General features: G+C 33.4%; 140 protein-coding genes and 2 tRNA genes (2 of these 142 cut by a window edge). 121 read left to right on the top strand and 21 right to left on the bottom strand.

All coding sequences use genetic code 11. The features are described 5' to 3' along the window. From ACKGJY_RS06525 to ACKGJY_RS06570, 10 genes are all read right to left on the bottom strand, one after another. Positions 1-2,336, bottom strand: partial view of a TonB-dependent receptor domain-containing protein gene (locus tag ACKGJY_RS06525; RefSeq protein WP_413973062.1) — the 5' portion only. It extends 67 nt beyond the left edge of the window; 2,336 of the gene's 2,403 nt are visible here — the first part of the coding sequence; the start codon lies at positions 2,334-2,336; the stop codon falls past the left edge of the window. A gap of 130 nt (positions 2,337-2,466) precedes the next feature. Then, positions 2,467-3,594: a helix-turn-helix domain-containing protein gene (locus ACKGJY_RS06530; protein ID WP_413973063.1), complete on the bottom strand. Its 1,128-nt coding sequence runs from the start codon at positions 3,592-3,594 to the stop codon at positions 2,467-2,469. An 11-nt stretch (positions 3,595-3,605) separates the two neighbouring features. Then, positions 3,606-5,747, bottom strand: coding sequence for a methylmalonyl-CoA mutase (gene scpA, locus ACKGJY_RS06535; protein WP_413973064.1), 2,142 nt, complete (start codon positions 5,745-5,747; stop codon positions 3,606-3,608). A gap of 5 nt (positions 5,748-5,752) precedes the next feature. Next, positions 5,753-6,439, bottom strand: coding sequence for a hypothetical protein (locus ACKGJY_RS06540; protein ID WP_413973065.1), 687 nt, complete (start codon positions 6,437-6,439; stop codon positions 5,753-5,755). 5 nt (positions 6,440-6,444) lie between these two features. Continuing rightward, positions 6,445-7,812 carry a methylmalonyl-CoA mutase subunit beta gene (locus tag ACKGJY_RS06545; protein WP_413973066.1) on the bottom strand — a complete coding sequence of 456 codons (1,368 nt, stop codon included), beginning with the start codon at positions 7,810-7,812 and terminating at the stop codon, positions 6,445-6,447. Further along, positions 7,805-8,134: an FtsB family cell division protein gene (locus ACKGJY_RS06550; RefSeq protein ID WP_413973067.1), complete on the bottom strand. Its 330-nt coding sequence runs from the start codon at positions 8,132-8,134 to the stop codon at positions 7,805-7,807. Before ACKGJY_RS06550 ends, ACKGJY_RS06545 begins: the two co-directional genes overlap by 8 nt. Continuing rightward, positions 8,135-8,740 carry a uridine kinase gene (udk, locus tag ACKGJY_RS06555; protein WP_413973068.1) on the bottom strand — a complete coding sequence of 202 codons (606 nt, stop codon included), beginning with the start codon at positions 8,738-8,740 and terminating at the stop codon, positions 8,135-8,137. Positions 8,741-8,807: 67 nt separating this feature from the next. Beyond that, on the bottom strand, positions 8,808-9,212 hold the full coding sequence (locus tag ACKGJY_RS06560) for a c-type cytochrome (protein ID WP_413973069.1): 405 nt from the start codon (positions 9,210-9,212) through the stop codon (positions 8,808-8,810). 9 nt (positions 9,213-9,221) lie between these two features. Further along, on the bottom strand, positions 9,222-10,349 hold the full coding sequence (locus ACKGJY_RS06565) for a PQQ-dependent sugar dehydrogenase (protein ID WP_413973070.1): 1,128 nt from the start codon (positions 10,347-10,349) through the stop codon (positions 9,222-9,224). A 29-nt stretch (positions 10,350-10,378) separates the two neighbouring features. Continuing rightward, positions 10,379-12,517: a TonB-dependent receptor family protein gene (locus tag ACKGJY_RS06570; protein ID WP_413973071.1), complete on the bottom strand. Its 2,139-nt coding sequence runs from the start codon at positions 12,515-12,517 to the stop codon at positions 10,379-10,381. A 118-nt stretch (positions 12,518-12,635) separates the two neighbouring features. On the opposite strand from ACKGJY_RS06570, the gene ACKGJY_RS06575 reads away from it, so the two are divergent. Beyond that, positions 12,636-12,710, top strand: a tRNA-Pro gene (locus ACKGJY_RS06575). A 408-nt stretch (positions 12,711-13,118) separates the two neighbouring features. Here ACKGJY_RS06575 and ACKGJY_RS06580 read toward each other — a convergent pair. After that, positions 13,119-13,601, bottom strand: coding sequence for an Lrp/AsnC family transcriptional regulator (locus ACKGJY_RS06580; protein ID WP_413973072.1), 483 nt, complete (start codon positions 13,599-13,601; stop codon positions 13,119-13,121). A gap of 150 nt (positions 13,602-13,751) precedes the next feature. Between ACKGJY_RS06580 and ACKGJY_RS06585 the strand changes: the two genes are divergently transcribed. The 7 genes from ACKGJY_RS06585 (at position 13,752) to ACKGJY_RS06615 (ending at position 22,275) form a co-directional block, all read left to right on the top strand. Next, positions 13,752-14,867: a pyridoxal phosphate-dependent aminotransferase gene (locus ACKGJY_RS06585; RefSeq protein WP_413973073.1), complete on the top strand. Its 1,116-nt coding sequence runs from the start codon at positions 13,752-13,754 to the stop codon at positions 14,865-14,867. Next, positions 14,851-16,017 carry a homogentisate 1,2-dioxygenase gene (locus ACKGJY_RS06590; RefSeq protein WP_413973074.1) on the top strand — a complete coding sequence of 389 codons (1,167 nt, stop codon included), beginning with the start codon at positions 14,851-14,853 and terminating at the stop codon, positions 16,015-16,017. The genes ACKGJY_RS06585 and ACKGJY_RS06590 overlap by 17 nt, the downstream gene beginning before the upstream one ends. Before the next feature lie 12 nt (positions 16,018-16,029). Continuing rightward, positions 16,030-17,190: a 4-hydroxyphenylpyruvate dioxygenase gene (hppD, locus tag ACKGJY_RS06595; RefSeq protein ID WP_413973075.1), complete on the top strand. Its 1,161-nt coding sequence runs from the start codon at positions 16,030-16,032 to the stop codon at positions 17,188-17,190. 12 nt (positions 17,191-17,202) lie between these two features. After that, on the top strand, positions 17,203-18,975 hold the full coding sequence (locus tag ACKGJY_RS06600; RefSeq protein ID WP_413973076.1) for an aromatic amino acid hydroxylase: 1,773 nt from the start codon (positions 17,203-17,205) through the stop codon (positions 18,973-18,975). A 12-nt stretch (positions 18,976-18,987) separates the two neighbouring features. After that, positions 18,988-20,223 carry a fumarylacetoacetase gene (gene fahA / locus ACKGJY_RS06605; protein ID WP_413973077.1) on the top strand — a complete coding sequence of 412 codons (1,236 nt, stop codon included), beginning with the start codon at positions 18,988-18,990 and terminating at the stop codon, positions 20,221-20,223. An 11-nt stretch (positions 20,224-20,234) separates the two neighbouring features. After that, the gene (locus tag ACKGJY_RS06610) at positions 20,235-21,128 is read left to right on the top strand and encodes a flavin reductase family protein (RefSeq protein WP_413973078.1); all 894 of its coding nucleotides are present in this window, start codon (positions 20,235-20,237) and stop codon (positions 21,126-21,128) included. A gap of 250 nt (positions 21,129-21,378) precedes the next feature. Further along, positions 21,379-22,275, top strand: a complete 897-nt coding sequence (locus ACKGJY_RS06615) for an IS982 family transposase (protein WP_413973079.1) — start codon at positions 21,379-21,381, stop codon at positions 22,273-22,275. A 404-nt stretch (positions 22,276-22,679) separates the two neighbouring features. On the opposite strand, the gene ACKGJY_RS06620 is transcribed toward ACKGJY_RS06615, so the two are convergent. Then, positions 22,680-23,285: an RNA polymerase sigma factor gene (locus tag ACKGJY_RS06620; protein ID WP_413973080.1), complete on the bottom strand. Its 606-nt coding sequence runs from the start codon at positions 23,283-23,285 to the stop codon at positions 22,680-22,682. A gap of 284 nt (positions 23,286-23,569) precedes the next feature. Here ACKGJY_RS06620 and ACKGJY_RS06625 point away from each other — a divergent pair, with 284 nt between their 5' ends. The 30 genes from ACKGJY_RS06625 to ACKGJY_RS06770 all read left to right on the top strand — a co-directional run bounded on the left by ACKGJY_RS06625 (position 23,570) and on the right by ACKGJY_RS06770 (position 60,700). Further along, positions 23,570-24,694: a FecR family protein gene (locus ACKGJY_RS06625; RefSeq protein ID WP_413973081.1), complete on the top strand. Its 1,125-nt coding sequence runs from the start codon at positions 23,570-23,572 to the stop codon at positions 24,692-24,694. After that, positions 24,691-27,516, top strand: a complete 2,826-nt coding sequence (locus ACKGJY_RS06630) for a TonB-dependent receptor (RefSeq protein ID WP_413973082.1) — start codon at positions 24,691-24,693, stop codon at positions 27,514-27,516. Before ACKGJY_RS06625 ends, ACKGJY_RS06630 begins: the two co-directional genes overlap by 4 nt. Positions 27,517-27,696: 180 nt before the next feature. After that, positions 27,697-29,082 (top strand): FAD-binding oxidoreductase, encoded by a 1,386-nt coding sequence (locus ACKGJY_RS06635; RefSeq protein ID WP_413973083.1) that lies wholly within the window; start codon positions 27,697-27,699, stop codon positions 29,080-29,082. 35 nt (positions 29,083-29,117) lie between these two features. Next, complete coding sequence (locus tag ACKGJY_RS06640) at positions 29,118-29,564, top strand: Dabb family protein (protein WP_413973084.1); 447 nt, start codon at positions 29,118-29,120, stop codon at positions 29,562-29,564. Positions 29,565-29,610: 46 nt separating this feature from the next. After that, positions 29,611-30,873: an NRAMP family divalent metal transporter gene (locus ACKGJY_RS06645; protein WP_413973085.1), complete on the top strand. Its 1,263-nt coding sequence runs from the start codon at positions 29,611-29,613 to the stop codon at positions 30,871-30,873. 52 nt (positions 30,874-30,925) lie between these two features. Continuing rightward, a complete protein-coding gene (locus ACKGJY_RS06650) occupies positions 30,926-32,035 on the top strand; it encodes a pyridoxal phosphate-dependent aminotransferase (protein WP_413973086.1) in 1,110 nt (369 codons plus the stop codon). A gap of 611 nt (positions 32,036-32,646) precedes the next feature. Beyond that, entirely contained in the window at positions 32,647-33,126 is a 480-nt protein-coding gene (locus tag ACKGJY_RS06655) for a UpxY family transcription antiterminator (RefSeq protein WP_413973087.1), read from the top strand. 472 nt (positions 33,127-33,598) lie between these two features. Beyond that, the gene (gene gmd / locus ACKGJY_RS06660) at positions 33,599-34,726 is read left to right on the top strand and encodes a GDP-mannose 4,6-dehydratase (RefSeq protein ID WP_413973088.1); all 1,128 of its coding nucleotides are present in this window, start codon (positions 33,599-33,601) and stop codon (positions 34,724-34,726) included. 61 nt (positions 34,727-34,787) lie between these two features. Next, positions 34,788-35,882: a GDP-L-fucose synthase family protein gene (locus ACKGJY_RS06665; RefSeq protein ID WP_413973089.1), complete on the top strand. Its 1,095-nt coding sequence runs from the start codon at positions 34,788-34,790 to the stop codon at positions 35,880-35,882. Between the two features lie 99 nt (positions 35,883-35,981). Further along, positions 35,982-37,331 carry an exopolysaccharide biosynthesis polyprenyl glycosylphosphotransferase gene (locus ACKGJY_RS06670; protein WP_413973090.1) on the top strand — a complete coding sequence of 450 codons (1,350 nt, stop codon included), beginning with the start codon at positions 35,982-35,984 and terminating at the stop codon, positions 37,329-37,331. A gap of 237 nt (positions 37,332-37,568) precedes the next feature. Then, positions 37,569-38,054, top strand: coding sequence for a hypothetical protein (locus tag ACKGJY_RS06675; RefSeq protein ID WP_413973091.1), 486 nt, complete (start codon positions 37,569-37,571; stop codon positions 38,052-38,054). Positions 38,055-38,153: 99 nt separating this feature from the next. Further along, complete coding sequence (locus ACKGJY_RS06680; protein WP_413973092.1) at positions 38,154-39,161, top strand: acyltransferase family protein; 1,008 nt, start codon at positions 38,154-38,156, stop codon at positions 39,159-39,161. A gap of 55 nt (positions 39,162-39,216) precedes the next feature. Further along, positions 39,217-40,743, top strand: a complete 1,527-nt coding sequence (locus ACKGJY_RS06685; RefSeq protein ID WP_413973093.1) for an MATE family efflux transporter — start codon at positions 39,217-39,219, stop codon at positions 40,741-40,743. Beyond that, on the top strand, positions 40,740-41,492 hold the full coding sequence (locus ACKGJY_RS06690; RefSeq protein WP_413973094.1) for an acyltransferase: 753 nt from the start codon (positions 40,740-40,742) through the stop codon (positions 41,490-41,492). Before ACKGJY_RS06685 ends, ACKGJY_RS06690 begins: the two co-directional genes overlap by 4 nt. Positions 41,493-41,495: 3 nt before the next feature. Then, on the top strand, positions 41,496-42,446 hold the full coding sequence (locus ACKGJY_RS06695; RefSeq protein ID WP_413973095.1) for a glycosyltransferase family 2 protein: 951 nt from the start codon (positions 41,496-41,498) through the stop codon (positions 42,444-42,446). A gap of 51 nt (positions 42,447-42,497) precedes the next feature. Then, entirely contained in the window at positions 42,498-43,478 is a 981-nt protein-coding gene (locus ACKGJY_RS06700; protein WP_413973096.1) for a hypothetical protein, read from the top strand. An 8-nt stretch (positions 43,479-43,486) separates the two neighbouring features. Beyond that, the gene (locus tag ACKGJY_RS06705) at positions 43,487-44,437 is read left to right on the top strand and encodes a hypothetical protein (protein WP_413973097.1); all 951 of its coding nucleotides are present in this window, start codon (positions 43,487-43,489) and stop codon (positions 44,435-44,437) included. Positions 44,438-44,447: 10 nt separating this feature from the next. Further along, the gene (locus ACKGJY_RS06710) at positions 44,448-45,140 is read left to right on the top strand and encodes a CatB-related O-acetyltransferase (protein ID WP_413973098.1); all 693 of its coding nucleotides are present in this window, start codon (positions 44,448-44,450) and stop codon (positions 45,138-45,140) included. 5 nt (positions 45,141-45,145) lie between these two features. Next, positions 45,146-45,769 carry an acyltransferase gene (locus ACKGJY_RS06715; RefSeq protein ID WP_413973099.1) on the top strand — a complete coding sequence of 208 codons (624 nt, stop codon included), beginning with the start codon at positions 45,146-45,148 and terminating at the stop codon, positions 45,767-45,769. Between the two features lie 57 nt (positions 45,770-45,826). After that, positions 45,827-47,107 carry a hypothetical protein gene (locus ACKGJY_RS06720; RefSeq protein WP_413973100.1) on the top strand — a complete coding sequence of 427 codons (1,281 nt, stop codon included), beginning with the start codon at positions 45,827-45,829 and terminating at the stop codon, positions 47,105-47,107. 2 nt (positions 47,108-47,109) lie between these two features. Beyond that, positions 47,110-47,934, top strand: a complete 825-nt coding sequence (locus tag ACKGJY_RS06725) for a glycosyltransferase family 2 protein (RefSeq protein ID WP_413973101.1) — start codon at positions 47,110-47,112, stop codon at positions 47,932-47,934. Then, positions 47,922-48,800, top strand: coding sequence for a hypothetical protein (locus ACKGJY_RS06730; protein WP_413973102.1), 879 nt, complete (start codon positions 47,922-47,924; stop codon positions 48,798-48,800). Before ACKGJY_RS06725 ends, ACKGJY_RS06730 begins: the two co-directional genes overlap by 13 nt. Positions 48,801-48,825: 25 nt before the next feature. Further along, entirely contained in the window at positions 48,826-50,040 is a 1,215-nt protein-coding gene (locus tag ACKGJY_RS06735) for a glycosyltransferase family 4 protein (RefSeq protein WP_413973103.1), read from the top strand. Positions 50,041-50,137: 97 nt separating this feature from the next. Then, complete coding sequence (locus tag ACKGJY_RS06740) at positions 50,138-51,622, top strand: hypothetical protein (RefSeq protein WP_413973104.1); 1,485 nt, start codon at positions 50,138-50,140, stop codon at positions 51,620-51,622. 58 nt (positions 51,623-51,680) lie between these two features. Continuing rightward, positions 51,681-52,583, top strand: a complete 903-nt coding sequence (locus tag ACKGJY_RS06745; RefSeq protein ID WP_413973105.1) for a sugar transferase — start codon at positions 51,681-51,683, stop codon at positions 52,581-52,583. A 6-nt stretch (positions 52,584-52,589) separates the two neighbouring features. Then, complete coding sequence (locus tag ACKGJY_RS06750) at positions 52,590-53,177, top strand: acyltransferase (RefSeq protein ID WP_413973106.1); 588 nt, start codon at positions 52,590-52,592, stop codon at positions 53,175-53,177. Between the two features lie 62 nt (positions 53,178-53,239). Beyond that, positions 53,240-53,983 carry a WecB/TagA/CpsF family glycosyltransferase gene (locus tag ACKGJY_RS06755; protein ID WP_413973107.1) on the top strand — a complete coding sequence of 248 codons (744 nt, stop codon included), beginning with the start codon at positions 53,240-53,242 and terminating at the stop codon, positions 53,981-53,983. Between the two features lie 460 nt (positions 53,984-54,443). Then, on the top strand, positions 54,444-56,798 hold the full coding sequence (locus ACKGJY_RS06760; protein WP_413973108.1) for a GumC family protein: 2,355 nt from the start codon (positions 54,444-54,446) through the stop codon (positions 56,796-56,798). Positions 56,799-57,321: 523 nt separating this feature from the next. Next, positions 57,322-58,374: a sugar-transfer associated ATP-grasp domain-containing protein gene (locus ACKGJY_RS06765; protein ID WP_413973109.1), complete on the top strand. Its 1,053-nt coding sequence runs from the start codon at positions 57,322-57,324 to the stop codon at positions 58,372-58,374. Between the two features lie 505 nt (positions 58,375-58,879). After that, entirely contained in the window at positions 58,880-60,700 is a 1,821-nt protein-coding gene (locus ACKGJY_RS06770) for an Ig-like domain-containing protein (RefSeq protein WP_413973110.1), read from the top strand. A 91-nt stretch (positions 60,701-60,791) separates the two neighbouring features. Here the strand turns inward: ACKGJY_RS06770 and ACKGJY_RS06775 are convergent, their stop codons facing one another. Continuing rightward, on the bottom strand, positions 60,792-61,757 hold the full coding sequence (locus ACKGJY_RS06775) for a D-2-hydroxyacid dehydrogenase (RefSeq protein WP_413973111.1): 966 nt from the start codon (positions 61,755-61,757) through the stop codon (positions 60,792-60,794). Between the two features lie 361 nt (positions 61,758-62,118). Here ACKGJY_RS06775 and trxB point away from each other — a divergent pair, with 361 nt between their 5' ends. From trxB to ACKGJY_RS06990, 43 genes are all read left to right on the top strand, one after another. Then, a complete protein-coding gene (gene trxB / locus ACKGJY_RS06780) occupies positions 62,119-63,099 on the top strand; it encodes a thioredoxin-disulfide reductase (protein ID WP_413973112.1) in 981 nt (326 codons plus the stop codon). A 51-nt stretch (positions 63,100-63,150) separates the two neighbouring features. Further along, positions 63,151-63,225, top strand: a tRNA-Pro gene (locus ACKGJY_RS06785). Positions 63,226-63,882: 657 nt separating this feature from the next. Beyond that, positions 63,883-64,884 (top strand): GntR family transcriptional regulator, encoded by a 1,002-nt coding sequence (locus tag ACKGJY_RS06790; protein WP_413973113.1) that lies wholly within the window; start codon positions 63,883-63,885, stop codon positions 64,882-64,884. A 351-nt stretch (positions 64,885-65,235) separates the two neighbouring features. Next, a complete protein-coding gene (locus ACKGJY_RS06795) occupies positions 65,236-66,063 on the top strand; it encodes an SDR family oxidoreductase (RefSeq protein WP_413973114.1) in 828 nt (275 codons plus the stop codon). A gap of 19 nt (positions 66,064-66,082) precedes the next feature. After that, the gene (locus tag ACKGJY_RS06800; RefSeq protein WP_413973115.1) at positions 66,083-67,048 is read left to right on the top strand and encodes a Gfo/Idh/MocA family protein; all 966 of its coding nucleotides are present in this window, start codon (positions 66,083-66,085) and stop codon (positions 67,046-67,048) included. Positions 67,049-67,056: 8 nt separating this feature from the next. Then, the gene (uxuA, locus tag ACKGJY_RS06805; RefSeq protein ID WP_413973116.1) at positions 67,057-68,238 is read left to right on the top strand and encodes a mannonate dehydratase; all 1,182 of its coding nucleotides are present in this window, start codon (positions 67,057-67,059) and stop codon (positions 68,236-68,238) included. Further along, a complete protein-coding gene (gene uxaC, locus ACKGJY_RS06810) occupies positions 68,235-69,653 on the top strand; it encodes a glucuronate isomerase (RefSeq protein WP_413973117.1) in 1,419 nt (472 codons plus the stop codon). The genes uxuA and uxaC overlap by 4 nt, the downstream gene beginning before the upstream one ends. A 2-nt stretch (positions 69,654-69,655) precedes the next feature. Continuing rightward, on the top strand, positions 69,656-70,627 hold the full coding sequence (locus tag ACKGJY_RS06815; RefSeq protein ID WP_413973118.1) for a TRAP transporter substrate-binding protein: 972 nt from the start codon (positions 69,656-69,658) through the stop codon (positions 70,625-70,627). 3 nt (positions 70,628-70,630) lie between these two features. Next, positions 70,631-71,122, top strand: a complete 492-nt coding sequence (locus ACKGJY_RS06820; protein ID WP_413973119.1) for a TRAP transporter small permease — start codon at positions 70,631-70,633, stop codon at positions 71,120-71,122. A gap of 2 nt (positions 71,123-71,124) precedes the next feature. Further along, entirely contained in the window at positions 71,125-72,429 is a 1,305-nt protein-coding gene (locus ACKGJY_RS06825) for a TRAP transporter large permease (RefSeq protein ID WP_413973120.1), read from the top strand. Between the two features lie 594 nt (positions 72,430-73,023). After that, positions 73,024-76,170, top strand: a complete 3,147-nt coding sequence (locus tag ACKGJY_RS06830) for a SusC/RagA family TonB-linked outer membrane protein (RefSeq protein ID WP_413973121.1) — start codon at positions 73,024-73,026, stop codon at positions 76,168-76,170. Positions 76,171-76,182: 12 nt separating this feature from the next. Further along, the gene (locus ACKGJY_RS06835; RefSeq protein WP_413973122.1) at positions 76,183-78,084 is read left to right on the top strand and encodes a RagB/SusD family nutrient uptake outer membrane protein; all 1,902 of its coding nucleotides are present in this window, start codon (positions 76,183-76,185) and stop codon (positions 78,082-78,084) included. A gap of 47 nt (positions 78,085-78,131) precedes the next feature. Then, entirely contained in the window at positions 78,132-81,173 is a 3,042-nt protein-coding gene (locus tag ACKGJY_RS06840; RefSeq protein WP_413973123.1) for a SusC/RagA family TonB-linked outer membrane protein, read from the top strand. Between the two features lie 24 nt (positions 81,174-81,197). Next, positions 81,198-82,922, top strand: a complete 1,725-nt coding sequence (locus ACKGJY_RS06845) for a RagB/SusD family nutrient uptake outer membrane protein (protein WP_413973124.1) — start codon at positions 81,198-81,200, stop codon at positions 82,920-82,922. A gap of 38 nt (positions 82,923-82,960) precedes the next feature. Next, positions 82,961-84,100, top strand: a complete 1,140-nt coding sequence (locus ACKGJY_RS06850; RefSeq protein ID WP_413973125.1) for a DUF5627 domain-containing protein — start codon at positions 82,961-82,963, stop codon at positions 84,098-84,100. Positions 84,101-84,503: 403 nt separating this feature from the next. Continuing rightward, positions 84,504-85,886, top strand: coding sequence for a DUF1080 domain-containing protein (locus ACKGJY_RS06855; RefSeq protein ID WP_413973126.1), 1,383 nt, complete (start codon positions 84,504-84,506; stop codon positions 85,884-85,886). 2 nt (positions 85,887-85,888) lie between these two features. Further along, on the top strand, positions 85,889-87,232 hold the full coding sequence (locus ACKGJY_RS06860; RefSeq protein WP_413973127.1) for a Gfo/Idh/MocA family protein: 1,344 nt from the start codon (positions 85,889-85,891) through the stop codon (positions 87,230-87,232). Between the two features lie 192 nt (positions 87,233-87,424). Beyond that, entirely contained in the window at positions 87,425-90,952 is a 3,528-nt protein-coding gene (locus ACKGJY_RS06865) for a family 78 glycoside hydrolase catalytic domain (RefSeq protein ID WP_413973128.1), read from the top strand. A gap of 99 nt (positions 90,953-91,051) precedes the next feature. After that, positions 91,052-93,145, top strand: coding sequence for a BNR-4 repeat-containing protein (locus ACKGJY_RS06870; RefSeq protein WP_413973129.1), 2,094 nt, complete (start codon positions 91,052-91,054; stop codon positions 93,143-93,145). 30 nt (positions 93,146-93,175) lie between these two features. Next, complete coding sequence (locus tag ACKGJY_RS06875) at positions 93,176-93,625, top strand: DUF5060 domain-containing protein (RefSeq protein ID WP_413973130.1); 450 nt, start codon at positions 93,176-93,178, stop codon at positions 93,623-93,625. Positions 93,626-93,800: 175 nt separating this feature from the next. Further along, a complete protein-coding gene (locus ACKGJY_RS06880) occupies positions 93,801-95,144 on the top strand; it encodes a family 43 glycosylhydrolase (RefSeq protein ID WP_413973131.1) in 1,344 nt (447 codons plus the stop codon). 23 nt (positions 95,145-95,167) lie between these two features. Beyond that, entirely contained in the window at positions 95,168-97,432 is a 2,265-nt protein-coding gene (locus ACKGJY_RS06885) for a glycoside hydrolase family 3 N-terminal domain-containing protein (protein ID WP_413973132.1), read from the top strand. Between the two features lie 5 nt (positions 97,433-97,437). Continuing rightward, on the top strand, positions 97,438-98,562 hold the full coding sequence (locus ACKGJY_RS06890) for a glycoside hydrolase family 88/105 protein (protein ID WP_413973133.1): 1,125 nt from the start codon (positions 97,438-97,440) through the stop codon (positions 98,560-98,562). Between the two features lie 271 nt (positions 98,563-98,833). Beyond that, complete coding sequence (locus tag ACKGJY_RS06895) at positions 98,834-100,579, top strand: sulfatase (RefSeq protein WP_413973134.1); 1,746 nt, start codon at positions 98,834-98,836, stop codon at positions 100,577-100,579. A 32-nt stretch (positions 100,580-100,611) separates the two neighbouring features. Beyond that, positions 100,612-103,209 (top strand): glycoside hydrolase family 2 TIM barrel-domain containing protein, encoded by a 2,598-nt coding sequence (locus ACKGJY_RS06900; protein ID WP_413973135.1) that lies wholly within the window; start codon positions 100,612-100,614, stop codon positions 103,207-103,209. A gap of 350 nt (positions 103,210-103,559) precedes the next feature. Beyond that, positions 103,560-104,480, top strand: coding sequence for a T9SS type A sorting domain-containing protein (locus tag ACKGJY_RS06905; RefSeq protein ID WP_413973136.1), 921 nt, complete (start codon positions 103,560-103,562; stop codon positions 104,478-104,480). Between the two features lie 212 nt (positions 104,481-104,692). Next, a complete protein-coding gene (locus ACKGJY_RS06910; protein WP_413973137.1) occupies positions 104,693-108,529 on the top strand; it encodes a T9SS type A sorting domain-containing protein in 3,837 nt (1,278 codons plus the stop codon). A gap of 1 nt (position 108,530) precedes the next feature. After that, a complete protein-coding gene (locus tag ACKGJY_RS06915; RefSeq protein ID WP_413973138.1) occupies positions 108,531-109,232 on the top strand; it encodes a fibronectin type III domain-containing protein in 702 nt (233 codons plus the stop codon). Between the two features lie 137 nt (positions 109,233-109,369). Beyond that, positions 109,370-112,825, top strand: coding sequence for a glycosyl hydrolase (locus tag ACKGJY_RS06920; protein WP_413973139.1), 3,456 nt, complete (start codon positions 109,370-109,372; stop codon positions 112,823-112,825). 413 nt (positions 112,826-113,238) lie between these two features. After that, positions 113,239-115,692, top strand: a complete 2,454-nt coding sequence (locus ACKGJY_RS06925) for a BNR-4 repeat-containing protein (RefSeq protein WP_413973140.1) — start codon at positions 113,239-113,241, stop codon at positions 115,690-115,692. Between the two features lie 279 nt (positions 115,693-115,971). Further along, complete coding sequence (locus tag ACKGJY_RS06930) at positions 115,972-117,978, top strand: T9SS type A sorting domain-containing protein (RefSeq protein WP_413973141.1); 2,007 nt, start codon at positions 115,972-115,974, stop codon at positions 117,976-117,978. A gap of 142 nt (positions 117,979-118,120) precedes the next feature. Continuing rightward, the gene (locus ACKGJY_RS06935; RefSeq protein ID WP_413973142.1) at positions 118,121-120,037 is read left to right on the top strand and encodes a hypothetical protein; all 1,917 of its coding nucleotides are present in this window, start codon (positions 118,121-118,123) and stop codon (positions 120,035-120,037) included. 534 nt (positions 120,038-120,571) lie between these two features. Continuing rightward, a complete protein-coding gene (locus ACKGJY_RS06940) occupies positions 120,572-123,862 on the top strand; it encodes a family 78 glycoside hydrolase catalytic domain (protein WP_413973143.1) in 3,291 nt (1,096 codons plus the stop codon). Positions 123,863-123,867: 5 nt separating this feature from the next. Further along, positions 123,868-127,224: a glycosyl hydrolase gene (locus ACKGJY_RS06945; protein WP_413973144.1), complete on the top strand. Its 3,357-nt coding sequence runs from the start codon at positions 123,868-123,870 to the stop codon at positions 127,222-127,224. Between the two features lie 26 nt (positions 127,225-127,250). After that, positions 127,251-130,559: a family 78 glycoside hydrolase catalytic domain gene (locus tag ACKGJY_RS06950; protein WP_413973145.1), complete on the top strand. Its 3,309-nt coding sequence runs from the start codon at positions 127,251-127,253 to the stop codon at positions 130,557-130,559. Positions 130,560-130,564: 5 nt separating this feature from the next. Further along, a complete protein-coding gene (locus ACKGJY_RS06955; protein WP_413973146.1) occupies positions 130,565-134,134 on the top strand; it encodes a LamG-like jellyroll fold domain-containing protein in 3,570 nt (1,189 codons plus the stop codon). Positions 134,135-134,159: 25 nt separating this feature from the next. Further along, positions 134,160-136,532 (top strand): alpha-L-rhamnosidase C-terminal domain-containing protein, encoded by a 2,373-nt coding sequence (locus tag ACKGJY_RS06960; protein WP_413973147.1) that lies wholly within the window; start codon positions 134,160-134,162, stop codon positions 136,530-136,532. A gap of 91 nt (positions 136,533-136,623) precedes the next feature. After that, the gene (locus tag ACKGJY_RS06965) at positions 136,624-138,102 is read left to right on the top strand and encodes a sulfatase (protein WP_413973148.1); all 1,479 of its coding nucleotides are present in this window, start codon (positions 136,624-136,626) and stop codon (positions 138,100-138,102) included. Position 138,103: 1 nt separating this feature from the next. Next, complete coding sequence (locus ACKGJY_RS06970; protein WP_413973149.1) at positions 138,104-139,333, top strand: enolase C-terminal domain-like protein; 1,230 nt, start codon at positions 138,104-138,106, stop codon at positions 139,331-139,333. A gap of 21 nt (positions 139,334-139,354) precedes the next feature. Continuing rightward, positions 139,355-140,767: a hypothetical protein gene (locus ACKGJY_RS06975; protein ID WP_413973150.1), complete on the top strand. Its 1,413-nt coding sequence runs from the start codon at positions 139,355-139,357 to the stop codon at positions 140,765-140,767. Positions 140,768-140,856: 89 nt separating this feature from the next. Next, positions 140,857-142,254 (top strand): sulfatase, encoded by a 1,398-nt coding sequence (locus ACKGJY_RS06980; protein ID WP_413973151.1) that lies wholly within the window; start codon positions 140,857-140,859, stop codon positions 142,252-142,254. Between the two features lie 12 nt (positions 142,255-142,266). Further along, on the top strand, positions 142,267-143,319 hold the full coding sequence (gene rhaT, locus ACKGJY_RS06985; protein ID WP_413973152.1) for an L-rhamnose/proton symporter RhaT: 1,053 nt from the start codon (positions 142,267-142,269) through the stop codon (positions 143,317-143,319). A gap of 100 nt (positions 143,320-143,419) precedes the next feature. Next, entirely contained in the window at positions 143,420-145,978 is a 2,559-nt protein-coding gene (locus tag ACKGJY_RS06990) for an InlB B-repeat-containing protein (RefSeq protein ID WP_413973153.1), read from the top strand. Between the two features lie 203 nt (positions 145,979-146,181). Here ACKGJY_RS06990 and ACKGJY_RS06995 read toward each other — a convergent pair whose 3' ends face one another. Then, on the bottom strand, positions 146,182-147,348 hold the full coding sequence (locus ACKGJY_RS06995; RefSeq protein ID WP_413973154.1) for a M12 family metallopeptidase: 1,167 nt from the start codon (positions 147,346-147,348) through the stop codon (positions 146,182-146,184). Between the two features lie 565 nt (positions 147,349-147,913). Between ACKGJY_RS06995 and ACKGJY_RS07000 the strand changes: the two genes are divergently transcribed. After that, positions 147,914-148,102: a hypothetical protein gene (locus tag ACKGJY_RS07000; protein ID WP_413973155.1), complete on the top strand. Its 189-nt coding sequence runs from the start codon at positions 147,914-147,916 to the stop codon at positions 148,100-148,102. A 628-nt stretch (positions 148,103-148,730) separates the two neighbouring features. Then, entirely contained in the window at positions 148,731-151,625 is a 2,895-nt protein-coding gene (locus ACKGJY_RS07005) for a glycosyl hydrolase (RefSeq protein ID WP_413973156.1), read from the top strand. Between the two features lie 161 nt (positions 151,626-151,786). On the opposite strand, the gene ACKGJY_RS07010 is transcribed toward ACKGJY_RS07005, so the two are convergent. Beyond that, positions 151,787-152,785, bottom strand: a complete 999-nt coding sequence (locus tag ACKGJY_RS07010) for a hypothetical protein (RefSeq protein WP_413973157.1) — start codon at positions 152,783-152,785, stop codon at positions 151,787-151,789. Positions 152,786-153,155: 370 nt separating this feature from the next. On the opposite strand from ACKGJY_RS07010, the gene ACKGJY_RS07015 reads away from it, so the two are divergent. The 5 genes from ACKGJY_RS07015 (at position 153,156) to ACKGJY_RS07035 (ending at position 163,448) form a co-directional block, all read left to right on the top strand. Next, a complete protein-coding gene (locus ACKGJY_RS07015; protein ID WP_413973158.1) occupies positions 153,156-156,011 on the top strand; it encodes an alpha-L-rhamnosidase in 2,856 nt (951 codons plus the stop codon). A 21-nt stretch (positions 156,012-156,032) separates the two neighbouring features. Next, the gene (locus ACKGJY_RS07020) at positions 156,033-157,622 is read left to right on the top strand and encodes a sulfatase (RefSeq protein ID WP_413973159.1); all 1,590 of its coding nucleotides are present in this window, start codon (positions 156,033-156,035) and stop codon (positions 157,620-157,622) included. A gap of 9 nt (positions 157,623-157,631) precedes the next feature. Beyond that, complete coding sequence (locus tag ACKGJY_RS07025) at positions 157,632-158,405, top strand: DUF1080 domain-containing protein (RefSeq protein ID WP_413973160.1); 774 nt, start codon at positions 157,632-157,634, stop codon at positions 158,403-158,405. 385 nt (positions 158,406-158,790) lie between these two features. After that, positions 158,791-160,467, top strand: a complete 1,677-nt coding sequence (locus tag ACKGJY_RS07030) for a GH39 family glycosyl hydrolase (RefSeq protein ID WP_413973161.1) — start codon at positions 158,791-158,793, stop codon at positions 160,465-160,467. Between the two features lie 5 nt (positions 160,468-160,472). Continuing rightward, positions 160,473-163,448: a sugar-binding domain-containing protein gene (locus ACKGJY_RS07035; RefSeq protein WP_413973162.1), complete on the top strand. Its 2,976-nt coding sequence runs from the start codon at positions 160,473-160,475 to the stop codon at positions 163,446-163,448. A gap of 120 nt (positions 163,449-163,568) precedes the next feature. On the opposite strand, the gene ACKGJY_RS07040 is transcribed toward ACKGJY_RS07035, so the two are convergent. Then, positions 163,569-164,441 (bottom strand): hypothetical protein, encoded by an 873-nt coding sequence (locus tag ACKGJY_RS07040; RefSeq protein ID WP_413973163.1) that lies wholly within the window; start codon positions 164,439-164,441, stop codon positions 163,569-163,571. Between the two features lie 214 nt (positions 164,442-164,655). Between ACKGJY_RS07040 and ACKGJY_RS07045 the strand changes: the two genes are divergently transcribed. The 26 genes from ACKGJY_RS07045 to ACKGJY_RS07170 all read left to right on the top strand — a co-directional run bounded on the left by ACKGJY_RS07045 (position 164,656) and on the right by ACKGJY_RS07170 (position 216,209). Further along, the gene (locus ACKGJY_RS07045; protein ID WP_413973164.1) at positions 164,656-167,697 is read left to right on the top strand and encodes a SusC/RagA family TonB-linked outer membrane protein; all 3,042 of its coding nucleotides are present in this window, start codon (positions 164,656-164,658) and stop codon (positions 167,695-167,697) included. 10 nt (positions 167,698-167,707) lie between these two features. Then, entirely contained in the window at positions 167,708-169,291 is a 1,584-nt protein-coding gene (locus ACKGJY_RS07050) for a RagB/SusD family nutrient uptake outer membrane protein (RefSeq protein ID WP_413973165.1), read from the top strand. A gap of 139 nt (positions 169,292-169,430) precedes the next feature. Then, positions 169,431-170,822: a cellulase family glycosylhydrolase gene (locus ACKGJY_RS07055; protein WP_413973166.1), complete on the top strand. Its 1,392-nt coding sequence runs from the start codon at positions 169,431-169,433 to the stop codon at positions 170,820-170,822. 31 nt (positions 170,823-170,853) lie between these two features. Then, the gene (locus ACKGJY_RS07060; RefSeq protein WP_413973167.1) at positions 170,854-173,025 is read left to right on the top strand and encodes a beta-xylosidase; all 2,172 of its coding nucleotides are present in this window, start codon (positions 170,854-170,856) and stop codon (positions 173,023-173,025) included. A gap of 572 nt (positions 173,026-173,597) precedes the next feature. Beyond that, positions 173,598-174,449: a T9SS type A sorting domain-containing protein gene (locus ACKGJY_RS07065; protein ID WP_413973168.1), complete on the top strand. Its 852-nt coding sequence runs from the start codon at positions 173,598-173,600 to the stop codon at positions 174,447-174,449. 123 nt (positions 174,450-174,572) lie between these two features. Beyond that, complete coding sequence (rhaM, locus tag ACKGJY_RS07070) at positions 174,573-174,887, top strand: L-rhamnose mutarotase (RefSeq protein WP_413973169.1); 315 nt, start codon at positions 174,573-174,575, stop codon at positions 174,885-174,887. A gap of 108 nt (positions 174,888-174,995) precedes the next feature. Then, positions 174,996-177,197, top strand: a complete 2,202-nt coding sequence (locus tag ACKGJY_RS07075; protein ID WP_413973170.1) for a BNR-4 repeat-containing protein — start codon at positions 174,996-174,998, stop codon at positions 177,195-177,197. Between the two features lies 1 nt (position 177,198). After that, a complete protein-coding gene (locus tag ACKGJY_RS07080; protein WP_413973171.1) occupies positions 177,199-177,909 on the top strand; it encodes a fibronectin type III domain-containing protein in 711 nt (236 codons plus the stop codon). A gap of 169 nt (positions 177,910-178,078) precedes the next feature. Next, positions 178,079-179,995 carry a hypothetical protein gene (locus tag ACKGJY_RS07085; RefSeq protein ID WP_413973172.1) on the top strand — a complete coding sequence of 639 codons (1,917 nt, stop codon included), beginning with the start codon at positions 178,079-178,081 and terminating at the stop codon, positions 179,993-179,995. A gap of 88 nt (positions 179,996-180,083) precedes the next feature. Continuing rightward, positions 180,084-182,879, top strand: coding sequence for a family 78 glycoside hydrolase catalytic domain (locus tag ACKGJY_RS07090; RefSeq protein ID WP_413973173.1), 2,796 nt, complete (start codon positions 180,084-180,086; stop codon positions 182,877-182,879). Beyond that, positions 182,872-185,649, top strand: a complete 2,778-nt coding sequence (locus tag ACKGJY_RS07095; RefSeq protein ID WP_413973174.1) for a family 78 glycoside hydrolase catalytic domain — start codon at positions 182,872-182,874, stop codon at positions 185,647-185,649. Before ACKGJY_RS07090 ends, ACKGJY_RS07095 begins: the two co-directional genes overlap by 8 nt. A 9-nt stretch (positions 185,650-185,658) precedes the next feature. Then, a complete protein-coding gene (locus ACKGJY_RS07100) occupies positions 185,659-187,155 on the top strand; it encodes a sulfatase (protein WP_413973175.1) in 1,497 nt (498 codons plus the stop codon). Between the two features lie 153 nt (positions 187,156-187,308). Further along, a complete protein-coding gene (locus tag ACKGJY_RS07105) occupies positions 187,309-188,757 on the top strand; it encodes a sulfatase (protein ID WP_413973176.1) in 1,449 nt (482 codons plus the stop codon). A gap of 143 nt (positions 188,758-188,900) precedes the next feature. Continuing rightward, on the top strand, positions 188,901-189,941 hold the full coding sequence (locus ACKGJY_RS07110) for a GntR family transcriptional regulator (protein WP_413973177.1): 1,041 nt from the start codon (positions 188,901-188,903) through the stop codon (positions 189,939-189,941). A gap of 138 nt (positions 189,942-190,079) precedes the next feature. Further along, entirely contained in the window at positions 190,080-194,138 is a 4,059-nt protein-coding gene (locus tag ACKGJY_RS07115; RefSeq protein WP_413973178.1) for a two-component regulator propeller domain-containing protein, read from the top strand. 112 nt (positions 194,139-194,250) lie between these two features. Beyond that, positions 194,251-197,280 carry a sugar-binding domain-containing protein gene (locus ACKGJY_RS07120; RefSeq protein WP_413973179.1) on the top strand — a complete coding sequence of 1,010 codons (3,030 nt, stop codon included), beginning with the start codon at positions 194,251-194,253 and terminating at the stop codon, positions 197,278-197,280. 107 nt (positions 197,281-197,387) lie between these two features. Continuing rightward, positions 197,388-198,566, top strand: a complete 1,179-nt coding sequence (locus ACKGJY_RS07125; protein WP_413973180.1) for an alginate lyase family protein — start codon at positions 197,388-197,390, stop codon at positions 198,564-198,566. A gap of 4 nt (positions 198,567-198,570) precedes the next feature. Further along, positions 198,571-201,960, top strand: a complete 3,390-nt coding sequence (locus ACKGJY_RS07130) for a glycosyl hydrolase (protein WP_413973181.1) — start codon at positions 198,571-198,573, stop codon at positions 201,958-201,960. Positions 201,961-201,966: 6 nt separating this feature from the next. Continuing rightward, positions 201,967-205,470, top strand: coding sequence for a glycosyl hydrolase (locus ACKGJY_RS07135; RefSeq protein WP_413973182.1), 3,504 nt, complete (start codon positions 201,967-201,969; stop codon positions 205,468-205,470). After that, positions 205,460-206,899: a BNR-4 repeat-containing protein gene (locus ACKGJY_RS07140; protein WP_413973183.1), complete on the top strand. Its 1,440-nt coding sequence runs from the start codon at positions 205,460-205,462 to the stop codon at positions 206,897-206,899. Before ACKGJY_RS07135 ends, ACKGJY_RS07140 begins: the two co-directional genes overlap by 11 nt. Before the next feature lie 15 nt (positions 206,900-206,914). After that, positions 206,915-208,240 (top strand): sulfatase-like hydrolase/transferase, encoded by a 1,326-nt coding sequence (locus ACKGJY_RS07145; RefSeq protein ID WP_413973184.1) that lies wholly within the window; start codon positions 206,915-206,917, stop codon positions 208,238-208,240. Positions 208,241-208,243: 3 nt separating this feature from the next. After that, positions 208,244-209,767, top strand: a complete 1,524-nt coding sequence (locus tag ACKGJY_RS07150; protein WP_413973185.1) for a sulfatase — start codon at positions 208,244-208,246, stop codon at positions 209,765-209,767. A gap of 19 nt (positions 209,768-209,786) precedes the next feature. Further along, positions 209,787-211,277 carry a sulfatase gene (locus ACKGJY_RS07155; RefSeq protein WP_413973186.1) on the top strand — a complete coding sequence of 497 codons (1,491 nt, stop codon included), beginning with the start codon at positions 209,787-209,789 and terminating at the stop codon, positions 211,275-211,277. Positions 211,278-211,339: 62 nt separating this feature from the next. Next, complete coding sequence (locus tag ACKGJY_RS07160; protein WP_413973187.1) at positions 211,340-212,722, top strand: sulfatase; 1,383 nt, start codon at positions 211,340-211,342, stop codon at positions 212,720-212,722. Between the two features lie 5 nt (positions 212,723-212,727). After that, positions 212,728-215,220 carry a heparinase II/III family protein gene (locus ACKGJY_RS07165; protein ID WP_413973188.1) on the top strand — a complete coding sequence of 831 codons (2,493 nt, stop codon included), beginning with the start codon at positions 212,728-212,730 and terminating at the stop codon, positions 215,218-215,220. A gap of 2 nt (positions 215,221-215,222) precedes the next feature. Next, positions 215,223-216,209 carry a Kelch repeat-containing protein gene (locus tag ACKGJY_RS07170; protein ID WP_413973189.1) on the top strand — a complete coding sequence of 329 codons (987 nt, stop codon included), beginning with the start codon at positions 215,223-215,225 and terminating at the stop codon, positions 216,207-216,209. 101 nt (positions 216,210-216,310) lie between these two features. On the opposite strand, the gene ACKGJY_RS07175 is transcribed toward ACKGJY_RS07170, so the two are convergent. Continuing rightward, complete coding sequence (locus ACKGJY_RS07175) at positions 216,311-217,357, bottom strand: GntR family transcriptional regulator (protein ID WP_413973190.1); 1,047 nt, start codon at positions 217,355-217,357, stop codon at positions 216,311-216,313. A 570-nt stretch (positions 217,358-217,927) separates the two neighbouring features. On the opposite strand from ACKGJY_RS07175, the gene ACKGJY_RS07180 reads away from it, so the two are divergent. The 5 genes from ACKGJY_RS07180 (at position 217,928) to ACKGJY_RS07200 (ending at position 225,306) form a co-directional block, all read left to right on the top strand. Beyond that, positions 217,928-220,033: a bifunctional aldolase/short-chain dehydrogenase gene (locus tag ACKGJY_RS07180; protein ID WP_413973191.1), complete on the top strand. Its 2,106-nt coding sequence runs from the start codon at positions 217,928-217,930 to the stop codon at positions 220,031-220,033. 109 nt (positions 220,034-220,142) lie between these two features. Further along, positions 220,143-221,423, top strand: coding sequence for a sugar isomerase (locus tag ACKGJY_RS07185; RefSeq protein ID WP_413973192.1), 1,281 nt, complete (start codon positions 220,143-220,145; stop codon positions 221,421-221,423). A 10-nt stretch (positions 221,424-221,433) separates the two neighbouring features. Then, positions 221,434-222,807, top strand: coding sequence for an FGGY-family carbohydrate kinase (locus ACKGJY_RS07190; protein WP_413973193.1), 1,374 nt, complete (start codon positions 221,434-221,436; stop codon positions 222,805-222,807). Between the two features lie 54 nt (positions 222,808-222,861). Then, positions 222,862-224,151 (top strand): class II aldolase/adducin family protein, encoded by a 1,290-nt coding sequence (locus ACKGJY_RS07195; RefSeq protein ID WP_413973194.1) that lies wholly within the window; start codon positions 222,862-222,864, stop codon positions 224,149-224,151. A 6-nt stretch (positions 224,152-224,157) separates the two neighbouring features. Next, the gene (locus ACKGJY_RS07200) at positions 224,158-225,306 is read left to right on the top strand and encodes an alpha-hydroxy-acid oxidizing protein (protein ID WP_413973195.1); all 1,149 of its coding nucleotides are present in this window, start codon (positions 224,158-224,160) and stop codon (positions 225,304-225,306) included. 105 nt (positions 225,307-225,411) lie between these two features. Here the strand turns inward: ACKGJY_RS07200 and ACKGJY_RS07205 are convergent, their stop codons facing one another. After that, positions 225,412-226,188, bottom strand: coding sequence for a dienelactone hydrolase family protein (locus ACKGJY_RS07205; RefSeq protein ID WP_413973196.1), 777 nt, complete (start codon positions 226,186-226,188; stop codon positions 225,412-225,414). A 523-nt stretch (positions 226,189-226,711) separates the two neighbouring features. Here ACKGJY_RS07205 and ACKGJY_RS07210 point away from each other — a divergent pair. Both ACKGJY_RS07210 and ACKGJY_RS07215 read left to right on the top strand, forming a co-directional pair. After that, positions 226,712-228,103, top strand: coding sequence for a purine-cytosine permease family protein (locus tag ACKGJY_RS07210; protein ID WP_413973197.1), 1,392 nt, complete (start codon positions 226,712-226,714; stop codon positions 228,101-228,103). Positions 228,104-228,106: 3 nt separating this feature from the next. Next, positions 228,107-228,277, top strand: coding sequence for a hypothetical protein (locus ACKGJY_RS07215; protein WP_413973198.1), 171 nt, complete (start codon positions 228,107-228,109; stop codon positions 228,275-228,277). A gap of 12 nt (positions 228,278-228,289) precedes the next feature. On the opposite strand, the gene ACKGJY_RS07220 is transcribed toward ACKGJY_RS07215, so the two are convergent. The 3 genes from ACKGJY_RS07220 to ACKGJY_RS07230 all read right to left on the bottom strand — a co-directional run. Next, the gene (locus tag ACKGJY_RS07220) at positions 228,290-229,126 is read right to left on the bottom strand and encodes a GIN domain-containing protein (RefSeq protein WP_413973199.1); all 837 of its coding nucleotides are present in this window, start codon (positions 229,124-229,126) and stop codon (positions 228,290-228,292) included. A 162-nt stretch (positions 229,127-229,288) separates the two neighbouring features. Next, positions 229,289-230,017, bottom strand: coding sequence for a head GIN domain-containing protein (locus ACKGJY_RS07225; protein WP_413973200.1), 729 nt, complete (start codon positions 230,015-230,017; stop codon positions 229,289-229,291). A 112-nt stretch (positions 230,018-230,129) separates the two neighbouring features. Continuing rightward, positions 230,130-230,686, bottom strand: the 3' end of a protein-coding gene (locus ACKGJY_RS07230) for a PspC domain-containing protein (RefSeq protein WP_413973201.1). Its footprint extends 1,252 nt past the window's final position; 557 of the gene's 1,809 nt are visible here — the last part of the coding sequence; the start codon falls outside the window, past its right edge; the stop codon is at positions 230,130-230,132.

Below are 230,686 nucleotides of genomic sequence, written 5' to 3' on the forward strand. Positions count from 1 at the left end.
CCAAAACTATAACGTAATGAAAATCTAACATACCTATTGTTTCTATTTTGTCCGTAAACCTGTTTTACGTTATTAATAGTAGATTCTAAATTATTTAATGCAGAGGTGTTAAAAATATCTTTAACAAGTGCAGAAAACTGTAAATTTTTATTAAAAAGTGTTGTGCTGTAGCCTAAATCTAAACTAAATGTACTGCCTACAGAAAACAAACCGTACTGCACATCAGATTCGTAATTGGCATTAACTTGTATATTGTTATCATTTTTTAATTTAAAATTATTATTAGAAGACGCTATATAGGCAAAACCATTTTGAAGCGGCGCGTTAAAAGGCTTTGTAAATTCATTTTTTATATGAATTAATGTGAAGCTATTTTGGCTTTGTAACCACTTTAGTTTGTTAAATGTATAGCTTTCTCCTAATCCAACAACGTATTGATTTAAAAAGTTATCTCTGGTAACTATCTGTGTATTTGTTTCAATATCTGAAGTAAATATGACACTTGATACATCAGTTTTAATATTCAGAAATACATTAGTGGTTAGGTTTTTCTTAAACGTATGTTTTAATTCAAAATTATCGGTAAATGATGGTTGTAAAAAAGGATTCCCCTCACTAAACGTGTTGCTACTTACAAATACTCTAAAAGGGTTTAAATTATTAAAAGATGGCCTTTCTATACGTTTACTATAACTAAATGCAAAGGTGTTGTTTTCATTATTTTTATATAACGCATACACCGTAGGAAATAATTTAGAGTAGTTGTTTATGTTAGTTTCATTTAAATCTTCTGAAAATCCTTCGGTTTGCGTACTTTCAAAACGCAAGCCCATTTGTAATTGCCATTTTTCACCTAGTGTTTTACTTGCACTAACATAAACTGCTTGGTTGTTTTCTGTATATTTAAAAGTATTAGAAATATTGGTGTTTAAAACGGGTGTACCGCTTTCAGTATTAAAAAATTCAATACCACTTTCGCTTTTTATACTACTTATTCTTCCTCCATATGATACATTAATAGAATTGAAAGGGTGCTCCATATCTAATTTTAAACTTTTATTTTTTATAGATTGAAGAGATGTTGTTATTGCTGATAGATTTACGTTTTTAAAATTATTATTGGTATCAAAACTTTCGGTTCTAAATACTCTATTTCTATCGGCTTCATAAGTAAAATAATCTGCATCTACAGATAACGTTCTTCCTAAGGTATCAAGTTTTGTAATAGTATGTATATTTAAAGAATGACTTACTCTTTCTTGATCTTCATTACCGTTATTCACTAAAAGTGAGTCTATGGTATTCGATAAATTCATTATTCTTGTAGTACTACGATCACTAATTCCAGGTTCAGTATTGTTACCAAAATACTGTATGCCAATGGTTGTTTTATCAGTTATATCATAATCCAATAATAACCTTCCTGAGAATGCTTTTTTACTATCTTTTGTGTTAATATCTATAGCCCAAGTGCTATTAGGATAAAAAACTTCAAACGCTTCTATGCCACGTATATTTCCTCTGGTTTTGTCTATACTCGCAGATAAGTTGAGTTTGTCTTTTCTATAAAAAAACCCGTTTCTAAAAGTTGTGAAATTATAAGTATCTATATTATGAATTACAGATGCCGTATTTTTCCATGAATTTTTAACGCCAGTTTTTAATACAATATTAATTAAACCACCATCTCCAGCAGCATCATATTTAGACGGAGGTGCAGTAATTACTTCAATTTTTTTAATGTCTTCGCCAGCAATACTATTTAAATAGCTTGATAGCTCTTCTCCAGTTAGGGGTATCAGTCTACCATTTATCATAACTTGAGTGTTACCTTTTCCAAAAATAGAAACACCTTCGTCTCTTACTTGTAAACCTGGAGTAACTTTTAAGGCATCTACAGCATTACCGTTACGGGCAACAATACTATTTTCAACATTAAAAATTATACGGTCTGCTTTTTGTTCAACCAATCTTTTTTTGCTTGTAATCAATATTTCATCAAGTGTGTTGTTGTCTTCTTTAAGGTTTATTGTGCCTAAATTTATACTGTCTATCACATTAATTTCTTTTATATAACTTACATAGCCTACATAACTAATAGTAAGCGTATACATATCTTTTTTTACTTGTAATTCGAAATTACCATCAAAACCCGAGATAGTTCCAATAATTTTAGATTGGCTATTTTTTAGTACAACATTAGCACCAACTATTGGGCCTAAGTTGTCTGTAATTTTACCATTAATACTTTGTTGTGAGAATGTTAATATTGGAAATACTAAGATTAAAATAAAGATAATACGCTTCATAATTCTTGTGTTTTTGATTGTTTTCATTTTGTTTGATGCAAATATGTCTCAGAAGAAGAAACTACACGACCGAATGCAGAAAGTCGAACGTATTTTTTAGTAACAAATGCGTTCGACTTTCTTTTTTTAAACGTTCGACTTTTTACAAGCCCGTGTTTTATGAGGCTTTACGGAATGCTGTAGGTGTTTTGCCTGTATGTTTTTTAAAGGCGGTATTAAAAGAAGATTTTGAGTTAAAACCAACTGCATATAAAATTTCTAGTACAGTGTGTTTCTTTTTAGAAGGATCTTTTAGTATGGTTTTTGCTTTTTCTATACGATATGTATTTATAAAATCGAAAAAATGCTGACCAAGTTCTTGATTGATTAAAATAGATAAATCACGGTGTGGTATATTTATTTTTTCTGATAAACTTTTTACCGTTAATGAAGGCTCTAAAAAAGGTTCTTCAGTTTTCATAAAAGATTTAAGTATATCAATCTGTTTGTTTTTACTAATACTCGCATCAGATTTGGATAATAATTCTTTAGATAGTTGAAGTTTAACATTTATACCTCTAAATAATTTTGGAGATATTAGTGCTTTAAACACCAACCAAAAACTAAAAAAGAGTCCGAAAGCTAAAAGAATAATCCTGAAGGCATTTATCACATCAATATCAAAAGTGCTATAATCTCTTAAATAGCCTTTAATGAAAGTTAGTAACTGCCCAATGAGAATAAAAGTAATGAGTTGTTTTACCCATCGGTAATTATCAAAAGCTTCTTTTCCAGTAAAATTTTCAAGAAGTAATTTTCGATACCTAATTATATAGTATAGCTCTGCAATTATGTATATTACTTCTATAATTTTAGAAAAAATGTCTATAATTTTAGCTTCATTAGTGTCACTATAATTTGATAAGAAAACAGACTGTATTTCTTTTGATGCTAAAAAGAAATTAGGTGATAGAATGATTATACAAATTAACCAAGGAATAGTATGCACTAAATGTATCCACTTTAGTTTAAAATCTGAATATATAATTGATAATATATAAAGAAAGAGTAAAGGATCTTTAAAATTTGAAATTTGTATCCTTAGCATTTCTATAGCTGGTGGAAATGAAATAAAAGTATTGTAGAAAAACACGCTGATATCTATGGCAGTAATAATTAAAAAACTAGCTAGTAATTGATTGCTAAGTTTTTTTGTGGTTTTTACTGATAATAAGAAAATTGAAAGGAGAATAAATAATAAAACAATTATAAAACTTACAATGCTAATAGCTGTGATATCATTCATAAATTGATTATCTAAGAAAGAGAATTTTGAGTTTCTTCATCAATTAAAATGTCTAAAATCTTTATTGCTGCTTCACTAATTTTCGTACCAGGACCAAATACAGCAATAGCACCAGCATCAAATAAAAATTGATAGTCTTGTTTTGGTATAACGCCGCCAACAATAACCATAATATCATCACGTCCGTAATTTTTTAGTTCTTCAATAACTTGTGGTACTAAAGTTTTATGACCTGCAGCTTGCGAAGACACTCCTAAAATGTGTACATCATTCTCAACGGCTTGTTTTGCAGCTTCTTTTGGGGTTTGAAATAAAGGCCCAATATCTACATCAAAACCAATATCAGCATAACTTGTAGCTACAACTTTTGCGCCACGGTCATGTCCATCTTGTCCCATTTTAGCAATCATAATGCGTGGTCTCCTACCGTCTTGGGCAGCAAAAACATCTGCAAGTTCTTGTGCTTTTTTAAAAGAGTCGTCGTTTTTTATTGCTTTACTGTACACGCCAGAGAATGATTTTATTTGTGCTTTGTGTCGTCCGTATGCCACTTCAAGCGCATTGCTAATTTCACCTAAAGTTGCTCTAGCCTTAGCGGCTTTAACAGCTAAAGCTAATAAATTTTTTTCTCCTGTTTTTGCAGATTGAGTTAAATTTGATAAAGCGGTTGCAACATCTTCAGCATTTCTAGTAGATTTTATATCATTTAAACGCTCTATTTGAGAGTCTCTAACAGTTTGGTTATCTATTTCTAAGGTAGATATAGCGTCTTCTTTTTCTAGTTGATACTTGTTAACCCCAATAATAATATCTTCTTCAGCATCAATTCTTGCTTGTTTTTTTGCTGCAGCTTCTTCAATACGTAGTTTCGGAATTCCAGCTTCAATAGCTTTGGTCATCCCTCCTAAATCTTCAATTTCTTGAATAAGCGTCCATGCTTTTTGAGCAATATCATGGGTTAGTTTTTCAACGTAATAACTACCTGCCCATGGATCTACAGTTTTAGTTATTTGTGTTTCTTCTAGTAAGTATAGTTGCGTATTTCGTGCTATACGTGCAGAAAAATCTGTTGGTAATGCAATAGCCTCGTCCAAGGCATTGGTGTGTAAACTTTGTGTGCCGCCAAATACTGCAGCGGTAGCTTCTATCGTTGTTCTTGCCACATTGTTAAAAGGGTCTTGCTCGGTTAAACTCCAACCAGATGTTTGGCAATGGGTTCGTAATGCTAATGATTTTGGGTTTTTTGGGTTAAATTGTTTTACAATTTTAGCCCAAAGCATTCTAGCAGCTCTCATTTTAGCAATTTCCATAAAATGGTTCATGCCAATACCCCAAAAAAAGGAAAGTCGAGGTGCAAATGTGTCAATATCCATGCCTGCTTTTAAGCCTGTTTTTATATACTCTAAACCATCGGCTAGTGTATATGCCAACTCAATATCGCAAGTTGCACCAGCTTCTTGCATGTGGTAGCCAGAAATACTAATACTGTTAAATTTAGGCATGTATTTACTGGTATATTCAAAAATATCAGAGATAATTTTTATAGATGGTGTTGGCGGATAAATATAGGTGTTGCGCACCATAAACTCTTTTAAAATATCATTTTGGATAGTTCCTGAGAGTGCTTCTGGTTTTACACCTTGTTCTTCAGCAGCAACAATATAAAATGCCATAATGGGCAATACCGCACCATTCATGGTCATAGAAACCGACATTTTATCTAGTGGTATTTGGTTAAAAAGCAATTTCATGTCTTCAACCGTATCTATAGCAACACCTGCTTTACCAACATCGCCTATTACGCGTTCATGATCAGAATCATAACCACGATGGGTAGGCAAATCAAAAGCTACAGATAACCCTTTTTGTCCTGCAGCTAAATTTCGTCTATAAAAGGCGTTACTTTCTTCTGCGGTACTAAAACCTGCATACTGCCTTATGGTCCAAGGTCGTCTTACATACATAGTGCTGTAAGGTCCGCGCAAATATGGAGGAATACCCGCTGCAAAGTTTAAATGTTCAACATGGTTTAGATCATTTTCAGTATAAACTGATTTTACAGGAATACCTTCGGCTGTAGAAAACGTGGTTTTATCTACTTTCGAAGCTTTTTCTTCTGTTGTAATCTGTATATGTTGAATATTTTTTCTCAAATCAATTAATGGCCATGTCCTGCATGAGGGTCATTTTGTGTTGTTGGTAGTGGAATCTTATTAAAATCTACCTTTTCTTCTGTTTTTTCGGATACTTTTGATAAATCTTCATTAAATAACTTTCCGTAATAAAATTCTAAAGCTATATATGCAGATAGATATTTGTCTCTTATAGCGGCACCATAGTTTGATAGTATGGCTGGTCCGTATAGTTTGGGGCTCATGCTATTGGTTTCAATTAATGCTTTTAGTGTAGTTTTTAAACTTTTATCTGTCATGTTTTCAGATATGCATTTTAAAACCGGACTATTGTAATTCAATGTGCTATTTGCTCCATCTAAATTCCATAAATCTGTTTTAGTTTTTAAAACTTCAAATATTTCAACACTATGTGGTGATACAATATCTATAAAATTTCCTCTACTGTATAAAGCAGTTCTAATAAATTGAGAATAGGCACGGGTAAGATTTGGGTTTCCTGTTTGTCCTGTTTTACCGTATGTTTTTAAAATATCGTCTTCAAAAGAAAATAAAGCTTCGTTTAGTAGTTTTAAATCAAATTGATCACAATTCAATACAATACCTTTTTCAGAGAATTTATACTCTGACAACGTTTTTTCTTCTGATTCTTTTTTACAACTAAACACAGTTACTGCCACTAAAAGCACAATGATGTTAAATTTTGATTTCATAATGATTACTCGGTTTTTAATCGTTTTTGTTCTAAATGTTCGGTTAAACGTTTTTCTATGATGGGTTCTATTAAAGTTTTTCTTTTTTTAGTTTTTACAAAAGGGTAAATTTCTAAATTACTCTTCATGGTTTCACTAGTGTTTGGGTGTTTATTACTACCCAAAATTACCTTATTACCAGCATTAAACTGTTCTTGTTCTTTTGTAGCGCTTTCTTTTATTTTTCGCTGAATAGTACCGCTTTTTAACTGTTTTAAAAAGCCACCGTTGGTTTCAATATCTTTAAATATATCTAGAGCTTTGTTTGCTAATTGTTGTGTGAGCGACTCTATGTAGTAGCTACCATCTGATGGGTTTTTAACAACATCAAAATAACTTTCGTGTTTTAAAATTAGCAATTGGTTTCTGGCAATTCTACATGCAAAATCATTGGGTTTATTAAAAACAGTATCGTATGGTAAATTACTAATAGTATCTGCACTACCTAAAACAGCACTCATACATTCTGTAGTTGTACGTAACATATTTGTATTATATGCATAAAGCGCCTTATTGCGTGTAGAAGGTGTGGCAAAAATTATACATTTATAATCTGTGGAGTATTCCTTTTTAAGCGTATTAAACAACACTCTTAGTGCACGTAATTTTGCGATTTCAAAAAAATAATTAGTGCCAATGGCAACATTAAAGACAATATTAATTTGAGATGAAATACTTGTATGAGTAGTTTCTATTGCATTAAAATATTCGTTAACATGCGCTATGGCGTAGGCTAATTGTTGTACCATATTAGCTCCTGCATTTTGATATAATGAGGCATTAATTGTTAAAGAATTTGAATATAATGTACAGGTTTTAAATTTTGAAAAATCGTCATTTAAGTTTGAATACCAATTGCCTGTTTTTGCAAGATGCCCTATAATATCAATATTAATAAAGGTGTTTACTTTTGAAGTAATAGCGCAAATACTTTTGATACTATCTTCGGATAAAAATTGAAGTTCAAAATACAGCGTAATTGTTTTGAAGTTGATATTAGCTAGCAACTTTTTAAAATCAATATCTTTTGAAGGTATAATGAATCTTATACTTTCTGCTCCTTTTTTAACTGCTAAAAGAGCAGAAGCATTTGCTTTTTTAGCATTAAAAACAGTAAGGGTTTCGCATATTTTAAAACTGCTTATAGGTGTTTCTGAAAGTTTTAGGGGTGTATTTAAATCATCAGAATGATAAAAGGGTTTTACTTTAATGCCTTCGCTACTTGTCCAAACTAATGCGTCATTATAGTCCGCTCCTTTTAAATCGAACTGTATGATTTGTTTCCATTGTTTAGCAGAAACAGGTTCAAATTCATTAAATAACGAGTTACTCATTATCCTTTGTTTTTAAACTGTCTTCATATTCTATAATAAAAATCTCTTCATTCTCACGTTTCATGAAATATTCCTCACGGGCAAATTTTTCTAAGCCTTGTTGAGAACTTAACTTTTTAAATGCTTTATCGTCATTGTCTTTATTCCTTTTATAGTAGTCTTTTTCAGCTTCTAAATCATTAATTTCAGAATTTAATTCATGGTGAATAAACCACGAGTTGCTATCAAAAAAAATCATCCAAACAACAAAAACTACCAAAATAAGAATGTAAATATTCTTAAATGGTTTTAGGTATTTATTATTTGTATTAATTTTTTTCATTTAAAGTTTCTCATTAATTATGGTGCGAACAATATCTATAGCTACGGTATTGTAATGGTTGTTTGGTATAATAATATCTGCATATGCTTTCATAGGCTCTATAAACTGATCATGCATTGGTTTTAATGTGGTTTTGTAACGTGTTAAAACTTCATCTAAATCTCTACCACGCTCAGAAATATCACGTTTTAATCGGCGTATTAAACGCTCATCACTATCAGCATGCACAAAAATTTTAATATCAAACATCTTACGCAGCTCAGGATTGGTAAGTATCAAAATACCTTCTACAATCATCACTTTTCGTGGATGTGTTAAAATAGTGTCTCCAGTTCTATTATGTTTAACGAAGGAGTATACTGGTTGGTGTATAGGTTCGTTATTTTTTAGTGCTTTTAAGTGTTGTGCTAACAAATCAAAATCGATACTCCTGGGGTGATCAAAATTAATTTTTACGCGCTCATCATAACTTAAATGCGAGGTGTTTTTGTAATATGAGTCTTGAGAAATAACACCAACTTCTCCTTCTGGTAGTTCTTTTAAAAGCTGTTGTACTACAGTGGTTTTACCACAACCTGTACCTCCAGCAATACCTATTACCAACATAGTGTTATTATATTTTTAGTGTAAAAACAAAGTTAGTAAATGTAAAATAATAAGCTGTAAAATGGTTTTATTTTTTTATAGCTGCAACTTCTTCTTCAGTAACTATTTTATTATTGGTATTTCCCCAATTGTTATTTATATAATTCATAACGTCTGCTATTTCAGCATCATCTAAACCCATAGGCGCCATATAGCCATTGTAAGTTACACCATTTACGGTTATTTCGCCTTTTTGACCATATTTAATGCCTTTAATACTAGCTTCTCGCTTATCTTTTAAATAATCAGATGCTGCTAATGGCGGAAATGTTTTTTCTACACCAGCACCGTCTGCCATATGGCAGTTGATACAAAAATCTGTATACACTTCTTGCCCTCTAGTAATGCTTTCTTGAAACTTATCTTGTGTGTTAATATTTAAAAAACCAAAGGTAGTTATGCCGCTAAAAATTATAAATAAAAATACTTTCATACTAAATGTTTAAAATGAATCTGGAATAATTTTTACAATACCTACACCTTCAACACCAGCATACAAATAACCGTCTGGTGCTAGTTTTATATTTCTAAATCGTCCTAAACCTTCAAATAGTTTTTCACGTTTAATAACTTTGTGGTCTTCTATAATAAGTCGTTCTAAATATTGAAATTTTAAGGAGCCAACGAGCACACTATTTTTCCAATCTGGATATTTTTCTGAATATGGAAAAGCCATTCCGCTAGGTGCAATTGATGGTACCCAATAAAACAAAGGTTGTTCCATACCTTCTTTTTCGGTAATTTCTGTAAAAGGTGTGCCGCTATAATTAATACCATATGAAATAACAGGCCAACCAAAGTTTTTACCTTTACTAATAATATTTATTTCGTCGCCGCCTTTTGGCCCATGTTCATTAACCCAAATTTCACCAGTTGTGGGATGCATTACCATACCTTGCGGATTACGATGCCCGTAGCTAAAAATAGCTTGTTTTGCATCTGTTTCGCCAACAAAAGGGTTGTCCTCAGGTACAGAACCATCGGCGTGTAGTCGGTAAATTTTACCACCATCTCTGGTAATGTCTTGTGGGTTTACATCACGATTACCTCTATCGCCAATAGAAAAATATAAGTAGCCTGCTTTATCAAATTCTATACGAGATCCAAAATGTTGTCCTTTTTTTGTGTTGGTAGCGCCTTTGTATAAATGCTCAATATTAGTAAGTGTATTTTCGTTTAGTTTAGCGCGCATTATAGCAGTATTACCACCATCGCCTTCGCCTTCAGATGAGGCATACGAAAAATAAATCCACCCATTATTATTGTAATCTGGGTGTAATTTTATATCCATTAAACCACCTTGGCCTCTTAGGTATATTTCCGGAAGTCCGTCAATTTCAGTTTTCTTACCATCCTTAAAATGAATAAGTGTTCCTGTTTTTTCAGTAATAAGAATACTTCCTTCAGGTAAAAATTCCATACCCCAAGGGATGTTTAATTCTGGTACAACAACCTGAGTAACGTAATTTACTTTTACTGGTGTTTCAGCAGATATCTCAGAGGGTTCTTGTTGCGCACAAGAATATAAGCAAATAGATAAAAATGTTAAAAGGGATAGAAACTGTTTCATTATCATAGATTTATTGGTATAAAGATACATTAAAACAAATAATTTAAAGTGATGCCCGAAAAATAGTTTATTGGGTTTCCAGGATAAAAGTATCGAGGCGCATTACCGCCAAAACCTCTAGCATTTATTAATATTTGAGAGGGATAAGTAGTATCAAAAATATTATTAATACCCAAAAACATATTGAGTCTTAAATGAGGTAATACTGTGTTTTGATATCCTATTTTTAAGTTTGAAATACTATAACTTTCGCTAAATAAAGAGTTACTGTCTGTAATTGGCATTTCTCCAACATATTGAAAGTTTAAGTTACCGTAAAACCCTACAGTTGAGTTAACATCAATACCTAAATTTAAAATATCTGATGGCACACCTGTAACATCATTGCCCGAAAAGTTAGTGCCTCCATCAATAAATTCATCAAATTTATAAAGGTTTAAGCTATAACTCCCAAAGGTAGATAGTTGTAAATTATCAGAATTTAATATACTGTATATCCAATCTATTTCTAAACCATCATGATTGGTTTTTCCTGCATTTATGCCAATAAAGGCATCTTCTGCAGTTCTTCTAGCAACTAAAAGGTTTTTAATAGCTAAGCGATAGATAGACATGTTATATTGCAACCTATTGTTTAATGTTGCTCCTTTTAAGCCAACTTCAAAATTCCAACCTGTTTCAGGGTCTAAGTCTGTATTAATTTGTCCGTCTGGGAGCAATGTTTCTTCTAGAGATAACGGTGAAAACCCATGACTGATGTTCGCATAGAGGTTTGAATTAGAATGTAATTGATGTAATACGCCAATTTTTGGAGATACTAAACCACTAAATTTAAAATTTCCAGATTCGTCTGCGTTATCATTTGATACAGGAAATCTGTCTTGCAAATCATAACGTGTTTGGTTGTAATTTAATCCTAAAACAATATTTGTTTTGGTGGATATATCATATCTGGCTTCTAAAAAAAGATTATAGTATTGTCTTTTTTCTTTAAAATTAGATAAGGCATTACCTTGAACGCTACCATTGCCTTCTGGGAAATCTTGATACAGATTTTCAAAGGTTTGGTGTTTGTAGTTATCTCTAAAAAACTCAAGTCCAGAGGTCCACGTTAATGCTCTGTTATAAATATTGAAGTTACCAATAAAACGATGTCGTAACCCATAACCAAATACAGATTCATCCAAAATATTAAAAGGTCTAGGCTCATAAGAGTTTCTAAAAGATGTGAAAATACTTGTGTTTTGAGACAGGTTTTTATTAAAAACATGCTGTAATGTAATACCTAATAAGCCTCTTTTTGTGTCTTCAAAACCTTGAGCAGTACCCCAAGTAAATGCCGCAGCTTTTGGATTATTTCTAAACGTAGTTTCGTTTAGCGAACTTGGTATAAATGCTTTTAAGTTTGAAAACGCACCTAAAATAGAAAGCTCATTTTTAGTGTTTAATTGGTGTGTAGAGTGTAAGGTGAATGCTTGCCTATTATAATTATTATTATCTCTAAAGCCATCACTTTTAGTAGTGCTAAATACTATTTTTACAGCATTTGATGCATTGCCATAGTCAAAGTGTGATAAATTTTTAAACAACCCAAAAGAGCCAATTGTAGTTTCGTTTTCTATACTAGCGGTATTAAAGTTTGCTGATTTTGGTAGTAATTGAATAACACCACCAAGTCCTGCACCGTAAGAGCTAGAAGTAGCACCCTTTGTAATTTCTATGCTTGAAATAGCACCCAATTCAAAATCTTCTAAACTCGTTTCTCCACTGCCATTAGTTAATGGAATATCTTTAAAATAAGCTCTAATTTTAGCAGTACCAAATAAGTTTCTAGAGCCAACACCTCTTATGGTAATGCGGTTGGTATTAAGCGCACCAGTTTGCATAAATACTCCAGGAACTCTATTTAAAGCTTCATTTATATTAATAGAGTTTGCACGCTCAATAGCTTTTGTAGAAATAAGAGAAGTGCTAGAGGTTGCTTTTTTTAATTGTACAGGTAAATGGTTGGCATTTACTAAAACTTCATTTAATTGTGTTGTTTTTTTTTGAAGTGGTGCTTTATTGTTAATGCTATCGTTTTCTATTGTTTTTGTGTTATTCTGAGAGTAATGTAATTGTGTAGCTATTACTATTAAAACAAAAGAAAGACGTATTTTTTTTTTCACTGGCCGAAATTAGAGGATTTATAAAAACTCTAAAAGTTTGAAGCATTAAAATTTTCTTAAAAAATTGTTTTAAAACTAGTTAAAAGAAGTATATTTGCACCCGCTTAGATAATCAATTCGGGGTGTAGCGTAGCCCGGTTATCGCGCCGCGTTTGGGACGCGGAGGTCGCAGGTTCGAATCCTGCCACCCCGACTAACCACTTAACAAGTGGAAACAAAGAGCTGTTAATCTATTAATTAATAGCTCTTTTTATTTTATATGGAGTTATATTATATACCTGTTAAATGGATTAGTAGACAAGTTGTTGTAAATTTAAGTAGCAATTAGGTCTAGTTAAGGTTGTCTTTGCAGCGAGAAATTTCGTCTCTTTCATTTTTATGCAAATAAAATAAAGGACTTGTATCCCTAAGTTGACAAAAGTATATGTGGCTAATAGCTTTTGCAGTAAAATATTTAGCACGATATAACATACCTGATTACTTTTATGTCATGGTAAAATATGCTTAAATCAAAACTAGCTTTAACATATTTGTAGTTAATAGCAAAATAATCTATTGATATCGATTTTAGTTTATTGCATAACTTAAATTTTAGTCTTAATTACAAATCCTTAAGAAAATCTAAATCTAGCATATGGGTTTGCTTCCTTTTTTTTGTAGCGATGTAACTATATACATTTCCCAATTCTTGTATTAGTGATAATTTTGTCTCTACAAACGTTTGGTACGCGTCTATGTCCTTTACGACAACTTTTAACAGATAGTCAAAATTTCCTGTTACTTGATAGCACTCCGAAACTTCTGTAAAATCATTGACTTGCGCCGCAAAATTCCCTAAATAGCTACGTGTATGGCCCTTTAGAGTAATTCCAATAAAAACGGTTTGCTTTAAACCAAGTTTCCGTTCGCTTAAAACGGTCGAATATTTTTTTATGTATCCTTCTTTTTCGAGTTTTTTTATTCTTTCGAAAATGGGAGTTTGGGAGAGATTTAATATTTCACCAATTTTTTTTGCAGTTATTTTAGAGTCTTCTTGAAGCAATTCTAAAATTTTAATATCAATACCGTCCAGTTTATTTTTCATCTAGTGAATTTTATTAAATAAAAATACAAAAAAAATAAAAAATAGTGTAAAACATTAAAATAATACAATTAAATAGTGAAAAACACCATTTATATTATATTTTAAAGTTATATTAAATATTAAGGTTATTGGAATAATAACTTTACAGTCATGGATATAAATTCAATTTTTAAAGAATATATAAAGCCAAAGGATTATGCAGGAGGCTTAACAAAGGACGAGATTGATTTTGTTGGGGATATAGGCAAAATATGGAAGCTCTCTTCAAATGAAAATATTTTGGGTCCCTCTCCTTTAGCACAACAAGCAATCTGCAAATGTCTTGAAAATATCCACGAATATGACTTTAGAGATGATAGTTTGCTTAAAAAGGCTATTTGTGAAACTGATACAAATCTTACTTCTAAAAATTTAGTTTCGGCTAATAGTGGAGTTGAAGTTTTGGAATTAATAACTAGGGGCTTTTTAAGTCCTGGTTTAGAATGTATCATAAGTCACCCAACATTCGTTGCCTACCAAAGTATGATTGAAAATGAGGGTAGTAAAGTTATAAACGTCCCTCTTAATTCAGAAAATTATACCATTGATGTCCAAGGGGTTTTAGATGCAGTCACAGAAAAAACTAGACTTGTATTTATTACAAACCCAAACAATCCTACTGGGACGTATACCGACAAACCAAGTATTGATTATTTAATCTATAATCTTCCCAAAGATATCGTTATAGTTTATGATGAGGTTTATTTTCATTTTTCCGATGCCCCAGATTTCCCTAGAGCTTTTGATTATATAAAAGAAAACCAAAATGTTATTGGCGTACACAGCTTTTCAAAAGCATATGGTTTGGCAGGAATACGCTTAGGGTATGGAATTTCAACTCCAAAAATAATTTCATATTTAGAAAATATAAAGCGACCATTTATTATCAACACTTTGACTATGGTTGCAGGTATTAATGCACTAAAGGATACAAATCACCTACAAAAAACCATATCATTAATTAGGTCTGAAAAAAAATGGCTCTATCAAGAGTTTGATAAACTAAACATCAAATACTGGCCCAGCCAAACTAATTTCATCTTTATTGAATTAAAAATGAAACTAAATGACTTTGTAAATAAAATGCTAAATCGTGGAATCATGATTAGGCCCTGCGATAAATTTGGAGCTCCGAAAGGTGCTAGAATAACAATTGGTAATAGGGAAGCTAATATGGCCTTGGTTAAAGCATTGACTAAAATATATATGCATGCCGAGATATCATAAATTAGGTAAAATACCTTCAAAAAGACACACTATTTTTAAGAGTGATAGTGGTAATTTTTACTATGAAGAATTATTTGGAACTATAGGTTTTGACGGTATGTCTTCATTGATATACCATACACAACGTCCAACACAAGTTAAAAAAGTGTTGAAATCGTACAGTGTGGCTCCTAAAATTGCTCTGGAAAAGAATATGAAATCATTGAGTTTAAAAGGATTTGATATTAAAGCTGTTAACGATTATTTGGAAAGTAGAAAAATAATATTGGCTAACAGTGACTGCTATATAGCATTGGCTGCTCCAAAAAAATCGTTAAGGGATTATTTCTATAAAAATACAGATTCTGATGAGGTTGTATTTATACACAAAGGAACTGGGAAACTTAGAACCTTTTTGGGAAACATTGATTTTAAATATGGGGATTATATAGTAATTCCTAGGGGTGTTATCTATCAGATAGATTTTGATACAGAAGATAACCGGTTGTTTATCGTAGAATCTAAACATCCTATTTACACACCAAAACGATATCGTAATTGGTTTGGTCAACACTTAGAACATTCGCCATTTTGCGAACGTGATATACATCCGCCAAGTAAATTAGAAACCTTTTCTGAAAAAGGAGAATTTGTTTTAAAGGTAAAGAAGCAGGACATGATTCATGAGTACATATATGCATACCATCCATTTAGTGCAGTAGGTTGGGATGGATATAATTTTCCGTATAAGTTTTCAATTCATGATTTTGAACCTATTACAGGTCGAATACATCAGCCACCACCAGTTCATCAAACATTTGAAACAAGTGCGTTCGTTATATGCTCTTTTGTTCCAAGACTTTATGATTATCATCCTCAAGCCATACCGGCTCCCTATCATCATAGTAATATAGATTCTGACGAGGTATTGTATTATGTCGATGGGGATTTTATGAGTAGAAATAACATTGGTATTGGTCAGGTTACATTACACCCGTCCGGTATACCTCACGGTCCACATCCCGGAACTATGGAACGTAGTATAGGACAATCTAAAACAGAAGAGTTAGCAGTAATGGTAGATACATTTAAGCCGCTAAAGGTCACAGAAGAAGCGGTAAAAATTGATACAGGAAACTATCACACTTCTTGGTTAAATGAAAATCATTAAAAAAGAAATAAAATGGCAGAGATTAAAAATTTAAAAGATTTACAGAATACAGAATACGGATTAAAGAAAATATTCGAAGATGCTGAAGATTTTCTTCCCTTAAATGGAACGGATTATATAGAATTATATGTTGGTAACGCAAAACAGTCGGCGCATTTTTATAAAACATCATTTGGTTTTCAATCGGAAGCTTACGCAGGTTTAGAAACAGGTATGAAGGATAAAGTATCATTCGTTTTAAAACAAGATAAAATACGATTGGTATTGACGACACCTCTGGAAAAGGGAGGTAAAATAATTGAGCATATAGACGAACACGGTGATGGAGTAAAAGTTATTGCACTTTGGGTAGACGATGCTACAAAATCATTTGAGGAAACTACTAAAAGAGGTGCTAAACCTTTTATGGAGCCTACTAAAGAAGAAGATGAACATGGTCATGTGATTCGTTCAGGAATTTACACCTATGGAGAGACTGTTCATATTTTCGTAGAGCGAAAAAACTATGATGGAGTGTTTTTACCTGGGTATAAAAAATGGTCATCACATTATAACCCAGAACCGGTTGGTTTAAAATTTGTCGATCATATGGTCGGGAATGTAGGTTGGGGTGAAATGAAAAAATGGTGTGAATTCTATGCGAGAACTATGGGTTTTGCGCAGATAATTTCATTTACAGATGATGATATCTCTACAGATTATACGGCCTTGATGAGTAAGGTAATGAGTAATGGCAATGGTAGAATAAAATTCCCTATTAACGAACCTGCAAAAGGCAAAAAGAAGTCCCAAATTGAAGAATATTTGGATTTCTATAATGGACCAGGAGTACAGCATATTGCAGTCGCAACCAATAATATTGTAGAAACGGTCTCAGCCATGCGTAATCGTGGTGTCGAGTTTTTATATGTGCCAGAAGAATATTATGATGATTTATTAGACCGTGTTGGAAAAATTGATGAAGATGTTGAGGTATTAAAAAAACATGGAATTTTAATAGACAGAGATGAGGAAGGATATCTATTACAGATTTTTACAAAGCCGGTTGTAGATAGACCGACGATGTTTTTTGAGGTAATACAACGTAAAGGAGCGCAATCCTTCGGTGTAGGTAATTTTAAAGCCTTATTTGAAGCTATAGAACGCGAGCAGGCCAATAGAGGAACTTTGTAGTTTTCAAAATTCATGCAACATAATATTTCATACAAATTAAAATTGAACAGTGTCACGGAGAGGTTGCCAAAGCACTTGCATAAGTTTATTGTAAAACAGCCGTATTCAGAATACACCCCGCAGAATCAAGCAGTCTGGAGATACGTGATGCGATTGAATACGGATTATCTTTCTCAGGTGGCCCATGATTATTATTTAAAGGGAATTGAAAAAACAGGAATTTCTATTGAATCAATTCCAGAAATGGAAGGAATGAACCGGATTCTAAAAGATATTGGTTGGGCGGCAGTTTCTGTTGATGGATTTATTCCTCCAAATGCCTTTATGGAATTTCAAGCTTACAACGTATTGGTTATCGCATCTGATATGAGAACTATTGATCACATAACCTATACACCAGCGCCCGATATCATTCATGAAGCGGCGGGACATGCACCAATAATTGCAAATCCGGAGTATGCAGAATATTTAAGAAGATTTGGAGAGATTGGTAGTAAGGCAATTTCATCATCAAAGGATTATGAATTATATGAGGCGGTGAGACTTGTTTCTATTTTAAAAGAAAATCCAAATTCGAAAACGGAAGATATTGATACGGCACTTAACCATTTGAATCATGTAAAAAATAATATGGGCGAGTTGTCAGAAATGGCCCAAATTAGAAATCTTCATTGGTGGACAGTTGAGTATGGTTTAATAGGAGATATTGAAAACCCTAAGATTTATGGAGCTGGATTACTGTCATCAATTGGTGAGAGCAAAGAATGCTTAAATAAAACTATAAGTAAGCTCCCATATTCAATAGATGCAGCGAAGGTTGATTTTGATATAACTAAGGCGCAACCCCAGTTGTTTGTTACACCGACTTTTGCTCATTTAAGTTTCGTACTTGAAAAATTCGCTAACACAATGGCACTAAGAAAAGGAGGTCTTTATGGGGTTAATAAATTAATTGAATCTAAGAATATTGGTACAATAGAATTAAGTACAGGAATTCAAATTTCTGGAGTGTTTACCAATGTGATTACTCACGATGATAAAGCAATTTATATTCAAACAACTGGAGAATCTGCCTTAGCATCAAGTGGTAGAGAGTTAATTGGTCACGGAATTAAATATCATACTGAGGGTTTTGGAAGTCCTATTGGAAAGCTGGAGGGAATTAATTTGGCTATCGAAGATATGTCTCCGAAAGACTTAGAAACCTATGGGATTATTGAAGGATTTTCTGCACGTTTATTGTTTGAAGGAGGAATTTTAGTTGAAGGGAAAATTATAACAGGAAAAAGAGATTTACGAGGTAAAGTAATATTGATTTCATTCGAAAATTGTAAGGTAACTTATAAAAAGCAGATTCTTTTTGAAAAAGAGTGGGGAATTTTCGACATGGCCATTGGTAAAGAGATTACGTCAGCTTACGCAGGTCCTGCGTCTCCAGATTCTTTTGATGATCTTTTTAAAGTTTCCGAAGCAAAAACACACAAGATAAACTATACAGATTCTCAACTAGAGTTACATTTATTGTATAAAATGGTTAGGGATTTTAGAGAAGAGAAGATATACAGACTAGAAATTTTAACAGAAATTTTTAATAATTTGAAAAGTAAATATCCTAATGATTGGCTCTTACCTCTAGAAATTTATGAATTGATTCATAGTAAAGAAAGTCAGTTGAAAGAAATAGTATTTCAATATTTAGTAAAGTTGAAATCAAATAAAGATTTTGAAAAACTGATCGCTGACGGGTTACGATTAATTTCAAAGGAAGCGGTAATAATTAAATAATAGCAATTTTATATGAAAACTTGGATTACAATACCAAACGAGTCAGACTTTACTATATATAATATTCCTTTTGGAATATTTTCTACAAGCTCTATAAAACCAAGGGTATGTATAGCTATAGGAAACCAGATTTTAGATTTGGTTGAGTTATATGAATTAGGGGTTTTTAAAGATATTGATTTTGACATTGCTGTATTGAAGAGTAAGTTTTTGAATGATTTTATTTCTTTGGGTAAATTGAAGACGGTAGAAATACGCAAAGTAATTCAATTAGAATTAACTGACGAGAATTCTATCTTGAGGCAGCACAAAAAGGCTTTTAAAATGCAGTCAGATGTAAATATGCATATGCCGATTTCAATTGGAGATTATACTGATTTTTACTCAAGTATTGAACACGCTACCAATGTTGGTAAGATGTTCAGAGATCCTGAGAATGCATTATTGCCTAATTGGAAACATATACCAGTTGGTTACCATGGCAGATCTTCATCTATCATTTTAAGCGGTCAAAATATCCATAGACCTAAAGGACAAGTATTGTTGCCAGACCTTGAAACGCCTGTATTTAAGCCATCTTCTAAAGTGGATTTTGAATTAGAAATGGGTTTTGTTATTGGTAAAGAGACGCAGCTTGGTGAATCTGTAAAAATAGCAGATGCTGAGAATTATATTTTTGGTAAAGTTTTGTTCAATGACTGGTCGGCTAGGGATGTTCAAAAATGGGAGTATGTTCCCTTGGGTCCATTTTTGGCAAAAAACTTTGCGTCTACAATTTCTCCTTGGATTGTGACTATGGAAGCTTTAGAACCTTTTAAGGTTAAAGGCCCAAAACAAAGCCCAAAGGTATTGCCTTATCTTGATTACGATGGCTTAAAAAATTACGATATTAATTTAGAGGTCAGCATACAACCGAAAGGCAGTAAAGAAAGTATTGTGAGTAAAACTAATTTTAAATATATGTATTGGAATATGGTGCAACAGGTTGCCCATCATACAAGTAATGGGTGTAATATAAAAGTTGGAGATTTGATGGCCTCTGGGACTATAAGCGGTAAGGGAAAAAAATCTTATGGTTCAATGCTCGAACTTTCTCGGGGAGGGAAAGAACCTCTGAAATTATTTAATAATGATGAGAGAAATTTTATAGAAGATTTTGACACTGTAATTATGAGAGGTTATTGTGAAAAAGATGAGATTAAGGTTGGTTTTGGAGAATTGAGAACGCAATTATTACCATCAATTTAAATTTAAGAAATTTGAAAAATATAGTATCCTTAGATCCAAATTCTATATCAACTATTGAATTACACCAAATTTTGCTTACTGCTGTGGCACCAAGGCCTATAGCACTTGCAAGTACCATATCAGCAGATGGAAAGGTGAATTTAAGTCCGTTTAGTTTTTTCAATGTCTTTAGTGCTAATCCACCCATACTCATTTTTTCACCCGCACGAAGAGTAAGAGATAATACAGTAAAGCATACTCTGGAAAATGTAAAAATCACCAAAGAAGTTGTTATAAATGTTGTCAATTTTCCAATTGTTGAGCAGATGTCATTATCAAGTACGGAATATGATAGAGAAACAAACGAGTTTAAAAAAGCTGGTCTTACTGAGGTACCATCAGAAAAAGTAAGATCACCAAGAGTTTCAGAATCTCCAGTGTCTTTTGAATGCGTTGTTGATGATGTTATTGAGCTAGGCAAGCAAGGAGGTGCTGGGAATTTAGTGATTTGCAAAGTTATATTTATTCATATTAACAGAGCGTATTTAGACGAAAAAGGAAAATTGGATACCCTAAAACTACAGTCAGTTGCTAGGCTAGGTGGAAGTTGGTATTCTAAAGTTACTAACGAGTCTTTATTTGAAATCCCAAAGCCTGTATCTTCAAATGGAATAGGTGTTGATCAATTGCCTCTTCATATTTTTAAAACTGATATCCTTTCAGGAAATAACTTAGGACGACTTGGTAATGCTGAAAGAATCCCATCAGAAAAGGAGTTGTCAAATCATAGAAAATCAGCAGAAATTCATATAATAATAGAAATTAAAGACGCTCAAGAGAGAATAGAAATGCTACATACTTTAGTTCGAGAATATCTTAATAAAGACAACTTTAAGTTAGCAATAAATACACTTTTTGCAATTTAAATAGCTCATCTCTATGATGTTATAGTAAATTAATATCCTTGAAGATAATTGTTAGTAAAAAGCTAATTTTATCTCAGCGGCGGGCTATTCTGTTTCAGATAGTGAAGCTGCAAATACTCCCAAAAAAACATTTAGCCCATTAACCTAACGTGAGTTCGACGTAAGAAAGTTTGTTTTTTAGGCAGTAGAAAAGTAGAAATTCATTATATTTAAGTATCTGACATTTAAATATTTAAACAAATTTCTACTTATGATTTCTAATGATAAAATTACTGAAATTTTCTGTACTGTTGATGATTTTTGCAAGGAAATAAAGCAAATATTGGACGAGAACTCCCTTGAGAGTGATTCTTCTGTGAAAAAACGCAAACGAAAATGCAAATTAAGCGATAGTGAGGTCATATCCATAATGGTCTTTTTCCATCTTAAGGGTTACCGTTGCCTAAAACATTTTTACATTCATTACGTGCAGAAACATATGCAATCAGAGTTTCCAGAAACAGTTTCATATAATAGGTTTGTTGAACTGCAGAGTAAATCCATTTTGCCCATGGTGGTATTTCTACAGACTTGTTGTTTAGGTAAATGCTCAGGAATTTCATTTCTAGATTCTACTGTAATTAAGGCTTGTCATTATAAGAGAGAAAAACAAAATAAGGTGTTTAAGGGTATTGCTGCAAAAGGACGTGGTACAATGGGGTGGTTCTTTGGTTTCAAGCTGCATATCATCATCAATGAACGGGGAGAAATTATAGACTTTCTAATAACACAAGGTAATGTCGATGATAGGCAGCCCCTTAAGGATAAAACGTTTCACGATAAGGTTTTTGGAAAAATATTCGCAGACAGAGGTTATATTGGTAAAGATCTATTTGAAAAACTATTTGTGGATGGCATACACCTAGTAACCAAAATTAAGAAGAACATGAAAAATGCGTTAATGCATATTTATGATAAAATACTCCTAAGAAAAAGAGCTGTGGTAGAAAGTGTAAACGATATCCTTAAAAACCAGTGTCAAATAGAACATACCAGACACAGAAGTTTTGATAATTTTATAACAAATCTTATTTCTGGACTTATTGTATATGCTTTTTATCCAACAAAACCCAATATCAATATTGATAGAATTCAAAGAATTGGGTAAAACTTATATCGAACTCACGTTAAATAATATCTAATTGTTCACCAATCATTTTACGTTTGCCCAGTTCTTCTAGAATATCTATTGTATCTAAAACCATATTTTCCATCTGCCTTTTCTGCGTGCAAAAGAAAACTTGAATACCTCAGTATAAAAAACCAATCATGTATTTATATCTACGCTTTCGGTACGTTATTGTAAAGGTCTGATTTTATCATCCGCAAGATCTATCAATTGGTATAGATTACAAATGATTTCAACTTCGGATTACTAACAAAAAAAAACGCCTTACCATTTTCTGTGAACCTAACATTTAATGAGTTTAAAAGTCCAATTTATGATGTCTTAAAATGAGTTTTATGTTTACTTAGAAGAGCAAATTATATCACTAACTTACGACTAAAACTTCAATCAGCCTTTTTATTATTAAATCTATTACTATTGTTATCCAAGTTTCTTAATTTTTGCATAGCTCTATAGGCATAATTTCGAACTACCTGTTCATTAAGTTCCATTATTTTAGCGATGGTTTTGTAGTTTAAGTCTACAAAATGACGTAGGTACAAGACCTCTCTTTGAGCAGGAGAAAGTTGATTCATTAATTTCGAAACTTGTTGTTGAGTTGCATTTTTTGTTTCTTTTTCTATGTAACTAGTTTCTACAGAACCCTCTATTCTAGTATCCATAGAATCGAACTGCATTAAGTATTTATTTTTCGATATTTGCTTGTTTTTTTTATGGTGTAGTTCGTGTATCCTATTTCTTTTAAATGCTGAAAATAGATAGGCTTCAAAGTTATCAATTGCGGCTAATTTCTGAGTGTTTTTAGCTATCCAAATAAATAATTCTTGAATGGTATCCTCAACCGTATGTTTGTTTTCTTTAGAGGATAATTTGTTACCATATAATCTTAACTTATCAAAATAGATGCGGTAAAGCTTCTCTAAAGAGGCATAGTCACCTTTAATAACTTTATCCTTTAACGCTTCTGTAGAGGTGTTAGATTCACTCATAATCGCTTTGATTATTAAATTATATTAATTGTAAAAAAATCATATAATTTTTCTAAATTCAGTAAAATGTTACTAGTTTTTTTAGCAATAATACAAAAAAAATATTTTTTTTTAAGAAATAAATTAAAACTATAGGTTACAAAAAAAGGTTTCGTTTTATCTTCTTAATAGTACACCCTATGAAATGACAAAGAATTTGCGTCTTGCCTATATCTATAAGTAAAAGCGTTTTAAGTAAATGATGTGTGTAATGATTAATTTTTATGGTAAATGAATAATTAAATATGACGATTAACAATTATAAAGAATTTAAAGTTGCAGATTTTTTAGAGGATACTTTTTTTAGGAGATGGGTGCTACAACAAGATAAATCTCTAGATTTTTTTTGGAAAGCTTATTTTAGAGCATATCCAGATCAGCAAGTAGTTGTTGAAGAAGCTATTGCTTTACTAAAAATTACCAAGAACCATTTTGAAGATGAACAAAAAAAGTTACCTCCTTTAAATACCGATTTCACAAAAAATCTACGAGAAAGTTTTGAAGCCAATTATACCCCCGAAATAAAGCTTGAAGTCGACGAAGAAAAAAAATCACTATTCAAGAGCTCATTACGTCAACTAATATCAGTAGCTGCAAGTGTAGCATTTATTTTATGTTCCATCCATATCTATTCAAGGTTGTCTGAAGAAAAGATAATAACTGAATATGCTACTGGTAATGGCGAATGGCAGCAAATTATTCTCCCTGACGGATCGGAAGTTGCCTTAAACGCCAATTCGCAATTATCAATTTTAAATGATTGGTCAAAGACTACCGACAGGCAAGTTTGGTTAAAAGGGGAAGCCTTTTTCAAAGTAAAAAAGAAGAAAGTAACCAAAGCTAAATTTACAGTAATTACCAAAGATTTGAAACTTTCAGTTTATGGTACTCGATTTAATGTAAATACTCGTAACCATAAGACAGGTGTTTTTTTGGAAGAAGGAATTGTAACGCTTGACTTAGGGACGGAACAAAAACAGATTTTGCCTGGTGAATACATAGCTTATTCTCAAGAAGAAGAACGGATTGTTAAGAGTTATCAAAAGAAAGAGGAATTACATTCTAATTGGAAAGAAGGAGTGCTTAAAGTAGAAGATGCGCCAATGGAAGATATATTAGTTAAAATTGAAGAAATCTATGGAATTGACTTGATTATTACTGATAAAGAAATTCTTAAAATAGACGGTTCAATAGCTATACCAGTAAACAATTTAAATATGGCACTTTCAATTATAGAAAGAGTTTTGAATGTGCAAACAGAGAAAAAAGGAAAACAAATTTTTATAAAACAAAAGAGCCAGATTGGTATTGACACTACCTCTCTGACTCCAAATACACTAATTGATAACTCTAAATTAAACAAAAAATGAAAAACATTATTTTTAAATGGCACTTTAATTTATTAGTCTTTGCGGTGGCAATAGGATTTTCAACCTCAGTTATGGCTAATAATGTTGATCCCGTTTCGCAAAACAAACTCCTTACAGAAGTATTGGTTGAGTTTGAAAACAGGTATAACGTATTATTTTCGTACAATAAGTCTTTAGTAAAAGATATTAATGTAGAATTTGCATTTAACAACGAAGAAGAATTGGAGTCTTCTCTAAAACGATTATTAGCATTAGTAGAGCTTAATTATGATACCTACGGTGATAAATACATTGTTATTTATAGGCAATCTGAAGAGGCGGAAAGAGATCTAGATCTTGTTTTAAAACACTTTAAAGAAATTGAAGAAATTGAATCTAAAGGTAGATTAAGAATATCGAGAAAAAATAAAGGTAAATCTAACTTAGCAAATGTAAAAGAAGAGCTAGAAGCTTTAACAGCTGTTGAAAATATTTCAGGAATAGTAACAGATAATAATCAAAATCCATTATTGGGTGCTACAATTGCAATACAAGGAACAAGCATAGGAGTTGTGACTGATATTGATGGTAAGTTCTCTTTAGAAGTGAGCTCTTTTCCTGTTACTTTAAAGGTTAGTTATGTTGGGTATACCACTGAAACTTTGGTTATAAATAGTGCTCAAACAAATCTTAATATTGTCTTAACAGAGGGCTTAAGTCTTGATGAAATAATTGTAACCTCTAGAAAACGGGAAGAGTCTTTAAAAGATGTTCCAGTAGCTGTTACAGCTATTAGTGGAAGAAAACTAGAAGCTATTCAAGCAAATGATATTACTGCCATTTCCGATATTGCGCCTAATGTGAATTTCTCTTTTGGAGGGGCTGTTTCTGGGGCGTCATCTGCTGCAGTAGTTTACATTAGAGGTGTTGGACAAAATGATTTCTTACAAACTCTTGATCCTGGTGTTGGTATTTATATTGATGGTGTTTATATGGGCAGATCAGTAGGTTCTGTTTTAGATTTAGTAGATCCAGAAAGAGTGGAGGTGTTAAGAGGACCACAAGGCACTCTCTTTGGAAGAAACACCATCGGTGGGGCTATCAGCTTAACTTCTAAAGATCCAAGCGATAAAAAAGAAGGATATATAAAAGCATTGACTGGTGCGTATAATCGAATAGGAGTCCAAGGTTCAGTTAACCTACCATTCTCTGAAACTTTTAAAGCACGTGTTAGTGCAAAGTATCATAAAAGAGACGGCTATGTAGAGAGGTTACTAGTGGGTGATGATTTAGGTAGTGATAATTCAATTGGTATGAGAGCTAATTTCTTATTTGAACCTAGCGACAAATTTAAACTAAGATTTAATTTTGATTATACCAAAGAAGATGAAACTGGAGCAGCAGAAGAACAACTTAACCCTAATGGAGTTTTCGTTGATTTATTTAATAATAATGTTGTTATGGATCCAGATTGTCCAAATAACAATCCAGATTGTCATCAAAATACAGTTAGTACTACTCCGTACACAACAAACGAAATAGCTCCTAATTTCAATAAAGTAGATTTATATGGGATAGCCTTAAATGGAGAATACAAGATTTCAAAAACTGTTAATTTAAAATCCATTACGTCATACAGAAATCTTGCTGCCGCATTTACTAGAGGTTCTGATGGCGGACCTGCGGTACTTTTCCAAACTAATAATGATTATGATCAGTCACAATTTTCTCAAGAGTTGCAGTTAATAAGCTCTACTGATAAGTTAGATTTTGTAACTGGTTTGTACTATTTTTCGGAAACTGGTTCGGATTTTAATATGGTAGAAGCAACTTCTTTACCATTTATCCCAACTTTTCCATTGGAAGCCGGCGGTGATATTGATAATTCTAGTTTTGCTGCCTTTGCAGAAGGTACTTTTCATGTGACTGATAGATTTCATTTTACAGGTGGTTTAAGATACACGACAGAAACAAAAAGATATGACCCACTTGCTTTTGCTGTAAATAGTCCAACTCCTAATTTTGTAACTAGAGGATTTAGGTCTTTAGATTTTAATAAGGTTACTTGGCGAACAATAGCGGCTTACGATATTTCTAAAAATATGAATTTCTATGGCTCTGTTTCTACAGGTTTTAAAAGTGGAGGTTTTGATGCTAGATATACGGCGCCTACAACAGATAACGAACCAACCACTTTTGAACCAGAAGAAGTTACAAATTATGAAATTGGTTTAAAAACTTCTTTTCCTGATGCCAATTTGCGTTTAAATATTGCAGCTTTTTCAGCAGATTATACTAACATTCAAGTGCAAGGAAACCCTCCTGGTCAAATTGCTACGGTTACTTTTAATGGAGCAGAAGCTTCTATTAAGGGTTTAGAACTAGAAATGGATTGGGCACCTACTGGTAATCTTATTATTAGTGGTTCTTTAGGTTTACTAGATGCTAAATACGTATCATTAAATGAGAATGCCAATGAGTTTACACTTGATGATAAACTGATTAGAACACCAACCAGTAGTTATAATTTTAGTGCTTCATATTTGTTTAAGTTAGGAAAGAAAGGAGGGACTTTATTACCAAGATTTGATTTAACATCTCAAAATAATATCCATTTTGAGCCCGCAAATAATGACTTCGTTTTTGAAAATGGTTATGAGCATATAAATTTCACGCTTACTTATAAATCTAAATCTAAAAAATTTGAAATCAATGCTGGCGTTCTCAATTTAACCAATCAAAGATACCTGCTTTCTGGTGATTCCAATGGTGTATTGAGTTATGCGCTAGGTACTTTTTCTAGACCAAGGAATTGGATGACATCAGTAAGGTATAATTTCTAAATAAAATGTTTTAATAACCGTTTGTTTTAGATATTTGGAGATATGTCAGATTGTGAAAAATTTGACATATCTCTTGTTTTTATAAGCCCGTACAGATATTAGCAATAAATAGTAGTAAACCATTCAATACTACTTTTAAAGGAATTTAGATATTGACTCAAAACGAGACTTAGCATAATAATGTCGCAATCAGTATTACAACAATTGATCTCAAAATTAGGTGTCGAAAAAGTGCTAAACGGAAATGATTTGCATGAACGTTACGACCACATTTGGCGAATGAATATTCCACTGTCAGCAAAAGCATTAGTATTGCCAAGAACTACAGAAGAGGTTTCTGCTATATTAAAAATATGCCATGCTCAAAATCAACCTGTAGTAATTCATGGCGGCTTAACAGGGTTAGTAGGCGGAACAGAAACACAAAAGCATGAAATAGTTATTTCTACCGAAAAGATGAATTCAATTGAAGAGTTGGATGAAAAAAGTAGAACCATAACTGTTCAAGCGGGAGTAATTTTGGAAAATATTCATCGAAAGGCAAAAGAAAAGGACTTGATGTTTCCGATGACTTTTGGAGCAAAAGGCTCTGCGCAAATTGGTGGCGTCATTGCAACCAATGCAGGAGGTTTACGTGTTTTTCGGTATGGGATGACACGCAATATGGTATTGGGTTTAGAGGCGGTTTTAGCAGACGGAACTGTCATTTCTTCGATGAAAAAATTAATAAAAGATAATTCGGGTTATGATTTAAAGCAAATATTTATAGGTTCTGAAGGAACGCTAGGAGTAGTAACCAAAGCTATTTTAAAACTAGAAGAAGCACCACTTTCGAGGATTAGTGCTTTTGTAAGTTTAAATAATTTTGAAGAGATAATCGAATTATTAAAATTTGTGGACCTAGGCTTGAGTGAAAATTTAACTGGTTTTGAATTAATATGGAGTAAAACATATGAGGCATTGACTGGGGAAAATACAAGTGTTAAACCACCTATTCCATATGGATGTAAATATTATGTTCTGATAGAGATGTTGGGAACTAACCAAATCAAAGATTCAGAAAAATTCAATAACCTAATAGAAGTAGCTTTCGAAAAGAACTTAATTGAAGATGCCGCTTTTGCCGAAACAGGTTCTGATTTAAATTGGTTTTGGCGCTTAAGAGAAGATGTACAGGTGTTGACAGCTGATATGAGTTTTCACCAAGATTTTGATATTAGTATCCCTTTGAATTTCATAGAGAAAGAAACAAATAATATTATTAACAATTTGGAAAAAATGAAAGAAGTAGAATCTGTTTTTACATTTGGACATTTAGCAGATGGTAATATTCATTTTATAGTAGGAAAAAAAGATGACTCCAAAGAATTGACAAAAAAAATTAACGAAGTGGTTTATGCTCCATTAAAAAAAGTTGCTGGGTCTATTTCTGCGGAACATGGAATAGGAAAATACAAGAAACAATATTTACCAATTTCAAGGTCAGCTAATGAGATAACATTGATGAAATTATTAAAAAAAAGTTTAGACCCAAAAGGCATTTTAAACATGGGGAAAATTATATAGAGATTATTGAAAATAAATAAAAAAAATCATTAATTATGAAACGCATTTTAGGTATCACTATTTTACTCTCTTTAGTAAGTTGTTCAAATACGAAAATTCAAAAAGAATTAGAAAAAGCTAAGAATGAATTAATTACTGCGAAAGCAACTATTGAAACCCTTAAAAAACAAATTGAGCCAGAAGGAAAGTTAGTTCATGTTGTATTTTTTAAATTAAAACCAGAAGCTGATTTAAATGCTCTAGGTATTGAAATTAATAAATTGAAAGAGATAGCTGTTATAAAAGATTTGCAGTTCGGTTTTTTTAAAAACTTAGGAGATGAGCGCGTATTATCAGAATATTCTTTGATGTTAGAAATGTCATTTGATAATGAAGCAAGCTACAAGGTGTACCAAGAACATCCCATTCATTTAGCTTTAAAAGAAGTTGGAATACAATTTCTTACGTCACCACCAGTCACGTATGATTACATCAAACAATAATAAACGAAACTAATTCTCAGATAAGTCCATTAAACAAAATAAAACTTTGAAAAAACGAAACTTACTTAAAATCATAGGACCAGGATTACTCTTTGCGAGTACAGCTATTGGTACTTCTCATGTAGTTATATCTACTCGAGCCGGTGCTCATCATGGAATGATTTTCTTTTGGATAATCATAGCTGCTTTATTTTTAAAATATCCTTTTTTCCAAATTGGCACTAGATATGCTATTGCAACAGGCAGCAGCTTAATTAAAGGCTATAAAAAACAGGGGAACTGGGCAGTATTTCTGTTTTTAGTTGTAATTTTCTTCAATATGTTTGCAGTAACGGGAGCAATTGGTGCCGTTTCCGCTGGGTTACTCAAAACTATTTTAGGTATAGGTTGGTCGATGCCCATTTTCGTTGGTCTTGTTATAGCATTTACTGTAGGGTTATTATTTGTGGGTGGTTACTCCACTTTAGATAAATTTATAAAAATATTATCTGTTATTTTACTGGTAACGGTCTCGATAGCCTTTTTTGCAGTTTTAATAAATGGTGCTGTAGAACCGGAAGCCAATTTTCAAGCTCCTGAATTAATAGAAGGAGCTGGCTTGGTGCTATTGGTTAGTCTTATTGGATGGATGCCAGCCGGTATGGAAGCATCTACTATGAACAGTATTTGGGTTGTAGAAAAGATGAGAGTGAATAATTATAAGCCTAGTTTAAAGGAGAGTCTTTTTGATTTTAATTTAGGCTATGTTTTTACTATTATTTTAGCGTTAATGTTTTTAACCATAGGTGCATTTACTGTTTTTGGAAGTGGACAATTATTCCCAAATGGCGCAGTTCCGTTTATTAATAAACTTTTTTCTGTATTTACTCAAACCTTAGGTCTAAAATCTTACTGGGTTATTGCTATTGCTGCTTTTGGTACTATTTATGGCACTTTAATAACCATCTTAGATGCTTATACTCGAAGTTTTACCAGAGGGCTTCTTGCTTTAAGAGCGAAAACTTCAACTTTTAAAGAAAAACAATCTACGCTTGATAACTATTACAAATTGGTTTTGCCAATTATAGGCTTAGGTGGGTTTGCTTTATTCTATTTCTCTGCAACAAGCATGGTAAAGATTTTAGAATATGCTACTATTCTTGGTTTTGTAACTGCACCTATTATTGCGTTTTTAAATTTAAGGGCTATCAAAAATCCTAATGTTCCTGAAGCTTATCGTCCTTCTTCAAAATTAATGGTCTTAACTTATATTGGTTTAGTTGCAATAACTTTATTTACAATCTATTATTTATATACCTTAGTTTCTTAATTTTAAATATTAAGTTATTAACTAATTTGTTAAAAATCATAAAAAAAATATAATGGCTATTGACATTTTTAAAGAGTATTTATTACCTAAAACTAAAGTAGACTATATAGGAGGAAAGGGGAAAGTAGATGTTGCAAAACTTCTCAATGGTCAAACGTTATTTAAATTATCTTCAAATGAAAATATTTTAGGCAGTTCTCCAAAAGCATTACAAGCGGTTTTTAATACTGTAAATAAGCTATCTGAATATCCTGACAGAACAGATGAACGGTTACGAAATAAATTATCTACTTTTTATGATGGTGAATTAAACAAGAATCAGTTTTTTATAAATAACGGCGGAACTTCGCTAATAGATCTTATAGAGCGAGCTTTTTTAGAGCCAAGAAATGAAATAATAATAAGTAATCCGGCGTTTATACCCTATGCTATTTTTGCAAAAAAATGGGGAGCTAAAGTAATTGATATTCCGCTTTTGGGAGACAATTTCGACTTAAACGTAAATGGTATTTTAGCTAGTATAAATGACAATACAAGGTTGATATTTGTAACGAACCCAAATAACCCAATGGGTACTCATATCCCTAAAAATCAGTTAGATAAATTGATTGATAATTTACCAGAACATGTAATCTTAGTTTATGACGAAGTATATCACCAATATGTTGATGCTTCTAATGCTGTTAGAGCTTATGAATATGTCAAAGAAGGTAAGAATGTAATAGGCGTAAATAGTTTTTCTAAAGCATACGGACTAGCAGGCTTGAGAATTGGTTACGGCTATTCAACAGAAAAAATAGCAAGATATATTGCTCAAGCATGTACGCCATTCATGATAAACACTTTGGCTCTTGAAGCAGCAATTGCTGCTTTGGATGATGTTGAGTTCATTAATAAAACAGTTGCTTTAAATGCAACTGAAAAGATATTTATATATAATGAGTTGGATAATTTAGGTATCCAATATTGGAAAACACAAGCCAATTTTATAACAATCAAACCAGAGATTAACGATGAAGAGTTAGAAAATGCAATGTTGATGGAAGGCATAATGGTAAGACCAGTTGCTAGCTTTGGAGCTCCTGGGTGTGTGCGTGTAACTATTGGAGATAGAGAAGCTAATACAGCCTATTTGAAGGCGCTAAAAAAAATAGTACAGTAAATAATTTAGTCAACAACAATGTCTTTAGTCTGAAGAAGAGCAATTGTTTGCTATAACATTTTCCAAAAAAATGATATCATTGAATCAATGATTTTATTTTTACACAAAGAAGGCTTTAATTCTAAATTATTTGAACATTATTGGAAAAACAAAAAAGGAGAACTATATATCGTAAAATACGAATACAGGTTTTTGAAAAGAACGAAAATGGAAAAGAAAAGTACTTTCTGATTACTTTGTAAAATTATATGAATTAGTATTTCTTGTATTGTATAATTTTATAGATATATGGTACAAAAGAAGCATGAAATTTGCATCAATTTGTACTTTTTTGAATCGAGTTTAGAGCTCGGTTTTTTAATTTTAAATATGGCTAAAAAAACTTAAATTTAGTCTGTTATAATTATAGAGTTAGTTTTGCCACCCCGACTTTATTAAAGCCTTTGCATCATTTGCAAAGGCTTTTTTTAATTACTACCCTAATGTTAAACAAGAATTTTTTTGCTTCCAATAAAAATATAAACCTCTAAAATGTATGTTATTTTGTAATTTACAATAAAGACATTATATTTGTTATCTCCCCCTAACAAAAGAACTTGTAATCAAACTTTATGTCTAAAAATTGGTACGTACTATACGTTAAGCCCAAAAACGAAAAAAAAGTTGCTGAAGCTTTGTCAAAAGCTAATATAGAAGTGTATTGTCCTTTTATAAAAGAAACTAAAATTTGGAGCGATAGAAAAAAAATAATAGAAGTTCCTCTATTTAAATCTTATGTTTTTGTGCGTCTTCTAGATAAAGATAGACAATTGGTTTTCGATTTTCCTGGTGTCGTCAGATATTTGTTTTGGTTAGGCAAACCTGCTGTTGTTAAAGATCATGAAATAGATACTATACAAGAGTGGCTCTCAAATGATGAGGTTGATGAATACACTGTTACATCAATACTGCCAGGAGATAAAGTTGCTATAAAACATGCAATGCTAGGTGATAAACAAGCTATCGTTAAAGAGGTAGGGAAAACTAGGGTAAAGCTTGTTTTAGAAGGTTTTGGTGTAGTTATTAACATGAAATTAAAACAAATAGCCTAAGCATTATCTCAAATTTAAGGCGTTATCTCTATATTTTTTCTAACCGTTAGTCAATTCACCAGTAATTTATGAGTTTACTTTACATCAACATTACAGTTTATCTTATGAAATTAACTGTTAATTGATGCTCCTAAATCGATGAAAAGTTTCTATTGAGAATATGCTAAAAAATTATAGTTATAAGTAAATATTATTAATAACCTTATGCTTAAAACATCAAAATTATAATTCTTAAAAACAACACTATTTATCATTTGGTGGTTGAAAAGGTGTTATATATTTTTATCGCGACAAAACCAATGTAGTGTTCATTATGGGACTTACGTAGCGAAGCTGTATCTAGGTTTTAAAAACTACTCACATCACATTCAAATTTAATTTAAAAATCATCTTCTAGCGAGATGAACTACAAGGTTTAGTATCTGACATTGTAGATAATAAAAAGAAATAATCATTTAAACTTATATATTTTATGAAAGTAGCTTTAATTACAGGTATTACAGGACAAGATGGTTCTTATTTAGCCGAATTATTATTAGAAAAGGGCTATATGGTTCATGGTATAAAAAGGAGAGCATCTCTTTTTAATACTGATAGAATTGATCATTTATACCAAGATCCACATGATCCAAATCTAAGATTAAAATTGCATTATGGAGACTTAACAGATTCTATGAATTTAGTGCGTATTATCCAAGAATGTCAACCAGATGAAATTTATAATCTAGGTGCTATGTCTCATGTAAAAGTGTCCTTTGAGACTCCCGAATATGTTGGTAATGTAGATGGTTTAGGTACTTTAAGATTATTAGAGGCTGTTCGTATTTTAGGTTTAGAAAAGAAAACACGAATTTATCAAGCATCCACCTCAGAACTTTATGGTGGTTTGCCAGAAAATAAAAATGAAAGAGGTTTTTATGATGAAAACTCTCCATTTTACCCAAGATCACCATACGGTGTAGCTAAAATATATGGATTTTGGATTACAAAAAACTATAGAGAGGCTTATGATTTGTATGCTTGTAACGGCATTTTATTTAATCATGAATCACCAAGACGAGGTGAAACTTTTGTAACAAGAAAAATTACTAGAGCGGTAGCAAAAATAGCTTTAGGATTACAAGATAAAATATTCTTAGGAAACTTAGAAGCTAAGAGAGATTGGGGACATGCTAAGGATTATGTAAGAATGATGTGGATGATTCTACAAGCCGATAAAGCCGAAGATTGGGTAATCGCTACAGGTGTTACCACAACAGTTAGAGAATTTGTGCGTATGGCGTTTCTTGAGGTGGGTATAGAGTTAGAATTTAAAGGTGAAGGTGTTGATGAGAAAGCATATGTTAAATCTTGTAGTAATAAAGATTCTAAATTAGAAGTAGGGAAAGAGGTATTATCTGTAGATCCTACTTATTTTAGACCAACAGAGGTAGATTTACTAATTGGAGATCCTACAAAAGCTAAAGAAAAACTAGGATGGATTCCTGAATATGATTTAGAAGCTTTGGTAAAAGATATGATGGCATCAGATATTAAACTAATGAAAAAAGATGTTGATTTGCTTAAAGCAGGACACGAAATATTAAAACAAGCAGAGTAATGTTTTTTAAGTGTAATAATTAATGGTATCAACTACGTTTTAATTAGTCAAATCTTATCCTATGGAAAAAAATTCTAAAATTTATATAGCGGGTCATAGAGGTCTTGTAGGTAGTGCAATATTAAAAAATCTAAAAGCTAAAGGTTATCAAAACTTTGTAACAAAAACTCGTAAAGAATTAGATCTTAAAGACGCTACAGCTGTGGCATCTTTTTTTGAAAATGAAAAACCAGATTACGTTATTCTTGCTGCTGCAAAAGTTGGTGGTATAGTTGCAAATAATACCTACAGAGCAGATTTTATTTACGAAAATTTGATGATTCAAAACAACGTCATCCATCAATGTTACTTGCATAAAGTAAAAAAATTACTGTTTTTAGGTAGTACTTGTATCTACCCAAAAAATTGTCCGCAACCTATGAATGAGGATAGTTTACTTACAGATACTTTAGAGTATACAAACGAACCTTACGCTATTGCTAAAATAGCAGGTATCAAAATGTGCGAAAGTTATAATCTTCAATATGGTACCAATTTTATCTCAGTAATGCCAACAAATTTATACGGACCTAACGATAATTTCGATCTAGAAAAGTCTCATGTATTACCTGCCTTAATTCGTAAAATGCATTTGGGTAAAGCACTAGATGAAGGCAATTGGGAGGTTATTCGAAAAGATTTAGAGCAACTCCCCATAGAAGGAATTGATGGTAAAGCGAGTAAAGATGAAATTTATGCAGTACTGGATAAATATGGTATTCAAAAAAGAGACAACAAGCTCTACTTAGAAATTTGGGGTACAGGAAAACCTATGCGAGAATTTCTTTGGAGTGAAGATATGGCAAACGCATGTATCTTTTTGATGGAAAACAGAGACTTTACAGACTGTTATGATGCCGATAGCAAAGAGATTAGAAACACGCATATTAATATTGGTACGGGTATAGATATTTCTATAAAATCTCTAGCAGAGACTATTAAAAATATTGTTGGATATCAAGGTAATTTGTTTTTTAATGAAGATAAACCTGATGGTACAATGAAAAAATTGACAGATCCTTCTAAGTTACATGGCTTAGGCTGGAAACACAGTGTAGATTTAGAAGATGGTATAAAAAAAGTGTATCACTGGTATTCTCAAAATAGTGGTCATTAATTGTTGTAGGGTTGCCACCATAAACCACAATGCATAAACGCATAACTTTCAAGTGTAAAATTAAATAGTTGTTAACCTTTAGATATCTAAAATAGTATAATGCAAAAATCTTATTTTGGTATTCCACTATCATTAGTAATCCATATATTGGTTATTAATGCTACGTTATTTTATTTAACTCCAGAAACCTATAGAGGTGGTATTTGGGGCGTTATATATTATAATATAGTTTGGTTAATTGTAACTCACATTACCAGATTTTATAACAAATTAAAGCGGTTACCTTTAATTAAACGTACTGCTAGTTTTATACGTATATTTATACTATATGGGTTAGCATTTTTTGCGTCATTTGTTTTTTTAGGGCCTAATGTGTACAGTATTAGCTACCTTGTATGCGTCTACGCTTTTTTTTGTGTTCAGTTAGTTGTATTACGCATTATATTTAATTGGGCCAGATCTGTTTATCGTAGTAAAGCTTTTAATGCCTCTAAGGTAGTTGTTGTTGGTTGGGATAAAAATTTAAAAAAAGTACGTACCATTTTTGATAATCCTGAAGAAAATTATGAGTACGTTGGTTTTTTTGATAATAAAAAATCTAAAAGTCCTACATATTTAGGGCCTATTGAAAACTGTTACCAATATATTTTTGAAAATGATATTAGCGAGGTGTATTGTATAGCATCTCGGTTATCAAAAGATGAAATTAAAAGTCTCATGCATATAGCAGATAATAGTTTTAAACGGGTTAAGATAATTCCTGATAATAAAGAGTTTTTCTCTCGCGCTATGTCAATTGATTTATACGGGTCAGTACCTGTGTTAAATTTAAGGGCTTCTCAATTAGAGTTAGAGTATGCAAATTTAGTGAAACGAATATTTGATGTTATATTTTCAAGTTTAGTAATTCTTTTGATCCTATCATGGCTCATACCACTAATATTTATATTACAAAAATTTGATTCTAAAGGGCCTTTGTTTTTTAAACAAAAGCGCGATGGGGTAAATAAAAAAACATTTATGTGTTATAAATTTAGATCTATGACACCTACTAAAGAGTGTGACTCAAAAATGGCTACTAAAAATGATATGCGAGTTACCCGTTTGGGTAATATTTTAAGAAAAACTAGTATTGATGAGTTACCACAATTTTTAAATGTATTTAAAGGCGATATGAGTGTTGTTGGCCCTCGCCCGCACATGCAATTACATACAGAGGAATTTCAAAGTTCTGTAGAAAAATATTTAGTAAGGCATTTTTTAAAACCTGGCATTACCGGATTAGCACAAGTAAAAGGATATAGAGGAGAAATTGTTGATAAATCAGACATTGTAAACAGGGTACGGTTTGATATTTTCTATATGGAAAAATGGTCTTTAGAGTTAGATATTTACATTATCTACCTAACAGTTTATAATATTTTTAAAGGCGAAGACAAAGCGTATTAACTATATGGATTTTATAAAATAGCTTAAAAAAAATACGGATTGTTTTACGAAAATAATAAACACCAAAATAGGCTGCCTTTTATTATTCTTGGTGTTTTACTCTTAATAGATTTGCTTTTTATTAGTGCACATTTTTTAATTGTCACCTATTACAATTTTAAACCAACCTATTTATTATTACACGCAAGGGGCTTAGGTTACCCCGAATGCTTTCAGTATTTTAAGTATGTAGCAATTATGTCATTAACCATATATCTTTATCAACTTAAAAAGTGGAATTTGTATAAGTTATTGTTTGTTTTATTTTCATGTTTTTTAATAGACGATGTGTTTCAACTGCATCAATTTGCAAGTGGGTTTATTTCAAACATACTTAAATTAAATTTTAAATTTAATGATATGGCATTAGGCGTCGGGCAATTAATATATGCCTTAATTATAGTACTTTTACTTTTAGGTGCTTCATTGTGGTATTATAAATTAAGCTCGGTGCTAACACAAAAAGCATTTCTAAATATTTTTTTGCTGCTAAGTTTTTTTCTATTCTTTGGTGTAGGGGTAGATGTGTTACACGCTTTTTTTAAAGCACAAGGGCAAGTTAGTACAGTGCTTACCATTATCGAGGAGGGTGGCGAAATGCTAACCCTAAGTATATTAGTCTGGTATTTCTGTAATGCAATAGTAAAACATAGAGTTGTAGAAACAGATAAAGTCGTTCTATAACACCTGTAATAGGCAATACGTTACATACACTTTGTTAATAGTATCACCCCAAATTCTTTTTTTTAAAATACATTTAAATCAAGAGAGTATATACTACATATGAAAAAAGAAAGAATATTATATATAGATCGCTTGCGTGGTATAAACATACTACTTGTAGTTATGGGCCATGTAATTACTGGAAACGTAATTAATGGTGAAAGTTCTGAGATATTAGTATACGGCTCTACGTTTAGAATGCCCTTATTTATGTTTTTATGTGGTTATATAGCTAGTAAGGTGATGAAACCAAAAAAAATATTCGATAATTATGGGGCTTTTGTGTTAAAAAAATGTAGAACGCTATTGGTACCCTTCTTTGTATGGCCATTATTAGTTAATCCTTTTTTTTTCTCAGATAGTCTTTCGTTTAATTTTTATGAAACATTATTAGAGTTAATTAATGGCGGGGGGTTATGGTTTTTATGGCAATTATTTTTTGTTACCCTACTATACTCGTTATGGCTTTTTCTTTCTAGTACATTCAATACCAACAAAAATTTGATAAAAGATGTATTGTTTTTGTTACTTATAGCAGTGGGTCTCTTAGCAATATGGCAACTAAATATTGTAGTTTTTATGAGAAATTTTATGCTGTTTTTCGTGTTTTACTTTTTAGGAGTTATTGTTGCTAAATATGATGTTTTAAGTAAATTAATAATGAATAAAATAGTGTTTTCTCTAGCTTTTTTAGTGTTTTGTTTGGTAGTAGGGCATTATCAGTATGGTATGTCGTCGTTAAATAATTCTGTTATTAAATTTACATGTGCTATTTCGGCCATCATTGTATTTTACACTTTAATAAGGCGTGCAACTTTTAATGAATTTATAGATAAAAATATCCGCAAATTTGGTGTTAATTCTTTGGTTATTTATGTCACGCATTACTATGTGGTATACGTTTTTGCAACGCCATTTATTAGTGCTGAGTTTAACCAAATACCCTTATTTTTAATTTGTAGTTTATTAAGTGTTATGGTTGCGTTAATAAGTATCTTTATTTATAGAATTTTAAACTTTAGTAATATTTTAGGTTTAATTTTATATGGAAATAAATTTCAAAAGTAATAGATGTTTTTGAGTACTAATATTTCAAATATATAATTTTATACAAATATAACTTATGCAGGAAGCCAACCGAGTAGCTAAAAACACAGCTTTTTTGTATGCACAAATGGGTATTACTGTATTTATATCTTTATATGCAACCCGTTTAGTTTTAGATGCACTAGGAACTGAAGATTTTGGAATATATAATTTAGTTGGTGGTGCAATAGCTATGCTTACCTTTCTAAATACAGCAATGACAGCAGCTTCACAAAGGTTTATGTCATTTGCTAAAGGTCAAAATAATTATTCAAATCAATTAAAAATCTTTAATATAAGCATTGCTCTACATTTTTTAATAGGTTTAATAATTGTTGTAATATTAGAAGTATTGGGCTATTATCTATTCGATGGTATTCTTAATGTAGCAAATGATAGAATAGAAACAGCTAAAAATGTCTATCAATTTTTAATCATTAGTACTTTTTTTACAATATATTCAGTACCATATGATGCAGTAATCAATGCTCATGAAAATATGCTTCTTATTTCTATTCTAAGGGTTGTAGAATCAATATTAAAATTAGCTGTAGCACTTTTTATAACTAAATCTTTAGGAGATAAATTATATGTTTATGGATTATTAATGACTTGTTTAACGATTCTTTTATTGTTTGTTAAGCAAATATATTGCCATAAAAATTATTCTGAAGTTAAAATTAGAGTTAGAAAATATTTCGATAAATCTTTATTTAAAGAAATGACAAGCTTTGCAGGATGGTCTTTTCTGGGGTCTTCAACTAGTATTATTGCTAACTACGGTCAAGGTATAGTACTTAATGTTTTTTTTGGCACTAGAGTAAATGCTTCTCAAGGTGTAGCAAACCAAGTTGCTGGACAATTAGGTGCGTTTGCAGGTGTTATGCTTAAAGCTTTAAATCCTGTTCTTGCCAAAAGTGAAGGTGCTGGTAACCGTAGTTTGATGTTAAAAGCTTCAGCTTTTGGAAGTAAAATGTCATTCTTTTTATTAGTTTTATTTTTTATTCCAGCGATGATTGAAATGCCTTTTATTCTAGGTTTTTGGTTGGTTAATGTTCCAGAATATGCTATTATTTTTTGTGTGTTGCTTTTAGTTAGAAATTTAATAGAACAATTGTTCTATACTTTAACATCTTCCATTGGTGCTGTAGGAGATATTAAGGAATTCAGAATTTATACTTCAGCACTTAATTTCTTTCCGTTATTAATCAGTTATGTTTTATTTGAATTTGACTATCCTCCATATTTTTTATACATTGTTTTTATTATATATGCTTTGATTAATAGTATTATGATACTCTTTTTTGCAAAAAAATATTGCGACTTATCTATCAGCTTATTTTTGAAAAATGTGGTGTTTAAATGTTTTATAACATTTTTCATAGTCTTATTATTATCACTTATACCTCATATTTTTTTAGAAGAAGGTTTTGTGAGATTATTTATTGTAGGATTAATAAGTTTTACTTTACTTATAACTAGTATATGGTATATTGGTTTTACGATTGACGAACAAAAGTTAATTGAAAAAATATTTAAAAACCTAAGAAATAGATTTAAATGAAAATTTTAAAGAAAATACTATTACTTTTTAAAGCATACAGACTAGTAGGTTTCAAAATTTTTTTTTTAAAAAAAAACAGAATAAGGGTTTCAAAAAATGTAAAATTACATCTTCATAAATCTGTATCCATTGAAGGCTGTAGCTTAAACTTGTTAGAAGGAGCTGAATTGTATATAGGAGAAAACGTTTTAATAAAAAATGTAAATATTAATATCTCTGGAAAACTTGTAATACAAGAAAATAGTTTTGTTAATAATGGCTATATGCAAAGGAATAGTTCAATTACAATTAATTCTGGAGAAGTTGTAATTGGTAGTTATAACAGAATTCAATGTAATATTTTGGTAAGATACGGAGGTATCTTAAAAATAGGGAATCGAAATAACATCAATTCAGAATCAGAAATACGATGTGATGATAATATTGTAATTGGCGATTATAATCAAATATCTTATCGCGTAATGATTTGGGATACAAATACACATAATATTTATTCTGCTAGTAAACGTAGAGAAATGACAGATTCTTATTTTCCCATTTTTGGACATGAAATAGAAAAGCCGAAAACAAAAAAAGTATTAATTGGGAATGATTGTTGGATATCTAAAGACGTTACGATATTAAAGGGTTCAGAAGTAGGCGATAAATGTATATTAGGTTACGGAACTTTATTGTCAAACACTATAATACCATCTTCAAATTCGGTTATAAATGATACCAAAATTAAAATTTTTAAAAATAATCTTTAAAATATGATATCAGTAGTCATCCCACTTTACAATAAGGAACATACCATAACACGTACTTTAGAAACAGTTTTAGAGCAAACTTATAAAGAATTTGAAGTTGTAATTATAAATGATGGTAGTACAGATAACGGTATTTCAGTTATTAAAGATTTTACTACAGACCATAGAATTAGAATTATTAATCAGTCCAATAAAGGTGTAAGTGTCGCTCGTAATGAGGGTGTCCGTCATGCTAAATACGAATATGTTGCTTTCTTGGATGGTGACGATGAATGGCTTCCAGAATACTTGTCTAAAATGCACGAAGCTATACAAAAATTTCCAAAGGCAGGCTTGTTTTGTTGTGCAGGAAAAGTTCGATCTGCAGGTATAGAACACTTAAGGTTAGCAAATAAATATAATAATTTAATAACTAAGATTGATTTTTATGAAAACCCCAATGTCTTTCTTCATACTAGTGCTACAATAGTTACTAAAACAGAATTTAGTAAAACAGAAGGTTTCCCTAAAGGAATGAAAAGGAATCAAGATTATGCGCTGTTTTGTACATTAGCCCTACAAACTCAAACTGTTTACTGTGGTTTCCCTTTGAGTATTTATGTAGGTGATGTGGATGGGCAAGCTACTGCAACTCCAATTAATAATATTAGAGAACACGTTTGTAGTAGGTTTAATATGGTATACAATACATGGAGTAATTCTGGTAAAAAAAATAAAACATATTTAGTTTTTACAAAATATGAATTACGACATTTTTTCTTAGGCTTTTTGAAGTCTAAAGATTATGATAATATACATTTTTTTAAAACAAATCTTAATGATGACTTGTTATCAGAATTCAACAATTGGGAATTATCTTTATATAAAAAGCCTATTTATAATAAAATTGCCATTGGATATATTTACGCCTCTAAAATCAGATGGCGTTTGCGTGGATATCCTAGAAGTAGTTAATTATTATAAATTAAAATAATTTAGTAATTTTTAAAAACTAATTCGGACTTGATGAGAACTACATCTCTTATAAAAAGGAAACTCTGGCAAAAGGTAGTTCAAGCTACAAAGCATAAAAAAATTTATTTTTTTCTTTATAAATCTTATTGGTATCATTTAATTCATAAAAAAACTAATACTAATCCTAAAAATACAATATACTTTACAGCAAAACCAAATGAAGGTGCCGGTATAGGACACCAAATGGCTAACTGGATAGCAGGATTTTGGTTTGCTAAGTATTTTAATTTAGATTTTGCACATATACCATTTTCAAGTAGTAGTTGGGAAACTTTTTTAGGTTTTGGGGAACATGAAACGACAGTAACCGATTTAGTTGAAAATAAAGGATACAAAAAAGTTAAATTACCACTATTTGATGAACATCAAATAGTCCAACTAAGCACTATAAAACGTATAATAAATGCATACGTAGGTAAAAGAGTTGTTTTGGTAGCAGAACAAGATCAATTTTATGAGCAACAAATAGGGGTTATAGATGATTTACAGCATAAATTTTATAACGCAACAGCTAGAATAAATGATAACGTTGTTTATGATAAAAAATATTGTAATGTTGCTATTCATGTGCGTAGAGGTGATATAGTAGTGTGGAAAACCCAAAGACAATCCAGTAATGTAGAGCGCTGGCAGAGTAATGACTATTTTGTTAATACACTTAATAACGTATTACAACAAATGGATACAGAAAAGCAAATTAAAATATATTTGTTTTCTCAAGGAAAAGAGAGCGATTTTCCAGAGTTTAAGAAGTTTGATAATATTATATATTGTTTAGATATGAGTGCTCAAGACTCTTTTTTACATATGGTATTTGCTGATGTTTTAATCACAAGTAAAAGTTCATTTTCTTATAAACCAGCACTATTAAATAAAGGACTAAAAATAGTACCTCCCGATTTTTGGCACGGATACCCTAAAACCAAAGATTGGGTAGTAGCATCAAAAGATGGAGATGTAGTTATAAACTGATTGATAATATGAAGAACGTTCTAAAATTTTTAAAAAAAGGACATACAATAGTTACTGGTACAAGCTTAAAAGAAGGTAGAAATTGGAAACTGTTTTCTAATAAGGAATACGCTAATAAGCTAGTTTTTGATATTTTAAGTAAAGATGCACCATGTATGATTGCCAGATACGGGTCTACAGAAATGGTTAACATCATAAATTACATAGGTGTAAAAAAGAATAACCAAAGTAAATTAGATTTTATTAAGGGTAAAAGTTTAAAATGGTGGTGGGAACCATCCGTAATGAAACAATTACAGGTGTGGAGTGGTTTTTTTCCACCTACTCAAAAAAACATAGAAACCTTTTGCGATTTAATGTTGAAAGACACACAAGAAGTTGATATTTTGGGATCTTGGTTATACGAAGAGCGTTATTTACAAGACGGTCTAACTCATGCTAAACGTATTGTTTTAGAGGATTTAGAACCCTTCTTTTGCACCAACCCATGGACTAAAGCCTTAGAAGGAAAAAAAGTATTAGTAGTACACCCATTTGCCAATACTATTGAACAGCAGTATCAAAAAAGAGAACTATTATTTGATAACAACCTATTACCTGAATTTGAACTCAAAACTATAAAGGCAGTACAAAGTGTAGCTGGAGCAGAAACCGAATTTAAAGATTGGTTTGAAGCTTTAGAATTTATGAAACAACAAATAGACGCCGAAGATTATGATATTTGTATTATAGGTTGCGGTGCTTACGGTTTCCCTTTAGCAGCTCATGTTAAACGAACTGGTAAAAAAGCTATACATATGGCAGGAGCCACACAGCTGCTATTTGGTATTAAAGGTAAGCGTTGGGAAAATTATGTAGTTTGGCCTTACATGAATTTATTTAATGAGCATTGGGTGCGTCCAGGAGACAATGAAAAACCTAAAAATGCAAATGTTGTAGAAGGCGCATGTTATTGGTAAAACGTAAATAATGACAACTAAAGAAAAAATAGCACGTATAGTTTGGTTTCCTTTAGGCTTAATTAAAGGAATTTTGGAGTTAGCCAATAATAAAGCTAGAGATATACAAAACAGCAGGCGATTTCCTAATGCTAAAATTTCTAAAGGATGTAATTTTACTAATGATGTTAGTGTGGGTGATTATACTAGTATTTATGATAATACCACGCTAAACCACAGTACAATAGGGTTTTGTTCCTACACAAATTTTGATTGTATTATTCAAAACGCAGAAATAGGTAATTATTGTTCTATAGCTCACGGTGTAAGAATAGGTTTAGGCAGTCATCCCACACATTTATTCTCTACAGCGCGTATGTTTTATAAACCACATACATATTTTAAGGAACCCATAATGGAACAAACTGAGGACTATGACGAGTACGAGATGATTACAGTAGGAAGTGATGTATGGATAGGTGCCGAGGTACTTATCATGGATGGCGTTTCTGTGGGGCATGGTGCTATTATTGCGGCAGGTGCAGTAGTAACCAAAGATGTACCTCCTTATGCTATAGTTGGCGGTGTACCTGCTAAATTAATTAAGTATCGCTTTAATGAAAATCAGCGAGAGGCCATGTTAAAAACACAGTGGTGGACAAAAAAACCCCATGAAATAAAAGCCATGGGAGCTAAGTTTGAAGAAATAATTAATAGTAAATAAAGCTAATGCAGCATATTTTAAGTTTATTATATAAAGGATTCCGAAAGTTGTTTTTTAGGTTTAAATATTTTTGTGATGGATGTTTATGTAGAGTTTTGTTTTATTTAAATAAAATTAAACATGAAGGTTTAAGTACTAAAGGAATACCTAAAATAATGGTAGCGAGAGGTGGGTATATGTCTATAGGTAAAGGGTTTAGAATGAATAATACTCCTGCGTCAAATCCTATTGGTTGTATGCAACCATGTATGTTTTTTGTGAATTGTGGTGCAAAATTAATTATTGGCGAGAATACTAATATTAGCCAAACGGCTTTAGTGTGTCATACAGACATATACATAGGTGATAATGTTAAGATAGGCGGTGGCGTATGCATATATGATACCGATTTTCACAGTCTTGATAAGATGAATAGAATGTCTATGCAAAAAGATTTTGAAAATAAAAAAGTATCGCCTATCACAATTGAAGACAATGTATTTATAGGGGCATATTCTACAATTTTAAAAGGTGTAACTATAGGCGAGAATTCTATTATAGGTGCTTGTTCTCTGGTTGCTAATAGTGTGCCAGCTAATGAAATTTGGGGTGGGAATCCAGCAAAAAAAATAAAATCCATAAGTTCTTAAGTATAAATGGATACTGTGTTTTGATATCATAATACTACTTCCAGCAATAATAATTTAATGATTACTCCTAAACTAAAAAACGCAATAATACTTTTACTGTTATTAACAGTATTAAGAACAATAGCGCATTGGTCAAGCTTTTCATTAGGTGGTATATTTGTATTTTGGTTTATCAATACAATCATAATATTTTCAATTCTTAAGGTAAAACAGGAATTTTACGATCGTGCAAATAATCGCAATACAATACTTGTATTCTTGTTTTTATTTTGGAATATAAGTGTGATTGTCCGCGGTTGCCTCATTGCAGACAATTATTGGGAATGGAAAAATTTGGTTACTAGCGGGTTTGTGTTTTTATTACCACTTACCATATTTATAAGTACCAACCGCTTAATAGTACAAGCTGTTTTTCATAATTACATGAAATTTTTTTTACCAGCGTTTTTTCTCTTTATACTAGTTATGAATAGAGGAGCTTATGGTGTGTATTTAATACCTGTAAGTTTTATGTTGCTTTTTATGCCGCTACTAACGAAAAAGTGGAAAATTGTAATTTTAAGTTTTACAGTTATTGCAGTCACCGCAAGTTTAGCAGCTCGTAGTAACGTGATAAAGTTTATAATACCCTTGCTTATTGGTTTATTGTATTATTTACGCCCTTTTGTGAATAAAAATATTCTAGGGGCGAGTCGTATTGCTCTACTAGTATTGCCTTTAGTTTTATTTGGATTAGGGCTTACTGGAAAATTTAACATATTTAAAATAAGCGATTATACCGAAGGAGAATATACAACAAGTAGTAGTAGTGGTGAAGCAGAAGATTTAACAGCAGATACTAGAACTTTGTTGTATGTAGAGGTAATTGCTTCAGCAATAAAAAACAACTATATATGGTTTGGTAGAACCTTTGCTCGTGGTAACGATTCAGAATTATTTGGCGCACAAATAGAAGCGCAAACTGGTACTGGTAAGTTTGAACGTTACGGTAATGAGGTTTCTATTTTAAATGTTTTTACGTGGACAGGTTTAGTTGGTGTTGTACTATACTTTTTAATATTTTTAAAAGCCTCTTATTTGGCCTTATACAAATCTAAAAGTTGGTTTATGAAAATACTAGCGGTGTATATTTGTTTTAGATGGACTTATGCTTGGGTAGAAGATTTTAGCCGTTTCGATTTGTCTTATATTTTCCTATGGTTAATCATTGGGATGTGCTACTCCGTATCATTTAGAAATATGACTGACGGCGAATTTAAATATTGGGTACGCGGTATTTTCGATATACGCTACAGAAAAGCGACTTTAAAAAAAGTACGCGTTATTAAACAATCGTAATTATGTATAGAATTGCTGTGTTGCTTACCTGTTTTAATAGGGTAAATAAAACCTTGGCATGCTTAGAAAATTTATTTGCTTCTATTCCAGATAATGCAAGTTTAGATGTGTATTTAGTGGATGATGGTTCTACAGACGGCACAGGACAAAGTGTTCGTGATACATTTCCTCAGGTAAATGTTATACAGGGCACTGGGAGTTTATACTGGAATAGAGGGATGCATTTAGCATGGGATACTGCATCAAAGCACCACCAGTACGATTATTACATGTTATTAAATGATGATACATTTTTATATCCAAATGCACCAGAAGATGTATTACAATGTGCTATAGCAGAAGATAATAATGTTGTGGTTTGTGCAGCATTCTGCAGTGAAAAAACAGGCGCATTTACTTATGGAGGGCAAACTAAAAGTGGTACACCTGTTATACCTAACGGGAGCATACAAGAGTGTCATAGCATCAATGGTAATTGCTTACTAGTCCCCAAAAAAGTGTATGATGCGGTAGGTAATTTAGATCCAATTTTTCCGCATGCTATTGGCGATTTTGATTATGGGCAGCGTGCCATGGCAAAAGGCTTTACACTTATAACCACAAAACAATATTTAGGCACTTGCGAGAGTAACGACTATTTGCCGAAATGGTGTTACAGCCATACACCTTTTAAAGAAAGAGTTAAGGCCTTGTATTCCCCATTAGGAAATAGCCATCCCAAATACTATTTTATCTATATAAAAAGACATTTTGGTTTAGGCTTAGCTATAAAACACATGTTAACCATTCATTTGAGACTTTTGATACCTAACCTATGGAAACAGTAGATAATTTTATTTTTCAGATAGATAGCCCAGAGGTAACATCAATCTATGAAAATTCTAATAATTATAAAGTAAAACTACATGAAGGTAATGCAGTGCAACAAGACCTTTGTGTGCTTTATTTTAGTAGTAATGAATTATATTACCCCAACACAGCAAAGGCTTTTGAAAATAGTATTTTAGTTAGAGATAAATTTGAGTGGCAACGTAATTTTTTAAGAATAGCACACAAACATATATTTATTCGAGACATCCAAAAACAATGGTATATAGAAGGCATTAATGCAACACATAATACGCCTACTAAACTGTTAGATTTACTAAAAGAATTAACAAAAGGATATAGAGTATTTGCTATTGGTAGTTCCGCAGGAGGTTTTGCAGCAATGTTGTATGGAGGCTTATTAAAAGCAGAACAGGTATATGCGTTTAACGCACAATTAAATTTAAACTTGATTGTACAAAACTCAAACCCGCATACAGATCCATTATTATTTAAGTATAATAATACCGAGCGTGCTAGTTTTTTTGAGATAGCTAATTTTATAACTCCTGAAACAGACTATTTTTACTTTCAATCGAGTAAGTCCTTATTTGATATTAATCAATATAATGGGTTTAATAAAAAAGATGGTATTTTAAGGGTTCCCTTTAAAACCTCTAATCATGGTTTTCCTTTTTTAAGACACAATCTCGGTTATGTGTTACAAGCAGATAAAGCACAACTTGTGGCACTTTCCAAAAAAGAATACCATCCTTTTATGTTTTCAGTCAGTATTGATGGTTGGTTAAAAACACTGCATACTGTAGGTTTAACGGTAGTAAATCGACTTAAAAAGAAGTTGATAGAAAAAAGGGCTAAATTCTAATTAATTCTTTTAATTTAACTAAAAAATGCTGAGTAAGAGCGTTGTATTATCGGCATATTCTTGTGACCCCTCAAAGGGATCAGAACCTGGAAACGGTTATAATTGGGCAGACCAATTGGCCAAATATGGTCATAAGGTATATTGTATCACAACCAGTAAAGGGAAAGCGGCTATAACACGTTCAAATCAAAATAATCCAAATTTAGAAATGGCTTATGTCGATTTGCCTTTAGGCTTAGATAAGATATATTTTTGGACGAAACTGGGTATGTATTCCCACTATTTAATTTGGCAATGGTTAGCCTATAAACATGCAAAGAAACTACTTAAAACAAGGCACTTTAACTTAGCGCATCATGTCACTTGGGGAAGTTTGCAACAGGGGTCTTTTATGTATAAATTACCCATTCCTTTTTTATTTGGACCAGCAGGTGGAGGCCAAAAAGCGCCCGAAGCCTACAAAAGTTATTTTAAAGAACATTGGCAAACAGAGTTAAAGCGAGAAAAAATAAGTAATCTATTACTAAAAGTAAATCCTGCGTGTAAAGCCATGGTAAAAAAAGCTAAAGTGATTTTTACATCAAATCAAGATACTGCTGTAATGGCAAAAAAAATGGGAGCAAAACATGTGGTGCCTTATTTGGATGCGGCTTTACCTAAAACATTTTTTAAGGACACAACATTAACATTTGAGGAAAACAGGCAAGAGTTAAAGTTATTATGGGTTGGCCGTTTTTTGCCTAGAAAAGGGATACTATTGGTGTTAGACGTTATGAAAGCATTAATAAATCATCCTAACATTACTTTAACTGTAGTTGGAGATGGCGACATGAAAGATGATTTCCTCGACAAAAGAAAAGCGTATAATTTAGAAGATAAAGTAAATTGGGTAGGTAGAGTACCATTTGAGGCGGTAAGAAGCTATTACAAAAGCCACGATGCTTTTTTATTTACATCGTTAAGAGATTCTGGAGGTGTGCAATTAATTGAAGCCATGGCGTTTGGTTTACCGGTTATTACGCTAAATCTTCACGGACAAGGCTTGATGATTAATGATGATAGAGGATTTACGGCTAGTGTTGATACGCCTGATAAAACTATAAAGGAGTTGTCAAACTTTATTGAGAATTTACAAAAAGACAGAAAAAAATTAAAGCGATTGTCTGAAAACGCACATAATTATGCGTTGAAGCAGACCTTAGAAAATAAAGTAAAAAAAATTTCAGAAAAATTTTATTAAGAACTTGTTTTTAGAGACAAACACGTTCTTTTTATTTCTATAGTGAACCAACCCTTCATATAGACAAGTAATTAATGTTGAATATATGTAATAAAGTATGAGTGTAAATAATTTAAAATTTAGAAGACAATTTTTATTGTCTCCTACATCGAGCCCCGAACTGAATGATTGGAATCATGATACATTAGGTAATCATCATCTATATGTACATCCAGATTGTTTGCTTACGCAAACGAGTAGCAACGGTAAAAAGGGTATTTTATTAGGACACATACTTGATCCAAGACACCCCGAATTGCCAAACATAGATATGCTAACTACGCTGTTAGATCAAGAAAACGAAGAAGGTATAGCAAAAGTATTGTATGGGTTAGTGGGTAGATTTGTACTAATTATAGAAGACAACAATAGCTTTACTTTTTTTAATGATGCTTGTGGATTAAAATCCCTGTTTTATACAAAACACAAGCAACAGTTTTATGCAGCTTCTCAACCATTATTATTGCAATTGGTAACTGAAGACTTAATTGTTAAAGAAGACCGTTATCATAGTTACTTTAACTCAGACTATGTAAAAGGGAGTAAAGAAAATTGGTTTCCTAGTGGTACATCTTTATATCCTGGTGTTTATCATATGGTAGCTAACCACTATTTAAAAAGCGAAACTTTAACGCAAACACGATATTGGCCTGTTAAGCAATTACATATAGAACATTATGAAGAAAGTAAAGCGAAATTTGCTGAACTTTTAAAACTTACATTAGATGCAGGTAGTAAAAAATATAACTTAGGTTTAGGGCTTACAAGCGGTTTTGATAGTAGAATATTACTTAGTGCTAGTAAAAATGCAAAGAAAAATATGCTATTTTATACACTGCAGTATAGAGATTTAGATGCTGCATCTGATGATATTAAAATACCCTCGTCTTTATCAAATAAACTAGATTTAAACTATAAAGTAATGGATTGTAGATTACCTATAAGTGAAGATTTTAAAGCAGCATACTTAGGTAATTCCGATATGGCTCATATTGACGATTGGGGTTATATTGCTTACGGTATTTCTCAAAATTTCCCAGAAGATACCATGTCTGTTAAAGGCAGTTGTTCAGAAACTGGGCGTTGTTTCTTTTATAAAAATGGCAGTCATCCAAATATAAAATCTAGCGAAGACATCATGAATATCAATCCTAAATGGAAAGGTATTCCATTTATACGAGAAAGAATTTCTGATTGGTATGATGAGGTTAAACAAGCAGCTAATAACAAAGGGTACAATATTTTAGATTTATTTCATTGGGAAGTAAGTACAGGAAGCTGGCAAACTCAAAGCCAGTTGGAGTGGGATATTGTTCACGATACATTTACACCGTTTAATAATCGTGAACTTTTAGATATTATGCTTCGTATAGATACAAAATACCGTTCTAAACCTAAGTATACATTGTATCGTGATACGATGAAAAAACTTTGGCCCGAAGTGTTATTAGAGCCAATAAATCCTGAAACTACCAAAACAAAAGTTAAATATAAATTCAAGAGTATATTAGCTAAATTAGGCTTTGAAAAGTATAATAGATAAGCTTTTAGTTTTATGATTTTAAACATAACCTTAAGCATTCATATTTAATTGATATAACATGACCGAACAAGCACCCATATTACTTTTTACATATAAAAGATTAGATGCTTTAAAAAATACGGTGGACGCTTTAAAGCGTAATGAACTAGCTTCAGCATCAGATTTATTTATTTTTTCAGATGGCGCTAAACATGAAAGTGATCAGCATGTTATAGATGATATAAGACGCTTTTTAAAAACAATTGATGGTTTTAAATCAGTAACTATTACAGAGGCTCCTGTTAATAAAGGTCTAGCAAACTCTATCATTGGAGGGGTAACCAATGTAATGGAACGCTTTGATCAGGTTATAGTTTTGGAGGATGATTTACTAACAACTCCAAATTTTTTGTCGTACATGAATGGCGCACTAAACGCGTATAAAAATGAAGATAAAGTATTTTCAATATCAGGCTATGCTTTTGATTTACGTTTAAAAGACCAAAACCCTAATACGTTGTATTTTTTAAACAGAGGTTGGTCTTGGGGTTGGGCCACATGGCGCGATAGATGGGAAGCAGTAGATTGGGAAGTCGCATCTTATGATAGTTTTTCTAAAAACTCCAAAGCGCGAAAAGCGTTTGCTAAAGGCGGGTCAGACCTCAATGCGATGTTAGATAAACAAATGTCTGGTAGCTTAGATTCTTGGGCTATTCGTTGGTTTTATCATCAATTTAAAATTAAAGGTTTAACGCTTTACCCCTTAGGATCTAAGGTTTATAATAATGGTTTTGATGCGCATGCTACACATACAAACGGTTCTGAAAAACGATATATACCGTATTTAGATAAAGAACACTCAAACGTTTTTGATTTTCCAAGTAGTATTGAAATCACCGAAAAGTATCAAAAGAAATTTCAATCTAAAATGGGAATTATGGCTAGAATACGTTCTAAAATTGAAACTTTATTGAAATTATAGTTAGCTATGATTAAAGATGCCATAAAAAAATTACGTTTTTTTTATCTTAAAAAGATAAAATGGAAACAGTATACCATAGGAGATAATTTCTATGCAGGGATGCGAGTTAAACTTTGGGCTAAAAATAAGCTAACTATTGGGAATAACTTTTACATAGGTCGAGATTCTCAAATTGAAACCGATTGTTTAATTGGAGACAACGTGATTTTTGCAGATAATGTTGCAGTTGTTGGCAAATACGATCACCATTACCAGCAAATAGGCGTGCCAATTCGTATGGCCTCCAGAATAAGAGATAAAGACTATACGTGGAAAGGCTTACATAATACCACAACCATTGAAGATGATGTTTGGGTAGGTTACGGTGCTATTATTATGAGTGGCGTAACAATTACTAAAGGTTGCATTATAGCTGCGGGTGCTGTAGTTACAAAAAGTACAGAACCTTATACTATTTATGGCGGTAATCCTGCAAAAAAAATAGCGACACGTTTTTCTAATGATATTGACTTAAAAAATCATATAGCTTTAGAGAAAGAATTTTTAAAAGTACATAGTGCCTATAAAGGAGTGTCAGGGATAAACAAAAAGTAAATATTCAAAATAGTTCGAATATCTTATTTTGACTAAAATTTAATTAAGAAATCGTCTTTTTTATGAACACACTTTCAAAAATATCTTGTTTGGGTTATGAGGTGTTTACTGATGCACTAGAACATATACCTAAGGGAAAAAAAATGGTTGTGAATACTATTAATCAATATTCCTATTGTATCGCAGAAAAAGACAAACAGTTTAAAACAGCTTTGCGCGTTTCGGATATACTTTTACCTGATGGTGTAGGTATTGTTGTTGCTGCAAAATGGCTTTTAGGTAAAAAAATTAAAAAAATTGCTGGAGCTGATATTCACCAATTTTTATTAGAACGTCTAAATACCGATCATGGCTCTTGTTTTTACATGGGAGCATCTCAAGACACCTTACAAAAAATAGAAGCGCGCATAAATAAAGACTATCCTAATATCAGAGTAGGCAGTTATTCTCCGCCATTTAAAAAAGAATTTTCTACAGAAGAAAATGCGACTATAATTTCTGAAGTTAACACCTTTAAACCCGATGTTTTATTTGTAGGGATGACAGCCCCTAAACAAGAAAAGTGGAGCTTACAACATAAAGAAGCCTTAAATGTTAATGGCCCTATTTGTGCTATTGGTGCCGTTTTTGATTTTTATGCTGGTACAGTAACAAGACCTAATAAAGTGTGGCAAAAACTTGGTTTAGAATGGTTAGGAAGGTTAGTAAAAGAGCCAAAACGTATGTGGAAACGTTATATCTATTTTGGTGTTGTTTTTGGGAAGTATCTCATTAAAGCTAAACTAAAACCTAAAGCAGTGGCTTAATCTATTATGGTTTAAATCAGCGCGTTTTTTAATTTATAGATTAAGAATATCGCATATTTGCTGCAACCAGATAATTACATCATCAAAAAACGGTTAACTTTTAGTTTAAAAATATAAATTATAACTATAATAGACCAACTCATTTTAGAAGAAGTAGTATTTTTTTAACTTTGTTTACAAATTAGACATATTTTAAAATCTTGATTTATAAATATAACCTGTTGTACATTTTGAGTTGAAATAAACAGTGTAATGTCAGTTCGAATGGTTTTTTTGATAAAAAAATCGTATTGAGAACCAATTCATATTAAAAATTCTTATTCTCGATACAGATTTCATGCATTTCAATCGTGAAATTCACTCGAATTGACAGAATGTTTTCAAAATGCTCAACGGGTATAATATTGAATTTTAATACAACTTACGAACAAAAGCAATTTTCCCCTAAAATATATAAATAATGGCTAAAGAAAAATATAAATACTTACCTGTTGCTGAGGATAGTAACGACATAAATGTACGTGAGATTTTGGATAAGTACAAACGTTTTTGGCCATGGTTTGTTGTGGTTACTGCAATTTTTTTAGCTGCAGCAGTAGCTTTTATAAAATATGCACCAAATCATTACACAAGTGTGGCTAGTATCATTATAAATGATGAAAAAGGAAATGGTGGCGCAAGAACTTCTAACGGTTTTGATGTCGATTTGTTATCTGGAGGTCTAAGTTCTAATAGTATGGCAAACGAGTTAGGCTTATTAACATCTAAACGATTGATGTTTAATACTGTAAAAGCGTTAGATTTAAATATACAATACCTTAATAATACTGATTTTGTAGCTCAACCGCTATACGATTCTAGTCCTATTAAAGTTGAAATATTACGTTTAGATGAACAAAAATTGAGGCAAGCCATAAAAAATGAAACCAATATTTTAACTGTAGGATACAAAGGCCCAGGCACGTTACAAGTTACTAATGAAGCTTCAGGTACAAAAATTGATGCAGAATTTAATACTCACGTAGATTTAGATTTTGTGGATTTCGTTATTAAGAATAACACAGCAGACACCACTAATATTAGTAGTTGGACTGAAGTGAATGTTAAATTTTTACCCATAAAAAGTGTAGCAGCTGCTTATAATAGAAAATTACAAGTAGAATTAATTGATGATAAAGCCACCTTAATCAAATTACGATTAACCGATCGTGTTCCAAAGCGAGCAGAAGATGTTTTGAATCAATTAATATTTGAATACAATAGAGAAGCTATTGAAGATAAAAACCTAATAGCAAAAAATACAGCAGATTTTATTGATGAACGTTTGAGTATTATAAACAGTGAATTAGATTCTGTAGAGTCTGGTAAAGAATCTTTTAAACAAGTGAATCGATTAACTGACATTGGTGCAGAATCTAGTATGATGATTCAAAATGTTAGTGAATATAACAAACAACAACAGCAAGTAGCAACTCAGCTTGAAGTTACAGGCTCTATGTTAAGTTATTTAGATTCTGGAAGCAACGATTTGTTACCCGCTAATTTAGGTCTAGAATCTGAAACTAACGGATTTGTAACTAATTATAACGATTTAATTATAAAGCGCGATAAACTACTTGCAGGTTCAACAAACAAAAATCCGTTGGTTGTTAGCTTAAATGAACAAATAGATTTACTTAGAAGTAATGTAAAGCAGAGTTTGTTAAATCAGCGTCAAAACTTAGTCATACAAAAAGAAAGTTTACGGAAACGCACTGGATTTATTGGATCTCAAATCGCTAGAATGCCAGGGCAAGAACGTCAAGTAAGAGGTATAGAACGTCAACAATCTATTAAAGAATCGTTGTACTTGTTTTTATTACAAAAGCGTGAAGAAAATACTTTAGAGCTTTCGGTAACGGGTCCCAAAGCTAAAATTGTAGATAATGCATCAAGCTCTGGAGGCACTATTAGTCCTAGTCCTAAAATCGTATTAGGAGCCGCCGTTATTTTAGGGCTATTATTACCTTTTTTGGTAATTCGTGGTAAAGAACTACTCAACAATAAAATTAATAGTAGAGAAGATTTAGAAAAACTCACTAAAAACCTTACCATATTAGGAGAACTACCAAGTATTAAAACTAAGGATTCTGAGTTGATAACTACAAACGACCGCTCAGTTTTGGCAGAAGCCTTTAGAATTTTATCAGCAAATTTACAATTTGTAGGGGCATCACAAAAAACATCGGATGCTGGTGTATCCATTTTTGTAACTTCAACTGTAAAAGGAGAAGGAAAAACCTTTGTGTCTACTAATATGGCGATAACACTTGCGTCAACTGGCAAAAAAGTGGTATTAGTTGGCGGAGATTTACGCAATCCACAGTTGCAACGCTATCAAAAAAGTCTCGATAAGGCATTGGGAGTAAGTGATTACTTGGTGAATAAAGAACAAGAATTAGATACTTATCTTCAAAACTCTGAATTTCATGAGAATTTAAGGGTGTTACCATCAGGAACTATTCCCCCAAATCCGGCAGAATTATTACAAACAAACCGATTGCGTACGATGCTATCTGAGTTAAAACAGAATTACGATTATGTTATTGTAGATACAGCACCTGCGTTACTTGTTGCTGATACATTTTTAATCAATAAATATGCAGATTTAACATTATATGTTACTAGAGCAAACTTTACTGAAAAGAAATTAATGGAATTTACTACTGATGCTGTAGAAAACGGAAAACTAAAAAATCTTAATTTAGTATTAAACGACGTAGCGCAGAGAAACTTAGGTTACGGGAGTAAATACGGATATACGTATGGGGTATAATTGTTTAAGTAGTGCGATTCACTTGCGTATAAAATTTTTTTAGCGGATTGACATTTAAGTTAATAAATATACGTTTTTCTTAAAATTACCCGTGGTCCATTTTAAAAAAAAATCTCTCAATTCTAGTGAATTATATAATTAAAATGAGTGCAATTTGTACCGAGACTAAGAATTTATATATATGAATTGATTTTCGATACGATTTATTGATTAAAAAATCACTCCAACCGAAATTAAACTAATTATTTTAACTTAAAACGCACAACTCGTTAATATACTACAGTGTTAATCCGTATTGTAAATACTTCCTATTTAATAGCGTATATAATATGTTCTCCCTCAAAGAAATCAACTAACCTATTTTAGAACTAAAACAAAATTGTAACTAATTTACTTGGTTACATAGTTTAATCATCTTTTAAAAATAATTATAAGCTATAACTAACATGTTATTCGTCGTCATCGGTTATTACACTCATGATATTTTTAACCTATTGTTTGTCATCCTAAATAAGTAGTCTATATGAAAGCAAAACTAGTTTCAAATTCCAAGCAAATTGTAAGCTATGTAAAAACGCATAATTATAATTTTTCTCATAGTAAACTTGCTAAAAATGCACTTAAAACCATAGAATCTATTAAGGGTAAAACAAACCCAAAATTAATAGAAACATGCAATACATATGCTGCTGACGTTTTAGGTTGGAAAGGATACGCACCTTGGCTTAAAGCTTATAGTGCCATGTTGGGAACGTTTAAAGAAGGGTGGATACCAGAGAACTATTTTGGTAGTGTAGTTGTACCTAAATTACAAGGTGAGGTAGGGAAAACGTCCTTTTTAAAACCGTTATCAAAAAAGATTTTTAACAGCCCTGATTTTCCAGACGTCGGTCATTTTGTAAATGGATCATTTTTTACTGAGAATTACCAATATCTAACTGATAATAATATTATTTTATATTTATTTAAGGATACAAATAAAGTAGTGTTTAAATTGAATAACTCTGCGCAAGGCGTAGGTATATTTGTATTTGAAAAAGATACATTTGATGTGCAACAGATAAAACGTTTAGGAGAAGGGGTGTTTCAAAAGTATATTAAGCAACATGTGTTTTTTAATAGTATCATGCCGAATTCGGTATCTACAATTCGCATAGTTACAGTATTAGATAACAGCGGGAATGCTTCTGTAAGAGCTGCATATCTTAGGGTAGGTAGAAGTAATGATTCTCACGTACAATCTAACTCCCAAATATCTATACCTATAGATCTTAAAACAGGCGCACTTAATGCTTTAGGACATTCTAAATCTTGGTATACTATGGATACGCATCCAGATACTGGTTTTGTTTTTAAAAATAAAGTGATACCAAATTTTAAAAGTGTATTAAACAAAGCATTAAAATTGCAGAACGATATGGCTATGGTAAAATGTATAGGTTGGGACATGGTTTTAGATGAAGATAATAAGGTGCAAATTATGGAATGGAACGGTTTCCATACAGGAATTGGTTTTGCCGAATTTACACAAGGCCCATGTTTTAAAGATTTAGGGTGGGAACATTTATGGAAATAATTGAAGTGTTTATATAACTATTATCCGTTGTGCATTTTGAAAAAATGCTATCAATTCGAGTAAATTTCACGATTGAAATGAATGAAATTAGTATCGAGAATAAGAATTTTTCAATAAGAATTGGTTCTCGATACGATTTTTTTTATTAAAAAAAATCACATGAACTGTCATTATACTATTTATTTTAACTCAAAATGCACAATGGGTGTGTTTATACTTTTTTTGTTAAAAACTTTATAAAATAAACGTAGTAACACACAGAATTAATACGTTTATTTAACTCATCATTTAATTCAAAATAGAATGACAGATGTAAGTGTGCGTCTAAAAAGCCATTATAATAATTATTTACTAATTAAAAAATTAAAATAAATCTCTCTCAATAGTGTATAATTTACCATTCGTAGATAAAATCAATTTTTTTATAGGTATTTCATCGAATAAAAAAGTAGTTATAGCGATTAATTACAGTTACTTTGTAATTTTATTCCTCAAAACTTAACCTATGAAATGCAACAAAAAACAACAACAGCTTAGCGTGTTATCATTATTTATTTTGATTTCAAGCCTAACACTATCTTGTACTAAAGATAGCGACGCACTCTTTGAAGTGTCAGAACAAGAAGAAGTACCCTTTATTGAGGAAGAAGTCAATGACAAAGATGAAAATGCATATAGTATCGTGAATGATACTTTAGCTATTTTTTCAGAGGAGATAAAAGTTCTCAACATTATAGAAAATGATAGTCTATTTAATGGTACTAATATTAGAGTTACTAACATAACAACACCAGAGTATGGCGATGTTGTGATAAAAGATAACAATACCATAGAATATACTGCACCAGACACATTTACAAAATCTACCGACGTGCTAAATTACACTGTAGAATTGACTAAAGAAGATGGAGAAGTTTTTACAGGAGAAGGTAAAGTTGTAGTATCAATTGAGGGTAAAAACTATTTATTAACAGTAGAAGCAAAAAATCAGCTTAGAGAACGTTTTAATAATGGTTATGTTGTAGGTTCTGGTTTTTCCGATGATATTAGTAAAGTTAAAGACTTTGTAACACGATTTTTATCTAACCCTGGCGAATTTAGACCTTGGTTTGGAGACCCAGAGGGTTCTCCAACTAGAGGACAATATTTGCATACTTCTGCGGTTTATGCTTATGTTATGGAGGATACTAATTTAGCTAATGCAGTTGCTAAAGAAATATTAGAAACCGTAAACGCTAATTCATTAGATACTCCTTTTTGGAATAATTCCAGTACTGTAAGATGGGACGCTAAATTCTCACTTTGGGTTCAAACCTCAAAAATTAAAAAGACTTTAGATTCTTATCACTTTGTCAAGTACTTACAAACAACATTATCTGAAAGTGAACTGTCTAGTATAGAAACTTGGTTCAACAAATTTTCAGATTTAGCTTATGCCGCATTGAAACCTAGATTTGAATTTTATTTAGGCGACAATTGGGATACCGCAGGTGAAAGTAAGTTTATACACAATGCTCCGTTCCCTACAGGGGCTTTAAGTACGGCAACTCCAATACAAGATGCACAAGGAAACGATGTAACAGAATACACCATGTCTTGGGCTCAGGATATATATAATAACAGGCAATGGGAGTATGTAGCTTACATACATTCTGTAGCTGTAAAAAATAATGATTTAGAACGAGAACATTGGGCAAGACAATTTGTAAAGTCTTTTATTAAGTATGGCATTTTCTCAGACGGCACTATGGCGGAGCTTTTTAGAAATAAAGACGAAGATCCTACGAGAGGTGTATTTTACTCTTATGTAAGTCTTGGTGCAATAATACAAATAGCGCACTTAGATGCTATGGCGGGTCATTACCCAAGCGATAAACTTTACGATTACAAAACTGTCGAGGGAGTAGAAAGTGGTTCTACTACTTTAACCAACGAAGGTTATGCAGCGGGTAGTACCACTGATGGCATTACTGAGAAAAGTTTACTTACGGCGCTAAAAGGACAGTCTAATTATCTGAGAAGTAGTGCCAATGGCGGTTGGAATGACTTAAGATTTTTTAGAAAGAGTGACAATAGTATCGAGCCGCTAAGTACCGTAGGAAAGCGACAACCAAGTGCTATACCAGCAATAGCTAATCTTTACTACAAAAATAATGATTTAAAAGATTTTTATACTTATAACACTGCGGTAGGCTATCCTCCAAAAAAAGTTATTAATGAGGGATATTTAGCAGGTTTTTGGGAAGCCAATGAAGATATGGGTTCTTGGGGAAATCTTATTTTTGGCGCTATGTGGTACGAACAAGAACAAAATTTCTTTAATTAACATAGCATAATAAACTTATTATAATTAATTTAAAAAAGGGTGTTTTCGAAAGAAAACACCCTTTTTATTATTATAAATAAACTGTAAAAAGCTACATATTCACAACATTTAAAGGTGCACCTTCTATAAACCCTTTTAAATTATCAATGGTAGTTTGCATTAAACGCTCCCGTGCTTCTTTTGGTGCCCAAGCAATATGTGGGGTTATGATACAGTTTTTGGCCGTTAATAAAGGGTTATTTGCAGCCATAGGTTCAGCAGAAACAACATCGAGCGCAGCGCCTGCAATTTTTTCACCATTCAAGGCTTTAGCTAAATCATGCTCATGTACTAGTGGGCCTCTTGCGGTATTAATTAAAAATGCATTAGGTTTCATTTGCGTCAAAGACGACGCGTTTATTATATGCTCCGTTTCAGTAGTTAACGGGCAGTGTAAACTTATAAAATCAGAGGTTTGTAGTAGATGATTTAAGGACACAAACTTTAAGGTATCACTTTCAAATTCAGAATATACCGTTCTGTTATACACTAAAATATGCATACCAAACGCTTCAGCAAGTTTTGCAGTAGCTTTTCCTATTTTTCCAAAACCTATGATGCCCAAGGTCTTACCTGCTAACTCAATTAAGGGGTAATTCCAAAATGAAAAATCTTTGCTTTTTATCCAATCTCCTTCTTTAACAGCTAAATGATGCGACCCAATATGATGGCATAATTCTAAAATTAGAGCCATAGTAAATTGTGCTACAGCAACCGAGCTATAATCTGGCACATTAGTAACACTAATATTTTGTTGTTTTGCTGCAACAACATCTACCACATTATATCCTGTAGCTAAAACACCAATATATTTTAGTTTTGGTGTTTGTAATAATACGGATTTATTTAAAGGGGTTTTATTGGTAAAAACAATATCTGCATCTCCTATATTTTTAAGGATAGCGTCATCATTATAAGCTGTTCTATCAAAAACTTTTAAATTTCCAAATTGCGAAATGCCTTCCCAATTTAAATCGCCTGGGTTTAACGTATAACCATCTAGTACTACTATCTTCATAATTAAAACTATAATAAATATTAGCTAAAATAAGATAACTTTTACTGGACATCGTATAAATGCTATGATTCTAAAAAGCGTTTACAAATCTTTTTCTCCTAAAGCAGAATAGGTGTTATAAAATTACAGTAAGTGTATTAAAACGTGTAAAGCGAAAAGGTTATGTTACTTTTAAAATGAAACAAGTAAATTTTGATATTTTTCAATATAAATTATGATAAAGTATTAGGCTTAAAAGTGTTAAAAATACATGCATTTTTCAGTCATAAGTTAGCGTTATTGGATTATAGATAGTGTTAATAACTTCTATGTAAGGTTTGCTCCAAAAATTCTACTTTTGTTATACTAAATTGATAAGATTATGGCAGAAGATATAGAAAGAGTAAAATGTTTGATTATTGGTTCTGGACCTGCAGGCTACACAGCCGCAATTTATGCAGCAAGAGCAAATATGAGTCCGGTTTTGTATCAAGGATCTCAACCTGGTGGACAATTAACGACTACAAATGATGTTGAAAACTTCCCAGGATATCCTGAAGGGATTACTGGTCCAGAAATGATGATGCAGTTACAAGCACAAGCTGAACGTTTTGAGACCGATGTTCGTAACGGTTGGATTACAAAGGTAGATTTCTCTGGTGATGTTCATAAAGTATGGGTTAATGATGAGAAGGAAATACATGCAGATACCATTATTATTTCAACAGGAGCGTCTGCAAAATATTTAGGTTTAGATTCTGAACAAAAATATTTAAAACTTGGTGGTGGTGTTTCAGCCTGTGCAGTATGTGATGGCTTCTTTTATAGAAACCAAGAGGTTGTGATAGTTGGTGCCGGAGATTCGGCCTGTGAAGAAGCACATTATTTATCTAAACTTTGTAAAAAAGTAACTATGTTAGTCCGTAGAGACGAGTTTAGGGCTTCTAAAATTATGGAAGCACGTGTTAAAAACACAGAAAACATAGAGATACTATTTAACACAGAAACAGATGAGGTTTTAGGTGATGGACAAGTAGTAACTGGTGTGCGTGTTTTTAATAATAAAACAGATGAAAAACATGATATTCCTGCTACTGGCTTTTTTGTAGCTATTGGTCATAAACCGAATACTGATATATTTAAAGGCTTTTTGGATTTAGATGAAACAGGATATATTATTAATGTCCCTGGAAGTTCCAAAACTAATATTGAAGGTGTGTTTGTTTCAGGTGATGCAGCAGACCATGTGTACAGGCAAGCAGTAACTGCGGCTGGTACAGGTTGTATGGCAGCCTTAGATGCAGAGCGTTATTTAGCTGCAAAAGATGCCACGTTTGAGGTTTCTACGTCAACTTACAATTAAATATAAGTTTAATAGATAAAGTCAAAGTAATATGCTTTGACTTTTTTTAAACGGGATGTGGCGCAGTCCGGTTAGCGTACACGGCTGGGGGTCGTGTGGTCGCAGGTTCAAATCCTGTCATCCCGACTAAATCATAATTTGAGATTAACGTAGAACGTTTTTTTTCTAAAGTGAATCTCAAATTATGATTTGCAACGAGGGTTTCTAGGATTATCTAAATCTTGTCATCCCGACTAAATCATAATTTGAGATTAACGTAGAACGTTTTTTTTCTAAAGTGAATCTCAAATTATGATTTGCAACGAGGGTTTCTAGGATTATCTAAATCCTGTCATCCCGACTAAATCATAATTTGAGATTAACGTAGAACGTTTTTTTTCTAAAGTGAATCTCAAATTATGATTTGCAACGAGGGTTTCTAGGATTATCTAAATCCTGTCATCCCGACTAAATCATAATTTGAGATTGACTTAGAAAGTTTTTTCTAAAGTGAATCTCAAATTATGATTTACCACTACAATTCCAGTATTGATCTCCAAATAATTTTTTATGCTTATTTAAAACCACTTATAATAGTAATAGCTAGACTATTAATCAGTAAAATATAGTGTAACATCTTGTGTTTTCTTCTGAAAAATAGACTTTAGATTAAAGATTCAGAAAGTACAGGATGCATATGTAAGAATTTAATAATTTATTTGATAAAGAAAGTATTCAATCTTAAAGGCCTGTTATTACATGAAGGCATTATTATTTAGGATTGCTTTTAGATGTCTTTATTTCATGATTGATCAAAAAATTATTTTAGAAAATATTAATAGTAATACTATTCCTAAGTATATTAAAATTGTAAATGCTTTTAAAGCATCTATCGACATTAATACTTACGAGTGTGGAGATAGTATACCCTCAATAAACGAGTTTAGTAAAGCATATAGTATTTCTCGCGATACTGTATTTAAGGCTTACACAATGCTTAAAAAGCAAGGGTATATAAAATCTACCCCTAATAAGGGCTATTACATATCAGAAAGCAGAAAAAAAGTTCTGTTATTAATTAGCACTTTTAAAGCCTATAAAGAGGTGTTTTATCATTCTTTTATGAGTTGTTTGCCAGATAACGTAATTATTGATTTACAATTTCATCATTACAATATTCAGAATTTTAAAACGATGCTAAATAGCGATAATAATAGATACTATAAATATATTGTTATGGGGTTTGATCACCCAGAAGTTTCTAGTGCGCTTTCAAAAATACACAACGATAAATTATTATTAATTGATGCTAAAACTCATTTCTCTAAAACAACTAATTATGTATTTCAAGATTTTGGAAAAGCCTTTTATACTTGCTTAGAAGAGGGCTTGCATTTATTTAAAAAATATAAAGTTTTAAGTTTCGTTTATCCAGAGTTTACGCATCATCCAGAAGAGAGCTTAGTATATTTTAAAAGATTTTGTAATAACTATAATTTTGACTACACTATTTGCAGAGATTCTAAAACGTTCTCAGTTGAAAAACACACAGCTTATATTACTGTGAATGATAGAATGCTTCATGAGGTTTTAGAACAATGTAGTACTGGAAGTTTTGAGTTAGGAAAAGATGTTGGTCTATTGTCTTATAATGATACGCCTTTAAAAAAATTCACATATAAAGGTATTTCAGTCATCTCGATTGATTTTAAAGATTTTGGTGCAAAAGTAGCAACATTTATTACTTCAAATGAAACTTTACAAACCTATGTAACTACTAAACTTATATTAAGAGACTCTCTTTAAACTATAAGTTGTAAGTTAGAAAACTGAAAAAATAATCCATACGTTTATTTATAAGTTTTTTATTTAAAATTAAAATTTAATTCTAGTATTTGTCAGGACAGAGCAGGACGGCATGGGTATACGTGTTTTTTATATTTGTTTACGTAATTTTTAATTGACAGAGTTCATGTTTTTAATTTTGATATGAGCTTAAAACGTAATAATAAGTATAGTAATGTACAAATAATGATACATTATAATACATTTTTTAAGCCTAGTATTGGAATAAAGCAAATTATAGTCTTTTTTTGAATATCCTAGGTTAAGTAGATTTTTTTAGACGACAAGCATAATTAAACTAAATATATAATAATGAGTAAAACTATTGTAGTAACGGGTGCGGGTGGCGTACTTTGTAGTACTCTTGCAGAGGCATTAGCAAAACAAGGGCATAACATCGCTTTATTAGATTTAAACAAAGATGCAGCTGTAGAAGTTGCTAATAAAATTAATAAAGCAGGAGGTAAGGCTATAGGTGTTAAAGCAAATGTATTAGAGAAAGACTCTCTATTATTAGCAAAAACAGAAGTAAATGAAGCTTTTGGTAAATGTGATATTTTAATAAACGGCGCAGGTGGTAATCACCCATTAGGTACTACAAGTAACCCTTTTCTTGAAGCTGAAGATTTATTAAATAAAACAGAAGGCTTTAAAACGTTTTTTGATTTAGATCCTACGGGAATTCAATTTGTATTTAACTTAAACTTTATAGGTACGCTTTTGCCAACTCAAATTTTTGCTGAAGATATGGTTGGTAAAGATGGGTGTAGTATTTTAAATATATCATCAATGAATGCCTTTACACCATTAACCAAAATACCAGCATATAGTGGTGCTAAAGCGGCAATATCTAATTTTACACAATGGCTAGCTGTACACTTTTCTAAAGTAGGTATCCGGGTTAATGCACTGGCGCCAGGATTCTTTTTAACAGATCAAAATCGTACATTATTAACCAATAGTGATGGTAGCTTAACCCCACGAGGAAATCAAATTATTGATCAAACACCTATGGGTAAATTTGGAGAGCCAGAACATTTAGTTGGTACAACATTATGGTTGTGTGGCGAAGGTGCATCATTTATAACCGGAGTAGTAGTACCTATCGATGGAGGTTTTAGTGCATATAGTGGCGTATAATTTTTAAATTTTAAAGACATTGACAGAAACTATTAATTGGGGAATTATAGGTTGTGGCGACGTGGCTGAAGTAAAGAGTGGACCAGCTTTTCAGAATTGTAATAATTCTAAATTACTAGCTGTAATGCGAAGAAATGGCGAATTAGCTAAAGATTTTGCAGATAGACATAATGTGCCATTATGGTATGATGATGCTAATAAACTTTTGGAAAATCCTGATATAAATGCCGTTTACATAGCAACACCACCATCTACTCACCTTGATTATGCATTAAAAGCCTTAGAGTTAGGTAAAGATGTATATTTAGAAAAACCAATGGTGCTTTCAAATAAAGAGGCTTCAACGTTAACAAAAGCAGTCAATAATAGTACTGCTAAACTTGTGGTGGCTCATTATAGAAGGTTTCTACCTATATATTTAAAAGTTAAGGATCTAATAGATAGTAATGCCATTGGAGCTATAAAATTTATTGATCTACGGTTTTTGCAACCCTTCAACTTTAATTCTAAAGCAACATGGCGCTTAGATGAAGAGGTCTCTGGAGGTGGTTATTTTCATGATATAGCACCACATCAAATAGACTTAATGTATCATTTTTGTGGCGCTTACAACACGGCAAAAGGTATAGCTGTAAATCAATCAAAAATTAATAAAGTTGATGATACTGTAAACGGTATTATTGATTTTGAAAACGGAATTCAGTTTAGAGGCATGTGGTCTTTTGCTATACCAGAACATTTACAAGAAGATCGATGTGAGATATATGGTGAAGATGGTAGTATTACGTTTTCTTTTTATGAAGAAAAGTTAACAATCAATTCAAAAAAAATAACAAAAAGCTTCGAATTTAAAAATCCAATTAACATTCAAGAACCTATGATTCAAGAAACGGTTAATTACTTTTTAGGTAAACGCAGCAATCCTTGTCCAGTTGAAGATGGCGAATTGGTTATAAATATAATGGAAGAATTTACAAAAGCATAATATAATAAATGGAACAAACATGGAGATGGTACGGGCCAAACGACCCAGTATCTTTATCAGATATAAAGCAAGCAGGAGCAACAGGAGTAGTATCAGCTTTACATCATATTTCTAATGGAGAAGTATGGACTATAGATGAAATTAAAAAACGTAAACAAACCATTGAAGCTTCTGGATTATCATGGAGTGTTGTAGAAAGTATTCCAGTACATGAAAATATAAAAACACGTTCTGGAGATTTTAAAACTTATATAGAACGCTATAAGGAAAGCATAATAAATTTAGCAAAATGTGGTGTAAATATAGTATGTTATAATTTTATGCCCGTATTAGATTGGACACGTACCGATTTGAATTTTCAAGTAGACGACGGCTCAAAAGCATTACGTTTTGATGTTAATGCCTTTGCTGCGTTTGAGTTGTTTTTATTAAAACGCCCAGGAGCAGAAGATAGCTATAATGATTCTCAAAAAACAGCTGCTAAAGCATATTTTGATCATTTAGATGATACACAAAAACAGCAACTTGTAAATAATATTATTGCAGGTTTACCAGGAGCTGAGGAAGGCTACACATTAGAGCAATTTCAAACTATATTAGATACTTACAAAAATGTTGATGCACAAACGTTAAGAGAAAACTTAGTGTTATTTCTAAAAGAAATTATACCAGTTGCTTCTCAGAACGAAGTATTAATGTGTATTCACCCAGATGATCCACCATATCCAATTTTAGGCCTACCTAGAGTGGTTAGTACAGAAGATGATTATGCTTATTTATTTGATAACGTACCAGATAGAGCTAATGGTATTACATTTTGTACAGGCTCTTTAGGGGTTAGGTCTGATAATAATTTAGTAGGTATATTTAAGCGTTTTGCAGATCGTGCACATTTTCTTCATTTAAGAAGTACTAAACGTGATGAGCATGGTAATTTTTATGAAGCCAACCATCTAGAAGGCGATGTAGATATGTTTAGTGTTGTAAAAGAAATTTTAGTAGAAGAAAAGAGGAGACAAGTAGAAGGGAGAGCTGATTATAAAATTCCTGTAAGGCCAGATCATGGACACCAAATGTTGGACGACTTAAGTAAAAAAACAAACCCTGGGTATTCAGGAATTGGTAGGTTACGTGGCTTAGCAGAATTAAGAGGATTAGAGTACGGTATTGCTAAAAGTACAAATTTATGAGTAGTTTAAATTCTAAAAACTTTATAGGAGATAATTTTTTATTACAATCTGATGTTGCTGAAAAATTGTACCATGAGTATGCGAAGGATTTACCGATAATAGATTATCACAATCACTTATCACCTCAATTAATAGCAGAAAATCAACCCATAAAAAATATAACAGAAGCATGGCTTAAGGGCGACCATTACAAGTGGCGGGCGATGAGAGCTAATGGTATTGACGAAATTTTTATCACCAGTGCAGCAACATCTCACAAAGAGAAATTTTTAAAATGGGCAGACACAGTACCTTACACGTTGCGAAACCCTTTGTTTCATTGGACACATCTAGAGTTAAAGCGATATTTTGATATAGATGAATTATTGCAACCTACTACAGCCGAGGCCATTTATGAAAAAGCAAATGCTGTTTTAGAACATAAAACACCAGCACAACTTTTAGAGGATTTAAAAGTTGAGGTCATTTGTACGACTGACGATCCGATAGATGATTTAAAATTTCATCAAGAAATAGCAGAAAAGGGGTTTTATACCAAGGTTTTTCCAACCTTTAGACCCGATAATTTGTTAATGGTAGAAAAGCCATCATTTCCAGATTACATTAGTAAGTTGTCTGCCTGTGTAGAATTTTCTATTCAAAATTTAGAAGATTTATTGAAAGCTATTCAGGCTCGTATTGATTATTTTGATAGTTTAGGGTGTCGTCTTTCCGATTACGGGTTAGAACAAATTTTTGCTTACGATTTTACAGAAGAAGAAGCTGATGTAATTTTTAAAAAACGTATTTCAGGTGATGATATTTCTAAAGATGAAGCTAATGTGTTTGCATCTTGTATTCTTGTAAAACTATGCGAAATGTATCATGCTAAAAGTTGGACACAACAAATGCATGTTGGGGCTATTAGAAATAATAATACTAGATTGTTAGAGCAAATAGGTTTAGATGCGGGTGTAGATTCTATAGGCGAATTTCCTGTGGCGCAATCTATGTCTAAATTATTTGATACTTTAAATTTAAAAAATAAGTTAGCAAAAACGATTACTTATAACCTTAACCCATCTCAAAATGAAGTGTTTGCCACTATGATGGGCAATTTTCAAAATTCTGATTATCCTGGAAAAATGCAATGGGGTTCTGGCTGGTGGTTTTTAGACCAAAAAGATGGTATGGAAAAACAAATTAACTGTTTGTCTAATATGGGTTTACTAAGTAAATTTGTTGGTATGCTTACAGATAGCCGTAGTTTTCTGTCTTTTCCAAGGCATGAATATTTTAGGCGTATTTTGTGTAATTTATTAGGTGAAGATGTTAAGCAAGGATTAATACCAAACGATATTGAATTTTTGGGTAAAATGGTTCAAGACATTTGTTACTATAATGCCAAAACCTATTTCGGTTTTAAAACACAATAATTATGAAACAATTTTTCTTAGTCTGTATTTTAGCTTTAGCATTTACCTCTTGTAAAGAGGAAGGCGATACACAAACCTTATATTTAGCACATACATTACCCCAAGGGCATCCTGTGCACAAAGGTATTTTAGAGTTTAAAAGAGTGTTAAACGAAAAGTCTGGGGGAAAAATGAATGTTAAAGTGTTTCCTGATGGGCAATTAGGTTCAGAGCGTGAAGTTCTTGAGCTTTTGCAGATAGGAAGTGTAGCTATAACCAAAGTTAGTGCAGCCACATTATCTAACTTTGTGCCAGAATATCATGTACTAGGAATTCCATATTTGTTTAGAGATAAACAACATCAATTTGATGTTTTAGAAGGCGAAGTAGGTAAATCTATTTTAGAAAAAGGGAGTAAATTTTGGTTAAGAGGTTTAGGCTATTACGATGCAGGAAGTAGAAGTTTTTATACATCTAATAAAGCGATTAGAACACCTGAAGATTTAAAGGGTTTAAAAATTAGAGTGATGAATAACCAAATGGCTATTAATATGGTGAATGCACTAGGCGGTTCAGCAACACCAATGGCTTATGGTGAGTTATATACTGCAATACAACAAGGCGTAGTTGATGGAGCAGAGAATAATCCACCTTCATTTGTGTCATCAAATCATTATGAAGTTAGTAAGTATTATACCTTAGATCAACATTCTTCTGTGCCTGATGTATTGTTAATAGGAACAAAATATTGGGATAAACTTACAGAAGAAGAAAAGCAGTGGGTTCAAGAAGCGATGGATGAATCTGTACAGGCTCAAAAACGATTTTGGAATGAATCTGTTGAAGCATCAATGGCTACCGCAAAAAAAGCAGGTGTAGAAGTAATTATTCCTGAAAAATCATTATTTCAAGAACAATCAAAATCTGTTCTAGAGGCTTTTATGAAAGAACATCCAGAAATGAATGATCTTATCAATCAAATTAAAAATCAATAAAATATGAAAACAGCAGATGTTATTTTTGACAAAGCATGTAAAGTCATGGAGATTATCTTGGTTTTCATCTTTGGGCTACTGGTTATAGATGTTTTAGGGCAAGTATTTTCAAGATATATTTTAAATACATCATTTGCATTTACAGAAGAGTTAGCACGCTTTTCTTTAATATGGATGTCTATCTTAGGTGCAGCATACTTAAATGCAAAACGTTTACATCTATCAATGGACTTTTTGTATCAAAAATTTTCTCCAAAAACTCAGAAAAAAGCATTAATTGTTATTGAGATATTCATTTTTGCTTTCGCACTTATTGTCATGGTAATAGGTGGGTTTAATTTGGTGTATACTACCTTACACTTAGGACAACTGTCTGGTACGCTTCGCATTCCTTTAGGATATATATATGCTATTTTACCTGTAAGCGGACTGTTGATTATGTGGTTTTCAGTATACCACATGTTTAAAATTAATGCTAACCAAATAACCGAATAATCATGAGCATTGAAGTAATAAGTATTATCGTATTATTTGCAAGTTTTTTTACGCTATTAATGCTTAAGGTGCCAGTGGCATACAGTATTGGTATTTCAACAACCATAAGTTTATTATTAAATATTGATAAATTACCTGGTGTAACAACTATTGCACAGCGTATGACAACAGGTATTGACAGTTTTGCATTATTGGCTATCCCATTTTTTGTATTGGCTGGAGAAATAATGAAACGTGGTGGTATAGCAAATAGATTGATAAATTTTGCAAAATCCTTAGTGGCAAGTTTACCAGGAGGTTTAGCCTATGTAAATGTATTAGCATCTATGTTATTTGGCGCCATTTCTGGTTCTGCAATTGCAGCAACATCTGCAATTGGGAGTATTATGACCGATAGAATGGAAGAAGAAGGCTACCCAAGAGAATTTAGTGCTTCGGTAAACATTACATCATCTACGACAGGATTATTAATTCCACCGAGTAATATATTAATTGTATACGCTTTAGCTAGTGGAGGTACTGCATCTGTAGCCGCATTATTTATAGCAGGTTATTTGCCCGGTATTTTACTAGGAGTAGCAATTATGAGTTACATTGCATTTGTAGCTATTACTAGAAAGTTTACTAAAGGAAGTCGCGCGCCATTATCATTAATATGGACTTATTTTAGAAAAGCATTTTTTAGTCTTTTACTATTGTTTATTGTAGTTGGTGGTATTGTAGCTGGCGTTTTTACAGCTACCGAAGCTTCGGCTATTGCTGTTTTATATGCTGCTGTTTTAGCATTAATTTATGGTGATATAAGTACTAAGGATTTTCCAGATATTCTATTAACAAGTGCTAAAACTACTGCGGTTGTAATGTTTTTAATATGCACATCTATGGCAATGTCTTGGTTATTTTCTTTTGAAGGTATCCCAGAACTAATTAGTGGGTTTTTATTAGAACAATTCAGTAATAAAATCGTGATATTCTTGGTCATCAATCTCGTATTACTAATTATTGGAACGTTTATGGATATGACACCTGCTGTATTAATTTTTACACCAATATTTTTACCAGTAGTTGTTGCTTTAGGTATGGATCCCGTGCATTTTGGTATTGTTTTAGTACTTAATTTATGTATTGGTTTATGTACACCACCTGTTGGAACTATTCTGTTTGTGGGTAGTGGTATAGCTAATGTTTCCGTATCTCAAGTAGTAAAACCTTTGTTACCGTTTTTATTAATAATGGTTTTGGTACTATTGTTAATAACTTACATTCCCGAAATTTCTATGTATCTCCCAGAATTATTCGAGTTATAAATACGGTTTTGAGTTATTCACATATATTAATTATTAGTGTCAAGCTCTAAGAAGATATAGTATATGTTAACCTTTCTTAGTTCCTTTTTCTAAAAAACTTTTAGATGGGTTAAAATAAAAATAGTGCTTTAAATTTTTAAAGCACTATTTTTATTTTAGGAAACGTACAAAAATTAATGCATAAAAAAAGCTAGAGTAAAAAAATGTAGTATAAGTACTCTCGCTAAAATTATTGAATGTTTGGTAGACTCTTTAGGTACCTATAATCCTAAGTATATATCATTGTGATTTGCCTAAAGTGAAAATTTAATAATTTCTTAAATATTTGTTATAATTATTTTAGTCAATAATAGCTTTTGTTTAGTAACTGTAGTAAATACCTAAATAGTTGACGAATAGGCTTAAAATCTCTTATATTTACATTATGTTAACACTATCTTAAAAAAAAGTTCTTAAAACAGGATAGGACAGGACACATTTATGTAATATGATTTGTAAAATTGTTGTCATCTTACTAGGATTATTAGTATTACAATAATTGTTCTAGTGAGATCCAAAAAAAAACTAAATTATATGTTTAAACTAAAACTAAAAATGAAACACAAATTAAAGAAAAGTTGTTTTGTTTCTGGATTAACTTTAATGTTGATGTTAATGTTTTCCAGTTTCACACCAACTAGTCTTCAGGCTCAAGAAAAAATCTCGGGTACTGTAACAGATCCCAGTGGGATACCTTTACCAGGAGTAAGTGTTGTACAAAAAGGTACTAATCGAGGTGCCTCCACAGATTTTGATGGTATTTATTCTTTAGAATTAACTTCAGGAGAAAAAGTGTTAGTATTTTCTTATGTAGGTTTCAAAACTGTTGAAATCCCAGTAGGTGCTAAAACAACCATTGATGTTAGACTGCAAGAAGATCTAGAAAGTCTAGATGAAGTTGTAGTAGTTGGTTATGGTACACAAAAAAAGGAAAGTGTTGTTGGAGCAATAACACAATTAAAAGGTGAAGACTTACAAGAACTAACTTCAGGTATCACCAATGTAGCAGAAGCACTTCAAGGAAATTTACCGGGTGTTACTACAATACAAGGTAGTGGTGTTCCTGGACGTAATGATGTACAAATCTTTGTTCGTGGTCTAGCTACATTTAATGGTACTGGTGGTCCTTTAATCCTTGTAGATGGAGTGCCAAGACCTTTAGATAATATCGATTTTAACGATATTGAAAGTTTTTCAGTACTTAAAGATGCATCAGCAACTGCTGTATTTGGTGTACAAGGTGCAAATGGTGTAATATTAATTACTACTAAAAGAGGTAAGAAAGGTAAGGCTCAACTATCGCTTCAGGCCAATACAACTTTAAAAACAGTATCTAGACTACCAGAGAAATTGAGTGCTTATGATGCAATATTAGAAGCAAACTCGTCTATATTACGTGAGCTAGCTCACAACGATGATGCGTCATGGGCAAATTATCGTCCTCTAGCAATAGCAGATAGATACCGAAACCCTATTGATGAAGATGATCCATTTTTATTTCCAAATGTAGATTGGCGTGATACTTTATTAAAAGACACTGCTCAAGATTACCGTATTAACTTATCTGTTAGAGGTGGTGGTGAAAAATCAAGATACTTTGCCAGTTTAGCATACCAAACTGTATCTGACATTTTTGACGGTGCTAGTTTTGATAATGGTAAGGGTTATGAGAGTGAATTTAGCTATGATAGATTTAATTTCCGAAGTAATTTAGATTTTAGTATAACTAATACTACAGAGTTTTCGGTAAATCTTGGTGGTTTTTACGGCACGCAGCAAACACCAGGTAACTTAAACTTAGTTACAAATTCTATTTACGAGCTTGCACCAAATGCTTATATACCTGTTTTTCCTGATGGAGCATTTGGTAGAGATGACTTAGATATTTTTGCAAATACCAATCCTTTAGTAACGCTTACAAATACAGGATATGATATAAACAACACATTTCAGATAAATACCGACTTTATTTTAAAACAAAATTTAGATTTTATAACAGATGGCTTAACAGCTCAAGGACGTTTATCTTTAGATAATAGATCGACAAGTCGCCAACGACTTATAGATCAGGGTGCTGATGGACAAGAGAATGTAAGATACCGTGTCTTTGATCAGTTTTTTAATGAGAGAATCGAGTCTCCAAATGGTATAAATGATTTTGATTTTGTTCCGTTTCCATGGAGACTTGAACAAGAGGAAATTCTAAATAATACAATCGTTCGTAATCTTCTGTACGACTTCTCTATAAATTATAGTAGAACTTTTGCAGAAAAACACTCATTTACTGGTTTAGCATTGGTAAGAAGACAAGAGCGAGGAAGAGGTAATGGTTTTTTAACATTGCGAGAAGATTGGGTAGGTAGAATAACATATGATTATGATAAAAGATATTTTTTAGATGTTAGTGGTGCTTACAATGGTTCTGAAAAATACGGACCTGGTTTTCGTTTCGATTTATTTCCTGCATTGGGTTTAGGTTGGACAGTATCTAATGAATCTTTTATGAATGATGTAGATTGGGTAAATAAACTTAAACTTAGAGGGTCTTATGGTTTAATTGGTGATGATCAAGCTGGAGATAGGTTTGAATATCTTCCTACGTTTACAATTGGTGGAGGTGCTTTTATAAATCCAGAGCAATCTAACGTGAGGGAACAATTTGAGTTTTTTAGCGAGGATAATGTAGGTAATGCTAATCTACAATGGGAGACTGCTATAAAATACAACTTTGGTGCTGAAATAGGATTGCTTAATAATAGTATTACTGCTGAGTTTGATTTTTATGGAGAAGACCGTAGTAATATTTTAATACAAAGTGGAGATAGAGCTGTGCCAGAATGGTTTGGAGCTAGCCCGCCATCCTTTAACAGAGGAGAAGTACAAGTAAGAGGTTTTGAACTTCAAATAGGGGCTAATCATACATTTGGTAACGGTTTAAAGTTGTTTCTTAATGCCAATTTCAACCAAGCAGAAGATCTTGTTATAGATAGAGAAGATCCTGAATTTAGACCATTTTGGCAAAAAGCAGCAGGTTTTCCAATCGGTCAACCAAGATCTGCTATTCCTGGAGATATTCTTCAAAGTATAGATGATCTATACAGTTCTACACCTAGAATTAATGGTCAAAATTCTATACGCACAGGATACTACAATTTACATGATTATGATGGTGATGGCGTTTATAATGGTAATTTTGATAATATTCCTTTCGGTTTTCCTGTTGCACCAAGAAAAAATTGGGCTGCTACTGTTGGAGCAGAATATAAAGGATTAAGGTTATCTGTTCAGTTTTACGGTACTCAAAATTCAAATAGGAATTATACCAGTAGAACTTTTAATAATCAAATTGATACATTTTTTGCTCATGAGTTAGGGTATTGGACTAAAGATAACCCAACAGGTACACGAACACAACCCATTTTTTCTTTTGATCAAGGTGCTAGCGACCCAAGAAGAAGCTTTTGGGATGGTTCTTTAACAAGACTTAGAGCAATAGCTTTAAACTATACAGTACCTAAAGCAACATGTCAAAAATTAGGTATAAAAGGAGCAACTATTTTTGCTAATGGTAATAATTTGTTTTTATGGACAGATTTACCAGATGATAGGGAATTTAATAGTAGTTTAACTGCCGATTCTAGTTTTAGAGGTGATTATCCTAACTTGGCAAGATTCAACTTCGGTTTTAATTTAGATTTTTAAAAAAATAGAATTATGAAAAATAAAGTATTAAAAATAGTTTTATTCTTTGGGCTAATGTCTACGTTCACTTGCGAGGAATATTTAGACATACCACCTGAAGCTCAAATAGAAATAAATGATGTCTTTGCAACTTTTACAACATCTCAAGGTTTTGTTGAGGAAATGTATAATTTAGTTGTAGACTATGGAACCAATGGATGGTCTTTTCAAGATTATATATATGGAGATGATGGGTTTAATACCCAAACCTTTAAGTATAGTACTCAGTTAGATCGTGGTGAGCTAGATCGCTGGATATCAAATAGTTTGAGTTACTTGCATAAAAACAATAGATTTCAAACTAATCAAAATAATGGAACAACAGGAAGTACTAATGAAGAACAGGGTAGAGGTAGGCCAAAAGTATGGACAGGCAGTATGCTTGGGATACGTAAAGCCAATGTTGTAATTGCTAATGAACCTTTGATGGTAGGCTTAAGTCAATCTGAAAAGGATGTGATCTTAGGTCAAGCCTATTTTTTCAGAGCTTTCTTTCATAATGAAGTTATGAAGTTTTGGGGACGTTTTCCGCACATACAAGAAGTATTTGTTGGAGAAATTAGTATACCAAGACCAGAAACTTACAGAGAGGTTGCTTTATCAATTAATGAAGATTACAAAAGAGCTGCTGAGTTGTTACCTGTAGATTGGGACAATGAGACTTATGGACAAGGTACTAGAGGTCAGAATGCTGGTAGATTGACTAAAGGTGCTGCTTATGCTTTTCAAGGTAAAAATTTGTTATTAGCGGCTAGTCCACTAATGTTTTTCAATAATCAACCAGGTATTAATACTTATACTTATGATACAGAATTGGCTGCTATGGCAGTCGACGCTTTTGCAGAAGTATTAAAACTAGAACAAGCTGGAGTGTACAGTTTGGCTACTAATATGGAAGATTATAAAAAAGTACTGTGGGAAACACCCAGAAATACATGGCCTGCTTTAGTACCAGAAGCAAAAGAGTTAATTTTTGCAGGTTCTGCAGGATCTCATGTTGGTTCTTCTATTAGCTTTATGTCTACTGGTATGCCAAGACCTATTGCTTCTGGAGGAACACAGTGTACTAGTGCAACTCATAATTTTATACATAACAACTTTGGAATGGCTAATGGATTATCAATAGAAGATGATTTAAGCGGTGATTTTGGTACTCCAACGTATAATCCTTTAAGACCATTTGATAACAGAGATCCTCGCTTTTACGCATGGGTATTTGCAGACCGTGATACACTAGGTACAAGAGCTGGTATACCAGAGGTTAATAGAACGTTGAAATTATATTCAACTGATGAAAATGGTGTTCCTGGTGCACATCGCGATAGGAATAATTTTTCTTTCTCTGGTTACATGTTTAAGAAGTTTTATCCAGAAATTGATGGACAGTACCATTCACAAGCAGGAAATAATATTATAAGAAATTTCACTGGTATTCGTCTTCACATGAGATTAACTGATGTATACCTTATGTATGCAGAAGCGCTTCATGTTTCTAGAGGAGCAACTACTGCACCAAGTTCTTTTCCATTAACTGCAGAACAAGTAGTTAATATTTTTAGAGCCAGAGCTGGTGTTGATAATGTAAACCCTGCTATCGTAGCTGATAGCAATAAATTCATGGATGAGTTAAGAAGAGAAAGATCTGTAGAACTCTCTTACGAAGCACACAGATGGGTAGATATTCGTCGTTGGGGTGTTGCACACGAGGATAAATATAGAATAAAGACAAAACTAAATTTTGATAGAGATTGGACGTTCTTTGAAGAAGCTGTACTTGTAGATAGAGTATGTGAGTATCCTAAACACTATTGGTTACCTTTTGAAGCTAATCAAACACAGTTTTATGAAGGCTTTCCTCAAAATCCGGGTTGGTAAACATTAATAACTCGTTTTAATTAATACTAAATATTAAAGAAAATAAAATGAAGATAAATAAATTATATATGTTGTACGCCCTGGTATACATTCCCATATTCTTTTTTTGTGGTATGTTGTCGGCACAATCTACCAGTACAGAGGTATCGGGAACCGTGCTTGACGAACTGGGAAACCCCTTAAGTGAGGTTAATATTTTCGGTACAGGAGGTGCCAAGGCAACTACAAATGATAATGGCTTATTCACCATTACCTTGCCTACTAACCAAGATGTAGTTATTAAGAAAAAAGGGTACGAATCCCAGTTTATTAATTTATCTGCAATCGATAAAATAACTCTCATAAAATCAGACTTTTTAGCATCTGAAGACGATGAAATAAATATGGGCGTTGCTGTTAAAGATAGACGTGATCTTACTGGATCAGTGTCATCTATAAATACAAGAGATCGCTTAATATATGATAATACGCAATTTGTTAGAAATTATATTAATGGTTTAACACCTGGTGTAAGAGGTTCTTCAAACATTAGAGGTATTGGAGAGGCACTTTTTGTAATAGATGGAGTTTTTGGAAGAGATCCAAATATTCTAAACATGGAAGAGGTAGAACAGATAACTGTTTTAAAAGATGCAAATGCAGTGGCACTTTACGGGAGTCAAGGTAGAAACGGTGTTATTGTTATCAATACCAAACGTGGAAAAGTTAATGAAAAAGAAGTAAATGTAAATATACGTTCTGGTATTAATACTTCTATTAGCCTTCCAAACTACCTAGATGCAGGTGACTTTATGGTATTACGAAACGAAGCAAGAGCCAACGATGGTTTAGAGCCTCAATTTCCTGTAACTCAAATACTAAATACAAGAAGCGGAACAAATCCTTTACAATTCCCTGATGTTGATTTGTACGATTTTATACAACCTTTTGTTAATACAACTAATGTTATTTCAGAATTTTCAGGAGGTAACAACAAAGCTCAGTACTATGTAAATGCAGGATGGGTTTATAGTGAAAACTGGGTTAATATTAATGAAGATATAAACGCAGGTAATAACCGTTTTAATATAAGAGGTAATATAGATTTTAAAGTTAATGACTGGATAACAAGTAGTATAGATGGTGTGGCAATAATTGCTTCTTCTAAAAGTTCTAGAGCAAATATATTAAACGCTGCAACTACATTTTTACCTTTTGATTATGCACCGTTAATTCCTTTAAATAGTTTTGATACTTCTAATAACCCAGAATTAGCAACTTTGTTAGCTGGTGCTACCACTTTTGATGGTAATTTATTGGGAACAGCAGGCCAGTTAGGTGTTAATGCACCTGTTGCGTTAGCTATTGCTGGTGGTTCTCAAGATAGAAGGTTTCGTGTTACTCAGTTTAACAATGCTATAAATTTTGACCTTTCTGCTATAACAGAAGGTTTAAGTGCTAAAACATATTTAAGTTTTGATTTTTTCGATACATTTACAGTCTCTTTAAATAATGAATTTAGAACATATGCTGCTACTGAGTTTTTAAATGATACCGAAGGAAATCCATTAGAATTTTTTGGTGAAGACCAACCACAACTTAGTGAAAATGTAAATTCCAACGGATTTGTATCTAGACTTGGAGCTTACGCTTTAGTAAATTATGAAAAAACTTTTTCCAAAAATTATTCTGTTAATACAACTTTATTGGGATATTATAACTCTCAAAAAAGAGCGGGAACTTTACAAACTGATAGAGATTCTCATTTAGGATTTCAAACGACTTTTGATTATAAGAAAAAGTTATTTGTTGATTTCTCTGGAGCGTATATACACTCTATAAAGTTACCTGAAGGTAACAGAGGCGGTTTTTCTCCAACACTTGGTTTAGGTTACATTTTAAGTGAAGAGTCTTTCCTTAAAGATTCTAAATTTGTAAATTATTTAAAAATAAAAGCCTCAGGAGGTATTATTCAATCAGATAGAAATATAGATGAGTATTTCTTATATGATGAAAATTATTCAGCGGGTTCAACCTTTTCATGGGCAGACAATGCCTTTGGGAATCGCAGACAAAATATTTCTCAAGGTGCTAATCCTAACCTTGGTTACGAAGAGCGTATAGATTTAAACCTAGGTTTAGAAACGTATTTGATGAATTCTCTTTGGTTAGAAGCTAATTTTTTCAGAACAGAACTTGATAAGCAGTTAGTATTTTTAGCAGATCAATATCCGTCATTCTATAATACATTTAGACCACAAGATAATTTTAATGCAAATTTATACACTGGTTTCGAATTAGGACTTAACTTCAATAAGACTTTTAATGATTTTTCTGTTGCTATTGGTGCTAATGTTTTATTTAGTGAGACTGAAGCTTCAAAACGATCTGAAACTAATGAGTTTGAATATCAAAACAGACAAGGTCTTGAGTTATCATCTATATTCGGATTTGAAGACTTAGGGTTTTACTCAGAGTCTGATTTTACAACAGATGTCGATGGTAATTTTGTTCTAAACAGTGATATAGCGCAACCTAACCTTGGTACAAACGTTAGACCTGGAGATATTAGATATGTAGATCAAAATAATGATAATATTATAGATCAAGATGATCAAGTTGCTATAGGGCAAGGTTCTAGTCCATGGTCTTACGGTGTTAATCTTAACTTAAAATACAAAGCGTTTAATTTATTTGTATTAGGTACAGGGCAATCAGGCGCACTTGGTAACAAATTAAGTACTAGATTTAATAACTATTATGCTCCTGATGGGACTGATAAGTATTCTGAAGTAGTAGTAGGACGTTGGACACCAGCAACAGCAAACACAGCAACATTTCCAAGATTAACTTCTGGAGATAATAGAAATAATTTTAGAACATCTACGTTTTGGTTATACGATAATAGTTTTTTTACAATTAACCGTGCTCAATTAACATATGAGTTTACTGATGCAGTATGTAATAAAATAGGAGTTGAAGATTTTAGTCTAAACTTCCAAGGTACTAACCTTTTAGAAATTTCTAAAAATAAAGATATCCGTCAACTTAATATTGGTGGTAATCCTCAAGTTAGAAGCTATACTTTAGGTGTAAGAATGTCATTTTAATAAAATAAAAATTAAATATATAAAATGAAAAATTTAATAAAATATATAGTAATTATGTTTGTTTTTACGAGCATAATTAGCTGTGATACCATTTTAGAACCTATTGATGAGAACAGGTTAGACTTTGAGTTTATTAGTACCGACCCAGCATCTGCAGAAGGTTTATTGCTTAATGGTTATTCAGATATAATTGATCAATTTACTTATAATGAAGCAGCAACCGATGATGCAGTAAATAATCAACTGTCTAATGGTTTCAAAAGAATGGCTCTTGGTGAGTTGAACGCACAGTTCAATCCAGCTTCGCGATGGAATAATTTTGAAAACGTATTGTGGGTCAATAGATTTCTGGAAGTTATTGAGGCAGGAGAAATTGTATGGTCTCAAGATCAAGATATAGACGAGATGTTTTATTTCCGTATGGAAGGTGAGGCTCTTGCATTACGTGGTTTACACCATTTCTATGCGTTACAAGCTCACGGCGGTGTTGGTACATCAGGAGAATTATTAGGCGTGCCTTACATTACAGAATTTATAGCGTCTGATGGTGACTTTAATTTGCCTCGTTTATCATTTGAGGCAACTGTAGAAGCTATTATGGCAGATTTTGATGCTGCTTTAGAATTACTACCAACAGATTATTTAGACAATCCTGATACTGTAATTCCTTTGTATGAACAATACGATCCAACTAAATATCAAGTTGTTAATGGCGCTCTATATAACCTAAGAATGTCAGGTAGAATAGTAAGTGCATTAAAAGCACGTTTAGCACTTTTTGCTGCGAGTCCATCATTTTTAAATGATCAAGGATTCTATAACATAGCAGCTACAGAAGCAAGTGAAATATTAAATACAATCGGCGGCGTTTCTGGTTTAGCAGCTAATGGTGTTGATTATTACGTAGAATACGACGAAACGAATAGCGATGAAATGATATGGAGAGGGTCTATACAAAATACACCTAACTCTGCTATTGAACGACGTATGTTTCCTCCTTCGATTAATGGAAATGGAGAAATTAATCCAACTCAAAACTTTGTAGATGCATTCCCTATGCTTAGTGGTTTTCCTGCAACAGAAGCGAATGGTTTCGATCCTCAAAACCCATATGCTAATAGAGATCCTAGATTAGAAAAGTTTGTAATACTAAATGGTAGTTCTTTTGGTGGAAGTACTATAAATACTGGTCTTGGTGGCGGTATAGATAGATTAGATTCTATCCCTGAATTTTCTACAACAACAGGCTACTATTTAAAAAAGACATTACGACCAGATGTTAGTATAAATAATGATGGTTCTTCTACAGACCAAAGACATTATGATGTATACTTTAGATATACAGAGTTATTCTTAATATTTGCAGAAGCAGCTAATGAAATAGGTGGGCCAGATCATTTAATAAACGGATTAACTCCTAGAGATGTAATTGCAGCAATCAGGGAAAGAGCTGGTCTTGCTCAACCTGACGCATATTTAGCTTCAATTACAACTACAGAAGCTATGCGCGAGTTAATTAGAAACGAACGACGTTTAGAATTGAGTTTTGAGGGGCATAGATTCTGGGATTTAAGAAGATGGGGTGTCTCACTAAATGAAACTGCTGAAGGTGCATTTTTTGATGGAACAGATTATACTTTAGGTATACCTGTTGAGACAAGAAATTACCCATCATTTGGTACTTATATGCCAATACCTAATACCGAAATCATAAGATTTTCAGCACTAGAACAGAACATGGGCTGGTAAAATAATTGCATACCTTTAAAGAATTAAAAATATTAAATATGAAAATTAAACTAATAACAATACTAGGTATAGCCATTAGTCTAATGGCATGCGAAAATCAAGAGTTCGTAGCCGAGGACTTTGGCTCAACATCAGTATTCTTTCCTTTTCAAACACCTGCTAGGACTTTGGTTTTAGGTGAATACGATTTGGGCTTTAATGACAATGATAACAACGGTCGTTTTGAAATTGGTGTCGTAATGTCTGGTGTATTTGAAAATCAAACTGATAGAAGAGTTCATTTTGAATTAGCTCCAGATTTAATTGATGCTGCAGCATTAGGAGTAGATACTGTTAACGTACAAATACTACCTCCATCTTATTACACTATAGAGCAAGAAAGCCCTGTAACTATTCCAGCAGGTTCAATTAATGGACGTATACCCGTTCAACTTACGGATGCTTTTTTTAATGATCCGCTTTCTTTTGATTCTGAAAATGAAACAAATTATGTAATTCCTTTAAGAATTACTGATTTTGAAGAATTAGACTCGTTACTGACTGGAGTACCAATTGTTGATAACCCTATTAAAATTAACCCAGACGATTGGAACCCTTTACCAAAAGATTACACGCTTTTTGGTATTAAGTTTATGAATGAATATCAAGGTATTTATTTACGCCGTGGTGCGGATAATATTGTAGGAACTTCACAAACAGTTACCATTGCAACTGGAGAAACAGAAACAATTAATATAGATACAACTTCTGTGTATAGAGCAGAGTTCGTTGTGCGAGACGAAATAGTACCAGTAACAACGTCAGGAAGAAATACTGCCATTGTTACCAATCGTGTTAGAAGAGGTAATATACCTGGTGATGATAATGTAACATTAAATCTTACATTTGATGACGATGGAAATATTGATATTGAAAATGTAGAAGGCGATAATTTTACGGTAACTGGCTCAGGTAGTTGGGTAGAAGATGGTGATGAATGGGGCGGAGAAAGACGTAATGCGATGTTTTTAGAGTATCAATATAGAGACGTACAAGTAGTACAGCAACTTGTTTTTGGTAGAGTAGTTTCAGAATCTACACTAGATTTGTTACATACTGTTAGAGATACTTTGGTAATTAGAAATAGAGATGTTAAATTCGAGCAGTTTACAATTGATTTAACATTACCAACACCATAAGCAGCATACCATTAAATAAAACTTTTTTAAAAAAGCGAGAATTATATTCTCGCTTTTTTTATATCATATTATTTTTACTTCATATTAGTTGCGTTTTTAATCTACTACTCATAATTACTCAAAGTATCTTTTTAGATAAAGACTAAGTATTTACAATCAATTAAACAGATACATCAGGACAGTTTTTTTAATGGAATATTTTATTTTTATTAAAGTTTTTTTATTTAAACTTCATTTATTACATAATCACTTGTAAACTACAATGTAATTATGATTAATATAATTAAGAAAGTCAGTTTAGTTAGTTTAGTTAGTCGAGCAACCTCCACTTAATATCAAGTTTAAAATGGAGGTTGTTTTTTTATTTATCAGTATATTTAGTTGCACTAACATAAAATTAAATATGAATACAATAACAATCAAGCTATTATTAATTATTACAAGCTGCTGTGTTTTATCCTGTAATACAAAAAAAGACGAAACACCCTGGGTAGAATTAATTAAAAACGATTCTTTAGAAGGATGGACAATATTGGGCGGCGAAGCGACCTATGAAGTAAGCGATGGTGTAATAACAGGCACAACCAAAGCAAATACGCCAAATACATTTTTAACGACTAATAAAATGTATGGAGATTTTATTTTTGAGGTAGAATACAAAGTAGATTCAACTATGAATTCTGGTATTCAAATACGAAGTAATTCACTGCCGTACTACAGAGATGGAATGGTTCATGGATATCAAGTAGAAATCGATCCTTCCAAAAGAGCATGGAGCGGAGGTATATACGATGAAAAAAGACGTAAATGGCTAAATCCTTTAGATCAAAATCCAGAAGCGCAAGCAGCCTTTAAGCAAAATGAATGGAATCATTACCGTGTTGAAGCGATTGGTGATACTATAAAAACTTGGATTAATAATGTGCCAGCAGCTTATTTAATAGATGATAAAACTGCAACTGGATTCATAGGATTACAAGTGCACTCTATTGGTAGTAAAAAGGATAAGTTAGGAAAAACGGTGCTTTGGAAAAACGCAAAAATCTTAACTGAAAACCTTGAGGAATTTGCAACAACAAGTCCGTTGAAACCCATAATCACAAAAAATAATCTAACATTTGATGAGAAAAGATCTGGATGGAAAATGCTTTGGGATGGTAAAACCACTGAAGGCTGGCGAGGAGCAAAACTTGATAAGTTTCCTGATTCTGGTTGGATCATTGAAAATGGAGAACTCATTGTTTTGGACACAGGAGGAGGTGAGTCTACAGCAGGTGGAGACATTGTAACCACTGAAGACTACAGTAATTTTGAGTTGCAAGTAGATTTTAAATTAACACCAGGAGCAAATAGTGGTATAAAATATTATGTAGATACCGAAATTAATAAAGGGCCAGGGTCCTCCATTGGTTTAGAATATCAAATATTAGATGATGCACTTCATGAAGACGCTAAAAGAGGATCTTACGAAGGCAGTAGAACAGTTTGTTCTCTATATGATTTAATCAAAGCAGATCCTAATAAACCAATAAAACCAATTGGTGAATGGAATACGGCTTATATTAAATCAGTAAATAACCATGTAGAGCATTGGATAAATGATGTTAAAGTTTTGGAATATGAGCGTGGTAGTGAAGACTTTCTACAATTGGTTTCAGGAAGTAAATATTCTAAATGGCCTAATTTTGGAGTTTTAGAAAAAGGGCAAATCTTATTACAAGATCATGGAGATAAAGTGGCATTTAGAAACATTAAAGTTCGAGTTCCAAAAAATAAGAAACACTAGTTATGGATAATAAGAGAAGAGATTTTTTAAAAAAAGCGACCCTAGCTACTGCAGCTATTAGTTTAAGTAATAGTGTTAATGCGATGTCGGCAAAAAGTTATACCAATATTATTGGGGCTAATGATAGAATAAATGTTGCAATTGCCGGTTTAGGACGAAGATTAAATGCATTTAAACAACCTATAGCATTAAAAGAAAGTAATGCCAAATTACTCTATTTGTGTGATGTTATGAAAAGTCAGCGAGTTAAAGGACTAAAAGCTTTTAGAGAGCATATTGATTATAATCCTGCGTTGGAAAATGACATCAGAAAAGTTTTAGATGATAAAAATGTAGATGTATTGATAAATGCTACACCAGATCATTGGCACACACCAGGATCAATTATGGCTATGAAAGCTGGTAAACACGTATATGTTGAGAAGCCATGTAGTCACAATATGCATGAAAATGAGCAATTGGTGAAAGCATCAAAACATTTTAATAAAGTGGTTCAAATGGGTAACCAGCAACGTTCTTCTGGTCATACAATTGAAATTATAAATGAAATTCATAATGGTATTATCGGTAAGCCTTATAAGGCAGTAGCTTTTTATAATAACGGTAGAGGAGAATCTCCACTGCAAAAGAAAGCTGCTATACCTGAAGGATTAGATTGGGATTTATGGCAAGGACCAGCACCAAGACGAGATTATACTTCTGAGACATGGAACTACAATTGGCATTGGTATGGTTGGGAATATGGAACTGCAGAAGCAGGAAATAATGGAACACATGAGTTAGATGTAGCGCGTTGGGCTTTACAAGTAGATTTTCCGCAGCACGTATATGTTGAAGCAGAAAAGCGTCATTTCTTAGATGATGGTTGGGAAATGTACGACGATATGGAAGCTACATTTAAATTTGCAGATAATAAAGTTATCAAATGGGACGGGAAATCTCGAAATAGCTATAGTACTTATGGAGGTGGACGTGGCACTGTAATTTATGGTACTGAAGGATCTGTATTTGTAGATAGAGGCAGATATATGCTCTATAACCGTAAAGGTAAATTGATAAAAGAATATAATTCAGCAACAAAAGAAGCGGGAACAGCGCTAGGAGGAGGAGGAGATATCTCTACAAAACATGTTCAAAATCTTTTTGATACTGTAAGAGGTAAAACAAAGTTAACAGCACCTATTGATGATGCCAGTAAAAGTATGGCTTTGGTACATTATGCTAATATTGCCTATAGAATTAACGATGGTTATGATATAGATGATAAAACTGGTATTATGTACAACAGGGAAGCTATGAAACTTTGGTCTAGAACTTACGAACCAGGTTGGGAACTAAATTTTTAAAGTTTATGTTTTACATCACATATCAAAATCTTTAATGAATTAATTACTTATTAAAGATTTTTTTTGAAAAATAATGTTTGCTACATTCAGGACAGGGCAGGATACAAATAGCTTTCCAAAGCCATATTTTTATATTCTGTTGAATTTTTCAATTATATTAATAGAAATCATAAAATTTTAATCAAATTTCACATGCCGAAAAACAGCTTTTTTTTAATCCTATTTAGTGTTTTATACAGCGTAAATACTATAAATGCTCAACAAAAAACGAGTGATGACAAACCAAACATCATTTTCATCTTAACAGACGATCAGCGTTTTGATGCTATTGGTTACGTTGGGAATAAATTTGTAGAAACTCCACAAATGGATGATTTAGCAAAATCTGGAACTTATTTTAATACCGCAATAGTTACTACACCAATTTGTGCAGCAAGTAGAGCCAGTATTTTAACAGGTTTACACGAACGTGCGCACAACTTTAATTTCCAAACGGGTAATATTCGCGAAGAATATATGACGAATTCATATCCAAGATTATTGAAAGATAATGGTTATCATACAGGTTTCTTTGGAAAATATGGCGTGCGTTATAATAATTTAGACAAACAGTTTGATGAATATGAATCTTACGACCGAAATAATCGCTTTAAAGATAGAAGAGGGTATTATTACAAAACGATAGATAATGATACCGTACACTTAACAAGATATACCGGACACAAAGCTTTAGAGTTTATCGATAAAAATGCATCAAATAAAGAACCATTTTGTTTGTCATTAAGTTTTAGTGCACCACATGCTCACGACGGTGCTCCAAAACAATATTTTTGGCAGTCTGAAATGGATCAAATGCTAGAGAACACAACAATACCAGATCCGGAATTAGCAGATGATAAGTACTTTTTGGCACAACCAAAAATAGTTAGAGATGGGTTTAATAGACTACGTTGGACGTGGCGTTACGACACTCCTGAAAAGTATCAGCATAGTTTAAAAGGTTATTACAGAATGATTTCTGGAGTAGATTTAGAAATCAAAAAAATTAGAGAAAAACTCAAAACTAAGGGGTTAGATAAAAATACCGTAATTATTGTAATGGGAGACAATGGTTATTTTTTAGGTGAACGTCAGTTTGCAGGAAAATGGTTAATGTATGATAATTCTATACGTGTACCATTAATAGTATTTGATCCAAGAGTAGATCAGCATCAAGATATAGACGATATGGTACTAAATATTGATGTGCCACAAACCATTGTAGATTTAGCAGGAGTAAAAGCACCATCAACGTGGCAAGGAAAAAGTTTAATGCCTATTGTAAAAAAAGAAACCAATACCATAGCTAGAGATACTATATTAATAGAGCATATTTGGGATTTTGAAAACATAGCACCAAGTGAAGGTGTGCGTACCGATGAATGGAAATATTTTAGATATGTTAACGATCAATCTATTGAGGAACTTTACAACTTAAAGAAAGACCCACAAGAAATTAAAAACCTTATTGGAAAGAAAAAATACAAAGCTATTGCTGATAATCTTCGAGCTAAGCTTGATGAACTCATTAAGAAAAACAGTGATGAATACAGAGCTGCTCCAACAGATTTAACGGTAGAATTAATAAGAGAACCGGCAACAGATGTTGAAATATTTGATTTAAAACCAGAATTCGGATGGACAGTACCATTAGGTTCTAAATTTCAAGGGGCTTATCAAATATTAGTAGCTTCAAATAAAATCGATATTGATCAAAATAATGGAGATGTTTGGGATAGTGGACGCGTGGCTTCAACAAAATCAACCGATGTTGAGTATGCTGGTAATCCTTTAGAGATAGGAAAAACATATTACTGGAAAGTAAGAATTTGGGAACAAGAAAATAGATTGGTAGATTATTCTGAAGCACAAAAATTCACAACAGGAAAAAGTGATAGCTATATTATTTCAACCGAAAATAAATTTATTACAACTTATGTTAAGCCAAAAACGTTTAAAAAACTAGGTGATTTATATGTGATAGATTTTGGAAAAGCTGCATTTGCTACCATGAATTTTAAGTATAACGCAAAAACGCCGCATACACTTACTGTAAGAGTAGGAGAAATGGTTAATGACGATGGTAGTGTAAATAGAACACCGCCTGCAAAAAGTAATATCAGATACCAAGAAATTAAGGTTGATGTGAAGCCAGGACAAACAGAATATCAAATTCAAGTACAAACCAACGAGCGTAATACAAGACCTAATCAAGCCATTCCTTTACCAGACGGGTTTCCTCCGTTAGTACCATTTAGGTATGCAGAAGTAGAAGGTTTTGAAGGCGAACTTCAAGCAAATGATTTTACGCAACTGGCTTACCATACCTATTGGGATGAAGAAGCTAGCAGCTTTAAGAGTAATAATAACATTTTAGATCAAGTGTGGGATTTATGTAAATACTCTATTAAAGCAACTACCTTCAATGGGTTGTATGTTGATGGAGATAGAGAGCGTATCCCTTATGAGGCCGATGCGTATTTAAATCAGTTAAGTCATTATACAACAGATAGAGAGTTTGCTATGGCAAGAAGAACCATAGAATACTTTATGAAGAATCCGACGTGGCCTACCGAGTGGCAGCAACACGTACCTCTATTAATTTATGCCGATTACATGTATACAGGCAATACCGAGTTGGTAGAGCGTTATTATGAGCCATTAAAGCACAAATCGTTATTCGAATTATCTAACGAAGATGGATTAATAACATCTACTAAAGTTGATGCTGAATTTATGAGAAAATTAGGGTTTCCTGATGGCTATAAAAAACCATTAACTGATATTGTAGATTGGCCAGGAGCTAATTTTAATAGAAGTAAAACAAAAGGAGAGCGCGATGGTTTCGTATTTAAACCTTATAGTACCGTAATCAATTCATTTTTCTATGAGAACATGAAAATTATGGCTGAGTTTGCTAAAATCCTTGGAAAAACACAAGAAGCTTTAGATTTTGAGTATAGAGCAGCAAAAGCTAAAAAAGCGGTGAACGAGCAAATGTTTGATGCAAAACGTGGGGTTTATGTAGATGGTATCGGTACAGATCACGCTTCATTACATGCCAATATGATGCCTTTAGCATTTGGTTTAGTACCAGAAGAACATTATCAATCTGTTGTTGACTATGTGAAATCAAGAGGGTTAGCTTGTAGTGTTTATGGCGCACAATTTTTAATGGATGGATTGTATAATGCAGGTGAAGAAGATTATGCTTTAGATTTATTAACGGATACTTCAGATAGAAGTTGGTATAATATGATTAAAATCGGGTCAACAATCACTTTAGAAGCTTGGGATAATAAGTATAAAAATAACTTAGATTGGAATCACGCCTGGGGCGCGGTACCAGCAAATGTTATTCCTCGTGGTTTATGGGGTATAAAGCCTAAAACACCAGGTTTTGGTATTACTACCATAAAACCTCAAATGAGTAAGTTAAAATCTAGTGAAATTACCGTACCAACAGTTAGAGGTCCAATAAAAGCAAGTTATAAATATAATGGGGCGAGGTTACAAACGTATACCATTGAAATTCCCGGAAACATGGTGGCTGAATTTTCACTAAATGGTTTAGATGGAAAAGACTTAATTCATAACGGAGAAAAAGTACCCTCGGCGTTTGAGTCTATAAGGCTCGCTCCTGGTAAGCATATTATTCAACTTAAAATTAATTCATTTTAAATAAAAAAAAATTAACAAAAGCCAGTAAATTCAATGAATTTACTGGCTTTTTTTGTAAGTTAAACTAAGATAAAGGGACATAAGTAAAAAGACCAAAAAATGAAGAAGAATTATATTACGTTATGTCTTTTAATACTAGTGTTTTCAGTAAAGGCTCAAAAAGAGTTGACTCCCATTTTAGATAGTTCAACTAGAGTGTCTGGTAATGGAGAAGGAGGCTTGTTTTTTGCAGGAACTAGGGATGTAAACTATAGATTTTCGCAAAGAATTTCGCCTCATGGAGATTGCGTAGATGTAATAAATGGCTATGCGTTTGTTACTTGGTATAAAGGCGGTATGGAAACCCGCAATTTAATGCTATCAAGAAAAAATTTAAATATACCAAATGCAGAATGGGTTACTATTGAGTTTCCGCATAGGCACATAGGTCAAGGAGGAGAGCTCCTTAATGGCACAGGTATAAGAGGAGACTCTCATAACACTGCAGCTATAGGAGTTAGTACACTAGATAATACCATTCATATTTTGTATGATATGCATGCTTATAGGTCATCTTCTTTACCTAACGATTTCTTTAATTATTCTATTTCAAAAAAGAACATGGCTTTTGTGCCTGATAATGAATTTAATTTAGATATTTTTAATCCAAAGCAAAATTATTTGAAATTAGGAGAAAGTTACGAAAGAGCTACTTATCCCATGATTCATAGAGCTGATGACGGAAGTCTTGTAGCTAGATATAGAGAAGGAGGTTCAGGTAACGGAGATATTTTAATGGCGCATTATGATGGTAATGAATGGACAGACAATTGGAGGTTTCATAGAGGAATGCAACCTGTGCCAAATAGAAATAGTATGTATGGAGGCGAACGTTTCTTAAATGGTAAATTTTATTCAGGGTTCTCAATTCGATATTCAACTAATAATAGTACCAGTACAAGTAATGGATATATGTTAAATAGTGGGTTGTATTATGCCTACACAAATGACATACCCAAAAACCCGTCTACCCAGTGGTTTGATGTTAACGATAATCCTATTTCTCTCCCTATACGTAATAATATTAACCCAAACATAGATTCAGTTCAGGTAGCACAACCAGGAGATGATCATGGTACAGCAACTCTTCCAAGAACATCCTCAGATCCATCATGGACTGTTACTGAAAACGAAGCTATACACTTTATTACCAGAGTTGACAATATAAATGTACATTATTATAAACTTGCTTCAGATGCTAGTTTTTCAAGTGATGCAGGTGGCTTAATTCCTAACCCGCAAGTTCGTGGAGAAATTTACAGTTATAAAAATCATGTGTTTATGGTGGAGCTTTTAGGAGGAAGAGTTAATATAAAAACAACATTAGAAGGACAAAATGATTGGAAAATCGTTTACACAGGAACAGAGTCTATAAGCTTTGCTCATTTTGATGCTTTCGTTGAAGATAACAAACTATATGTTTATCTCATGGAAAATACTGGAAACAATACACCAGGAGTGGGAGATAAACGTCCATTATATTTTCAAGAGTTTACATTGTCAGAGGTTGATGCCCCAGTTTTAATATCATTAGAGGCTGAGGATTATACAACGGCCAGTAACGATATTAATGTAGGCTCTAGTGCTACAGCGTCTGGAGGTGAATATATAGATTCTTTTTCTTCAAATCAGTTTATAGAACATAAATTTCAAGTTGCCACTTCTGGCACTTACGATTTTATTCTTTTAGCGGCAAATAGAAATAGAGATGACTCCATCATGGACATTGAAATTAATGGAACTTTGTACAACAGTGTCTTAATAACAAGAACTTTTGATTGGAACGTATATCTAGAAACTAGAATTCCAGATATTACTTTAAATCAAGGAGAGAATACTGTTAGAATTATCCAAAAAAGGTCATTGTCAAGTGAACCTGATAAAATTGAATTTGAGCTAAAATCATCTTTAAGTACTAATGACTTTACGAATCAAAAAGTAATAGTCTACCCTAACCCAAGTGAGGGTGTTTTCAATATTCAATCTAATATTCAAAACCTTGAATATACTTTAGTTAATTTACAAGGACAAATTTTGGATAAGGGTGAAATTTTACAAAATCAAGTAGACTTCTCAAAGTTTAGTCAAGGTGTCTATTTTCTCGAATTAACCAATAACAATAATAGTCTAGTAAAGCGAATAGTAATAAAATAGTTAATGAATAAATCCGTTTACCCCCTTTTTTTGTTATTTTTTATATTGAATGCATGTAAAAAATACAAAGAGGTAAAGATAGAAGGTGAATTTAAAAAATGGCACAAAATAACTTTAAATTTTGAAGGGCCAGAGACTAGTGAAATGGATGAAAATAATCCGTTTCTAAATTACCGCTTAGATGTTACTTTCAAAAACGGTGATAAAGAATATATTATCCCTGGGTTTTATGCAACTGATGGCAATGCAGCTGAAACAAGTAGTGGTTCAGGAAATATTTGGCAAGTACGGTTTACACCAGATGCCATCGGAGAGTGGACGTACACTACATCGTTCAAGAAAGGTAAAAATATAGCTGTCGCGGAAGATGTATCCTCAGGTTTAAGTACTGGATTTATGGATGGTCAAACAGGAACATTCACGATTTTCATACTTACAAGAAGGTGGAGTAACTTCGGTAAAAGCGTCTGGAATTATTAAACTGGGAAGCGCACCTGATAATCAAGAAAAAGACTGGGTAATTTTATTACAAAAAAAATAGTATTAGTTTCAAAAATTGATGCGCGATAATAGTTAAAAAATTAATCAAATTACCATAACAGTACAGGACGGGTCTCAGAGCATCATATTTTATATTTATCTGCAATTTATGATAATGATTAAAAAGGTTTCAACGATACTTTTGTTGTTTTGTATTTTACTGGGCTTACAAGCCCAAAACCCCATTGTGCCTAATAAAGGCTTAAACGATCCTCATATTCATATTTTTAACGACACCGCTTACGTTTACGCGTCGCACGATAAATCCATAGAAAACAAAAAGTTCATCATGGAAGATTGGTGGATATGGTCTTCACCAGATTTAGTAAATTGGACAAAGCGCAGCGTGTTACATCCAAATGATACCTATATCGGGAAAGACTTTACCAGATGTTGGGCTACAGATGCTACTTATAAAGATGGTAAATATTACTTCTATTTTTCCGAAGGAAATGAACAAACAGGTGTTGTAGTTGGAGACACGCCGGTTGGTCCATGGAAAGATGTTTTAGGGAAACCGCTTTTAAAATCTGACATGACACCAACTCATGAATACGATATGGCTGTTTTTGAAGATAACGGCGAACATTACATCATTTTTGGCGTTTGGGATTATTATATAGCTAAGTTGAATGATGATATGATAAGTTTAGCTGAAGCTCCGCAAAAAATAGAAATTAATAATCCGCGTGGACCCTATAATCCTCATGGAACTAATACAAAAATGGCTACCGATGATAAACCGTTTGTACATAAGTATAATGGAAAATACTATTTGTCTTGGGGCTGTTTTTACGCCATGTCTGATAATCTTTATGGGCCTTACGATTATAAGGACACCGTAATAAAAGAAGAAAGTTTTGCTGAAGGATATGACGCACCTACATGGCCAAATGGGGTTTTGCAAGGGCGCCATGGTTCCTTTTTTGAGTGGCACAATCAGCACTATTATATTTATTGCGATATCAGTCAAACAGGAAATCGTTATTTTAGAGACAGTTTTATAAGTTATGTGCATTACAAGGATAATGGCGAAATTGCAACGATTAGGGTTGACGGCGTAGGTGTTGGAAATTATAACGCTGATGAACCTATTGAGGCTGAAGACTATTTCAAATCAGAAAACATTTTGAAAGTTGAAAACACGAAAGGTGGATTTTCATTACAGCCCTCGGAAAATTCAAGTTATACCATTTACACAAATGTTAAGAATCTTACGGATAAAACAATTTTAGAACTAGAAGTTATAGCTTCGGAAGTTTCGGAGATTGAATTAAGAGAAAATAATCCTGAAGGCGCACTACTGTTTACTTGCGAAATACCTAAAAATGATATTTACACGTTTCAAAAACGACAATTCAATACTAAAAACCTAAAAGATAATCAGTCTATTTGCTTTGTGTTTAAAGGAGATGCTGCGAAATCTTTACTATTAAATCGATTTAAATTTAAAAACTAAAACTATACTAATATTTAAAACTAATGAAGAAACTACTTTTTTTAGCTGTACTCTTAATTATTACTTCTTGTGATAAAAAGGAATCCAATTCAGGAGATTACAAAGACGCATCGTTATCTATTGATGAACGTGTTGACGCGCTGTTGCCAAAATTATCATTGGAAGAAAAGGTGGCTCAAATGCGAATTTTTCATGCTAATATCGGTACGAAACCTGATGAGAATGGTAATTTAAAGCTTTCAAAAAAAGTCATCGAAAAACTAAAGTTAGGTATTGCGGGCATCAAAAACCCGGGAGAGCATATTGATGCGGTAGCTGCGGCTAAAATGAATAACGAACTTCAAAAGTATATTATAGAGAATAACCGTTGGGGCATTCCAGCGTTGTTTGTTACAGAATCTTATAATGGTGTGGATGCAGAAGGCTGTACTAGATTTGGTCGCCCAATGACATCAGCAGCATCATTTAATCCAGAATTGGTACAACGCCAATGGGATGTTGTAGGTAGAGAAGCAAGACTAAGAGGTATGCACATGTGTCATTCGCCAGAGGCTGATGTTGTTCGCGATCCACGTTTTGGACGCATGAGTGAAGCCTTTGGAGAAGATACGTATTTGGTAACGCAAATGGTAACGAGTGCCGTAAAAGGGGTGCAAGGAAATTATGAAGGTTTAGGAAACGGCACCCATATTGGAGCAGTTGCAAAACACTTTGCAGGTTACGGTCAAGTTTTAGGCGGTTCAAATTTTGCCGCCATAGAAATTTCAGAAAGAACTTTAATTGACGAAATTTATCCACCGTTTGAAGCTGCTGTAAAAGAGGCAAAAACATTAGGGATTATGGCATCACATGGCGACTTAAATGGCGTTGCTAGTCATGGTAATAAAGAATTGTTAACTGGAGTACTTCGAGATCAATGGGGATTTGAGGGTTATGTAGTTTCAGATTCTAATGATATTGCACGTTTGTTTTATTTTATGAATGTAGCAGAATCACCAGAAGCTGCGGCACAAATGGGCTTAGAAGCAGGAATTGATATCGATTTATATGCTGAAGATTCTTATTCATATTTACCAGAGATGGTGAAGAATAATCCAGACTTAGAAAAATTAATTGACAGATCTGTAAGACGTGTTTTAAGAACAAAATTCATTCTAGGACTTTTTGATAATCCTTATATTAATATTGAAGATGTAGAGAAAGGAAACAGAGCAGATTCGTCATTAGAATTAGCAAAAGAATCAGATTTAGAATCAATTATTCTTTTAAAAAATGAAGAAAAAGCATTGCCACTTTCAAAAGATAAAACTTTAAAAGTAGCCTTGTTGGGGCCTTTGTTAAAAGACAATACCAAAGAGATGTTCGAATCTGTAGCAGGAAATAAAGTAAGATTTATTGCAGAAAAAGGATTTCAATTAACCAATCAAAAAGGTGGCGCTCCAGAATTACTGGATAAAGATCCAAAGGCGATTGCAAGTTTGGTGAATAAAGCGAGGTCTGCGGATGTTTCTGTGCTGTTTTTAGGAGGTGATGAGTACACTTCAAAAGAAGCCTATTTTAGTAATAGCACCTTAGGAGACCGAGCTACTATTGACCCTGTTGGTCCACAAGACGAATTGGTAGAAAAAATTAAAGCCTTAGGTAAACCCGTTATTGTAGTTTTAAAACATAGAAGAACTTTATCTATAAATGCCATCGCAGAACATGCAGATGCTATTTTAGATACTTGGGATTTAAGTGAGTTTGGAGACGAATCTACAGCAAGAATCATATTTGGAGAAGTATCTCCATCAGGTAAATCACCCGTAACAATTCCGCGTTCTATTGGTCAGATTCCATTTCACTATAGTATGAAAGAGATCAATTATAAAAAAGAATATTTATTTTTAGGACAAGGACCATTGTATCCATTTGGTCATGGTTTAAGCTATGGTGATTTTGAATATTCAGACATAGCAATTTCAAATACTGAAATTACACCAGATACCGAGATTGAGGTTAGTGTTAAAATCACAAACAACGGGAGCATGAAGGCTAAAGAAGCGGTGCAACTGTATATTAAAGACGAAATAGGTTCGGTGACCCGACCAGATAAAGAATTAAAAGGTTTTGAAAAAATAGAGCTAGATGCGGGAGAAAGCAAAACGGTATCATTCAAAATCACTCCTAAAATGTTAGAATTTACAGGAATTTCAATGGAAAAAGTTTTAGAAGCTGGCGATTACACAGTTATGGTGGGTACATCTTCAATAGATTATTTAGAAACTACATTTAAACTCAAAAAATAAGAACCATGAACAAATTTTTAATACTTATAGTTGCTGTATTTTTATTCAATTGCTCTGCTACGCAAAAGGTGGTAGCGCAGGAAGCTATAGATAAAGCTGAGGTGAAATCTTCCATGATAAAAGCATTAGAGTGGCAGGAAGCGCATCCTATTTTTGCAATCGCACCAACCGATTGGACGGCAGGCGCATATTATACAGGTGTTACAAGAGCCCATAAATCTACAAAGGATATGATGTATATGGCAGCCTTAAAAAATCAAGCTTACTGGAACAACTGGGAAACTTATGATAGACTGTATCATGCTGATGATGTAGCTATTTCGTACAGCTATTTGTATGTTGCCGCGAATGAAAAAAGAAAAAACTTTATAGATTTAGAGCCGACAAAAAAGTTCTTAGATGCACATTTATATGATGACAATATCTGGAAAGCAGGAACCAACAAAAGTAAAGAAGATAAAACCATTTTATGGTGGTGGTGCGATGCGTTATTTATGGCGCCTCCAGTAATCAATTTATATGCAAAACAAACCAATCAGCCAAAGTATTTGGATGATATGCACACCTATTATATGGAGGCATACAATCGTTTATACGATAAAGAAGAGCAATTATTTGCAAGAGATATGCGTTTTGTGATAAAAGGAAATAAAGATGATCGTAAGGAACCAAATGGTGAAAAAATATTCTGGTCTAGAGGAAATGGTTGGGTAATTGGTGGTTTAGCGTTGTTATTGGAAGATATGCCAACCGATTACAAACACCGTTCGTTTTACGAGAAATTATATAAGGAAATGGCTGCGAAAATGTTAAAAATTCAGCCAGAGGATGGGTTGTGGCGCACTAGTTTATTGAGTCCTGAGTCTTACGACCATGGCGAAGTAAGTGGAAGTGGATTTCATACTTTCGCTTTAGCTTGGGGCATCAACAATGGTTTACTTGATAAAACACACACACCAGCAGTTAAAAAAGCGTGGAATGCCATAGCAAAATGTCAGCACGAAGATGGTCGTGTAGGTTGGGTACAAAACATCGGAGCTTTCCCAGAGCCAGCATCGGCAGATTCTTGGCAAAATTTTGGTACCGGAGCCTTTTTAATGGCGGGTAGTGAGATTTTAAAGTTGAATTAAAAAATTTTGGGTGCCTGCCTACCTGCGGTATCGCAGGAAGGTTACCCCGCTTTAGAGCGGGGTCGGGCTTTAAGTTTATCCTGAGCTCAGACGAAGGGTTGCAAGTCCTCGCTCCTCTCCCGATAGCTATCGGGATTGGAATGTGAGCTTTCCTTCATAATACCTAACGCGGTTTTACTTACCAAATGTAACGCCTAATAAGCATCAATGTTTATGTACTGTATTTGTATCTAAATAAGAATTGTGCATCTAAGACTTTAAAAAAAAACAAATGAAACTTTTAAAAATATTACTATTACTAGCTTTGTTGATAACAAGTTGTCAAACAAAAAAAGGAACAGAGAGTAAAACGCAGGAAGAATCAGCAGCATTAAATTTACCAGAACAACCAAATATCCTTTGGTTAGTTACCGAAGATATGGGGGCGTATATCCCACCCTTTGGCGATAACACGGTAGCAACGCCTAACTTAAACCGTTTAGCAGAAGAAGGTGTAATCTATCCCAATTTATATTCAACCTCTGGTGTTTGTGCACCAAGTAGAGCAGCGATTGCCACAGGAATGTATCCATCAAGTATCGGTGCAAACCACATGCGTACAACTTCTTATAGCGAGGTAACGGGAGTGCCTAAATATGAGGCTGTACCACCTCCAGAAGTAAAAATGATAAGTGAGTTACTTCGCAAAAAAGGCTACTATTGCTCTAATAACTATAAAACCGATTACCAGTTTAAAGCACCAGTAACGGCTTGGGATGAAAGTAGTCCGTATGCTCATTGGCGAAATAGAGCCGATAATCAACCATTCTTTTCTGTTTTTAACTTTACTGATACTCATGAATCCGGACTCTTTGAGCCATATGGCTATAGAGAAATAGAAAGCAGGCTGTATCATGCTGGTGATAAAGATTACAAATGGAAAGGTTTTGGAAAATCTCATGCAAATAATAAATCTGCTGAGTCTGAAACAACCAGTCATATTTCTAAAGACACCAAATTTAAAGTTCCGCCATATCTACCAGATAATGAGGTTACACAGCGTGATATGTGGAAATTGTATAATAACATAGCCGAAATGGATAAACGTGTAGGCGCTGTTTTAAAACAACTGGAAGATGATGGCTTATTAGAAAATACTATAGTTGTGTTTTACGGAGACCATGGCGGGCCATTACCAAGAGAAAAACGTTTAATTTATGATTCTGGTTTAAACACGCCTATGATTATTAGATTTCCTAATAAAATGATGGCTGGCACAAAAGACGATCAATTAATTAGTTTTATAGATTTTGCACCAACACTTTTGTCTATAACAGGAGAAACACCAAAATCATACCTGCAAGGACAAGCCTTTTTAGGAAAATATCAAGCTGAAGAACGACAATATATTCAAGCAGCAGCAGATAGATTTGATGGCTTTACAGATGCTATTAGAGCAGTAAGAGATAAACAATTTAAATACATTCGTAATTACAGACCAGAACAAGGCTACTATTTACCCGTAGCATACAGAGAGAGAATTCCAACCATGCAAGAGTTATTAAGACTTAAAGATGAAGGCAAATTGAACGATGCACAGATGCAATGGTTTAGAGCACAGAAACCAAAAGAAGAATTATTTGATTGTGAAGCAGACCCTTATGAATTGAATAATTTAGCAGATAACCCTAAGTATCAAGGAAAACTTAAAGAATTAAGTGCAGAAATGGACAGATGGCTTGCAGAAATTGGAGATACCCCAAACCTTGATGAAAGAAAATTGGTGAATCGTTTATGGTCTGGTAAGAACAGCAAACCGCAAACCTCTGAACCTATTTTAACTCCAGAAAATGGGAAAATAAGTGTCACTTGTAAAACTGAAGGGGCTTCCATTGGTTACAAAATTATCAAAGATGGAAAAACGCCAAAATCTTGGATGGTGTATCAAAACCCGATAGCACTTACAGAAGGCGAAAAAATTCAAGTACAAGCGCATCGTATTGGTTTTGTGCCAAGTAAAACAATCGAATTTAATTAATCTAAATACTATTTAAAATAACAGAAAGTAAAATGAAGAAACTATTAACCTTAATCCTTATGTCGTGTGTAGGCTTTGTTAATGCTCAACAAGTTAGACATATTGAAACCATTAACGATTCTTGGGATTTTTACAAAGGTAATATTGAAAAACCCTTTGCTAATTCCTCATCGGTTGAATGGGAAAAAGTAACCATTCCGCACTCTTGGAATACCGAAGATATTTTAGATGATGAGGACGGTTACTATCGAGGTGAAGCTTGGTATAAAAAAACGCTAACAATTCCTCAAGTTTATGAGAATCAGCAAGTGTTTTTGCTATTTGAAGCTGCTAATCAAGTAACTTCATTATTTATAAATGGAAAATCTGTTGGTGAAGATCACATTGGTGGATATACCACATTTGCAAGAGATATTACTTCGGCTCTAAAACAAGGGCAGAATGAAATTTCTGTAAAAGTTGATAATGCCCATAACGATGAAATAGTACCACAAGCAGCCGATTTTTCATTCTATGGAGGTATTTATCGTGATGTACATTTAATTATTACAAAACCTGTACATTTTGAAGTGGCCAATTTAGGTGCAAACGCTATTTTTATTAGAACACCCGAGGTATCTCAAGGTTCAGCAAAAACATCAGTGCAATCTAAAGTTGTAAGGCCCAAAAAAGGAACTTTCTTCATAAAACAGTCATTATTTGATGCTAAGAATAGCTTGGTAAAAATCGTAAAATCAAAATCTACTTTTGGAAAAGATGTATTTAGTGATTTTTCAATTTCTAATCCTAATTTATGGTCGCCTGAAAATCCATATTTATACAAGTTAGTTTCAGAAATAGTTGATAAAAAAGGCAATGTTTATGATAGAGTTGAAAACCCTGTAGGTTTTAGATGGTTTAGTTTTGATGCTAAAAAAGGCTTCTTTATTAATGGAAAGCAAACCAAGTTAATAGGAACTTGTAGACATCAAGATTTCTACGGAAAAGCGAATGCGGTAAGCGATGAAATTCATCGTAATGATATGAAGTTGCTTAAAGAAATGGGTTCAAATTTTTTAAGAATTGCACATTATCCGCAAGACCCAGCCATTCTTGAAATGTGCAATAAATTAGGGTTTGTGGCTACACTAGAAATTCCTTTTGTAGATAAAGCAGCGGCAAACGAAGCTGGAAAGCAAAATAGCATTAACATGTTAAAAGAGGCGATTCGCTTTAATTATAATAATCCTGCGATTGTAGCATGGAATTTAGGAAATGAAACCACAATGAAAGCTCCAGAAAAGTTAGGAGATGATTATGTGAAACACTTTGTAAGTACACATCAAGCTTTGGCTAAAACCATAAAAGAAGAGGATAAAACTAGAAGTTCGTACTCGGTCTTTTTTAGAGAGCCAGCTTATCAAGATGGTTTTGGTATTCGCTTAACCGATATTGTAGGGTACAACAAATATTACGGATGGTATGTAGAAGAGTTAGAAGATATTGATAAAAATTTAAGAAGTTTGGTAGAGCGTTCTTTAGCATTAGATCCAGATAAGCCATTTATTTTAAGTGAATATGGCGGTGGAGCAGATCCAAGAATCCGTTCTTACAATCCAACGCGTTTTGATTTTAGTGTAGAATATCAATTTGATCTTCACAAGGCTTACATGAAAACCATTTTAGATATGCCAGAAATTGTGGGGGCTAACGTTTGGAACTATGCAGATTTTCAAGTAGAACATCGTAAAGATGCAGTACCTCATATAAATAACAAAGGTTTGGTGTCTTCAGATAGAAAGAAAAAAGATGCCTATTATTTATATCAAGCTTTATTAAAGAAAACGCCATTTTTGGCGATAGCTTCTAAACCTTGGGCAAAAAGAGCTGGTATTGCAGACCAAGAAGGCGGCGATATTGCAACGCAGCCAATTGTTGTTGTTGGTAATGGAAAAGATGTGGAGTTATTTATAAACGGAACATCTTTAGGTAAAAAATCATTCGATTTTGCTTCAGCTACTTTTAATGTGCCATTACAACATGGTGAAAATTTAATTGAAGTCGTTTCAGAAAAAGAGGGTAAAACACTTAAAGATTTTGCTACAATAGAATTCACACTGCAACCTAAAAACTTAAAAAGCGAAAGCAATCCATTTAAGGAAATAGCCGTAAACGTAGGGTCAACTTGTTACTTTATAGAATCTCATAATGTAGATTATTTGTGGATGCCAGACCAAGCCTATACAAAAGGAAGTTTTGGTTATGTTGGTGGTGAGTTGTTAAGACACCCAAGCAAACGAAGAAACACCATTGGTACCGATGTTAGCGTAAAAGGAACAGAAAATGATCCTATTTATCAAACACAGTTAATCGGTATAGAAGCCTATAAATTTGATGTACCTCAAGGTACTTACGAATTGTCTTTAGCTTTGGCAGAATTAAAAACTAAAGAAGATAACGTTATGGATATTATGGTAAATGGTAACACTATTTGGTCTAATTTAAACTTAAAAGAGGAATTTGGCGATGACAGAGGTGTAACCAAACGTTTCTTAATTTCTGTTGATGATGATAACGGAATTACAATCGATTTTAAAGCTTTAGAAGGTAAGACCAGATTAAGTGGCGTAAAGTTGAGAAAGGTAAATTAATCAGTTACTAATAAATAAATTTGATATCGTTCTATTCTGGATTTAAAGTTGAACGATATCAAATTTTTGGTTTAAAGAAGTATTTAAGCAAAGTCTTAGTATATAATAAATATGGTGTTTTTAGGCTGATGGCTAATCTATTTAAAATATATAATTGAAAACTTTAAAAGTCTTTCCAAGTCATAATATATATCAAGTTTTTTTGGAGATAATTAAAATATAAAAATATAGAGAGCTTTCCTTTTTAAGTTGCTGTTGATGAATTATTTAAGTAAATCAGTATAGTACAGGATAGTATATGGTTTAAACATAATTAACTTGTAGGAAATAATTAATTAAACCACAAACTTATGAGAAAAATTACGTTAAAAAAACTAATCACCTTAGTTTTATGTATCGGAGCATTTCAAACTTATGCTCAAGTCAGTTTTCAAGAAAACACTTTTTACAGATTGAGAACTGTTTTAGAATCTCCTGAGGATTACAACACATCTAAAGATGCTCCATTTCCAGATCAATTTGTTTATCCAACGGCTGCATCTGGTAGTAACTCGTTAAAGCTTGAGTTAAAAGATACAAACAATGATAATCAGCTTTTTGCATTCGTTGCGCTTCCTGGGCAAATGGCAGAATATCCTGTGGGATCAGGAGTTATGTATCAGGTTTATAATATTTCAAGTTTTGTTGATACGGGTGGTTCAAATGGAACAGGTGCTTTAGAGTTAAATCAATTAGGCCAAAATTCCCAAAGAATGAGACTTAGAGGTAATGCGATTCCGTTTGATGACGATTTAGCTAAATTTATAGTCGTAGTAGAGTCAAGTACTGCAAGCGAAACTTATTTTCAAATTATAGCATCAGCTACTATAGGGGCTTCAACAGCAGCTAATAGAGCTCCGATGCCAGATACGAATTACGAATTTTTTAATTTTCATGACGTAGATTTAGGTGATTTAACTGGGCCTAGACCAAGAATTGAGCAGTGGGTTTTTGAAAATGCTGCTGGTCAAACCGTATTAAGTAATAAACAGTTTGATACTAGTTCGATTTTTATTGCTAATCCAATTAAAAACACTCTAAGTATAACAGGAATTACTGATAGTGTAAATCAAGTGTCTATTTATTCCATAGTAGGTCAAGAAATGTTAACTAATAAAGTAGATGCATCATCGTCACTAAACATAGATGTTAGTGGCTTAACAAGTGGTATATATCTTGTAACTTTAAAGGGAGATACAGGTTCTTTAACTAAAAAAATTATAAAGGAATAACACTTTTATTTTAACTTATAATTATTGAAAATCATTCTACCGTGATTATGTTTTGGTAGAATGATTTTTTTTGAAATAGATATTAATTAATTCCCGTATTCCGTGTTTTATTTTTTTTGAATATCAGGATAGAACAGGATGACGAATAGAATGTTAAAATCTACATTTATAAGCCATAATGTCGTATATTATAAATAAAAAACGCTACAATAATGATAAAGAAGTTAGTTTTAGCCAGTATTGGTTTTTTCTTTTCAGTTTCACTTTATGCCCAATTATTTACTCAGGACTTTGAGAACTCATCTACAGTTTCAGATTATGTAAGTGTTGTTCCTGATATTGGACAGTTTAATGGATTAACAGCTGCTGGAGCAAATTATACAACAACCATATCAAACGGAGCACTTCAATTTGAAAGAAGTGGTACAGCAACACTATTTGCCTATAGGAACTATAATTTCTCAGAGAACCCTACTTTTGTGCAGTTTAAATTTGATTTTGAATTAAGTAATTATCAACAAGGTACACAAAACCCCACTTTTAGTGTTTTTGTAGGAAATGGTTTTTCAAATGCTTCTTTTGGCACTAATTCTACTTATGCAAGTCGATTTGGAATAGTTGGTAAAGACGGTACAAACGAGTTTAGAGTAACTACAGTTGATAACATTGGTGGCGCTCCAAGTTCAAGTGATTTTGCAGGTAAACAAAATATTACTTTTATAATAAATAATTCAGGTAGCGATCAAACCTATGATGCGCCAAATGGTTCAGTAGAATCAGTACCGAATGGTAGAATGGATTTATGGGTTGGTACAACTAAAAGCATTGATAATTTTTCATTAAGAAATACCGCATCTCCCACAGCAGATATTACAGGGTTTAAAATCCAAGCCACATCACAATCGGGTTTAGGAACTTTTGCTTTTGATAATATTGAGTTTAAAGATCTTTTAGATACCTCGGGAGGAGGTGGAGGCGTAACAGGAACACAGTCTTTAGTGCATCCTCATATATGGGTGTCTCCGTCAGATAAACAAGATATATTAGATAATATTTCTAATCATAGTTGGGCGAGTAGCTTGTTTACACAGTTGCAAGAACGCAACGCTGGAAGATTTAATAGTCATGCCGGAAATCCATCAGCAGAGGTTTCAGCGATACCAACGATACCAGGCGATAGAACAATCCACCGAACGCGCTTGAATATAGGTGTAGAATGTGCAATGCTATATTATTTAACTGAAGACGAAAAATACGCGCAGATAGCTTCAGATATTTTATACCAGTATGTGGAGTTGATTAAAGATAAAAATCCACAAACTTTTGAGTTTTACACAACAAATTTCAATCATTTAATTCAATGTAGAGAACTGTTTCCTAGAGTAGCTATGATATACGATTTTGTAGAACCATTTCTTTCTAAATCAGGAACAACTGTATACGATTTAGCTGCAAATAGTCAAGTGCCCTTTAATTTTGATGATTCGCAAAAAGCGTTTGAGGTTATGGCTGAAAATGTAATAGACGTTGGCGGTAATGGATCAAATCACCCAGTTTTAGAATTACCTGGCGCTTTATATAGCGTGATGTGTATGGAAGATGATGCAACTAGAGCAGCTTATTTTAGTCAATTACTCGATGGTGGAGCTAATAGTAATCAACCAGGGGTTAACTGGATGCTAGATAGATTTAGTGCTGAAGATCGCCTGTGGCCAGAATCCGCTGGTTATGGTAAATTCACTCATGCCTTGTTTATTCAATTAATGAACATTATAGATCGATATAAACCAGAGTTGAATATAATTGAAGACAACCGAGATATAGTAGAAAGTATATTTATTTATGAAAATTTTTTATATCCAAATGGGGCTACGATGGCCTTTGGTGATATAGGAAGAACGTTTACGGATCATGGACATATATTTAGAAGCGTTATAGAGATTGCTGACCGAAAAGGCTACAATGACCTAAAAGATAGAGCAGCTACAACACTCCAAAAGATATATACTGAAGAGGGCGGTTATAACCCCGAAATTACAAATCAAAGGTTAGAATGGAATAATCCTTTGCAATTACTTTGGGGTGTAAATATTGATGCATCTGTCCCGAATTCTGGAGAACCAAAATATGCAACAATTAAAACAACTCATGCAGGAGTAGTTATGCAACGTAACCTTTCAGGGATTGATGATGAACAAAATGGATTAATGTACTATACACATGGAGGTACTTATGTGCATGCTCACGCAGGTGGAATTGACATGGAATTATATGGCGCAGGTTATGTTATTGGGCCAGATTATGGTGCAGATACTTTTGGTTCTGATATTCACGAGCAATATGCGGTATCTTATGCTGCACACAATACAATAATTGTTAATGGTACATCAGGTAGAGGACCTAAAACTAATGGAAATAGTACGTGGCAAAATATTACAGATCCGGTTATTTTAGAGGCTAGTGAACCTAATGAAAAAACATCGCCAATTTCTAATAATTTTAGATTTACAACACAATTTTTAGATGATAATATTAATAATGTAGACCAACAGCGTACAAATAGTATAATACGCACCAGTCCATCTACAGGCTATTATCTAGATGTTTTTCGCTCTACTTCAAACACATCTAATAATTTTCATGATTATATTTTTCATGGTTTAGGAGATGTCATGCAAATTAAGACCAATAATAATGCTTTAGATTTAACAAATACTCCAAACCGTTATCAGAATGACGTAGGAGACGATAGAAAGCAACCAGGTTGGAGGTGGTATTCTGAAGCAAAAACATCTACTGAAATAAACAGTGCTGTAACAGCAAGATTTGATTTGCAAGCAACAGATGACTATTTACATTTATCTGTTCCTGGAGGAATTAACAGAGAATATTCCTCTGCGTTAGCACCACCTACAAAAGAAGTTAAAAATGGTTATTCTGATAAGGATACTCAGCTTTTTATTGCAAGAAAATATGGTGAAGCTTGGAATGAGCCGTTCGTGACGCTTTATGAGCCTTCTGGTAACTCAGAAAGTACTATAATATTTTCAAAACTAATTTATAACAACAACAAAGTAGTTGGGATAGAAGTTTTATCTAATGTTGAGGGTCAGGATATTAGAGATGTTATAATTACTAATGATTCTGATCAAGAGACTTTAGTGTTAAGTGATTATGATATAGAATTTACGGGACGTTTTGCCATTGTTAGAACAGAGGCGCAAACAGCAACTACTAATGTTTCAATGTATATTGGTGAGGGGCAGCAATTAAAGTTTCTAGAGGAAACAGTAACAGCAAATACAGAGTTAAGAGCCTATCAAGAATCAACATTAGATTTTGTATATGATGGTCCAGTGTCAGCAAATATTTTTACTGTTCAAACCGTTGGAGAAACTTGCATTAATAAAAATAATGGTAGTATTAACATAAGTGCGATTACTAGCGGAAATTATACAGCAACTATTGGTGATAGTATTTCTGAATTTGAAGATACTACTACAATTGAAAATCTAGAACCAGGAATCTATACCTTATGCATTTCAATTGATGGAGAAGATTTTGAGCAGTGCTATGAACTAACTATAGCTGCAGGAGCTAATTTAACAGGTAAAATAGTAGTTGGAAAAGAAAGTTCAGCACAAGTATCAATTACTGAAGGTTCTGCACCTTTTACTGTTATAAAAAATGGTGAAATTCTTTTTGAAACACAGCTTACAAACTTCTCCTTAAACATTGCTAATGGCGATGAAATAGAGATTAAAAGTAAAGCTGCTTGTCAAGGAGTTCTTTATAAAACCATTGATTTGTTAGAGAACCTTAAGGCATATCCAAACCCTTCTAAAGGTATATTTGAAATGTCTATACCTACTAATTTTAAAAATGTTGATTTAGAGATTTATAATATACAATCGCAATTAGTTGAAAAAGGATTGTATACGGTTATTAATGGTAAATTAAGTTTGGATATTAGTAGTAAACCAAATGGCGTATATATTGTTAAAATAAATACAGATAAACCTGCATTTGTTAAAGTAATTAAAAATTAATATGAAAAAGATATATTTATATTCGGTAATATTATTATTAGGATACGCTTGTAGCAGTGGTGGTAGCGATCCAGAACCTGATCCAATTCCTGAAAATAGAGTGCCTAGTGTACCAACTAAGGTTTTTCCACTAAACAATACATTATGTATCGATAATGCTATAAATTTTGAATGGAATCCATCAAACGATCCAGATGGAGACACCGTAAGATACAGAGTTGAAATTTCTGAGAATGCTAACTTTACAAACCTTATAGAGAGTAAATCTGTTTCTAATGCAGTATCCACAATTATTACTTTAGATAAAGGACTTTCTTTTTTCTGGAGAGTAAGAGCTATAGATAGCAAAAATGCAGAAAGCGATTTTTCTGTGACTAGTCAATTTTTAACTGAAGGTGATGGTGAAACCAATCATCTGCCGTTCGTTCCAGAGTTGGTGTCACCTACGTTAAATGAAGTGATATCAGGAACAAGCACAACTTTAAGTTGGACTGCAATTGATGCCGATAATGATGCGTTAACCTTTGATGTATATTTAGACACTAGCAACGACCCAACAACTAAAGTTGCAGAAAATCTTACAACAACATCTTATGAAGCTTCTGGTTTAGCAGCGGCAACCACCTATTATTTTAAAGTAGTAGTAAAGGATGATAAAGGTGGAGCAACTATAGGGCAAGTATGGACTTTTAGTACTAACTAACTTTTTGCCTTAAATGCTATTTAAAATAAAATTATTAAGAAGCCCAAAAATTTAAATTTTTGGGCTTCTTTACATGATGCTACAGGATACTTTTAATAGAAAAATACGGTTTATTTAATTCCTTAAACATTAGTGAAATGAAGTATAAATTAGTATTGTTTTTTGCCTTATTCATAATTATAGGGTGTCAAACAAAAGAAAATACCCAAGGCCAAGGAACTTCGGTAACGTTGGAAGAATTAGCTCAAAATTTCAAATCTCCAGAAAAACAATACCGTCCAGAAACTTGGTTTCACTTAATGGGTAATAATATTTCTAAAGAAGGACTTTCGGCAGATTTAGAAGCTATTAAAAATGCAGGTTTACAAGGAATACATCTCTTTAATAAATCGGGTAGACCTTACCCTGATGTTGATCAAATAAAAATTTTATCACCCGAATGGGAAGATATGATTCGTCATGCTGCCGATGAATGCAAGCGCTTAGGCCTAAAATTTACCATGCAAAACTGCCCTGGGTGGTCTATGACAGGAGGACCTTGGGTACCTGCCGAAGAAGCGCAGCGAGAAGTAGTAGAAACAATTTACAGAGTTTATGGAGGAAAAACATTTAATGAACTTCTAGAAATAGACAGTGTATACCACACTGCAGATTATGATTATAAAGATATTCAAGTATTGGCTTTTCCAACGCCAGATGGCGATGATATGGCCTACTTCAATCCATCTAAATTGGAGACGAATAATCAAGTCGTACCTTGGAAAGATATCTTTAACCCCAATTCAAAGCTTATAGTAACTAGAAAGACTACAAGACTAGACAAACCTTTAAACACTTATAGAAAACAAGGGATTTCAAAAGTGAACACTCAAGATACTTGGGTTAAGACAACCTTTAATAGTCCTGTAACATTGCGTACTATTAAATTTCCACAGCTTCGTCATATTATTATGGGGACGGAATACCCAGTGATTGATGTAAATCTTAAGGTTGAAGCACTAATTGATAATAAATTAACAGAGATAACAACGGTAAATTTACCAGACGCTAATTGGAATGATAGACGAAAATATCTAACATTAGCAATTCCTGAAACTACAGCGAATGAATTTGTATTTACTTTTGAAGGGAAGCATCCCATAGCTCCAGAATTTATCCGATTGAGTTCTAAACCAAAACTACATAACCACGAGGCAAAAGCAGCAAAGGTATTGCGTCGTCTAGAAAAAGATGTAAAATATAATTATGCTGAAAACACGATAATTCCATCTGATAAAATAATTAATCTCTCTGATAAAATGACTGCTAACGGTAAATTAACTTGGGATGTTCCTGAGGGTAATTGGACGGTGGTGCGTTTTGGGCATGTCAATATGAGATTAACCAATAAACCAGCTGTACCAGAAGCTACAGGTTGGGAGTCTAGTAAGTTGGATAAAATTGCCATTGAGAATCATTTACGAAACGGAATGATTGGGAATTTGATTAAACCTGGCGGACCAATAGGCGATGGTAAATTACATGGTTTGTTAATTGACAGTTGGGAAAGTCATGTGCCTACGTGGACGATGCATTCCGAGGACATGTTTACCGAGTTTGAAACCCGAAGAGGTTATAGTATGAAAACCTATTTACCTGCAACTATGGGCTATATTCTGGAGAGTCCTGAGATAACAACTAAATTTCTAAGAGATTTACGTCATACTATGGATGAGGTGTTTATTGATAATTTCTTCAAACATTTCGCAACGGTAGCTCACGATATGGGAGCAGAGGTATATACCGAAGGTGCAGGAGGTGAAGTATTGCCTGTAGACCCTATGCGCTATTATGGTGTAAGTGATATCCCAATGACAGAATTTTGGTATCCTAAAGCGCCATCAGATCAAAACGAATATGCAAAACCTATTTATAATGCGGCTTCGGCAGTACATTTATACAATAAACCTGTTTTAGCAGCCGAGGCTTGCACGCAAGTTGGTGTGAAATGGAATGAGCATCCGTTTTCTGTTAAATATTTAATTGATTATAATTTTGCAAAAGGTGTAAATCATTTGGTGTTCCATACGTTTTCGCATACGCCACAAACAGATGTATATCCAGGTTCTAGCTTTGGGGGACATATCGGTTTCCCATTAGTTAGACAACAAACTTGGTGGCCATACATGAAAGATTGGACTGATTATTTAACACGCAACCAATATGTTTTGCAACAGGGCGAATATGTAGCCGATGTGCTTCGGTATTACGGCGATCATTACGAACGTCCACCATTTGATTTAGATTATTTTCCAAAAGGTTACCGTTTTGATTATTTAAATGCCGAAATTTTACAAGAAAAGTTAAGTGTTAAAAATGGTAAAATTCATGTCGAAAATGGTGGTGATTATAGAATTATAACACTAAGAGATTCTGAAAGTATGTTATTATCCACAGCTCAAAAACTAAAAGAATTGGTGCTAAATGGTGCTGTAATATTAGGTGCTAAACCTATTGATTCTCCAAGTTTAATGGATGACGAAAATGACTTGGAAGCACTTAAAAATATTTCAGATGAATTATGGGACACTACTAAAAGTGGCGTAAAACAAGTTGGTAAAGGGCGCGTGTATTGGGGTAAGACACTTGATGAGGTTTTAGAAGATGAAAATATAGAAAAAGATGTTATTGTTTCAGAAGATTTAAATATCAATTGGATTCATCGAGAAACTGAAGATGCCGATATTTACTTTGTGGCTTCAAAAGATGATAGTCCTGTTGATGTGTCTTTAAGTTTTAGAGTAAATAATGTGGCGCCTCAAATTTGGGATGCATTTACAGGAGCCCAACAAGATGCTAAAGTTTGGAAAAGTATAAATGGAAGAACCAATGTAGCAGTAACATTATCCGCAAACGGAAGCACAATTATTGTGTTCTCTAAGAGTGATAAAACGCCTATTGCATCTAAGATTACAAAGGCAGATAGTACTGTTTTAGACACGAAAACAGGTTGGTATGAGAGTCATGAAACTAATGATTATCCAAAATTATATTGGGATAAGGATGAATTTACGGCTTCAATCTCTGGAGATTATGTGTTTTATCAAAATGATAAAGACATTAAAAAATCAGTTGCTATTGAAAAGATGTCACTTCAGGATAATTGGGTGTTAGCTTTTAATGAAGGTTGGGATACCCCTGCAACAATTAAAGTTGCTAAACTAGAATCTTTAACCACAATGGATAACAATGCTGTAAAACATTATTCGGGGACGGTAACTTATATCAAGACATTCAATTTAGAAAGTAAAGGTAAAAGCACTGTAATAGATTTGGGCGACGTTGCCAATATTGCAGAGCTTTGGTGCAATGGCAAGCAAGTTGGCGTAAAATGGGCACCACCTTTTGAGTTTAATGTTTCTGAGGCAGTCAAAGTTGGAGAAAATCAAATTCAAGTTAAAGTCACTAACACTTGGAGAAATCAACTCATTTTCGATAATATAAGACCAAAAGGCCAAAAGAAAACTTGGACAACAAATGGACCTAAAAAAGATGAGATTGAACTGGAAGATTCCGGATTAATTGGACCTGTAGTTTTAAAGAGTTATAATTAATTATTTTGTATTATTTAGGTTGAATAAATTAGATAAGAAATGTGGTTTAATATAGCGCTATGATAGTTGACTAGCCCGCGTTAGGGATAGAAACGGCATCCTTTTTTGTGCCAATCAAAAATTATATTAATTTGCTTTTAACCTAGAAATAAGTGCAGTATTTGGTGAGCTATTTTAAGAAGTTTAGCACAAAAAAGATATAGTGGATAGCCCGACCCCGACCAAAGAAGGGGTAACGCCCTAATAAATATAACCTCCTAAAATTTGTGTTTATGTTAAAATTAGTTGCGTTTAACGAATTATTAGTCTGTTTACCTAAAAGTCAGGATAGCTCATGACACATTTTACGTGAATATTTTAGAGTTTTAAATGATTTTAATTGCATGAAAAAACTAAACTATCTAAGCTATACTATGAATAAAATTACTTTGAAATTTTTATTGTGTTTAAGTTTTATGTGTTTTTCTATTTTTTTAAAAGCACAACCAGTTCTTGAATCTGAAATAAATATTACAGATTTAGCGATGTATTTTGACGGTAATAGAGTAGACCTTAATACAACTACAAACTCAACAACGGGTTATGATTATGTTTATGGTCCAGCTTTAACACCTCATGGTGATTGTATAAAAGCTTACGAAGATTTTGTTTTTATGACTTGGTATCGTGGTGGTAAACAAGACCGTCATGTGATGCTAACACGGTATAACAAAACTACAGGTGTACTTAAAACAATAGAGTTTCCGCATCAACACACGGGATATAATAACAGATGGTGGATTGGTGAAACGCACAATACCATTGCTGTTGGAATTTGTCCTAAAGATGGCACCATACACATGGTGTACGATATGCACAGAAATGGACGAATAGCTGCTTTTGCAAACGATTACTTAAGATATTCTTACACTACTGCTAATGCTGCAACTGTTCCAGATGATGAATTTACAATAGATTTATTTGTACAATCGCCAAACAATAATTACAAGCATTTGGCTTTCCATGGGATAACTGACGAAAACACTACCAAATTATTAACATACCCTGCATTTTTTACTAATGATGAGGGCGACTTATTCATGAAAAATAGATTCGGTTTTTCTGAAAACGGAAAGTTTTTATTCGCGAAATATGACGGGAACGATTGGGAAGGTTATACCGATTTTAATAGAACTAGCGCTTCTAGTCATGGAAGTGCTTATAATTGGGGACTTTACGGAGATATTAAGTACTTAAATGGGAAAATAAGGGTTGGTTTTCAGCAGAGAGCGAATATTAGAAATGATAAATATCAATATCAAAATGGGTTTTATTATGCGTATTCTGATGATCCAAGCGGCTTAACACAATGGAAAGATCATGAAGGAACTGGTTTTACTAGACCTCTGGCAGTATCTGATCTAATTAAAATTTCTGAACCTGGTGATTTGGTAGAAACCACAGCATTAAACCAAGTGTATATGGTTCAAGGTTTTGATTGGACTGTAACAGATAATGAGGATGTGCATTTTATAGGTAGAGTAAAAGATAATGAGAATAACGTTACCAAATATGTGCATACGTATAAACCACTAGGCGCTACTGATTTTATTACATCAACCGATTTTTCTGGAGCAGAAGCTATTTATGCGGCAGGAGATAATGTGTATTTAATTGGTTTAAATGCATCAGGAAGACCTTTTATAGAGGAGGCTCCTGGTGGGACTAATTTATTTACTCGCGTATATGAGGCTACTTCTGGAAAACGTTTCAGAAAAGGACAAGTGTATATACAAGACGGTAAATTATACTATTACTTGCTAGAAAATAATTCCTCTGATAGTGATGATACACAGCCCACTTACCTCCAAATAATAGATTTAAATTTAGTTACTGGTCCTCAACCATTTGCAGTCGATTTATTAACTCCAAATGATAACGATACTTTTGATGAAGGAGATTCAGTACAGTTATACGCCAATGCTACAGCTGATACAGGAGAAATTACAAAAGTTGAATTTATAATTGATGGTGAGTTATTTGATGAAGATAATACGAAACCATACATACTTAATTGGACTGCTCAGGGTATAGGTAATCATACCATTCAAGCTGTAGCTCATAAAGATTCAGGTGAAACTATAACATCTTCTTTAATTTCAATTGAAGTTGTAGAAGTTGATCATTCAGATTTAACAGGGGACGTTTACAGGTTGAGAAATGTAGCTACAGGACAGTTTTTAACCGATGCAGGAGGAAGTGCTGTACCTGTGATCATGAATGATTCAGGTGAAGACACGAATACGTATTGGACTTTTGTACCAACTGGTGCGTATCATAATATTGATAGTGAAACTTTTGGTATACTAAGAGCTCCCGGAGCTGGTTTTGATAATGGCAATAAGCCCTATTTTGTAGTAAGTACAGGTAAAGCCTCTCCTGCTACTGATGTCGATAAAGTTTGGACCATTCACTATAACGAATTGGATGATACTTTTAGATTTGAATCTAAGGACAATGATAGATATTTATATCATGACGAAAATGGTAATGTAACCAACATTTCTGCACTTGAAACTGATGACAGAAGTAAATGGCAAGCTATTTCTTCAAGTCAAGCTTTAAGCGTTGATGATAGAAAATTGAAAACGGCTTCAATAAAAATATATCCTAATCCAGCCGAAGATAGCTTTATGATTTCATTTCAAAATATAACAAGTATAAAGCGCGTAGAAATTTATAATATTTTAGGAAAACGCGTATATCAAAACGCACCATCAAATAGTACTTTAGAAGTGGAAAATACTGGTTTTAAGTCAGGGGTTTATTTGGTAAAAGCGTTTTCAGATGATAATAAAGTGTTTCATTCTAAGTTAATAATAAGATAAGTTGAGATTATAATTTTGCACGGGAAATTCTCAGTAATGATACTTATGAAAATCATTTTTTTTCCGTTTTCAGCTAACTCCAAAGTAAGCTTTAAGTTTTATAAAGTGCTGATTATTATTATGTTAATATATTTTGGTTATATATTTATATAGGTGTTTTAACGAATTATCTGCCCGATTATCCTAAAGGCAGGATAGTTCAGGACAGTAATTGTTTAACTATTAGCGAGTTTTACTAAGTTGGTATTTTACCAGCTAAACTAAAGTTCAAAAATAGCTATGAAAAACATGACTTCAAAAACCATTTTATTTTTCGTTTTTACGTTATACTCATTTTGCATAACAGCGCAAGATGCGCCACCTTCTGATGATATCTTCAGATTTAGAAATGTGGCCACAGGACAATTTTTAACAGATGCAGGCGTAAGTGCAACTGCCGTTACTATGACAGCTACTGGTGATACGGAAAATTCACGTTTTACTTTTGTGCAAACAGGTTCACTTTACAATATTGATAGTGTGGTTTTAGGCATATTAAGAGCTCCTGGTGCTGGCGGTCCTGGAGGCGCTTTTGTAGTTGTTAGTACGACTAAAGCTGCACCAGCGACTGATGCTGATAAAGTTTGGACAATTCAGCATAATACAACAAATGATACCTATCGATTTCAATCGGGCACTAGTGGTAGATTTATGTACCATGATGCAAATGGTACTGTAACCCATGTTGTAGTTCCAGATACTGATGATAGAAGTAATTGGGAACTAATTCCTTTTGTGGAAGTTCCTGCAGAAATAGCTCCGGACGAAGATACGAGTACAGATTTATCTTGTCCATCTTCAGGTGAATTCGAAAACAATAGTACAAGAAATGTGGATATCTCAAATCCTGATAATGTTGGAACTGCTGATGATAGAAGTTGCTATTCTGATTATTCCGAAAGTAATGTTTATGGAAAAACTTGGGGTGTTTATAATATTACTGATGGATCCAACCACTGGGATGCACCGAATACGTTGCAACCTAGAATAGAACGTTCTTTACCAAGATCTGGAGAAACTGGTGTAGGGAGTTTTGCAAGATTCACAGGGATTGTTAGAATATTAGAAGTTGGCGATGCTGGCTCTTTTGGGCAAAACGGAAGTTATTTAGCACAAGCCAAAGGAAAACATACCGGCGGTGGAGGTCCTAATGATCCTGCTATTTGTTTATACAGAGCACATCCTGTTTATGGAGAAGGTATTAATGCAGACAAGCAAGTAGCTTTTGATATTTATGCTGAACGTATTTTAGAACGAGGCGGATCAGGAAGCGGTAGGGAAGTTGTTTTTCTAAAGCGTGTTAATAAAAACGAAGAAGTTAGTTTTGAGTTAGAGATAGGGTTTAGAGCAGATCCCAACGATCCTACAAAAAAAATACATTATTGCGATGCTGTAATTGGTGGTGATGCTTTTAATTATAATATCCCTGATCCTGAAAGAGGGCTAGAATCTGGTATTCGTTATGGTGTATACCGAGTAAGAGGCGGTAGAGCACAAATGCGATGGGCAAATACAACCTATCAAAGATCAGAAGTTCCAGATACTGGCGCTCCAATTCCTTCTGATGATATTTACAGATTGCGAAACGTAGCTACCGGTCAATTTCTAACAGCAGTAGGATCTAGTGCAGAACCAGTTATCATGACAGATTCAGGTGACCCTCAAAATACGCATTGGACTTTCGTAGAAAGTGGTCAGTTTTTTAATATTGATAGTGAAACGGTGGGTATTTTACGTGCACCAGGTGCAGGTTTTTCAGGTGGTGCTTATCGCGTGGTCAGTACAGGAGCAGCTTCACCATCAGCTGATACAGATAAAACGTGGACGATAGAATACGATGATGTTCAAGACACTTACAGGTTTGAATCTAGAACTGCCGGTAGATATTTGTATCAAGAGACAGATGGAACCGTAACGCATAGTATAGCTCCAGAATCAGATACCAGAAGTGTATGGGAAGCGATACCTACAAGTGAATCTTTAAGTGTTTCAGACTTAGAATTACGTGAAAATTCATTAAAAATCTTCCCTAATCCAGCTCAAGATGAATTTAGTATTTCAATGCAAAATATTAGCGGTATTAAGCGTATTGAAATTTATAATATCTTAGGAAAACGTGTATATCAAAACGCAGCTCAAGGGGGTACTATAGAAGTTAAAAACGCAGGATTTAAAACTGGAGTTTATTTGGTTAAAGCACTTACAGATACGAATAAAGTATATCATACTAAACTCGTAATTCAATAAATAATACCTAAATTTTATTTTAAAAAGACAGAGGATTTGCATTCTTCTGTCTTTTTAGTTTTATAAAACAGGATAAAACAGGATGGTTATTAACTCTACTTATTATATTTTTTCAGAACTATAAAAAAATACCATATTCTAAATGCAAAGACGTAATTTTATTCAATTATCAACGCTCGCAGGAGTAGGTTTATCTATTCCATTTTCAGCATTATTTAGTGCTTGTGAAAGCCACCCAGAACATTCTTTGGAATTTAAAAATCTAATTTCAGGTCTTCTAAAAAACTGGTGCGATGGTATGTTAAAAGTTCAAATTAATAATCCATCTAATTTAGATGAGCATGGTGCTCTAGGTTGTCCGTCTTGCTCGCACATACATGGGCGTTGTATGGACGCCGTATATCCGTTTTTATACATGGCTGATATTACAGGTGATGAAAAATATATAGAAGGCGCTAAGTTAGTTATGACTTGGGCAGAAAATAATGTATCACAAGAAAGTGGTGCTTGGACAGTAATTAAAAACCCAAAATCATGGAAAGGCATTACCATTTTTGGAGCCATAGCTTTGGCAGAAGCATTGCATTATCATGGCCATGTTTTAGACGAAACAACTCAAAAAACTTGGACAACACGTTTAGAAAAAGCAGGACAATACATTTATGATACATTTACCATAGATTTTACCAATATTAACTATCCAGGAACAGCGGTTTATGGTTTAAATTTAATAGGTGGTGTTGTAAATAGAGATGATTTTAAAGCAAAAAGTAAAAAATTAGCTTCAGAAGTAAAAGTATATTTTACTGAAAATGAAGGTTTATTATTTGGTGAATGTAAAAAGAGCTCTAGCAAGTTAAGTGAAAAAGGTTTACATGGTGTAGATTTAGGCTATAATGTAGAAGAAACTTTGAATAGTTTAGTAATGTATGCACTCAAAGAGAAAGATGGAGAATTACTACAAATCTTAACAAAATCTCTAAATAGTCATTTAGAATTTATGCTGCCTGATGGCGCTTGGGATAACAGTTGGGGTAATCGTATGTACAAATGGAGTTATTGGGGCAGTCGCACCTGCGATGGCAGTCAACCAGGATTTGCTATGATGGCGCACATAAACCCTGCATTTGGAACAGCCGCAGTAAAAAACACAGAATTATTACAACGTTGTACAGCCGATGGATTAATTCATGGAGGACCTGGTTTTATTGAAGCTGGAATACCACCGTGCGTGCATCACACGTTTACGCATGCCAAACCTTTAGCAGCCTTGTTAGACCATTGGGAGCATCTACCAGAAATAAATGCAAATGCAAGTTTGCCTAGAGCAACCGCCGATGGTGTAAAACACTTTAAAGATTTAGATGTCTATCTTTTTGCACGTGGAGACTGGAGAGGAACGGTAAGTGCTTATGATGCCGAATATCATTATAAGTATGATTACCGTCAAGCATCAGGAGGCGCTTTGGGCGTGTTATATCATAATAAGGTAGGACTTTTATGTGCCGCAAGTATGGCAGAATATGCTTTGGTTGAAAAAAACAATCAACAAGTACAACCTGGAAAAGATATTTGTTTAACGCCGCGTATTGAGACCTTTATAGACGATGTTTGGTATACAAATTTATACGATTTACCTGCAAGAGTTACTTCTAAAGATGAAAACGAGATTATCGAATTGGTAGCCGATGTAAAATTGAAAAATGTAGACAGAGAAGAAGTTACAGGAACTGCTGCTGCATTTGATATTGCATACAAGTGTACTGCCGATAAAACAGAAATTAAAGTAAGCACACAACAAGATATTACAAAACAGACAGCTTTCGTATTACCAATTGTTTCATCTTCAAGTGAGGTGGTTACACATGTTAATGAAAACGAAATTACCATCCAAAAACCAGAAGGTTTGGTAACTATTAAAGCAAATACACCGATTAAAACTAAAGAAATTGCAGGAAAAAGAACCTTTAATATGGTACCTGGAGTAGAGGCATTGCCTTTAGAAGTGTTTTTTGAAGAAGACAGTAAAACGCTAGAATTAACTATAACAGTAAGTTAACAGCTTATCAAAGTGGGGGATTATTTTAAATGATTCCCTGCTCTTATGCTAAAAATTTTAAGTTCAATAAATTACAAGATATTCTAAATTAAGTTCCTAAACTTACCTAGAGCAAAACCTGTTTTTCGTTTAAATAATCTATTAAATTAAAAATCAGCCCCTTATCCCAAGTAAAAATATAGGAATCTGAATGATTCTTATAATTGCATTCGGAATACTTTTCAATAATATTTCGGCCTAAATCATTTATCCAAAAACCCCTTAATTTATCTTTACTATAGGTTATGAAGTATTTTATATAGACGTTTTGCATATCATTTTGTGCAAATAAAATATGAAAATATTAATTGAGAAAAGCATTAATATGATTGAAATTTATCAAAATTAAATCTTTCACTTATACTATAACCTGACACTACAGGACAATAAATAAACAGGTTAGCAATATATTTATATAATATAAAAAACATGAGTTTGTTCTTGTTTATGTAGTACTATTTTTAAGACTCAGAAACCATATTATTAAAATATAAAATGAAAATCCAACTAAACCATATCTCATATCAAAAGTATTTTTTTTCTTTTTTTGCTATGGCTCTGTTTTTTGGTTTTTCTGGTTGCGATTCCTCGCCAGCTATTGTATTGACAGATTTAAAATGCGAATACCGCACAAATCCTTTAGGTATTGATAATACCGCTCCAAGATTAAGTTGGAAACTTATAGAAGAGACTAAAACTAGAGGGCAAAAACAAACAGCATATCACGTTTTAGTAGCAAGTACTTTTGAGAATTTAGCTAATAATTTAGGTGATGTTTGGGATTCGGGAAAAATTGAAACAGACCAGTCTGTAAACATTGAATTTAAAGGCGAAAACTTAGAATCTGCAAAACAATATTTTTGGAAAGTTAAGGTTTGGGATGCGCAAGGAAACACTTCAAATTGGAGTGAGACTGCACATTTTTCAATGGGGCTTCTCAAAGAAGACGATTGGAAAGGTGCATGGATTTACAAAAAAGATCAAAATAAGAAAGACCACAACTGGTATAGAAAGAATTTCTCATTAGAAGAAAATCCAGAATCTGGATTTATTTATGTCGCGTCCTTTGGGTATCATGAGGTTTATGTAAATGGGGAAAAAGTGAGTAGTGCGGTAATGAATCCTGTGTATTCGCACATGAAAACACGTTTGCCTTACCTTACTTATAATATCAAAGATTTTTTAAAGAAAGGTGATAATGTTATAGGTATTTGGCATGCCGCAGGATGGGCGCGTTGGGGCAGAATGGTAGAATATTTTGACCCTCCTTTTGTATTTAAAGCGCAGGCAGATATTAAACTTGCTGATACTAATTTGGTTTTAGAAACTAACGACACTTGGAAATGTAAAAAAAGCTATAGTTCTTATATAGGGCCTTGGGATATTCTAGATTTTGGGGGTGAAATTATAGATGAACGTTTACGGGAAGACAATTGGAATACTGCTGATTATGATGATAGTCAATGGGTAAACGCTGCTATTTTTGATCAGTCTGAAGCCAAAGAAGTCGGTAATGCTGATGTCTTTTTGGGCTTAAAAGGTGCTAAAGTAGTACCAAGTACAGATGCGAACTCGCCAACAAGTAAAATCTCAGCAACTTTAAGTGCACAAATGGTGGAGCCTCAAGTGAAATATAAAGAAGTTAAGCCTATTGGTGTTGAAAAAAATACAGATGGTCACTATGTTATCGATATGGGCGAAAATTATACAGGGTATTTTGAAATGAACCTCTTCAACGGAAAAGAAGGCGATACTATAACCTTTGAAATTGCCGACCACAAGGAAGTTACTTCTTCTTGGGAGCAAAGAAGTAAGTATGTTTTTGATAAAACTGGAACAGGCCATTTTACCAATCGTTTTAATTATGCAGGAGGAAGATGGGTAACCATTTATGGCATCAATTACAAACCAGAATTAAAGGATATCAAGGGGTATGTAATTACCAATGATAGAAAACAAATTAGTCAGTTTGAAAGTTCTAGCGAATTGCTAAACAACATCTATCAAATTAACCTAAACACCTACATCGCCAACACCATTGATGGTATTTTGGTGGATTGTCCGCATCGTGAACGCCGCGGTTGGGGCGAGGTAACTGTCGCTGCCATGTATGGCGATGCCTTACCAAATTTTGAAAGTGGTGCCTATATGTCACAATATGCACAGTTTATGCAAGATGCGCAAGCCGAAAACGGGAAAATGCGTGCCGTAATTAATGGTGATGATTTTCAGTTTTTAATGTGGATGGCAAATAGCCCGATTACCATTTGGGAAACTTATAGAATGTTAGGTGATGAGAATGTATTGGAAGCGCACTATGAATCAATGACCAAGTGGATGCAATGGTTATATGAACATTCAAATTTTGAAACAGGAGGCGCACTTAAAATAGGAAAACAAGGTACATTACAGTTTCCAGGTTTGGGCGATTGGTGTACCCCTAGAGGTAATTTTTGGACATCGAGTAATTCGCCGGAGTCGGCACATTTTAACAATTGTGTGTATGCGTTTATGCTAGAGTCTGCTTTAAATATTTCTAAAATACTTAACAAAAAAGAAGATATAGAGCTGTATTCAAACCGATTAGAAGTACAACGGAAATCCACTCATAATAAAATGTATGACATTAAAACTGGAAAATACGGCGAAGGGCATCAAGTCAATCAAGCTTTTGCGTTAATTTCAGGCGTTACTCCAGATACTGAAAAACAAAAAGTGTATGATAATCTGGTCGATCAAGTATTATATAAATTCCCGTATTATGATACAGGAAGCTCAGGGCAAGCCTTATACACACGTTATTTTACGGAGTATGGTGAGCGTATGGACTTGATTTATGAACTACTAAAAGACAAACGTCACCCAAGCTATGGGTATTTTATCGAGCAAGGTAAAACCGTATGGCCAGAGCGGTGGTCTGCTATTGGAAACAGTCAAATTCATACCTGTTATACAGGAATTGGTGGCTATTTTATCAAAGGTTTTGCAGGTATTCGTCCAGATCCTGAAAAATTAGGCATGCAACATTTTATGGTAAAACCTGCACCAGTTGGCGATTTAACTTATGCGAATACAAGCTACCAATCGATGTACGGAAATGTTGTAGTGAATTGGAAAAAAAATGAGGATGAAAGTGCAACGTTTAACATTGAAGTTCCAGTGAATACTTCGGCTAAAGTATATATTCCAGCGAATAATGGCGATGAGGTATTTGAGGGAGAAGTTTTAGCCTACCAATCAAAAAACGTTGCGTTTCTTGGTATAGAAAAAAGTGATGCAGTTGGCAATTATATCATATATCAAGTAGGCTCGGGATCCTATAATTTTAAAGTGAATAAATTACCAGAAGTAAATTATCCAGATCCATTAAATACACCCGATAATTTAGCTTTAATTGGGCGTATGAATGCATCATCAATGACGATTCAATCAGAAAAACTTCCCGTTTTTGAAGCGTTTAGAGCAAATGATGAAAATTTAGAAACCTATTGGAAAGCCAATTCAATAGCAAATGAATGGTTAGAAGTGGAATGGTTTAAACCGCAAACGTTCAACAAAGTTATAATCCAAGAAGAAGGTGGAAATATATTAAATTATAAGCTACAATATTTTGATGACGATGAATGGAAAACGATGGCTTCTGGAACACATTTAGGTAAGAATAAAGAGCATCTTTTTGATGCCATTACCGCGAGTAAATGCAGAATTTTGATATTGAATACAAAACAAAAACCATCAATTTCAGAATTTAAAATTTTTAGTAGTAAAGAAGAAAATAAAAATTAAAAGTCGTGCGAATTAAAAATTTCAAAATAACAGTTGTTTTATTGCCTCTAGTCTTATTAATTGGTATATCCTGCTTTGCTCAAAGAGTTTCTAAAGAGTTAGAACACCAATTTATCAATCCACCAAATACAGCAAGACCTCAAACTTGGATGCATGCCTTGAATGGCAATATGTCTAAAGAAGGGCTTACCAAAGATTTAGAATCTTTAGCAGACGTTGGAGTGGGTGGTATATTATTATTCAATATTGGATACGGCATTCCAAGTGGAACTATAAAATACAATTCGCCTGAGCATATCGAAATGCTAACGCATGCCGCAAAAGAATCTGAACGATTAGGATTAAATTTTGGGGTGCACAATTGCGATGGATGGTCGGCAAGTGGCGGGCCATGGATTTCACCAGAACAATCCATGAAAATGGTTGTGCATAGCGAAACCATTGTAAAAGGTGGTAAAAAAATAGCGGTGCAATTACCTCAACCAACGGTAAGAAAAGGATATTATGAAGATATTGCTGTTTTAGCTTATCCGTCGTTTCAATCTGAGTTAGCTGACGCAAATAATAAGCCAACAATTACCTCATCAGATACAGAATTAGAGCTTTCAATTATTTCAGATAAAAAAATTGATACGTTTACCACGATTCATGGTTCAAAAGAAAAACCAGCAAGTATTTTGTATAAATACCCTTCGCCATTTCAACTAAGGTCTCTCATCATCAGTACAAATAGCAGAAGACCAGCGATAAAGGTATATATATCAGATAATGGGCAAGATTTTACCGAGATTGAAGCACCATACAATCGCAGACCAGGAAAAAAAGAATTTGATTTAACGAGAATATACGATGGTATTACCACCAATTACATTAAAATTGAAACCCCAGCAAAAAAGGTTGGTATTTACGAAATTGGTTTATCTTCAACACAACTAATTGTTGATCAATTAGGGCGAAGATCCATGTCAAAAACAGATGCTTCAAAATTGCAATCTGTTGGCACGCCCCAAGAAGGTATGGTAATCAATACATCTAAGATTATCAATCTTAGTGCTAAGGTAGATGCCTCGGGTATGTTAAAAGCTAAACTACCAAAAGGTAACTGGACGATTATGAGATTTGGTTACACGTCTACTGGTGCCTATAATAATCCTGCTACAGATTCTGGTCGTGGATTGGAAGTCGATAAATACCACAAACCTTCTGTAAAAGTGCATTACGATGCGTTTACAAAAGAAGTGGTAAAAGCGGCAATGCCAGTAGCGCCAAATGCTATGCAATATGTAGAAATTGATAGCTACGAAATGGGCGGACAGAACTGGACGTTTGATTACGATACTATTTTTAAAAACCGATTTGGCTACGATTTAATATCGTTTTTACCAATTTACGCAGGTCGATTTGTTGAGAGTGCATCTGCTTCTGAAGCTGTAACTTACGATATTAGAAAGCTAAATAGTGAATTAATGGTAGAAAATTACTTTGGGTATTTTACAGAACTCAGTCATAAAGATGGCATAAAAACATATATAGAGCCTTATGGAAATGGCCCAATGGATAATTTAGCTACTGGCGGAAAAGCTGATATTCCTATGGGTGAATTTTGGACAACACACCCCATTGATGAAGATAAGACACCGCCAACAATTGTAAGTTCTGCAGTAACTTCAGCTCATCTTTATGGTAAAACTATTATTTCTGCCGAGTCCTTTACGGCACCTGCCAAATTAAATTGGAAAGGGCATCCTGCGATGAATAAAAAATCTGGAGACCGTATCTGGACGTTGGGTATTAACGAGTTTATGTTTCATCGTTTTGCACATCAACCTAACACACGTGTTACTCCGGGAATGACCATGGGACCTTGGGGTTCGCATTTTGATAGAACTAATACCTGGTGGAAGAATGCAGGAAAATCTTGGTTTACATACATGGCGAGAGGTCAGTATTTATTACGTCAAGGAAATCCTGTGTATGACTTTCTAGTTTTTCCTGGAGATGCTTCGCCAAATCCGGGTTTCAACCCTAAATTACTACCACAAATAAAATACCTAACCACCAATAGCGAGGTGTTAATTAACAGAGTTACTGTAGAAAATGGTCTTTTTAAATTACCTGAAGGTATTGAATTTAAAGGGTTAATACTGGGTAATATTAAAAAAATTGAATTATCAACTTTAAGGCGTTTAAAAGAATTATCAGATAAAGGCGCTACACTTATTGGAGAAAAACCTTTGTCTATAGCAGCTTATAAAACGACTAAAAAACAAGAGGAGGAATTCAAAAGTTTAGTTACCGATATTTGGAGTAAACCTACTACTTATACTAATTTGAATTGGGATACATTACTTCCAAAATTAAATGTTACTCCAGATTTTACAATAAAAGGAAAAGAAGCAGCAGACTTTATACATAGAAAAACAACTACAGAAGATATTTATTTCTTTTATAATGAAGACGATGCGCCAAAAGTGTTTGAATGTACATTTAATATAGATGGTAAAATTCCTGAATTATGGAATCCCATGACAGGGGAAATTACCAAATTAGCGCAATTTTCAAGTGAAAATGGTAAAATACAGGTGCCTATTTTCTTAGAGAATCAAGAGTCAACATTTGTAATATTTAGAGAAGCAATAAACAACACGCCCTTAGTGATTGCTGACCCTTCAAATGCTATTGAATATTTTTTAAATGTCGACGATAAAGTACAAGCAGAAATAAAAGCAAATGGAAATTACGAGGCAACTTTATCGAACGGAAAAACTATAACAGTAAAAGTAGATGATATACCAGATCCAAAAATTATAGAAGGCGATTGGGAAGTGCAATTTAGAAAAGAAGATGGTTATGATGGCACGCACACTTTTTCTGAATTAACAGATTGGAAAGACCATAAGAATAACAATATCAAACATTATTCAGGAACAGCGATTTATAAAAAGAGCTTTACAATAGAGGAAAAGTTACTCGAAAAAGACCGTAAGTTATTTTTAGATTTGGGTAAAGTAAGTGTGGCTGCTAGAGTTATTTTAAATGGTGAAGATTTAGGAGTTACTTGGATTGCGCCTTATGAAGTAGATATTACAAAAGCATCTAAATCAGGAAATAATGAATTGGTTATAGAACTCACTAATCTTTGGACGAATAGATTGATTGGTGATGAAGCTTTACCAGATACAAGTGCTTATAGCAAACAAGCCAAAAAAATGCCAGATTGGTACATTAATAATGAGCTAGCACCAGAAAGTGAAAGGCATACGTTTACTGTGTTTAATTTTTATAACAGAGATAAAACATTAATATCTTCAGGACTTTTAGGGCCTGTAAAAATAAAATCAACTAAGCTATTTTCTAACTAAAATAAGTTTGCATCAAATCCTTTAAAATGAATTTCATAATCATTTCTTTGAAAATTTTGAAAACTAATAACATCAATAGATTATTTGTTAGTTTATTCGGAAATACATTTTTATCACTTTTTGTTATAAGTGTTTTTAGTGCCTTTACATCTTGCGAAACAGCATCTATTAATGTGCAAGACTTAAGATGTGAATATCGAGTAAACCCTTTAGGAATAGATAATACAAGTCCAAGATTAAGCTGGAAACTAAGTCAAGATAATTTTGCAAGAGGACAAAAGCAAACCGCGTATCAAGTTTTAGTAGCTAGTAGTTTAGAAGCATTACATAATAATACTGGTGATGTTTGGGATTCTGGTAAGTTGGATTCAAATCAATCTGTAAATAACATCTATCAAGGGAAAGCGCTAGAATCTTCAAAGCAGTATTTCTGGAAAGTAAAGGTTTGGGATAAAGATGGAAATACTTCCAATTGGAGTGACTTTGGAAAATTCTCAATGGGACTTTTAAGTCAAGATGATTGGAAAGGCGATTGGATTTTAAAAGAAGATCAAGAAAAAACAGATCATAATTGGTATCGAAAGAATTTCACGTTGGAAGACGATGCAACTTCTGCCTTTGTTCATGTCGGGTCGTTTGGCTATCACGAATTATATGTAAATGGAGAAAAAATCACTGAAAATGTATTGAATCCAGTGTCTTCTTACATGAAAAAAAGGATTCCGTATTTAACTTATGATATTTCAGATAAACTAAAAAAAGGCAACAATGTTATAGCCGTTTGGCACGCCGCAGGTTGGGCAAGATGGAAACGTATTAGAGAATATAGAATGGTGCCTTATGTATTTAAAGCACAAGCCGAAATTGTATCTGGTGGAAAACAAATCACTCTAAAAACGGATACGAGTTGGAAAACTAAAAAAAGTCATTCCGAATATTATGGCGATTGGGATATTTTACGTTTTGGAGGTGAAACCATTGACGATAGACAACGAGAAGACAACTGGAATACAGCCGAATATGATGATAGCCATTGGATGAATGCTAGTGTTTACAATCACAAAGAACTGAATGCTAAAATCCCTGATGGGAATAATATCAGTTTTGCATTAAATAGTAATAAAGATCGCGAATTGCGGGCATTATACAACCCAATCAGAGCAGAATTAAGTGCTCAAATAGTAGAACCTCAAGTACGGTTTAAAGAAATTGAACCCATTGCCATCAAGAAAAATAACGATGGCACCTACCGCATTGATATGGGTGAAAACTATACGGGGTTTTTTGAAATAGACTTATATAATGGAAAGGAAGGCGATTCTATTTTATTCGAGATAAGCGACCAAACTGCAGTCGTGATGAACTGGAAACAAAAAAGCAAATACATATTTGGGAAGTCTGGTGAAGGTAAATTTGCCAATCGTTTTAACGTAGCAGGCGGCAGATGGATAACGGCTTATGGTTTGAATTATGAGCCTAAATTAGAGGATATCAAAGGGTATGTAGTCACAAACAATCGCAAGCAGATTAGCAAATTTGAATCTTCAAATGAGCAACTCAATCAAATTTATCAAATCAATTTAAACACCTATATCGCTAATACTATGGATGGTATTTTAGTAGATTGTCCGCATCGCGAGCGTCGTGGCTGGGGCGAAGTCACCGTAGCTGCTATGTATGGTGATGCTTTACCTAATTTTGAAAGCGGCGCTTATATGGATCAATACACTCAATACATGCGTGACGCGCAATTTCCCGACGGTCAAACCAGAGCTGTATTAAACGAAGAAGATCGTCCCTTTTTAATGTGGAAGGCCAATAGCCCGATAACATTTTGGGAAACCTATCGCATGTTAGGCGATAAAAAAATATTAGAAGATAATTACGAGTCTATGCAAAAATGGATGAGCTGGATGCATAATGCTTCAAATTATGAAACTGGAGGCGCTCTTAAAATAGGAGAACGTGGCAAACGTGAAATGCCAGGTTTGGGAGATTGGTGTACACCTCGTGGTAATTTTTGGGATAGTAGTAACTCGCCTGATGCCGCACATTTTAATAACTGCGCCTATGCTTTTATGCTGGAATGTTCTATGAATATGGCGAAAGCTTTAGGTAAAACCGAAGATGAAAACATGTATGCCAACCGTCTAAGTATTCAGCAAAAAGCAACCCACGAACTTTCTTATAATGCTGAAACAGGAAAATATCTAGACGGTATTCAAGTCAATCAAGCTTTTGCTTTACTTTCGGGCGTAACGCCGAAAGAAGAAAAAGAAAAAGTAACCGCGCAACTTGTAAATAATGTACTTTATGATTTTCCGTATTATGATACGGGAAGTTCTGGTCAGGCACTTTATACCCGATACTTTTTAGAATCAGGAGAGCGTATGGATTTAATTTACGAACTCCTAAAAGACAAACATCACCCGAGTTATGGCTATTTTTTAGAACAAGGACATACCACATGGCCAGAACGTTGGTCTGCCATTGGTAATAGCCAAATACATACGTGTTATACGGGTATTGGCGGTTATTTTATTAAAGGTTTTGGAGGGATAAAACCAAATCCAGATGATTATGGTATGCAACATATGATTATAAAACCAGCTGTTGTTGGAGATTTAACTTATGCAAATACCGAATACGAATCTATGTATGGTAAAGTAGTTGTGAATTGGGAAAAGCAAGATAGTGGTGCCAGTTTTTATATTGAAATTCCAGTAAATACAAGCGCAAAAATTTATCTTCCAGCCAATTCTAAAGAGGATATTAGTGAAGGAGGTCACCTTGCGGAAAAAGCAAATGGGATAACCTATGTAGGAACGGAAAAACATGATGCTGTAGGTAATTATATAATTTTTAACGCAGTATCTGGAACGTATAAGTTTACAGTTTCAGAAATGCCAAAAGTAGCTTTCCCAGAACCCTTAGGAACTCCTGAAAATTTAGCAACCTTAGGAAGAATGAATGCCTCGTCTATGTTTATTCAAACTGAAAAACTACCCGTTTTTGAAGCTTTTAGAGTAAATGATGAAGACGAAGCAACCCGTTGGTTAGCTACAGAAACTAAAAATCAATATTTAGAAGTAGAATGGGTAAAACCACAAACGTTTAATCAAATTATTGTTGATGAATATGGGACTAATATAACTTCATATAAATTGCAATATTGGGAAAATGGGATTTGGAAAGATATTGTAAATGGAATATCTTGTGGAGACAACAAGAACCATGAGTTTGATACTCTTCAATCTACAAAATGTCGCGTGTTTGTTTTAGAATCAACACAAGCTCCATCAATAAAAGAATTAAAAATTTTTAATAATAATTAGTAGTCATGAAAAACAGAGAAATTAGAAAAAGAGGAATTTTAGTATCTCTCTTTGTCTTTTTCGCAATCTCAATAACTTCTGTACATGCACAATCGCAATGGATTTGGCAACAAGAAGATGGACCAGCCAATACTTGGATGGCTTTTCGAAAAACCATTAATGTGGGTACAGTACCATCAGAAGCATTAGTAAATATTGCTGTAGATAGTAAATATTGGCTTTGGGTAAATGGAGATATGGTATTATTTGAAGGTGGTTTAGCAAGAGGTGCTGCACCAAATACTACATATTACGATCCTGTTGATTTGGCACCTTACTTAAAATCGGGTGAAAATACAATAGCCATTTTAGCGTGGTACTTTGGACGTACAAGAAAGTCCCACTTAGATAGTGGTAAAGGAGGTTTATACGTTTCTGCGGATTGGAACGCCGATTTGAATACAAATTCTTCTTGGAAGATGAAATTGCACCCAGCTTATGATCCCAATAGTGGTGGAGGTGGAGCAGATAATAGGATTACGCCTTATAGCGTGAAATTCGATGCTAGAAATGCTTTAGGAGATTGGACAGATAGTGCTTGGTATACAGAAGGTTATGATGACAGTAACTGGGACACACCTACAGAAAAAGGAGGCATAAATAGTCAGCCTTGGGGCAATTTGGTAGAGCGTGCGATACCGCAATGGAACGATAGAGGATTGACAGATTATCCATCAATGACGGTAAATGGTTCGACAATAAATCTTCCTTATACTAATAATTCAGGGTCTAACGTCACTATAATAGCAAAACTGCCCTTCAATCAACAAATTACACCTTACATAAAACTTAATGCTACTTCAGGGCGAACTGTTGTTATGGATACTGATAATAATTTTCACTTATTGCAGTCTACATATACTTCCAAAAATGGTGTTCAAGAATTTGAAGGCTATACATGGTTTAATGGGCATGTTGTAGAGTACAGCATTCCTCCAGGAGTAGAAGTACAAGAACTAAAGTACCGTTGGACAGGTGTAGGAGATATGACAGGGAATTTTGAGTGTGATAATGAATTTTATAACCGTTTATGGTGGATGGCACGAAACACATTGTACATCTGTGCAAGAGACGGATATATGGATTGTCCTGATAGAGAACGTGCCTTGTGGATTGGTGATGTAGGTGATCAAACAGGAGCAATTTTCTATACGTTAGATGAGGCAGGAAGAAAATTATTAAAAAAAGCGATAGACAATACTATAAACTATCGTAGAGGAGATATTATAGAAGGCTTAACACCAGGTTTTGGTAGTTTTCAAACTAAAACTGCCGAATTTGCAGGACAAAGTCTTCAATTTATTGATAATGTAGTTTGGCAGTATTACTACAATACTGGAGATATAGCGACTATTGAAAACGCATATCCTGCTATATTAACGTATTTGGAGTTATGGAATATGGCTTCAGATGGTATGCCTGAAAATAGAAGAGGTGGTGTGAATTGGACAGATTGGGGTAGCGATCGTGATTCGGATGCCATAAGAGCCACATGGTATTATATAGCACTAAAAGCAGCCAAAAACATGGCTATTGTATTAGATAAAACCGAAGATATACCATGGTATGATAACAGAATTAATAGTATTGAACAAAACTATGTTCAAAAATACTGGAGAGGTAATAGTTATAATACTTCAGGTAATGCCATAGAAGAACGTGTAAGTTCTCTTGCGGTTATTGCAGGTTTAGCAGATGAAAGTCACTATGAGACCTTAGTAGATGAAGTTTTATTCCCTGTTAGAAAATCAAGTCCACATTTTGAATGGTTAGCAGAAGAGGCGTTGATGCAATTAGGGGAACCAGAAAAAGCATTAACCAGAATGAGAGAGGTGTATGATTTTCAGGTTGATAACCCTAATTTAACAACCTTGTACGAACGTTTTGAGAGTGATCCAAATAGTAATCCTGGAACACCAAACCATGCTTGGAATGCACCTAACTATATACTATCGCGCTACATTACAGGTATTAAAGCTACTGAAGTGGCATGGGCATCGTATGAAGTATGTCCAACATTGGCTAGTTTTACGTCGTTTGAAACCATAGTACCTTCTGTTAAAGGTGATATAGTAGTTGAGGTTACTTCAGGTAAAACTAATTTTAATTTGAAACTAGAATCGCCTGAGAACACAACCGCTGTTGTGGGCATTCCAAAAACCAATACAGAAATATTTGAAGTTACCGTTGGAGGTGTAACCGTTTGGGAAGATGGTGCATTTGTAAATGGCGTTTCAGGAATCTCTTTTAATAGTGAGGATGCATCCTTTTTAAAATTTAATGTGACTCCTGGAATTTGGGAGTTTAATGCAGATGTATTTGTTGATTATGCTCCAGAGATTTCCTTTATAACGCCAACTGATGGTGCTATATTCGAGAAGGCAGACGGTGGTTTAGTAAATATTGAATTGGATGCTACTGATGATGAAGGTATTGATAACGTTGAATTATTTCTTGATGATCAGCTCATAGCTACAAAAACAACTGCGTCTTTTAATTTCTCATCTTCTGATACGCCTGCATTATCAGACTTAGAAGGTGGTAATTACATATTAAAAGCGATAGTAACAGATTCAGATGGTAAAAGTTCTGAAGCAAGTATTAGTATTAGCATACTTGACAGAGCTGGTATTTTTACAAATAAATTATTGTTTTACTTACCACTAGAAGAAAATGGTGATGACCATAGCGGGAATGATAACGATGCTACTATGGGGTTTGCTGTAACTTATGATACAGGAAAATATGGCAACGGTGGCGTCTTTAGTTTTACTGAAGGATCCTATTTTACATCTGCTGATAAAGTTTTTGAATACAGTTCTGAAACCGCTTATACCATAGCGTTTTGGTTAAAAGTATCAGATTACACCATGCGAGGCGACATATTGCAACCTAATGTGGGGCGTACTTTACTATACTCCAATGGTGCAGATTTAAGCTTTAGATCATCTCATCAAAGACAATCCATTTCATTTAATGTAGATACTACTGAAAAAGACGATTGGTTTCATGTTGCTTTGGTTTTAGACCAGAGGGAAGGACAAAGACAACATAAATTTTATGTGAATGGCGAGCAGCGAGGCAGTATCGCAGAAGGTTATGAGTTTGAAACTGGAAAGCCTAAAGCTGTAGGTAGATTAATTTTTGGTTCATTTTCAGCCACTCAAATAGTGCGAAATTTTACAGGTATGCTGGATGAAGTGTATATGTTTAATGATGTGCTTTCTGAAACTGAAATACAGGAGGTGATGAATATTGAAGATCTCGATGAATATCTTGCTAGTTTGAGTGTTATTGAAAATACACCAACTGATAGGAAAATAAAATTATTTCCAAATCCAACTCATCAAACACTTAATATTTTAGGTACTCAGATGATTAAAGCAGAGGTTTACGATTTGTCTGGAAGAATGATAAAAGCATACGCCATAAATAATAATACATTAGATGTGTCATCTTTTGGTAGTGGCATATATATGATTAAAATGACAGATACACAGGGTAACTCATTTGTATCAAAATTTATCAAGCAATAGATTAAAAGATAGTAAAAGAATGAGAATGAAATTTAAAAACAGTCTAGGTTTATGGCTATTGCTTGCAATTGCTTATACAACTTCCAGTTCAGTATTCGCTAATACCCCGAATTGGACAGATGCCCAATGGATTTGGCAACAAGAAGATGGGCCTTCTAATACTTGGTTGAGTTTTAGAAAAACGATTACTGTAGATGAAATCCCGGAAATAGTTGAAGCTCATATAGCCGTGGATAGTAAGTTTTGGTTATGGATTAATGGAGAAATGGTGATTTTTGAAGGCGGGCTATCCAGAGGGCCAAGTCAAGCAGGAGCGTGGGATAGGAAGAAAAAAATAACACCCACCAATTCGTGGTATGAAACTTTAAATATTCAATCTTACCTTAAAAAAGGAGAAAACACCATAGCAATATTGGTCTGGTATTGGGGTCGAGAAACCCACAAAGGAACACATATTGATAGCGGAAAAGGCGGTTTGCTTTTTTCTGCTCAAATAGGCCAGCAACGATTAGTTTCAAATGGAAGTTGGAAGGCAAAACAGCATTCAGGATATGACAATACAATTGAACCTGCTAGTAAATCATTAGTGCAATATTCAGTAAAATTTGATGCTCAAAAAGCAATGAATGATTGGTCTGAAAATGCGTGGTATTCCTCTAAATTTGATGATGAAAATTGGCCAGAAGCTACAGAAAAAGGAAATGCAGGTGTAGCGCCTTGGTACAATTTAGAGCCAAATATTGTACCGCATTTAATCAATCATGGTTTGGAGGACTATAAGAATCACGATGATTTACAATTTCCTTTTATAAGTGATGGTAAAACCATAAAATGTAAGCTTCCTTTTAATAAGCAAATTACACCGTATTTAGAAGTTGAAGCCAAAGTAGGTGATACGATTTTCATAACTACTGATAATCGTTTGAATAAAATTACGGCTACTTATATTACCAAATCAGGAACTCAAAAATTCGAAAGTTTTTCGTGGATGAATGGTAATGAAATATTATATACCATACCAAAAGGGGTGAAAGTAAAAGCGCTTAAATATCGTTGGATGAGTGTAGGTGAAATGTCTGGTAAATTTGAAGTAGATGACCCGTTTTATAATCGCCTATGGTGGATGGGAAACAACACCTTATTTGTTTGCGCGCGCGATAATTTTATGGATTGCCCAGATAGAGAACGTGCGTTATGGATTGGCGATGTTGCAGATCAAACAGGCTACTTGTTCTATGCAATGGATGATGCAGGGCGTCAGCTACTAAAAAAAGCAATTTTACAAACGACAGCCTTTAGTGAAAATGATGTTTTAGGTGCTTTAGGGCCACTTAGAGTTCGTGAATTAGTGGCGCAAAGTTTACAGTTTATCGCCCAATGTATATGGCCTTATTATTTAAATACGGGCGATTTAGAAACCTTGCAACATGCTTATCCTTATGCCTACAAGTATTTAAAACTTTTTCCTACGCAGGAAAATGGCTTACCAGAATACCGCATTAAGAAAAGTCCAGATGCTTGGGATTGGGCCGATTGGGGCGTAAAAAATACCATTGATAAAGAACCAATCCAAGCAGCATTTTATTATTTAGCCTTAAAAGAAGCGAAAAAAATGGCTGAGGTATTAGGTAAAACAGAAGACATCGCTTGGTATACAAGGAGGATGGAAACTATGAAACCTGCATTTGAGAAAGCCTATTGGAAAAATGGATTTTACAGTAGCAATGCTGAAGATTTAAAAGACGACAGAGCCAATGCCATAGCTATAGTTTCAGGAATTGCTGATCCAGAATTTTATAACCAGATTGTAGAAAATGTATTAATTCCAAACCGTTTTTCAAGTCCGCATTTTGAATGGGTGGTAGAAGAAGCCATGTGTATTGCAAATAGGCATAAAGCGTCTTTAGAAAGAATGAAAGACCAGTACCAAAGTCAGGTAGATAAAAAATCGATGTCTACTTTATACGAAATGTTTCCAAGAGGCGGTAGTTACAATCACGCTTGGAATGGTTCTAATAAAATTCTTTCAAAATATATTGCTGGTGTTGCGCCAACTAAAGCTGCTTGGAGCGAATATGAAATTATGCCAAAATTACTTCATATAAAACAACTAAAGAAAACGATTCCAACGGTAAAAGGTGACATAGATATTCATATTAAGGTGAGTGATGATACGTTCCAAATGGCTTTAACATCACCTAAACAAACTACTGCTATTGTTGGCATACCTAAATCAGATAAGGACATAAAAGAGGTATGGGTTAATGAAAAATGTATATGGAAAAAAGGAAAAAACAAAAAGAAGCTGAATGGCTTAGTTTACAGCAGTGAAGATTCTAAATATTTGAAATTTAATATTGAATCTGGTTCCTGGTTAATTTCTGCAATATATCAATAGGTACTATTTTGATGTATACATATTACATGTAATATTTAGTTACATTAATAATCCGCTAAAGCGGATAAGAATTCAAAAGTAAAACTATAGAATGATTCATTATAAAAACTGTAAAATAAACACTTCAATAAAAGGCATTGTTATTATCTTAATTTTAAGTTGTGTATACTCGTGTAAAACCGAACCTAAGAAAGAAAGTGTAAACACCAAACCTAATTTACTATTCATTTTTGCAGATCAGTATCGTCAAGCATCGTTAGGATTTCTAAAAGAAGATCCTGTTCATACCCCAAATTTAGACCAATTGGCAAAAGAAGGGGTGTTTTTTAGTGAAGCCGTTTCAAACAATCCTTTATGCAGTCCGTATAGAGCAATGTTAATGACAGGGCGTTATTCTTTATCAACAGGAGTTGTAGAAAATTGCAATTCTCAAAGAACTGCCTTGGGGAATTATTTAAAGAAAGATGAAATTTGCTTTTCTGATGTTTTAGTAGAAAACGGCTATAGTGCAGGGTATGTTGGGAAATGGCATTTAGATGGCCCAGAACCCACACCACCAGATGTAAAACGCGTTTGGGATACTTGGTGCCCTCCAGATCGTAGACATGGATTCTCGTTTTGGCATGCCTATGGAACGCATAATAGACATAACAGTCCTTATTATTGGACAACTTACGGAGGTGAAAATGATAAAATATACCCTAAACAATGGTCTACAGAACACGAAGCTGATGTTATCATCAATTACTTCAAAAACAATAAAAAACAACGAAATGCAGATGAGCCTTTTGCCTTGTTTTGGTCAATAAATCCACCTCATACACCTTTTAAACAGGTGCCAGAACGGTATAGGAAACGTTATGAAGGCATGACGCATAAAGACGTTTTAAATAGACCAAATGTGCAGTTTGATGATAATTATGATTTAAAAAGAGGAGATCACGGCGTAGAAAAACGCTTAGATCAAGCTACAGATTATTTTGCTTCTGTAAATGGGGTTGATGATCAAATAGGACGTGTGATTGCAAAACTAAAAGAAGCAGGTCTGTATGAAAACACCATTATTGTATTTTCTGCAGATCATGGCGAAATGCTAGGAAGCCAAGGATTAATGCATAAAAATGTGTGGTTTAAAGAAGCCTATAAAATTCCTTTAATTGTGCATTATCCAAAAAAAGTAAAACCAAAAAAGGATGATATTTTGTTAAGTGTGCCTGATTATATGCCAACACTATTAGGCTTAATGGGACTTGAAGATAAAATACCAAACGTGGTTGATGGTGAAAATTATGCGGATTTATTTTTCGATAAACCCGTAAACCGCCCAGAAAAGCAATTGTATTTTGGAGGAAAAAGTTTTGCTTCTAAAGGTGATGCTAGAGGTTTTAGAACCAAAGAACATACGTATGCAGTAGTAAAACACGAAAATGGAGATAAATTTCATTACCTCTATCACGATGCTAAAGATCCTTATCAAATGAAAAATATTTGGGGAGAAGATCCTATTTTAGATGCTAAATTGGAAAATGAATTGGCTCAGTTATTAATATCTATGAATGATTCTTGGTAGTATGAAGACAAACAGGCGTGATTTTATAAAAAGCATGTCAGCACTTGGTATCGTAGGTGCGACATATCCATTATTTTCGGCTTGTACAGATAAAAATGGAAAGGAATACTTAAAGGAGAAGATTACAAAAATTGAAGTATTTCGATATGATATCAATATACCTCGCTATTTTTCTTGGGGTACATGGCATAACCGCCAGCATTTATTTATAAAAATATCGGCAGGAGATTTTTATGGCTGGACAGAAACACCAGCTTCAAAGAACAATCCAGATTTTAAACCAACGGCTTGGGTTGACTATTTAAAGCAATTTAAAGGATTAACGATAGGCGAAGCGCAAAAAATATTGGTATCAGAACAAGTTTTGGGTTCTAAACGATCTCTAAAAATGTTAGAATCGTTAGACATGGGGCTTTTAGACTTATCAGGGCGACTTCAAAATAAATCAGCTGTTGAATTGTTGGGATTAACAGGAACTAATCCAGTTCCAGGATTATATTGCATTTTAGATAAGGACGAGAAAAAAGTTAGAGCAGAAGCTGAAAAAAGTATCGAACAAAATCTTGCACATCATATGAAGTTTAAGATGTATGGTGATGAAAACGTTGATATGAAGTTGCTTAAAACCATCAGAGCCGTTTTAGGAGATGAAGCTGTAGTAATTTCAGATGTAAATAAAGGCTATAAAAAGTGGAAATCTTTAGACGAATTAAAAGCTATACTTAACCGATTTAAAGAAAATGGATTAAATGCCATAGAAGATCCAGCAAATTTAAAAACAAATCAATGGATACAATTGCAAGAGATGGTGGGAGATTTAACCTTGATTCCAGATGCTCCAATGCGTCCTGCTTGGAAAGGTATCAACACCATGCAAAAAGGAATGGGACATATTTACAATTTGCATCCATCTACAATGGGAAGTTTAACTCACACGGCAAAACTAGCGCACAAGATAAAAGACATAGGCGCAAAAGTCATGATTGGCGATGACAGTTTGGTAGGACCTGCATGTTCTGCATGGCAACAAATCGCTGTAGGTGTTGGTGCTACTTGGGTAGAAGCGATAGAGAAAAAAGAAGACTCTAAAACCTACCTAGAATGTTTGCAAAGTGCTGCAACTAAAAAGGAACCTAATGGCTATTATTCGTATAAACCAGTATCAGGTTTTGGTTTAGAAATTGATACCGATCGATTAAAAATAGTAAGTGAATTATATATTGAAGTATAGTACCCATAAAAATAAAGAGTAATGATAAAAGTAGGATTATTTGGAATAGGATTAGACACATATTGGCCTCAATTTGAAGGTTTGCTAGAGCGTTTACAAGGTTATCAAAGCCAAATTACAGATAAGATGGAAAGTTTTGGTGCTGAGGTTGTAAATGTTGGTTTGGTAGATTCGCCAATTGTAGCTAGAGAAAAAGCACAAGTGTTAAAAGCGGAAGATGTTGATATTCTTTTTCTATATGTTTCAACCTATGCTTTATCATCCACGGTTTTACCTGTGGTACAAAAAGTAAAATGCCCAATAATCATATTAAATATACAACCTGTTGCAGCTATAGATTACGAAAGTTTTAATGCCTTAGGTGATAGAGGAAAAATGACTGGTGAATGGTTGGCACATTGTCAAGCCTGTTCTGTTCCAGAATTGGCTAATATCTTTAATCGTTCTGGAATAGATTATGAGTTTGTAACAGGCTATTTAGATGAGCCGGAAGTTTGGATAGAAATAGAAGATTGGATAGATGCAGCTCGTGTGGCTTCAGTCATGCAAAATAATAGACTCGGTGTTTTAGGGCATTATTATGGCGGAATGTTAGATGTGTATTCCGATTTAACAAAACAATCTTCAGCTTTTGGTACACACATAGAAATTGTTGAAATGTGTGAATTAAAAAAGTATCGAGATGCAGTTACAGCACCTGAGATAGAAGAAAAAATTTTAGAATTTAAAAACGTATTTGAGGTTGTTGATGCTTGTGAAGAAGATGAAATTATTCGCGCAGCAAAAACATCAATAGCCTTAGATAAATTAGTAGCAAATCATGATTTAGGTGCTTTAGCCTATTATTACGAAGGAGAAACAGGTAATGCATATGAAAACATTGTAACGTCAGTCATCGCAGGAAACACCTTGTTAACAGGTAAAAATGTGCCTGTTGCGGGAGAATATGAAGTAAAGAATGCACAAGCCATGAAAATTATGGATGCCTTTGGAGTTGGTGGTTCATTCTCAGAGTTTTATGCAATGGATTTTAATGATGATATTGTGATGTTAGGTCACGATGGTCCTGCGCATTTCGCGATAGCAGAAGGTAACGTACAGTTGGTGCCGTTACCAGTTTATCATGGAAAACCAGGGAAAGGATTATCCATCCAAATGACGGTAAAACACGGGACTGTAACTTTGTTATCAGTTGTAGAAGGAAAAGACGATGTATTTTTATTAGTTGCTGAAGGCGAATCAGTAGAAGGGCCTGTATTACAAATTGGAAATACAAACAGCCGTTACCGTTTTTCAATTGGCGCAAGAGCGTTTATGAACGAATGGTCTAAACAAGGACCATCGCATCATTGTGCTATTGGTGTTGGTCATATTGCCAATAAAATTGAAAAATTAGGGAATATTTTAAATTTACGTGTAGTGAGAATTTGTTAAGTTACTATTATTACAACTATGCATTTTTAACAATCTAAAGTCATTTAATAAAAAAATAGGTTTAATATTGACTTCTAAACTTATATATTATGAAGAAAATATATGCTATTCTTTTTATCGTTCTGTTTTTATGCAACATTCAATGTGCTAAAGATTCAGAAACGTCTCGTCCAAATATTATTCTTATAAATGTTGACGATATGGGCTGGAAAGACGTTGGTTTTATGGGTAGTGAATATTATGAAACCCCAAATATAGATTACCTTTCTAGTTTAGGTATGGTTTTTACAAATGGATATGCTTCAGCCGCAAATTGTGCGCCAAGTAGAGCATGTTTAATGACGGGGCAATGGACACCGCGACATGGTATCTATACCGTTGGCTCTTCTAAGCGGGGAAAATCTGAACATAGAAAATTGATTCCAACAAAAAACACACATACACTCGCTAAAAACCATACTATTTTGCCACAGGTACTGCATGATAATGGATACGTGACTTGTCAAGCAGGAAAGTGGCATTTGAGTTATAATCCTTTAGAATACGGATTTGATGTAAACATTGGTGGTGGTCATAATGGACTGCCTAAAAGTTATACGCCACCGTATAAAAATGTAACAATTAAAGGTGGTTCTGATAAATATCTTACGGATGCCATAATGGAAAAAGCAATACAATTTGTGGATACCGTACAAAAACCGTTCTACCTTAATTATTCGCCTTATGCCGTTCATGTGCCTATAATGCCTGTGGATAGTATTTTACCAAAATATGAAAAAAAAGCATCTTGGAATGGTCAGGGAAACCCAGAATATGCTTCTATGGTTGATAATTTGGATAGAAACATAGGCTTACTTATCAATAAATTAAAAGAAAGAAATCTTTTTGAAAATACATTAATTGTTTTTACTTCTGATAATGGAGGCTTATACGGTATAACAAAACAAAAACCTTTGCGTGCCGGAAAAGGCAGTTATTATGAAGGAGGTATTCGAGAACCTTTTTTATTTGTTTTTAATGATAAAATTAAACCAAATACTAAAAGTGATATTCCAGTAACAAACTTGGATATTTTTCCAACAGTATTAAATTATGCAGGGGTTGACGCCAATACATTATCTCTTGATGGAAAAAGTTTAGCACCTATTTTAGAAGAAGAAATTAATGATTTTGAGCGTCCATTATTTTGGCATTTTCCCATTTATTTGCAAGCCTATAATGTAAATGATAATGAAAATCGAGATTCGTTATTCAGAACACGCCCTGGTTCAGTAGTTAGAAAAGGAGATTGGAAACTTCATTATTATTTTGAAGATGATGGGATTGAACTCTATAATTTATCAGAGGATATTGGAGAAAGAAATAATCTTGTAGATAGGAATCCAGAAAAGAGAGAGGAGTTATTAAAAATATTGAAAAATTGGTGGAAAGATACAAATGTACAAATACCAAAAACTAAAAACCTTGAATACATTAATAACAGGTAATACTTAAAAATCATGCAAGCACTATTAGGCGTATTATTTCATTCATTAGGAGGCGTTGCCGCAGGTAGTTTTTATATGCCGTATAATAAAGTAAAAGGTTGGGCTTGGGAAACCTACTGGATGGTAGGTGGTGTTATGTCCTGGTTAATCGTACCACCAATAGCGGCATATTTGACTGTCCCAGGTTTTGTAGATATTATTGCATCAAGCTCGAATACTATTTTAGGAATTACCTTTTTAATGGGGTTACTTTGGGGTATAGGAGGTTTGTCTTATGGTTTAGGAGTGCGTTATTTAGGAATGTCTTTAGGAAATTCAGTTGTACTCGGTTTTTGCGCCGCTTTTGGTGCTATTGTGCCCTCAATATATTATAATTTTAATCCTGAAGAAGGAAAAATAACCTTTACAGATATGCTGGGTTCTTCTGGTGGTCAAGTGGTGTTATTAGGTGTTTTGGTGTGTCTTTTTGGTATTGGTCTTTCTGGTAAAGCAGGTATGATGAAGGAGAAAGAACTCTCAGAAGAAGAAAAGAAAAAAAGTGTTTCAGAATTTAATTTAGTAAAAGGATTAGCGGTAGCCATTCTATCGGGTATTTTAAGTTCTTTTTTTAGTTTTGGTATAGAAGCAGGGAAACCACTTGCAGATGCCGCTGTAGAAGCTGGTTATGATCACTTATTTGCTAATAATGTCACTTTTGTGGTTATTCTTTGGGGTGGTTTGGCTACTAATTTAGTTTGGACAACTATCTTAAGTATTAAAAATAAATCGTACACAGATTTTACAAATTCGAGTACACCAATTCGTAATAATATCTTATTTTCTGCATTGGCAGGAACCATTTGGTTTTTACAATTTTTCTTTTACGGAATGGGCGAGAGTAAATTAGGAAATGGAGCAAGTTCGTGGATTCTACACATGTCTACCATCATTTTAACAGCTAATCTTTGGGGTATTTATCGTAAAGAATGGAAAGGTGTTGCAAAAAAAACTAAATGGACTATAACAGCGGGAATTGTAGTTATACTTTTATCTGTTGTTTTGGTGGGTATTGGGAATTCTATTTAATAAAAGTTTGAAAAACATATATTAACAGGACATTACAGGATATTTATTATATAATTAGGCTTTAACTTCGAGAAATTAAGTGAACGATAAATTATATACAATGAAAAATTTACACTTCTTAAAAAAATATTTTTTTATTTTATTAAGTTTTGCTTTGGCAACCTACGCGCAAAGTCAAGTAAAATTATCTACCGATTTTACAAATGATACTGAAAAGAAATTGCCTATTCACGATGTTTGGAATGTTGCTAATAGAATTAGTCCAACAAATGGATCTAATATTCGTTCAGGTCTAAAAATGAATATCGTTAGAATGATTGGAGGGATAAGGAAAGTTGTAGATGGAAATTCTTATAAAGATTTAGATTTCGACCCATGTTTATACGATTCTATTAATAACGTTTATGTTTACCGATGGGAACCTCTTATTGAAAGACTAGATAAAGTGGTTAATTCACAAACCGAGATTTTACAAATAGCTTTAGATCAACCACCATGGGCTTTTCAACACGGTTATACTTTTATTCCTGAAGGCACAAGGGACAATGTTAATTTTCGAGAAAATGAAAGAATGTCCATTTATGGTAATTCCTTACCTCCAGCAGATAAACAAGCCTATCATGATTTTATAAAAGCTTTGATGACCAAATTGGTAGAAACCTATGGAGAAGAACAAGTTTTAAAATGGCGATTTAGAGTAGGTTCAGAAATAGAAACTCCAGAACATTGGTATGGCACAAAGCAAGATTTTATTGAGCATTTTGCAAATACCGAAAGTGCTGTAAGAGCAATTTTGCCAAATGCTAAAGTAGGTTTACACACCAGAAACCCTGGTTTTTTATATAGAAATGATGATACTATTTTAAATTATAAAGGAGAGCCTTACGCTTCTTTTATTGAAGGGCTTATAGATTATAACGATGCAAATGATATAAAATGTGATTTTTGGGGATTGTCAGATTATATTATTATTGGGAATGGTAATCTCAGAGACATGAATGGAAAATACACCAAAAATTTTGCTCCCTTAATTGATAATCCCAAATGGAATCCTGAAACTTCCATAGATATCATGGAATATTCTACAGTAACAACTATTAATGGTGCTGATGGAAAAGGTTATATTACCTGCGAAACTTCACATAGAGAAATTGTAGAATTGATTTTTTCTAATACGTATTATAAGAACAAAGATAAGGGCTTAGAATTTATTTACAGATGGGGAAATAGAACCGGAAGCGAAAATCCAGATGGTATAAAAGAATTAAATGCAATGCAAGGTTTAGTTCGCTATGAAACCAGTATTTCAGGGAGTCCTAATACGTCTACAAACGAATTAGACGCTATTTTTGCTAAAAATGAATCCGAAGATGAATATGATGTGATAATTTACAGTTATAATAGTAGTTCTATAGCGTACAGAGATGATGAAGCTGTAGAGATTGCTTTTACAACAAATTTACCAGTCGGTACAACCTTATATTACAGAAATAAGTATTACGGAAAGGAGCATAACAAACTTCAAAATTTCTTAGTAAATAATTCCAACTTTGTGAAAAGTGGTTATGATGAGAAAGGAGCTCCAGATCGCACCTTAACAGAGGCAGGTTACACAGCCTATCAAAATTATGATAATCCAAATCCTCATCAATTTACAGAATGGAAAAGTATTACTACTAATGCACGAACCGATGGTAGTTCAGGATCAGTGGTTAATCTTAGTACAGAAATTGGATCTTTTGCTTTTGAAAAATTTGAGTTTAGACCGGAAGCGAGTTTTGTAGAAGCTATAACACCTGCAAGTTTTGTTTGGACAACAACAGACGATTTTTCTGATTGGTCTGCTGTAAACGGAGGGATGACAGTTAATAGAGATAATGATAAATTAAGTGTGGATTTTTCTTCTGATGCTTCATGGCCTATGCTAGCCATAACGGGTTTAAATATAAATTCTAGTTTATATGGTACTTTAAGAATTATAGTAAAAAATAGTACAGACAAACCAGATCTTCAAATGTTGCCTAATGTACCGGGTACAGGTTTTGCGTCTGGCAGAAAAAAAGAAACCGTGCCTAATAATAACCAATGGCATACCTTAGATTTTGATTTAACGGACTGGGGATTATGGACAGGTACTATCAATGAATTTAAAATTTATAATAATTTCAGCTCAGGAAGTATCGTTTTTGATCGTATCGAATTTATTCCTATAAATTCAACAATCTATAATATAACGCTTAGTAAAGAAGGTCAAGGTCTTTTAAATTATAGTAGTGGTACTGCAATAAATGGACAAGAATTTAATTTAAATGCTATTCCAGATAGTAACTGGGAGTTTGAGCGATGGGAAGGCGATATTACGAGTACGGATAATCCTTTAGCGGTTACTGTTACATCTAACATGAATATAAAAGCGGTATTTTCTAATAGTGGATTATCTGCGGCAAAACACAATTTGAATAACATACAAGTTTTTCCTAATCCAAGTAGTAATGGTGTGTTTCATATAAAAATACAAACACCTCAGAGCTGGGAAGTATATGCAATAGACGGAAGAAAAGTACTTTCAGGAAAAGGCAGAAAAGTGAATATAGCATCATTTTCAAAAGGTATGTATATTTTGAGAATGGGGAATTCTTTTGCTAAATTATCGTATTAAGGTAAGTACTAAAAAAATTATTTTAAAAGGTTCGCTGTAACGTATAATTACTTTATCATTTTTGCACATAATGTTTAAAATTATGTAACATTATTTTAGGGAGAAGGCATTATCAAACAATATTAAATTTATGCAAAAAAGAAAATCGCCTAAAAATTACCTTTTAGACGACCTCTTTGCTATTATCTTATTAATGTAATTGCTTAATTACAAGAACCTAGGTTGTTCCAACCTGTATTTGTGCGTTGATATAATGTTCCTTGGTAAGTCACTTTATCTCCTGAATTATAATAGCGATAACGGTTAAATTCAGGTACACCAGCGCAAATATCAACAGGCGTTACAGCTCCACAAACCCCTATATAATTCCAGTAACCAGGATCTGCTATTCGATATAGTTTTCCTTGGTAAGTCACTAATTCTCCTTTACTAAAGGTTCTAGATCCCCATGCAGGAACATTATTACAATCATAAGTTGTTCCAGTTGTTGTGGTATCAGGATACATTTCATTAATTCCAGTAATATCTCCAGAAGATAATCCAGATCTATTCGCAGTATACGTTGTTCCGTTTTTTCTTAAAATAGTTGGCTGGCCATTACGAGAAAAAGCATATGAAGAATACAACATAATTGAATTAAAATCAAGAGTAGAAGTGTATTCTCTACCATCTTGCCCCTGTTGCCCATAGGTATAGAAATTAAACTCTCTACCGGCTTCAATATTTCCAAAATTAACAGTAATAAAATTGTCTCTATCTGCTCTACTCTGTTCATGCCACAATCCAACGGCATGACCAATTTCATGAATTACACTTCCTGCAGTACATCCAGAAGCAAGCGTAATATTTTGTTGGCCGCCTATTCTTCCAACGTTAGAAGAACAACCAGCACCTGGTGTAAAAAACACAAAATCTGTTTGGTTTGTGCGTTGTACAAATTTTACTGCCGTTTTAGATTGCCAATGATTTATGGCGTCGAATACTCGTTGTTGATTTGGGAGGCTAGAACTGATTACATAATAAACAGTGTTGTTAGGCCATCTTCCACCAGTACGGCCTACACTTTTTCCCTTATGAGATACACTCGGAGCAGGAAAAAAAGTTGGTTCGGTTGTTAATTGATCTAGCTCAAATATCATATCACCACCAAGAACATAAGTATTGTTTATTTTTTCTACCGTCAGTTTGGTAGAACCATAATATAGTTCGTGTATAGTTCCATTATCGTTTTGAAAGGCTAATTCTGTGTTGGTCTGGTCAATCGCTTCATCTATGATTAACTGTTCTTCTTGTAAATTTTCATTGTGTTCACATGAAGCAAATAAAAGCAACATGATAGTGAAAAATGGTAATAAATTTTTAAATGTCATAATAATGATGGTTTTTAGTTTAGTTTAAATTGTTTTTGTTTTTTTTGTGATTAAGAAATAGTTTTTTTAAGATTTTTTCATAAAAACTCTTAATTTTTTAGCAAATTCCAATTTTTATTAATATCATCTGTCCTGCACTTACCTGTTTTTTTCTAATATTTTCAGTTTTTCTTTCGGTAAAATGCTGGCCATGTTATATTTATTTATAATGTTTATATAGTATAGTCTTAGCTCTTTTTTTCTAAGGTATAAAACGATAGATTGCTCAATTGATATTAAGAGTATTTTTGTTTTCAAGGTAGCATAAGAGTACAGAGTGAAAAGTGTAATTGTTATTTGTAGTTTTCTGTTTTAATAAAAAATGTAAAATCAATCCCGTTTAATAGTAGTATAATGATAAACAATTAAGCACTGTTATTACTAATGATTTTAGTCATTTTCTGTGTGTCATGTCATCAAGTTTGTACTTCATAAAATGCGATGATTTTTGAAAAATTAACTGTAGATTTAAAAGAAAACCCGCTAACCATAGAGAGCGTGTAGCCACTGCTTTCATGGATCATTAATGTTGAGATCAAATAAATCTCAATCAGTTTATCGTATCTTGGTATCGTCTTCAGAAGATAAACTGAATGAAGATGCTGCAGATTTAAGGAATACAAGTAAGGTGACTAGTGATAAATCTTCTTTTGTGAAATATGCAGGCAATGCTTTAAAAGCGATACAAACCTATTATTGGAAAGTTAAGATTTAAAAGAATCAAACCGCTTGTAGAAAAATTAGAAAATTGAGGAGAATAAGAAAAGAAGAAGTTCTTGAATATGTGAAAGATAATGAGACTCGTTAATTGGCTTATCTAATACTGTCTGAACATAATAAAACGGAAATGTTTCCAGAAGAATATTTTGCAATTAAAGTAGTGCAGAAAGTAAATTGGTTAATAGGCTTGAATTCTGGACTGAATTGGATAAGGTACCTGATGACATAACACATCTTGAAAAAATAAAAACAAATTTTGACGGAAATAATGTATATTATCACGTATTTAATTATATGACAAATAAAGCTACATTGGCCTCGAAAAATGGATGGATGTTATGTGTGGTTGGACCTTGTTTTGACAATAGAAAATTTATGATTTTCCGGCAGCGACATATATCAGCTGTACTAGTAAAGTTGGAGAAATTGAGCCGAAAGATGAAGTAAAATCGGTTCTCGAAAATATTGCGATGAAAAGACAATAAAGTCATACTTAAACACAGTATAAAAATAATGCTAAACTAGATGTTTAATCAAGGATTAAAGCACTTTTATTACGTTTTCTAATTTTTAAGCGAAAAATCTTCGCTAAGAAAAACGTACTATTCTTATACATAAAGGTTATGATTATAAAATACAGAAATGAAAACGTAACATTGTTAATTAGTCATTTTATAATAAAACGTTTATTCATTTTAAAATTTCTTCTAATAATTACAATTTGCACTTTAAATGGTTGTCATAAAAAAAGTCAAAGTACATCTAGTAATGACCTATTTAGTAAATTCCAAAACCCACCCGCTGAAGCACGTCCTTTTGTACGTTGGTGGTGGAATGGCAATAAAGTTAAAACCGAGGAACTCGATAGACAGTTAGAATCACTGAAACATGTTGGTTTTGGTGGCGTAGAAATTAATCCTATTGCAATGCCGCTTTCTTTTGATGATAGCACAGCATCTCTAGTTTGGATGAGTGATGAGTGGATTGATATGGTGGTTCATGCCGCAAAAAAAGCTAAAGATTTAGGCATGATTACCGATATGATTGCGGGTACAGGATGGCCATTTGGTGGCGAGTTTTTACAAGATGAAGAAACTTGTCAGCGTATGGTAACAGATCAACTAGCCTATAAAAGCGGGGATGTAATTAATGTAAGCGAAGCGTTATTAATAGCCTGGTTTAAGAAAAAGAACAAAAACAAGCGGGAACAGAGGCACATTAGTAAACGTACGACATATAGATTGGCAAGCATAAATCTTGTACCAAAAAACTGTTCGGATATTAATCAAATAATTAATTTAGATAACTACGTTGATGAAAATGGCAAACTATCGTACACTATAAATCAGCCAGGAAATTATGTATTGAGTTATGGCCTAATTCAGCAAAATTTTAGAGATGTTACTTTAGGTGCTCCTGGAGGTGCTGGTCCTGTTATGGATCATTATAAAAAAGAAATGACCTTAGCGTATTTAAATAGACTAAAGAAAATATCGGAACGCTCTGGTATACCCTTAAATCAATTAATAAGAGCTATTTTTTGCGATAGTATTGAAGTGTCTGGAGCCAACTGGACAGATGGTTTTGAAACTGTTTTTTTCAATACTTATGGTTACAAACTAGATAAATGGATGCCTTTTGTGTTTTATTCCGCGCGTGGTAATTATTCAAATGGCACATATTCTAAAAACTTTTCACCCCAATTTAAAGATGAATTAAAGCGCGTTAGGTATGACTATAATAAATTACTGGTAGAATTATTCTTAAAAAACTTTACGCAAACCTATAAAGATTTTTGTGAAGCCAATGGTGTGCTTTGTAGATATCAAGCCTATGGTACCCCGTTTTTAATGGGTATGTTGGATGGCTATATGATACCCGATATTCCGGAAAGTAACAATTGGATTTATTCAGCAGAAATGAAAGATTCTTTATGGCAATGGAATCAAAGTCATGGCTATATGACGTGGAATATGTATGCTTCTGCAGGCGCACATTTAACAGGGAAAAGGATAACAAGTGGCGAAACCATGACCAACACACGTGGTGTTTTTAAAATGACACTTGAAGACATGAAACAACATGATGATATGAATTTCATTACTGGAATAAATCATTCTGTGTTACATGGTTACAATTACTCTCCAAAAGAAGCACCTTTTCCAGGTTGGATCCGCTACGGTGCTTATTTTAGCGAACAAAATACATGGTGGAAACACTTAAACCATTGGGTAGATTATAATGCACGATTATCAGCGGTATTTCAAAATTCTCAAGCCGATAAATCTATAGCCATCATTGGGCCAACATCTGATTTGTGGGGCGATAAAGGTTTAGCTAGAACCCCTTTTCATATGGAGCCTCAATATCTATATAAACTTTGGGAACCTATCAGTCAATTAGGGTATTCATGCGAGTATATTAATCAAAATGTTTTAGCTGAAGCTGAAATAAAAAATGGTCAAATCTCCTTTGGAAACATAACCTATAAATTGTTGGTTTTGGCAAGTTTAAAATCCATTCATCCAAAAACAGCTTCAGCAATAAAGAAATTTGTAGCATCAGGTGGAAAGGTTGTGGTTGTTGATGGACTTCCTAAAAAAGCGTTGCACTTTACTGAGTTTCAGAAAAATGATGAATTGGTAAAACAGACTATGGAACTTTTATTAACCAATCATCCCGATTCATTTATAAGAATAAATCAACCTGATACTTTAGATGAATTATTTCCATGGACAAAGCATGTTCTAGAAGAATCTGATATAAAACCAGATGTCGCAATAAGCAACCCAACAGAACAAGTCTATCAAATGCATCAATATACAGAAGATAAGGCCATTTATTTCTTCACAAATGTGCATCGCTTTGATGCTGTAGCGTTTCAAGTTAAATTTCCTGTGCAAGGAAAATATCCTTATGTGTGGAATCCAGAAACTGGTGAAAGAACCCCATTTTATTATGTTGCTAATAGTAATGACTTAGATATTACTTTAAACCCATTAGAATCCTTATTACTTGTTTTTGAAGATGAAAAACCAGTAGAGAAAGCAGTTATAAATGATACGGAAGTTAAAAGTTCAAAGGAAATTAATGTTGCTTGGACTGCAATAGGGCATCGTGTAGACAATAAAACTTATACTTGGAATATGACTGAGTTATTTGATTATAGTCAATCAACAGATACCGCACAAAATTCATTTGCAGGGGAAATTACCTATAAGACAACAATAAATAATACAGAAGATTTTACACACATCGATTTAGGAAATGTAAATGAAGGGATAACAGAACTTTATGTAAACGGCAAAAAAGTTGGTAAACGCTGGTACGGTAAGGCTGTCTATTTAATAGAAGATTACTTGAAAGAAGGCGATAACGCTATTGAGATTCGTTATACAACAGTATTGGCTAACTATTGCAAATCTTTAGATAATCCATTAACAAACCGTTGGACAAGGGTATATAAAGATAAAGTGCCTACAGGTTTGCAGGGGCCTGTGAAACTGTTGCGGTTTTAAGGAGTTTTATTTTACCAATTTCTAGGTGATTCATTATAACCGTGCACAATGTAAAAAGGCTGTCTTGGTTATAAGACAGCCTTTTTTAGTGAATTTTTACAAATAACACCTAATTGCTAGAGGATAAATTATTTTTGTTCATCCTATTTAAATAGATTTTATTATCCTTTAAAATCATGTCTAACATCACTCCACTCAATATTTGCTTCTCCTTTATGACATCTGTAAGCACCAAATCGTATTTTGGCATCTCGTCCTGTTTGGAATTTTTGCTGACCATCAATTGTTACCTTGGTATTTTTTACGTCAAAAGTATGTACTAAGCGATTGTTGATTTCAATTTTAACGTATTGTTTAGTATCAGTGCTAAACCCATTAGTCATTTTTAATTTAAACCTTTGGTTTTTTCTTACGTTTGCAAGTTTCTTCATTTCCCTTCCAGAATTACTAGAGCCACCACGTACTTTAATTTGTTCAGCCCATAGGTCAACGGTTCCATTGCCTCTATCTTTGGCTACGATTAATAGAATAGCTGGGTCTGAAGAACCAATAGTTCTGTTAGCGTGCTTGCCTTTAGCCTGAATAATATAAGTACCTCTTTGATCTCTAGGGTCATTAAAGCCAAAAGTTCCACTATTTCTGCCTCCTACACGTTTTACATTTACGTAGCCTTCAACACTCACAAAGTTACCTTTTTTTCTGTCTACCTTTTTTGAAGCGCGTTCAATCCTAGGTTGAAGCGGAGCATCGAATTTGTTACTACCTGCTTTTAATCTGTAAATACCTCTATTTCCGCTTTGGCTGTAGTTATAGCCACAAGTTCTGTCATCCAGAAATTTAATCACATCTACGTTTTTACCGTTAATAGCTGTTTTTGATACTAAATCAGTACCAGCACCAACATCAGTAGACTCATATTGGCGGTAGTATTGACCATCTGACCTTCGGGGATTATCACAACCTCCACTTAGTCTTTTTGGGTCTTTTTTCTTTCCAGATAAGTCATTATTCTCATCATCTTCTACTTCATCTATTAATACAGATTCGTCGTTAATATTATCTAAATCCTCATTTTGAGAACAAGAGTAGGTCATTATTAGAGATAAAAGAAAAATGCCTGTAATTATATTAATTTTTAAATTTTTTAAATGTCTTTTCATTTTAGTTTTTTTGTGGTTAACAAATTGTTTTTTTAAGATTTTTGCGCAAAAACTCTTAATTTTTTGTGAAATTCTGATTTTATTGAATTTCATCTATCCTGTACCTACCTGTTTTTTTTATTTTTAACATTTTTAGTTTGTTTTTTTCGATAAAATGCTGAGACTGTTATTTTTTATTTATGACGTTTATATAGTGTTGTCTTAGCTTTTTTTGTTTCTTAAATGTTAAACGGTATACTTTTCAATTAATATTAAGAGTATTTTTGTTTTGCATGATAGCATGAGAGTACAGGATGAAAAGTATGACCGTTATCTATTATTTTTATGTTTTAATAAAATATAAATTCAATACCTATTTAATAATAGCATAATGATAAACAAACAAGTACTTTTCTTTCTAGGGGTTTTAAGCATTTTATCTGTGTCGTGTCATCAAGTTTCTAGTTCACGAACGTCAATGACTTTTGATAAATTAACGGTCAATTCAAAAGAAAACTCGCAAACTATAGAAAGCGAACAACCATATTTTTCTTGGATTTTAGATGTTGAAGGTTTAAATAAATCACAGTCAGCATATCATATTTTAGTAGCATCTTCAGAAGATAAATTAAATGAAGATGATGCAGATTTGTGGAACTCTAAAAAAGTTGAAAGCGATACATCTACTTTTGTTAAATATAATGGTAACCCTTTAGAAGCGATGCAAACTTATTTTTGGAAGGTTAAAATATGGGATGAAAACGGAACAGCTTCTAAATGGTCAGATATCCAGATTTTTGAAATGGGACTAATGAATAAAGACAATTGGGGAGATTCAAAGTGGATTACATTAAACAAAGATACCAGAACATCGCCACATCGTTTTAGAGATTACAAAACTGGTAAAATGAAAAAGCCAGAGTCTGTTGAAGGTTTTGCGGCTAGTTATTTTAGAAATGAAGTTGATCTAAATAAAAAAATTAACAATGCTCAAGCTTATATATGTGGTTTAGGGTATTACGAATTGTACTTAAATGGCGAAAAAGTGGGCGACCATGTTTTAGACCCAGCACCATCAAATTATGATAAGCAAGCGTATTATGTAAATTATGATATTACAGAGCAAGTAAAATCAGGACAGAATGCCTTCGGAATTATTTTGGGTAATGGTTTCTACGGACAAAATATTTCTTGGAAACGTGATCCAGAATCAGATAGAGACTTGGCTTACGGGCCTCCAACAGTTAAACTTTTAGTGAAACTTAAATATGATGATGGTACCGAAGCTGATTTCTATACCGACGAAACTTGGAAAGAATCTACAGGTCCTATTGTATTTAATAACATTTATGGCGGTGATACTTATGATGCACGTTATGAATTAGGGAAATGGAATACTGTTGGTTATAATGATGAAGCTTGGGGAAATGCAAAAGAAGCGTTGCCTAAACTAAGAACAATAAGTGCAAGCCAAATTCCAGCAATAAAGAAATTAAAAGAATTTGAGCCTCAAAATGTATTTAAAGGAGCAGATGGCGAATGGATTGTGGATTTTGGACAAAATATTGCGGGTTGGGTAAAGCTAAACGTTAAAGAAAAGGAAGGTCAACTTATCGAAGTTATTACAACCGAAGCGCTCTTAACAAACGGCTCGGATATTTTTCAAGGCTCTACAGGTGGTGGTGCAAACGGAATGGCGCAAATTTATAAATACATCTGTAAAGGTGATGCGTTAGAATCTTGGGAACCTAAATTTAGCTATCATGGACTTCGATATGCTAAAGTAAAAGGTGTTTCTAAGAAGCCAGATGCTAAAATGATAAAAGCTGTTTTAGTGGCTACAGATATTCAAGAAACAGGAAGTTTTACGTCTTCTGATGCCTTACTAAATAAAATGCATAGTATCAGTAAATGGACTATTGTGGATAACCTTCACGGTATTCCAGAAGATTGCCCACATCGCGAAAAATGTGGTTGGTTAGGTGATGCGCATGCATTTTGCGAGTACGCATTATATAATTATGATATGTACGATTTCTATAAAAAGTATATGGAAGACATTAGTACACAAATGCGCCCAACAAAAGGGCACAACAATCCAGATATGAAGTATCAAGTGCCAACTATGATTGCTCCTGGAAAGCGCACATCAACCTATGCTAAGATTGACTGGGGTGTGGCTACCATGTATTTACCTTGGTATAATTATTTGTACTACGGCGATGATACAATTGTAAAGGATTACTATGAGGACATGAGAGGTTTAACCAACTTTTATTTGGACTTTAAAGGCGAAAATGGAATTATGCAAGACGGTATGGGAGATTGGTGTCCGCCACGTTGGGATAGAAGAAAAAATCCTAGTGCTATGGAATGTGACCCGATAATTTCTGCAAATGCTTATTTTTATGATGTTTTAGGTATCATGGAACGATTTGCAAATATAAATGATGATGTTGCTTTTGCAGTAAAGATGAAAAAAGAGCAACGGGAATTAAAAGCAGCTTTTAATGCAGCATTTTTAATCGAAATTCCTGATACCAAGTATAAGTGGTATGGTAGCCAAACTGCTACCGTACAAGCCTTACAGTTTGATATGGTTCCAGATACTGAAATACAAGCTGTAGTAAATGGTTTAGCACATGACATAGTTGAAGTTAAAGGCGGTCATCACTCTACAGGAATACACGGCAACCGATATATCTACACGGTTTTAACTGAACACGGTAAAGCAGATTTGGCACATCAAATTCTTACCACACCAGACTTTCCAAGTCAAGCGTATGTTATGAGTAAAGGCTTCACTACATGGCCAGAACGCCAGTTTGAATGGGAGAAAATGGAAGGGCCAACAAACTCTTTAAATCACCCAATGCATAGTGGTTTTGCAGCGTATTTTTATGAGTCTTTAGGTGGTATAAAGTCTTCTGAATCAAATACAGGATACAAAGTGTTTACTGTGAATCCAGAATTTCCGAGTAAAATAACAAGTACTTCGGTATCCGTTCCTACGCCTTATGGAAACATTACTAATAATTGGACAACTAAAGACGATTTGTTGTCAATGGCATTAGAGGTGCCTTTTAATACCAAAGCGAAACTAATTTTAACTTCTGAAGAATTAGAGTCGCTAACCATAAATGGAAAAGCTTTAGAGATATTTAAAAGTGATAATGATATTGTAAAAGAGGGAAGTAATGTGATCTTGGGTTCTGGAAATTATAACATTGAGTATCTAAAAATTTAGTAATAAGCACTCAGTAAATTTATGATTAGGCTTTTCAAATTCACCCTTTTACTCATATTTATATTTTTAGGCTCTTGTACTGAGCGTAAAAAACATGTCGTTGAGAATAAGCCAAATATTGTTTTTATTCTAGTTGACGATTTAGGCTATCATGATTTAGGGGTAACTGGAAGTACATTTTACGAAACTCCAAATGTAGATAAATTAGCAAACGAAGGCATGATGTTTACGCAAGGTTATGCTGCTAGTCGAGTTTGCAGTCCTTCACGCGCTAGTATCATGACAGGCAAATTTACAGCACGACACGGTATTACCGATTGGATAGGAGCAAAAGCAGGAGAAGAGTGGCGTACTAGAAATCGTTACGATAAGTTATTACCAGCAGATTATGTTCAGGCGTTACCAAAAGACGATATCACCATAGCCGAAGCTTTCAAATCCAATGGTTACAAAACTTTTTTTGCAGGGAAATGGCATTTAGGCGGAAAAGGCTCTCATCCTGAGGATCATGGTTTTGATATTAATATTGCAGGCATAGATGCAGGAAGTCCAAGAGGTGGTTTTTTCTCGCCATGGAACAATCCTAAACTGAAAAACAAGCACAAAGGCGAAAACCTAACCATGCGTTTAGCTAAGGAAACGGCTCGTTTTATTGAGGAAAACAAAGACTCTACATTCTTTGCGTTTTTATCTTTTTACGCTGTGCATGCGCCTATACAAACTACACAAACCAAATGGGCAAAATATCGTGATAAAGCAGATAGTATGGGGCTAGCCAAAACGGGCTATAAAATGGAACGTGTTTTACCGATACGTCAAGTACAAGACAATCCTATTTACGGTGGTTTGGTAGAAACTATGGACGACGCTGTTGGTATTGTTTTAAAAGCATTAAAAGATAACGGATTAGATAAAAATACTATTGTGGTGTTTACTTCTGATAATGGTGGTGTGTCATCAGGTGATAATTATTCTACAAGTAATTTACCATTAAGAGGAGGTAAAGGCTATCAATGGGAAGGTGGTATTCGCGAACCCTATTTTATAAAGGTACCATGGTTGAAAAATGAAGGAGCAAAAACTGATTTTTCAGTAGTCAATACCGATTTTTATCCAACATTGTTAGATTTGGCTAATGTGCCATTAAAACCAGAGCAGCATATGGATGGTATTAGTTTAAAACCTTTATTAGAAGGCAAGAATCTTGAACTGAATAGACCTCTATTTTGGCACTATCCGCATTATGGAAATCAAGGTGGCGAACCAGCTTCAATTGTACAAAAAGAGGGCTGGAAATTGATACATTATTGGGAAGATGGGCATGAAGAATTGTACAAATTACCTTCAGCAGAAACAGCTGATTTAAATGTGATTTCTAAATATCCTGAGATAACTAAAGCTATGAGTAATCAATTACTAAATTGGTTGAAAGATGTGGGTGCTAAATTCCCAGAGGAAGATGCTGAATATGATAGCGAGAAAGCTGAAAAAAGATACAAGAAAACAGTAAATAAAAAATGGCCTTCTCTAGAAAAAAATAGACTCGAAGTACTTTCAAAAGACTTTCAGCCAAATGCTACTTGGTGGAAAAGTAAACTAACAAAAGATTAAATTTTAAATATGAAAACTTTTAAAAACACCGTATTATTTTGTTTAGTTATTGCGACTATTCAATCAAGTTTTGTGTCTTGTAAAAAGAAGCAAAATCAGAAAGTTGAAACACAATTCCAATCTATTTTTAACGGTAAAGATTTAGAAGGGTGGAATGGCGACCCAACTTATTGGCGTGTTGAAAACGGTATTTTAACAGGAGAGGTGACGCCAGAAACCATCTTAAAACGTAATTCTTTTATCATTTATGAAAAAGAACAACCTGAAAATTTTGAATTGAAATTAGAATACAGAGTTTCGGAATCTGGAAATAGCGGTATCAATTATAGAAGCGAAATTATTAAAAATAAGCCTTTTGCCTTAAGAGGGTATCAATGTGATATTGACGGTAAAAATAGATTTACGGGTCAAAATTACGAAGAGAAAAAACGAACTACATTGGCTTACATGGGAGAAACTGTAAATATTCCGCAAATGCCTGATAGTATTCCTAAAAGTAATTTGCGTAAAAATGTAAAGAAAAACTGCTGGCAAACAAGAACGGTTATACATACTAAAGAGAAATCTGAATTAAAATCAAAAGTAAAACCCAACGACTGGAATAAAGTTCATCTTATAGTAAAAGATAATAAAATGCAACATTTTGTAAATGGCGTATTGTTTAGTGAGGTAACAGATTTAGATGAAAATAATAGGTCTAAAAAAGGCTATATTGGTGTTCAGGTTCATGTTGGTCCACCTATGAAAATTGAATACCGAAATGTATTGCTCAAGCCTTTATAAAAACTTACAAATAGGAGTTAACGCTAGTGTTTAACTGTTTGTTTACTGATAGACCCGCGTTAGGGATTGAGGCATTTGTTGAAGCTCCCCGACAAAGGAGGGAGCGACTGCCGAAAGCCCGACCCCTTGTGGGTAACGCCCAAATAATTATATTAATCCGTTTTATCGCTAGCTCAATGTATACGTCCTATAACATGCTTTTTAAAAACGGAGTTTTAATACAACTTTAGTCTGTTCCCAAGTTGAGTTTTAATATACGTTTTCCATCAAAATATATGAGCCAAAATTTTATGATCTATTAAGTATCCTGCTGTATCATGATACTACAGGTTACTTTTTTGCGTTTAACACTATATTTTTGTTATAAATTGAAAAAGAAAAAATTATGAAAACTATAAAATATTTAAAATTACCTATAGTGCTAGTTGCATTGGCACTATCTGCAATATTATTTACGTGTTCAAACGCTGAAGATGTAGAAGAAGTAATTCTCGAAATCCCTGAGCCCGAAGAGCCAGAAGTACCAGTTGCAATTAACGAACAAGATATTGATGCCAGTAAAATTGCAACTATAAATACAGGTTCGGTTACGGGGCAATTTCATAATTTTTGGTCTACGCGCCCTATGATCAACCAAAATAGGTTTAACAGTTCAAGTTTTACAAACTCCATAGAGCCAATAAAAGATTATGTTGAAAGTTACAACTTGGTAAGAACCATGGGCGGTAGAACAGATAATCTTAACATGTTTTATCAAGGTGTTGATGCGTCTGGTACTATTATTGCCGATTTTAGCGAACTAGTTACAACCATGAGAAACTTTGTAAATACGGGCTTTAAACCTAGAATTGTTTTAAGTAAAGTGCCTTGGGAAATGGTAGAAGAAAAGATTATAAATGCTTTTGGTAATACTAGTCCTCCTGATAATTACGACCACTGGAGACAATATGTGAATGCTTTTTTAACAACTCTCGTTAATGAATTTGGGATGCAAGAAGTGAGCACATGGCGTTTTAGAATAAGTACAGAACCTAATTTTTCACCTAACCATTGGAATGGCACAATGCAAGACTATTTTAGACACTATGATATTACTGTAGATGAAGTTTTAAAAGTAATTCCAGATGCTATAGTAGGTCCAGGAAATATGCTGACGGAAGGTGTTGCCACTTTTACCACTGAATTAATTGACCATTGTGCCAACGGAGTTAATTTCGCTACTGGCGCAACAGGAACTAAAATGGATTTCTTTAGTATTTCATATTATGAAAAAATAGATCAAAATACAGTGGCTTTACCTGAGAAAATTGCGCCATACAGAAACAAGTTAAATAGTTATCCTCAATTTAGTAATATACCTTTGGATATTCAAGAATTTGGAATACTTAGAGATGAAAATCGCAGACGTGGTTTAAGTTTAACAGATGCTACCGAGCTAGGTGCTAGTTGGTACGCTACTGTTGCAGATATGGTTCATGATTTTACCATTAACGAAATTTACGATTGGGGTCAAGAAATAGAATCAAGTAACTTACCTCAAGGTAGAAAAAACGTTATGCGAATGTTCCAAATGATGGAAGATGGTAATAGGTTAGAGGCAATAGATAATTTTAGCGGATATGCTGGTGTAATTCCGGTGGTAAAAGGTGATGTTATATATGCTTTAGTTTATAATCATAACCCATCCAGAACCAGTACTGCAAACCGAACGATTTATCCTAAGTTTCAAGGTGGTCTTATTTCTAGCGGAAGTACATGGAAAATGAATGAATGGACTGTAGATAAAAATCACGGGATTATGATGCATGAATTGTATGAAGACCTGAGAGCAGCTGGTGTAAGCGAAATAAGTGATGGCCGTATTTATGGCAATAGACCATCCGATAGATTTGCAGATGGGTGGAGAGATGTACTTACTGCTAACTTATCCAAATATGAAGATTTAGCTAAATTACCGAAAACCGTTACCGATTCTTTAGTAGCAAAAGGAAATGAAAGTCTTATACTTAAAGTAGATTTAGAGCCACATAGTGTAAAACTCATAGAATTAATACCAGAATAAATAAAATGATTAGAGTAAAATTTTTAAACGCCATGTTCTTATGTTTAATAGGAACAGGCGTTTTTTCTTGTAAAGAGAATAAACAAGGCGCAGCGCATATTCCAGAAGAAACACGAACTAAGTATAACTTTAACTTAGATTGGAAGTTTATCAAGGAAAACCCAGAAAACGCTCAAGAACTAGGGTTTGATGATGCGGCTTGGGAAACCATAAGTTGCCCGCATACCTTTAATGATATCGATACTTTTGACGATTTAAGTCACGGCCATCACGATGGGGAAGATAACCATTGGAGAGGCACCGTTTGGTATCGAAAACATTTTGAGTTACCAAAAGAAGATGCTGATAAAAAGGTGTTTATTGAGTTTGAATCGGTGCGTCAAATAGCCGATGTATACATCAACGGTAAACACATTGGTCAAAATCAAACAGGGTTTATTCCTTTTGGTTTCGATTTAACACCACACCTCAAATTTGGAGAAAACAATGTGTTGTCTGTAAAAGTAAATAATGACCGTGGCGATCATTTTAGAGATAATTTTCCTTTAGTATGGCATCATGAGCATTGGCACCCTAACCATGGTGGTATCTATAGAAATGTGTTTTTATATGTTACAGATCCACTTCACATTACGCTACCGCTTTATGATAATTTAGAAACGCTTGGAACTTACGTGTATGCCGAAAATATTACAGCAGAAAATGCAGATGTTACGATAAACGCGGAAGTTCAAAATGAATATACTGAAACTAAAAATGTGGTATATGAAGCTAAAATTATTGATAATGACGGTAAAGTTATAGCAGTGGAATCTTCTGAAAAACGTATGGATGCAGGTGAAAAATATACGTTTTCAGTGAAAGCAAATGTTTCAAATCCAAACCGATGGTACACTAGGCATCCGTATATGTACAACGTTGAAACCGTTTTAAAAGTTGATGGAAAAGCAATCGATTCATACAATACACCATTAGGAATTAGAAGTTTTGATTTTAATAAAGACACTGGCTTTTCAAATAATGGCGAGTATGCTAAATTAACAGGTTGGGGGCAAAAACCAACTAATTCCTGGGCAGGATTAGGAGCAGCTTTACCAGATTGGTTGCGCGATTATACCTATCAACTCATGGATGAAGCGGGTGGCAATTTTATACGATGGGGCCATTGTGCAGGTTCGCCAGCCGAAATTGCAATGGGCGATAAATATGGGTTTGTAACCCTTATGCCTGGAGTTAGTGGTGAATCTCAAGATGAAGGTGAAACGTGGGATATTCGTATTAAAGCCTTTAAAGATATGATTGTGTATTACCGAAATCATCCTTCAATTTTTATTTGGGAAGGTGGTAATTGGGCTGAAACTGAAGCACATTACCAAGAGATTTTAGATATCATTAATACATTCGACCCCAACGGAAAACGTTTGATGGGAAATCGTAGAGCTGATGTTAAAAATGATTCTGAAGGCTATGTATCAATCGAAATTGGTACTGAAGGTTGGGAGCGCGAATACCCAGATTTACCAGTGGTGGAAAGTGAATATAATCGTGAGGAAGCCCCCAGACGTATTTGGGATAAGCAATCACCAGATGATAATTTTTATAGTCACCCGAATATTAAGAAAAACACGTATAAACTAAATTCAGAACAATTTGCTGTTAAGCAAGCCTATCATTGGTGGAATAAAATGGGCAAAAAAGCATTTCATGTTGGAGGTGCAAATTGGATATTTTCTGATGGACCACATGGTGGGCGTTGTCCTACCGAAGTTACCAGAGCTAGTGGGGAAGTAGATGCGGTACGTTTGCCTAAAGAAGCATTTTATGCTTTAAAAGCGATGTGGCGACCAGAACCACAAGTGCATATTGTAGGGCATTGGAATTATGCAGAAGGTACGAAAAAAGACATTTTTGTGATTTCAAATACAGCAGGTGTTAAGTTATACATAAACGGAAAAGTTATAGGAGAAAATAACACTCCAAAAGATGGATACGTTTATCAATTTAAAAATGTAAACTGGGAAGCGGGAGAAATTAAAGCTGAGGGCTATATTAATAATGCGCTTAAAGTCACTCAAACTAAGGAAACAGCTGGAGAACCTGTGGCTTTAAAGTTAACATCAATTACAGGACCAAAAGGGTGGCAAGCTGATGGCTCTGATATTGCATTAATAGATGTTGAGGTGGTTGATTCAGAAGGTAGAAGATGTCCTTTAGCTAAAGGTCGTGTCGACTTCACATTCGAAGGCAAAGGCATCTGGCGAGGAGGTTATAACAGTGGAAAACCAAATTCTACTAATAATCTGTATTTAGATATTGAAGCAGGTATTAATCGTGTAGCGGTAAAATCCATATTAGAAGCTGGATCTGTAAAAGTAACAGCAACACAATCAGGTTTAAAATTAGCAAGTATCGAACTTAGTTCTAACCCTGTTGCACTAGAAAACGGATTAACCATGCAGTTACCTCATGTTTTTGAAAATGTGTTAACCGAAGAACCTATGCCAGTGCATACGCCAGAAATACCAGAATACATGCCAGGTATTAAAAATAGAAGTGAACTTTTTAAAAAGTTTAGTTATACAGGAGACGGTAAAGCCATGTTAAGAACTAATATGCATTGGGGTAAAAAGGCGCATACCGATATGGAGGTTAATTATACGCATTTACCAAGATACGTAAACGAAGCAGAATATATAAGAACACCAAATTCTGATAACCGCTATTGGGCAAGAGATCAGTTGCAGTTTATTGCAGGTGTAAAAATGCATATTTATGTGCTGCACGATGATACCGTGCCTAGACCAGAATTCTTATTAAAAGATTATAAAGACAATGGCGATAATATAAAAGTTGGAGACGTTGTAATGTCAGTATTTCACCGTGTTGCCGAAGCTGGCGAAAGCATTATTATGGCTGGAAATAGTGATGGGGATGCACCAGAAAATTGTAGAATGTATACCGTAATTGGTAAGAAGTTTTAGGACAAAAAAATATCGAGGGTTTCTGCCCTCGATATTTTTACTTATTGACTTTTTATTTCAAATTGTAGCAGAAGTCTGCTAATGCCCTTTAAGTACGTTTAAAACAAACTATTTAACCAGTTACCTCTTCTTTTTAAAAGGAGGCTCAGGATTATTTTCCACATAATCCTCTAAAAGCGTTTTTACAACGGTCATACTTCCAGCTTCTAAACCATTATTCACATTTGCACCAGTAATCCAATAAAGAATCATACCAGCATCAGAGCAGTCCCATTTTCCTTTTTGAAACTTAACAATATTATCAATCTCTGCAATATTTCCGATAGTCCAGATTAATCGTATTCTTGGGTCTGTATGATCTCTAGCCCAATCCCATTGGTCATGGTCTAATTTTAAATTTATGTTTTGATCTGGAATACGTACTTCCTCAACACCAAAATCAAGAATTTGTTGCCATGTGTAAAAATCCCCTGCATTATCATTTGCAGGATGGTGTGTTACCACTTTTACAAATTTGTGTTTTTCTTTTGGTGTTTTTCTTAAGGCCATTCCTATAATATCGGGTTCACCAGCTTCAATAATCCATAATGGGTCATTTTTAGTAGAAGCATTGATAGCCCAAGCCAAATCATTAATAGTTTCTTCTTTTTGCCAAATCGCATCATAAAAAGTTAGATTTTCAAACCCGCCCCATCGTCTTGCGGTCATGTCACAAGTAACTTGCATTAAGTGGTGTCGTTCTTTTTCGGCTTTTTCTGAAATTCTATCATCTCTAACTAAATCACAACTATGAGAATAGTGCACGAGTCTGTCTTCTAAACCAGCAGCTCTTAAAAGTGCTATGGAAATTGCTGTTCCCCCTAAGTCATCAGGGTCTGGAGAGTTGCCATCAGCTACTATGGCTATACGACCAGTAGGAGGAGTAATTGTTTGAGCACTTGTGGCTAAAACAGATAATAAGGTTAATAATACAAACGTATTTCTATTCATCATAATTATAAAGCTTTGATATTTTAGTATAAAACTAAAATAAAAATATATTATCTAGGATTGTTATCTACCCTGTTGTATCCTGTTTTTATCTGAATAGCAGAGTTTTGATTGTACATTAAAATTATACAGGACAGACCGTAACGGTTAGTACAGGATAGACAATAAAATTTAAAAAAATATTTTAGATTTATTAATAACAAATTAACTTAAATTTATGAAATCAAAAACTAAACTAAATGCACCACCTAATTTTAAAAAAATTGGGTTGCTTGCTATTTTCATGTTTTCATGTCTAGCAATGTCGTTTGCTCAAACTGTTACAGGAACGGTTACTGCAGATGGACAACCACTTCCTGGAGCTACGGTAGTGGTAAAAGGAACAACCACAGGAACAAGTACAGATTTTGATGGTAATTATACCATTAATGCAAGTGCAGCAAATACGCTTATATTTTCTTATGTAGGGTATTCGAGTAAGGAGGTTGTTGTTGGAACACAATCTTCAATTAATGTAAATTTAGAGCAGGATAATGCATTAGATGAGGTTGTAGTAATTGGTTATGGTACACAACGAAAGTCTGATTTAACAGGTTCTGTATCTTCTGTAAGCTCTGAAGATATTACAGCATTGCCTGTAGCAAGAGTAGATCAAGCCTTACAAGGTAGAGCTTCAGGTGTACAAGTTACTCAAACGAGTGGTGCTCCTGGTGCAGGAACCGTTATTAGAGTAAGAGGTGGTAACTCTATAACAGGAAGTAATGAACCACTTTGGGTTATTGATGGTATTGTGGTTGGAACAAATTTCAACCTTAATAATATCAATAGTAATGATATTAAATCTATTGAAATACTAAAAGATGCCTCTTCTATTGCAATTTATGGTTCAAGAGGTGCAAATGGTGTTGTTTTAGTAACTACAAAAAATGGATCAGGAGCAGGAGCTGGCAAACCACAAATAAGTGTAAATCTTTACACGAGTTCGCAAATGCTTCCAGAATTACCAGATAGACTTTCTCAGACAGAGCAGATTGCGTTTACTAATGAAAGTGCAGAGTTTAGAAATGTGGCAATCCCTTTTCCAGACGACCCATCGACATATCCTGATAATGACTGGGTAGATTTAGTATTGGGTACTGCACCAATTTATAACGCTGATATCTCTGTTTCTGGAGCATCAGATAATGTTAACTATTACACCTCTTTAAATTATTTTAATCAAGAAGGTATAGTAAAGAGTTCTGGTATTGAAAAATACATATTTAGAACAAATTTAGATCTTAAATTAAGCGATAAAGTAAAAACAGGATTTAGACTAAATTATTCTAGGTTAGAGCAAGATAATGCATTAGCTAGTTTTAGTCAAGCTGCTTTTGGTATTCTTCGTACACAACCTATACTTAATGATGATGGATCTTTTAATGGATTTAACGATGTAGTAGGTTCGCCATTCTCAAACCCTCTAGCTAATAGAGAGTTAAATACAAATGAAACGTTTACTAATAACTTATTAGCTACGGTTTATATAGAGTATAGTCCAGCACCTAAATGGATTATTCGCTCAACATTTAGTCCAGAATTTAACAATATAAAGCAGAATAGATTTAGTTCAAGTCAATTACCTGGTTTACTGGCAGTAGGCGATACTGGACAAGGAAGTGCCAGCGTTCGCACTGTGAATAGTAATGGATGGAACAACGAAAATACCATACAATACCAATCAGATTTTGGTGAAGATCATAGCATAACGGCTCTTGCTGGTGCTTCTTTTCAGAAAGTGTCTACAGAAATAGCACAAGCTGAGGCTTTTGGTATTACAAGTGATGCTACTGGATTTAATAACTTAGGTAATTCAGACCCTACTAGATCTGTAGTTTCAAGTGACTTTACTGGATTTCAAATTGCATCTTTTTTTGGAAGATTAAATTACTCTTATAAAGATAAATATCTATTAACTTTAGTAGGTAGAACTGACGGTAGTTCTCGTTTTGCTGAAGGTAATAAATACGCATTTTTCCCATCAGTAGCAGGTGCATGGAAAATATCTGAAGAAGATTTTATGCAAGATCAAGATATATTTCAAGATTTAAAATTAAGAGCGAGTTGGGGTAAATCAGGAAATCAAGCCATAGAACCGTACAGAACTTTTGGTTTGTTAACAGCTGCTAATACAACGCTTAACGGAGTTGAAGTACCAGGTTTAACTTTAGGAAGGCCTTCAAATCCTAATTTAAAGTGGGAAACTACAAGTTCTTTCGATATTGCCTTAGAAGCTTCTTTATTTGGAGGTAGAATTTTTACAGAATTCAATTATTACTATAAGGAAACTGAAGATTTATTATTAGACGTTACTATCCCGAGACAAACTGGTTTTAATAGTCAATTACAGAATATCGGATCTCTAAAAAACCAAGGTTGGGAACTACTTGTAAACTCTACAAATGTGAGTACTAGTAATTTTAACTGGAATTCTACAGTAACTTTATCTGCAAATAGAAATGAAATTTTAGACCTAGGTGGTGTAGATTTTATAGATATTGTTGTAGATCCTATTTTAGGCTCAGGAAATACACGTTTAATTGTAGGAGAGACTGTTCCTGCTTTTACTGGAGTAAGATATTTAGGGACTTGGAAAAGTCAGGAAGAGATAGATGCATCGGGTAGAACAGACCCACAGGTTGTAGGTGGTTCACATTTTGAAGATTTAAATGGTGATGGTATAGCATCAATAGAAGATGCTGTGGTGTTAGGTAGTCCATTTCCAGATTTAATCTTCGGAATAGAAAATAACTTTTCATACAAGAATTGGGACTTTTCTCTTTACTTTCAAGGAACTCAAGGAAACGAGGTGTATAATTTGAATATTCGAAATAATTATTTTAATCGAGGTGAAACGGTTAAGTTTGGAGATTTACGTAATAGATGGACAGTAGATAACCCAACATCTGATATTCCAAGAGCTGGAGCAGACTCAGTAACTAATACCTTACCAAACTCAGAGTATGTTGAAGATGGATCGCATATTCGTTTGAAAACTTTAAGATTAGCCTATAATTTTGACGTAGATAAAATGGGAATAGATGGAATAAAAAATGCAAGTGTTTATTTTTCGGGAACCAATTTATGGTTATCGTCTAAAACAAGATTGATAGATCCAGAGGCAAGTGCTTTTGGTCGTAGTAATATAGCACAAGGATATATAAGTGCTCAGTATCCTAATCCAAGAGTTATAACACTTGGTTTAAATGTAACTTTTTAAAAAAAACGATATGAAAACAAAAAATTTAATTTTATATGTCTTTATGATTTTCGCATGTTTTAGCTGCGAGAGTTTTTTAGAAGAAGACCCAAAAGCGCTTATTTCGCCTGAAACTTTTTTCGCTTCAGAGAATGACGCTAGACAAGCAGTTCAAGGTATGTACGCCATATTAAAGAATAACTCTTTATATGGTCAAGGTGGATTGGATTGGTTTTACGATAATGGTGCAGATATTATAGAGCCCAATAGGGCCGCAAATTTTTTAGAGACCATGGGTAATTATTCCTTAAATGAGGCTCTAGCTGATGTTTCTGTTCAAAAAATGAGTGTTTCAGATACTTGGAAAGATCTGTATAGAATCATTCTAAATACAAATGTGATTATAGATAGGGTTACGGGTAATGAAGCTATAGGAACTCAAGAAATAAGAACTGATATTTTAGCAGATACCCGATTTATCAGAGGCCTATGTTATTGGCATATAACTAACCTTTGGGGAGATGCACCTTATTATACTGAGGTGCTTACTCTTGAAGAAATTGGTTCTTTGGGTAGAACTGATGAAGCTACAATTATAACTGGAGTTCTAGAAGATTTACAATTTGCTCAAGACAATTTACAAACGGCATACACGGGAGACCAAAGTGGTAGAGCCTCAAAATGGGCAGCAGCAATAGTTATTGCTAAAATTTACATGAAGCAACAACAATGGCAACTAGGTTTAGATAAGTGTTTAGAAATCATAAACCAATCGCCTCATAGATTATTAGATACTTATAATGAGGTTTTTGATCAATTTAATGAATATAATGATGAAATTATATGGTCATTAGATTTTGCCAGAGATATTAATAGTCAGTTCGATCCTGCATTCCCAGGTAGAGCATTTGCTGGTAATAATAACTGGCGTCCTAGTATGTTTAACCCTCGTTTAAGAGATGAACCAGCAAATACTGATGAAAGAAGTGCATTAGGAGCTGCTCTAGCAGATAGAGGAGAGGCGTTTAACGGAACAGGATTGCAAGTTGCTTCTAAAGATTTTGCTGAGAGTTTCCCAATGAATGATTTGAGAAGAGAGCTAAACATCGTGGATAATTACTTAGGATTCGACTTAAATTTCCCATATATGGCGAAGTTTTGGAATCTAGAGTTAGATAGATCACCGCGTTTTAATCACTCAGATAACAGAATGGTATTTCGTTTAGCAGACGTACATTTAATGGCTGCCGAATGTGAGAACGAACGCCCTGGAGGAAACCCAAATGCAGCTTTTGAATATATTAGACCTATTAGAGAACGAGCATTTGCTACCCAAGCAGAAGCAGAAGCTATTTTGGGGTTAAGCACAGAACAATTTAGACAAGCAATTTACGATGAGCGTAAATGGGAGCTAGCAGCAGAACAACACAGACGATTTGATTTAATTAGATGGGGTATATTATTAGATGTAGTTCAAGATCTAGAATTTAGATTTTGGGATCCAGCTGGAAATATTAGACCATGGCATGTTAAATTACCTATTCCTCTTCAGGAATTAACAAATAATCCAGCATTATTAGAGTCCGATCCTACAAATAACGGGTATAGACAATAATAGTTTTTTTACATGTATTAGTTTAATTTTTAAATAAGCCGAAAGTTTTCTTTCGGCTTATTTTTTTACAGCACATTGCAGGATACTATAGCCTATACTATTTTGTAATTTCGTTTTTTAAAATATTTAAATCGCTTTTATGACTAAAATAACATTAATACTGTCGTTTTTATGCTCAATTAACATGTTTGCTCAGATAAAGCATGGACTTAGAGATGATGCAGAACGTCACGTTATTCCTAGAGGTTTTGTAATAAATACAAATGATCATGCTGGTGAAGTGTTTTTTAATAGTGATGATTATGCTCGTATGGTTAGAATGGGAGCGAATACGCAAGTTGTGCGTTTAGAGTTAGGAAAACTAAGTAATTTCCCAGGTGGTGAGCTAGAACCAAACTATCTCAAAAAACTAGATGCCTTAGTAAATTTAGGACGGCATTCAGGCATTAAAACAGTATTTAAAATGACTGTTTATGGTGTGGATAAGTTTGTTTGGGAAGAATTTTGGCAAAATAAAAAAGGAGAATACGATACTTATATTGACGCTTGGAAAGTAATTTGGAATAGGTATAACGAAGACGCTTATGTTTTGGGTTATGATGTGGTAAACGAGCCTCGAAAACTATCAATGGATATTTCTTATGATGATTTAACTAACAAATATTTAATACCACTTTATCAAAAAATCATCGATGAAAGTCAGAAAATTAATGAAGATAAAATGATATTGTTTCAATCTATCTTTATGAATAAAGGCGAGAAAATTGATAACAATCAATATTCAGAAATCACAGCACCAATTAATAGAAAAAACATCATATTTGCGCCACATATTTATCAAAATGATGTGAACTTTATAAAACGTAATATGGATAGGTTTGATAAAGAATCTGATATGTTAAAGGCACCAATCCTTATCGGGGAGTGGGGCTTCCCAACTTTTGCAACTACTGATACTATAATAGATGGAAAATTAGGCCAGTTAAAATACAGAGAAATGTATATAAGAACAGCAGAGGTTTTTGATAAAATGGGAGTAGGTTCTATTAAAGCTTGGTTTTTAGGAAATAGAACTATGCAAAATTTCCTTCCTGGTGGCCCTTCAACTTGGTCAATCTTTAGTGATAAAACCGATGCAGGAACGGTAGAGCGTAAGTATATTACCGATGTTATTTCAAGACCTTTTCCTCAAACCATTGCGGGCGATATTCAATCTTTTCTATTTAATTTTGCTACTAGAACTCTAGATATTAATGTTATTACAGATAATAGCAAAGGGGCTTCAACAGTATTTATTGGAGCTAATAGGCACTATCCCGATGGGTTCTCTATTTTAATTAATGATGATATTGTAATGTATCATGATCCATTAAAAAAAGTGAGTCTGGAAACCTATAAAGCGCCAAAAGGTTTCAATCCGTCAGATTTTATTTGGGATGCATACACTCAAAAATTAACAATTCTAAAATGGCCAAAAGATAATAACAGTTTAAACATTAAAATTGTTCCGGGTTTACGTAATTTTAACTAATCAAATCAATATCTCATAAAATCTATTATTAATGAAAAAAATAATTTTAACGTGTTTCATTGCAGTCTTATTATTTAGCTGTAATTCAAAAAATGGCAATAAGGAAGTAAGTCAACAAGATGGAGAAATTGCTCAAAAAGTAGAGCAGCTTTTAAGCGAAATGACGCTAGATGAAAAAATAGCTGAAATGACCCAAGATGCACCAGCCAATGATCGTTTAGGTATTCCATACATGAAATATGCAGAAGCTCTACATGGTGTTTGGCTTGTTCTAGATTATTATGGGAATACAACGGTTTATCCTCAGGCTATTGCAGCTGCCTCTACTTGGCAACCTGAGTTAGTTAAAAAAATGGCTTCACAAACAGCTATAGAAGCGAGAACTTTAGGCGTTACACATACGTATTCACCTAATTTAGATGTAATATCTGGTGATCCAAGATATGGTAGAGTAGAAGAGTCTTATGGCGAAGACCCTTATCTGGTATCTAGAATGGGTGTTGCATTTATCGAAGGTTTGCAAGGTACTGGAGACGAGCGATTTGATGAGAATCATGTGATTGCAACAGCGAAGCATTTTATAGGCTATCCAGAAAACAGACGTGGTATAAATGGTGGTTTTAGTGATATGTCAGAACGTCGTTTACGAGAGGTTTATCTGCCACCTTTTGAGGCTGCTATAAAGGAAGCAAAGGTAGGTTCTATTATGCCAGGGCATCAAGACTATAATGGCGTTCCAAACCATATGAATACCTGGTTGCTAAAGGATATTTTAAGAGATGAATTAGGTTTTGATGGTTTTATTGTTTCTGATAATAATGATATTGCTCGTTTAGGAACCATGCATTTTATTGCTGAAACCAGAACTGAGTCAGCTATTTTAGGATTGAAAGCTGGTGTTGATATGGACTTAGTAATTGGGAAAAATGAGAAGCTAGCAGCCTATAATTCTAAAGTATTGAAAGATACCATAGCACAGAATCCTGAATTGGAAAAGTATATTGATAAAGCAACCTCTCGTATTTTGACTGCAAAATATCAGTTGGGATTATTTGATACAGAACCAAAAGAGATTAACACGGAAACTGTAAATGCTGGTAGAAAAGAACACCAAGAGTTTTCATATGAAATGGCAAAAAAAGCTATCATTCTATTAAAGAATGATAATAATTTATTGCCTTTAGATATGGCAAACATAAAATCTTTAGCTGTAATTGGACCAAATGCTCACGAAGAAAGACCTGCAAAAGGAACCTATTCTTTATTAGGAGGCTATTCTGGTTTGCCACCTTTTTATGTTTCTGCCTTGGATGGAATAAAAGCTAAAGTAGGCGATAAAGTAAAAATTAATTATGCGAAAGGATGTGATTTATTAAACAATTCTAAAGCAGGTTTTCCAGCAGCAATTGCTGCTGCGAAAAAGTCTGATGCAGTTATTTTGGTCATTGGTGGTTCTAGAAAAACAGGTGGTGAAGGTGTAGACAGAGCCGATTTAAATTTATATGGTGTGCAACAAGAATTGGTAAAAGCAATTCATGAAACAGGCAAACCTGTTGTTGCAGTTTTAATTAATGGTAGACCATTATCAATAAATTATGTTGCAGAAAATATCCCATCAATTTTAGAAACATGGTATTTAGGGATGCGTTCTGGAGATGCTATTGCCGATGCTATTTTTGGAGATGTGAATCCAGGAGGTAAGCTTACAGTATCCTTTCCAAGATCTGTAGGACAGGTTCCTGTAACGTATTTACAAAGACCAGATTTTATTGGGTCAGGAAAAGGATTGTTTAAAGATGTAGACAAATCGCCATTATTTCCTTTCGGATATGGATTAAGTTACACAACATTTGCATACAGTAAACCAAAATTTGAAAATGCTTCAATTTCAGTAGATGGAAATACAACCATTTCTGTAGATATAACCAATACAGGAAAAAGAGCTGGTGATGAAGTAGTACAAATGTATGTAAGAGACGATTATGCCTCAGTTGGGCGTTACAATAAAATGCTGAAAGGTTTTGAGCGAATTTTTTTAGAGCCAGGAGAAACAAAAACGGTTTCATTTAAATTAGGATTTAATGAGTTGAATGTATTAAATCAAAACATGAAAAAGGTTGTTGAACCTGGTACTTTTACTATTTCTGTTGGAGGGTCTTCTTTAGAGAAAGATTTAAAAAAGGCCATACTTACTGTTAAATAGATATTGTATAATTTATAGTTTTAGGTTAAATAAGTAAATCTCCGTTTATTAATTTAAACTGTGCTAAAAATCAGTCTTTATATGGTTTTGTATAATTTAAAGTTTAAAAGGAGGATAGTAGTTATACTCATAAATACATTTACTACATCGTTACTTGTTAATTATATGAGTACTCACTTAAATTACAGTGCAATTTCACAATAAATACAACGGGGGATTTTAAAGCAATATCCAAGAGGAGTAATTTAATATTATGTGCTAAATATATATTTAAAATTAAGTTTGCTATTAGTTTAATTAAACCAAACTTTAATATGAAATGAGTTAGGAAGCATAACTATATCGGCTTTAGTAAATAACAAGCCTAATTTTTTATTTTTAACTATTATATTAATAGATTACACAAAGCGCTATTAATTAGGTCATTAAATTAAAATGAGCGAATTACTTTTCAATTAATAAGCATATTTTGTTAAAATTACAAAATAATATATATTTACAGGACAGTACATGATACTGTGGCTAAGTTTTTTGTATAAATTGTAATTAATTAATTAAAACTAAAATAAATTATGAAAAAAATTACTTTAAAAATTAGTGCATTTTTGTTATTAACTATGTTTGCGTTTCAAGTAAACGCACAACAATGTCCTGATGTATGGACTGAGAATGGTATTTACAAAATTTCAACATGTGGTTTAACACCAGAGCTTTTTATGACCATTAATGGTTCTACGGGAGCATTAGAATGGGCTGCAGAATTAACAGGAGATGACCCAACACAACTTTGGACGATAACAGACCATAGAGAGCCAGCTGGTACTGGTTTTATGGAGGTTTGGGCAACTATTCCTGGTGTTGGAGATTTTGCCATGGCTATAGATCAATCAACTATAGATCCAATGGATACAAGTGATAATGTTTTTACGTTGACAGTTGTGCCAGGGCAGCCAATAGCAGATACTGCTGATCCTAATTATGGTTTTGACCAGTTTCAAAGAAGAAGAACTACTGGTTTTGGTGGTCCTGGAAATGACGCCTTATTCGTTAAACCACCAGCACCACAGGCAGGAAGCTCAAGATATGGTACTATTCCAACTGCAGCAGGTGAAGCTGTTGAGTTTACAGCTGGAACAATTGATCCACTTAGATTCGTTTTTGTAGCTACGTTAAGTAATGAGGATTTTGATACAAGCTCAATCTTTATTTCTAATCCAGTTAATAACGAATTAAGTATCAATGGACTTACGGATAATGTTAATCAAGTATCTATTTACTCTTTAATCGGTCAGGAAGTAATTAGTAGAAAACTTACAGGACAAGCAACTCTTACATTAGATGTGAGCGATTTAACTAGCGGTATGTACCTTGTTAAATTAACAGGTGCTAATGGCTCATTCACTAAAAAAATTGTAAAGCAATAAATTAGGCTTTAAAAAACTTTTTTTGAAAACATTCTATCTTTTAAAAGGTAGAATGTTTTTTTTTGTAAACGAATTAAAGTGATACTGCTAGTGTAATTTTAAAATTAACAATAAAAAAATATTATGAATAGATTAGCTTTTAAAATGAAATTAAATAATGGACAAAAGGAAATCTACAAAAAACGTCATGACGAATTATGGCCAGAGTTAAAACAATTACTAAAAGATAATGGTGTTAATGAATACTCTATTTTTTTTGATGAAGAAACCAGTACGTTGTTTGCTTTTCAAAAAGTATCAGGTGAAGGCGGATCGCAAGATTTAGCGAACAATTCAATTGTAAAAAAATGGTGGGATTTTATGGCAGATATTATGGAGGTTAATCCAGATAATTCTCCAGTTTCTATCCCTTTAGAAGAATTGTTTTATCTAGAATAATATTACCTGATTACTAAAGCATAATTGTACAGGATACTTATTTACTAAAATATAGGTATCTTAGATATGCTTTAATAAACAAGCATTTGTTGAAAGAAAAAGAAAATTATGAAAATAAAATACTTATACAATAGTGTAATAATTAGGCATGTATTATGTATTGTTTTAATTATGTTCTCATATGTTATGAGTGCCCAAGTAGTTTTAGAAGCCGAAATTAAAATCACGGATTTTGGATTACATTTCAATGGAAGTAGCAAATCTAATGATAGAGATTCTCCAGATAGTGGAAATCCAAATTCTTATGATTTTGTATTCGGTCGCAATATTTCTGCTCATGGCGATGCGGTTAAAACTTTTGAGAATTATGTTTACATGACATGGTATCGTGGAGGCAAACTAGACAGACACATGATGTTATCACGCTATAACACGATAACAGGAACTATAGCAACTATAGAGTTTCCTCATAGACATACTGGTTTTCAGAATAGATGGTGGTTAGGAGAATCGCATAATACAATAGCTGTAGGTATTAGTCCTTTAGATGGCACAATTCATCTGTTGTATGATATGCATGCCTACAGTGCATCAAGACCATCAGACGGTAGTTTAGCTAACGATTATTTTAGATATTCTTATTCAGTTCCAAATACAGCAACAGTACCCGATGCTGAATTCACGCTAGATAAATTTGTTGAAAATGCTAGCGGTAACCCCAAGCATTTAAGAATGCCAGGAACTGCAGCTCAATCAGAGTTTATTGCTTTAACCTATCCTAGGTTTTTTCAGAATGATCAAGGAGACCTTTTGATGTTTATGCGAGAAGGCGGTAATAATAATGGGATGTATAAATTTATTAAATACGACGCAAGTAGCGGAGAATGGGGAAACTTCATTGATTTTAATAGATTAAATGCTAGAAGCCAACCAGGTATAACATTCAACTGGGGCTTATATGGTGATATAAAATATGTTAATGGAAAGATTCGTATTGGTTTTCAACGTAGATCTTCTAATAACAACGATAAGTATATATTTCAAAATGGTGTTTATTACGCATATTCTGATGATCAATCTGGTGCTACAGATTGGAAAGATCATAATGGCGACTCTTTTTCTTTACCTCTTCTAGATGCTGATGTTATAAAGATTATGGAACCAGGAGATTACGTAGAAACTACAAATGTTGGTAGGGTAAGAATTGTAGGTGGTTTTGATTGGACTGTAACAGCTAATGAAGACGTACATATTATAAGCCAAGTAAGAGATTTAGATAATAACGTCACAAAGAATTTACATACTTATAAGCCAGCGGGAGCCAGTGATTTTATTACCTCTGAGGATTTTGCTGGAGGCTCTGCTGTTTATACTTCCGGAGATGATATTTTTATTATTGGTTTAACTAGTGGTAGACGTGTATTTGTAGAAAAAGCTGAAGGAGGTACAAATAATTTTTCAAGAGTATATGAAGCAACATCAGGAAGACAATTTGATCATGGTGTTGTGCATATAGAAAATGGAAAAGTATATTATTATCTAATGGAAGATAGTTCTGGTAGTGCACAACCGCTATATCTACAAATTATAGATTTAGATATACCAATACCAACAGAGCCCACAGCACCAGATAACTTCACAATAGAGGCAATAGGCGAATCTTGCACAGGAAAAGCTAACGGATCGCTAATTATTAGTGGAAAAGCTACGCATGATTATGTAGCTACAATAGATGGTGTTACATACGATTTTAATAAAGATACCGTTATCCAAGATTTAAGCCCTGGAACTTATGATTTATGTATAGAAGTTGTTGGGAAAGATTTTACCCATTGTTATCAAATCACTATAGAAGAATCAGAAGGATTAACAGGTAAAATAGAAGTGAGTAAGCAATCTGTGAATGTTTCAGTTCAAACTGGAGAAGCACCTTATAGAATTGTTATAAATGGGGAAGAATTATTTGAAACCTATCAATCTAACTTTTCTGTACCAGTAAGTCATGGCGATAGTGTTCAAATAAAAAGTAAAGAAGCATGTCAAGGTGAGATGGCAAAAACTATTAATTTATTTGAGAATATTAAAGCATATCCTAATCCAACAAGCGGTTTATTTGAGATGTATATCCCAAGCGGAATAAAAACCATAGATTTAGAGGTCTATAATATTCAATCTCAATTAATGGTATCCAAAACTTTTTCAGTAAATGCTGGAAAGGTACAGTTAAATTTACAAGATAAGCCAAATGGTATCTATTTTGTAAAAGTTAATTCAGAGCAACCAATGTTTATTAAAGTTATAAAGAAATAAGATGAAAAAGATATATTTATATTTAATAGTGGCTGTAGAGTTAATTACTCTATCCTGCAGTAGTGGCGGTGGCGACGATCAAGGAGATATGCAACAGCCAGATAAAAATACAGCACCAACAGTACCTACTCAGGTTTATCCATTAGATAACACAATTTGTACTGATAACAATGTGATATTTGAATGGAGTGCTTCTACAGATGCCGAGGGTAATAGAATAACGTACAGAATTGAAGTTGCAGAGAATAGTTCGTTTTCACCTATTTCACAAACTACCACTAGTACTGCGGAGTCAAAACTTATTAGCTTGGAGAAGGGGAAGGCTTATTATTGGCGTATTAAAGCAACGGATAATCAGGCAGCTGAGAGTGATTATTCTACTGCAATGCAGTTTTTAACAGAAGGCGAAGGGGTTTCTAATTATATACCATTTGCACCAAATTTATTAGCTCCTGAATTAAATGCCGAAATAGATGGTACAAGTACCACTTTAAGTTGGTCTGCATCAGATGCCGATGGCGATACTTTAACGTTTGATGTGTATTTAGATACTAATGCAAATCCTACCACTAAAGTGTCTGAGAACCAACCAGAAACCACTTACGATGTTTCAGGTTTATCGGCCTCATCAACGTATTACTTTAAAGTTGTTGCAAAAGATGGTAAAGGCGGCGTAAGTATAGGGCAAGTTTGGAGCTTTAGCACCAAGTAGTAGATGCATAAATAATTACAAACTACTGGAGTCTAATAGATTGTGTTTTTTTTTACGAAGGATGCCCGTCCGAACATCGTTTTTTTAAAGATACCTACAGTATAGCGCAGGATACTTTCTTGTTTTGGTTAATTTAACTTTCAAAATCTAATTTTTTCAAAAGTAAAATATGAAAAGACGCGATTTCGTCAATATATCTGCTATGGCAGGTTTAGGACTAATGTTGCCATGGTATTCCTGTAAAGAGCATGGTGGACATCAAAATCATTTAAATTTAGAAAACCTAACAGCTTTCCAGAAGCAATCTTTCGATCTATTAAAAACATGGTGCGATGCCATGATTCGAGATCAAGTTAATAATGAAAGCGATCCTATTACAAATGGTACCTTATATTGTCATGCTTGCGAAACCGTTCATGGTCGAGCCAATGACGCCGTATATCCGTTTATGTATATGGCAGATGCCACAGGAGAACAAAAATATTTAGACGCAGCACTCAAATTATTAGATTGGTCCGTAAATGTTGATGGGCCAAAAGGCAGTTGGACGAACGATATCAATCCAAAATCATGGAATGGCATTACCGTTTTTGGCGCCATAGCTTTAGGTGAAGCGTTGCACCATCATGGGCATATTTTATCAAAAGAAGACAAAACAAAATGGGATGCTAGATTAAAAGAAGCCATTGAGTTCGTTTATAATAGATTCGATATGCATTTCAGTCATATCAATTATCGTTTTACCGCGGTTTATGCTTTGTATGTTCTAGGTAACTATTTTAACGAAGAAAAATATATCAAGCGAAGTGACGAGTTCGCAGCTTTAATTCCAGATTATTTAACAGAACCGAATAAATTGATTTTTGGTGAAGATAAACCTGATAATGACAAAAGCGCAAAAGGGTTGTATCCAATAGATATTGGTTACAATGTTGAAGAAACTTTAAACGGCGTAGTGCAATATGCAATCTTAAAAAAAGATGAAAACTTATTGAAACTGCTTACCGAATCCATGAACGGACACTTAGAATTTATGTTACCTGATGGTGCGTGGGATAACAGCTTTGGTACACGCCAAAACAAATGGACGTATTGGGGCAGCAGAACCACAGATGGTTGCCAACCCGCATTTGCACTCATGGCAGATAGAAACCCAGCGTTTGGTACGGCAGCAGTTTTAAGTACAGAACTTTTAGAACGTTGTACCGTTAACGGACTTTTAGCAGGTGGTTTACATTATGAATCTCACGGCGTGAAACCTTGTATACATCATACCTTTTCTCATGCTAAAAATTTAGCGTTTGTACTGGATAATTTAGAAGCTACAAAATCTACAAATAAGGAAACACCTGTTCCAAGAAGTACGAATGATGGTGTAAAACATTTCTCAGAACTTGATGTTTGGTTGGGTGCGAGAGGGCCTTGGAAAAGCACGGTGTCTTCCTATGACCAAATTTGGAAGAAAAAATATTCTGTAGCAGGAACGGGAGGTGCTTTAAGTGTGCTTTGGCACGAAAAAGTAGGCCCATTATTTACCGCAAGTATGGCTGAGTACATAATGGTGGAGCCTAATAATCAACAACCACAACCAGGAATCGATTTCTGTTTAACGCCAAGAGTTGAGCGCTTTGTAAATGGCGAATGGTTCACAAATATTCACGACTTAAAAGCGAAAGTAACAGTTACCGATACTAACGGTATTATTGATTTTAAAGTGCATGCAGCTTTAACCAATAGAGAAAAAGAGGTAGTTTTTGAACACGAAGAATTTCAGTTGAATTATCTGTTCGATGACGCTTCAGCCACAATAAAAGCCAAAAGAACCAGTAGAAATGAAAATGGAGACACTTTGGTTTTACCAATTATTTCTAAAACAGGAGAAAAAGTGGTGCAATCTTCAGAAAACACCATCGAAATTCATAAAAAAGAAGGTGTAGTTAAAGTAACCTCTAATGTTGCCATAAAAATTAAAGACATGGAAAAAGAACGTATCTTTAATCAAGTCCCTGGGATGGAAGTCCTGCCCTTGCTCATAGAATTTCCTAAAGCAGTAAATGAAGTGAGTTGCACAATAACTATTCATTAAAATTATAGTTATAATCAAGATACATCAGGATAGTTTTGTGTTTAAAAATAAAGACATTGCTTATTCTAAACATCAACGTCATTTATCTATGAACTTTAAGTCCATATTATATCAAATTTTTAGTTTTATTCTGGTCTTAGGATTGCTGTCTTGTCATCAAGATTCTTTACAAAAACCAACTGAATTAACAATTTCTGAAGGCTTTAAAAATCCAATAGGGTTCTATGATGCAAGTCCAACATTTTCTTGGGAATTGCCTGTTTCAAAAGACGTAAAAACGCAATTGGCTTATCAAATCGTTGTAGCATCATCAAAAGATAGGTTACCAAATAATCCAGATTTATGGGATTCAGAAAAAAAAGAAAGTACGCAATCTACTTTTGTTAATTATCAAGGCGATGATATAGAATCACGTCAAAAGGTGTTTTGGCAAGTGCGTTTTTGGAATCAAGATGAAACAGTTTCTGAGTGGAGCGAGATTAACAGATTTGAATTAGGCTTATTAAAAAATTCAGATTGGCAAGCAAAATGGACAGGCTTAGATACCGCGAAAGATAGCATTAAAGGCGTGCGTAAATTTTTAATGCACAGACCGCAATATTTACGTAAAGGGTTTGAGTTGCCTTCAGGTATAGAATCCGCAAGATTACACATCACTTCTAAAGGTGTTTTTGATGTACATTTAAATGGAAAAGATGTAAGTGATGATGTATTGACACCAGGTTGGACGCCATACAATAAGCGCATAGAAACTTTAACTTATGATGTAAGTGAATTATTGACTTCAGGTGAAAACATGATAGGTGTTGAATTAGCCTCTGGGTGGCACTCTGGCAGAATAAGTAGAGGTAAAGCGGTGTATGAAAACTTTACGTCACCTAAAATTTTATGTCAGTTAGAAGTCACTTTAAAAGACGGTTCAAAACTAGTAATTGTTTCAGATGAAACTTGGAAAGGCACTACAAACGGACCAATTAGACTAGCCAGTTTATATGATGGTGAAGTGTATGATGCCAATTTAGAAATACCTGATTGGTCTAAAACTAATTTTGACGATACCGCTTGGGAAACCAGCGAAGTAGAAACTATTGCAGATTCTGTAAAGCTAGAACCAAAACGTCATGCAACGGTTAAAACAACTGCTGTTTTAGAGGATACTGAAATTGTTTCTTCCACAAAAGAAGCGGTAATTTTTGATATGAAACAAAATATGTTGGGAGTTCCAAAAGTAAAAGTACCGATGAAAAAAGGTGATACGCTCACCATTCGTTTTTCCGAAATGTTACTATCGGATGGCACATTTTATACAACAAATTATCGTTCTGCAAAATCAACCGATTATTATATCGCTGCTGCGGATGGTATTATCGAATACACACCAAAATTTACATTTCATGGGTATCAATTTGTAGAATTATCAGGATTTGATCCTTCTGCAGAACCAAATAAAAGTTGGATAAAAGGCTTGGTACAACATTCTAATTTTGAAAAGAATGGAACATTTACCTCTTCACATGATAAATTAAATCAATTGCAAAGTAATATTACTTGGGGTTTACGCGATAATCTTTTAGATATACCTACGGATTGTCCGCAACGCGATGAGCGTTTAGGTTGGACAGGTGATGCACAAGTGATTTCGCCAACAGCGCTATTTAATTTTGATACGCATGCCCTTTGGACGGCTTGGTTACAAAGTATGCGCGAAACACAAACGGAGCACGAAAGTGGTTTAGTGCCTTTCATTATTCCAGACGTATTACAAAACAACAAAGCAAGCTCAGGTTGGGGTGATGCTTGTGTCGTTATTCCATGGGATATTTATAATATTACAGGAGATAAAACCGTATTGGAAGAGAATTACGATATGGCTAAAAAATGGGTGGGCTATTATAAATCTAAGTCTAAAGATTTTATTCCTAGTACACATTCGTTTGCAGATTGGTTGCAACCATATCCTGAGAAAGGTGGAAAAATGGGGAATAGAGGCGATACACCAGGAAAATTTGTAAATACTGCATATTTTGCACATTCTTCGCATTTGGTTTCAAAAATAGCTGGTGTTCTAGGTAAAACGGAAGATGAAAAAAAATACAAAGCATTATATAATGATATTGCAGCTGCTTTTGAATCTAAGTTTTTTGATGAAAACGGTAAATTCAAAAATAAAAAACAAACCCAAACCAGTTATTTATTAGCCATATATTTTGATTTGCTAAAACCAGAAACGAAATTAAAGGCGCAAAAGCATTTACTTGAAGAAATTAAAAATGCCGATTACCATTTAGGAACAGGCTTTTTAGGAACGCCTATTTTACCTAAGGTTTTAGATGATATGGGCGAAATTGATTTAATGTATAAAATACTATTTAAGGAAACTTATCCGTCATGGTTTTATTCTATCAATCAAGGCGCAACTACTATGTGGGAACGTTGGAATAGTTATAGTAAAGCTGATGGTTACAACCCGCAAAGTATGAACAGCCTAAACCACTACGCTTATGGTGCTATTGGACAATGGATGTATGAGCGCCTCGCAGGTTTAGCACCTTTGGCTCCTGGTTATAAAAAAATAAGAATCGCGCCCATGCCAAATACTGATTTTTTAACTTCAGCAGCAGCAAGTTTAAATACACCTTACGGAAAAGCATCATCTTCATGGAAACTTGAAAATGAAATCTTTAACTTAGATGTTGTTATACCACCAAATACAACTGCGGAAATTCATATTCCAAAGACATCAAATCAAGATGCATTTGTAAATGGAGAGTTTTTAGATGATGCTTCAAAATATGAATTAATAGAAAAAAGCGATAAATTTATTGTGTTAGCTGTTCAAGCAGGCACATATCAATTCACAACTAAATCAAATTCTGATGAATAAAAAACCAATTTTCAATATTTGTATTGTCATCTTTTTAAGCCTATGTAGTTTCGGTTTAACATCTTGTGAAGAACAAACTTCACTAGAAAAAGCAACAGATTTGACCATTTCTGAAGGCTTTAAAAATCCGTTAGGTTTTTATGACGCAGAACCCACGTTTTCATGGAAATTACCTGTTTTAGATAACAACAAAAGTCAATCTGCATATCAAATTGTAGTAGCATCAAGTGAAGACTTACTGCCCGATAATGCGGATTTATGGGATTCTAAAAAGCAGGACACAGACCAGTCTGTTTGGGTAAAATATGATGGTAAGTCTCTGGAATCGCGTCAAAAAGTATATTGGCAGGTAAAATATTGGAATCAAGATGAAGACGCTTCCGCTTGGAGTGATACTAATCATTTTGAATTAGGATTGTTATCAAATAGCGATTGGCAAGCCCAATGGATTGGTTTAGACACCAAGAAAGAAAACGTTGTGGGAAGTCAACAAAATATTGTTCACAGACCACAATATTTAAGAAAGGGTTTTGAATTATCTAACGATGTGGCTTCTGCCAGATTATACATTACAGCAAAAGGTGTGTTTGATGTAGCCATTAACGGTGAAGATGTAAGCGACGATGTGATGCCTCCTGGGTATACACCTTATAAAGAGCGTATAGAAACGATTACCTATGATGTGAGTGATTTAATTGAATCTGGGCAAAATACTATTGGTGTTGAAGTTGCTGCTGGTTGGCATTCAGGCCGCTTAGGCTGGATGAAATCATTATGGATTGATACAGAATCACCAAAAATGATATGTCAGTTAGAATTAACCATGAAAGATGGTGCTAAAGAAGTTATCGTTTCTGATGAAACTTGGAAAGGCACTACAAATGGCCCAATACGTCTTTCTGAAATCTATGATGGTGAAACATACAATGCCAATTTAGAAATGCCAAATTGGGCAACCAACAATTTTAGCGATAAAAGTTGGGATACAGTTAGCACATTTCCTGTTGGAAATACCATTAGGTTAGAGCCAAAACGTCATACTACAGTTAAAAATAAAATTGAATTAGCTACTAAAGCACTTATTAAAAAAGAGGGTACTTTAATTTTCGATTTAGAACAGAATATGGTTGGTGTTCCGCTATTAAAAGTTCCGATGAAAAAAGGACAAACCCTTAAAGTTAGATTTGCAGAAATGCTATCACCAGATGGAACGTTTTACACCGATAATTATAGAAAAGCACTATCCACAAATTATTATACAGCCTCCGAAGATGGTGTTATTGAGTATCTTCCGAAATTCACGTTTCACGGATTTCGTTATGTTGAATTAAGCGGATTTGATGCATCTGTAGAACCTTCAAAAGATTGGGTTACAGGAATTGTTCAATATTCAGATTTTGACGAAAACGGCACGTTCACATCTTCACACGAAAAACTAAATCAATTACAAAGTAATATTGTCTGGGGTTTACGTGGTAACTTTTTTGATATTCCAACCGATTGTCCACAACGGGACGAGCGCATGGGATGGACAGGTGATGCACAAGTATTTGGGCCAACCTCAATGTTTAATGCCGATGTGTATAAATTCTGGGCAAGCTGGATGCAAAGTGTACGCGAATCGCAATACGAAAACGGTGGTATTCCGTTTGTGGTTCCCGATGTGTTGTATAATAATAAAGTGAGTTCTGGTTGGGGCGATGTGTGTACCATTATCCCTTGGAAAGTCTATTATAGAACAGGCGATACAACCATTCTAGAAGAAAATTATGAAATGATGAAAGGTTGGGTGGCACATCATAAAGCGACTTCAACAAATTATATTTCTAGTATGAATTCTTTTGCAGATTGGTTGCAACCGTATCCTGCAAATGGCAATAACAAAGGTGACACTTCACACAGTTTAATTGGTACCGCATTTTTTGCACATTCCACAAAATTAACGGCACAAACGGCTGCCGTTTTAGGAAACACACAAGAGCAGGCTAAATATGAAGCTCTATTTAAAGCTATAGCAAACGCTTTTGAAAATGAGTTTTTTGATGAAACAGGAAAAGTAAAAGAGGTTTCAGAAACGCAAACCTCGTATTTATTGGCCTTAGCTTTCGGTTTATTGTCGGAAGACAAACAAGCAAACGCGAAAAAGCACCTTTTACAAACTATAGAAGCTGCAGATAATCATTTAAGAACAGGCTTTTTAGGAACACCATTACTATCTCAAGTTTTGGATGAAACAGGCGAAATTGATTTGATGTATAAGTTATTATTCAATGAAACCTATCCATCATGGTTTTACTCTATTAACCAAGGTGCAACCACTATTTGGGAACGTTGGAATAGTTATAGTAAAGATGAAGGTTTTAATCCTATGAGTATGAATAGTTTAAACCATTATGCGTATGGTGCTATTGGTGAATGGATGTACGAGCGTATTGCAGGTATTGCACCTTTAGAAGCAGGATATAAAAGTATTAGAATAGCTCCAAAACCTAGAGCACCTTTAACATCAGCTTCAGCTAGTGTAAATACACCTTACGGGAAAGTGTCATCGTCATGGGAAATTGTGAATGGTGAATTTAATTTAGAAGTAGTAGTGCCACCAAATACAACAGCTACAATTATAATTCCTGGAGATGCTCAAGAAGATCTCGTTTTAAACGGTTCATCTTTCACAGGAAACTCCGATCTAAAGATAATTGAAACGAATACTTGGTTTTATGAATTATTAGCACAACCTGGAACATATAAGCTGAAATCAAAAATTAATTAGAATCACAAAATGAAAATAAAATTAGTTTCTAAGGTTGTTTTAGTCTTTTTGACTGTTTTAACAAGCTGTAAAAACGATGTAAAATCAGAACAAGTCTCGGAGACTACTCTAACTAAAAAACCCAACATCGTTTACATTCTCACAGACCAATGGCGCGGTTCTGCCTTAGGTTATGCTGGAAATCCAGACGTAAAAACTCCAAATTTAGATGCGTTTGCAAAAGAGGCTGTAAATTTAACTAATACCGTTTCGGTTACACCAGTTTGTACACCACATCGGGCGGCATTATTCACGGGAAGATTTCCAACCACTACAGGTATGTTTTTAAACGATATCCATTTACCTGCTGAAGAATTAACCATGGCAGAAATTTTTAAAGCCGAAGGTTATAGTACAGCATATTGGGGGAAATGGCATTTAGATGGTCACGGACGTTCAACTTACATTCCAAAGGAAAGACGCCAAGGTTTCGATTTTTGGAGAGGTTTAGAGTGTTCTCATAACTATACCAAAATGCCGTATTATGATAATGATGATACGGAAATGAAAATTTGGGGAGAATATTCGCCTTTTGCAATATCAAAAGATGCCAATCGGTATTTAGAAAAGCATGCCAATGATGAAAATCCATTTTTAGCATTAATATCTATAGCAACACCCCATTATCCGCACGGAAGCGCACCAAAGAAATATAAAGATATGTATCCGCCAGAATCTTTAACCTTAAATCCAAATGTTACAAAAGAACAAGAGGCGAGAAGCCGCAAAGAGTTACAAGGCTATTATGCCCATACTACGGCTACCGACGAGGCTATTGGAAATATTTTAAATAAAATTAAGGCACTTGGGTTATCCGATAATACAATTGTTGTCTTTTCAGCAGACCACGGCGAGATGATGGGCGCACATGGTGTTAAAGCATTTACAAAACAACTAGCTTGGGACGAATCCATTCGCGTACCCTTTTTAATAAGCTATCCTTCCATTGGGAAAAATAAGGGCACAACGGTAAATGCACCATTGACCACTCCAGATATTTTGCCATCTTTATTAGGGTTAACCAATATTAAAATCCCTGAAACTGTAGAAGGTGAAAACCTAGCGCAATTAATTAAAAACCCAGATCCAAATGTAGATAGAGCTGCTTTGGTAATGAATGTTGCACCTTTTGGCGCTAATTTTAAAGATCAACCTTATAGAGCCATCAGAACCAAACAATACACATATGCAATTACTCCCAATGGTCCAAGTATGTTTTACGATAATATTAAAGACCCTTACCAACAAAATAACTTGTTAGGTAAGCCAGAATTGGCAGCTATTCAAAAAGATTTAGACGCTAAACTTCAAAAACAGCTAGCAAACATTGGAGATGAGGTAAGACCAAGAGCATATTACATGAAAAAATGGGGTTATAAATTTGACGAAAACAGAAGAGCCATTAATTGGTGGGATTGGAAAGAAGGGAAAGGTACAGTACAATCTCCAAAACCTATTGCTAATTAATGGTTTTATTTGGGCGTTACCCACAAGGGGTCGGGCTTTCGGCAGTCGCTCTCTGCGAGGAGCTTCAACAAATGCCTCAATCCCTAACGCGGGTTAATCCGCTAAAGTGTTTTTTTAAACTTAAATTCAATCTATTTCAACTTTAAAAATAAAATGAGAAAATTAATTCTACTATTGTCTATTATATGCTGTATTTCAAAAATATCTGCACAAAGTGAAACCCCAAACGTATTAATTTTTTACGTTGATGATTTAAGAGCAGAATTAGGCTGTTATGGTAGTAAAACAGCAATAACACCAAACATAGACAAACTAGCATCAGAAGGTGTAATGTTTAACAAAGCATACGTGCAACAGGCCATTTGTGCACCATCTAGAATGAGTACGCTTACAGGGTTACGTCCAGAAACATTAGGTATTTATAGCATTTTTACGCCACTTCGAAAAATTCATAAAGATGTTGTTTCTATGCCGCAGTTATTTAAAAATAATGGCTATAAGACCGTAAGTATTGGCAAAGTATATCATCATAGTGTAGATGATAAAAACTATTGGACAGACTATTTTGCTAAGGAATCTAACAGTTATGTAAAGCCAGAAAACATTGCATTAATGAAACGCATAAAAGAAGAAGGTATAAAACCATCGAAAGGGCCTGCTTACGAAGATGCTGATGTAGAAGATGAAGCCTATAAAGACGGTCGTGCAGCAAAATATGCCATTGAAACTTTAAACGACATTAAAGACGATAAATTTTTAATGTTTGTGGGGTTAAGTAAACCACATTTGCCATTTAATGCACCTAAGAAATATTGGGATTTATACAATAAAAACGATTTTAAAATACCGTCACGACAAAAACCTGAGGGTATGTATCGTTTGGCGTTAAGTAAATGGGGCGAATTAAAAGGGTATCATGGAATTCCTAAAACAGGAGATTTAGATGATGAGTTAACCCGTACTTTAATTCATGGTTATCATGCTTCTGTTAGTTTTGTAGACGCTCAAGTTGGTAAAGTAATGGAAACTTTAGAAGAATTAGACTTACGTAAAAATACCATGGTTATTTTTATGAGTGACCATGGCTATAAAATTGGCGAATATGGAGCTTGGTGTAAACACTCTAATGTTGAAATTGATGTGAGAGTTCCTTTAATTATTAGTAGAGAAACAAATTATAAAAAAAGGAAGACTGGTAAAACATCAAATGCATTAGTAGAAAATGTGGATATTTTTCCAACTTTAGTGGAGTTATGTGGGTTAGAAGGACCAAAATCCGATGGTAAAAGCATATTGCCTATTATAAATAAACCTAATACAAAAGGAGACGAAATAGCCACAAGTGTTTATGCAAGAGGTAAAAAAATTATGGGTGTAACTGCTACAGATGGCAAATGGCGTTATACAGAATGGAGAGATTCCAAAACACACGACGTTTTAGCTGCCGAATTGTATGAGCATAAAAATAGTTTATTATCTTTTGAAAACTTTTCTGGAAATTCTAAATACAGCAAGGTTGAAGAAAAAATGAAAGCACTTTTAGAAACCCAATTTCCAAGAAATGCAGCACCTTTTTTGCAGAATGATATCCCTAGGAAATAGTTGTCTTTTGTTATAATTCATGCTACAATGAAAGCAATTAAACCAATGAGAGGAATAGTGTTAAAAAATTTTTAGTTACCCTATTTTAGATTTTTAGTGTTATGCAGTTTCATAGTTTTGAGTAACTATAACTAAATGAGACTATGATAGACCAAATAAGAGTAGACGCCGATTCTATGGTGCCTAAATATTTGCAGATTATAAATTCTATAATCTCTAGTATTTCTAATGGAAAAGTTAAAGTTGGAGATAAGGTGCCCTCAATAAATAAATTAAGTCAAGAGTTTTATTTATCTAGAGATACTGTAGAGCGTGCTTACAGGGTTTTAAAGAAACGTAAAGTAATCGTTTCTGTTCATGGAAGAGGAACTTATATTGCAAAAACACAGTTAATCTCAAAATTAAACGTGTTATTTTTTGTTAATAAATTAAGTCCTTATAAAATGATGATTTATAACGCATTTTTAAAAGAAATGGGCGAAAATTGTCATGCAGATCTTCATAGTTACCATTGCGATGAAACACTTTTTTCAGAGCTAATGGCCAAATATAAATCGACCTATGATTACTATGTAATAGCACCACACTTTAGAACAGACAATTTATCATATGCTAGTTTTACAAGTAAGGTGAATACAATAATCAATAACATACCTAAAGAGAAATTGGTGTTATTAGACACTGATAACAATGACATAAAAGGGGATTTCATTCAAATATATCAAGATTTTGAAACTGATATATATAATGCATTAGAAACTGGTCAAGATAAAATAACCAAGTATAAAAAAATAACACTGGTGTACCCCAAAAAGGCCTTTTATCCATATCCAACTAAAATTTTAGATGGGTTTATCAAGTATTGCGTTAACAATCACTTCAACTTTGAAGTGGTGGAAGAGGTTACTAACGAGTTTAAAATTGAGGCGGATAATCTTTATGTTACAATAGAGGAAACAGATTTGGTAAGTTTAATGACTAAAATTAAGCATAGTAACTTAAAATTAGGTACTAATGTTGGTGTGATATCTTATAACGATACACCTTTAAAACAGATATTAGGAGTTACTGTTATTTCTACAGATTTTGAAGCCATAGGAAAACAAACTGCTAAAATGATTACTGAAAATAAGAAAGAAAAAATAAAAGCGCCGTTTTATTTTATTGATAGAGAATCGGCATAAAAATAATTTAGAAAATGGATTAAAAAAGGCTGTCTGGAAAGACGGTCTTTTTCTATTTTAGATAAATAAAAATCTTATATTAACCTTAGATTAGCTAAAATTTAATTTTAATAAGCACTGACTTAAAATAAAACTTTCATGAATCGTAATGCATTTTTTTTAGTCTTTTTAATTTATGTAAACGGTTTATGTGCCCAAAGCAATCAATTCCACTTCAAATATCTAAATACTGGAGATGGGTTATCTAATAACTCTATAACAGCTATAAAACAAGATAAATTTGGACAAATGTGGTTTGCTACAAACAATGGATTAAACAAATATAATGGTAAAGACTTTCTAGTTTACAGAAACGAACCAAAAAACAAATCGAGTATAAGTAACAGTGAAATATTAAATATACTTGAAGATACGGAAGGTTATATTTGGGTTGGTACTATAAATGGATTGAACAGGTATAATCCTCAAAAAGACACATTCAAAAGATATTATAAAGTAGGGTCAGATAAAACTTCATTAAGTCATAGTTTGGTTATTAGTAGTTTGGATATGAAAAATGGAAACATTTGGTTTGGTACCGTCAATGGTGTTTCAATTTATAATAAAAAACGAGATAATTTTACAAGATTTTTATACACTTCAAATCTAAATAAAGCAACTTCCGTAAATCATATTTATCTCGACGCTAAAAAGCATATTTGGCTGTCTACCAATAATGGTATTATAAAAATTGAAAGAACCAAACAAGGTAAGTTTACTACAGATACATTTAAGCTAAATAATACTGAAAGTAGTAATTTCTTTGTTAATAATGTAATAGAGATAAGTCCTGATATACTCGGAGTAGCCACTAAATTTAATGGTTATCTTTTGTTTGATAAAGTATCAGAACAATTTTATGATTCAAAACATACGGAAATACCTAAAACATTAGATGTAAAAGATTTAGAAAAAGACGATTTTGGTAATTTATGGCTAGCTACGACAAATGGCGTATTTATCATAACACCGTCTCAAGAGGTTATTACTTTACAAGAAAATAGAGATACTAATTCAGCTATTAGTCAGAATTATCTAAAAAGTATTTACAAAGACAAAAATGGAGCTATGTGGTTAGCAACACAGAGCAAGGGTATTTGTATTTGGGATAAATCGAATCAAAATTTTGTTCATTTTTATAATAATAAAATTGATAATAATATTACTAATAGCGTTGTTTCTGATGGGAATAAAACAATTTATTTTGGTACAGAAGGCGGCAGTGTGCATACAAGAGATGAAAGATGTAAGGTAGAAGAACTATTTAAAGTTCAGAATGGCAGTAAAACGATAACATATTCCATTCAATCTATGCTTTACTTAAAACCAAATCTACTTTGGATTGGTACTTTAAATAATGGTCTTTTAGTATACGATTTGAAAACCAAGACGCAGAGAAATGATTTGATTTCTTCTGAATTAATGGCGCTCACCGAAAACACAGGTGTTTTAGATATAAAAAAAGATATTCAAGGAGATATCTGGTTTGGTACTTTTGGTAAAGGGTTAATAAAGTATAATGTTGAAAAAAAAGAAGTAACCCTATTTACTAGACCTCAATTAACTACTAATATCATTAAATCAATTCATATTGATAATGACGGTAGCGTATTTACAGGAGGTATTGGAGGAGTAAACATTTTAGAACCTAGTGTGAATAACACTTATAAAATTTCTACTTTTTTTGATAAAAACTCTTTTTTAAGCTTTAACATAAAAACTATTTACAAAGATTCTAGAGGTACGGTTTGGGCAGGTACAAATACAAGAGGGCTTTATAAATTTAATGGCACAGATTTTCAAAAAGTATTTATCGCAGTTAAAAATAGAGTGTCAACAGTATATAAAATTCTAGAGGGCGAAAATGGAATGTTGTGGTTGAGCACCGATAAGGGTATTGTAAGATATAACCCAAAGCGCAATACAGCCACAATCTATGAGCAAAAAAGTATTATGGATAGTAACGATTTTATATCTAATTCTGGAGCGAATATAGGTAGTCAGTTTTATTTTGGAGATTTAAGAGGCGTTACAACTTTTAATTCAAAAGAAATTATTGAAAATAAAAAAGTACCAAAGGTTTTATTATCAGATTTAAAAATCAAAAATGAAACCGTCGCTGTTAATGATGACGAAGGTATTTTATCAAAAAGTTTAAATTATACCAACGTTTTAGAATTAAATTACAAGAATTCAAATTTCTCCATTAGTTATGCATTGCCAGACTATATAAACTCAAAAGGTAATAAATATGCGTACAGATTAAAAGGTTTGGATGATGAGTGGATTTATACAAAACAAACAGAAGCATTTTTTACTTTACAAACTCCGGGGACTTATACTTTTGAGGTAAAAGGTACAAATTATAACGATGTATGGAGCAAAACCCCAACAAGCTTAACAATTATAATAAATCCAGCACCATGGAAAACATGGTGGGCGTATACCATTTATTTTCTTCTCTTTTTCAGTGCGCTATATGGTATAATTTGGATGCTACAGTCTAAAACAAGGCTTACACATAAATTAAAATTAGAGCACTTAGAGAGCAAAAGAAAAGAGGAGCTAAACCAAGCTAAACTTAGATTTTTTACAAATATTTCTCATGAATTTAGAACACCATTAACACTAATTTTAGGGCCACTACAAAATATATTAAATGACTACTCAGGATCCAACGCGATTTATAAAAAATTAAAAATTATAGATGGCAGTGCCAATCATTTATTGCGTCTTATTAATAGGCTAATGGATTTTAGAAAATTAGAAAGTAATCAATTAAAACTAGAGGCCGCAGAAGGTAATATTGTTAAGTTTTTACAAGAAATATTTTTGTCCTTCTCTGAGTATGCTAAAAACGGAAAGTATAATTATACATTTAATACATCGCATGAGGAAATAGAGGTGTATTATGATAGATATAAGCTAGAGCGTGTGTTTTATAATTTAATATCAAACGCCTTTAAATACACTGATAAAGGAGGTGACATTAACATCAATATTTATAAAGAAGACGCCGAAGTTCTTATAGAAATTCAAGACTCGGGTGCAGGCATTCCAGAGGCATATTTAAATAAAATTTTCGATCGTTTTTTTGAAGTCCCAGGTCGTAATGAACATAAAGAAATTCATAATAAAGGTACGGGAATAGGACTGTCTATCGCTAATAATATAGTAAATCTTCACCATGGCACAATAAGCGCTGATAATGTAAAACCGCAGGGTGCAGTTTTCAAAGTAAAGTTAAAGTTGGGTATAGCACATTTATCAGAAATCGAAATTTTAGAAAACTTTAAAATGAGTGATGATGTATCGCAATATGCTACTCAAATTGGTGTGCCAAATCTAGAAACGCATAATAATCCAGAAGATTTTCTTTTAGAGAAAAAGAAATACACCATTTTAATTGTGGAGGATAATACCATTTTAAGGTCCTTTATCAAAGAGATATTAAAACCAAATTATAACGTTATACAAGCTCCAAATGGTAAAGTAGCATTGCAAAAAGCCGTAGAGCATTTACCAGATTTAATTATAAGTGATGTTATTATGCCTGAAATGGTAGGAACCGAACTCTGTGCTAAAATAAAAACAACTCTGGCAACTAGCCACATTCCTGTCATTCTACTCACATCACGTTCCTCATTAATTTATAAGTTTGAAGGTTTAGAAAGTGGTGCGGACGATTATATTAGTAAGCCTTTTAATCTTAAAGAATTTAATCTTAAAATTCAGAATTTATTAGAATTTAAACAACGCTTAAAAGAAAAGTTTTCATCAAATGAAAATTTTGAAGCTTTAGATGTGTCATTAACTACTTTAGATGAGAAATTACTGGATAAGGCTATTAAAGTTGTAAAAGAGAATATATCTAATCAAGATTTTAATATTGCTCAATTTTCTGAAGAATTAGGTGTAAGTCGCTCGATGCTTTTTACAAAAATTAAGGCTTGGACCAATTCTACGCCAAATGATTTTATTCAGGAGATACGACTAAAATACGCCTCTAAATTACTGGAAATAAATAGGTTAAACATCTCTGAAATAGCTTATGAAGTAGGCTTTAAAAGACCTAAATATTTTAGCCAATGCTTCCATAAAAAATACGGTTTAACACCATCTGAGTTCGCTAAAAAATTCGCAACTAGCAGTGATTAAAAATAACAGAATTTAAATATTAAAATTTATTCTGGTACAGGACACAACAGGATTATATTAACTATGTTATAAGTTAAGTTTGTTTATACACTGTTAATTACAAAACAAACTAATGAAAAATGTCCTTGCTTTCTTATTTTTTATACTATGCGTTTCTTTTAGTAACGCACAAAGAACGGTAGTAAATTTAAATAATAATTGGCAATTTATTCTTGAAGATGATGCCTCTTTTTTTAAGGAAGATGTAGATGACTCTTCATGGAAAACCTTAAACGTGCCTCACGATTGGTCGTTCGAAAAAGGCGTTCGAAAAGGCGGCGACCAAGGACAAGGTGGTGGTTATCACGATGGTGGTATTGGTTGGTATCGCAAACAATTCAATGTGAAAAAAGAAAGTCTTTCTAAAATCACATACATCAATTTTGATGGTGTGTATATGAATAGTGAGGTTTGGGTTAATGGCAATTACTTAGGAAAACGCCCTTATGGCTATATCAGTTTTCGATACGATATTTCAAAACACTTAAAAGATGGCATAAACACCATTGCGGTTAGAGTTGATAATAGTTTAGAACCTTCTGCACGTTGGTATCACCCTTGCGGCATTTATGCAGCGGTTAAGTTGATTGAAGTAAACCCAGTTCATTTTAAACCTAATACCATTTTTATAACGACGCCTTCAATAGAAAAGCAAAAGGCTATTGTAAATATTGATGCTGAAGTTTCTGAAACTCAAAAAGGTTTAGAATATGAAGTAAAACTATTCTCCCCAACAGGAAAACAGCTCAATAAAAGTTGCGAAAAACTAAAATCAAATACACTATCAGTTCAGTTAGAAGTTAAAAATCCAGAATTGTGGAGTCCAGAAACACCAGTTTTATACAAAGCAGTCACTAAAATTCTAGATGGTAAAAACGTTATAGATGAAATAGAAACCAATTTCGGTTTTAAAATGGTAGAATGGAAAACCGAAACAGGCTTTTGGTTAAATGGCGAAAACGTAAAATTAAAAGGCACTTGCGAACATTGGGAAGGTGGTCCTGTAGGTGGTGCATGGACAAAACCTATGCTACGCTGGAAATTGCAATCTTTAAAAGATATGGGCATTAATGCCATTCGTCCTTCTCATAACCCAACACCACCTATGTTTTATGATATTTGTGATGAAATTGGGTTGCTAGTTATGGATGAAATTTTTGATGGCTGGCATAAAAAAGCACCACAAGATTATGGCAAACAAGCTTTTGATGAATGGTGGCAACGCGATGTAAAAGAATGGATTACTCGAGACCGCAACCACGCCAGTATTTTTGTGTGGAGTTTAGGAAACGAAACGCATAGTGATGTAGCTCCTGATATGGTGAAATTTGGTAAAAGTTTAGACCCAACTCGATTATTTACATCCGGTGCAGGAAACCCTGAGGATATGGATATTCAGGGCGTTAATGGCGGTTCTGAGACAAAATCGTTTATTGAAAGTAAAACCTTTGATAAACCCTTTATTTCTACCGAAGCACCACATACATGGCAAACACGAGGCTATTATAGAACCCATACTTGGTGGCGAGATAATGAATTACCAGGAACTTACGACTTACCCAATTTAACCGAAAAAGAAATCTTTTTTTATGAAGGTATAAACCCAAAAGATTGGAGAAACAGAAAGCAACGTTTTAATTCATCTTATGATAATGCAACGGTACGTGTTTCTGCAAGAAAATATTGGGAAGTGATGCGAGATACGCCATGGCATAGTGGGCATTTCCGTTGGACGGGTTTCGATTATTATGGAGAAGCTGGTTTGGTACACGGTGGCTTACCATTCAATTTATTTATGGGCGGCGCATTAGATGTTGCTGGTTTTAAAAAGGACTTATTCTATTTTTATAAAAGTCAGTGGACAAAAGAACCTATGGTTCATATTCTGCCACACTGGACACACCCTAGAATGAAAAAAGGAACGGTTATTCCAGTTTGGGTATATTCAAATGCTGATGAAGTAGAGTTGTTTTTAAACGGAAAATCTCTTGGAAAAGACAAACCAGGAACCGTTTGGAATGAGATGCAATGCGAATGGATGGTTCCATATGAAACAGGTACTATTGAGGCTGTAGCTTATATTGATGGCAAAGAAGTAAAACGCACTTCGTTTAGTACAAGCAAGCAACCCTCTAAATTGAAAACAACAATAGATAAGTTAGATGCTGAAGGAGGATTTGAAGCGAGTTATATTATCACATCTGAAAGTCTAGATGAAAATGACAATCTCTATCCTTACGGAGAAAATAAAATCTACTACAATATTCAAGGTGATTTAAATAAGGTTTCTATGGAAAATGGAAATCCTATAGACCCGACAAGTAGAACAAAATCAGACTTTAGAGCTTTATTTTTCGGAAAGTCACGTCTGTTTTTGAGACAACAACCTAATGCTAAAAAAGCGTCAGTTATCACAGGCGGAATTCTAGGGGATAAAGCATTATATCTCTCAAATACGATTTCAATTTCAGCAGAAGATATTTCAATTCTAGGAGATTCAAAACCTTCTAATTTAGAAATTCGTTACACTACAAATGGAGATGATCCTGAAACCAAAGGATTATCATATAACGCGCCTTTTCAAATTTCAAATGGTACAACTGTAAAAGCGATTGTCAAGAAAAATGGAAGTGTAGTTTTAACCATGGAAGAAACGTTTGGTAAAAACGAAGGCTTGTTTTGGGGTAATGAACACTCTGCAGATATGTGGATTGGTAGGGGCGTAAATATTTCTGCCGAAGATGGTATTCTTGAAGGAGCAGCAAAAGCCGATAAAAACGCGCGTCGTTATAAAGGCACTGGTTTTGTGCGATTTGATGGTGAAGAAGGCGCCATAACATGGTATCAAGAAAATGACGGCGAACCAGGTGATTACAGTATCCGCTTTAGATACATGCACAATAATAAAGGGAAATTACACCCAATGAAACTGTATGTAAATGATGAATACGTTAGAACCTTGGATTTTAAAGCAACAGGAGGTTGGGAAAAAGAATGGAAGTTTGTGCCAACCATTATAGTATTGCAATCTGGAGCCAATAATATAAAACTAGAAACCACTGGTGAAAGTGGTCCATTTATAGACGAGTTGTTTGTGGATTAAAACTAAAAGTATGATGACCGTTATTTACATAGTTGGGGCTTTACTCGTGTTTAATGTGTTGTTATTCAAGTTTAGTTGTAATGACGATACTAAATAAAAATACTTATATGACAAACAAGATAACATGTTATACAAAGCTATTTGTCATACTTTTAATAAGTATTTTTGCTCATGCTCAACGGCAAACTGAAAAGATTCAAATTATTGATTATCAGTTATTAGAGGCTCAAAAGTTACGAATTAATAATGGAGATGAAATAGCTGTTAACACTTACAATCACCTGATAAAAAAAGCAAATTCATTATTAACCATAAAAGGATTTTCTGTAGTACATAAAACGGGTTTACCTCCAAGTAAAGATAAACATGATTATATGAGTATTGGTCCTTATTGGTGGCCAAATCCAAATACGTCAGATGGATTGCCTTATATTAGAAAAGATGGAGAAATAAACCCAGAAACTCGAAATAATTATACAGATTTTGCAGAGATAGATAACTTTTTTTCAGCGGTAAAAACTTTAAAAAAAGCTTTTTATTACAGTGATGATGTAAAATATGCCAACAAAAATTTAGAGTTAATAAATACTTGGTTTTTAAATGAAGAAACTAAAATGAATCCCAACGTCAATTTTGGGCAATCCATACCAGGGAAAAATAGTGGAAGGTGTTTTGGAATCATTGAATTTGGAGGACTTTTAGAAGTTATAGAATTTTTAGAATTAGCCAGAGATAAAAATATCCTTGGTAATGCAATAGAAAGTGGAATGTTTACATGGTTTACCGAATATTCAAACTGGTTAAAAAACAGTGAACTAGGTAGAGAAGAAGCCACTAGGAAAAATAACCATGGCACACATTATGATGCGCAATTGCTAAGTGTTTTGGTATACTTAAATAAAATCGAAGAAGTTAAAAACTATCTTTCAACTACAACAAAAGCTAGAATTTTCAGTCAAATAGAACCTGATGGCAGTCAGCCTTTAGAATTGGCTAGAACGAAATCTTTTTCTTATTCTGTAATGAATTTACATGGCTTCTTAGAGCTGGCAATAATTGGACAAAAAGTAGGTGTAGATCTTTGGAATATAGCTTCTGAAGATGGTAGAAGCATAAAAAAAGGATACGAGTTTATATTACCTTATATAACCAAACAAAAAGAGTGGCAATACAAACAAATAAAAGACAGAAAGCACTCTGAAGAAAAGTTAATTTCAGATCTACGACATGCTTGTAAACAATTTAAAGACAATTCTTTTGATAAAGTACTTCAGCAACTAAACTAAAAAAATGAAAAATATAATTTTATTATTCTTCTGTTTAACTTTGATTTTAGCATCTTGTAAAAATAAAAATAGTGAACAACATCTTTCGAAAGAAACGATAACGCTAGAAGAAGGTTTTAAAAATCCACCTTTAGCATCTAAACCCAGAACATGGTATCATATAAACAGTGGAAATGCGTCTAAAGAAGGGTTTACCAAAGATTTAAAAGCCATAAAAGAAGCTGGTATTGGTGGTGTTTTAGTGTTTAATGTGTCTATGGGTTTACCTGAAGGGGATGTGGCCTATAATTCTCAAGAACATCGTGATATTCTAGCGCATGGAGCTAAAGAATGTGAAAAACTCGGACTAAGTTTTGGTGTGCACAATTGTGATGGATGGACGTCTAGTGGAGGCCCTTGGGTAACTCCTGAAAATGCTATGAAAGCTGTGGTGAATAGCCAAGTAATTGTTAAAGGAGGTAAACAAGTAACTATAAAATTACCACAACCACCTGCTAGACATAATTTTTATAAAGATATTGCTGTGGTTGCGTATCCGTCGTTAGAAACTGAATTGATTGATAATAGTGTAAACCCAATTATTACCTCTTCAGATAAAGCGTTTAATCCAAAATTAGCAACAGACCATCAAACCAATACGCATGCCGATTTAAAAGCAAACCAATGGGTGCAATATGATTATGGGAAACCGCATACCATCCGCTCTATGTCTGTTTTTATTAATAAACGAAAGGGACGATTAACGTTGTTAAAGTCAAATGACGGTGTCAATTTTACCTTGGCTCACAAACCTAACGAAGAACGCATTGGTAAAGATGAATGTTATTTTTCAGAACATTTTAAACCCATTACTGCGCGTTATTTTAGAATAGTTACCGAATTAGATACTGGTATTTACGAAATGCAGCTTTCTGCAAATCATACTTTAGGTAATCAATTAGAATTTACATCATACAGAAAGAATAGGCGTCGTGTTATAAATCCAGATAAAGCAACCTATATAAAAAACGATGATATTATTGTTTTAACTGATAAAATGGATGATGACGGTGTTTTAAAAGTAAAATTACCTAAAGGAAATTGGACTATCATGCGTTTTGGTTTTACAGCTTCTGGTGCTACAAACGAACCAGCATCTGATGAAGGTACAGGACTTGAAGTTGATAAGTTTAGTAAAAAAGCTTTAAAACTGCATTACGATGCTTTTGTTGGTAAATTAGTAAAACAAGCAAAGGTTGATGCGCCAAATGCATTACAATATGTAGAAATTGATAGTTATGAAGTTGGGCCACAAAACTGGACAGATGATATGGAACAACTATTTCAAGAGCGCTTTGGATACGATTTCACACCATTTTTATTGATGTATGCTGGCAAGTATATAGAAAATAACGATACCGTTGAAGCCGTTATTTGGGATATGAAACAATTGGTAAGCGATTTAATGGTCACTAATTATTTCGATTATTTCACAGAATTATGTCATCAAGATGGTTTGATATCTTATATAGAGCCTTACGGTTTTGTTGGGCCTTTTAATAGTTTAGATGCCGGTAGAAGTGCCGATATACCTATGGGCGAATTTTGGTTGGGTAAACCAAACAAACATAAGCGTGCAGCAGTTTCTTCAGGGCATATTTACGGTAAAAATGTGATTTCTGCAGAAGCCTTTACTAGCACAAAACTAAATTGGGGTTTTCATCCAGCTTTAGCCAAAGAGAAGGGTGATTATGAATGGACGAATGGTATTAATGAGTATATGTTTCATCGGTTTGCGCATCAATCTAATACGCATGTAAAACCAGGAATGAGTATGAGTTTTGTTGGCTCTCATATTGATAGAACGCAAACTTGGTGGGACAATGCAGGTCCAGAATGGTTTCAATATTTAGCAAGAGGGTCTTATATGCTACGTCAAGGAAATCCTGTTCTTGATGTATTAGTTTTTGTGGGAGATAGAGCGCCAAGTCACGTGGTTCACGCAAACCAAATGCGACCTAAATTGCCAGCAGCTTATAAGTATGATTGTGTGAATTCAGATGTTATTATCAATCGTTTAAAAATGCAAGATGGTAAACTAACACTACCAAACGGAATTACTTATAATGCGTTGTCTTTACAGAGACATGATATCATCAATATTGAAACGTTAAGAGGTATTCATAAGCTTTCTCAACAAGGCGCATTAATTGTAGGAACGAAACCAAATAAACTCGGAGGTTATAATATTACTGATGCTATGGAAGCTGAATTTAAAATACTTGTAGATGCTATTTGGTCTAGTAAAAAAACATATAACAATCTAGAGTGGGAAGAAATTTTTAAAGCAAACAACATTCAAAAAGATGTAATTGTTGAAGGGCAGCCCGATTTTAATTACTATCACAGACGTACTGAAAACGAGGATATTTACTTCATTTATAATCACAATCAAACGGAATCAGAACTGCTTAACTGTAGTTTTCTAGTAGATGGAAAAGTACCCGAATTTTGGAATGCAGAAACCGGTGAGATTACTAAATTAGTGGAGTATACGAGTGAAAATGGAAGAACCAATATTGCAATTCAAATGCATCCACAAGAATCAGTTTTTGTGGTTTTTAAAGAGGAAAAAAATAAACGTCCTAAAGTTGCTTATGAAGCATCTAACAATAAGCTACCAAAACCTTCATTTAAATTAAATGATGAAAATAATTTACAAATGCAGGCGTATAAAAATGGAAGTTATTCTGCAATAGTAAATGCTTCAGAACGATGGAAAGTTGACGTTACAGATATTCCAAATCCTGTTGAAATAAAAGGAAATTGGCAAATTGATTTTAGAGAAGAAGATTTTTATAAAGCAACAGTAAAAACGGACACCTTGTTTGATTGGACAACACACAGCACAGAGGAAATTAAATATTATTCTGGCACTGCCATTTATAAAACAATATGTACTATTGAAAAAGGATTTTTGAAATCAGACAGACAATTCCAACTTAATTTAGGAGACGTTAATGTGATTGCAAAAGTGATTTTAAATGGAAAAGATATGGGCGTAAGTTGGTTAGCACCATACACCTTAGATATTACTTCAGCATTAAAAGAAGGCGATAATACTTTAGAAATTCAAATCACCAACCAATGGACAAACCGTTTAATTGGCGATGAAAAATTACCCAACCAAACTGGTTATGACGTTAGAAGAGGACAGCCTGGTTTTGGCGATGCAGAATTTAGAGGTAAGTTTAAAAAAATGCCAGAATGGTTTAGAAATAACGAGCCATTACCTGAAGGTCCTCGAAAAACATTCAGTGCCTACGGATTTCAAAAAGCAACCGATCCATTATTACCTTCGGGTTTGTTGGGTCCTGTTACTATTTCTACATCAAAAATTATTAAACATCAATAAAACATAATGAAAAAAATAGGCTTTATAATTTTACTATTGTTGTGTTTGTGCTGCAATCAATCCATGCAAACAAAAGAGGCGTCTGTCCCTTTAGAAGCAGGGTTTAAAAACCCACCAAACGACGCAAAAGCAAGAACCTGGTGGCATTGGATAAGTGGTAATGTTTCTAAATCTGGAATCACAAAAGATTTAGAAGCCATGAAACAAGTGGGCATTCAAGAGGCGCAATTGTTTAATGTACACTTAGGGTTTCCGCAAGGTTCTGTAAAATATTTAAGCGAGGAATGGTTAGATTTATTTCAATTTTCAGCTGAAGAAGCCAAACGTTTAGGATTAGAACTGGCATTTCATAATAGCGCAGGGTGGTCGTCTAGTGGCGGACCGTGGGTAACTCCAGAACATGCGATGCAAACTGTAGTTTCTAGTGAATTACCTGTTGAAGGAAACCAATGGTTTAAAGGCAAATTACCACAACCAGAATCCAAATTTGAGTATTATAAAGATATTGCAGTTTTGGCGTTTCCTAAGCCTAAAGAAAATCTGAAAATTGGGGGTTTAGATTATAAGATGCTATCCGAACGTGTTCGAAATCACTTATTACCTGACGATAAAACCATTGCTAAATCAGCAACCATTCAAAAAGAATCTATTATTGATGTAACGGCTCGTCTTTCTGAAGATGGATTTTTAGAGTGGCAAGTGCCAAAAGGCGATTGGATTATTTTAAGATTAGGGCATACGCCTATTGGGACTAGAAACCGTCCTGCCGCTGCAGGTGGTGGTGGTTTAGAGGTTGATAAGATGAGTAAAATAGCACTTGATGCCTATTGGGAAGGCGGAATTCAACCGATAATTAATAAGCTAGGTGATTTAATAGGAACAACAGTCAATAATTGTTTAATTGATAGTTATGAGGTAGAAACCACTAATTGGACAACTGGTTTTGATACCGAATTTGAAAAATTAAGAGGTTATAATGTACTGCCGTATTTGCCAACTTTAGCTGGCTATTATGTTGAAAGTGGTGAAACCTCAGAACGCTTTTTATGGGATTTTAGAAGAACCATCGGCGATTTAATAGCCGAAAACTATTATGCACACTTTGGACAGTTATGTCATAAAAACGGGATGAAATTTTCTGTAGAACCGTATTGGGGACCTTTTGATAATATGCAAGTGGGTGCTACTGGAGATATTGTGATGTGCGAGTTTTGGAGTGGCGGTTATCCGTTTTTTGATTCCTCAAAATTTGTATCGTCTATTGCACATTTAAACGGAAGTTCCATTGTAGGCGCAGAATCGTTTACAGGCGTAGGTGGTTGGGATGAACACCCAGCACAACTAAAATCTATAGGTGATAGAGCATGGGCTGAAGGCATTACGCGCTTTATATTTCATACCTACGTTCATCAACCTTGGGATGTGGCTCCAGGTTTAGCCTTGAGTTATCATGGTACAGATTTTAATAGATTAAATACGTGGTGGGAGCAAGGTAAAGGCTTTATGGATTATATAGCTCGTTCTCAATTTTTATTGCAGCAAGGAATAAATGTTACAGATGTATTGGTTTTTACTGGAGAATCTTCGCCAAATACAGCGTTTTTAAAGCCGGAAATTAAAGCCATGGGCTATGACTACGATTTGATTGGAGCGAATAAATTACAAGATTTGTTTGTTAAAGATGGTTTTATTTGTACACCAGTTGGTGGCAAATACAAGGTGTTACAGTTACCACAGTCCGATTGGGCAAAACCTGAAACGCTGGAAAAAGTAAGGGATTTGGTAAACGATGGTGCACATGTTATTGGAGCTAAACCATCAAAATCACCTAGTTTGAATGATTTTCCAAAGTGCGATGCTGAAGTGGTAAAGCTAACAAAGGATTTATGGGATTCAGGATTGGTTACCGATAAATCGATTGAAGACTACTTAATCGAAAGTAATACTCCAGCTGATTTTAGTTTAGAAAATGAAGATAAAACAGATATTAATTTCATCCATAGAAAAACCGAGGCTGCCGATATTTATTTTATTGCGAATGCCAGAAAAGAAAGTCGCGACATTACAGCAAATTTTAGAGTCTCAGGAAAACAACCTGAATTATGGAATGCCGAAACAGGTAAAACGAAAGATTTGGCAGTTTATAAAGAAAACGGAGATGGCACTACAACCGTACCAATTTCATTAGGTATGGAAGGGGCTGTTTTTATCATATTTAAAAAGTTAATACCAGCTAAAGTTCATCTTGTAGAAGCCAATGTGCAAGTTGAAAAACCAAATTTAGAACCGCTATCTAATTTAGAAATTATTAAAGCGGAATACGGTACGTTTTTGCAAGAAGGACTTGTTGATATCACAGATAAAGTAAATAATGCTATTAGTAATGGAAAACTAGATTTTAAAATGTCTCGTGCATTTTGCGATTGTGATCCTGCTATGGGTTACAAGAAAGAGTTTAGAATGGAATACCAAATTGGGGATTCTATTCATCAAATTTATGCGGAAGAACGAGAACATATTACTATTGATGCAGGTGATAAAAAATTAAAGGTTTTAAAAGCGGTATTTGGCAAGTTCAAAGCAGAAACTAAAGGTATTCCAAAAAACTATAAAACCTATACTATTACTGGGAAAATTAAGGGTTTAGTGGCTTCTGGAGATTTAAATATTCCAGTATCTAATGAGTTAATTGAAAATCGAGAAGTAGAAGGCGGTAAAACCACTTTAAAAATCACCTATGTTACAGATGGCGAAGAACGTACCCTATTTATTTCAGAAGGACAAATTTTAAAATTATCAAAAGAAAAAACAACATCTGAATTGGTTTATGTTGATGACACTATAAATTGGGTAACACCCTATAACGGAAAATTAACCTATAAAACTACATCGGGTGCAACACATTCTGTGGAGGTTAAATCGGTGCCTCAACCTATAGAATTATCTGGTACTTGGGATGTCTCATTTCCACCAAATTTAGGAGCACCAGAAAAAGCGAAGTTTGATAAACTTATATCATGGGCAGACGCTGATGATGAAGGTATTCAGCATTTTTCAGGAACTGCAACTTATAAAAAGGAGTTTGAGCTGGCTGATGATTTAGTTCAATCTGATAAACGTTTGGAATTAGATTTAGGAAGTGTAGCGGTTATAGCAGAGGTTTATATCAACGGAAAAAATGTGGGCATTTTATGGAAAGCACCTTTCAGAATACATATTGACGATTTTGTAAAAACAGGTAAAAATGTTTTAGAAGTAAAACTTACAAACCTCTGGCCAAATCGATTAATTGGCGATGAAGGCTTACCTTTAGATTTTGAGCGTAAGGGCAACAAAATGAAAAGCTTACCTGATTGGTTGTTGAATACTAAAGCGCGCCCATCCAAACGAATAACATTCCCATCTTGGAACCATTATAAAAAAGATGATGCACTGATAACATCTGGGTTACTGGGACCAGTCAAAATTAACATCTTTAAAATAAAACAGATAAAAACCAATGAAGAGTAAATATTTAATATTCAAAATAAGCCTTTGTTTACTTTTTATTGGCTGCAAGCCAAATAAAAAAGACGCAGTAAGTGCTGAAAAAACAATGGAATTTGTTGAATATTTTGCCGACAATGGTTTTGGAAATGCAGTGGCTATTGTACAACACCCATCAGGAGTTTATCACAACGGTATTACTTATGTGGCCTATCAAGGACCTTTAGAAGATCCGTATGTAGCTTCTTATAATCACAAAACTAAAGAATGGAAAGGGCCATTTAAAGCAGGTGTTAGTGAAATGGGTAAAGACCCAAATCGTAAAAAAAGAATAGATAACCATGGTAAACCAGCACTACTTATTGATGATGCTGGTTATATTCATATTGCTTTTGGAGGCCATGGTGGAACACGAGAAAATGGTGAGAATATTTTAGGAAATCATCACTATGGTAAAAATTTACATGCAGTCTCTCAAAAACCATTAGATATTTCTAGTTGGGAAACACTAGACAATATTTCATTATTTGGGACGTATAGTCAGTTTGTAAAAATGGATAATGGCGATATCTATTTATTTTATCGCCATGGCGCACATAGAAGCAATTGGGTATATCAAAAATCAACTGATAATGGTGTTACATTTGACGAGCCTGTTTCATTTTTAAAACATAAACGAAGAACAACTATTGAAGCCGAAGACTCATGGTATCCATGGGTGAGTAAAGGTAATGATGACGATATTATTGTAGCATTCGATTACCATATTTGTAGAGATAATAAAAACGCTCAAGACGCACGAGGGCACATACCGGAAAGACACAATGTGTATTATATGATTTTTGATACCCACACAGGGCAATGGAAAAATGTGAAGAACGAGCCTTTAGAAATGCCTTTAACCAAAGAAATGGCAGATGAAAAAACTCTGGTAAAAAAAATACCAAATGATTGGACGTTTCAGGGAATAACTGATGTAGACTCAAACGGAAATCCGCATGTATGTATACTAGTTGGTCCAGATATAGGAGCAAAAAGGAGTGGTCCAAAACGTTTACAATATTTTAGATGGGATGGAAAAGCGTGGTTACAAAGTAAGAATTCTAACCTTCCTAGAGGTAATGGTGATGTAGAAGTAAAATCAGCAACAGAAGTTAGCATATATCTAGAAAGTGAAACCGATAATGATGTTGGAGAGATTTGTAGATGGGATAGTTTTGACGGTGGAGACACTTTTAAGAAAGCACAGGTTTTTTTAAGTCGAAAAAACTCAGGATTTGTTATTTCTGCACTTATAGATAATCCACATCCAGATGCAAGAATCGTTGTAGGAGAAAAACAAGAAGGTTCAGATTTTAGAAAAATGTATTTGTTGGGTGATCATGGACCTATTACAAGAAATAAAGAAGAAACAATATTTGAAAAACCTACCATTAATCAAACTAAAAACTAAAAAATAGAACTTATAATGAAAATTAGTAAAAAACTAACTTTAGCAATAGTTACACTAAGCATATTAATTTCCTGCGGAAAAGGCACTAAAAACGAAACAGAATCTGTTTCAACAAAAACTCAAAGTCAACCAAATATCGTATTTATTTTATCTGACGACCAATCTTGGACAGATTATAGTTTTATGGGTGATGAAAATATAGAAACTCCAAGAATAGATCAATTCGTAAAAGAGAGTTTAACGTTTACAAGAAGCTATGTGCCAACACCATTATGTTCGCCTTCGTTAGCAACAATTATTACAGGATTATATCCTAAAGACCATGGTATTTTAGGGAATGATAAAGTTTACGAGCGTGGTAATATCCGTGGAAAAGAAAGAGCAGAAGCTTATAAACCAGTTATTTCCGCTTTTGAAAAGCAAACCACACTTCCAGATATGCTAAAGGAAAAAGGGTATATGTCGTTTCAAACAGGAAAATGGTGGCATGGTAACCACAAAGTTGGAGGTTTTGATGATGGTATGACGCATGGAGACCCTAATAGAGGAGGACGTCATGGCGATTATGGATTAGAAATTGGAAGAAAAGGATTAGACACCATAAATAGTTACGTAGATGTAGCCTTAAAACAGAAGAAACCGTTCTTTTTATGGTACGCACCATTCTTACCACATAGACCTCATAATCCACCACACCGTTTGTTTGAAAAGTATCAAAAGAAAACAGATTCAGAGCATTTGGCAAAATATTGGGCAATGTGTGAATGGTTTGATGAAACCTGCGGAGAGTTATTCGATTTAATTGAAGATAAAGGATTAACAGAAAACACATTGTTTGTTTACGTATGTGATAATGGGTGGGCGCAAGATCCGACAAAAAGCGGGTATTTAAAACACTCTAAAAGAGCACCTTATGAAATGGGTATTCGTACTCCAATAATGTACAAATGGAAAGGTGAAATCACACCTAAGATGGACGATAAAACCATTACAAGTAGCATAGATATGGTGCCTACTGTACTTGATATTTTAGGTATTGAAAAACCTGAAAACCTACCAGGAATTAGCGTTTTAGATGAAAAAGCATTAAACGAGCGACAAGGTGTTTTTGGCGAAGTATATGCGCATGATTTTGATACCATTGAAAATAGTATGTTTTACAATATGGCAATTTTTCCGCCTTATAAAATCATTATTCCAGACCCTGTAAGAAAATCTAAAGAAAAAGTAAAGTTATTTAATATTGATGAAGACCCTTTTGAGGAAAACAACATTGCAGAAAGTAATCCTGAGATTGTTGCTCAATTAACAGAGAAAATTAAAGACTTTAGAACAGAATAAATTATGAAAAAAGTACACATCGTATTATTGCTAGTATTTGCTTTTATTTTTTCATGCAATAGCGAAAAAAAGAAGGAAACAAAGGAAGAGCCATCAAAACCAAACGTGCTGTTTATAGCAGTTGATGACTTAAACAATTGGATAAGTCCAATAATGGGGTTTTCAAATGCTAAAACACCAAATTTTGATAGGCTAGCAGATATGGGTGTAACGTTTACTAATGCCCATGTTCAAGCACCTTTATGTGGGCCGTCAAGAGCATCGATTATGACAGGTTTACGTCCGTCAACTACAGGTATTTACGGAATGACACCCGATAATAAAATTAGAAGAGCAAGCAATCCAGCAACCAAAGATATTACGTTTCTACCAGAATATTTTGAAAATAATGGGTATCATACTATGGGAATTGGAAAACTGTTCCATATTCATGCACCAGATAGTGTGTTTAACGAATCTGGCGGACGTGTAAAAGGTTTCGGGCCTTATCCAGAAAAACGTTTTGTTTGGGATGGTTTTGGAAAAGGCATAAAAGGTACTCACGGAAGAACGAGTACAGATTGGGGTGCATTTCCTGAAAATGATACGTTGATGCCAGACCATCAATCTGTGAATTGGGTGGTAGAGCGTTTAAATAGACAGTACGATAAACCATTTTTTATGGGACTTGGTTTTTTACGTGTTCACGTTCCGCTTTATGTGCCACAAAAATGGTTTGATTTATATCCGTTAGAAGACATTCAAACACCACCTTATTTAGCAGATGATTTGAATGATATTCCTCCAGTTGGAATGAAAATTAACGATTTACCAATGATGCCATCAACAGAATGGGCGAAAGAAAGTGGCGAATGGAAAAAAATTATACAAGCTTATATGGCTTGCATGAGTTATGTAGATTATGAATTGGGTCGTGTTTTAGATGCTTTAGAAATTAGCAAACATAAAGATAATACTATTGTTGTTTTATGGTCAGACCATGGCTATCGATTAGGTGAAAAAGGAACCTTTGCAAAACATGCTTTATGGGAAACTGCAACAAAAGCGCCCTTAATGTTTGCAGCACCTAATTTACCTAAAGGCAAGAAAATTGATGCTCCCGTTGAAATGCTTTCGCTTTATCCAACATTATTAGAGTTAAGTGGACTGCCTGAATACGAAAGAAATGAAGGAAACAGTTTAGTGTCTATGATGCAAGATGATGAGGGTATAGAGACTTCTTATGCCCTAACAACCTTCGGTATGAACAATCATGCTGTTAAAGCAAATGGGTACAGGTATATTCAATATGAAGATGGTAAAGAAGAGTTTTACGATCATAGTTTAGACCCTAACGAATGGACAAACGAAGCTGAAAATCCAAAATATAAAGAGCAAATAGCATCTATGAAAGCTCTTTTACCAGAGATTAATTCAAAATGGGATTCAAGTTCAAACTATACGTTTCAGCCTTATTTTGTAGAGCAAAAAGCAAGAACAAATGGCGAAGAGGTTAAAGATGTTAAAGTAATTGGAGCAGATAGGTAGGGGATAAAAAACACCTTAAATGAATAATATGTTGAAAAAATGGCAACATTTTATAATAGCAATACCTATAGTTATTATATCATTAACGAGTTGTGGTAATAGTGATAAGAACAAAGAGCAATTTACGGAAGCAGATTTTGATGTTGAAAAGCCAAACCTAATTTTCTATTTAGCCGACGACCAAGATGTTTACGATTATGGGTGCTACGGCAATGAAAAAGTAAATACCGCTGCTGTTGACCGTCTTGCTAAAGAAGGTATTTTATTTACAAATGCCTTTACGGCACAAGCTATTTGTGCGCCTAGTAGGTCGCAATTATTCACAGGAAAATATCCGCTTAAAAATGGGTGTTTTGCCAACCATACTGCTACGAAACCCAATATTGAAAGTGTAACTTCAAGAATGGAAAAATTAGGGTATGAGGTTGTGCTAGCTGGAAAAAGTCATGTAAAACCATCTAGTGTTTATAATTGGGATAAAGAATGGGCGCCAGTACTAAAGAAAGGTGTTCCTAGAGACTATATTCCTTTAGATAGTATTGAAAACTATTTTAGAAACTCTAAAAAACCGTTTTGTATGTTTATCACCTCAAAATATCCGCATGGGAAGTATTTTGAGGTTGAAAACCCTAAAGCTGAAGATATTAAGTTTTATCCTTTCAATATTAAGAAAAAGGATAACCCAGATTATGTAAAAGCTAAAGCGGGTTACTATAGAAGTATTGAAGAAGACAACACGCAGTTAGAAAGTGTTTTAAAATTAGTAGACTCGTATTTAAACGACAATACGCTTTTTATTTATAGTGCAGACCATGGAGTTTCTGGAAAGTTTACGGTTAAAGATATAGGGCTTAAGGTGCCATTTGTTGTACGTTGGCCTAAAGTCATTAAGCCAAATTCAAAGTCTAATCAACTCATTCATTATACAGATGTTTTACCAACATTTATGGAAATTGCAGGAGGTAAAGTATCACAAGATATCGATGGGAATAGTTTTTTACCACTTTTAAGAGGCGAAGACGTGCAAATTAATACTTATGTTTATGGTGTAAGAACCAATCAGAATATTTTAAATTCTGAAATTTTTCCTTCAAGAATGATTCGCAATAAGCGCTACAAATACATTAGAAATTTTAATTCATTGGAAGTTGTAGAACAAAATTTAACAGGAAAGTCTAATGTAGATTACTTTATAAAGCGAGGAGCAAATGCTTTTAAGAATGAACCTTTTGAAGAATTATACGATTTGAAGAGTGACCCTTTTGAACAACATAATTTAGCTAATAATTCAGATTTAAAAACCATTAAGGAAGGGTTGGCTAATGACATGTTTAGCTGGATGAAATCTCAAGGGGATATTTTAGTTGAATCAATTGGAAATATCCCTTTAATAACACCTAAAGGGGATAGAGGATTTAAGTTAGATAAAGATACTCCAAGAAGAAAAATCTCCAATTCCATAAAGAATACACTTAATACAGAAGATTACACAATTATAGAACATTGGTAAAATTAATTTTGAATTTGAATATGAAATTTCTTGTAAAGTTTATAGTAATTAGTTTCTTTTTTATGTCATGTAAAAATGAAAAAAAAGAAGAAGTTATAGTTGATAAAAATAAGCCAATGAACATCTTGTTTATTGCAGTTGACGATTTACGTCCAGAACTAAATTTTTATGGCGCTAACCATATTCTTTCGCCAAACCTTGATAATTTAGCAAGCGAAAGTTTAGTGTTCAATAAGGCGTACTGTAACGTTCCTGTTTGTGGTGCTTCAAGAGCAAGTTTACTTACAGGAACAAGACCTACAAGACATCGATTTGTAGATTATAAAACTAGAGCAGATACAGATGTGCCACATGCTATTTCTTTGCCAAAATTATTAAGACAAAACGGTTATACAACTATTTCTAACGGAAAAATTTATCATCATAATGATGACGATAGTCTAGCTTGGGATAGAAGGTGGTTTCCAAAAGGTAATATTCGAAATTATCAATTGCAAAAGAATATTACAGACAATGAGGGAGCTGGTCAAGCCCAAGGAGGGGCAATTTCACACGAAATGGCTCAAGTTAATGATACCGCCTATTTTGATGGAAAAATAGCCCAAAAAGGAATAGCAGATTTACGAATGTTAAAGGATAAAAAAGAACCGTTTTTTTTGGCATTAGGCTTTATGAAACCTCATTTGCCATTTAATGCACCAAAGAAGTATTGGGATTTGTATGATAGAAATAAAATTGAATTACCTAAAAGCTATATTCAACCCAAAAGCACACCACGAAAGGCATTTCATAATTTTGGCGAATTACGCCAGTATAACAATGTTCCTAAAAAAGGCGATTTATCCGAAGATTTAGCAAAAGAATTAATTCATGGCTACTATGCCTGCATCAGTTATGTAGATGCACAAATTGGATTGGTTTTAGATGAATTAAACCAACTAGAATTAGAAGACGATACCATTATAATTTTGTGGGGAGACCATGGTTGGAATTTAGGCGACCATAAACTGTGGTGTAAACACGTTACGTTTGAAACTGCTTTACGGACACCGTTAATGATTAAAGTACCCGGAAAAACAAAAGGAGAAAAAACAGAAGCCATTACAGAATACATTGATATTTATTCTAGTTTAACCGAACTTGTTGGTATTGAAACTCCAAATACCGTTGAAGGCAAAAGTTTTGTACCAATAATTAATGGTGAAGGATCAGATAAAGACTGGGCGGTAAGTAAATTTAAAGATGCCGTAACTTTAATAAAGGGCGATTTATTTTATACGGAATGGACAAACGATAAAGGCGTCGCTTATGTCCGTATGTTATTTGACCATAAAACAGATCCGTTAGAGTTAGATAATTTGGCTAAAAAACCTGAACATAAAGAATTGGTTAAATCACTTTCAATAGAATTAAGAGAAAAATGGGGGAAAGATTTTTTGAACTAAAAACCATGAAATTTATAAAGTATAAAATAATATTAATAGCGCTGTTGGTTAATTCATTTTATGGAAAAACCTTTAGTCAAGAATTAGAGCGCCCTTTCATTTTAGTAAAATCTAGCGAACGCAATCACATCTTAGAAAAAATTGATAAGCAACCTTGGGCTAAAGATATTTACGAAAACTTAAAACTGAAAACAGATATTCAGGTCAAACAATTTTATAAAAACCCAACAGATTATATTAAAAAATTACCGTTCAATTGGTCTGCTAAAAGCACTAGTCACTTTCCACCTTTTTTTAAAACAAGACATGTAGCCAATGGCGTTCAAGAAAATCTGGATAACGCCACAGATGAAGAATGGAAACCTGCCGAACTTTTAATAGAACATTTACAGGTTGCTCTAGACTGCAGTGAGCTATATTTTTTAACCCAAGATGAAAAATATGCCTACGTAGCAAGCACCATTCTATATTCATTTTTAAAATCGGTACAGCAATCTGAGGTTTCCGATTGGCATGGTAGAGGTGGTTGGTTATTTCCTTTTGATGGGTTTCGTGAAGTACGCGTTATAGGTTATAAGCTACCGTTAATTTATGATTTTATTCATTCGTATTTGAAAAAAGAAGGTAAGGCTTTTGATATCATAAAAAATGAAAACGTAAATTTTCCTTTTGAAGAGGCTCAAAAGGTATTTAAAACCTATGCAGATATCACGGTAAACTATGGGCAAACGGGTTCAAACCATTGTGCTTTAGAAGCACCAAGTTTGGTGTTTAATGCCTTGGCATTAGATGATAAAGCTGATCGCGAAAAGTGGTTGTCATATTTTTTATCAGAAAGTACAGATAATCAAGATGCGTTAAATATTATGGTTAAAAACTATAAAAATGTAGGTGATATTTGGCCAGAAACTTCACAGTATTTAAATCATACCACATCAATTTTAGCAAGACTCATGTTGGTAGTTAATAAATACGACCCGTCATTAAAATTGGGAGAAAAATATCCAAATGTTTTGCATGCTTTACCACGGTTGGACTATTTTGTATATCCTAATAACGAAATTGTACGCTGGGGCGATGGCCATCGGTCTGCGCACGCACCTTATGAAGCTTATGATAATGCGTATGCTTTGGCCAAAATGGATGGGTTAATGGCAATTCAAGATAAATTTGCACCACTAATTAGTAGAGCAATTAGCAAAGGAAAATATAAACGAGAAGGTACTGAGGCTTTGTTTTGGTATTCTGATAGTTTTGATAATGAATCTACTAAGATTGATTTGTCTAGAACCGATAGAGTATATCACGCAGGTATTATTTTACAGCGTAATTTAAGCGGCACAAACAATCCAAAAGATGGTTTAATGGGTTTTGTTGGGGGCGCGCACATGGTACATGGGCATGCAGAAGGTATGAATATTGAATTGTATGGAGAAGGACAGGTTTTAGGTGTAGATAATGGCAGAAAACGCTACGGTAAAGACCTTCATGAAAATTACTCTAGAATTTTTGCAGCGCATAATACAGTTATTGTTAACGGGAGTTCGCAAGGAGAAGGTGGTTGGGTTAATTTAGGAATAAATTCAGTAGAATTAATTTCAATTGAACCTAAAGCAGGAGAAGAAGCTGTTTCACCTTATCATTCATTTAGTCAAACCAGTTTTGAAGATGATAAAGGTGAAAAAGCTGAGGCCACTCAAGAGCGAACATTGGCTTTAATTAGAACATCGCCAACTACAGGTTATTATGTAGATGTATTCCGTTCAAAATCCAAACTGTCTAATGAGTACCATGATTATTTGTATCATAATATAGGCGATAAACTTGTTTTTGATAATAAGGATATGGATTTTGAAAAGACACCGGATAGATATATGGCTAATGCAAATAAAGTATGGAAGCGCAATAAACAATATAGAAACCCAGGTTGGCATTTTTTTAAAGATGTAAAGACTTCAAAAACGTATGATAAAGAAGTTAAAGCAACATTTCACACAAAAAAAATATCCGATGGTGCTGTTTTTATGCAATTACATATTCCTGATTTTAAAAACAGAACGTATACCAAAGTAAAAGCACCAATCACTTTTGAGTCTCCTGAGCCTTATAATAAAAAGCCAACTCCAACTTTAGTGATTCGAAATGAAGGCGAAGCTTGGAAAACCCCATTTGTGGTAGTTTACGAACCGTTTAATGAAAATGAAAACCCTACGATACAATCTGTTTCAAAAATAGAGCAAAATGGTGTTTATAAAGGTTTGAAAATTATAAGTAAAACACCTCTTGAAACTTTAGTGCAATATGTGATTACACAATCTAAACATGAGATATTTCAAAATAACGATTTGGGTATTAACTTTAAAGGGACTTTTGCAATAATTACTTTAGATGAAAATGAAACATTACAAAGTATTTATATTGGCGAAGGTGAAAATTTAAAATATAAAAATGAAGTTATAGAAATGGGTGAAAATAATTCGTTTTATAAAGAGTATTAAATATGAACATAAAAAAACAAACTGTTTATACGTTATCTGCATTATTTCTTTTTTTTCAATGTGCTACAATTGAAGATTACACATGGAAAACAGTAACCACGTCTAACTCGCCATCAGCAAGACACGAATGTGGTTTTGTTGAGGTTAATGGGCTGTTTTATTTAATAGGCGGTAGAGGTATTAAACCAGTTGATATCTACGATGTTAAAACTAAAACTTGGAGTCAGGGTGCTAAGCCACCTATTGAAATACATCATTTCCAAGCGGTAAACTATAAAGACGATATTTATATTATTGGCGCTATGACAGGTAAATATCCGCATGAAACTCCACTTGATAACATATTAATTTATAAACCAAAAGAAGATGCTTGGGTTTGGGGAGATACCATTCCAGAATCTCGAAGAAGAGGTTCAGCGGGTATTGTTGTTAAAAATAATACGGCGTATATAGTTTCTGGTATTACCGATGGACATTGGTCTGGACATGTACCATGGGTAGATAAGTATAATTTTAATACTGGAATGTGGACTGTTTTATCTGATGCGCCAAGACCAAGAGATCATTTTCAGGCTGCTCTATTTAACAATAAAATTTACTGTGCTAGCGGTAGAAACTCTTCAGCAAAAACAAAAGAAACATTCAACCTTACTATTCCCGAAGTTGATGTTTACGATATAAAAAATAACACATGGGAAACGCTCTCTGAATCTTCAAATATTCCAACGCAAAGGGCAGGAGCGTCTTCAGTTATTAAAAATGGAAATTTAATTGTTGTTGGCGGTGAAAGTGCAACTCAAAAAACAGCACATAATGCTATTGAAATTATGGAATTAAAAACAGGAAATTGGGCATCTGGAAATAAGCTTGTAAAAGGTAGACATGGCTCTCAGGCTATAATTTACATGAATTCTATCTATATTACAGCGGGAAGTGGCAATAGAGGTGGTAAACCAGAGTTAGCTTCTTTGGAGATATTCTCAAAATAAAATTTACACGTTATTGGTAGTATTTCTATATATAAAGCGCATAATTAAAAACTTTAATATTATTTGATTTTAATTCTAACTTTTTTAAGTATTTAAAACCCTTATACTGAGTCTCTTTCTATAATATGAAAAGGAACTTTAAAAGACCTTTTTTTCTTATCTAAAATAATTTGTGCCGTAGTTTCCCCCATTACTTTAAAATCAGTAGATATAACGGTAATGCCCAAAAGTTCTTTAAGCGGGGTTTCATTATAAGAAATAATACCTATATCGCTACCTAATTTGTACTCGTCTTCTCTTATTTGTTTTACAAGGTTAACTAAATCCGCTTCTTCAATAGTAATAAATAAATCTTCTCTTTTAAGAATCATATCATCATAGATTTTATCTAATATTTCAAAATCTAATTTATGTTCAACACAAAATTTTCTAAAGCCATGAAGAATTCTTCTAGGGTAAGGATAAACTGATTTTTCTGGATAAACCAGAATAATTTTTTTATACTTCCTTATTCGGCTTAAACCTTCGCATAATGCATCATAAATATCATTTTCAAAATCTTGATACACTTCCCCAAGACAGCCTTTTAAATTTGGTTTAACATTGTCAAGAATTATTAATTTATCTTGAGGGATTTTTTTTAGAGCAGTAAGTGCTTTGTCAGTAAAACTAACATGTTTTAATTTATCAGTTTTAAAATGGGGCATAACAATATAATAATCGTATGCTGATTTATTTTTGTCTAAAAGATTTAAAAATAGAGTCTCGTCACAATGATATACGTGTAGGTCTGTATGTGAGTTTGCTCCAATATTATTAATAAAATGATTGTATGTTCTTAACTTATAATTACTAAGTTTATTAATTAAAAATAATATGTTTACTTTAGAAATTAGCTTAGTTCTTGATATATAAAAACCTTTACCTCGTATTGATGTAATTATATTTCTTTCTTTTAAAATACTATATGCTTTTTCAACGGTATCTCTAGAAAGATAAAATTCTTCACTAAATCTATTTATTGATGGTATTTTTTGATCCATTTGAAAATTCCCTTTAGATATATTATCTATCACAGAATCAACAATTTGTTGATATTTAGGAACCCTTGAATCCTCATTAATATTTATAAACTTATATATTTCCATATTTTATTTAAAAAATCACTTTCAAAAATATAACATATTTATTAATTAGTGTAAATTTATTTAAACGATATATCTAATAATAAATTTAAAGACACATTAAATTTACTACCATTACTAGTCGTTTCTTAGCTAGTTATAAAGATTTTAATTATACATTATTATCTGTCTAACTGCATTACATACGTTTTAATAAAGTTTTTATAATTTACTAATATTAAATCTATGAAACTTGAGTATGAATTGTTTTGAGATAAACAAAAGTTTTTTTTATAAAAAAATCGTGAAATTTAAGTAAATTTTAAGTAAACATTAAACAAGTCAATCCATCTTAAAAAATAATTTGAATATCATAAAATTAAATCTTGTAGTTAGTTTACTTGTTGATTTTTAGGCATTTAATTTGTTGAGATAAAGCAAACTGTTTATAAAATGTGCACTTTGCTTTTTATTTTTTAACTCTATTACTAGATTTAAAAAAACTAATAAAAAAAATACAGTATAGTACAGGATACAAAAATTAATAATCTAATATATTTTTGAATTAAACAATTTATTTTTAGAATTATTAAGATGGAAAACATTACAAAGACTTTTGAATACGTTGATTATCTATGGGATGATGAGAAAGCTGCGGCTTTGGGTGATAATCAAGTTGAATTATTTTTATACCGCTCTAATATTTTAGGAGCAGATTTACGAATTACTAATTACGGTGGAGGAAATACAAGTTGTAAAACTATAGAGAAAGATCCTCTAACAGATGAAGAAGTTGAGGTAATGTGGGTTAAAGGTTCTGGTGGAGACATTGGTACTTTAACACGTTCTGGAATAGCGGGTTTATACACAGGAAGACTACGCGATCTAAAAAATGTTTATCAAGGCTTACACGATGAAGATAGAATGGTAGGGTTGTTTAACCATTGTATATATGATTTGGATAGTAAAGCACCATCTATAGACACACCTTTACATGGTTTATTACCTTTTGCACATATAGATCATTTACATCCTGATGCTTTAATAGCAGTTGCTGCAGCTAAGGATAGTGAAAAAGTAACCAAAGAGATTTGGGGAGACACAATGGGTTGGGTGCCTTGGCAAAAACCAGGTTTCGATTTAGGTTTACAGTTAGAAAAATGTTTAGCTGATAACCCAGGTATTAGAGGTATTGTTTTAGGTAGCCATGGATTATTTACATGGGGTGACACATCTTACGAGTGTTACATGAATAGTTTAGAGGTTATTGAAATGGCTTCAGATTATATCACTAAGAAGATTAAAGCTGGAGGCCCTGTATTTGGAGGTCAAAAAGTTGAAAGTTTACCACAAGAAGAGCGTTTAGAGAAAGCATCTCAAATCATGCCTTTATTAAGGGGTCTGTGTTCTTCTGAAAATAGAATGATCGGTCATTTTTCTGATAATGATGTAGTTATGGAATACATCAACAGTAATGATTTAGAAAGATTAGCCCCAATGGGAACATCTTGTCCAGATCATTTCTTAAGAACTAAAATACAGCCTTTGGTATTAGAATTAGATAAAAATGAAGATCTTTCTGATGCAGATGCAATTTTGAAGAAATTAGAGCCGGCTTTTGAAGCTTATCGTCAAGAGTATGCAGATTATTATAATACATGTAAAAAAGATAATAGTCCTGCAATTAGAGATGCAAATCCTGTAATTATTATTTATCCTGGAGTAGGTATGTTTAGTTTTGCAAAAAACAAGCAAACTACAAGAGTTGCTAGCGAATTTTATATTAATGCTATTAATGTAATGCGCGGTGCAGAAGCAATTACAGAATATACATCTTTACCAAGACAAGAAGCTTTTGATATTGAGTATTGGTTGCTAGAAGAAGCTAAATTACAACGTATGCCAAAGGAAAAGCCATTATCTCGTAAAGTAGCTTTAGTTACTGGCGCAGGTGGTGGAATTGGTAAAGCAATCGCTGATAAGTTAGCTGCTGAAGGCGCTAATGTAGTACTAACAGATATTAATGAAGAGGCGTTAGTTGAAGCTAACGGAACTTATGCCAGAGACGTTTCTACATATGCTATTTGTGATGTAACAAGTACAGAATCTATAGCTAGTGCTTATAAAAAAGCTGTAATTGAGTTTGGTGGTGTAGATATTATTGTACATAGTGCAGGTTTAGCAATTTCTAAGCCTTTAGCAGATACTACTGATAAAGATTGGAATATATTACAAAATATATTAGTTAAAGGTCAGTTTGATTTAGCTAAACAATTCTCTGCAATAACACGTAAACAAGGCTTAGGCGGAGATTATATTGCTATAGCTAGTAAAAATGGTTTAGTAGCAGGTCCTAATAATGTAGCTTATGGTACTGCAAAAGCAGCTCAACAACACATGGTACGTTTATTAGCTGCTGAATTAGCTAAAGATAAAGTTAGAGTTAATACTGTAAACCCTGATGGTGTTATAGTAGGTAGTAAAATTTGGGAAGGTGCTTGGGCAGAAGGTAGAGCTAAGGCTAACGGTATCACTGTTGAAGAGTTACCAGCATTTTACGCTAAAAGAAATCTATTAAACGAAATTATCACACCAGATGATATTGCAAACGGAGTATTCTCATTAGTAGGTATTCTAGATAAGTCTACAGGAAATATTATCAATGTAGATGGTGGAATGGCAAATGCATTCGTGAGATAACGTAATATATAAATATAATTTTAGTAGTAGTTTAGTTAAAAGAAAACTTCCATAAATTTTCATTGAAGTTTATGGAGGTTTCTTTATTTATAATAGAGAATAAAAAATTATGGAGATAAACAAAGATCAAATATCAGAATCAAATAAAAAAGGACTTTCCAGTCATTCAGAAAATTTTGATTTTTTAGCAAATAAATTAGCTAAAAATGGCCACGATGTAAATGCTATTGTTAGTAAACTAGCAAAATTTCAAGTAGCAATTCCAAGTTGGGCACTAGGCGCTGGAGGTACACGATTTGGTCGCTTTTCGTTTTATGGCGAACCTACAAATCTTGAACAAAAAATTGATGATATTGGTGTTTTACATAGTTTAACACAAACAGCAGGAGCTGTTTCTTTGCATATTCCTTGGGATATTCCATCTGATTATAATGCTATTAAAGAAAAAGCAGATGCTTTACATATAAAGTTTGATGCTGTAAATTCTAATACATTTCAAGATCAAAAAGATGCTTCTGAAAGTTATAAATACGGTTCATTAAGTAACACAAGTAAAGCAGTTAGAGATCAAGCTATACAACATAACCTAGATGTTATTAATATAGGTGACAAATTAGGTTCTAAAGCATTAACAGTTTGGTTAGCAGATGGATCTTGTTTTCCAGGTCAAAATAACTTTCAAACTGCATTTCAAAATACTCAAGATAGTTTAATCGATATTTACAAGGGACTTCCTGATGATTGGAAGCTATTAGTAGAATATAAACCCTACGAACCTAATTTTTACAGTACAGTAATTCAAGATTGGGGTGCATCTTTAATGTTAGCTAATGGTTGTGGTGATAAAGCTTATACCTTAGTGGATTTAGGGCATCATTTACCAAACTCTAACATAGAACAAATAGTTTCTATTTTGCAGCTAAAAGGCAAATTGGGAGGATTTCATTTTAATGATAGTAAATATGGAGATGATGACTTAACAGTTGGAAGCATCAAGCCTTATGCATTATTCCTCATCTTTAATGAATTGGTTTACGGTATGCAAAACAATCCTCAAAATCCAGATTTAGCGTGGATGATTGATGCAAGTCATAATGTTAAAGATCCTTTAGAGGATTTAATACAATCTTTAGAAGCTATTCAAGAAGCTTATGCTAAAGCGATGTTAATTGATCAAAATGCTTTAAAAGCTGCACAATTGGATAATGATGTTGTAAAATGTCAAGAACTATTACAAGGAGCTTACAGAACAGATGTTAGGCCTTTACTTGAAAAAGCACGTTTAAATTCTGGAGGCGCATTAAGTCCAATTCACGCCTATCGTGATTTAGATGTAAGAAACACATTAATTACCGAAAGAGGTAAACATACAGTAGCAACAGGGCTATAAATTAAAGAGAATGAAAAATGTAACTGCCGTTTTTGATATAGGAAAAACAAATAAAAAATTCTTTCTATTTGATAAACGCTTTAAAGAAGTGCACAAGGAATATATTTCTTTTGAAGAAATAGAGGATGAAAACGGACACCCAACAGAAAATCTTCCAGCCCTAAAAAAATGGCTTAAGCAAGTTTTTGATCGTATTTTAGAAAAAAAAGAGTTTAATGTTGAAGCTATAAATTTTTCAACATATGGTGCAAGTTTTGTGCATATTGATGATAATGGCAATCCTTTAACACCATTATATAATTATACGAAACCTTTACCAAAAGCCATAATTAATTCGTTTTTTAAAAAATATGGGCCAAAAGAGGCTTTCTTAAAAGCTACTGGTTGTGTGGATTTGAGTATGTTAAACTCTGGTCTTCAATTGTATTGGTTAAAAGAAACACAACCAGAGGTATTTTCCAAAATCAAGTATTCTTTACATTTACCACAGTATTTAAGTTATGTGTTTACTGGTATACCGTTAAGTGAATACACGAGTATAGGTTGCCATACAGCACTTTGGGATTTTACTAAAAAAGACTATCACGATTGGGTTTATAAAGAAGGAATAGACAAAATATTACCTCCAATAGTTTCAACAGAAACTAGTATAAACATGAATTACAACGGTAATAGAATTAAGATTGGTGTAGGTATTCATGATAGTTCAGCAGCTTTACTACCTTATGTTAGAAGTATAAAAAAGAAGTTCGTTTTAGTATCAACAGGAACATGGAGTATAGTCTTTAATCCATTTTCAGGAGATCAAAATTTAAGTGAATCTTTTAATGACGATACGCTTAATTATATGAGAATTAATGGTAAACCCGTTAAAGCAACCCGAGTATTTTTAGGAAATGAGTATAAATTACAAGTAGAGAAATTAAATAAACATTTTGGAGTAAATGATGAGTACCATCGTAAGGTGAATTTTGATTATGATACTTATCTTGAAATTAAAAAAGATTTTAAATATTGTTTTAAATGGGAAAGTGTTACTGATGAAAACATGCCTGATAAAACAACTTTTTATTATGATAAGTACGAACATGCATATCATCAATTAATGACAGAACTTGTGCTTTTACAAATTAAGTGTATTAAAGAAGCGTTGGGCACAGATAAAATTTCTAGAATATATGTAGACGGAGGTTTTAGTAATAACGACATTTATGTTAAATTGTTATCTCATAATTTTAATGATAAAAAATTAAGTACTACAGATGCGTCACTAGGTTCTGCATTAGGAGCTGCTATTTCAATTTCTGATAAAAAACTGAACTCTAAATTTTTAAAAGAAAATTACGCATTAAAAAAACACGTACCTTTTATAGTTAATGGCTAATTTACACTAGTCATTAATTAGTATAAAAGTGTAAAATTTCCAAATCAAAATAAAATGTCAAAAAACATCAAACTAATTCATCCAAGAGATCAGATAACCGAAATTATAAGTAGAGTTTATAAAAGAGGAATGACTACCACATCAGGAGGTAATATCTCTATTATAGACGAGCAGGGTAATATTTGGGTAACACCTTCAGCTATAGATAAAGGCTCTTTACGAGCATCAGATATTATATGTGTAAAAAAAGATGGTACTATCATTGGTAAGCATAAACCCTCATCAGAGTTTCCATTTCACAAAGCTATATACGAAGCAAGACCAGATATTAAATCTGTTATACATGCACATCCACCAGCACTAGTGTCATTTAGTATAGTGCGTCAAATTCCTGACACTAATATAATTTCACAAGCTAAACACATTTGTGGTCCTATTGGATATGCAAAGTATAGATTGCCTGGTAGTGAAGATTTGGGAGATGTAATTGCAGATGAGTTTAAAAAAGGCTTTAAAGCTGTAATTATGGAAAACCATGGTACGGTTTTAGGTGGAAGCGATTTAACGGATGCCTACGAGCGTTTTGAAGCTTTAGAATTTTGTGCGAGAACTATTGTTTATGGTTCTCAAATAGGAACTCCAAAATATTTAACAGATGCTCAAATTGATGAATTTGAAGCACAAGCAACAGGCGTTTTACCCGAAATGGAAACAACCAATTATACGCCAGACGAAGTTGAGAAACGATTACAAATATGTAAAATAGTACAGCGTTCTTGTCAGCAAGGTTTAATGATTAGTTCTTATGGAACGGTTTCCATGAGGTGGAACGATAGTAATTTTTTAATTACGCCAACTGGAATAAATAGATGGGATTTAGATGTAGATGATATTGTTCAAATAAAAGATGGCAAGCGAGAAGCAGGAAAGATACCAAGTCGTGCTACATGGATTCATCAAGAAATTTATAATAGAAACCCTGATGTAAATTCAATTATTATGACACAATCGCCTTATCTTATGGCATTTGGAGTTACAGGAGAATATCTTAACGTGAGAACCATACCAGAGAGTTGGATATTTTTACAAGACATTAATTTTGTAGAGTACGGTAATCATTTTAGAAAGAATAACAATTCAGAAATTGTTGATAATTGCCCTACCGCATTAATTATAGAAAATGATTCTGTAATTGTTACAGGAGATAAATTATTACAAACGTTTGATTATTTAGAAGTAGCCGAATTTAGTGCTAAATCTATTGTATTAGGAAACTCGTTAGGAGATATGGTACCTATAAACGATAATCAAGTAGAAGATTTAAGAAAAAAGTTTTTATCCTAAAAAAATATGGCAATAAGTTTCGATACACGATACCCATCAGTTGATGATTTAAGAGCAAAAGCTCAAAAAAAAATACCAAAATTTGCTTTCGAATATTTAGATGGCGGATGTAATGAAGACGTTAATTTAATTAGAAATACATCAGAGTTACGAGAGGTGCAACTTAAACCAAATTACTTAAGGCAGCATCATGGCTCATCCTTAAAAACAGAGTTGTTTGGTATAACTTATGACGCACCATTCGGTATTGCTCCCGTTGGTTTACAAGGTTTAATGTGGCCCAATTCACCTGAGATTTTAGCTAAGGCAGCTTTTGAGCATAATATTCCATTTATACTAAGTACAGTAACTACAACTAGCATAGAACGTGCTGCAGAATTAACCGAAGGTAAAGCGTGGTTTCAGTTATACCATCCTACTGAGGATAGTTTGCGTGACGATATTATTAATAGAGCTGCTGCTGCTGAATGTCCAGTTTTAGTTATTTTATGTGATGTACCAAGTTTTGGATTTAGACCAAGAGATATCAGAAATGGTTTAGCTATGCCGCCTAAGATGAATTTAAGTAATATTTTACAAGCTTTTGGTAGGCCACATTGGAGCTTACAAACATTAAAACATGGTATACCAAATTTTGCTAATCTATTACCTTATATGCCAAAAAACTTAGATCTAAAACAATTGGGTAAGTTTATGGATCAAACATTTTCTGGAAGGTTAAATGAAGAAAAAATTAAGCCTATTCGCGACATGTGGAAAGGTAAGTTAGTTCTTAAAGGTGTAGCTTCAGAATATGATGCAGAACAGGCTATTAGATTGGGATTAGATGGTATTATTGTTTCAAATCATGGAGGACGTCAGTTGGATGCTGGTCAATCTACAATTAAACCGTTAGCTACGTTAGCAGAAAAATATGGTGACCAAATAGAAGTTATGATGGATAGTGGCGTCCGTTCAGGTCCTGACGTTGCTAGAGCTATGGCAAGTGGTGCTAAATTTACGTTTATGGGACGTTCATTTATGTATGGTGTATCAGCGCTAGGTAATAAGGGAGGAAATCATACAATTTCTTTATTAAAAACAGAATTACAACAAGTTATGGAACAATTATGTTGTGAAAAAACAACAGATTTCCCTGAACATTTAATTAAATAAACTTTCTTCAAGGAATTAAATCCGTAATATTAAATTAGTAGAAAAAAACTCAGCAAAATTAAATTATGGCTGAGTTTTTTTGTTCGATATTTTTGAGACATAAATCTAGTTTTCAGAAGAAAAATTAAGCATCCAATCTACACATTCTACATGGCTAAATAGTTTTTTATTGCCTTGTGGATGATTAGCACCAGGAAAAGCTACAAACTCTACGTTTTTATTGCCAGCTGCTTTTAATAGTGTGATCATTTTTTTTACAGATGCTACATTTTTACCATCCTCACCACCTACCATTCCGTATACGGGAAAATTAGCTAGTTTGGTAAAATTATCATTTTCTGAAACACCACTAAACCCACCTGGAGCTGCTGCTGCGAAACGTTCAGAAGATTGTTGTATCCAATCCCAAGAGCCTCTTCCTCCCATGCTGTGTCCCATAACATAAATGCGTTTGTGGTCTATTTGTGGATATGTTTCAAGCATATAATCTAACATAATATTTAGTGTTTTTGGATCCCATTTTTCAAAAGAATTAGGTTCTAACAGAATTAAATCTTTACCAGCTAACTCAGCAAGTGAGAGTCCTTTTACTTTAGCAGAACGTTTAAGTTGCTCTTCAATACTCCAAGCTTTTCCGCCGCCGCCGTGAAGTGTTATAAGAAGCGGTAATTTTCCTTCTGTTTTCTTTTTTGGGAAAGCTATAAAAGCCGTCTTTTTTAACTTTCCTAATTTCGGTTGTATTTCTTCAGGCCACTGTAAAAGATTCACTTCCACGTTTTTGAAAGTGTTATTAATATCTTCAAGTGTCTTTTCAATATCTAGCTTTTGTTGAAAACTGGTTAGTAAAATAAAAGTAAATATGCAGTAAGCTAGCTTTTTCATTTTTAATATGTTATATTAATTTGTGGTATTTAGATACTTTATTGAGCAGAATATACAATATTAGGATTTGTATATCAATATTTTAATCAATAAAACCATTAAGAATATTATTTGTAACCAAGAATTGTAAAATAGTATTCAATGTTTACTTTTTTTATGAGCCAATTAAGTACAAAATCTCTATCTCGCATTAAAATATAACTATTAGCTTTAATAAATTCAGGAAAATATTCTCTCTTATTGTAATAATCAAATCGTTGGTTACTAATAATATAATTAATTGTTTAACAGATTTTTATATTATAAAAGTTATTATTAATTAAGATGTAGCAAACTATTTTGAATAGCTTTATTATATATTATTTAGCTAATAGTTATTTAATAATGATGTTATCTTTTGTTGTCTTCACTACTTAAACAGTACAGTACAGGATGCGAAAACCTAACGGACAACCTATTTTCGTTTTCACTTCAAATAAAAATATATTGATTAAAACAATTACTAACCAAACTAAATATAATTATGAGTCAACAAGTTATTGAAGGTGATATTGAAGAATTAGCAGCTGGTGAGTTTGAAAGAACCCCTGTACCCGCGTCCAGACTAAAAGGATGGAAATCATTTTTAGGAATGTATGCAGGTGAACACGCTGCTGGTACAGAATTTATGATTGGCCCATTATTTTTAGCAGCAGGAGCTAGTTTAAAAGATTTAATACTAGGGTTGTTTATAGGAAACATTTTGGCTTTACTTACTTGGAGGTATATTGTGGCTCCAATAGCAGTATCAAATAAACTTACCTTATATTATCAATTAGAAAAAATTGCAGGAAAACATTTAGTAAAGGTATATAATGTAGTAAATGGCGTGCTTTTTTGCTTTTTAGCAGGAGCTATGATCACTGTTTCTGCTAGTGCTGTCGGGATACCATTTGGAGTAAGTTTTTCTGTTCCAGAAAGTATATTTGGTTTAAGTAGTGGCGCTTTTTCGGTAATAGTAGTTATTGTAGGTATAGTAATGACCATTGTAGCTGCTGCTGGTTATAACATGGTATCTAAATTTGCTAATATCGCAGCACCATGGATGATTGTTGTTTTTGCTGTTTGTGGTATATCTGCTCTATCTCAAATGGAAGTTGATTCTTGGAAAAGCTTAATAACAGATTGGGATAAAGGCATAAGTGTAGTGCAATCTATTAATGGTAAGGTGGATTTTGGTTTTTGGAAAATTGTAATTTTTGCATGGCTATGTAATGCTGCTATGCACTTTGGAATGTCTGATTTGAGTATTATGCGTTTCGCTAAGGATAGTCGTGCAGGATGGGGACCAGCTATTGGGATGTTTTTAGGACACTACATGGCATGGATTTGTGCATCATTTATGCTAGCTGCTCAAATAAAACTAACAGGAGATATTTCAGCTAATCCTGGTGCTTTAGCATGGAGTGTTGTAGGTTGGACAGGTATTATCTGTGTGATAATTGCAGGTTGGACAACAGCTAACCCAACTATCTACAGAGCGGGTCTTGCTTTTCAAAGTTTGTTTTCTTCAAAGTCAAAAGCATATTCTGGTGTTATTTTAGCAGGTGTTGTGGCAACAATTGCTGGTATATTCCCTTCACTATCAAGTAAGTTACTTGATTTTGTGGGCTTGTATGGTACTATATTAGGCCCAATGGGTGGTGTTATTTTTGTGAACCATTATCTCGCAAAAAAAATGAATTTTATTCAAGATTATGCAGATGAAAAAGGCTCTAGTTTTAACATAGCCGTTTTATTAGCTTGGACTATTCCAGTAGCTCTTGGCTTATACTTTATCTTTGCAAAAGGGTTATTTCCTGCTTATGCAGTAGTACCTTGTTGGATTGCTTCTAGTGTGTTATATGTACTTATTATGAAATTTAAAAAATCTTAAATTATGAAAATACTAAAATTAATTAGTGGTTTGGCTATAGGTGTTTTGATACTGCTAGTAGGTATACTTTCATTTATAGGTACAATAGAGGAAGCTAATATGAAAACGTTAATGTTGGTAGGAACTATTCTGTGGTTTGTTGCTACACCTTTCTGGATGAAAGAAGAAGAGTGATTTTAGGTTTGTTTATCTCTCTTTCTTTTGAAGTTTAGAGGTATTCGTCATACTATTGATTACTATCTTAGGATTTTGATATAAATAGATTGAACTAGATCCTGTGGCATCTATACTAATATTTTTGATAACTTCTAAATAAGCATCACTAGAAATATTACACGTTAATTTGCAATCGTTTATAGTAAAGTTTTTGCCATTAAATTGTGCATTATTATCTAGTTCTATTTCTGCAGTATCACAATTACCTTCTATAACGGCGTTGGTTCTTTCGTAAAGTGATGCGTACACTTTGGGAGCATTTATAAGCGCTTCTAATTTACCTGTACCTCTCATGCTTACAACACAAGTATCTGCCGTTACATTTAATTTTACTTTAGCTTTCTCTGAGGTTTCAAAACTAAAATTATTTGTTTGTATTGTTAAACCTATTTTTGAAGAACCACTCGTTTTTAGCGTTCCGTAATTCAAGGTTAGCGGTGTTAACCCGTTTATTTCTGCATCATCAGTAGTTTCTATATGTTGTAGAATATCATCATACTTAACTTTTATATTTAATCGTTTTTTAGATGTTATTTTTTTTAGTTTGTTGAAATACAGCACACTGTCTTTTACTATAAATTCTATAAACTCATGTAGGTTTTCATCAGTTTCAATTTCAACAGATGGTATTTTATTATAAATTAAATTGATTTCAAAATCTTCATCTAAGGCAATGGTATGAAACGAATTTATTTCTGTATTTACTACAGAAACCAATCTATTACCTTTTATTTTATCAGGATTTTGGGCTTGTGTAATACCTATAAAAACAGTGGCTAGAAATAATGCGAGATGTGTTTTTTTCATTTTAATGAGGGTTAAAATTGCAACTTAAAATTATGTAGTTACTATACTAATTTAGACACAGTTAAGTGGTTGTAGGTCACTTTTTATGTACACAAATATAAACAAAAACACCTCAAACGATTTAAGGTTTAAGGTGCTTAAAATTTTAAAGTGTATCGCAGGTTATCTCTTACTTACGCTTCCACCAGAGCTTTTATCAGTATCAAGTATTTCTGGGTTACCATAGTAATTTACACTTGCGCCACTTGATGCATTAGCAATTAGTGCTTTAGACGTGTTTGTAGTTAAGTTGGCACCACTAGATGCTGACACATCCGACGATTCTGCTACTAAATCTCCGCCTTTTATAGTGCTACCACTACTGGCTTCGGCATTTAAGTTAACGGTTTTACCAGAAACTTTTAAACTACTACCGCTAGAAGCGTCGCATGATAACTCATTAGTATCTACGTTGACCTGCATATTGCTGCCACTACTAGATTTTAGTAGCAATTTGTTTGAAGAAATTGTATTCGTAGAGTGAATACTAGAACCACTTGTTGATGTTATAGCATCAAGAGATTTACAATTTACATTTATTTTTTTTGAAGACGCTTTACCAATTTGCTCTTTACAATGAATTTTTAAAACACCATCTTTAATTTCAGTTAAAATAAGGGCTTGTAAATTCTCATCAGCTTCTACGGTAATTGAAGTATTACTGCTTTGGGTAAGGTAAACATTTAAGCCTTCTGTTGCTTTAATTTTTGAAAAAGGGGCGTTAACAGTTCGCGTTTCCAATACCACATTACCGTTTCCTTTTACACCAGTATTCCAATTTATATTTAAGTTGCAGGAACATAAAAGTAAACTTAAGATTGAGGTTACAATAATTCTGATTAGTGTTGTCATGGTTTTTGTTTTAAATGATTGATGATTAGTTGTTTATTAATTCAAATATAGTTGTAATAGTTCTGTGTTTTTAAAATTGATTTCTCAACTGTTGTTTTTTGATGATGAATTGTTAGTTATCTGATTGTACATCAATACCACTACTGTTAATATTTACTTTAACATCGTCCGATTCTATTTTTATACCGCTAGCATTAATTTTTACATGATCATTATTATCTTTAATTTCAATACCATCTCCATCAATAGTAACAGTTTCAGTATCTACGTTTACAGTTAAATTTTCATCTTCACAATCCATACACTTGGTATCATCTTTCATAATTTTCAAATATTGTTCTTCCTGTCCGTTATCTAAAATATCATCATAATTAGATGTATTTCTATGAAATGAATATGTGTTATCATCGGCATATAAAGTAGAGCCTTCTGGTAAATATAAAATTAACTCTACTTCTTGATCTCTATACTTATTTTCAAATCCTGTGGTTAAAAACGCATCAAGATTAAGTGTGTTACCTATCAGTGTATAGCCATAATTTATCTTTTCAGCACGTTTTTTTGCAGCGCCATAACTACTGCCTTCAGCTATTTTTTCAATATTAAGAGAGGCTAGCGAATCTTTTGTAGATCTTACAATCAATCTAATATCAGACGAATAAATTATCT

The organism is Hyunsoonleella sp. 2307UL5-6 (genome assembly GCF_047345485.1).
Classification (GTDB): domain Bacteria; phylum Bacteroidota; class Bacteroidia; order Flavobacteriales; family Flavobacteriaceae; genus Jejuia.

Bases quoted from the DNA above. Each gene is read 5' to 3' on its own strand.
- ACKGJY_RS06530 (WP_413973063.1), bottom strand. From the start codon at position 3,594: ATGAATGATATCACAGCTATTAGCATTGTAAGTTTTATAATTGTTTTA.
- ACKGJY_RS06540 (WP_413973065.1), bottom strand. From the start codon at position 6,439: ATGAAATCAAAATTTAACATCATTGTGCTTTTAGTGGCAGTAACTGTG.
- ACKGJY_RS06545 (WP_413973066.1), bottom strand. From the start codon at position 7,812: ATGAGTAACTCGTTATTTAATGAATTTGAACCTGTTTCTGCTAAACAA.
- ACKGJY_RS06550 (WP_413973067.1), bottom strand. From the start codon at position 8,134: ATGAAAAAAATTAATACAAATAATAAATACCTAAAACCATTTAAGAAT.
- udk (WP_413973068.1), bottom strand. From the start codon at position 8,740: ATGTTGGTAATAGGTATTGCTGGAGGTACAGGTTGTGGTAAAACCACT.
- ACKGJY_RS06560 (WP_413973069.1), bottom strand. From the start codon at position 9,212: ATGAAAGTATTTTTATTTATAATTTTTAGCGGCATAACTACCTTTGGT.
- ACKGJY_RS06565 (WP_413973070.1), bottom strand. From the start codon at position 10,349: ATGAAACAGTTTCTATCCCTTTTAACATTTTTATCTATTTGCTTATAT.
- ACKGJY_RS06580 (WP_413973072.1), bottom strand. From the start codon at position 13,601: ATGAAAAATAAACTGGACGGTATTGATATTAAAATTTTAGAATTGCTT.
- ACKGJY_RS06585 (WP_413973073.1), top strand. From the start codon at position 13,752: ATGGATATAAATTCAATTTTTAAAGAATATATAAAGCCAAAGGATTAT.
- ACKGJY_RS06590 (WP_413973074.1), top strand. From the start codon at position 14,851: ATGCCGAGATATCATAAATTAGGTAAAATACCTTCAAAAAGACACACT.
- hppD (WP_413973075.1), top strand. From the start codon at position 16,030: ATGGCAGAGATTAAAAATTTAAAAGATTTACAGAATACAGAATACGGA.
- ACKGJY_RS06600 (WP_413973076.1), top strand. From the start codon at position 17,203: ATGCAACATAATATTTCATACAAATTAAAATTGAACAGTGTCACGGAG.
- fahA (WP_413973077.1), top strand. From the start codon at position 18,988: ATGAAAACTTGGATTACAATACCAAACGAGTCAGACTTTACTATATAT.
- ACKGJY_RS06615 (WP_413973079.1), top strand. From the start codon at position 21,379: ATGATTTCTAATGATAAAATTACTGAAATTTTCTGTACTGTTGATGAT.
- ACKGJY_RS06620 (WP_413973080.1), bottom strand. From the start codon at position 23,285: ATGAGTGAATCTAACACCTCTACAGAAGCGTTAAAGGATAAAGTTATT.
- ACKGJY_RS06625 (WP_413973081.1), top strand. From the start codon at position 23,570: ATGACGATTAACAATTATAAAGAATTTAAAGTTGCAGATTTTTTAGAG.
- ACKGJY_RS06630 (WP_413973082.1), top strand. From the start codon at position 24,691: ATGAAAAACATTATTTTTAAATGGCACTTTAATTTATTAGTCTTTGCG.
- ACKGJY_RS06635 (WP_413973083.1), top strand. From the start codon at position 27,697: ATGTCGCAATCAGTATTACAACAATTGATCTCAAAATTAGGTGTCGAA.
- ACKGJY_RS06640 (WP_413973084.1), top strand. From the start codon at position 29,118: ATGAAACGCATTTTAGGTATCACTATTTTACTCTCTTTAGTAAGTTGT.
- ACKGJY_RS06650 (WP_413973086.1), top strand. From the start codon at position 30,926: ATGGCTATTGACATTTTTAAAGAGTATTTATTACCTAAAACTAAAGTA.
- ACKGJY_RS06655 (WP_413973087.1), top strand. From the start codon at position 32,647: ATGTCTAAAAATTGGTACGTACTATACGTTAAGCCCAAAAACGAAAAA.
- gmd (WP_413973088.1), top strand. From the start codon at position 33,599: ATGAAAGTAGCTTTAATTACAGGTATTACAGGACAAGATGGTTCTTAT.
- ACKGJY_RS06665 (WP_413973089.1), top strand. From the start codon at position 34,788: ATGGAAAAAAATTCTAAAATTTATATAGCGGGTCATAGAGGTCTTGTA.
- ACKGJY_RS06670 (WP_413973090.1), top strand. From the start codon at position 35,982: ATGCAAAAATCTTATTTTGGTATTCCACTATCATTAGTAATCCATATA.
- ACKGJY_RS06675 (WP_413973091.1), top strand. From the start codon at position 37,569: ATGTCATTAACCATATATCTTTATCAACTTAAAAAGTGGAATTTGTAT.
- ACKGJY_RS06680 (WP_413973092.1), top strand. From the start codon at position 38,154: ATGAAAAAAGAAAGAATATTATATATAGATCGCTTGCGTGGTATAAAC.
- ACKGJY_RS06685 (WP_413973093.1), top strand. From the start codon at position 39,217: ATGCAGGAAGCCAACCGAGTAGCTAAAAACACAGCTTTTTTGTATGCA.
- ACKGJY_RS06690 (WP_413973094.1), top strand. From the start codon at position 40,740: ATGAAAATTTTAAAGAAAATACTATTACTTTTTAAAGCATACAGACTA.
- ACKGJY_RS06695 (WP_413973095.1), top strand. From the start codon at position 41,496: ATGATATCAGTAGTCATCCCACTTTACAATAAGGAACATACCATAACA.
- ACKGJY_RS06700 (WP_413973096.1), top strand. From the start codon at position 42,498: ATGAGAACTACATCTCTTATAAAAAGGAAACTCTGGCAAAAGGTAGTT.
- ACKGJY_RS06705 (WP_413973097.1), top strand. From the start codon at position 43,487: ATGAAGAACGTTCTAAAATTTTTAAAAAAAGGACATACAATAGTTACT.
- ACKGJY_RS06710 (WP_413973098.1), top strand. From the start codon at position 44,448: ATGACAACTAAAGAAAAAATAGCACGTATAGTTTGGTTTCCTTTAGGC.
- ACKGJY_RS06715 (WP_413973099.1), top strand. From the start codon at position 45,146: ATGCAGCATATTTTAAGTTTATTATATAAAGGATTCCGAAAGTTGTTT.
- ACKGJY_RS06720 (WP_413973100.1), top strand. From the start codon at position 45,827: ATGATTACTCCTAAACTAAAAAACGCAATAATACTTTTACTGTTATTA.
- ACKGJY_RS06725 (WP_413973101.1), top strand. From the start codon at position 47,110: ATGTATAGAATTGCTGTGTTGCTTACCTGTTTTAATAGGGTAAATAAA.
- ACKGJY_RS06730 (WP_413973102.1), top strand. From the start codon at position 47,922: ATGGAAACAGTAGATAATTTTATTTTTCAGATAGATAGCCCAGAGGTA.
- ACKGJY_RS06735 (WP_413973103.1), top strand. From the start codon at position 48,826: ATGCTGAGTAAGAGCGTTGTATTATCGGCATATTCTTGTGACCCCTCA.
- ACKGJY_RS06740 (WP_413973104.1), top strand. From the start codon at position 50,138: ATGAGTGTAAATAATTTAAAATTTAGAAGACAATTTTTATTGTCTCCT.
- ACKGJY_RS06745 (WP_413973105.1), top strand. From the start codon at position 51,681: ATGACCGAACAAGCACCCATATTACTTTTTACATATAAAAGATTAGAT.
- ACKGJY_RS06750 (WP_413973106.1), top strand. From the start codon at position 52,590: ATGATTAAAGATGCCATAAAAAAATTACGTTTTTTTTATCTTAAAAAG.
- ACKGJY_RS06755 (WP_413973107.1), top strand. From the start codon at position 53,240: ATGAACACACTTTCAAAAATATCTTGTTTGGGTTATGAGGTGTTTACT.
- ACKGJY_RS06760 (WP_413973108.1), top strand. From the start codon at position 54,444: ATGGCTAAAGAAAAATATAAATACTTACCTGTTGCTGAGGATAGTAAC.
- ACKGJY_RS06765 (WP_413973109.1), top strand. From the start codon at position 57,322: ATGAAAGCAAAACTAGTTTCAAATTCCAAGCAAATTGTAAGCTATGTA.
- ACKGJY_RS06770 (WP_413973110.1), top strand. From the start codon at position 58,880: ATGAAATGCAACAAAAAACAACAACAGCTTAGCGTGTTATCATTATTT.
- ACKGJY_RS06775 (WP_413973111.1), bottom strand. From the start codon at position 61,757: ATGAAGATAGTAGTACTAGATGGTTATACGTTAAACCCAGGCGATTTA.
- trxB (WP_413973112.1), top strand. From the start codon at position 62,119: ATGGCAGAAGATATAGAAAGAGTAAAATGTTTGATTATTGGTTCTGGA.
- ACKGJY_RS06790 (WP_413973113.1), top strand. From the start codon at position 63,883: ATGATTGATCAAAAAATTATTTTAGAAAATATTAATAGTAATACTATT.
- ACKGJY_RS06795 (WP_413973114.1), top strand. From the start codon at position 65,236: ATGAGTAAAACTATTGTAGTAACGGGTGCGGGTGGCGTACTTTGTAGT.
- uxuA (WP_413973116.1), top strand. From the start codon at position 67,057: ATGGAACAAACATGGAGATGGTACGGGCCAAACGACCCAGTATCTTTA.
- uxaC (WP_413973117.1), top strand. From the start codon at position 68,235: ATGAGTAGTTTAAATTCTAAAAACTTTATAGGAGATAATTTTTTATTA.
- ACKGJY_RS06815 (WP_413973118.1), top strand. From the start codon at position 69,656: ATGAAACAATTTTTCTTAGTCTGTATTTTAGCTTTAGCATTTACCTCT.
- ACKGJY_RS06820 (WP_413973119.1), top strand. From the start codon at position 70,631: ATGAAAACAGCAGATGTTATTTTTGACAAAGCATGTAAAGTCATGGAG.
- ACKGJY_RS06825 (WP_413973120.1), top strand. From the start codon at position 71,125: ATGAGCATTGAAGTAATAAGTATTATCGTATTATTTGCAAGTTTTTTT.
- ACKGJY_RS06830 (WP_413973121.1), top strand. From the start codon at position 73,024: ATGAAACACAAATTAAAGAAAAGTTGTTTTGTTTCTGGATTAACTTTA.
- ACKGJY_RS06835 (WP_413973122.1), top strand. From the start codon at position 76,183: ATGAAAAATAAAGTATTAAAAATAGTTTTATTCTTTGGGCTAATGTCT.
- ACKGJY_RS06840 (WP_413973123.1), top strand. From the start codon at position 78,132: ATGAAGATAAATAAATTATATATGTTGTACGCCCTGGTATACATTCCC.
- ACKGJY_RS06845 (WP_413973124.1), top strand. From the start codon at position 81,198: ATGAAAAATTTAATAAAATATATAGTAATTATGTTTGTTTTTACGAGC.
- ACKGJY_RS06850 (WP_413973125.1), top strand. From the start codon at position 82,961: ATGAAAATTAAACTAATAACAATACTAGGTATAGCCATTAGTCTAATG.
- ACKGJY_RS06855 (WP_413973126.1), top strand. From the start codon at position 84,504: ATGAATACAATAACAATCAAGCTATTATTAATTATTACAAGCTGCTGT.
- ACKGJY_RS06860 (WP_413973127.1), top strand. From the start codon at position 85,889: ATGGATAATAAGAGAAGAGATTTTTTAAAAAAAGCGACCCTAGCTACT.
- ACKGJY_RS06865 (WP_413973128.1), top strand. From the start codon at position 87,425: ATGCCGAAAAACAGCTTTTTTTTAATCCTATTTAGTGTTTTATACAGC.
- ACKGJY_RS06870 (WP_413973129.1), top strand. From the start codon at position 91,052: ATGAAGAAGAATTATATTACGTTATGTCTTTTAATACTAGTGTTTTCA.
- ACKGJY_RS06880 (WP_413973131.1), top strand. From the start codon at position 93,801: ATGATTAAAAAGGTTTCAACGATACTTTTGTTGTTTTGTATTTTACTG.
- ACKGJY_RS06885 (WP_413973132.1), top strand. From the start codon at position 95,168: ATGAAGAAACTACTTTTTTTAGCTGTACTCTTAATTATTACTTCTTGT.
- ACKGJY_RS06890 (WP_413973133.1), top strand. From the start codon at position 97,438: ATGAACAAATTTTTAATACTTATAGTTGCTGTATTTTTATTCAATTGC.
- ACKGJY_RS06895 (WP_413973134.1), top strand. From the start codon at position 98,834: ATGAAACTTTTAAAAATATTACTATTACTAGCTTTGTTGATAACAAGT.
- ACKGJY_RS06900 (WP_413973135.1), top strand. From the start codon at position 100,612: ATGAAGAAACTATTAACCTTAATCCTTATGTCGTGTGTAGGCTTTGTT.
- ACKGJY_RS06905 (WP_413973136.1), top strand. From the start codon at position 103,560: ATGAGAAAAATTACGTTAAAAAAACTAATCACCTTAGTTTTATGTATC.
- ACKGJY_RS06910 (WP_413973137.1), top strand. From the start codon at position 104,693: ATGATAAAGAAGTTAGTTTTAGCCAGTATTGGTTTTTTCTTTTCAGTT.
- ACKGJY_RS06915 (WP_413973138.1), top strand. From the start codon at position 108,531: ATGAAAAAGATATATTTATATTCGGTAATATTATTATTAGGATACGCT.
- ACKGJY_RS06920 (WP_413973139.1), top strand. From the start codon at position 109,370: ATGAAGTATAAATTAGTATTGTTTTTTGCCTTATTCATAATTATAGGG.
- ACKGJY_RS06925 (WP_413973140.1), top strand. From the start codon at position 113,239: ATGAATAAAATTACTTTGAAATTTTTATTGTGTTTAAGTTTTATGTGT.
- ACKGJY_RS06930 (WP_413973141.1), top strand. From the start codon at position 115,972: ATGAAAAACATGACTTCAAAAACCATTTTATTTTTCGTTTTTACGTTA.
- ACKGJY_RS06935 (WP_413973142.1), top strand. From the start codon at position 118,121: ATGCAAAGACGTAATTTTATTCAATTATCAACGCTCGCAGGAGTAGGT.
- ACKGJY_RS06940 (WP_413973143.1), top strand. From the start codon at position 120,572: ATGAAAATCCAACTAAACCATATCTCATATCAAAAGTATTTTTTTTCT.
- ACKGJY_RS06950 (WP_413973145.1), top strand. From the start codon at position 127,251: ATGAATTTCATAATCATTTCTTTGAAAATTTTGAAAACTAATAACATC.
- ACKGJY_RS06955 (WP_413973146.1), top strand. From the start codon at position 130,565: ATGAAAAACAGAGAAATTAGAAAAAGAGGAATTTTAGTATCTCTCTTT.
- ACKGJY_RS06960 (WP_413973147.1), top strand. From the start codon at position 134,160: ATGAAATTTAAAAACAGTCTAGGTTTATGGCTATTGCTTGCAATTGCT.
- ACKGJY_RS06965 (WP_413973148.1), top strand. From the start codon at position 136,624: ATGATTCATTATAAAAACTGTAAAATAAACACTTCAATAAAAGGCATT.
- ACKGJY_RS06970 (WP_413973149.1), top strand. From the start codon at position 138,104: ATGAAGACAAACAGGCGTGATTTTATAAAAAGCATGTCAGCACTTGGT.
- ACKGJY_RS06975 (WP_413973150.1), top strand. From the start codon at position 139,355: ATGATAAAAGTAGGATTATTTGGAATAGGATTAGACACATATTGGCCT.
- ACKGJY_RS06980 (WP_413973151.1), top strand. From the start codon at position 140,857: ATGAAGAAAATATATGCTATTCTTTTTATCGTTCTGTTTTTATGCAAC.
- rhaT (WP_413973152.1), top strand. From the start codon at position 142,267: ATGCAAGCACTATTAGGCGTATTATTTCATTCATTAGGAGGCGTTGCC.
- ACKGJY_RS06990 (WP_413973153.1), top strand. From the start codon at position 143,420: ATGAAAAATTTACACTTCTTAAAAAAATATTTTTTTATTTTATTAAGT.
- ACKGJY_RS06995 (WP_413973154.1), bottom strand. From the start codon at position 147,348: ATGACATTTAAAAATTTATTACCATTTTTCACTATCATGTTGCTTTTA.
- ACKGJY_RS07000 (WP_413973155.1), top strand. From the start codon at position 147,914: ATGTTGAGATCAAATAAATCTCAATCAGTTTATCGTATCTTGGTATCG.
- ACKGJY_RS07005 (WP_413973156.1), top strand. From the start codon at position 148,731: ATGATTATAAAATACAGAAATGAAAACGTAACATTGTTAATTAGTCAT.
- ACKGJY_RS07010 (WP_413973157.1), bottom strand. From the start codon at position 152,785: ATGAAAAGACATTTAAAAAATTTAAAAATTAATATAATTACAGGCATT.
- ACKGJY_RS07015 (WP_413973158.1), top strand. From the start codon at position 153,156: ATGATAAACAAACAAGTACTTTTCTTTCTAGGGGTTTTAAGCATTTTA.
- ACKGJY_RS07020 (WP_413973159.1), top strand. From the start codon at position 156,033: ATGATTAGGCTTTTCAAATTCACCCTTTTACTCATATTTATATTTTTA.
- ACKGJY_RS07025 (WP_413973160.1), top strand. From the start codon at position 157,632: ATGAAAACTTTTAAAAACACCGTATTATTTTGTTTAGTTATTGCGACT.
- ACKGJY_RS07030 (WP_413973161.1), top strand. From the start codon at position 158,791: ATGAAAACTATAAAATATTTAAAATTACCTATAGTGCTAGTTGCATTG.
- ACKGJY_RS07035 (WP_413973162.1), top strand. From the start codon at position 160,473: ATGATTAGAGTAAAATTTTTAAACGCCATGTTCTTATGTTTAATAGGA.
- ACKGJY_RS07040 (WP_413973163.1), bottom strand. From the start codon at position 164,441: ATGATGAATAGAAATACGTTTGTATTATTAACCTTATTATCTGTTTTA.
- ACKGJY_RS07045 (WP_413973164.1), top strand. From the start codon at position 164,656: ATGAAATCAAAAACTAAACTAAATGCACCACCTAATTTTAAAAAAATT.
- ACKGJY_RS07050 (WP_413973165.1), top strand. From the start codon at position 167,708: ATGAAAACAAAAAATTTAATTTTATATGTCTTTATGATTTTCGCATGT.
- ACKGJY_RS07055 (WP_413973166.1), top strand. From the start codon at position 169,431: ATGACTAAAATAACATTAATACTGTCGTTTTTATGCTCAATTAACATG.
- ACKGJY_RS07060 (WP_413973167.1), top strand. From the start codon at position 170,854: ATGAAAAAAATAATTTTAACGTGTTTCATTGCAGTCTTATTATTTAGC.
- ACKGJY_RS07065 (WP_413973168.1), top strand. From the start codon at position 173,598: ATGAAAAAAATTACTTTAAAAATTAGTGCATTTTTGTTATTAACTATG.
- rhaM (WP_413973169.1), top strand. From the start codon at position 174,573: ATGAATAGATTAGCTTTTAAAATGAAATTAAATAATGGACAAAAGGAA.
- ACKGJY_RS07075 (WP_413973170.1), top strand. From the start codon at position 174,996: ATGAAAATAAAATACTTATACAATAGTGTAATAATTAGGCATGTATTA.
- ACKGJY_RS07080 (WP_413973171.1), top strand. From the start codon at position 177,199: ATGAAAAAGATATATTTATATTTAATAGTGGCTGTAGAGTTAATTACT.
- ACKGJY_RS07085 (WP_413973172.1), top strand. From the start codon at position 178,079: ATGAAAAGACGCGATTTCGTCAATATATCTGCTATGGCAGGTTTAGGA.
- ACKGJY_RS07090 (WP_413973173.1), top strand. From the start codon at position 180,084: ATGAACTTTAAGTCCATATTATATCAAATTTTTAGTTTTATTCTGGTC.
- ACKGJY_RS07095 (WP_413973174.1), top strand. From the start codon at position 182,872: ATGAATAAAAAACCAATTTTCAATATTTGTATTGTCATCTTTTTAAGC.
- ACKGJY_RS07100 (WP_413973175.1), top strand. From the start codon at position 185,659: ATGAAAATAAAATTAGTTTCTAAGGTTGTTTTAGTCTTTTTGACTGTT.
- ACKGJY_RS07105 (WP_413973176.1), top strand. From the start codon at position 187,309: ATGAGAAAATTAATTCTACTATTGTCTATTATATGCTGTATTTCAAAA.
- ACKGJY_RS07110 (WP_413973177.1), top strand. From the start codon at position 188,901: ATGATAGACCAAATAAGAGTAGACGCCGATTCTATGGTGCCTAAATAT.
- ACKGJY_RS07115 (WP_413973178.1), top strand. From the start codon at position 190,080: ATGAATCGTAATGCATTTTTTTTAGTCTTTTTAATTTATGTAAACGGT.
- ACKGJY_RS07120 (WP_413973179.1), top strand. From the start codon at position 194,251: ATGAAAAATGTCCTTGCTTTCTTATTTTTTATACTATGCGTTTCTTTT.
- ACKGJY_RS07125 (WP_413973180.1), top strand. From the start codon at position 197,388: ATGACAAACAAGATAACATGTTATACAAAGCTATTTGTCATACTTTTA.
- ACKGJY_RS07130 (WP_413973181.1), top strand. From the start codon at position 198,571: ATGAAAAATATAATTTTATTATTCTTCTGTTTAACTTTGATTTTAGCA.
- ACKGJY_RS07135 (WP_413973182.1), top strand. From the start codon at position 201,967: ATGAAAAAAATAGGCTTTATAATTTTACTATTGTTGTGTTTGTGCTGC.
- ACKGJY_RS07140 (WP_413973183.1), top strand. From the start codon at position 205,460: ATGAAGAGTAAATATTTAATATTCAAAATAAGCCTTTGTTTACTTTTT.
- ACKGJY_RS07145 (WP_413973184.1), top strand. From the start codon at position 206,915: ATGAAAATTAGTAAAAAACTAACTTTAGCAATAGTTACACTAAGCATA.
- ACKGJY_RS07150 (WP_413973185.1), top strand. From the start codon at position 208,244: ATGAAAAAAGTACACATCGTATTATTGCTAGTATTTGCTTTTATTTTT.
- ACKGJY_RS07155 (WP_413973186.1), top strand. From the start codon at position 209,787: ATGAATAATATGTTGAAAAAATGGCAACATTTTATAATAGCAATACCT.
- ACKGJY_RS07160 (WP_413973187.1), top strand. From the start codon at position 211,340: ATGTCATGTAAAAATGAAAAAAAAGAAGAAGTTATAGTTGATAAAAAT.
- ACKGJY_RS07165 (WP_413973188.1), top strand. From the start codon at position 212,728: ATGAAATTTATAAAGTATAAAATAATATTAATAGCGCTGTTGGTTAAT.
- ACKGJY_RS07170 (WP_413973189.1), top strand. From the start codon at position 215,223: ATGAACATAAAAAAACAAACTGTTTATACGTTATCTGCATTATTTCTT.
- ACKGJY_RS07175 (WP_413973190.1), bottom strand. From the start codon at position 217,357: ATGGAAATATATAAGTTTATAAATATTAATGAGGATTCAAGGGTTCCT.
- ACKGJY_RS07180 (WP_413973191.1), top strand. From the start codon at position 217,928: ATGGAAAACATTACAAAGACTTTTGAATACGTTGATTATCTATGGGAT.
- ACKGJY_RS07185 (WP_413973192.1), top strand. From the start codon at position 220,143: ATGGAGATAAACAAAGATCAAATATCAGAATCAAATAAAAAAGGACTT.
- ACKGJY_RS07190 (WP_413973193.1), top strand. From the start codon at position 221,434: ATGAAAAATGTAACTGCCGTTTTTGATATAGGAAAAACAAATAAAAAA.
- ACKGJY_RS07195 (WP_413973194.1), top strand. From the start codon at position 222,862: ATGTCAAAAAACATCAAACTAATTCATCCAAGAGATCAGATAACCGAA.
- ACKGJY_RS07200 (WP_413973195.1), top strand. From the start codon at position 224,158: ATGGCAATAAGTTTCGATACACGATACCCATCAGTTGATGATTTAAGA.
- ACKGJY_RS07205 (WP_413973196.1), bottom strand. From the start codon at position 226,188: ATGAAAAAGCTAGCTTACTGCATATTTACTTTTATTTTACTAACCAGT.
- ACKGJY_RS07210 (WP_413973197.1), top strand. From the start codon at position 226,712: ATGAGTCAACAAGTTATTGAAGGTGATATTGAAGAATTAGCAGCTGGT.
- ACKGJY_RS07215 (WP_413973198.1), top strand. From the start codon at position 228,107: ATGAAAATACTAAAATTAATTAGTGGTTTGGCTATAGGTGTTTTGATA.
- ACKGJY_RS07220 (WP_413973199.1), bottom strand. From the start codon at position 229,126: ATGAAAAAAACACATCTCGCATTATTTCTAGCCACTGTTTTTATAGGT.
- ACKGJY_RS07225 (WP_413973200.1), bottom strand. From the start codon at position 230,017: ATGACAACACTAATCAGAATTATTGTAACCTCAATCTTAAGTTTACTT.